This window comes from Ruegeria sp. HKCCD7181, assembly GCF_057221055.1.
The window spans coordinates 1-224,400 of sequence record NZ_JBWVBC010000005.1 but is presented as its reverse complement, the minus strand read 5'-3'; the positions used below and the strand labels follow the sequence as shown (position 1 = coordinate 224,400).

Annotated in this window: 222 protein-coding genes, 2 tRNA genes and 1 pseudogene (1 of these 225 only partly in view); 134 read left to right on the top strand and 91 right to left on the bottom strand. The window is 57.6% G+C overall.

From position 1 onward, the window contains the following. From AC2TCY_RS12260 to AC2TCY_RS12230, 7 genes are all read right to left on the bottom strand, one after another. Positions 1-388, bottom strand: the 5' portion of a protein-coding gene (locus AC2TCY_RS12260; RefSeq protein WP_480847737.1) for a serine hydrolase domain-containing protein. 776 nt of this gene lie to the left of the window's left edge; only the first 388 of its 1,164 coding nucleotides appear in the window; it begins with the start codon at positions 386-388; the stop codon falls past the left edge of the window. 82 nt (positions 389-470) lie between these two features. Next, positions 471-1,154, bottom strand: coding sequence for an aminoacyl-tRNA hydrolase (pth, locus tag AC2TCY_RS12255; RefSeq protein WP_480847736.1), 684 nt, complete (start codon positions 1,152-1,154; stop codon positions 471-473). 99 nt (positions 1,155-1,253) lie between these two features. Then, a complete protein-coding gene (locus AC2TCY_RS12250) occupies positions 1,254-3,173 on the bottom strand; it encodes a DUF3604 domain-containing protein (RefSeq protein WP_480847735.1) in 1,920 nt (639 codons plus the stop codon). Positions 3,174-3,332: 159 nt separating this feature from the next. Further along, positions 3,333-3,989 (bottom strand): 50S ribosomal protein L25/general stress protein Ctc, encoded by a 657-nt coding sequence (locus AC2TCY_RS12245; RefSeq protein WP_480847734.1) that lies wholly within the window; start codon positions 3,987-3,989, stop codon positions 3,333-3,335. 121 nt (positions 3,990-4,110) lie between these two features. Beyond that, positions 4,111-5,277 (bottom strand): alpha-hydroxy acid oxidase, encoded by a 1,167-nt coding sequence (locus AC2TCY_RS12240; protein WP_480847733.1) that lies wholly within the window; start codon positions 5,275-5,277, stop codon positions 4,111-4,113. Between the two features lie 161 nt (positions 5,278-5,438). Beyond that, a complete protein-coding gene (gene trpA / locus AC2TCY_RS12235) occupies positions 5,439-6,230 on the bottom strand; it encodes a tryptophan synthase subunit alpha (RefSeq protein ID WP_480847732.1) in 792 nt (263 codons plus the stop codon). Positions 6,231-6,309: 79 nt separating this feature from the next. Then, on the bottom strand, positions 6,310-6,795 hold the full coding sequence (locus AC2TCY_RS12230; RefSeq protein WP_480847731.1) for an acyloxyacyl hydrolase: 486 nt from the start codon (positions 6,793-6,795) through the stop codon (positions 6,310-6,312). A 195-nt stretch (positions 6,796-6,990) separates the two neighbouring features. Here AC2TCY_RS12230 and ychF point away from each other — a divergent pair, with 195 nt between their 5' ends. Continuing rightward, a complete protein-coding gene (gene ychF / locus AC2TCY_RS12225; protein WP_480847730.1) occupies positions 6,991-8,088 on the top strand; it encodes a redox-regulated ATPase YchF in 1,098 nt (365 codons plus the stop codon). A 54-nt stretch (positions 8,089-8,142) separates the two neighbouring features. Here the strand turns inward: ychF and AC2TCY_RS12220 are convergent, their stop codons facing one another. Beyond that, a complete protein-coding gene (locus AC2TCY_RS12220; protein WP_480847729.1) occupies positions 8,143-8,574 on the bottom strand; it encodes an ester cyclase in 432 nt (143 codons plus the stop codon). Positions 8,575-8,817: 243 nt separating this feature from the next. Between AC2TCY_RS12220 and AC2TCY_RS12215 the strand changes: the two genes are divergently transcribed. From AC2TCY_RS12215 to AC2TCY_RS12195, 5 genes are all read left to right on the top strand, one after another. Further along, positions 8,818-9,699 carry a LysR family transcriptional regulator gene (locus AC2TCY_RS12215; RefSeq protein WP_480847728.1) on the top strand — a complete coding sequence of 294 codons (882 nt, stop codon included), beginning with the start codon at positions 8,818-8,820 and terminating at the stop codon, positions 9,697-9,699. Positions 9,700-9,784: 85 nt separating this feature from the next. Then, the gene (locus AC2TCY_RS12210) at positions 9,785-11,488 is read left to right on the top strand and encodes an NAD(P)H-dependent oxidoreductase subunit E (protein ID WP_480847727.1); all 1,704 of its coding nucleotides are present in this window, start codon (positions 9,785-9,787) and stop codon (positions 11,486-11,488) included. 13 nt (positions 11,489-11,501) lie between these two features. Then, a complete protein-coding gene (fdhF, locus tag AC2TCY_RS12205; RefSeq protein WP_480847726.1) occupies positions 11,502-14,285 on the top strand; it encodes a formate dehydrogenase subunit alpha in 2,784 nt (927 codons plus the stop codon). A gap of 116 nt (positions 14,286-14,401) precedes the next feature. Then, positions 14,402-15,217, top strand: a complete 816-nt coding sequence (locus AC2TCY_RS12200; protein WP_480847725.1) for a cyclase family protein — start codon at positions 14,402-14,404, stop codon at positions 15,215-15,217. Next, positions 15,201-15,722, top strand: a complete 522-nt coding sequence (locus AC2TCY_RS12195) for a thioesterase family protein (protein ID WP_480847724.1) — start codon at positions 15,201-15,203, stop codon at positions 15,720-15,722. Before AC2TCY_RS12200 ends, AC2TCY_RS12195 begins: the two co-directional genes overlap by 17 nt. Before the next feature lie 23 nt (positions 15,723-15,745). Here the strand turns inward: AC2TCY_RS12195 and AC2TCY_RS12190 are convergent, their stop codons facing one another. The 3 genes from AC2TCY_RS12190 to AC2TCY_RS12180 all read right to left on the bottom strand — a co-directional run bounded on the left by AC2TCY_RS12190 (position 15,746) and on the right by AC2TCY_RS12180 (position 23,022). After that, on the bottom strand, positions 15,746-19,834 hold the full coding sequence (locus AC2TCY_RS12190; RefSeq protein WP_480847723.1) for a translocation/assembly module TamB domain-containing protein: 4,089 nt from the start codon (positions 19,832-19,834) through the stop codon (positions 15,746-15,748). Further along, positions 19,834-21,639: an autotransporter assembly complex protein TamA gene (locus AC2TCY_RS12185; RefSeq protein ID WP_480847872.1), complete on the bottom strand. Its 1,806-nt coding sequence runs from the start codon at positions 21,637-21,639 to the stop codon at positions 19,834-19,836. Before AC2TCY_RS12185 ends, AC2TCY_RS12190 begins: the two co-directional genes overlap by 1 nt. A gap of 159 nt (positions 21,640-21,798) precedes the next feature. Further along, entirely contained in the window at positions 21,799-23,022 is a 1,224-nt protein-coding gene (locus tag AC2TCY_RS12180) for a urate hydroxylase PuuD (RefSeq protein WP_480847722.1), read from the bottom strand. Positions 23,023-23,117: 95 nt separating this feature from the next. On the opposite strand from AC2TCY_RS12180, the gene AC2TCY_RS12175 reads away from it, so the two are divergent. After that, positions 23,118-24,041 carry a LysR family transcriptional regulator gene (locus tag AC2TCY_RS12175; protein WP_480847721.1) on the top strand — a complete coding sequence of 308 codons (924 nt, stop codon included), beginning with the start codon at positions 23,118-23,120 and terminating at the stop codon, positions 24,039-24,041. On the opposite strand, the gene uraH is transcribed toward AC2TCY_RS12175, so the two are convergent. Then, positions 24,038-24,394: a hydroxyisourate hydrolase gene (gene uraH / locus AC2TCY_RS12170; protein ID WP_480847720.1), complete on the bottom strand. Its 357-nt coding sequence runs from the start codon at positions 24,392-24,394 to the stop codon at positions 24,038-24,040. The genes AC2TCY_RS12175 and uraH overlap by 4 nt on opposite strands. A gap of 164 nt (positions 24,395-24,558) precedes the next feature. On the opposite strand from uraH, the gene puuE reads away from it, so the two are divergent. Together puuE and AC2TCY_RS12160 are read left to right on the top strand one after the other, a co-directional pair. Further along, positions 24,559-25,977, top strand: a complete 1,419-nt coding sequence (puuE, locus tag AC2TCY_RS12165; protein ID WP_480847719.1) for an allantoinase PuuE — start codon at positions 24,559-24,561, stop codon at positions 25,975-25,977. Continuing rightward, positions 25,974-26,462, top strand: coding sequence for an ureidoglycolate lyase (locus AC2TCY_RS12160; protein WP_480847718.1), 489 nt, complete (start codon positions 25,974-25,976; stop codon positions 26,460-26,462). Before puuE ends, AC2TCY_RS12160 begins: the two co-directional genes overlap by 4 nt. Before the next feature lie 21 nt (positions 26,463-26,483). Here AC2TCY_RS12160 and AC2TCY_RS12155 read toward each other — a convergent pair whose 3' ends face one another. The 3 genes from AC2TCY_RS12155 to AC2TCY_RS12145 all read right to left on the bottom strand — a co-directional run bounded on the left by AC2TCY_RS12155 (position 26,484) and on the right by AC2TCY_RS12145 (position 28,762). Further along, positions 26,484-27,470, bottom strand: coding sequence for a type I glyceraldehyde-3-phosphate dehydrogenase (locus tag AC2TCY_RS12155; protein WP_480847717.1), 987 nt, complete (start codon positions 27,468-27,470; stop codon positions 26,484-26,486). Between the two features lie 51 nt (positions 27,471-27,521). Further along, positions 27,522-27,848, bottom strand: coding sequence for a hypothetical protein (locus AC2TCY_RS12150; protein WP_480847716.1), 327 nt, complete (start codon positions 27,846-27,848; stop codon positions 27,522-27,524). 80 nt (positions 27,849-27,928) lie between these two features. Further along, a complete protein-coding gene (locus AC2TCY_RS12145; RefSeq protein WP_480847715.1) occupies positions 27,929-28,762 on the bottom strand; it encodes a bifunctional allantoicase/(S)-ureidoglycine aminohydrolase in 834 nt (277 codons plus the stop codon). Between the two features lie 165 nt (positions 28,763-28,927). Between AC2TCY_RS12145 and AC2TCY_RS12140 the strand changes: the two genes are divergently transcribed. Next, positions 28,928-29,284, top strand: a complete 357-nt coding sequence (locus AC2TCY_RS12140; protein ID WP_480847714.1) for a hypothetical protein — start codon at positions 28,928-28,930, stop codon at positions 29,282-29,284. Positions 29,285-29,301: 17 nt separating this feature from the next. Here the strand turns inward: AC2TCY_RS12140 and AC2TCY_RS12135 are convergent, their stop codons facing one another. Continuing rightward, positions 29,302-30,237: a 2-hydroxyacid dehydrogenase gene (locus AC2TCY_RS12135; RefSeq protein ID WP_480847713.1), complete on the bottom strand. Its 936-nt coding sequence runs from the start codon at positions 30,235-30,237 to the stop codon at positions 29,302-29,304. A 128-nt stretch (positions 30,238-30,365) separates the two neighbouring features. Between AC2TCY_RS12135 and AC2TCY_RS12130 the strand changes: the two genes are divergently transcribed. The 4 genes from AC2TCY_RS12130 (at position 30,366) to AC2TCY_RS12115 (ending at position 34,055) form a co-directional block, all read left to right on the top strand. Next, complete coding sequence (locus tag AC2TCY_RS12130) at positions 30,366-31,601, top strand: acyl-CoA dehydrogenase family protein (protein ID WP_480847712.1); 1,236 nt, start codon at positions 30,366-30,368, stop codon at positions 31,599-31,601. A gap of 10 nt (positions 31,602-31,611) precedes the next feature. Next, complete coding sequence (locus AC2TCY_RS12125) at positions 31,612-32,412, top strand: thioesterase family protein (protein WP_480847711.1); 801 nt, start codon at positions 31,612-31,614, stop codon at positions 32,410-32,412. Between the two features lie 75 nt (positions 32,413-32,487). Continuing rightward, a complete protein-coding gene (locus tag AC2TCY_RS12120; RefSeq protein WP_480847710.1) occupies positions 32,488-33,135 on the top strand; it encodes a DUF1007 family protein in 648 nt (215 codons plus the stop codon). Next, positions 33,120-34,055: a nickel/cobalt transporter gene (locus AC2TCY_RS12115; protein WP_480847709.1), complete on the top strand. Its 936-nt coding sequence runs from the start codon at positions 33,120-33,122 to the stop codon at positions 34,053-34,055. Before AC2TCY_RS12120 ends, AC2TCY_RS12115 begins: the two co-directional genes overlap by 16 nt. Here the strand turns inward: AC2TCY_RS12115 and truA are convergent. After that, positions 34,052-34,816 (bottom strand): tRNA pseudouridine(38-40) synthase TruA, encoded by a 765-nt coding sequence (gene truA / locus AC2TCY_RS12110; RefSeq protein ID WP_480847708.1) that lies wholly within the window; start codon positions 34,814-34,816, stop codon positions 34,052-34,054. The genes AC2TCY_RS12115 and truA overlap by 4 nt on opposite strands. 107 nt (positions 34,817-34,923) lie before the next feature. Here truA and AC2TCY_RS12105 point away from each other — a divergent pair, with 107 nt between their 5' ends. The 10 genes from AC2TCY_RS12105 to AC2TCY_RS12060 all read left to right on the top strand — a co-directional run bounded on the left by AC2TCY_RS12105 (position 34,924) and on the right by AC2TCY_RS12060 (position 47,481). After that, on the top strand, positions 34,924-36,339 hold the full coding sequence (locus AC2TCY_RS12105; protein WP_480847707.1) for a YcjX family GTP-binding protein: 1,416 nt from the start codon (positions 34,924-34,926) through the stop codon (positions 36,337-36,339). Then, complete coding sequence (locus AC2TCY_RS12100; RefSeq protein ID WP_480847706.1) at positions 36,336-36,791, top strand: N-acetyltransferase family protein; 456 nt, start codon at positions 36,336-36,338, stop codon at positions 36,789-36,791. The genes AC2TCY_RS12105 and AC2TCY_RS12100 overlap by 4 nt, the downstream gene beginning before the upstream one ends. After that, positions 36,784-37,773, top strand: coding sequence for a YcjF family protein (locus AC2TCY_RS12095; RefSeq protein ID WP_480847705.1), 990 nt, complete (start codon positions 36,784-36,786; stop codon positions 37,771-37,773). Before AC2TCY_RS12100 ends, AC2TCY_RS12095 begins: the two co-directional genes overlap by 8 nt. Before the next feature lie 54 nt (positions 37,774-37,827). Continuing rightward, positions 37,828-38,538 carry a VIT1/CCC1 transporter family protein gene (locus tag AC2TCY_RS12090; RefSeq protein WP_480847704.1) on the top strand — a complete coding sequence of 237 codons (711 nt, stop codon included), beginning with the start codon at positions 37,828-37,830 and terminating at the stop codon, positions 38,536-38,538. A gap of 60 nt (positions 38,539-38,598) precedes the next feature. Further along, complete coding sequence (locus AC2TCY_RS12085; RefSeq protein ID WP_480847703.1) at positions 38,599-39,942, top strand: SDR family oxidoreductase; 1,344 nt, start codon at positions 38,599-38,601, stop codon at positions 39,940-39,942. Beyond that, entirely contained in the window at positions 39,943-40,422 is a 480-nt protein-coding gene (locus AC2TCY_RS12080; protein WP_480847702.1) for a DUF2269 family protein, read from the top strand. 110 nt (positions 40,423-40,532) lie between these two features. Further along, a complete protein-coding gene (locus AC2TCY_RS12075; protein ID WP_480847871.1) occupies positions 40,533-43,265 on the top strand; it encodes a DUF2339 domain-containing protein in 2,733 nt (910 codons plus the stop codon). Positions 43,266-43,429: 164 nt separating this feature from the next. Beyond that, the gene (gene ileS / locus AC2TCY_RS12070; RefSeq protein WP_480847701.1) at positions 43,430-46,342 is read left to right on the top strand and encodes an isoleucine--tRNA ligase; all 2,913 of its coding nucleotides are present in this window, start codon (positions 43,430-43,432) and stop codon (positions 46,340-46,342) included. A gap of 136 nt (positions 46,343-46,478) precedes the next feature. After that, entirely contained in the window at positions 46,479-46,937 is a 459-nt protein-coding gene (locus tag AC2TCY_RS12065) for a methylated-DNA--[protein]-cysteine S-methyltransferase (protein WP_480847700.1), read from the top strand. Between the two features lie 76 nt (positions 46,938-47,013). Beyond that, complete coding sequence (locus AC2TCY_RS12060) at positions 47,014-47,481, top strand: hypothetical protein (protein WP_480847699.1); 468 nt, start codon at positions 47,014-47,016, stop codon at positions 47,479-47,481. 15 nt (positions 47,482-47,496) lie between these two features. Here AC2TCY_RS12060 and AC2TCY_RS12055 read toward each other — a convergent pair whose 3' ends face one another. The 4 genes from AC2TCY_RS12055 to fsa all read right to left on the bottom strand — a co-directional run bounded on the left by AC2TCY_RS12055 (position 47,497) and on the right by fsa (position 50,758). Then, complete coding sequence (locus tag AC2TCY_RS12055; protein WP_480847698.1) at positions 47,497-48,192, bottom strand: CDP-alcohol phosphatidyltransferase family protein; 696 nt, start codon at positions 48,190-48,192, stop codon at positions 47,497-47,499. 91 nt (positions 48,193-48,283) lie between these two features. Continuing rightward, a complete protein-coding gene (locus AC2TCY_RS12050) occupies positions 48,284-49,204 on the bottom strand; it encodes a tyrosine recombinase XerC (protein WP_480847697.1) in 921 nt (306 codons plus the stop codon). Continuing rightward, the gene (locus tag AC2TCY_RS12045) at positions 49,201-49,908 is read right to left on the bottom strand and encodes a DUF484 family protein (protein WP_480847696.1); all 708 of its coding nucleotides are present in this window, start codon (positions 49,906-49,908) and stop codon (positions 49,201-49,203) included. The genes AC2TCY_RS12050 and AC2TCY_RS12045 overlap by 4 nt, the downstream gene beginning before the upstream one ends. Before the next feature lie 196 nt (positions 49,909-50,104). Beyond that, positions 50,105-50,758: a fructose-6-phosphate aldolase gene (gene fsa / locus AC2TCY_RS12040; RefSeq protein WP_480847695.1), complete on the bottom strand. Its 654-nt coding sequence runs from the start codon at positions 50,756-50,758 to the stop codon at positions 50,105-50,107. A gap of 88 nt (positions 50,759-50,846) precedes the next feature. On the opposite strand from fsa, the gene AC2TCY_RS12035 reads away from it, so the two are divergent. The 4 genes from AC2TCY_RS12035 (at position 50,847) to AC2TCY_RS12020 (ending at position 55,742) form a co-directional block, all read left to right on the top strand. Continuing rightward, positions 50,847-53,042, top strand: a complete 2,196-nt coding sequence (locus AC2TCY_RS12035; protein WP_480847694.1) for a primosomal protein N' — start codon at positions 50,847-50,849, stop codon at positions 53,040-53,042. Between the two features lie 79 nt (positions 53,043-53,121). Further along, positions 53,122-54,354: an MFS transporter gene (locus tag AC2TCY_RS12030; RefSeq protein ID WP_480847693.1), complete on the top strand. Its 1,233-nt coding sequence runs from the start codon at positions 53,122-53,124 to the stop codon at positions 54,352-54,354. A 66-nt stretch (positions 54,355-54,420) separates the two neighbouring features. Further along, positions 54,421-55,293, top strand: a complete 873-nt coding sequence (locus tag AC2TCY_RS12025; protein WP_480847692.1) for a 50S ribosomal protein L11 methyltransferase — start codon at positions 54,421-54,423, stop codon at positions 55,291-55,293. A 104-nt stretch (positions 55,294-55,397) separates the two neighbouring features. Next, positions 55,398-55,742 carry a hypothetical protein gene (locus AC2TCY_RS12020; RefSeq protein ID WP_480847691.1) on the top strand — a complete coding sequence of 115 codons (345 nt, stop codon included), beginning with the start codon at positions 55,398-55,400 and terminating at the stop codon, positions 55,740-55,742. 120 nt (positions 55,743-55,862) lie between these two features. On the opposite strand, the gene AC2TCY_RS12015 is transcribed toward AC2TCY_RS12020, so the two are convergent. Continuing rightward, positions 55,863-56,078, bottom strand: coding sequence for a DUF1127 domain-containing protein (locus tag AC2TCY_RS12015; RefSeq protein WP_480847690.1), 216 nt, complete (start codon positions 56,076-56,078; stop codon positions 55,863-55,865). A gap of 333 nt (positions 56,079-56,411) precedes the next feature. Here AC2TCY_RS12015 and ruvC point away from each other — a divergent pair, with 333 nt between their 5' ends. The 18 genes from ruvC (at position 56,412) to AC2TCY_RS11925 (ending at position 73,193) form a co-directional block, all read left to right on the top strand. Further along, positions 56,412-56,909, top strand: a complete 498-nt coding sequence (gene ruvC / locus AC2TCY_RS12010; RefSeq protein WP_480847689.1) for a crossover junction endodeoxyribonuclease RuvC — start codon at positions 56,412-56,414, stop codon at positions 56,907-56,909. Next, entirely contained in the window at positions 56,906-57,583 is a 678-nt protein-coding gene (gene ruvA, locus AC2TCY_RS12005; RefSeq protein WP_480847688.1) for a Holliday junction branch migration protein RuvA, read from the top strand. Before ruvC ends, ruvA begins: the two co-directional genes overlap by 4 nt. A gap of 4 nt (positions 57,584-57,587) precedes the next feature. Continuing rightward, a complete protein-coding gene (gene ruvB / locus AC2TCY_RS12000) occupies positions 57,588-58,607 on the top strand; it encodes a Holliday junction branch migration DNA helicase RuvB (protein WP_480847687.1) in 1,020 nt (339 codons plus the stop codon). Positions 58,608-58,670: 63 nt separating this feature from the next. Beyond that, positions 58,671-59,294 (top strand): hypothetical protein, encoded by a 624-nt coding sequence (locus AC2TCY_RS11995; RefSeq protein WP_480847686.1) that lies wholly within the window; start codon positions 58,671-58,673, stop codon positions 59,292-59,294. Continuing rightward, on the top strand, positions 59,291-59,674 hold the full coding sequence (ybgC, locus tag AC2TCY_RS11990; protein ID WP_480847685.1) for a tol-pal system-associated acyl-CoA thioesterase: 384 nt from the start codon (positions 59,291-59,293) through the stop codon (positions 59,672-59,674). Before AC2TCY_RS11995 ends, ybgC begins: the two co-directional genes overlap by 4 nt. Before the next feature lie 106 nt (positions 59,675-59,780). Beyond that, positions 59,781-60,476, top strand: a complete 696-nt coding sequence (tolQ, locus tag AC2TCY_RS11985) for a protein TolQ (RefSeq protein WP_480847684.1) — start codon at positions 59,781-59,783, stop codon at positions 60,474-60,476. 1 nt (position 60,477) lies between these two features. Continuing rightward, positions 60,478-60,954: a protein TolR gene (tolR, locus tag AC2TCY_RS11980; RefSeq protein WP_480847683.1), complete on the top strand. Its 477-nt coding sequence runs from the start codon at positions 60,478-60,480 to the stop codon at positions 60,952-60,954. A 9-nt stretch (positions 60,955-60,963) separates the two neighbouring features. Beyond that, positions 60,964-62,064, top strand: a complete 1,101-nt coding sequence (locus tag AC2TCY_RS11975) for an energy transducer TonB family protein (RefSeq protein ID WP_480847682.1) — start codon at positions 60,964-60,966, stop codon at positions 62,062-62,064. Next, positions 62,061-63,380, top strand: a complete 1,320-nt coding sequence (gene tolB / locus AC2TCY_RS11970; RefSeq protein ID WP_480847681.1) for a Tol-Pal system beta propeller repeat protein TolB — start codon at positions 62,061-62,063, stop codon at positions 63,378-63,380. The genes AC2TCY_RS11975 and tolB overlap by 4 nt, the downstream gene beginning before the upstream one ends. Positions 63,381-63,468: 88 nt before the next feature. After that, complete coding sequence (gene pal, locus AC2TCY_RS11965; RefSeq protein ID WP_480847680.1) at positions 63,469-63,975, top strand: peptidoglycan-associated lipoprotein Pal; 507 nt, start codon at positions 63,469-63,471, stop codon at positions 63,973-63,975. A 4-nt stretch (positions 63,976-63,979) separates the two neighbouring features. Beyond that, positions 63,980-64,804 carry a tol-pal system protein YbgF gene (gene ybgF / locus AC2TCY_RS11960; protein WP_480847679.1) on the top strand — a complete coding sequence of 275 codons (825 nt, stop codon included), beginning with the start codon at positions 63,980-63,982 and terminating at the stop codon, positions 64,802-64,804. Further along, positions 64,801-66,054 (top strand): tRNA lysidine(34) synthetase TilS, encoded by a 1,254-nt coding sequence (gene tilS / locus AC2TCY_RS11955; protein WP_480847678.1) that lies wholly within the window; start codon positions 64,801-64,803, stop codon positions 66,052-66,054. The genes ybgF and tilS overlap by 4 nt, the downstream gene beginning before the upstream one ends. A gap of 75 nt (positions 66,055-66,129) precedes the next feature. Then, a complete protein-coding gene (gene ftsH, locus AC2TCY_RS11950) occupies positions 66,130-68,046 on the top strand; it encodes an ATP-dependent zinc metalloprotease FtsH (protein WP_480847677.1) in 1,917 nt (638 codons plus the stop codon). Positions 68,047-68,503: 457 nt separating this feature from the next. Continuing rightward, on the top strand, positions 68,504-69,079 hold the full coding sequence (locus AC2TCY_RS11945) for an MOSC domain-containing protein (protein WP_480847676.1): 576 nt from the start codon (positions 68,504-68,506) through the stop codon (positions 69,077-69,079). A gap of 165 nt (positions 69,080-69,244) precedes the next feature. Next, the gene (locus AC2TCY_RS11940; RefSeq protein ID WP_480847675.1) at positions 69,245-70,921 is read left to right on the top strand and encodes a formate--tetrahydrofolate ligase; all 1,677 of its coding nucleotides are present in this window, start codon (positions 69,245-69,247) and stop codon (positions 70,919-70,921) included. Positions 70,922-70,978: 57 nt separating this feature from the next. Continuing rightward, positions 70,979-71,284: a chorismate mutase gene (locus AC2TCY_RS11935; RefSeq protein ID WP_480847674.1), complete on the top strand. Its 306-nt coding sequence runs from the start codon at positions 70,979-70,981 to the stop codon at positions 71,282-71,284. 52 nt (positions 71,285-71,336) lie between these two features. Continuing rightward, positions 71,337-72,227, top strand: coding sequence for a bifunctional methylenetetrahydrofolate dehydrogenase/methenyltetrahydrofolate cyclohydrolase FolD (folD, locus tag AC2TCY_RS11930; RefSeq protein ID WP_480847673.1), 891 nt, complete (start codon positions 71,337-71,339; stop codon positions 72,225-72,227). 231 nt (positions 72,228-72,458) lie between these two features. Continuing rightward, positions 72,459-73,193: a LytTR family DNA-binding domain-containing protein gene (locus AC2TCY_RS11925; RefSeq protein WP_480847672.1), complete on the top strand. Its 735-nt coding sequence runs from the start codon at positions 72,459-72,461 to the stop codon at positions 73,191-73,193. A 1-nt stretch (position 73,194) separates the two neighbouring features. Here the strand turns inward: AC2TCY_RS11925 and pdeM are convergent, their stop codons facing one another. From pdeM to AC2TCY_RS11850, 15 genes are all read right to left on the bottom strand, one after another. Beyond that, positions 73,195-73,857, bottom strand: a complete 663-nt coding sequence (gene pdeM / locus AC2TCY_RS11920) for a ligase-associated DNA damage response endonuclease PdeM (protein WP_480847671.1) — start codon at positions 73,855-73,857, stop codon at positions 73,195-73,197. A gap of 41 nt (positions 73,858-73,898) precedes the next feature. Further along, positions 73,899-76,310 carry a ligase-associated DNA damage response DEXH box helicase gene (locus AC2TCY_RS11915; RefSeq protein WP_480847670.1) on the bottom strand — a complete coding sequence of 804 codons (2,412 nt, stop codon included), beginning with the start codon at positions 76,308-76,310 and terminating at the stop codon, positions 73,899-73,901. A 40-nt stretch (positions 76,311-76,350) separates the two neighbouring features. Further along, positions 76,351-77,658 (bottom strand): ATPase, encoded by a 1,308-nt coding sequence (locus AC2TCY_RS11910; protein ID WP_480847669.1) that lies wholly within the window; start codon positions 77,656-77,658, stop codon positions 76,351-76,353. Between the two features lie 115 nt (positions 77,659-77,773). Continuing rightward, entirely contained in the window at positions 77,774-78,319 is a 546-nt protein-coding gene (locus tag AC2TCY_RS11905; RefSeq protein WP_480847668.1) for a prepilin peptidase, read from the bottom strand. Between the two features lie 3 nt (positions 78,320-78,322). Next, on the bottom strand, positions 78,323-79,174 hold the full coding sequence (locus tag AC2TCY_RS11900) for a tetratricopeptide repeat protein (RefSeq protein ID WP_480847667.1): 852 nt from the start codon (positions 79,172-79,174) through the stop codon (positions 78,323-78,325). A 29-nt stretch (positions 79,175-79,203) separates the two neighbouring features. Continuing rightward, a complete protein-coding gene (locus AC2TCY_RS11895) occupies positions 79,204-79,785 on the bottom strand; it encodes a tetratricopeptide repeat protein (RefSeq protein WP_480847666.1) in 582 nt (193 codons plus the stop codon). 7 nt (positions 79,786-79,792) lie between these two features. After that, positions 79,793-80,794 carry a type II secretion system F family protein gene (locus AC2TCY_RS11890; RefSeq protein WP_480847665.1) on the bottom strand — a complete coding sequence of 334 codons (1,002 nt, stop codon included), beginning with the start codon at positions 80,792-80,794 and terminating at the stop codon, positions 79,793-79,795. 10 nt (positions 80,795-80,804) lie between these two features. Further along, the gene (locus tag AC2TCY_RS11885) at positions 80,805-81,773 is read right to left on the bottom strand and encodes a type II secretion system F family protein (protein WP_480847664.1); all 969 of its coding nucleotides are present in this window, start codon (positions 81,771-81,773) and stop codon (positions 80,805-80,807) included. A 12-nt stretch (positions 81,774-81,785) separates the two neighbouring features. Continuing rightward, complete coding sequence (locus tag AC2TCY_RS11880) at positions 81,786-83,231, bottom strand: TadA family conjugal transfer-associated ATPase (RefSeq protein ID WP_480847663.1); 1,446 nt, start codon at positions 83,229-83,231, stop codon at positions 81,786-81,788. Between the two features lie 17 nt (positions 83,232-83,248). Next, positions 83,249-84,481, bottom strand: a complete 1,233-nt coding sequence (locus tag AC2TCY_RS11875) for a CpaE/TadZ family protein (protein WP_480847662.1) — start codon at positions 84,479-84,481, stop codon at positions 83,249-83,251. 206 nt (positions 84,482-84,687) lie between these two features. Continuing rightward, positions 84,688-85,314: an OmpA family protein gene (locus AC2TCY_RS11870; protein WP_480847661.1), complete on the bottom strand. Its 627-nt coding sequence runs from the start codon at positions 85,312-85,314 to the stop codon at positions 84,688-84,690. A 16-nt stretch (positions 85,315-85,330) separates the two neighbouring features. After that, entirely contained in the window at positions 85,331-86,752 is a 1,422-nt protein-coding gene (locus AC2TCY_RS11865) for a type II and III secretion system protein family protein (RefSeq protein ID WP_480847660.1), read from the bottom strand. A gap of 194 nt (positions 86,753-86,946) precedes the next feature. After that, positions 86,947-87,822 carry a Flp pilus assembly protein CpaB gene (cpaB, locus tag AC2TCY_RS11860; RefSeq protein ID WP_480847659.1) on the bottom strand — a complete coding sequence of 292 codons (876 nt, stop codon included), beginning with the start codon at positions 87,820-87,822 and terminating at the stop codon, positions 86,947-86,949. A 173-nt stretch (positions 87,823-87,995) separates the two neighbouring features. After that, entirely contained in the window at positions 87,996-88,190 is a 195-nt protein-coding gene (locus AC2TCY_RS11855; protein WP_480847658.1) for a hypothetical protein, read from the bottom strand. A 106-nt stretch (positions 88,191-88,296) separates the two neighbouring features. Further along, positions 88,297-88,503, bottom strand: coding sequence for a hypothetical protein (locus AC2TCY_RS11850; protein ID WP_480847657.1), 207 nt, complete (start codon positions 88,501-88,503; stop codon positions 88,297-88,299). Positions 88,504-88,854: 351 nt separating this feature from the next. On the opposite strand from AC2TCY_RS11850, the gene AC2TCY_RS11845 reads away from it, so the two are divergent. Next, the gene (locus AC2TCY_RS11845; RefSeq protein WP_480847656.1) at positions 88,855-89,721 is read left to right on the top strand and encodes a lytic transglycosylase domain-containing protein; all 867 of its coding nucleotides are present in this window, start codon (positions 88,855-88,857) and stop codon (positions 89,719-89,721) included. A gap of 45 nt (positions 89,722-89,766) precedes the next feature. On the opposite strand, the gene AC2TCY_RS11840 is transcribed toward AC2TCY_RS11845, so the two are convergent. The 5 genes from AC2TCY_RS11840 to tldD all read right to left on the bottom strand — a co-directional run bounded on the left by AC2TCY_RS11840 (position 89,767) and on the right by tldD (position 96,813). After that, positions 89,767-90,393, bottom strand: a complete 627-nt coding sequence (locus AC2TCY_RS11840) for a 3-oxoacid CoA-transferase subunit B (RefSeq protein WP_480847655.1) — start codon at positions 90,391-90,393, stop codon at positions 89,767-89,769. Next, the gene (locus AC2TCY_RS11835; protein WP_480847654.1) at positions 90,393-91,097 is read right to left on the bottom strand and encodes a CoA transferase subunit A; all 705 of its coding nucleotides are present in this window, start codon (positions 91,095-91,097) and stop codon (positions 90,393-90,395) included. The genes AC2TCY_RS11840 and AC2TCY_RS11835 overlap by 1 nt, the downstream gene beginning before the upstream one ends. A gap of 127 nt (positions 91,098-91,224) precedes the next feature. Then, positions 91,225-93,864, bottom strand: coding sequence for a type I DNA topoisomerase (topA, locus tag AC2TCY_RS11830; protein ID WP_480847653.1), 2,640 nt, complete (start codon positions 93,862-93,864; stop codon positions 91,225-91,227). 152 nt (positions 93,865-94,016) lie between these two features. Beyond that, on the bottom strand, positions 94,017-95,153 hold the full coding sequence (gene dprA, locus AC2TCY_RS11825; RefSeq protein WP_480847652.1) for a DNA-processing protein DprA: 1,137 nt from the start codon (positions 95,151-95,153) through the stop codon (positions 94,017-94,019). A 238-nt stretch (positions 95,154-95,391) separates the two neighbouring features. After that, positions 95,392-96,813: a metalloprotease TldD gene (gene tldD, locus AC2TCY_RS11820; RefSeq protein WP_480847651.1), complete on the bottom strand. Its 1,422-nt coding sequence runs from the start codon at positions 96,811-96,813 to the stop codon at positions 95,392-95,394. Between the two features lie 176 nt (positions 96,814-96,989). Between tldD and coxB the strand changes: the two genes are divergently transcribed. From coxB to AC2TCY_RS11765, 11 genes are all read left to right on the top strand, one after another. After that, complete coding sequence (gene coxB, locus AC2TCY_RS11815; protein WP_480847650.1) at positions 96,990-97,901, top strand: cytochrome c oxidase subunit II; 912 nt, start codon at positions 96,990-96,992, stop codon at positions 97,899-97,901. Between the two features lie 83 nt (positions 97,902-97,984). Continuing rightward, entirely contained in the window at positions 97,985-98,941 is a 957-nt protein-coding gene (gene cyoE, locus AC2TCY_RS11810; RefSeq protein ID WP_480847649.1) for a heme o synthase, read from the top strand. Beyond that, a complete protein-coding gene (locus AC2TCY_RS11805) occupies positions 98,938-99,099 on the top strand; it encodes a hypothetical protein (RefSeq protein ID WP_170744440.1) in 162 nt (53 codons plus the stop codon). Before cyoE ends, AC2TCY_RS11805 begins: the two co-directional genes overlap by 4 nt. Next, on the top strand, positions 99,099-99,674 hold the full coding sequence (locus AC2TCY_RS11800) for a cytochrome c oxidase assembly protein (RefSeq protein WP_480847648.1): 576 nt from the start codon (positions 99,099-99,101) through the stop codon (positions 99,672-99,674). The genes AC2TCY_RS11805 and AC2TCY_RS11800 overlap by 1 nt, the downstream gene beginning before the upstream one ends. A 22-nt stretch (positions 99,675-99,696) precedes the next feature. Beyond that, on the top strand, positions 99,697-100,512 hold the full coding sequence (locus tag AC2TCY_RS11795; RefSeq protein ID WP_480847647.1) for a cytochrome c oxidase subunit 3: 816 nt from the start codon (positions 99,697-99,699) through the stop codon (positions 100,510-100,512). 156 nt (positions 100,513-100,668) lie between these two features. Then, positions 100,669-101,343, top strand: coding sequence for an SURF1 family protein (locus tag AC2TCY_RS11790; protein WP_480847870.1), 675 nt, complete (start codon positions 100,669-100,671; stop codon positions 101,341-101,343). Then, positions 101,343-102,731 (top strand): threonine synthase, encoded by a 1,389-nt coding sequence (gene thrC / locus AC2TCY_RS11785; RefSeq protein ID WP_480847646.1) that lies wholly within the window; start codon positions 101,343-101,345, stop codon positions 102,729-102,731. The genes AC2TCY_RS11790 and thrC overlap by 1 nt, the downstream gene beginning before the upstream one ends. Next, on the top strand, positions 102,728-103,990 hold the full coding sequence (locus AC2TCY_RS11780; RefSeq protein ID WP_480847645.1) for a M16 family metallopeptidase: 1,263 nt from the start codon (positions 102,728-102,730) through the stop codon (positions 103,988-103,990). Before thrC ends, AC2TCY_RS11780 begins: the two co-directional genes overlap by 4 nt. Beyond that, positions 103,990-104,574 (top strand): GNAT family N-acetyltransferase, encoded by a 585-nt coding sequence (locus AC2TCY_RS11775; RefSeq protein WP_480847869.1) that lies wholly within the window; start codon positions 103,990-103,992, stop codon positions 104,572-104,574. The genes AC2TCY_RS11780 and AC2TCY_RS11775 overlap by 1 nt, the downstream gene beginning before the upstream one ends. Before the next feature lie 103 nt (positions 104,575-104,677). Next, positions 104,678-105,496, top strand: a complete 819-nt coding sequence (locus tag AC2TCY_RS11770; RefSeq protein WP_480847868.1) for an MBL fold metallo-hydrolase — start codon at positions 104,678-104,680, stop codon at positions 105,494-105,496. A 38-nt stretch (positions 105,497-105,534) separates the two neighbouring features. After that, entirely contained in the window at positions 105,535-106,947 is a 1,413-nt protein-coding gene (locus AC2TCY_RS11765; protein ID WP_480847644.1) for an FAD-binding oxidoreductase, read from the top strand. 41 nt (positions 106,948-106,988) lie between these two features. Here AC2TCY_RS11765 and AC2TCY_RS11760 read toward each other — a convergent pair whose 3' ends face one another. Both AC2TCY_RS11760 and AC2TCY_RS11755 read right to left on the bottom strand, forming a co-directional pair. After that, positions 106,989-107,471 (bottom strand): fasciclin domain-containing protein, encoded by a 483-nt coding sequence (locus AC2TCY_RS11760; RefSeq protein ID WP_480847643.1) that lies wholly within the window; start codon positions 107,469-107,471, stop codon positions 106,989-106,991. Between the two features lie 169 nt (positions 107,472-107,640). Further along, positions 107,641-108,180 carry an adenine phosphoribosyltransferase gene (locus tag AC2TCY_RS11755; RefSeq protein ID WP_480847642.1) on the bottom strand — a complete coding sequence of 180 codons (540 nt, stop codon included), beginning with the start codon at positions 108,178-108,180 and terminating at the stop codon, positions 107,641-107,643. 326 nt (positions 108,181-108,506) lie between these two features. Between AC2TCY_RS11755 and AC2TCY_RS11750 the strand changes: the two genes are divergently transcribed. Further along, positions 108,507-108,680 carry a hypothetical protein gene (locus tag AC2TCY_RS11750; RefSeq protein ID WP_480783324.1) on the top strand — a complete coding sequence of 58 codons (174 nt, stop codon included), beginning with the start codon at positions 108,507-108,509 and terminating at the stop codon, positions 108,678-108,680. Positions 108,681-108,685: 5 nt separating this feature from the next. On the opposite strand, the gene AC2TCY_RS11745 is transcribed toward AC2TCY_RS11750, so the two are convergent. Then, complete coding sequence (locus AC2TCY_RS11745; RefSeq protein WP_480847641.1) at positions 108,686-109,315, bottom strand: LysE family translocator; 630 nt, start codon at positions 109,313-109,315, stop codon at positions 108,686-108,688. Between the two features lie 50 nt (positions 109,316-109,365). Next, positions 109,366-110,382: a DUF418 domain-containing protein gene (locus AC2TCY_RS11740; RefSeq protein ID WP_480847640.1), complete on the bottom strand. Its 1,017-nt coding sequence runs from the start codon at positions 110,380-110,382 to the stop codon at positions 109,366-109,368. A 250-nt stretch (positions 110,383-110,632) separates the two neighbouring features. Here AC2TCY_RS11740 and AC2TCY_RS11735 point away from each other — a divergent pair, with 250 nt between their 5' ends. Next, positions 110,633-111,490, top strand: coding sequence for an alpha/beta hydrolase (locus AC2TCY_RS11735; RefSeq protein WP_480847639.1), 858 nt, complete (start codon positions 110,633-110,635; stop codon positions 111,488-111,490). Positions 111,491-111,508: 18 nt separating this feature from the next. On the opposite strand, the gene AC2TCY_RS11730 is transcribed toward AC2TCY_RS11735, so the two are convergent. Continuing rightward, complete coding sequence (locus tag AC2TCY_RS11730; protein ID WP_480847638.1) at positions 111,509-112,381, bottom strand: S-methyl-5'-thioadenosine phosphorylase; 873 nt, start codon at positions 112,379-112,381, stop codon at positions 111,509-111,511. A gap of 219 nt (positions 112,382-112,600) precedes the next feature. Here AC2TCY_RS11730 and AC2TCY_RS11725 point away from each other — a divergent pair, with 219 nt between their 5' ends. After that, a complete protein-coding gene (locus AC2TCY_RS11725) occupies positions 112,601-114,235 on the top strand; it encodes a SulP family inorganic anion transporter (protein WP_480847637.1) in 1,635 nt (544 codons plus the stop codon). A gap of 34 nt (positions 114,236-114,269) precedes the next feature. Here the strand turns inward: AC2TCY_RS11725 and AC2TCY_RS11720 are convergent, their stop codons facing one another. Together AC2TCY_RS11720 and AC2TCY_RS11715 are read right to left on the bottom strand one after the other, a co-directional pair. Further along, positions 114,270-114,908, bottom strand: a complete 639-nt coding sequence (locus AC2TCY_RS11720) for a CatB-related O-acetyltransferase (RefSeq protein ID WP_480847636.1) — start codon at positions 114,906-114,908, stop codon at positions 114,270-114,272. Next, positions 114,908-115,513, bottom strand: a complete 606-nt coding sequence (locus AC2TCY_RS11715; protein WP_480847635.1) for a flavin reductase family protein — start codon at positions 115,511-115,513, stop codon at positions 114,908-114,910. The genes AC2TCY_RS11720 and AC2TCY_RS11715 overlap by 1 nt, the downstream gene beginning before the upstream one ends. A 72-nt stretch (positions 115,514-115,585) precedes the next feature. On the opposite strand from AC2TCY_RS11715, the gene AC2TCY_RS11710 reads away from it, so the two are divergent. The 4 genes from AC2TCY_RS11710 (at position 115,586) to AC2TCY_RS11695 (ending at position 118,336) form a co-directional block, all read left to right on the top strand. Next, positions 115,586-116,080, top strand: a complete 495-nt coding sequence (locus AC2TCY_RS11710; protein ID WP_480847634.1) for a GNAT family N-acetyltransferase — start codon at positions 115,586-115,588, stop codon at positions 116,078-116,080. Positions 116,081-116,133: 53 nt separating this feature from the next. Further along, positions 116,134-116,883 (top strand): EcsC family protein, encoded by a 750-nt coding sequence (locus AC2TCY_RS11705; protein ID WP_480847633.1) that lies wholly within the window; start codon positions 116,134-116,136, stop codon positions 116,881-116,883. Between the two features lie 358 nt (positions 116,884-117,241). Then, positions 117,242-117,694, top strand: coding sequence for a DUF1178 family protein (locus AC2TCY_RS11700; RefSeq protein ID WP_480847632.1), 453 nt, complete (start codon positions 117,242-117,244; stop codon positions 117,692-117,694). 3 nt (positions 117,695-117,697) lie between these two features. Further along, a complete protein-coding gene (locus AC2TCY_RS11695; RefSeq protein ID WP_480847631.1) occupies positions 117,698-118,336 on the top strand; it encodes an SDR family NAD(P)-dependent oxidoreductase in 639 nt (212 codons plus the stop codon). Here the strand turns inward: AC2TCY_RS11695 and AC2TCY_RS11690 are convergent. Further along, positions 118,330-118,686: a hypothetical protein gene (locus AC2TCY_RS11690; protein WP_480847630.1), complete on the bottom strand. Its 357-nt coding sequence runs from the start codon at positions 118,684-118,686 to the stop codon at positions 118,330-118,332. The genes AC2TCY_RS11695 and AC2TCY_RS11690 overlap by 7 nt on opposite strands. Before the next feature lie 166 nt (positions 118,687-118,852). Between AC2TCY_RS11690 and AC2TCY_RS11685 the strand changes: the two genes are divergently transcribed. The 6 genes from AC2TCY_RS11685 (at position 118,853) to AC2TCY_RS11660 (ending at position 127,684) form a co-directional block, all read left to right on the top strand. Continuing rightward, a complete protein-coding gene (locus tag AC2TCY_RS11685; protein WP_480847629.1) occupies positions 118,853-120,091 on the top strand; it encodes an aspartate kinase in 1,239 nt (412 codons plus the stop codon). Positions 120,092-120,137: 46 nt separating this feature from the next. Further along, positions 120,138-122,381 carry a phosphoenolpyruvate--protein phosphotransferase gene (ptsP, locus tag AC2TCY_RS11680; protein ID WP_480847628.1) on the top strand — a complete coding sequence of 748 codons (2,244 nt, stop codon included), beginning with the start codon at positions 120,138-120,140 and terminating at the stop codon, positions 122,379-122,381. A gap of 162 nt (positions 122,382-122,543) precedes the next feature. Next, entirely contained in the window at positions 122,544-123,989 is a 1,446-nt protein-coding gene (gene zwf / locus AC2TCY_RS11675) for a glucose-6-phosphate dehydrogenase (RefSeq protein ID WP_480847627.1), read from the top strand. 2 nt (positions 123,990-123,991) lie between these two features. Continuing rightward, positions 123,992-125,797: a phosphogluconate dehydratase gene (gene edd, locus AC2TCY_RS11670; protein WP_480847626.1), complete on the top strand. Its 1,806-nt coding sequence runs from the start codon at positions 123,992-123,994 to the stop codon at positions 125,795-125,797. A 3-nt stretch (positions 125,798-125,800) separates the two neighbouring features. Then, positions 125,801-126,436 (top strand): bifunctional 4-hydroxy-2-oxoglutarate aldolase/2-dehydro-3-deoxy-phosphogluconate aldolase, encoded by a 636-nt coding sequence (locus AC2TCY_RS11665; RefSeq protein WP_480847625.1) that lies wholly within the window; start codon positions 125,801-125,803, stop codon positions 126,434-126,436. A 51-nt stretch (positions 126,437-126,487) separates the two neighbouring features. Further along, the gene (locus AC2TCY_RS11660) at positions 126,488-127,684 is read left to right on the top strand and encodes a pyridoxal-phosphate-dependent aminotransferase family protein (RefSeq protein ID WP_480847624.1); all 1,197 of its coding nucleotides are present in this window, start codon (positions 126,488-126,490) and stop codon (positions 127,682-127,684) included. Here AC2TCY_RS11660 and AC2TCY_RS11655 read toward each other — a convergent pair. After that, entirely contained in the window at positions 127,681-128,793 is a 1,113-nt protein-coding gene (locus AC2TCY_RS11655) for a pyridoxal phosphate-dependent aminotransferase (RefSeq protein WP_480847867.1), read from the bottom strand. The two genes, AC2TCY_RS11660 and AC2TCY_RS11655, sit on opposite strands and share 4 nt — an antisense overlap. A gap of 126 nt (positions 128,794-128,919) precedes the next feature. On the opposite strand from AC2TCY_RS11655, the gene AC2TCY_RS11650 reads away from it, so the two are divergent. Further along, complete coding sequence (locus AC2TCY_RS11650; RefSeq protein WP_480847623.1) at positions 128,920-129,702, top strand: crotonase/enoyl-CoA hydratase family protein; 783 nt, start codon at positions 128,920-128,922, stop codon at positions 129,700-129,702. Between the two features lie 325 nt (positions 129,703-130,027). Further along, positions 130,028-130,591 carry a hypothetical protein gene (locus tag AC2TCY_RS11645; protein WP_480847622.1) on the top strand — a complete coding sequence of 188 codons (564 nt, stop codon included), beginning with the start codon at positions 130,028-130,030 and terminating at the stop codon, positions 130,589-130,591. Positions 130,592-130,741: 150 nt separating this feature from the next. Here the strand turns inward: AC2TCY_RS11645 and AC2TCY_RS11640 are convergent, their stop codons facing one another. The 4 genes from AC2TCY_RS11640 to AC2TCY_RS11625 form a co-directional block, all read right to left on the bottom strand. Continuing rightward, positions 130,742-131,074 carry a DnaJ family domain-containing protein gene (locus tag AC2TCY_RS11640; RefSeq protein WP_480847621.1) on the bottom strand — a complete coding sequence of 111 codons (333 nt, stop codon included), beginning with the start codon at positions 131,072-131,074 and terminating at the stop codon, positions 130,742-130,744. Positions 131,075-131,113: 39 nt separating this feature from the next. Continuing rightward, positions 131,114-132,298, bottom strand: coding sequence for a benzoate/H(+) symporter BenE family transporter (locus AC2TCY_RS11635; protein WP_480847620.1), 1,185 nt, complete (start codon positions 132,296-132,298; stop codon positions 131,114-131,116). A gap of 117 nt (positions 132,299-132,415) precedes the next feature. After that, a complete protein-coding gene (locus AC2TCY_RS11630) occupies positions 132,416-135,577 on the bottom strand; it encodes a valine--tRNA ligase (protein ID WP_480847619.1) in 3,162 nt (1,053 codons plus the stop codon). 105 nt (positions 135,578-135,682) lie between these two features. Continuing rightward, a complete protein-coding gene (locus AC2TCY_RS11625) occupies positions 135,683-136,582 on the bottom strand; it encodes a phytanoyl-CoA dioxygenase family protein (RefSeq protein WP_480847618.1) in 900 nt (299 codons plus the stop codon). A gap of 164 nt (positions 136,583-136,746) precedes the next feature. Here AC2TCY_RS11625 and AC2TCY_RS11620 point away from each other — a divergent pair, with 164 nt between their 5' ends. Together AC2TCY_RS11620 and AC2TCY_RS11615 are read left to right on the top strand one after the other, a co-directional pair. Beyond that, positions 136,747-139,038 (top strand): xanthine dehydrogenase family protein molybdopterin-binding subunit, encoded by a 2,292-nt coding sequence (locus AC2TCY_RS11620; RefSeq protein WP_480847617.1) that lies wholly within the window; start codon positions 136,747-136,749, stop codon positions 139,036-139,038. Then, on the top strand, positions 139,016-140,092 hold the full coding sequence (locus AC2TCY_RS11615; protein ID WP_480847616.1) for a DUF2235 domain-containing protein: 1,077 nt from the start codon (positions 139,016-139,018) through the stop codon (positions 140,090-140,092). Before AC2TCY_RS11620 ends, AC2TCY_RS11615 begins: the two co-directional genes overlap by 23 nt. A gap of 4 nt (positions 140,093-140,096) precedes the next feature. Here AC2TCY_RS11615 and AC2TCY_RS11610 read toward each other — a convergent pair whose 3' ends face one another. Together AC2TCY_RS11610 and AC2TCY_RS11605 are read right to left on the bottom strand one after the other, a co-directional pair. Continuing rightward, positions 140,097-140,741 carry an NUDIX hydrolase gene (locus AC2TCY_RS11610; RefSeq protein WP_480847615.1) on the bottom strand — a complete coding sequence of 215 codons (645 nt, stop codon included), beginning with the start codon at positions 140,739-140,741 and terminating at the stop codon, positions 140,097-140,099. A 5-nt stretch (positions 140,742-140,746) separates the two neighbouring features. Beyond that, the gene (locus tag AC2TCY_RS11605; protein ID WP_480847866.1) at positions 140,747-141,316 is read right to left on the bottom strand and encodes a GcrA family cell cycle regulator; all 570 of its coding nucleotides are present in this window, start codon (positions 141,314-141,316) and stop codon (positions 140,747-140,749) included. A gap of 126 nt (positions 141,317-141,442) precedes the next feature. On the opposite strand from AC2TCY_RS11605, the gene AC2TCY_RS11600 reads away from it, so the two are divergent. After that, positions 141,443-142,246, top strand: a complete 804-nt coding sequence (locus AC2TCY_RS11600) for an ABC transporter permease (protein WP_480847614.1) — start codon at positions 141,443-141,445, stop codon at positions 142,244-142,246. Here AC2TCY_RS11600 and AC2TCY_RS11595 read toward each other — a convergent pair. Together AC2TCY_RS11595 and AC2TCY_RS11590 are read right to left on the bottom strand one after the other, a co-directional pair. Then, positions 142,243-143,478 (bottom strand): MFS transporter, encoded by a 1,236-nt coding sequence (locus AC2TCY_RS11595; RefSeq protein ID WP_480847613.1) that lies wholly within the window; start codon positions 143,476-143,478, stop codon positions 142,243-142,245. The genes AC2TCY_RS11600 and AC2TCY_RS11595 overlap by 4 nt on opposite strands. A gap of 111 nt (positions 143,479-143,589) precedes the next feature. Continuing rightward, positions 143,590-144,474 (bottom strand): DMT family transporter, encoded by an 885-nt coding sequence (locus AC2TCY_RS11590; RefSeq protein WP_480847865.1) that lies wholly within the window; start codon positions 144,472-144,474, stop codon positions 143,590-143,592. A gap of 294 nt (positions 144,475-144,768) precedes the next feature. Between AC2TCY_RS11590 and AC2TCY_RS11585 the strand changes: the two genes are divergently transcribed. Together AC2TCY_RS11585 and argF are read left to right on the top strand one after the other, a co-directional pair. Beyond that, positions 144,769-145,956: an acetylornithine transaminase gene (locus AC2TCY_RS11585; RefSeq protein ID WP_480847612.1), complete on the top strand. Its 1,188-nt coding sequence runs from the start codon at positions 144,769-144,771 to the stop codon at positions 145,954-145,956. Positions 145,957-146,029: 73 nt separating this feature from the next. Next, positions 146,030-146,956 carry an ornithine carbamoyltransferase gene (argF, locus tag AC2TCY_RS11580; RefSeq protein WP_480847611.1) on the top strand — a complete coding sequence of 309 codons (927 nt, stop codon included), beginning with the start codon at positions 146,030-146,032 and terminating at the stop codon, positions 146,954-146,956. Between the two features lie 88 nt (positions 146,957-147,044). On the opposite strand, the gene AC2TCY_RS11575 is transcribed toward argF, so the two are convergent. Together AC2TCY_RS11575 and AC2TCY_RS11570 are read right to left on the bottom strand one after the other, a co-directional pair. Beyond that, the gene (locus AC2TCY_RS11575) at positions 147,045-147,263 is read right to left on the bottom strand and encodes a GDCCVxC domain-containing (seleno)protein (RefSeq protein ID WP_480847610.1); all 219 of its coding nucleotides are present in this window, start codon (positions 147,261-147,263) and stop codon (positions 147,045-147,047) included. Continuing rightward, entirely contained in the window at positions 147,260-147,649 is a 390-nt protein-coding gene (locus AC2TCY_RS11570; protein WP_480847609.1) for a GFA family protein, read from the bottom strand. Before AC2TCY_RS11570 ends, AC2TCY_RS11575 begins: the two co-directional genes overlap by 4 nt. Positions 147,650-147,956: 307 nt before the next feature. Here AC2TCY_RS11570 and AC2TCY_RS11565 point away from each other — a divergent pair, with 307 nt between their 5' ends. Continuing rightward, a complete protein-coding gene (locus tag AC2TCY_RS11565) occupies positions 147,957-148,919 on the top strand; it encodes a pirin family protein (RefSeq protein ID WP_480847608.1) in 963 nt (320 codons plus the stop codon). 87 nt (positions 148,920-149,006) lie between these two features. Beyond that, a complete protein-coding gene (locus AC2TCY_RS11560; RefSeq protein WP_480847607.1) occupies positions 149,007-149,981 on the top strand; it encodes a 2-dehydropantoate 2-reductase in 975 nt (324 codons plus the stop codon). Positions 149,982-149,998: 17 nt separating this feature from the next. On the opposite strand, the gene AC2TCY_RS11555 is transcribed toward AC2TCY_RS11560, so the two are convergent. The 3 genes from AC2TCY_RS11555 to hrpB form a co-directional block, all read right to left on the bottom strand. Beyond that, positions 149,999-151,477: an inorganic phosphate transporter gene (locus AC2TCY_RS11555; RefSeq protein WP_480847606.1), complete on the bottom strand. Its 1,479-nt coding sequence runs from the start codon at positions 151,475-151,477 to the stop codon at positions 149,999-150,001. A 90-nt stretch (positions 151,478-151,567) separates the two neighbouring features. After that, the gene (locus tag AC2TCY_RS11550) at positions 151,568-152,026 is read right to left on the bottom strand and encodes an NUDIX hydrolase (protein ID WP_480847605.1); all 459 of its coding nucleotides are present in this window, start codon (positions 152,024-152,026) and stop codon (positions 151,568-151,570) included. A gap of 173 nt (positions 152,027-152,199) precedes the next feature. Further along, on the bottom strand, positions 152,200-154,653 hold the full coding sequence (hrpB, locus tag AC2TCY_RS11545) for an ATP-dependent helicase HrpB (protein ID WP_480847604.1): 2,454 nt from the start codon (positions 154,651-154,653) through the stop codon (positions 152,200-152,202). A gap of 250 nt (positions 154,654-154,903) precedes the next feature. Here hrpB and meaB point away from each other — a divergent pair, with 250 nt between their 5' ends. The 5 genes from meaB (at position 154,904) to AC2TCY_RS11520 (ending at position 158,896) form a co-directional block, all read left to right on the top strand. After that, complete coding sequence (gene meaB / locus AC2TCY_RS11540) at positions 154,904-155,881, top strand: methylmalonyl Co-A mutase-associated GTPase MeaB (protein ID WP_480847864.1); 978 nt, start codon at positions 154,904-154,906, stop codon at positions 155,879-155,881. Between the two features lie 149 nt (positions 155,882-156,030). Then, entirely contained in the window at positions 156,031-157,173 is a 1,143-nt protein-coding gene (locus tag AC2TCY_RS11535) for a Hint domain-containing protein (protein ID WP_480847603.1), read from the top strand. Positions 157,174-157,343: 170 nt separating this feature from the next. After that, positions 157,344-157,631, top strand: coding sequence for a 50S ribosomal protein L28 (rpmB, locus tag AC2TCY_RS11530; protein WP_480847602.1), 288 nt, complete (start codon positions 157,344-157,346; stop codon positions 157,629-157,631). Between the two features lie 406 nt (positions 157,632-158,037). Beyond that, on the top strand, positions 158,038-158,388 hold the full coding sequence (locus AC2TCY_RS11525) for a hypothetical protein (protein ID WP_480847601.1): 351 nt from the start codon (positions 158,038-158,040) through the stop codon (positions 158,386-158,388). 43 nt (positions 158,389-158,431) lie between these two features. Further along, positions 158,432-158,896 (top strand): copper chaperone PCu(A)C, encoded by a 465-nt coding sequence (locus tag AC2TCY_RS11520; RefSeq protein ID WP_480847600.1) that lies wholly within the window; start codon positions 158,432-158,434, stop codon positions 158,894-158,896. A gap of 72 nt (positions 158,897-158,968) precedes the next feature. Here the strand turns inward: AC2TCY_RS11520 and AC2TCY_RS11515 are convergent, their stop codons facing one another. Continuing rightward, positions 158,969-159,577, bottom strand: coding sequence for an HdeD family acid-resistance protein (locus tag AC2TCY_RS11515; protein ID WP_480847599.1), 609 nt, complete (start codon positions 159,575-159,577; stop codon positions 158,969-158,971). A gap of 69 nt (positions 159,578-159,646) precedes the next feature. Further along, on the bottom strand, positions 159,647-160,342 hold the full coding sequence (locus AC2TCY_RS11510; RefSeq protein WP_480847598.1) for an NAD-dependent deacylase: 696 nt from the start codon (positions 160,340-160,342) through the stop codon (positions 159,647-159,649). Positions 160,343-160,370: 28 nt separating this feature from the next. On the opposite strand from AC2TCY_RS11510, the gene AC2TCY_RS11505 reads away from it, so the two are divergent. Then, complete coding sequence (locus AC2TCY_RS11505; RefSeq protein ID WP_480847597.1) at positions 160,371-160,814, top strand: low molecular weight protein-tyrosine-phosphatase; 444 nt, start codon at positions 160,371-160,373, stop codon at positions 160,812-160,814. Here AC2TCY_RS11505 and AC2TCY_RS11500 read toward each other — a convergent pair. Both AC2TCY_RS11500 and AC2TCY_RS11495 read right to left on the bottom strand, forming a co-directional pair. Next, complete coding sequence (locus AC2TCY_RS11500) at positions 160,811-161,755, bottom strand: LysR family transcriptional regulator (protein ID WP_480847596.1); 945 nt, start codon at positions 161,753-161,755, stop codon at positions 160,811-160,813. The genes AC2TCY_RS11505 and AC2TCY_RS11500 overlap by 4 nt on opposite strands. A gap of 66 nt (positions 161,756-161,821) precedes the next feature. Then, positions 161,822-162,130, bottom strand: coding sequence for a hypothetical protein (locus AC2TCY_RS11495; RefSeq protein WP_480847595.1), 309 nt, complete (start codon positions 162,128-162,130; stop codon positions 161,822-161,824). A gap of 175 nt (positions 162,131-162,305) precedes the next feature. Between AC2TCY_RS11495 and AC2TCY_RS11490 the strand changes: the two genes are divergently transcribed. Further along, positions 162,306-162,929, top strand: a complete 624-nt coding sequence (locus tag AC2TCY_RS11490; protein WP_480847594.1) for an RNA ligase family protein — start codon at positions 162,306-162,308, stop codon at positions 162,927-162,929. Positions 162,930-163,015: 86 nt separating this feature from the next. After that, positions 163,016-164,815, top strand: coding sequence for a translation elongation factor 4 (gene lepA, locus AC2TCY_RS11485; protein ID WP_480847593.1), 1,800 nt, complete (start codon positions 163,016-163,018; stop codon positions 164,813-164,815). A 117-nt stretch (positions 164,816-164,932) separates the two neighbouring features. Here the strand turns inward: lepA and AC2TCY_RS11480 are convergent, their stop codons facing one another. After that, on the bottom strand, positions 164,933-165,859 hold the full coding sequence (locus AC2TCY_RS11480) for an AlbA family DNA-binding domain-containing protein (protein ID WP_480847592.1): 927 nt from the start codon (positions 165,857-165,859) through the stop codon (positions 164,933-164,935). Between the two features lie 353 nt (positions 165,860-166,212). Between AC2TCY_RS11480 and AC2TCY_RS11475 the strand changes: the two genes are divergently transcribed. The 3 genes from AC2TCY_RS11475 (at position 166,213) to AC2TCY_RS11465 (ending at position 167,650) form a co-directional block, all read left to right on the top strand. Next, positions 166,213-166,455, top strand: coding sequence for a hypothetical protein (locus AC2TCY_RS11475; RefSeq protein ID WP_170326817.1), 243 nt, complete (start codon positions 166,213-166,215; stop codon positions 166,453-166,455). 221 nt (positions 166,456-166,676) lie between these two features. After that, on the top strand, positions 166,677-167,159 hold the full coding sequence (locus AC2TCY_RS11470; protein WP_480847591.1) for a hypothetical protein: 483 nt from the start codon (positions 166,677-166,679) through the stop codon (positions 167,157-167,159). 137 nt (positions 167,160-167,296) lie between these two features. Further along, positions 167,297-167,650, top strand: a complete 354-nt coding sequence (locus AC2TCY_RS11465) for a hypothetical protein (protein WP_480847590.1) — start codon at positions 167,297-167,299, stop codon at positions 167,648-167,650. Between the two features lie 51 nt (positions 167,651-167,701). Here the strand turns inward: AC2TCY_RS11465 and AC2TCY_RS11460 are convergent, their stop codons facing one another. Continuing rightward, entirely contained in the window at positions 167,702-168,424 is a 723-nt protein-coding gene (locus tag AC2TCY_RS11460; protein ID WP_480847589.1) for a class I SAM-dependent methyltransferase, read from the bottom strand. A 266-nt stretch (positions 168,425-168,690) separates the two neighbouring features. Between AC2TCY_RS11460 and AC2TCY_RS11455 the strand changes: the two genes are divergently transcribed. Further along, complete coding sequence (locus AC2TCY_RS11455) at positions 168,691-169,140, top strand: hypothetical protein (RefSeq protein ID WP_480847588.1); 450 nt, start codon at positions 168,691-168,693, stop codon at positions 169,138-169,140. Positions 169,141-170,441: 1,301 nt separating this feature from the next. Here AC2TCY_RS11455 and AC2TCY_RS11450 read toward each other — a convergent pair. After that, complete coding sequence (locus tag AC2TCY_RS11450; protein ID WP_480847587.1) at positions 170,442-170,579, bottom strand: entericidin A/B family lipoprotein; 138 nt, start codon at positions 170,577-170,579, stop codon at positions 170,442-170,444. Between the two features lie 227 nt (positions 170,580-170,806). Beyond that, a complete protein-coding gene (locus tag AC2TCY_RS11445) occupies positions 170,807-171,142 on the bottom strand; it encodes an ArsR/SmtB family transcription factor (protein WP_480847586.1) in 336 nt (111 codons plus the stop codon). A gap of 343 nt (positions 171,143-171,485) precedes the next feature. On the opposite strand from AC2TCY_RS11445, the gene AC2TCY_RS11440 reads away from it, so the two are divergent. The 6 genes from AC2TCY_RS11440 (at position 171,486) to AC2TCY_RS11415 (ending at position 175,230) form a co-directional block, all read left to right on the top strand. Next, positions 171,486-172,118, top strand: a complete 633-nt coding sequence (locus AC2TCY_RS11440) for an ATP-dependent Clp protease proteolytic subunit (protein ID WP_480847585.1) — start codon at positions 171,486-171,488, stop codon at positions 172,116-172,118. 133 nt (positions 172,119-172,251) lie between these two features. Next, positions 172,252-173,520 carry an ATP-dependent Clp protease ATP-binding subunit ClpX gene (gene clpX / locus AC2TCY_RS11435; protein ID WP_480847584.1) on the top strand — a complete coding sequence of 423 codons (1,269 nt, stop codon included), beginning with the start codon at positions 172,252-172,254 and terminating at the stop codon, positions 173,518-173,520. 68 nt (positions 173,521-173,588) lie between these two features. After that, positions 173,589-173,948, top strand: coding sequence for a RidA family protein (locus tag AC2TCY_RS11430; protein ID WP_480847583.1), 360 nt, complete (start codon positions 173,589-173,591; stop codon positions 173,946-173,948). Positions 173,949-174,027: 79 nt separating this feature from the next. After that, entirely contained in the window at positions 174,028-174,411 is a 384-nt protein-coding gene (locus AC2TCY_RS11425; RefSeq protein WP_480847582.1) for an NADH:ubiquinone oxidoreductase subunit NDUFA12, read from the top strand. A 10-nt stretch (positions 174,412-174,421) separates the two neighbouring features. Then, positions 174,422-174,874: an outer membrane lipid asymmetry maintenance protein MlaD gene (mlaD, locus tag AC2TCY_RS11420; protein ID WP_480847581.1), complete on the top strand. Its 453-nt coding sequence runs from the start codon at positions 174,422-174,424 to the stop codon at positions 174,872-174,874. Continuing rightward, a complete protein-coding gene (locus AC2TCY_RS11415; protein WP_480847580.1) occupies positions 174,871-175,230 on the top strand; it encodes a DUF2155 domain-containing protein in 360 nt (119 codons plus the stop codon). Before mlaD ends, AC2TCY_RS11415 begins: the two co-directional genes overlap by 4 nt. Here AC2TCY_RS11415 and aat read toward each other — a convergent pair. The 4 genes from aat to AC2TCY_RS11395 all read right to left on the bottom strand — a co-directional run bounded on the left by aat (position 175,194) and on the right by AC2TCY_RS11395 (position 178,421). Further along, positions 175,194-175,826 carry a leucyl/phenylalanyl-tRNA--protein transferase gene (aat, locus tag AC2TCY_RS11410; RefSeq protein WP_480847579.1) on the bottom strand — a complete coding sequence of 211 codons (633 nt, stop codon included), beginning with the start codon at positions 175,824-175,826 and terminating at the stop codon, positions 175,194-175,196. The two genes, AC2TCY_RS11415 and aat, sit on opposite strands and share 37 nt — an antisense overlap. A gap of 48 nt (positions 175,827-175,874) precedes the next feature. Beyond that, the gene (gene accC / locus AC2TCY_RS11405) at positions 175,875-177,224 is read right to left on the bottom strand and encodes an acetyl-CoA carboxylase biotin carboxylase subunit (protein ID WP_480847578.1); all 1,350 of its coding nucleotides are present in this window, start codon (positions 177,222-177,224) and stop codon (positions 175,875-175,877) included. A 9-nt stretch (positions 177,225-177,233) separates the two neighbouring features. Continuing rightward, on the bottom strand, positions 177,234-177,734 hold the full coding sequence (gene accB, locus AC2TCY_RS11400; RefSeq protein WP_480847577.1) for an acetyl-CoA carboxylase biotin carboxyl carrier protein: 501 nt from the start codon (positions 177,732-177,734) through the stop codon (positions 177,234-177,236). A gap of 150 nt (positions 177,735-177,884) precedes the next feature. After that, on the bottom strand, positions 177,885-178,421 hold the full coding sequence (locus AC2TCY_RS11395) for a helix-turn-helix transcriptional regulator (protein ID WP_480847576.1): 537 nt from the start codon (positions 178,419-178,421) through the stop codon (positions 177,885-177,887). A gap of 210 nt (positions 178,422-178,631) precedes the next feature. Here AC2TCY_RS11395 and AC2TCY_RS11390 point away from each other — a divergent pair, with 210 nt between their 5' ends. From AC2TCY_RS11390 to AC2TCY_RS11370, 5 genes are all read left to right on the top strand, one after another. Next, positions 178,632-179,921 (top strand): helix-turn-helix domain-containing protein, encoded by a 1,290-nt coding sequence (locus AC2TCY_RS11390; RefSeq protein ID WP_480847575.1) that lies wholly within the window; start codon positions 178,632-178,634, stop codon positions 179,919-179,921. Positions 179,922-179,999: 78 nt separating this feature from the next. Continuing rightward, positions 180,000-180,380, top strand: coding sequence for a response regulator transcription factor (locus AC2TCY_RS11385; protein ID WP_480847574.1), 381 nt, complete (start codon positions 180,000-180,002; stop codon positions 180,378-180,380). Next, positions 180,377-180,694, top strand: a complete 318-nt coding sequence (locus AC2TCY_RS11380; RefSeq protein ID WP_480847573.1) for a hypothetical protein — start codon at positions 180,377-180,379, stop codon at positions 180,692-180,694. Before AC2TCY_RS11385 ends, AC2TCY_RS11380 begins: the two co-directional genes overlap by 4 nt. After that, positions 180,682-183,363, top strand: coding sequence for an ATP-binding protein (locus AC2TCY_RS11375; protein WP_480847572.1), 2,682 nt, complete (start codon positions 180,682-180,684; stop codon positions 183,361-183,363). Before AC2TCY_RS11380 ends, AC2TCY_RS11375 begins: the two co-directional genes overlap by 13 nt. Positions 183,364-183,440: 77 nt before the next feature. Then, the gene (locus AC2TCY_RS11370) at positions 183,441-184,553 is read left to right on the top strand and encodes a FliM/FliN family flagellar motor C-terminal domain-containing protein (protein WP_480847571.1); all 1,113 of its coding nucleotides are present in this window, start codon (positions 183,441-183,443) and stop codon (positions 184,551-184,553) included. 5 nt (positions 184,554-184,558) lie between these two features. Here the strand turns inward: AC2TCY_RS11370 and AC2TCY_RS11365 are convergent, their stop codons facing one another. Genes AC2TCY_RS11365 through AC2TCY_RS11350 form a run of 4 tightly spaced genes read right to left on the bottom strand, consistent with a single transcriptional unit; the run spans position 184,559 to position 186,745 of the window. Continuing rightward, on the bottom strand, positions 184,559-184,990 hold the full coding sequence (locus tag AC2TCY_RS11365; RefSeq protein ID WP_480847570.1) for a protein tyrosine phosphatase family protein: 432 nt from the start codon (positions 184,988-184,990) through the stop codon (positions 184,559-184,561). A 9-nt stretch (positions 184,991-184,999) separates the two neighbouring features. Then, positions 185,000-185,431, bottom strand: coding sequence for a DUF6691 family protein (locus AC2TCY_RS11360; protein ID WP_480847569.1), 432 nt, complete (start codon positions 185,429-185,431; stop codon positions 185,000-185,002). Then, positions 185,431-185,859, bottom strand: a complete 429-nt coding sequence (locus AC2TCY_RS11355; RefSeq protein ID WP_480847568.1) for a YeeE/YedE family protein — start codon at positions 185,857-185,859, stop codon at positions 185,431-185,433. Before AC2TCY_RS11355 ends, AC2TCY_RS11360 begins: the two co-directional genes overlap by 1 nt. Positions 185,860-185,881: 22 nt before the next feature. Next, complete coding sequence (locus tag AC2TCY_RS11350) at positions 185,882-186,745, bottom strand: MBL fold metallo-hydrolase (protein WP_480847567.1); 864 nt, start codon at positions 186,743-186,745, stop codon at positions 185,882-185,884. A 239-nt stretch (positions 186,746-186,984) separates the two neighbouring features. On the opposite strand from AC2TCY_RS11350, the gene AC2TCY_RS11345 reads away from it, so the two are divergent. Continuing rightward, complete coding sequence (locus AC2TCY_RS11345; RefSeq protein WP_480847566.1) at positions 186,985-187,200, top strand: hypothetical protein; 216 nt, start codon at positions 186,985-186,987, stop codon at positions 187,198-187,200. A 10-nt stretch (positions 187,201-187,210) separates the two neighbouring features. On the opposite strand, the gene AC2TCY_RS11340 is transcribed toward AC2TCY_RS11345, so the two are convergent. After that, complete coding sequence (locus AC2TCY_RS11340) at positions 187,211-187,429, bottom strand: hypothetical protein (RefSeq protein ID WP_480847565.1); 219 nt, start codon at positions 187,427-187,429, stop codon at positions 187,211-187,213. A 165-nt stretch (positions 187,430-187,594) separates the two neighbouring features. Between AC2TCY_RS11340 and AC2TCY_RS11335 the strand changes: the two genes are divergently transcribed. From AC2TCY_RS11335 to AC2TCY_RS11325, 3 genes are all read left to right on the top strand, one after another. Further along, complete coding sequence (locus AC2TCY_RS11335) at positions 187,595-187,864, top strand: DUF2312 domain-containing protein (protein ID WP_480847564.1); 270 nt, start codon at positions 187,595-187,597, stop codon at positions 187,862-187,864. 295 nt (positions 187,865-188,159) lie between these two features. Continuing rightward, on the top strand, positions 188,160-189,533 hold the full coding sequence (locus AC2TCY_RS11330; RefSeq protein WP_480847563.1) for a bifunctional enoyl-CoA hydratase/phosphate acetyltransferase: 1,374 nt from the start codon (positions 188,160-188,162) through the stop codon (positions 189,531-189,533). A 4-nt stretch (positions 189,534-189,537) separates the two neighbouring features. Beyond that, the gene (locus tag AC2TCY_RS11325; RefSeq protein ID WP_480847562.1) at positions 189,538-190,710 is read left to right on the top strand and encodes an acetate/propionate family kinase; all 1,173 of its coding nucleotides are present in this window, start codon (positions 189,538-189,540) and stop codon (positions 190,708-190,710) included. Between the two features lie 224 nt (positions 190,711-190,934). Here AC2TCY_RS11325 and gph read toward each other — a convergent pair whose 3' ends face one another. Further along, the gene (gph, locus tag AC2TCY_RS11320) at positions 190,935-191,612 is read right to left on the bottom strand and encodes a phosphoglycolate phosphatase (protein WP_480847561.1); all 678 of its coding nucleotides are present in this window, start codon (positions 191,610-191,612) and stop codon (positions 190,935-190,937) included. 226 nt (positions 191,613-191,838) lie between these two features. Between gph and hemP the strand changes: the two genes are divergently transcribed. Both hemP and AC2TCY_RS11310 read left to right on the top strand, forming a co-directional pair. Continuing rightward, the gene (hemP, locus tag AC2TCY_RS11315) at positions 191,839-192,006 is read left to right on the top strand and encodes a hemin uptake protein HemP (RefSeq protein WP_298387027.1); all 168 of its coding nucleotides are present in this window, start codon (positions 191,839-191,841) and stop codon (positions 192,004-192,006) included. After that, positions 192,003-192,479, top strand: coding sequence for a hypothetical protein (locus AC2TCY_RS11310; protein ID WP_480847560.1), 477 nt, complete (start codon positions 192,003-192,005; stop codon positions 192,477-192,479). The genes hemP and AC2TCY_RS11310 overlap by 4 nt, the downstream gene beginning before the upstream one ends. Before the next feature lie 72 nt (positions 192,480-192,551). Here AC2TCY_RS11310 and AC2TCY_RS11305 read toward each other — a convergent pair whose 3' ends face one another. From AC2TCY_RS11305 to AC2TCY_RS11285, 5 genes and pseudogenes are all read right to left on the bottom strand, one after another. Then, positions 192,552-195,617 carry an aminotransferase class III-fold pyridoxal phosphate-dependent enzyme gene (locus AC2TCY_RS11305; RefSeq protein WP_480847559.1) on the bottom strand — a complete coding sequence of 1,022 codons (3,066 nt, stop codon included), beginning with the start codon at positions 195,615-195,617 and terminating at the stop codon, positions 192,552-192,554. Between the two features lie 102 nt (positions 195,618-195,719). Continuing rightward, positions 195,720-196,598: pseudogene (locus AC2TCY_RS11300) on the bottom strand (NAD(P)-dependent oxidoreductase); the annotation flags it as partial. Between the two features lie 86 nt (positions 196,599-196,684). After that, the gene (gene cueR, locus AC2TCY_RS11295) at positions 196,685-197,074 is read right to left on the bottom strand and encodes a Cu(I)-responsive transcriptional regulator (RefSeq protein ID WP_480847557.1); all 390 of its coding nucleotides are present in this window, start codon (positions 197,072-197,074) and stop codon (positions 196,685-196,687) included. Further along, positions 197,071-199,548 carry a heavy metal translocating P-type ATPase gene (locus AC2TCY_RS11290; protein WP_480847555.1) on the bottom strand — a complete coding sequence of 826 codons (2,478 nt, stop codon included), beginning with the start codon at positions 199,546-199,548 and terminating at the stop codon, positions 197,071-197,073. The genes cueR and AC2TCY_RS11290 overlap by 4 nt, the downstream gene beginning before the upstream one ends. 89 nt (positions 199,549-199,637) lie before the next feature. After that, positions 199,638-200,270, bottom strand: coding sequence for a pyridoxamine 5'-phosphate oxidase family protein (locus tag AC2TCY_RS11285; protein WP_480847553.1), 633 nt, complete (start codon positions 200,268-200,270; stop codon positions 199,638-199,640). Positions 200,271-200,529: 259 nt separating this feature from the next. Between AC2TCY_RS11285 and AC2TCY_RS11280 the strand changes: the two genes are divergently transcribed. Beyond that, on the top strand, positions 200,530-201,687 hold the full coding sequence (locus AC2TCY_RS11280; protein ID WP_480847551.1) for an acyl-CoA dehydrogenase family protein: 1,158 nt from the start codon (positions 200,530-200,532) through the stop codon (positions 201,685-201,687). Positions 201,688-201,908: 221 nt separating this feature from the next. Then, positions 201,909-202,673: a nuclear transport factor 2 family protein gene (locus AC2TCY_RS11275; RefSeq protein WP_480847550.1), complete on the top strand. Its 765-nt coding sequence runs from the start codon at positions 201,909-201,911 to the stop codon at positions 202,671-202,673. A gap of 120 nt (positions 202,674-202,793) precedes the next feature. Here AC2TCY_RS11275 and AC2TCY_RS11270 read toward each other — a convergent pair whose 3' ends face one another. Further along, complete coding sequence (locus AC2TCY_RS11270; protein ID WP_480847548.1) at positions 202,794-202,925, bottom strand: hypothetical protein; 132 nt, start codon at positions 202,923-202,925, stop codon at positions 202,794-202,796. A gap of 282 nt (positions 202,926-203,207) precedes the next feature. Between AC2TCY_RS11270 and AC2TCY_RS11265 the strand changes: the two genes are divergently transcribed. Beyond that, positions 203,208-204,479 (top strand): NAD(P)/FAD-dependent oxidoreductase, encoded by a 1,272-nt coding sequence (locus AC2TCY_RS11265; RefSeq protein ID WP_480847546.1) that lies wholly within the window; start codon positions 203,208-203,210, stop codon positions 204,477-204,479. Between the two features lie 15 nt (positions 204,480-204,494). On the opposite strand, the gene AC2TCY_RS11260 is transcribed toward AC2TCY_RS11265, so the two are convergent. Continuing rightward, positions 204,495-205,196, bottom strand: coding sequence for an SDR family oxidoreductase (locus AC2TCY_RS11260; protein ID WP_480847545.1), 702 nt, complete (start codon positions 205,194-205,196; stop codon positions 204,495-204,497). A gap of 104 nt (positions 205,197-205,300) precedes the next feature. Here AC2TCY_RS11260 and AC2TCY_RS11255 point away from each other — a divergent pair, with 104 nt between their 5' ends. Next, positions 205,301-206,152, top strand: a complete 852-nt coding sequence (locus AC2TCY_RS11255; protein ID WP_480847543.1) for a LysR substrate-binding domain-containing protein — start codon at positions 205,301-205,303, stop codon at positions 206,150-206,152. Here the strand turns inward: AC2TCY_RS11255 and AC2TCY_RS11250 are convergent. Then, positions 206,143-207,045, bottom strand: coding sequence for a LysR family transcriptional regulator (locus tag AC2TCY_RS11250; RefSeq protein WP_480847541.1), 903 nt, complete (start codon positions 207,043-207,045; stop codon positions 206,143-206,145). The two genes, AC2TCY_RS11255 and AC2TCY_RS11250, sit on opposite strands and share 10 nt — an antisense overlap. Before the next feature lie 75 nt (positions 207,046-207,120). On the opposite strand from AC2TCY_RS11250, the gene AC2TCY_RS11245 reads away from it, so the two are divergent. From AC2TCY_RS11245 to AC2TCY_RS11225, 5 genes are all read left to right on the top strand, one after another. Continuing rightward, positions 207,121-210,333 (top strand): reductive dehalogenase, encoded by a 3,213-nt coding sequence (locus tag AC2TCY_RS11245; protein ID WP_480847539.1) that lies wholly within the window; start codon positions 207,121-207,123, stop codon positions 210,331-210,333. Between the two features lie 129 nt (positions 210,334-210,462). Then, positions 210,463-211,329, top strand: a complete 867-nt coding sequence (locus AC2TCY_RS11240) for an FAD binding domain-containing protein (protein WP_480847537.1) — start codon at positions 210,463-210,465, stop codon at positions 211,327-211,329. Further along, positions 211,326-211,805, top strand: coding sequence for a (2Fe-2S)-binding protein (locus AC2TCY_RS11235; protein WP_480847535.1), 480 nt, complete (start codon positions 211,326-211,328; stop codon positions 211,803-211,805). Before AC2TCY_RS11240 ends, AC2TCY_RS11235 begins: the two co-directional genes overlap by 4 nt. Continuing rightward, complete coding sequence (locus AC2TCY_RS11230; RefSeq protein WP_480847533.1) at positions 211,805-214,060, top strand: xanthine dehydrogenase family protein molybdopterin-binding subunit; 2,256 nt, start codon at positions 211,805-211,807, stop codon at positions 214,058-214,060. The genes AC2TCY_RS11235 and AC2TCY_RS11230 overlap by 1 nt, the downstream gene beginning before the upstream one ends. Further along, positions 214,053-214,298 carry a MoaD/ThiS family protein gene (locus AC2TCY_RS11225; protein WP_480847532.1) on the top strand — a complete coding sequence of 82 codons (246 nt, stop codon included), beginning with the start codon at positions 214,053-214,055 and terminating at the stop codon, positions 214,296-214,298. Before AC2TCY_RS11230 ends, AC2TCY_RS11225 begins: the two co-directional genes overlap by 8 nt. Positions 214,299-214,811: 513 nt before the next feature. On the opposite strand, the gene AC2TCY_RS11220 is transcribed toward AC2TCY_RS11225, so the two are convergent. Then, positions 214,812-214,886, bottom strand: a tRNA-Thr gene (locus AC2TCY_RS11220). 83 nt (positions 214,887-214,969) lie between these two features. Between AC2TCY_RS11220 and AC2TCY_RS11215 the strand changes: the two genes are divergently transcribed. The 16 genes from AC2TCY_RS11215 (at position 214,970) to AC2TCY_RS11140 (ending at position 224,328) form a co-directional block, all read left to right on the top strand. Then, entirely contained in the window at positions 214,970-215,125 is a 156-nt protein-coding gene (locus AC2TCY_RS11215) for a hypothetical protein (protein ID WP_480847530.1), read from the top strand. A gap of 6 nt (positions 215,126-215,131) precedes the next feature. Further along, complete coding sequence (gene murA, locus AC2TCY_RS11210; protein ID WP_480847528.1) at positions 215,132-216,400, top strand: UDP-N-acetylglucosamine 1-carboxyvinyltransferase; 1,269 nt, start codon at positions 215,132-215,134, stop codon at positions 216,398-216,400. Further along, complete coding sequence (locus AC2TCY_RS11205; protein WP_480847526.1) at positions 216,397-216,873, top strand: DUF2948 family protein; 477 nt, start codon at positions 216,397-216,399, stop codon at positions 216,871-216,873. Before murA ends, AC2TCY_RS11205 begins: the two co-directional genes overlap by 4 nt. After that, the gene (locus AC2TCY_RS11200; protein WP_480847525.1) at positions 216,874-217,395 is read left to right on the top strand and encodes a GNAT family N-acetyltransferase; all 522 of its coding nucleotides are present in this window, start codon (positions 216,874-216,876) and stop codon (positions 217,393-217,395) included. 59 nt (positions 217,396-217,454) lie between these two features. Next, a complete protein-coding gene (gene hisD / locus AC2TCY_RS11195) occupies positions 217,455-218,756 on the top strand; it encodes a histidinol dehydrogenase (RefSeq protein ID WP_480847523.1) in 1,302 nt (433 codons plus the stop codon). A gap of 99 nt (positions 218,757-218,855) precedes the next feature. After that, positions 218,856-219,335 (top strand): UPF0262 family protein, encoded by a 480-nt coding sequence (locus AC2TCY_RS11190; RefSeq protein ID WP_480847521.1) that lies wholly within the window; start codon positions 218,856-218,858, stop codon positions 219,333-219,335. A gap of 3 nt (positions 219,336-219,338) precedes the next feature. Then, positions 219,339-219,797 carry an arsenate-mycothiol transferase ArsC gene (locus AC2TCY_RS11185; protein ID WP_480847519.1) on the top strand — a complete coding sequence of 153 codons (459 nt, stop codon included), beginning with the start codon at positions 219,339-219,341 and terminating at the stop codon, positions 219,795-219,797. Next, complete coding sequence (locus AC2TCY_RS11180; RefSeq protein ID WP_480847517.1) at positions 219,794-220,192, top strand: ketosteroid isomerase-related protein; 399 nt, start codon at positions 219,794-219,796, stop codon at positions 220,190-220,192. Before AC2TCY_RS11185 ends, AC2TCY_RS11180 begins: the two co-directional genes overlap by 4 nt. Further along, positions 220,185-220,778 carry a GNAT family N-acetyltransferase gene (locus AC2TCY_RS11175; RefSeq protein ID WP_480847515.1) on the top strand — a complete coding sequence of 198 codons (594 nt, stop codon included), beginning with the start codon at positions 220,185-220,187 and terminating at the stop codon, positions 220,776-220,778. The genes AC2TCY_RS11180 and AC2TCY_RS11175 overlap by 8 nt, the downstream gene beginning before the upstream one ends. An 86-nt stretch (positions 220,779-220,864) precedes the next feature. After that, positions 220,865-221,134, top strand: coding sequence for a DUF4242 domain-containing protein (locus AC2TCY_RS11170; protein WP_480847513.1), 270 nt, complete (start codon positions 220,865-220,867; stop codon positions 221,132-221,134). Between the two features lie 67 nt (positions 221,135-221,201). Beyond that, the gene (locus AC2TCY_RS11165; RefSeq protein WP_480847512.1) at positions 221,202-222,077 is read left to right on the top strand and encodes a carbon-nitrogen hydrolase family protein; all 876 of its coding nucleotides are present in this window, start codon (positions 221,202-221,204) and stop codon (positions 222,075-222,077) included. A 90-nt stretch (positions 222,078-222,167) separates the two neighbouring features. Next, a complete protein-coding gene (gene infA, locus AC2TCY_RS11160) occupies positions 222,168-222,386 on the top strand; it encodes a translation initiation factor IF-1 (protein ID WP_005978431.1) in 219 nt (72 codons plus the stop codon). 11 nt (positions 222,387-222,397) lie between these two features. Then, positions 222,398-222,976, top strand: coding sequence for a Maf family protein (locus AC2TCY_RS11155; RefSeq protein WP_480847510.1), 579 nt, complete (start codon positions 222,398-222,400; stop codon positions 222,974-222,976). Continuing rightward, positions 222,973-223,995: a ribonuclease E/G gene (locus AC2TCY_RS11150; protein ID WP_480847509.1), complete on the top strand. Its 1,023-nt coding sequence runs from the start codon at positions 222,973-222,975 to the stop codon at positions 223,993-223,995. The genes AC2TCY_RS11155 and AC2TCY_RS11150 overlap by 4 nt, the downstream gene beginning before the upstream one ends. Then, positions 223,992-224,174, top strand: a complete 183-nt coding sequence (locus tag AC2TCY_RS11145; protein WP_480847508.1) for a DNA gyrase inhibitor YacG — start codon at positions 223,992-223,994, stop codon at positions 224,172-224,174. The genes AC2TCY_RS11150 and AC2TCY_RS11145 overlap by 4 nt, the downstream gene beginning before the upstream one ends. 79 nt (positions 224,175-224,253) lie before the next feature. Beyond that, positions 224,254-224,328: transfer RNA gene (locus AC2TCY_RS11140), tRNA-Phe, on the top strand. Positions 224,329-224,400: the final 72 nt, after the last annotated feature.

Below are 224,400 nucleotides of genomic sequence, written 5' to 3'. Positions count from 1 at the left end.
CGGACAAGTAGCTTTTGGCAACCGACCATGAAATCCGCCGGTCGTCCGGGCCGGTGCCCAGGTAGTATTCTTCGAACCGAATCTGCCCGTCTTGCAACACCAGCAAAGAGGTCACGGCACGTTCGTCAATCCATGCGTCCGTACCCTCTGGCAGGTCAAATCCGGGGCCATAAGGAAGCTCCCAAGTTGGGCCATTGCCACGAGGCAAGTCGACAGTCAGGAACGCGTCATTCATATGCGAAAAGTTGTGAACTATCTTTTCTGCGGTGAACAAAGAGTTCACGGCCATCAAACGGGTAATCTCTTCGCGCTTCCAGACTCCGACGACCACAGCGGCCAGAGCCAAAGCCAGCACGATGCGCAATAGCCATTTGAACACGATTTTCATCCGTCGCCTCCCTTTAGCCTGCTTCATTGGAGCGCGGCGCGATCTGGTTCGCAATCAAAACGTTACGGCATCCGACTGAGAACTACCTGAATTTGTCCAGCAACTTTTGCATCGCCGAACGTTCGTCGGTTGCGAGTTCCGGTGTCTCTGCGGGTTTGGGTTTCGCGTCGGAGGGCAAAGGAGTCTTCGAAGACCGGGCCGGTGCCGTGCGCAGTGCGACGGCGTTCATGAACTTGCCACTTTCATCTTCAGCCAGATATTTGGCGCCATCCGAGACACCGCGCAGGACGTCCTCCAACCAATCAGCGTCGGCTTTGGCAAAATCGCTCAGCACGTAGGGAGAGACCATCTCTTTGCGGCCCGGATGCCCGATCCCCAAACGCACCCGGTCATAGGCGGCACCGATATGATCGTGGATCGAACGCAAACCGTTATGGCCCGCATGTCCGCCGCCAGCCTTAGCACGCACTTTTCCGGGAGCGAGATCCAATTCGTCGTGGAACACCGTCACGTCCGTTGAATCCAGCTTGTAGAACCGCATAGCTTCGCCGACGGACTGGCCCGAGCGGTTCATGAAGGTCTGGGGTTTCATCAGAAGGATCTTCTGTGAACCCAGGCGGCCTTCGGTAATCTCGGCCTGAAACTTGGATCGCCAAGGGCCAAAGTCATGATCTTCGGCAATCCTATCTACAGCCATGAAGCCAATGTTATGTCGGTTCCGGGCGTATTTCTGCCCCGGATTACCCAATCCGACAAAAAGTTTCATAGCAGCGCTCCGCGTGTCTTTATTCGCCTCGCCCTGTCATGCCCGGAAATGGATGGGAAATCCAGTCGAGCCCTACAACAATTGGTCCGCCGAAAGAAGTCAGTTCTCCGGCGTGTACCAGATAGGTGAGGTGTAGGCCCGCTCGGTCGTCGTCATTGGCACCTCTGCGTCCATTTGAACACCGAATCTCCTGGCCTCATATGCGGTCCAGCGAGGTGTCGGGATTTCGATCACCCGGACATAATAGAATGCCTTTAGCGACGGATCGAAATCAGGATCCTGCCAATAGGTGATCAATTCCGGTGCGCCGATCGTGTTCGTCCAGGTCGCATTCTCAACATCCACTGTGTTGCCGACAGGCGGTACCTTGCCATCCGACCCGGGTGTTCGGTCGCCGCCCCATGCAACGTCGTAAACTTTTTCACCTCGCGTGCCGTCTGCATTCAGCCAACCTTTGATGACCTGCACTCGGTCTAGGTTTCCGCTATATGGATCTTTCAATGCGGCAATCAGGAAGTTTGGGGCGCCGTCACCGGTTCGGGCGGGCAGGTCTGCTCCCATCGGGACGCCTTTGGCATAGCCGATATCGGCTGGCAGTCGTGAAAGAGCATCCTCTTCCGCGAAATCCCACCCTCCGAAAAATCGCACCATCATGCGAGAACCAGTCGTGCCGTAGACCTCACGCCGTTCCAGCGCGTCGAAGATCGCCTGGCGTGTGTTTTCGATCGCCCAAGCAGCGGCATACCCGCCAGAGGCCTGTTTCCAGCCGTAGATGGAAAACTCCGGCTCAGGAGCTTCGATCACTATGTGTTCCCAACGGTGCGGTTCGGGTTCAACACCAGAATGTTTGCCAAAAAAGTTATCCTCTTCCACTGCTGTCATGCCGGTGTGGCCATCGGTTGAACCGATTTGGCCGAACTTGTATGGGTTGATACCCAGTTGCTCTTCAAGCATCAGACCGGTTTTGTAGGCCTCGCGGGAATACTCGTATTGCAGCATGTCTTCAGTCTTGGCTTCGGTCCCATTCAGGTTCGACGCATCCCACGTATCGAAATCGGCAAACTCGTCATCCGGGCTTAGAAACGGGTGCGCTTCGCTGTCGCCTTTGATCTGCGTCGTCTCAATGACTGGCTCGAACCGGGCGCGTAGTCGCGCGTTTTCTTCGGTCAGAGGGGTGCCATCGAAATTTGAGATCGAAAAAAGACGTCCGTTGGAAAGGTTCCCATTATGCGGAATCGCCAATACGTCGCCACCAGTCCGGTCTTCGTATTCGGCCAGATGTGCCCAAAGGTCTTCGGGATTTTTGCTGTCGAATTGAGAAAACGGCAGCACTTGATTGGCCGTATCCGAACCGTCACGAAAGATGACATTGCGATGGATATTGTCGCCGCCTTCGGACGTCCACTCGTATCCGATTAGAGCAGTAAAGACCCCCGGCTCGTTGTATCTATCTGCAAGAGCAGTGTATTCTTGCCAAGCGTCCTTAATGGCCTTGGGGTTATCAATTGGGGGTTCGTCGTCAGACAGCGATGCGACGATTTCCATCGCCGTCGCAAAGACCAGATCGTTGTCGTTACTGGTCAGTGCATCGTACCAAGCCTTACCCTGCGGTGAGGACAGAACGTTCTGATCGCCGCCGAGAAGTTGAGGCATCAACCCGTACATTTCGGCATGGTCTGAGATGACCAGCCAATCCAATGGTCGGGACAGTTTCGCCTGCAGTCCATGGGTCGTTGTGACCTCATGGCCGCGTGCGAACAAGTAAGCGTCTTCCTGGCTCAAACGTGTCATCGTACCAGCATCGACTGAGACTTCGGTATGCAGGTGCGTGTCGCCCCAAAGCGGCTGAGTTGGAAAGTTGCGCCCCGCATAGGGCGAAAAATGATCAGAAGTAAACCGATCGGCCACATCGTCTTTGCTGGGCAGCGTGTCCTGTACCTGCGCGAACGCGGCGCATCCGCAAACAACTCCGCCGATCGTTGAAAACAAAGTTGCTGTGAACTTGAATCGATTTGTCATGATCGCAGGCTCCAAAGAAATGATTGGTGGAAAAGTGGCTAAAAAACAGGGCCACTGCCGGCGAGCCTAACACAGTATGGGATCAAATTCCAAAATTCGAAAATGAAAACGGGGCTCCAATGGAACCCCGTTTCTAAATCCGGATGAATTGAACCGGTTTTATTCTTCTTCTTCCTTGCCGACGACTTCAACCTCGTCAGCGGCCACTTCGGCCTCGTCGCCTTCGTCTTCGTCATCCGTTGCCAATCCGGTCGGAGCCGAGATGTTCGCAATAACGAAATCACGATCGATAGTCGGCTTGGTGCCGGCCGGCAGATCAACAGACGAAATCGTCGCAACGTCGTTGATGTTCATGCCGGTCAGATCAACGGTGATCTTCTCAGGAATGTCACCCGCGGTGCAGACCAGTTCAACTTCCGGACGGACAACGGTCAGAACGCCACCCTTCTTGATGCCGGGTGCTTCTTCCTCGTTGACAAACTCAACCGGGATGAACAGCGCGATCTTGGTGGTCCGGCGCAGGCGCATCAGGTCCAGGTGGGTCGGCAGGTCTTTGACCACATCACGCTGAACGTCGCGGCAGATGACGCGAACGTCTTCCTGGCCTTCAACCTTCAGGTTCCACAGGGTCGACTTGAACCGGCCAGCTTTCAGGCGCTTGAACAGTTCGTTGAACGGGATCTGGATTGCCAGCGGGTCTTTGTCGCCGCCAAATACAACGCCCGGAACCATGCCTTCGCGGCGTGCTTTACGAGCGGCGCCCTTGCCTGTCCCCGTCCGTTCCAGAGCTACGAGATCAGGAATCTCACCAGCCATGATATATCTCCAATGTTAGGGCGGGCATCCTCCAAGGCTGTATACCCGCGTGAAGCCGCGTCCTTAGCTTGTTTCAGCGCAATTGGAAAGGGGTTTTTATACCCTTGAAATGGAACGCGTATCAATCCTGCCAGCGGCCGCCAAAATCCTCGGGCACAAGCAGATTATGCCGCCCCAAGGCGGCAACATTCTTTTCGCCGCACAGCGCCATAGTTGTGTCGAGTTCCTTCTGAATGACCTCAAGTGCAGATGTTACGCCTTTCTGCCCCATAGCACCCAGACCATAGATGTAGGCGCGACCGATAAAGGTGCCCTTGGCGCCCAGAGCCAGGGCCTTGAGAACGTCTTGTCCGGACCGGATACCGCTGTCCAGATGCACTTCGACGTCACTTCCGACAGCGTCCATAATTTCCGGCAACACGCGGATAGAACTGAGCGCGCCATCCAGCTGTCGCCCCCCGTGGTTTGAGACGACGATGGCATCGGCCCCCAGTTTTGCAGCCATTTTGGCGTCGTCGGCATCCAGAATGCCCTTGAGGATCACTTTGCCGCCCCATTGCTCCATCAGTTTTTCGACCTTCTTCCAGTCCAGGCTGGGGTCGAACTGTTCCGCGGTCCAGGTGCCCAGTGAAGAAGTGTCTGTAATGGTATCAACATGGCCAACGATATTGCCGAACTCGCGTCGTTTTGCCCCCAGCATTTCTATGCCCCAGGACCATTTTGTCATCAGGTTTGCAATTGTCTTGGCAGTCAGTTTTGGCGGCGCCGACAAGCCGTTCTTGAGGTCCTTGTGCCGTTGACCCAATATTTGCAGATCCAACGTGATCACCAGCGCGGAACACTTCGCGTCTTTGGCGCGTTGGATCAGACGGCTAACGTAGTCCTCATCCTTCATGGTATACAGCTGGAACCAAAAAGGCTTGGTCGTGGCTTCTGCGACATCCTCGATGGAGTTGATGGACATAGTCGACAGTGTGAACGGCACACCGAATTCTTCGGCCGCTTTGGCGGCTTTGATCTCGCCGTCAGCATGCTGCATCCCGGTCAATCCAACCGGTGCAAGTGCCACTGGCATAGCGACATCCTGTCCGATCATCTGTGACGCAGTTGTACGCCCTGACATATCCACCGCAACCCGCTGGCGCAGGCGGATATCCTCGAAATCGGAGGTGTTTTCCCGGAACGTCTGCTCGGTCCAGCTGCCACTTTCGGCATAGTCGAAGAACATCCGGGGCACTCGGCGTTCGTAAATCCGTTTGAGGTCTTGAATATTGGTGATGACGGGCATGAGTCGCGGCCTTCTCAGGATTGGTTAAGTTTCTTTACCAATTTTTTCGACCAACCGCAACTTAGCGCAGATGCGGTCGGTTGCCGCGTTAATGTGAACACAAAAAAGCGGCTGACCAAGGCCAGCCGCGATGATCCAGTTCCCCCGGACTTCAGCGATGATCAGGCTGCGTGGGCCCCGTCCGCCAGTGTTTTGACAAAATCGAGAACCTCACTCACAGGTTTGCCGGCGCCGATCTGACTAACGATGGCCGAGCCTACCACGGCACCATCCGCGACACTGGCGATGGTCCGGGACTTTTCGGGCGTGTTTATGCCAAATCCGACAATTACGGGTAAATCGGTGGCGGCCTTGATCCGCGAAACTTCGGGGCCGACATCCGTCGCCTGAGCCTCGGCAGCGCCGGTGATACCGGTGATCGAGACATAGTAGACAAAGCCTGATGTGTTCTGCAGCACGCGGGGCAGGCGGTTATCGTCCGTAGTGGGCGTGGCCAGCCGAATGAAGTTCAATCCAGCGGCCTGTGCTGGCAAGCACAGTTCGTCATCTTCTTCGGGGGGAAGGTCAACCACGATCAAACCATCGATCCCGGCCTCCTTGGCATCGACAAGGAATTTATCGACGCCCCGGCTATAAATGGGATTGTAATACCCCATCAGAACAATTGGCGTTGTGTTGTCTGTTTCGCGGAACGCGCGCGCCAGGTCCAGAGTGCGTTGCAGTGTCATGCCCGAGTCCAGTGCCCGTTGTCCCGCGGCCTGAATGGTCGGTCCATCGGCCATGGGATCGGTAAACGGCAAACCCAGCTCGATCACGTCGACACCGGCCTCTGGCAGGCCCTTTACGACTTCAAGCGAAGTTTCGAAATCGGGATCTCCGGCCATGATATAGGCGACAAAGGCCTTTTTGCCCTCATTCTTAAGGGCGGCGAACTTGGCGTCGATACGGGTCATCAGATGTCCTTGCACTCGGGTTTGGACCTGATGTGCAGAAACTTTGCGTGAAAATCAATCCCACAGCATCGGCAAAGGTTTAGAATGCGAAGTGATATCTCAAGAGCAATGAGTTCACGCCCGGATTTTCTTCCTGCGTGCTGGCATTGGATTTATGAGTGACGGCCATGGAGATTTTGTTGCCGTTGTTTAGTGTATAACCTAGGCCTAAAAGGCTGCGGATCTGAAAGCTGCCGCCCAGATCGTTCAGTTCGTCGGCCTCGCTGAAATATCCGGGCATGACGCTGCCCTCGATAAACCAGCGGTTGGAAAACGCGTAGATCCCGATCAGGCCGGCTCCGATGTGGGTGTCGCCTTCCGTGTCCACGGACAGGGCAGCCCCCCATGTTGCGCTGAATCTGGTGGCCTCATGAAACGGCTTATGCTGGTATTCCAGTGAAAAGATCGCCTGATCGTCGGATTGGCTGTCAGAAAAGTCGGCGTAACCCGCACCAAAAACCAGAGATTGAGCATGCGCGGATGTGGAGGCCGCCACAAGTGCAGCCGTAACGATGAGAGATTTCATTTTCTTCACTACTTAATTGCTCTTAACCTTTACGTGGGAAGCTTAGGGTGCAGTTTACAATCCGCGCAAGTTCACGAGATTCCAACATTTTTGTGATGTTGCAAAAATGGACATCCCCGATGTTCCTTCTGTCTTGCTTGCGTATCAACGCGGACCTGCATAGAAGCAGCGCTCGAATGGTATCAGGAGGCCGTCATGGGCTTTAAAATGGGAATCGTGGGTTTGCCGAATGTGGGCAAATCGACCCTCTTCAATGCGCTGACCAAAACCGCGGCTGCGCAGGCGGCGAATTTTCCGTTCTGCACGATCGAACCCAATGTGGGTGATGTCGCGGTTCCTGATGACCGGCTAGACAAACTGGCGGCGATTGCCAGCTCGAAACAGATCATCCCGACACGCATGACCTTTGTAGATATCGCTGGTCTGGTGAAGGGTGCATCCAAGGGTGAAGGGCTGGGCAACCAGTTTCTGGCCAATATCCGTGAGACCGATGCCATCGCCCATGTGCTGCGTTGCTTTGAAGACGGTGATGTGACCCATGTGGACGGTCGCGTCGATCCCGTCGCCGACGCCGATACCATCGAGACCGAGCTGATGCTGGCCGATTTGGAAAGCATCGAAAAGCGCCGTGCCAATCTGGTGCGCAAGCTTAAGGGCAATGATAAAGAGGCGCAGCAGCAGGAACGCCTTTTGGCAACTGCACAAGCTATGCTGGAAAATGGCAAGCCCGCACGTCTGGTTGAGGTGTCGGACGAAGACGCCAAGGCATGGAAGATGTTGCAACTGCTGACCACAAAGCCGGTTCTCTACGTCTGCAACGTGTCCGAGGAAGAAGCCGCCGAAGGCAACGAATATTCCGCCCGCGTGGCCGAAATGGCCGCGGCTCAGGGTAATGCTCATGTGATCATCAGCGCTAAGATCGAAGAAGAGATTAGCCTGCTGGAAGATGACGAGGCGCAGATGTTCCTCGAAGAGATGGGGCTGGAAGAGCCCGGCCTCGACCGTCTGATCCGCGCTGGATACGACCTGCTCAAGCTGGAAACCTACTTCACCGTCGGCCCGAAAGAGGCCCGTGCGTGGACCATTCGCACCGGCACCGCCGCGCCACAGGCCGCAGGTGTGATTCATGGCGATTTCGAAAAGGGATTCATCCGGGCCGAAACCATCGCCTATGCCGATTTCATCGCCGCTAATGGTGAACAGGGGGCGAAAGAGGCAGGCAAGATGCGGGCTGAGGGCAAGGGGTACATCGTCAAGGATGGCGATGTGCTGCACTTTCTGTTCAATACCTGAGAAATGTGGGAGTGCCCGGTTTATTCGGGATCGGGCACAACAAACCCGGTGGCTCTAGTTGCCGATCCCAAGCTGCTGTCGCAGTGTGAAGAAATCCCAGACGACCCAGCTTTCCGCTATCTTACCATTGGCGATCCGGTCAATCTGAACCCCGGTCCAATCAACCGAACGGCCAGAAGCGGGCAGTCCAAGATAAGAACCGTTTTGGGTCCCGAAAAAACGCCAGTGGGTGGACACGCGGTCGCCTTCGGCGGTCTGCCCAAAAATCTCGACCTTCAGGTCGGAAAAAGCCCTATGATTGTCCTCAACGATGCCGACCCAAGTGGTCAGGTTGATGCTCCCTGTGCCGCCGTTCGCCAAAGGTGCTTGATGGTTCTGATAGCCATCGGCGAAAATTGACTCGTTAATGGCGGTACCCGCAGCCCACATTTCAACGGCCTGCCGGGAAAGGTTCTTAGCTACAGAAATTTCATTCTCTTGTGCCACGGCACCTCCTCCTGACGAAAAAGCAAACAACGCCAGCACGCTGATACGTACAACCAAGCCGAAACGTTCACTGACCGTTGACGTCGTCCGCCCATCATGTCGACTCCGGTTCACGATAGCGCGCTCTAAGTAAAAGAAGAAAGTGCAATTCAAGACTCAGCGCGATAACCGGGCCACAACTAGCCTTTCACCGCGACGCAAACGCGCTACTGTGCGTCGGGCCAGACTTTGGGACACCGCCGCATGATCGAAATCCGCGACCTGCAACTACTCAGCGCCTTGGCGCGGCATCGTCATTTTGCCAAGGCCGCCGAGGAATGCGGGATTTCTCAGCCCGCGTTCTCCATGCGCATTCGGAATCTTGAAGACAGGTTGGGGGTCTCCATCGTCCGTCGGGCCAACCGATTTCAGGGGTTGACTGAAGAAGGCGAGATGATGGTCCGCCGTGCCCGTCGTATCCTTGATGATGCCAAGGCGTTGGAGCAGCAGGTCCTCGCGGCGCGAGGCGAGATTACGGGAACATTGATTTTGGGTGTTATCCCAACCGCGATTGCCTTTACCGGGCGGCTGATCAAACACTTGCAGCAAGCCCATCCGCGTATTCTGACACGTATCGAAACGATGTCGGCATCGGCCATTCAGCACCGGCTGGATGAAGGCAGCTTGGATGCGGGTATTACCTACGGAGACAGCATCGGCACGGACTTGCGGCTGGTGCAGCCGCTATATGAAGAGGCATACGTGCTGCTCATCCCGTCTCATATGACAGACAAAACCGGATCGATACCCTGGGCTCGCGTAGCCGAGTATCCTCTCAGCTTGCTTGAGCCACAGATGCAGAACCGGCGCATCTTGGACAGGATATTCGCCGAACAGGGCCTGCACCCGCACGTCGTGGCCGAAACAAGCGGCTTTACCGCCTCGATGGTCATGGCGCGCGAGGGGTTGGCGGCCACAGTCGTTCCCCGCGTTCTGGTACGGGCGCTGGGTGACCTCAAGGGGACGAAGGTGTTGCCTCTGGTTGATCCCGTTGTCAGTAAGCCGATTTGTCTGGCGACTTTGTTGCGTGATCCGGAATTGCCCACTGTCGAAGCGTTGCGGGCTGTTGTGACGTCTTTGCGGTGATAAGTTGTCGTTATCGTGCGATTGGATTTGGCGATTTGACGATATGATACTCTGATGAGACACGGAGCCTCAATCGGAGGGCATCATGGCACCATTAGACACCAAGCCATCAGGCGCACCCAAGGGCGTCTGGAAGTCAGGTAAAGGCAAAGGGCGGCACACGCCCAAAGGCCGTCAGTTCACGGATGAGGCGCAGGCTGAGATTCACCGCCTGCTGGGCGATCGCCCGCGCCGCCGCGACCTGCTGATCGAATTCCTGCATTTGATTCAGGACGAACACGGCCATATCAGCGCCGACCACATCGCCGCGCTGGCGGTCGAGATGCGGATTGGACAGGCCGAGATTTATGAAACAGCGACCTTCTATGCTCATTTCGATGTGGTGAAAGAAGGCGAGACGCCTCCGCCCGCGCTGACCATCCGTGTCTGCGATTCTCTGTCCTGCGAGATGGCCGGTGCCCAGCAGTTGCAGAAAGCGCTAGAAGTTGGTTTGGACCCTGCCGAGGTTCGCGTTGTCCGCGCGCCCTGTATGGGCCGCTGTGACACCGCTCCGGTACTTGAGATTGGCCACAACCATATCGACCACGCGACCCCTGAAAAGGTGCAGGCCGCGATTGCTGCCGATGACACCCATGCACATCTGCCTGATTACGAAGCCTTCGCGGCCTATGAGGCAAACGGTGGCTACGCCAAGCTGAAAGAGCTGCGCGACGGTGGTGATTGGGAGAAGGTGCAAGAAGACGTCCTGTCCTCGGGCCTGCGTGGTCTGGGCGGCGCTGGTTTCCCGTCCGGCAAGAAATGGGGCTTTGTTCGGATGAACGAAGGTCCGCGCTACTTGGCCGTAAACGGGGATGAAGGCGAACCCGGCACGTTCAAGGACCGCTATTATCTGGAGCGCACGCCGCATGTCTTCCTCGAAGGTATGCTGATTGCCGCATGGGCGGTCGAGGCCGAGACCTGCTTCATCTACATGCGTGACGAATACCCGGCGGTTCTGGAAATCCTGGCGACAGAGATTGCTGCGCTGGAAGACGCCGGAATCGTCGAGAAAGGTTATATCGACCTGCGCAGGGGTGCCGGTGCTTACATCTGCGGTGAAGAATCCGCGATGATCGAGTCGATTGAGGGCAAGAAGGGCCTGCCGCGCCACCGTCCTCCGTTCGTGGCGCAGGTTGGGGTCTTTAACCGCCCGACTTTGGTGCACAATGTCGAGACGCTCTATTGGGTCACCAAAGTCTGCCGCGAGGGGCCCGAGTGCCTCAACAGCACCGAAAAGAACGGCCGTAAGGGTCTGCGCAGCTATTCGGTCTCGGGCCGTGTGGCGAAGCCGGGCGTCTATCTGCTGCCCGCTGGCTCGACCATTCTAGACGTGATCGAAGCGGCTGGTGGCATGGCCGAAGGCCAGATCTTCAAGGCCTATCAGCCGGGTGGCCCGTCCTCGGGTCTGCTGCCCGCGTCGATGGATGACATCCCGCTGGACTTCGATACGCTGCAACCGCATGGCACCTTCATCGGCTCTGCTGCTGTGGTGGTTCTGTCCGATCAGGACACAGCCCGCGATGCCGCGCTGAACATGCTCCGCTTCTTCGAAGACGAAAGCTGCGGCCAGTGCACGCCCTGCCGGGCGGGCTGCGAAAAGGCGGTGAAGCTGATGCAAGCCGACAAGTGGGATCAGGACCTGCTGGAAGATCTGTGTCAGGTCATGGGCGACGCGTCGATCTGCGGTCTGGGGCAGGCGGCCCCGAACCCGATCCGTTTGGTCATGAAACATTTCGCTGACGAAATCTGAGGGAGACAGAGCCATGCTTGATGCAAGCCCAACCAAGACCGTCACCTTCAACCTGAACGGCGATGACGTCACCGTGCCCGAAGGCACCACGATCTGGGACGCGGCCAATGGCCAGGGCCTGATCATCCCACACCTGTGCCACAAACCGGCGCCGGGTTACACACCGGACGGCAACTGCCGCGCCTGTATGGTCGAAGTGGAAGGCGAGCGCACATTGGTAGCCTCCTGCGTCCGTCCAGCGGCGGAAGGTATGGTGGTCAAGACCGACACCGACCGGGCCGAGAAATCCCGCGCCATGGTGATGGAGCTGCTGGTCGCGGACCAACCCGAAGTAGCGCACGACAAATCCAGCCACTTCTGGGACATGGCCAAGCTGAACGACGTCAGCGACAGCCGTTTCCCGGCGAAAGAGGCCGAGAAAATCCCGCTGCTGGATGACAGCCACGTTGCGATGCGCGTCAATCTGGACGCCTGCATCAATTGCAACCTCTGCGTCCGCGCCTGCCGTGAAGTGCAGGTGAACGATGTGATTGGCATGGCCGGCCGCGGGCATACTGCGCAAGTGGTGTTTGATCAGAACGATCCGATGGGCGATTCAACCTGTGTGGCCTGTGGTGAATGTGTTCAGGCGTGCCCAACGGGCGCGCTGATGCCTGCCACAGTGCTGGACGACAAGCAACAGGGCGACAGCAAGGACTACGATAGCGAAACCGAAAGCGTCTGCCCGTTCTGCGGTGTAGGCTGTAAAGTTTCGCTCAAGGTCAAGGACGGCAAGGTCAAGTATGTCGAGGGCATCAACGGCCCCGCCAATGAAGGCCGCCTGTGCGTCAAAGGCCGCTTTGGTTTCGACTACATCCACCACCCGCACCGCCTGACCAAGCCGCTGATCCGGCGCGAAGATGCACCTGCCAAGGGGCTGAACGTCGATCCCGGCAACATCAGCACCCATTTCCGCGAAGCGACCTGGGAAGAGGCGATGGATCTGGCCGCCACGAAACTGAAGGCGCTGCGCGAGGATGACCCACGCAATGTTGCAGGCTTTGGCTCGGCCAAATGCACCAACGAAGAAGCCTATCTGTTTCAGAAGTTCATCCGTCAGGGCTTCCGCCACAATAACGTCGATCACTGCACCCGTCTGTGTCACGCCTCGTCCGTTGCGGCGCTGATCGAGAACGTGGGCTCGGGCGCCGTGACCGCGACTTTCAACGAAATCGAAAATGCGGATGTGGCGATCATCATCGGCTCGAACCCGATCGAGAACCACCCCGTTGCAGCGACCTATTTCAAGCAGTTCACCAAGCGTGGTGGCAAACTGATCGTGATGGATCCGCGTGGCGTTGGCATGCGCAAGTTTGCCGATGAAATGCTGCAATTCCGTCCGGGTGCCGACGTTTCGATGCTCAACGCGATCATGAACGTGATCGTCGAGGAAGAGCTGTATGACAGCCAGTATATCCATCGGTGGACCGAGAACTGGGAAGCCGAGAAAGAGCACCTGCGCGCTTTCACACCCGAGAAGATGTCCGAGATTTGCGGCATTGAACCGGATCAGCTACGCCGCGTAGCCCGCACCTTTGCGCAAGCCAAGGCCGGTTTGATCTTCTGGGGCATGGGCGTGTCGCAGCACATCCACGGCACCGACAACTCGCGCTGCCTGATCTCGCTGGCTCTGATGACCGGTAATGTGGGCAAACCGGGCGCAGGTCTGCACCCGTTGCGGGGCCAGAACAACGTTCAGGGCGCGTCTGACGCGGGCCTCATCCCGATGTTCCTGCCGGATTATCAGTCGGTGACCGATGACGGCATCCGTGCGAAGTTCAACGACGTGTGGGATTCCGAGGACTTCTCGAACGAGAAGGGCCTGACGGTTACTGAAATCATTGATCAGGCCTACGCCGGCAATATCAAGGGCATGTACATCCAGGGTGAGAACCCGGCCATGTCTGACCCAGATGTAGGCCATGCGCGCGAAGCGCTGGCCAAGCTGGAACTGATGATCGTGCAGGACATCTTCCTGACCGAGACGGCGAACTATGCCGACATCATCCTGCCGGCCTCGGCGCTGTATGAAAAGAACGGTACGGTGTCGAACACCAACCGTCAGGTACAGCGCGTGCGACCTGCCGTGACCCCTCCGGGCGAGGCGCGTGAGGATTGGAAGATCACGGTCGAACTGGCGCAGCGGATCGGGCTGAACTGGGATTACACAGATGTGTCTCAGATCTTTAACGAAATGAAGCTGACGATGAACTCGCTCAACAACATCACGTGGGAGCGTCTGGAGACCGAGACAATCACCTACCCGTCGCTTAGCGAAACCGACCCCGGTCAGGCGATCGTGTTTGGCGATGGATTCCCGCGTGCTGATGGTAGGGCCAGGTTCACCCCAGCCAGTGTCATCCCGCCGGATGAAGCGCCGGATGACGAATACCCGATGATCGCTACAACGGGGCGTCAGCTGGAGCATTGGCATACCGGGTCAATGACTCGCCGGTCCAACGTTCTGGACGCGGTGGAACCCGAAGCCAACTGCTCGATGAACCCTCGTACGCTTAAGCTGATGGGTATCCAGCCGGGTGAGATGATACGTCTGACCACCCGCCGCGGGACCATCGAGATCATGGTACGGGCCGACCGGGCCATCGCCGAGGATATGGTGTTCATCCCATTTGCCTACGTCGAAGCGGCGGCGAATATCCTAACCAACTCGGCCATCGACCCCTACGGTAAAATCCCCGAGTTCAAATTCTCGGCGATCCGGGTCGAAAAAATCGAGGGCGCCGTCGCGGCGGAATAATTGTACTACCACTCACACAGCAGGATTAGGCGGCCCAGAGGGGTCGCCTTTTTCACTTCTTGACAGCGGGTTGCGTGCGGCCAACCCTAAGGCGGTTGCTAAGCCCGGAGGTGTTCATGGCGCGCCGTCTTGTCGATTTATCCGTTCCGTTGGAAACCGGCATCGTGTCGGATCCGCCGATCATGCTGCCCGAAATCGAATATCTGACCCACGATCAGACCGCCGAGCAGGTTATGGCCTTCTTTCCCGGTTTGAAGAAAGAAGACCTGCCCGGTGGCGAAGGCTGGGCTATCGAACGGCTGCAGATTGCAACGCATAACGGCACCCATCTAGATGCGCCATACCACCATCATTCCACAATGAACAAAGGCGAACGGGCGATTACAATCGACGAGGTACCTCTGGAATGGTGCATGAACCCCGGCGTTAAACTGGATTTCCGTCATTTCGAAGATGGGTATGTTGTCACCGCGGCGGATCTCGAGGCCGAACTCAAACGCATCGGTCATGAGTTGCGGCCGCTCGACATCGTCGTGGTCAATACCGCTGCTGGAACGCGTTACGGTGAGCCCGACTATTTGATGAAGGGATGCGGGATCGGGCGTGAGGCGACGCTGTATCTCACGGAACGCGGAATTCGCGTGACCGGTACGGACGCCTGGAGCTGGGATGCTCCGTTTCCCCTGACGGCACAGGAATACGCCGAGACGCGCGATCCGTCGATCATCTGGGAAGGGCACCGTGCCTCGATGGACATCGGCTACTGCCATATCGAGAAGCTGACAAATCTTGAAATCCTGCCACCCACCGGGTTCGAGATTTCCTGCTTCCCATTCAAGATCAAGGGTGCATCTGCTGGCTTCGTTCGGGCCGTTGCGATTTTCGATGATCAAAACGAACCAATAGGGACAAAGGATGCAGGACAATTCTAAGCCCATTGGAGGTCATGATGGCCCGTACGCCGCACCGGTTGAGGTCAGAGGTTTCACGGTGCAGCCAGAATGGATCGATTATAACGGCCACATGAATGTTGGATTTTATGGTGTCGTTTTCGATATGGCCTTCGAGAAGGTGTTGGCCGATCAACTGGGTCTGGGGGAAGCGCAGGTGCAGGCATTGGGGCAGGGGCCGTATGTCCTACAGTCGCATCTGCATTTTTTAAATGAGATCAGGGCTGACGGAGATTTTCATTTCCACTTCCGCATGTTGGACGCTGATCAAAAGCGCGGCCACTATTTCGCGCAGTTGCTTTCCTCCGCGAGTAATCAAGTATGCGCGACGCAGGAAGTAATCTTCATGAATGTCAGCCATGCCACCGGGCGTTCAACCGCTTATCCCGGATGGGCGGTCGAGCGTTTGGCGCAAATGGTCGAGGATCATAAATACCTGGAAGCTGCACCCCAGATCGGCCAAACAATCGGTATTCGACGAAAGTAAGAACCGTCGCGCTGTTCCGACGCTTAATAGTCTCGCTCGAAAAACAGGCCGATACCGGTTTCCCCGCGGCCATCCACTGTGCCCTTAACGGTGAAATTGTCGGTAACATCCAGATTTAGGTTCACCTCGGTATCACCTTCCGTGTTGACGGTGAAATCCGTGTAGAGGTTATCGCTCAGGTAAGCGCCCGCGCCCAACCGGCCCGCTCCGCCTTCCGAGGTGCCGATGTCGACGTTGTCCAGCCCGGTGGCCTCGCGCACGCCCTTGGTTGAATCGCCGCCTGCGCCGCTTAGCTGCGCCAGCGATGCCGCCATCTGGGCTATGACAAAGGGCGACAGCTCGGAAAAGCGGTTGCCGAACAGGAGTATGGCCAGAGCTTCTTCGGTTGGGCGTTCAGGTTCGGAAAAAACTTCAACTTTGGGCGAATCCAGCGGTCCGGCGATTTCAATCGTTGCTGTTCCATCTGACGTACTGGTTGAGGATTCGAACTCGATATAGGGCGTCAGGTCCCCTTGTAGCGTCACCAGTCCTTTGGTCAGCGCCAAGCGACGACCAAGTATGTCGATGTTACCGCGAATAAGCTCGATCTGGCCGGACGGAACAACCGAAGCCGTTGTTCCGCCTATCTGGATACGGCCGCCCAGTTCCGCATTCACACCGCGCCCTCTCACAAAGACCGCCTTGGGCGCCAGCAGTCCGATGTCCAGCGAGATGCGCGAGTTGTTTTTGCTTTTCTCTTCGGTTTCGACCAGTTGCGCACGCTCGCGGGTTACAAAGCTGGCGTTGCTTTCGTTCACGTGCACAATCGGCGGAATAGGCGCCGCGCCAACAGCCCCCCCCGCTGCGGCGAGATTGATATTAGTCTCTCCGAAATTGATCTGACCGGCCAATGCGCTGTTGCCTGCAAGCGCTCCGCTCAGCGCGATCTGGCCATTCAACGTTGTATCATAAAGCAGGTCATCGGTTAGGACGAGGTCGTTGAGCGCAGTGGTGATCTGGGCATTGAACGGTGGTGTCAGGTCGACCGGTCCACTGACAGTGAAACCACCCCCTGCGCGTAGCCCGCCCTTCAATGAAATCGTAGCCCGGCTTTGTGCGATGTTGACCGATCCTTCGATCCCTTTGATTGTCTGTGTCACGCTAGGTACCGCTACGGTCGTGCCCGAGGTTGAAATGGTACCACTCAGCGCGTCAAGAGACGGGGCGCCCTTCAGGACAAGGTCGAATTTCGCTGTGCCGTCGATATTGTTGGGCGAAATGAAAGCGTTGATGATCCCGATATTCACGCCACCTTGCATGGTCAGGTCCGCTGTGCTGCTGCCTTCGTCGAATGTTCCGGCTACGGTGGTGTTGATCTGGGCCGGACCATCCGCTTTTGCATCAATTGTCCAGACGCCTGCATCTCTGCGGGCGGAACCGTTGGCCGATACTGTGCCGGGGAACTCGGGCACGAACCGCTCAATTCGGTTAAAACGGCCTTCGAAATCCAAATCTGCCGACCCGTTGGATTCGACTGTGCCGGTCAGATTGGCATAAGAACTGTCGGGGCCTTGCAGACGAGCAGAGCCTTCCAATCCCGACCCAGTTGGCGCGACATTCCCATCGAGCTTCATCGCGCCGGAGAGAGTAGGAGAAAGGCGCCCCAAATTGTCCAGTTCAGCTGAAAAATCCAACCCGCCTGCGTCGCGGTCCAGTTGACCTGACGCCGTGGCAGTCAGCGCAGTGCCGTTCAGGCGGAACGTGCGGATGTTCAGACCCTGATCGTCGTTCACCGCATCAACGGCCAGAGTCGTGCGTCCTTGGATTAGCTCGTCCACCAGTTCAATGCCAGTTGCGATGTCGTCGGCAGAGACATTGCCCTTTATATCGAAGAGCTTGCTTCCCTGAGCAGCTTTTCCGGTCACGTTCGCGGTGACGGACCCGGCCAGATCGCGCTGTGCAATTCCCGAAAACAGCGACAGGTCAGGTGCGTTTACTCGGGCCTGACCGTCGACGCTCAGGTCGCCGGTCAGATCGTCGATAGTCGCTGCAACCTGTGCGTTCAGGGCGTTGCCGTTCACCGTGGCGTTGCGGATGGTGATTTGATCACCGGTTCGGGCACCGTCAAGTTCAATTGCGACGCGGCCTGCCAGCAACGGATCGAATTTGGCCAGCCCGGTCTGGATATTGTCCCCGGTGACACTGGCAGTGCCATCGAATTCCAGCGATTGGACCGATCCTTTGCCTTCCAATTGTGCCTGAACTGCCCCGCTTAGGTTCTGTTGGGCCAGACCTGAAAAAATCGACAGGTCACGCGCATCGACACTGGCCTGACCGTCTATGGTCAGGTTGCCGCTAGGGGTCGTAACGTCACCGCTTGCCTGTGCGGTAAGCTCTTCGGACGTGATCGAAAAATCGCGGATTGTGATGCCGTCCGAGTCGCGCTTGCCGTCCAACGAGATTTCGGTTTCACCGTCGATCACCGGGTCGATGTCATTGCGACCCGTCGAGAGGTTGCTACCGTTCACCACCGCTTTCCCGTCGAAACTACCTTCGAGCGGCGAACCGGAGCCTTGAATACTGACCGAAGCCTTGCCACCCAGATCTAGCTTGGCCAATTCCGAAAACCGCGAGAGTTCCGAGGCCTGGAGCGAAGCCGACCCGTCAACCTTCAATCCGGTGGCCAGGCCTTTGATCAGTGCATCAGCAGCAAGCGTGTAATCGCTGCCAACCAGCTCAAAGCCGGAAAGTTGCAGCGATTGGTCAGCCCCGTAGTCGAATTGACCGTCCAGCGTCACACGGTCCCCTATTGCGGCATTCAGTGCCGGGTCGGACATATCTATGCCGTCCAGCGCAGCTTGCAGATCTCCGTCGATGTTCAGGCCACTGCTTTGGTCCAGTGTGCCCTGACCGGTGATCCGCGCGTGGTTCAGGTTCAATTGCTCGGCCACGACGCTGTTGGCCGTCAGGCTCAGGTCCCACAGGTTGCCGTTCTTGGCGTCGAACAACGCAGAGATCTGTGCCGCGCCGATGGAAGTCTCGCCACCACTGACCGGCAGAACGACGCTGTCGCCATCCGGAGGTGTGATACGGCCTTGCAGAGCCATTAGTTGCAGTTTTCCGCCCGGCGCGAGGCTGAGCTGGCTTTCCAACTTCAGCGCTTGAGAGGTGATTTCGATGTCGGAGATGTCCAATCCGCCATCGGAATGCGTCTGTCCGTCAACGAACAGCTTTGTATCCGTACCAAAGAACATATCCATGCTCTCGGCCAAAAACGGTGTCAGATCGCCGCCGAGATCTGCAGTGAACGCGATGCCGTCGCTTGCGCTGGCAGCTGCCGTCGGGGCGGCCCGCAACCGAATCTGACCTGTCACACGCGGCTGATCATCACTGCTCAGCCCGATATCGGCAGTGAAATCCGTGATGGGACCGGATCCTTTTGCCGCCAATCCGATTGGGGGGGCGTCGGGGATGTTCAGGGCCGTCGCAATCAGCCCGCCAGAAGCTTCGGCCACGGTCAGGTCGAGGTCGATCTGGCGACTTTCGTTGTTGAATCCGGCGGTCAAATCAATTGTGTCTCCCGCGCGGTCCAGCCTGTCGATATCCAGTGTTGTTTCCAGCGCTCCGTCGGCAAGGGACAGGTTTCCGTTTACCTGTAACTCGGCAGCGACACCGATAAGAGGTTCGCCCAGCGATAGATCGTCGATACGGAGCTCGCCGATCTCGATCGCGACCGGCAGTTCAGGCAACTGAAAGGGCTGCGTTTCAGCGGAAGGCGGCGGTGTGTCCTTGGTTGTCGTTCCCGGCGTGCGCGCGATGTCGATTTCCTGAGCCGTGAGGGCGTTGACCGAGAACCGTCCGCGGATCAGGGCCAGCCTGTTCCAGTCCAGTTCCGCATTCTTGATGGTCAGCCAAATGCCCTCGTCATCTGCAACGGTGATCTCTTGAATTGTGGCGCGTGAACTCAGTGCGCCCTGCAGGCCAATGACACGGACATTCTGATCGTCACCCGACAGGGTATCCTGCAGGAAACGTTCGATCATGCTGCCACCGTCTTCGTCCTGCGCCACAAGCGGTACAGGTACGGCGATTGCCACCGAAGTGAGCAACAAAGGATATACAGCGCGACGCATCAAAAGGCCTGTCCGATACCGATATAGAACTGTAACCCATCACCGGTACTACCTTGAACCGGGAAAGCTAGATCAAACCGCAAGGGGCCAAAACCACCCAGATCATAGCGGATGCCCACACCGGCCCCCGCGTGATATTCGGCCCCGCTGCCGATAAATGACGATGTGTCTACAGTTCCGTAATCATAAAATCCCACAAGAGAAATCGCATCGGTAACGCGGCCACGGACTTCGCCAGACAAGCCAATAAACGACTTGCCGCCCGCCACACCGGTTCCGACCGGAATGCCGAGGCTTTCAAAGGGTTGACCACGTACTGTACCAGCGCCGCCCGAGAAAAACAGAAAGTCCGGTGTGACGCCATCGGCTGGAGGCCCGATGACCGAGCCAACTTGCGCCCGGCCTGCCAGAACCAGTCGACCACCGGTACCCAGATCGTTGTAAACCCGACCGTCAACAAACAACCGGATGCCGGTGTCAGTCCCGGAAAGCCCGACGAACGGCATCGCTTGGGAATCCAGATAAAACCCTCGTGTGGCGCTTATCTTGCTGTCACGTTCATCCCATTCCGAACGCAACGGGATAATAAAATACCTGAACTTTCGTCCAGAGCCATAGGCGTCATCAGCGTCCGAATACTGAAAACCCGCTGAAGCCTCGGCATAGAGCCGGTCAGAGAATGTGCGCCGGGCACCATAAGCAAGCGACGCCACACTTACATTGTAGTTTTCGGTGTTGCGCCGTTCCAGCAAGGCGTTCCAGAACGTGCTGTCATCCGGGCCCAGCCTGTCGGGTTGATCAAGACGTAACCCGATGCGGCCATCAAGGTCCTCGGACCCGCCAATATTGCGGAGGGCGGCCTCGAATCGCAATCGCTCGGCCCGACGGAAAACATTTCGATGCGTCCATGTGGCGGTCACATCCACCCCATCGCGCGAGGCAATCTCGACGCCGAAAGTCAGGCGACGTGGGGGCAAATCTTCGAAGGTCGCGTCGAAGTCCAGTGTTCCGTCAGGGTTTGGTGTCTCCCGTTCCCGGATCGAGACAGTGCTGAATGTGCCCGTACGTCGCAGCCGCGTGCCTACCTTTTGCAGCTCCTGCGGGGAGTAGACTTCTCCAGACGGGAAGCCTGCGATCTTTTCAATGGACCGGTGGCGCACTTTGCTGTCGCCCTGAATGATCATCTTGCCAAATGTCAGACGTGGGCCCGGAGCCAGATCGATTTCGGCATCAAGCCGAGCTTGCGCATGGCGGGCAATGATCTTTTGGTCTTCGACTTCCGCCTTGGCATGGCCGAAATCTTTCCATCCCTGCACCCCGGCAGAGGTGGCTTGTTGAACCGCGCCTGTTGTTGCCAGTTTGCCGGTGGCGAACTCTTCCGGCAATTCAGTGCCCGGCGCCAGCGGTTGCACGACGGCTGTCCCAAAGCGGTAGGTTGGTCCGGGTGTAATGGAAATTACCGCACTTTTGAACTGAGCCGGAGCGTCGAGCGAACTGATTTTTGCGGCTTCTTGCCCGTCCAGCTTGATGCTGACGACCGGACTGAAATAGCCCTCGTCATACATGATCTGTACGATAGTCCGATAATCGGAAAGCGCTGCGGACAATATTTCGAGTGAGGTATCAAGCCCACGCGAGTCTGCGGTGTAGACCGACGAGGTTTCCTCTAACCGGTCAACCAATTCCGCCGAGGCGCCGGGGGCCGAAAGTGTGATTTCCAGTGCAGTGGCAACATTCGGGACAAATGTGACTGCTGCTCCAAGCAGCCAGTATCCCAGAACACCTCGCGGCCTGTTCCCTGTCATCGCGTAGTCCCAACTGCCCCAAGTCGAAATCTTTTTTGCCGCAATGAACTTGGTAGCGGCGTGTTTCATTCATCTTAGAACATCTGTTGGCATTCAGGGGAAGTACTTATCGGTCAGAGCAAAGTGATTTGTCTGCTATGTGATCCGCTGGGTCCGGTTTTACAGGCCGACACCCTGGACCCAGCGAATGATGGCTTCGCGGTCCTCTGGTTCCATATAGGTCACATTTGCAGGTGGCATGGCGTGCGTGACGCCTGCCTGAAGGTAGATTTGCTTGGCGTTGCGGGCGATATCGCCTTTGGTTTCCAGCAGAACGCCCTTGGGCGCCCAGAGAATTCCTTCCCAAACCGGTTCGCGCGCGTGGCACATGGAGCAGCGGCCCAAGACAATGTCATGTGCTTCTTCAAACCCGTCCGCGGCCGCAAATTTCTGTTCGTAAGGTGTAAGGGGCTGAAGCTCGGCCTCTTCCAAGGGCTTGTACATTGGGGCAGTCGACAACCACATGATAGCAATGAACAGCAGGGCAGTGACCAGCCAGGTCCAGGTCGGGTTGCCTGCACGGGCGTGGCGCGTGTTGAAATAGTGGCGGATGGTCACGCCCATCAGGAATACAAGCGCCGCGATAATCCAGTTGAATTCGGTCGCAAAAGCCAGCGGGTAGTGGTTCGACAGCATCAGGAACACGACCGGTAAGGTCAGATAGTTGTTGTGGGTCGAGCGCAGCTTGGCGATCTTGCCGTATTTTGGATCGGGCGTGCGCCCGGCCTTGAGGTCATCCACAACGATGCGCTGGTTCGGCATGATGATGAAGAACACATTTGCCGTCATTATCGTGGCCGTGAATGCGCCCAGATGCAGCATCATCGCGCGGCCGGTGAATATTTGGTTATAGCCCCAGCCCATGATCACCAGAAGCACGAATAGCAGCACCATCAGCATGGTCGGGCGCTCACCCAAACCGGATTTGCACAGGAAATCGTAAACCAGCCAGCCGATGGTCAACGACGCAGCCGAAATCAGAATGCCCTGCCACAGCGCCAGATCGGCTTTCTGCGCGTCGATCAGATACAGCTCTCCGCCGACCCAATAGACGATCATCAGCAACGCAGCGCCGCTGAGCCAAGTGGCATAACTTTCCCATTTGAACCAGGTCAGATGGTCCGGCATCCGCTCAGGGGCCACCAGGTATTTCTGGATGTGATAGAAGCCTCCGCCGTGTACCTGCCACTCTTCGCCGTCGGCAGGGCCGGGGATGTCGCGGTTCAAACCAAGGTCCAACGCGATGAAATAAAAGGATGATCCAATCCAGGCGATAGCTGTGATCACGTGCAGCCAACGCACGGCAAATGCCATCCAATCCCAGAACACGGCGAAGTCGTACATAGAAAGCTCTCCGATTGCTTGCCGTCACACTAGGCAAACGGGCTTTTCTTCGGTATTCCCGTATATTGTCAAACTGTATCAAAAAAAACGATAAGATGTCCTATCTCGACAATATCCGCACCTTCGTCAGAGTTTACGATCTGGGCAGCATGTCCGCAGCAGGTCGGGATCTGCGCATCTCGCCCGCGGTGACGTCGGCGCGGATTTCTCAGCTCGAGGATCATCTGGGCGTGCGCCTGTTTCAGCGCACGACTCGAAACCTGAGCCCGACGGAACAGGGCCGGGCTTTCTATCCCGGTGCAGTTTCGGTGCTGGATGCGGTGGATGAAGCCGAGGCGAAAGTCATACACTTGACCGAAGCACCGCGTGGGTCGCTATTTGTCGCTGCACCGCTAGGGGTGGGGCGTCGATTGCTTGCCCCGCATGTGCCTGATTTTCTGTCGGAATACCCCGAAATCGATGTACGCTTGCGGTTGACCGATCGGTCTGTCGACCTCACGACCGAGGGGTTGGATCTGGCGTTTTTCATCGGCCAACCTGAAGACAGCACCCTGCGCATCCGTAAAATCGCAGATTGCCAGCGAGTGCTCTGTGCTGCGCCCGATTATGTGAAAAAGCATGGGATGCCGGAAACCGGTGCGGACCTGATCTCGGCTGGGCATGAATGCCTGAATTTGCGTTTTCCGGGTGCAACCGAGTTTCAGTGGCAGTTGGAAACGCCCGAGGGCCCCAAGCGTTTCGCTGTGTCGGGGAGGTTTGAATGTGACGATGGGGATGTGTTGACCGATTGGGCCTTGTCCGGCCAAGGCATAGCGATGAAGCCCATGTTCGAGGTGTCCGAGCATCTGAAAACAGGAAAACTTGTTGCGGTAGCAACGGAAACCCCGCCGGTTTCAGTGCAAATGGCATGCCTCTACACCCACCGCCGCCATCAGGACCCCAAGGTGCGTTTGTTCATGGACTTCATGATTTCGCGCATCAGCAAAGTTGTGAAAAGCGTCGAAGCCAAAGCTGGTTAGCTGCCGCGATACGTTGAATACCCATAGGGGGATAACAGCAGCGGCACATGATAGTGGGCGTCAGGGTCGGACATACCAAACCGGATCGGTACCTCGTCCAGGAAGAGTGGATCGTCCCCGTCCTGACCGGTTGCGCGCAGATAGTCCCCGGCAAAGAAGATCAACTCGTACGTGCCGGTTTTGAAGTCTTCCAGCGGCAAGATCGGGCTGTCAGTGCGACCGTCAGCGTTGGTCTCCATCTCTATCAGCTTCCGGTGAGAATCTCCGGACACCTCATATAGCACGATTTTCAGCCCCTGGGCCGGACAGCCGCGCGCCGTATCCAGAACATGGGTCGTCAGATAGCCTGCCACGGTCATCTCCTTTGATTTGCTTTTTTGGTTTGCCACAGTCTGGAACAAACATCAAAACAGAGGAAATGCCGAAAGAACCGGAAACACCGTTCGGATTGATTTGATAATCAAACGTGTGTTTCTAATGTAAGGCTGTCGAAACCCAAACCGGAATGGAAGACAACATGCAGCCCCCTCGATATCCTCGTGACATGATCGGATACGGCGCTAACCCGCCCGACGCACAATGGCCGGGGGGCGCAAAGCTGGCCGTTCAGATTGTGCTGAACTACGAAGAGGGGGGCGAAAACTGCGTTCTTCATGGTGATGCCGCATCCGAAGCATTCTTGTCTGAAATCGTGGGCGTGGCGCAATGGCCCGGCCAGCGCCATTGGAACATGGAATCGATCTATGAATATGGCTCACGCGCCGGGTTCTGGCGGTTGCACCGGCTGATGAAAGACCTTCCGGTCACCGTTTATGGTGTTGCAACGGCTTTGGCGCGCTCACCGGATCAGGTGGCCGCGATGAAATCCGCCGGGTGGGAGATCGCCAGCCACGGTCTGAAATGGGTCGAATACAAGGACATGCCCGAAGAGGAAGAGCGCGCCCAGATCGACGAAGCGGTTCGCCTACATACCGAGGTTGTGGGCGAACGGCCCCGAGGTTGGTATACGGGGCGCTGTTCGGAAAACACGGTCCAACTGGTGGCTGAGGAAGGGGGGTTCTCCTACGTCGCTGACACTTATGCCGACGATTTACCCTATTGGATGCGGATCGGCGCGCGGGATCAGCTGATTGTTCCATATACATTGGATTGCAATGACATGCGCTTTGCCACGCCTCAGGGGTTCAATTCCGGTGACCAGTTCTTTGCGTATCTGAAAGATAGTTTCGATGCGCTTTATGCGGAAGGCGAGGCTGGAGCCCCCAAAATGCTATCTATCGGTCTGCACTGCCGTTTGATCGGGCGACCGGGCCGCGTGATGGCTCTGAAGCGTTTTCTGGACTATGCGCAAGGGTTCTCCGACGTCTGGTTTGCCACGCGATTGGAAATCGCCCAGCACTGGGCAACGACGCATCCAGCCACGACACGAGTAAGGCCATCGCATATGGATAAGGATGCCTTTGTTTCTACCTATGGCGGGGTTTTCGAACATTCGGCCTGGATTGCCGAGCGTGCATTCAACCTTGAGTTAGGACCGGCGCATGATACTGCCGGCGGGCTTCACAATGCCCTAACCCGAATGTTCCGCACTGCGTCCGAGGACGAGCGGTTGGGCGTACTGACCGCACACCCCGACCTTGCCGGCAAGTTGGCGCAAGCTAAACGGTTGACGCAGGAAAGCACGTCCGAGCAGGCTTCGGCCGGTCTGGATGCTCTGACAGATGACGAAAGAGAGACGTTCACGAAACTGAATACGCAATATGTGGAAAAATTTGGTTTCCCTTTCATTATCGCCGTTCGGGACCATGACAAAGCTTCGATCCTGCAAGCCTTTGAACGACGGATTGATCAGGGTCGCGAGACGGAATTCGCCGAGGCCTGCCTCCAGGTCGAACGTATTGCTGAGTTTCGGTTGAGAGATTTGTTGCCGTCATGACGCGGCGGGTCGTGATTGAGCTGATTTCCGCGGAAGCATTTGCGCCATTTGGGGATCTTGTCGAGGTGTCTGGTGCGCCGGACAAGATTATCAATCAAGGGCAATGCGGGCGGTACCATGACCAGGCTACGCTGGATTTTGGCGATGGTCGCGCCGGGATCAGCCTGTTCGATGCCAACCCTCGCGCGCTACCCTATCACCTCGACATGGTCGAGCGACACCCGGACGGCAGCCAAGCCTTTATCCCGATGACGCATCAGGCGTTTCTTGTCATTGTTGCGCCGGATGACGGAGGGAAGCCGGGTCAACCACGCGCCTTTGTGACCCAACCGGGGCAGGCAGTGAATTATCATCGTGGAACATGGCACGGTGTCCTGACGCCGCTGCACGGACCAGGGTTGTTTGCGGTTGTTGATCGGATCGGTGACGGGGCAAATCTGGAGGAACATTGGTTTGATGTGCCTTACGAGGTCGTTGCGAGCTGAGGCTAGGTTTCTCCCGGTCGGTCAGCTATTGGCCATCAGCCGGGCAACATCCAGCATGCGAGCAGAGAAGCCCCACTCATTGTCGTACCACCCAAAGATTCGAACTTGATTCTCTCCGACCATGCGTGTTTCGGGGCCGGCGATGACAAGGGATTCCGGACGTGTGCGCAGATCAGAGGATACCAGCGGCAGATCGGTCCATCCCAGAACAGGTGATTGGTCGATGGTTTTGCGTAGGGCTGACAGCAAGGCCGCAGGCGCCATACTGCGTTCAAGCGTCACCACGAGATCCACCGCCGAAACGCTGGCTGTAGGGACACGGACAGCCGCACCCGAGATGCGCCCTGCAAGGTGGGGCAGGATCTCGTCAATCAGATGCGTGGCGCTGGAGGTCGTGGGCACCATAGACAGTGCACCGGCCCGCGAACGGGCCAGATCACCGCGTGGTGCGTCGACCATCGGTTGGCTGTTGGTATAGCAATGGATGGTCGTCATGTGGGCGGTGGCGACGCCGCCGATCTGGTCCAGAACCGAGACCAGCGGAGCCAATCCGTTGGTGGTGCAGGATGCGTTTGATACGATCCGTGCATTGCCCAGTTTATCTTCGTTTGCGCCCAGAACGACAGTGACTTCGGCCGCTGGGGACGGGCCTGAAATCAGGATTTTGCCAGCGCCAGCCGTCAGCCCCTGACTGGCCACATCCGATGTTCGCGCGATTCCAGTGCAATCCAACAGGACGTCAACATCTGAAAGATCAACACGCGTCAAATCCTGAATGTGTGTCATTGGAAAGCTGCGCCCGCCGACCTCCAACGCCTCGTTTCCCTGCACTACATCACCGGGGTAGGGGCCAAAGGTGCTGTCGTATTTGAAAAGATAGGCGCAGGTCTCCAGCGGCGCGATATCGTTGATCAGCACCACTTCGATATCCGTGTCCTGCGGCAAGGCCAGAACCTGCCGAAGGATCGTGCGGCCTATACGGCCGAATCCGTTGATCGCGAGTTTCATGTGCAAGCTATGGCAGGCTGCACCGCTGACCTCAATGCCAGTTGACCAGACTTATGAACCGCAGCTGACTTGCGAGAAAAACTGGCCGGAAATGTTCTGGTACATGCTGGAAAAGATCACTTTGCACCCGGTTGCTTTCTGAATCGCAGCGATAGCCTGCACCGTGCGCAAGCGCGGCGGTGGACCAAACGGGTTCAGGTTGTTGTTATCACGCGTCGCCCTGTACACGACTGGTTTGTCCGACACCTGAGTTATCGCCCAAGTGCGGCTGAGGACGTTGACGGTTTTGGTTTCTTCCTTGGCTACAACGGGTGCCGCGACAATGGCTGTCAGACCAATCGCGGTTGCCAGAGCCAGAGGTGCTAAGCGCAGTCGCATCAAAAATCTCCAGTGCTGAAAATCTGATCTGATTTCAACAGATTCAGCCGCTTCTGTGAAGCCCTGATGCGATTTACCCCTTAACGCCCCGAAAGTGACAGCGGCATGTGGCGGTTCACATCCTTGTACAGAAGGTAGCGGAATCGTTCGGGTCCTCCTGCATAGCACGCCTGCGGGCAGAAGGCGCGTAGCCACATGTAATCGCCGGCCTCAACTTCGACCCAGTCCTGATTGAGACGGTAGACAGCCTTCCCTTCGAGTACGTAAAGGCCATGTTCCATCACGTGGGTCTCGGCAAACGGGATCACACCGCCGGGTTCGAACGTGACTATGTTCACGTGCATGTCGTGGCGAAGGTCCTGCGGATCGGCAAATCGGGTGGTGGCCCAGCGTCCTTCTGTACCCGGCATCGGCGTCGGGGCGATATCGCGTTCGTTTGTGATGATGGGGTCAGGTACTGACAGGCCGGGGACAGCTTCGTAGGCCTTTCGGACCCAATGAAAACGGGTGACTGCATCGGCACGGTTACGCAGGGTCCAATCACTGCCCGGCGGGATGTAGGCATACCCGCCCTCTGCCATAATGTGCTCTTCGCCGTTCAATGTCAGCGTGACGACACCTTCGACAACAAAGATAACGCCCTGCGCCTTTGGGTCGGTCTCCGGCGTGTTGCTGCCACCGCCGGGCTGAACTTCCATGATGTACTGGGAAAAAGTCTCGGCAAATCCACTGAGCGGACGGGACAGAACCCAGAGCCGTGTGCCTTCCCAAAAAGGCAGGAGGCTGGTGACGATGTCGCGCATCGTGCCTTTGGGGATGACCGCGTAGGCTTCGGTAAACATGGCGCGGTCGGTCAAAAGCTGGGTTTGATCAGGGTGTCCGCCGCTGGGCGCATAATAAGTGGGGTGTACCATCATAGCCTCGGAATTCTGTTTCGGGCACTATGGAGGGATCGCGGCGCCGGGCCTAGCATCGGCATCACGATAGGTTTGTTCGGGATTATTTGAAGGTGGGCTTGGCCCCCCTCGTCGCGCGGTATATCCTTGGTTGCAAATTGATTTCTGAATAGCGAGGCAAAGATGAAGGCCCGGAACATTATTACAATGGCGACACTGGCGGTGTTTGCAGCCGCGGGTACGGTTCAAGCTAAGTCGCTTTCGCGAATCATCGCGGAAATGGGGTTGAGCCCGGCAGATTTCGAAGTGGTAAACGCGACTTCGAACGCTATGCTTTCGAGCGGCACCCCAAGCGTTGGAAAAGAGAGTAGCTGGGTCAACGAGGATACCGGCTCGAAAGGAACGATCCGAGTGCAGAATGTGCAGAACAATTGCGTCATTCTGCAGCATTTCGTTCAACCTGCCGGGGCTGATGCGTCCCGCGAGATCAGAACGCGGCGCTGTAAGGATGCAAGTGGTAACTGGTTGTTGGCCCCGTAACCGCGCCAGAGTCCGGATCAGTACCCGCGCGCCCTGTCCACTTCGTGCAGCAAAGGGGCACCGGCCATCAGGTTCTGAAAGTTCTGGGCAACGTCTGACAGAGCATCACCGAGATACCAGCCGGACACGTGGGGCGTGATCGTGACGCCCGGATGGAGCCAGAGAGGACTGTTTGAGGGTAAGGGCTCCTGACTGGTTACATCCAGAACTGCATGACCCGGGGTACCAATGTCCAGTGCCGCAACAAGCGCACCTTCGTCAATCAGATCTCCGCGCCCAGCATTCAGCAGCTGGCTGCCAGGTTTCATCCGCGCCAGCATGTCAGAGTCAAACATTCCGATCGTGTCCGGCGTCGAAGGCAGTATTGCACAGACATGATCGCATTCGCCTAACATTTCCGGCAGGGTATCCAAGCCGTGGAGACACGTGACTCCGTCTATCTGTTTTGGCGAACGGCTCCACCCCAGAACCTTGAAACCCACAGCGTGCATCATACGAGCCGTGCGACCACCGATGTGGCCCAAACCCAAGACACCGACAACGGTTTCAGGCGAAAATATAGGCGCTTTGGGTACCCATTCAGCCCGCTTTTGAGCGGCTTCATGAAACGCCATTTGGCGTTGGGTGCGCAGGACATAAGCAAGGAACCACTCGGCGATGCCTTGCGCCGGTGCATCGGGCTTCAGGCGGGTGATGCGCATGTTGTCGGGCAGGGCAGGGTTGCCGAGAATAGTCTCCACGCCGGCACCCAACTTTTGCACAAGTTTCAGATTGGGAAGCTTCGTCAGGTGATCGTCGCGCAGACCAACAACCGCGACCATTGTGATCTCATCGGCATTGCCAATTGTATCGGGCGTTCGCACGTCCAGATCGGGGGCCGTTTTGCGAATTTCACGGGCGATGTCTGCATCGCTCATCCAGTCGGACAATCCGGCATCAATCAACAAAGCCATCTTTTGGCTCCTTCTTTTCAAAATGGGCAGAGTGACGTTCCGTCACCCAACTGGACAGTGTGCGGGCAGCTAAGCCATCCTTTTGCCAAAGGTAAAGCCCACCAAGGGCCTCCGAGGAGGATTTCGCGATGACCATGACATTCGGACTGCGCGAGGAAAACCGCGCTTTGCTGCAACGCGTGGCGGATATGATCCGTGCAGAGATCATGCCTTTGGAGCAGGAATACCAGGCCGAGGTCAACAAGGGTGACCGCTGGCAGTACACTCAGCGGCAGACCGAGATCCTCGAAGGGCTCAAGTCCAAGGCCAAGACCGCCGGGCTTTGGAACTTTTGGCTGACGGACAGCGATAAAGGATACGGCCTGTCCACAGTCGAATACGCCTATTTCGCCGAAGAGATGGGCAAGACACCCTTAGGCGCCGAGGTCTTCAATTGCTCAGCTCCGGATACCGGCAACATGGAGGTGTTCGAACGTTTCGGAACCGAGAAGATGAAAGAGCAATGGCTTTGCCCTTTGCTCGACGGTCAGATCAGGTCGGCCTACCTGATGACTGAACCTGACGTCGCTTCTTCAGATGCGACCAATATAGCGATGAGTTGCGTGAGGGACGGCGGCGAATATGTGCTAAACGGCGAGAAATGGTGGGCGTCCGGGGCCGGTGATCCGCGGTGCAAGGTCTATATCGTGATGGTCAGAACCGCCGGGGACGAACAACCGAAACACAAGCGTCAGTCGATGATCGTGGTACCTGCCGACACGCCGGGGATCGATGTTCTACGCCCTATGGAAGTCTACGGCCACGACGATGCGCCCCATGGGCATATGCATATCCGGTTCTCAGATGTCCGGGTCCCCGCCGAGAATATATTGCTGGGCGAGGGGCGCGGCTTCGAGATCGCGCAGGGCCGTCTGGGGCCAGGGCGCATTCACCACTGCATGCGAGCTATCGGACAGGCAGAGATCGCGCTGGAACAGATGTGCAAGCGGTCGCTGCAGCGTGAGGCATTCGGCAAGAAACTGGCGCATCTGGGCGCCAATTTCGACAACATCGCGGAATGTCGGATGGAAATCGAAATGGCGCGTCTGTTGTGTCTCAAGGCGGCTTGGTACATGGATCAGGGCGATGCGCGCGCTGCGGCCCCCTGGATCAGCCAGATCAAGGTCATCGCACCGCGTGTCGCCCTGAAGGTGATCGACGAGGCCGTTCAGATGTTCGGAGCACAAGGGATAAGTCAGGATATGCCTCTGGCCAACGCCTGGACCCATGTCCGTACGCTGCGGTTGGCCGATGGGCCGGACGCGGTCCATCGCCGGCAGGTGGCCCGGGCCGAATTGAAGAAACACACGCAGGAAAAGGTCTAAAGCGACGACAATGCAGGACGATCCGAACAAGATGCCCTATTTTCAGCTGCGCGATGACGGCGCCTTTGTCGGCAATGATCCGGCGCGGGGCCCATGGTCGGCCAACCATTGCCATGCGGGGCCCGTCAGCGGGCTGATTGTGCGCGCAGCGGAAATCGAAGTGGGGCCGGACAAGATGTTGACCCGCTTGACGGTAGATCTGTTGCGGCCACTGCCGCTGGCTGGATTGCGCGTTGCTGCGGAAACCACGCGGCATACCAAAACGCTGGCTACGACCCGTGTGACCGTGCACGATCTGGATGACACGCTGTGCGCCACTGCGACCACAATGCACGTTGTGCGCAGGGATCTGGGTTCGGTTCCAAATCCGCAGACGTCTCATCCGGACATGAATGCGGTTGTCGAAGGCCCGTTCCCGCTAAACCAATTACGCCATGACTTGCCCGGGTTTGCCCATTTTGCCGACGTACTTTACCCAAAAGGTGGCAACCAGGGCGCGGGTCCAAAGACGATCTGGATGCGTACTCCGCAACTGTTACAGGGCGAAATGCAGTCTCCTATCCAATCGCTCTGCGCGCTGGCGGATTGCGGCAATGGGATTTCCTGGAACGCGCAGCCAACCGAAATGGGATTCATGAACACGGATCTGACAGTGAACATCCACCGCGAACCTGTTTCGGACTGGATGGCCTCTGAGTCGATTTCTCATTGGCAACCGACAGGAGTCGGTATGTCTCAGGCAGTCCTGTATGACACTCAGGGACCAATCGGAACAGCCCTGCAGACTTTGGTACTGTTCCCGCCAGGTTGAAGTAAACCGGCTGGAAACTGCGCTTTTGTTTGGAAACGCGTTGCCGGGATCAGTGGCAGGCCCTATCTTTCCGCCATGCGTTGGATGATACCGTTCCTGACTTGCTGTGTTCCTCTGCCCGTTTTGGCCCATCCGCATGTCTTCATAGACACCGGACTGGAATTTATCGTGGATGAGGCCGGTCACTTGACACATGTCCGTGTGACTTGGGCCTATGATGACTTTTACTCGCTGCTGGTTCTGGAAGACATGAAGCTGGATCAGGATGGTGATGGTCAGCTGACACCGGCAGAGCGGCAACTTCTGGCCGGGTTCGATACCCAGTGGGTTGAAGGGTACAACGGAGATCTGGTTGTGTTTTCAGATGGCCAGCCTGTTGTGTTGTCCGGCCCTATGGAGCCATCAGCCACGACTGAAGATGGCCGCATTGTGTCAAGCCATCTGCGTGCAGTCAGTGACGGCCCAGTCCAGACGTCTGCCCTTTCAGCCAAAGCTTTTGACGAAAGCTTTTACACTGCCTACGAAATCACGCGCCCGGTTACAGTTTCGGGTTCGGTTTCCTGTACGATTGACCGGTTTGAACCGGACATTGATGGACAACTGGCGCAGATGCAGGCGTTCCTGCTTACGCTAGATGCGGATTACGACCTTGAAGAGAACGATATCCCTCTGGTCGGTGAAAGCTTTGCAACAGAGATCCGCGTTTCATGTCCAGATACCTGATTGTTCCGGTCGCCATCGCCTGCGGCCTGCTCCTCTGGTTCTGGGGTAGCGGTGGGTTTGACAGCCTCGCAGCCTGGGCTGCCGGAGAGCAGCGCGATTTTCAGAACGAGATTGCGCGATCCCTCAGAGCCGCCCGCGCCGAACAGCCGGAAGCTGTCGCAACTCTGCTGAGCGTCTGTTTTGCCTACGGATTCTTTCACGCCATCGGCCCCGGCCACGGCAAGGTCCTGATCGGGGGGTATGGGCTGGGCCGTCGCGTCGCCTTCTGGCGCTTGTCCGCGATCAGCGTTTTGTCCAGTCTCGGTCAGGCCGTCACCGCAGTCGTTCTGGTCTACGCCGGCATATTGGTCTTTCAGATGTCCCGACAGAGCCTTGTCGGCGCGACCGAGCAGGTGATGGCCCCGATCAGCTACGCAGCCATTGCGGCGATTGGCCTTTGGCTGGTTTTTCGTGCGGTTCGAGGCTTTGCAAGGCGACACCACATTGAAACTGTCCACGCGCATCAGGATCATCATCACCATGATCACGACCACCATCATCATGACGACGATGTTTGTTCGGATTGCGGTCACCGCCACGGTCCCAGCCCCGAAGAAGTCGCCAATGTTGGCAGCCTGCGCGAAGCCCTTATTCTGATCGCAGGTATCGCCGTGCGGCCTTGCACGGGGGCCTTGTTCGTTCTTATCCTGACCTGGCAAATGGGCATCGCGATGGTGGGTATTGCCGGAGCCTTCGCGATGGCCCTGGGTACGGCAACAGTCACGACTCTGGTCGGCTGGACCTCGTTCGGGTTGCGCGGCGGGTTGCTGGCCTCGGCATCTGCGACGCGATTTGCGTCCGTGCTGGCTCCGACAATTGAATTGGTGGCGGGACTGCTGATCGCCGTGATTGCCGGTGGATTGCTGCTGCGAACGCTCTAGAACACTGGTTCCGGATATCCCACCCGCGCCAGGTACAAGCCTTGCGGCGGACAAACAGGCCCGCAGGCCGCGCGGTCAGTTGCTTCCAGTGCATTTCTGACATCTTCAGGAGTCCATGCACCCGCGCCGACGCGCTCAAGTGTTCCAACGAAGCTGCGCACTTGGTTGTGCAGGAAGGATCGGGCGCGGACGTGGAAGTGCATCTCGGGTCCTGAAAAGCCTTCGACCTGTTCAACCTTCAACTCGTCCAAAGTTTTGACGGGGCTGGCGGCCTGACAAATCGACGAACGGAAAGTTGTGAAATCGTGGCGCCCGATCAACATATTCGCGCCCTGCTGCATTGCCTCAATATCCAGCTGGTGGTTGATTCGCCAAACCTGACCTTTGTCGTGAGTCGCAGGTGCGCGGCGCATCAGGATACGGAACAGGTATTGCCGCTCGACCGCCGAAAAACGCGCGTGCCAGTCGTCGTCAACACGTGCGGCCTTCACGATTGCGACCGGTTGCGGCTTGAGGTGGTAATTCAGTGCCTCGGACAAGCGAAACGGTTCCCAATTCTTGACCAAATCACAATGAGCCACCTGTCCCAACGCATGCACACCAGCGTCGGTACGTCCGGCCGCAGCAATAGTATGTTCACCCGGCTGAATGCGCGACAGGGCTTCTTCAATGGCGCCCTGAACCGATGGCAGGTCCTTTTGCCGCTGCCATCCGGCAAACGGTTCCCCCTGATATTCAACTTTCAACGCAAATCTTGGCATGAGGCGCTGGTATCGCGGTCCGCGCAGTCGGGCAAGAGGCCAAAAGCGCTGGCAACCTCTGCGACCTCTACCTATCTTGGATGAAACAATAATTGCGGGGCGACAGTTTGGTCATCTCATCACTGGCAGACAGTCTTGTGCGCGGTGCGGAATCCATCGGCGACAGCGTGTCCGAGACGTTCTTCGAGCCGGTTATCCGGCTGGGAGTCACAGGGCTGGCACGATCTGGCAAGACCGTGTTCATCACGTCACTGGTTGCCAACCTGTTGGACCGGGGGCGCATGACCGGTCTTGTCGCTCAGCAAGAAGGGCGGATTAGAGCGGCCTATCTGCAACCTCAGCCTGACGACACCGTGCCCCGTTTCGACTACGAGACGCATCTATCGGCCTTGACCGGGCCGTCTCCACACTGGCCGGACAGCACGCGCGCAGTGTCAGAGCTGCGCCTGTCCTTCAAAGTTCAACCCGGCGGTCTGCTGTCTGGTTTGCAAGGGCCGCGGACGATCCATCTGGATATCGTGGATTATCCGGGCGAATGGCTGTTGGACCTTGCTTTGTTAGATAAATCCTATGCTGATTGGTCAAAGGACACCCTGGCGCGGATCGAAAACCGTCAGCAAGCAAAAAAGTTTCTTGCAAACGTACACGCCGCTGATCCCGCGGGGACGCATGATGAACCCACGGCACAAAGACTGGCGCTCGGCTTCACGAACTACCTGAACGCCGCGCGCGAAGCCGGGTTTTACGACTGCACTCCCGGGCGGTTCCTTTTGCCCGGTGATCTGGCGGGGTCACCGGTATTGACCTTCGCCCCGCTTCCAGTTTCTGGACCGTCCCGTCGTCGCACGTTGCAGCGCGAAATGGAACGCCGTTACGAGGCATACAAGGCGCAGGTCGTCAAACCTTTCTTCGGGGATCATTTTGCGCGAATTGACCGGCAGGTCGTGCTGGTCGATGCACTTGGCGGGATCCACAAGGGGCCGCAGGCAGTCGAAGATATGCGCCGGGCTATGGCAGATATTCTGGCCGCGTTCCGCCCTGGACGAAATGCGTGGCTCAGCCAGCTGTTGCTGGGAAAACGGGTCGAACGCATCCTCTTTGCCGCCACCAAGGCTGACCATCTGCACCATCTGCAGCATCCGCGCCTGACCGCCATCATGGAAGCCCTGACCCGCGAAGCCCGCGACCGAGCAAGCTTTGCCCGCGCGGAAACTGCAGCGCTTTCGCTGGCGGCTCTGCGGGCCACGACAGAAGAGATGCGAAACCACAATGGGATTGAATTGCCTTGTGTTCGCGGCACCCTGCTGGACAGCGGCAAACAAGCGGCTTTTTATCCCGGTGAGCTACCCGAAGACCCCTCGCACCTGCTGGGGCCCGCAAGGAACGGGGCGGATGCGTGGCTGGGCGAGGATTTTGGATTCATGGCCTTTGCTCTTGCACCCCTTACGCTACAACCCGGTGACGGCCCGCCGCATATTCGACTGGACCGGGCTGCCCAATTTCTGATTGGAGACCGTCTGTGAACGTAAGTCTTCGTCAAGCTCGCAGCACGGATGCCGGTCGCACGGGTGAAATCCTGCATGCCTTCGCTCGGGAAAACCCGTGGATGCCAGAACTGCACACGTGCGCGGAGACCATTGCCTTTTGCGGTAGGATGATCGACCAGGGTTGGGTCACCGTGGCCGAGACCGACGCCGGTGTGGTCGGATTTCTGGCTCTCAACGGTCAGGAGATTCACTCATTGTATCTGACGGCATCGGCACGTGGGCAAGGGATTGGTCAACAGCTGCTGCAACACGCAAAGTCAGTCCAATCACAGTTGTCGCTCTTTGCGTTTCAGGCCAACGATCCGGCGCGTCGGTTTTATGAAGGCAACGGATTCGTCGAGGTCGCGCGCAGTGACGGATCTGATAACGATGAAAACCTGCCTGATATCAAATATGTCTGGTGCCGCGAGGAGGTTGCCAATGGCTAAAGGTCCCGTCTTGATCGACCTCGAAGATGACGCGCCCATTGTTGATGTGTCGCAGGCACCGCCGGTGCCGGACACAGCGCCGCCTCGGGGGGCAGCAATGCAGGGAGCAGCACGTCTGGCCGCGCGCAAACCGTCCATGCTGTCGCGTTGGTTCTGGGGGCTGGCGCTGGCCGTCATTGGTGCAGTTGTCTCTGTCGCAGCCTGGGATTTTGCGACGTCGCTGTTGAACCGCTCGCCGGTATTGGGTGGAGTTGTTACCGGCTTAATCGCCGCGCTGTTGCTGGTGGCCCTAATAATAGCACTGCGCGAACTGGCCGCTATCGGTCGCTTATCGCGCGTGGATGGGATGCGCCGCGCGGCAGATACAGCCTTGGCCGAGGAAGACCTTGCGCAAGCCCGCGCTGTTACGAACAGGCTGATTTCTTTCTACAAAGGACGCGAAGAAACGCAGTGGGGCCGAGAGCGTCTGAGCGAACGGATGGGGGAACAATTCGATGCCTCGACCCTTTTGACCCTGGCCGAGGACGAAGTGTTGGCCCCTTTGGACGCCGCCGCCAGTCGTGAGGTGGAGGCCGCCGCCAGACAGGTGGCAACCGTGACTGCCCTGGTTCCCCTGGCCCTTGCAGACGTTGTGACGGCTCTGGCAGCCTCGCTTCGAATGATCCGACGAATTGCCGAGATTTACGGGGGGCGCGCGGGGTTTCTGGGCAGCTGGCGGCTGACCCGAGCGGTCTTTGTGCATCTGGTGGCGACCGGGGCGGTCGCCGTCGGCGATGATCTGTTGGAGCCCATTCTGGGCGGATCGGTTCTCAGCAAACTGTCGCGCCGGTTTGGCGAAGGGCTGGTCAATGGTGCACTCAGCGCCCGTGTCGGTGTCGCGGCAATGGAGGTCTGTCGACCGCTGCCCTTTTCCGACCGGCACAAACCTTCGACTCGCGTGATGATCAAACGGGCTTTGGGTGGGCTTTTCTCGAAGACTTGATCTGACGCAAAGTCATGGTCAGGCTGAACCGGCATAACCGGGACGGAGCCAGCCATGACCGATCACGGCCACAGCCAGCAGGAAATTGCCGCGCGGATCAATGCGCCGCCCGGTAGGGGTGTACTTCGCGATGTGGTTTACGGCGGCATCGACGGGTCGGTCACCACCTTCGCTATCGTCGCGGGAGTGGCAGGAGCAGGCCTTTCACCCTTTGTGATCGTGGCGTTGGGCTTGGCCAATGTGCTGGCAGATGGATTTTCGATGGCCGCAGGAAATTACTCGGCAACCAAAGCCGAAGCGGACAATATCCATCGAATACGTGCCATCGAAGAGCGCCATATCCATCTTTACCCAGACGGCGAACGAAATGAGGTTCGCGAGATTCTGCTTCAAAAGGGCTTGTCTGGTCAGGTTTTGGACGATGCGACCGAAGCAATCACGGCCAATCGCGACAACTGGGTCAATCTGATGATCGAGGGCGAATATGGGCTGGGCAGCGTCGACCCGCACCCCATCAAAGCAGCGATGGCAACTTTTTTTGCGTTTCTGGTGGCTGGTATGATTCCCTTGTTGCCGTTCTTAATATCCTTTGACAGGGCATTTGCCGTTTCGGCTTGGATGACGATGGGTGTCTTTTTCGCCATTGGAGCACTAAAGAGCCATTGGTCCCTGGCACCTTGGTGGCGTTCGGGGCTTGAGACCTTTGTGATCGGTGGGGCGGCAGCCCTGATCGCCTATATGGTTGGATCCCTGTTCCACCCCTGAAGAGTGCTGTTGTCGCAGAGGGTGAAACTGCACTGGCCCGTGAAACAGGATCCGCTACTGTTGCGCAAAAAAGAGGATCAGGTTGTCATGCCGGGTCAGAGTTTGCGTGACAAAAGTGTATTGGTATTGGGCGCTTATGGGTTCATCGGTGCCGCGGTCACGCGCGCTTTGAAGGCCGGGGGCGCCCGTGTGACCGGTATGGCCAGAAACCCTGAAATCGGTCGTCGGGTTTTACCCGGGATACCTCTGATTCAGGGCGACCTGCGAGAATTTTTGGTCGCCAGTGATTGGCGCGACGCCTTGACCAATGTTGATGTGGTAGTGAATTGCGCGGGTGCGCTACAAGACGGTTTGCGGGATGATCTTGAGGCCGTGCATCACACAGCCATTGAGGCATTGGGTAAGGCCTGTGCAGAAAGCGACATTGCGGTCGTTCAAATCTCGGCAATTGGCGCCGAACCGGACGCACCGACCGATTTCATGCAAACCAAAGCTGCAGGAGACGCGGCGCTGCGCACCAGCGGTGTTCGATTTTGGTTACTGAAGCCCGGCCTCGTCATTGGGCAAAGCGACTATGGCGGAACGGCTTTGTTGCGAATGTTGGCAGCAGTTCCGCTGGTGCAACCGATTGCTTATCCCGAAACGCCCGTGCACTGCGTCGGAATGGACGATCTGTGTGATGCCATCGTTCTGGCAGTCTGTTCTGATATCCCTCCGGGCAATTATGATCTTATAGAAGAAAAAACTCACACTCTGTCCGAGGTTTTGTCTGAGACGCGTCAGTGGCTGGGGTTTCCTGCCGCGCGTTTGATCCTGAACGTTCCACCCATTTTTACACACGGCATCGCAGCCGGGGCGGATTTATTGGGCCGGATAGGATGGCGCTCGCCGCTGCGCAGCACGGCGATGTCGGTGATGGCGCACGGGGTTACCGGCGATCCCGAACCTTATCGTATGGCCTCGGGGCGTCGAATAGCCTCGTTGCGTCAGATTTATGATGGCTTCATCTGCGGGCGCGAGCATCGCCTTTCCGCGCGGATGAGTGTGCTCATGCCGCTTGCGATTGGCGTGTTGTCCCTGTTCTGGCTGTTGTCAGGTGTGTTTGGCTTAACGAAACTGACGCAGGCAGCCGATGTACTGACCCGCGTAGGATGGTCAATGGCTTGGGCAAAAATCAGTGTGGTTTTCTGGTCCTTTGTGGATATCGCGCTTGGGCTGGGCCTACTGTGGCGTCCCTGGGCAGCGCGAGTGTGTCTGGCACAAGCAGCTGTCGCACTGTTCTATTTGCTTGCGGCAACGATCACAGTTCCATCTTTGTGGGCGGACCCACTGGGGCCGTTGGTCAAGATCCTGCCGGCAGTTCTGCTAGCGCTTTTTGTGCGCTCATTGTTGGAAAGCCGCTAAATGGATTGGGTTTTGCTATTGCGCTGGTTGCATGTGATTGGCGCCTGCGTTCTGCTGGGTACCGGAGCAGGTATCGCGTTCTTCATGCTTATGGCCAATCGCAGCGGGAATCCACGTATCATCGCGCACACAGCGGGTGTCGTAGTGTTGGCCGATCTGCTTTTCACAGCGACTGCCGTAATCCTGCAACCGATAACTGGTGCCCTATTGGCTTGGCGGTTGGGTTGGAGTCTTACCGAAGGTTGGATCATGCTGTCCCTTTCGCTCTATGTCCTGACCGGTTTATTCTGGCTGCCAGTGGTCTGGATACAGACGAAACTACGTGGACTTGCACAGAAGGCCGCAAGCCAAAACGCTCCTTTACCTATTGAATACCAACGGCTGTTTCGCATCTGGTTTGCCTGCGGCGTCCCCGCTTTTCTGGCGGTCTTGACCATTCTCTGGATTATGCTGTCACGACCGGACATTTCATGGGTCTGACATAGGTTGGTAGGCAACAGGCTGATTTTGTAAGAATTTCCGGACTATTGCCCACGTCGGCACCGGGTTAATCTGACACCTGTTTCGTCCGGAGGTGATACTTGGATTTTATGCTTGGCATTGTTGGCCTGATCGTCCTGGCCATCCCGGTTTCGATTATTGCCCTGTTGATCGGGCAATCTCGATTGCGAAAACGGATTGAACAGCTCGAACGGCGGATTGCGCATCAGGCCCAGGCCGGATCAGACGTCCCGGAGGTGAGGCGGCCGCAGATGACTCCTGCGCCGGACACATCCCTGACGAGCACAGATAAACCCCGACCTGCTCCTTGGTCAGCACCGAAATTCGCGAAATCGACGGAACCGGATAGAACACAACAGGATCGAGACCTGTCGCCTGACCCGTCAGATGGTCCCCCAGCGGCGATCGTTTTGCGAGAAGACCGCCTAGCCGCACTGGGCGTGTGGTTGCGCGAAAACTGGTTTTATGCGGTGTCCGCGCTGTCTTTGGCCCTCGCTGGCATATTCTTGGTCCAGTACGGCGTCGAAAATGGACTGCTCCCGCCAACGGCACGCGTTTTGGCGTCGCTGGGGTTTGGCGCAGTTTTGATTATTGCTGGTGAAATTGTGCGCCGCCGTTTCGGCGATGACGAAGCATCGGCCACGGCCTACCTGCCGTCTGTGTTTTCCGGCGCTGGTCTGGTGACCTTGTTCGGCGGTGTGTTGGCCGCTCGCCAATTATACAACCTTATCGGAGCCGAAGCAGCATTGACGGGAATGGTTGTCATCGCGCTGGTCGGTCTGGTTCTGGGCTGGTTCCATGGGCCGCTGCTGGCCGCCGTTGGATTGATTGGTGCCTATGCCGCACCCTTCGTCGTAGGCGGTGCCTCGGATAACCCCAGCTGGCTGTACGCCTATTTCTTCGTTGTCGCCGTTTTTGGCCTGGGAATTGACACGGTTCGTCGCTGGGCGTGGGTGTCGGTACTGACACTGTTCGGGGCCTATACTGCTTCTTTGCTGCTGGTGCTGCCTTCACCTGTGACTGAGCCGGGGTATCTTGTCTGCGTGACGGCCTTAGCACTGATCACAATTTCGATTCCGTCGCGACGGGTGTGGCCTGACCACGCGGGCCCAATGGTCTTCGAGATCGCCCGACGGAAAAAGGGCGCTGCGTGGCCTGAGTTTCCTACCCGTTTGGCCTTTGGCGCAACCGCTGCCAGTTCCGTGATCCTGTCATTGCATTGGGCGGATTCCCAAGCTGAGTTCTGGCTGACGATTTGTCTGTTCACTACGCTCGTGTTGGCCTTGGTCGTGTGGGCAAGGAATGCTCCGGCATTGCAGGATATCAGCTTGTTTCCTGCTGTCGGTCTTGTCTGGTTCGTCCTGGCCCATGGGATGTATGGCGGCACCGTCGAACGGGTCTTTTCGGAAACCTATGCGGTCACCGCCGAGGCGGACTATCCGTTAGTGATAACAGTGCTGGTTGCGCTGGGCGCTCTGGTCAGTGTTCTCGCGGCCTGGAGGTCTTTCGGCGCGATGCAATACGCGGCGATTTGGGCAGGTGCTTCGGCGCTATTTGCACCCTTGATGGCGATCGCTTTGGAGGTCGGTTGGGATCCGGCATCGGTGATCGGGGCTTACCCCTGGGCATTGCACGCGATTGCGTTGGGCGCTCTGATGGTCGTGCTGGCAGAGCGTTTCGCGCGCGTCGATAGAGAGAACCGGATGCGCGCATCGCTTGCGACATTATCGGCGCTTTCTTGTCTGACTTTTGCGTGTGTCATCGTAATGAGCTCAGCAGCGCTGACAATTGCGCTGGTGGTTATGATTGTCGTGGCCGCTGCACTGGACCGGAAGTTCACATTGCCGCCGATGAGCTGGTTCATCTGGGCAGGTGTCTTCACCGTTACGGTGCGCCTTGTTCTGGATCCAGGGCTCGACTGGGCAAACACGGCTCCGATACACGAAATGACACTGGTTTACGCGGCCTCGGTCGCAGGCTTCCTGATCGCCTGGTGGTTGTTGAAACCTCTGACACGCCCGCTTGCGGCGTTACTGCTTGAGAGCGCGGCCTGGGCGACTGGAGGCATTCTGCTTTCTCTTCTGCTTTTGCGTTGGCTCGAAGGGTTCGGCGATGGTGGAGCGTCGAACAGCCACTGGGGGCTGGGGCTGCTGGCAGTGATCTGGCTACTGTTGGCGTTCGCTCAGGTGCAACGGTTCGAGTTGGGAGGCAAGCTGAACTATGCGCGCTACCTGCTGGCGGCTTTTTTCGCAGCGCATGGCGGGATCCGTCTGATCGAGGCGCTAACCGATCAAAACCCGCTGCTGACCCAATACGCTGACCCGGTTTTGGGCCCGCCCATCGTGAATACACTTGCGGTTGCTTACCTTTTGCCCGCGCTGGCCATCGGTTTTTCTGCCTGGCGAATTACGGCGATGCCTGTCCGGCTCAGGCAGGTCAGCTTCGGTGTCGCTGGGGCTCTTGCGGCCGTCTGGTTTGCGTTGATGATCCGCCACGTCTGGCAGGGTGCCTCAGGCATGTATGAAGGCAACGGCGTCACACAGCCCGAACTATACACCTACACGATGGTTTTGCTGTTGGTCGGAGCTGCACTGTTCTACCAGTCGCTGGCCCGGAATTCGGACTTTATGCGCAAGGCGGGGTTGGTCGTAATCGGCCTGGCCGTGGCAAAGGTGTTCCTGATCGATATCGCAGGGCTGGGCGGCTTGATCCGGGTCTTCTCATTGCTGGCGCTGGGCCTCGCTCTGGCGGGGCTGGCGTGGCTCAATCGCTGGGCTCAGTTGCGCCATTCGCCGCAGGGGGCGGAACCTCTGGACCATTAGGTGTGGGCGTCTTATAAGCGCGGCCATGCATGACCGTCTGGCCATCATTATTCGAATTATATCCCCGGCGCTCTGATATCGCGAGACGCCGGGCAAAGGTGCTTGAGAATTCGCACTGACCGCTTCGATCCATACACGACAAGATCATCCTGAGGACGCCCCCAATGTGCGCCGACACGCCCCAGACACCTGACTACAAAGATACGCTGAACCTGCCCAAAACCGAATTCCCAATGCGCGCTGGCTTGCCCAAGCGCGAGCCCGCATGGTTGGAGCGTTGGGAGACCATCGGCGTCTATGACCGCCTGCGCGAAAAAGAGGGCCGCGCGCCCTTTACCCTGCACGATGGCCCGCCCTACGCCAACGGTCACCTGCATATCGGCCACGCGCTGAACAAGACCATCAAGGACATGATCGTACGCTCCCATCAGATGATGGGCTTTGATGCGCGCTATGTGCCCGGTTGGGACTGCCACGGCCTGCCGATCGAATGGAAGATCGAGGAGCAGTACCGCAAGAAGGGTAAGAACAAGGACGAGGTGAACGTCGTCGATTTCCGTCAGGAATGCCGCAAATTCGCCGAGGGCTGGATCGACATCCAACGCGAAGAGTTCAAGCGTCTGGGCATCACCGGCAATTGGGTCGACCCCTACATCACGATGGATTATCACGCCGAGGCCGTGATCGCCGACGAGTTCATGAAGTTCCTGATGAACGGCACGCTTTATCAGGGCTCGAAGCCCGTGATGTGGTCGCCCATCGAAAAGACTGCGCTGGCCGAGGCCGAGGTCGAGTATCACGACAAGGAAAGCTTCACCATCTGGGTGAAGTTCAAGGTTGTGAATGCGGGCGATTTGGATGACGCGTTTGTGGTGATCTGGACGACCACCCCTTGGACGATGCCGTCGAACAAGGCGGTCGTTTTTGGCAAGGACATCTCCTACGGCTTGTACGAAGTCACTGGCGCGCCCGACGAATGCTGGGCCAATGTTGGCGACAAGTTCCTGCTGGCCGACAATCTGGCCGCCGACGTGCTGGGCCGCGCCCGTTTGAACGACGACCAGTGGACCCGCGTTCGTGACGTGACCACCGATGAGCTGGCAGGCGTCCAGCTGACCCACCCACTGGCCGGGGCCGAGGGAGGCAATGGCGAATGGGATGACATTCGCGACTTCCGCGCTGCCGAATTCGTGACCGATACTGAAGGCACCGGTTTCGTCCACTGTGCGCCCTCGCACGGTATGGAAGAATTCGAGCTGTATCGCGATCTGGGCATGTTGGAGCAGGTCATCACCTATAACGTGATGGATGATGGCAGCTTCCGCGCCGATCTTCCGTTCTTTGGCGGCAAGTTCATCCTGTCCCGCAAGAGCGGTGAGGGTGACGCCAACAAAGCCGTCATCGACAAGCTGGTCGAAGTTGGCGGGCTGCTCGCGCGTGGCAAGATCAAGCACAGCTATCCGCATTCGTGGCGCTCGAAGGCGCCGATCATCTATCGCAACACGCCGCAGTGGTTTGCCTCTGTCGACCGAAAGCTGAACGACGGCATGGGCGAGATGGGGGATACGATCCGCGAACGCGCTCTGCGGTCTATCGACGAGCTTGTAAAGTGGACCCCGCAGACCGGTCGCAACCGCCTGTATTCGATGATCGAAGCGCGTCCGGACTGGGTTCTGTCCCGCCAGCGCGCCTGGGGCGTGCCGCTGACCTGCTTCACCAAGAAAGGGGCTTTGCCCACCGACGCGGATTACCTGCTGCGCAACGAAGACCTGAACGCTCGCATCAAGGCGGCGTTCGAGAAAGACGGCGCCGATATCTGGTACACCGACGGCTTCAAAGAGAAGATCCTCGACGGCCTCGCCAACCCGGACGACTACGATCAGGTGTTCGACGTGCTGGATGTGTGGTTCGACTCGGGTTCGACCCACGCCTTTGTTCTGCGTGATCGTGAGGATGGCACCGAGGATGGTATCGCAGACGTCTACATGGAAGGCACCGACCAGCACCGCGGTTGGTTCCACTCGTCCATGCTGCAGGCCTGCGGCACCAAGGGTCGCGCACCGTACCGCAACGTTGTGACCCACGGCTTCACACTGGATGCCAAGGGCAACAAGATGTCCAAGTCGCTGGGCAATACCATCGTGCCGGAAGAGGTCGTCAAGCAATACGGCGCCGATATTCTACGCCTGTGGGTGGCACAGACCGATTACACCGCAGACCAGCGGATCGGGCCGGAGATTCTGAAAGGCACCGCCGACAGCTATCGCCGCCTGCGCAACACCATGCGGTTCATGCTGGGCTCGCTGGCCGACTTTACCGAGGCCGACCGTGTCGCCCCGGAGGATATGCCGCGGCTGGAACGCTGGGTGCTGAGCCGTCTGGCCGATCTGGATGAGCAGGTGCGCAAGGGCTATGCCTCGTTCGATTTTCAGGGTGTGTTCAGTGCTGTGTTCACTTTTGCCACCGTGGATTTGTCGTCGTTCTACTTCGACGTCCGCAAGGATGCGCTCTATTGCGATGGTGACAGTGAGCGTCGCCGAGCGGCTCGTACCGTGCTGGACATCCTGTTCCACCGCTTGACCACCTGGCTGGCCCCGATCCTGGTCTTTACCATGGAAGAGGTCTGGCTGGAGCGATTCCCGGGCGACGACAGCTCGGTCCATCTGGTTGATTTCCCGGAAACACCTGCCGAGTGGCGGGATGCGGAACTGGAAACCAACATGGCCAAAATTCGCCGCGTCCGCCGCGCCGTGACCGCCGCGTTGGAAGTTCAGCGTCAGGACAAGGTGATCGGTTCCAGCCTCGAAGCCGCGCCGATCGTGCATGTCGAAGATGCCGATACGCGTGCATTGCTAAGCACATTTGACGTTGACGACATGTGCATCACCTCGGGCCTGACCGTCACCGGCGATCCGGCCCCGGCCGAAGCATTCCGTGTACCCGAGATCGAGGGCGTGGGTGTGGTGTTCGAAAAGGCAGACGGCGCCAAGTGCCAGCGTTGCTGGAAGATCCTGCCGGATGTTGGCCGCCACGCACATGCCGGTGTTTGCGGTCGCTGCGACGAGGCGTTGGGCTGACACTGTTCGGGTTGTGCGGGGAAGAACCTTTTATGAGGTTCTAGCCCCGCGCTGTTCCGTGTTCTAGAGCAAAAGACAAAACGGATAATCATAAAACGGGTTGCGGGATCAGTGCCTCCTCTGTCAGCATTCGCCAATGGGATTGATTGCGATAGAAACCCGTTTCGGACTTTTGGGCATTGTCGAAGAGGATGAGGCCATCATTGGCTTGACTTGGGACGGTGCCGAAGGTGACCCGGACTCCCCGTTGCAGCGCGAGGCAGCGGCGCAGCTTCGTGCCTATGATGAAGGACGGTTGCAGAGATTTGATCTGCCATACCGTATCAAGGGGTCCGAGTTCCAACGCCGTGTGTGCGATGCGATGAACGCAATACCGTTTGGAGATACACGGACTTACGGCGAGATCGCGAAAGAGCTCGGCTATTCGGCGCAGGCGGTCGGGCGTGGCTGCGGCGGAAATCCTATTCCAATCATTATTCCCTGCCACAGGGTTCTCGGTGCAGATGACCGTATGGTCGGTTTCTCAGGGCAGGGCGGTGTAGAGACAAAGGTCGCTCTGTTGCGGCACGAGGGCGCGGCGAGCCTGTTGATCTGAACAGAGGATTTCTATTGCAATCCGCGCGTCCGATCTCCAACCTATATCCGATACTGAATTTGAAGGACTGTTTTGAATGACTGGCCCAACAGACGCTGCTGTGCGCAAGAAAAACATCATTGAACGCCTGATGTCGCTGGAAGAACAGGAACTGGCGACTGCACAGGCCCATTATGATGCGTTTTTGAAGGATTCTCAGTTGGACGACCGCGAGGGTCATGACAAGGATGACATTGCGGCCTCGCGCGAGAATGCTGATCTTGCAGCGGCGTTTGACGCGCCTGTTCACGCGCACCATGCCAAGATTGATGTGATTGAGAATACCGACTTCAGCGTGACCGATACGGTCAGACCTGGCGCCGTGATCAAATTCAACAACCGACGGTTTATCGTCTGCGTGTCAACAACCCGGTTCGATGCGGACGGCAAGACGTATATGGGAATCTCGACTCAAAGCCCCATCTATCTCGCTATGGCAGGCCTTCAAGAAGGTGACGTATTCACCCACAACGGGACCGAATTTGAAGTGCAGGAAGTTCTGTAAACCAGACCGCCGGTATCAGGCTTTGCGCGGAGGGATGATCTGCTGCGCAATTCCAGCAGAGACTAGATAGAGGCTGGTGACGACCAGCCCCCAGTGGGCCCAGCTTTCCGGGTGAAAGTCGACCCAAGCCGCCCAGCCAGCAAAAAAGGTCCAGGCGAAGGCCATTGGCAGGGTCAGCGCGCGCCAACGTTCGGTGCGGACAGGATGGACGAATTTCAGCGGCAGAAACATCGCCAGCGACAAAAGCGTGACCAGAGACAGAATAACCCAGAAATTGGGTTCAAGTGCGAAGATCACGACGACGAACATGTTCCAGCAGCCGGGAAATCCGGAGAAGGAATTATCCTTTGTTTTCATTCGTGTATCTGCAAAGTACATGGCGCTTGCAAATGTTATCACGATGATCGCAAACCAGCCGGTCCAACCATCCATCAGCCCGGACTTGAACAGCGCAAATGCCGGAATGAAGACATAAGTCAGATAGTCGATAATCAGATCCAACAGTACGCCGTCGAATTCGGGCGCGTTCTTTTTGACGTGATACTGGCGGGCCAGAGGACCGTCGATACCGTCCACGACAAAAGAAACCACCAGCCACAAATACATGAGGCTCCATTTTTCCTCGACGGCGGCCAGCATGGCCAGCATTGCGAAAACGGCGCCTGTGGCAGTGAACAGGTGGACGGCAAGCGCTTTGAATCTGAGTGTCATGCAGGTGTCATGTACGATGCGTGAAGCAGATGCAAAGCAAAAAGCCGGTTGACAGCTAAGTGTCCCGAAACTGTTTGCATTTTACCTAGTCTCACGCTTTGGGATGGGCGCGGTTATAGACTTCCATCAACCGCGCGGTATCCACGGCGGTGTAAGTCTGAGTGGTGGAAAGAGAAGCGTGACCCAGCAGTTCCTGTATCGCGCGCAGATCGCCTCCTGCGGACAGCAGATGAGTAGCAAAACTGTGGCGCATGGCGTGCGGCGTGGCGGTAGCTGGCAAACCCAGCTGCATCCGTGCTTTGGCCATTACGCCCTGAATGGCTCTTGGGTTCAGAGCGCCACCACGTACACCGCGAAACAGGGGCGCATCTGGGGCTTGAGGGTGAGGGCAAAGGCGCAAATAGCGATTCACTGCAGCCTGTGCGGCTGGCAAAACAGGCACGATCCGTTCTTTGTCGCCCTTTCCCAGAATTCTCAACGTTTCTGGCAGGGGTGCATCGGCGCCTTTCAGGGACAGGGCTTCGGAAATCCGCAGGCCACAGCCATATAGTATCGTAACGACTGCAACGTCCCGCGCGGCAACCCAATCCGAGGTGGATTGCGCCTCGACTGTTTCGATCATGGCTCGGGCGGCATCTTCGGCGAGGGGGCGGGGTAGCTTCTTGGTGAACTTCGGCGCGCGGGTGGACAGAACGGCCGTAGGCTCGAATCCCTCGCGCTCTGCCAGCCAGCGGTAGAAGCTTTTGACGGCCGAGAGCTTTCGCGCCAATGACCGCGCGCCCACGTCAGAGGCGCGCTGATCTGCCATCCAGGCACGCATGTCGGTTACCGTGACACGTTCCAGCGCGGCCAGGCCCTGTCGTTCGCTGTAGTACAAAGTCATAAACGACAGGAATTCGGTGACATCGCTGCAATAGGCATTTTGAGTGTTCTTTGACCGCCCAGCCAGAGCCCCCAAACTGTCCAGCCAGCGCTGAAGCGCGTCGCGGCAGGCTGGGGAGATCAGGCTCACGACAGCCAGTGGCGCATCGAACGTTCAAAGACGCCAGCAAAGAAGGCCAGAAGGTCGGTTCCAAGTTGCGGAGTAAAATGACGAGGATCCCTGGCACCCATTACGATCATTCCAGGCAGCCGACCCGGTCCCAGATTCAATTTAAGACAGGCTTCGGATCGCAGATTATTGATCTGATTGCCGTAGATCTGGCGGTTAGGCTGGTGAACTTCGCGTAGGGTGATTTCGCGGGCCGGGGTGTTCCGGTCGTGCGTCAGGTAACGGTCGATAAAACCCGGCTCGACGATCTTCAGGACACCGTCGAGCTTGTCGACCGCCGGATCGTCACGCACTGCAGTAGTTTCCAGAATCAAGGTAACTTTGTCCACTCGCAGGATTTCGGTCACCTCGTTGCCGAGCGTGCGCAGAAAATCCTCGAACTCGACTGGTTCGAGAAGGCGCAAGATTGCGCGGTGGACCTGATTAGTACCGGCCAAATTCTCATAGGCAGCAGCAATCACTGATCGGTGGGTGTCTTCCAGGCGACCAAGCCTGTCTTCGAGCCGCTTCATGGCAATGCCGCGCAGGTCGATTATGTTTTCGCCCCTGGCCTGTTCATTTGCGGCCACAAGCGCCTGCATCAGGTCCCTGTCGTCCAGAATGGTATCCGGTTCGGCCAGAATGGCGGCGCGGAGATTGTCCTTGAGTGTCGAGTTACTGCTCATGTCCCGTCCGGTTATTTTTTGTTTTGGCGGTTTATAGCATGTTGTGCCGGAATTTCCTTCGGAAAAATGCACGCAAAAGTGGATTTCGTTGCGTGTTGTGGCAGCATAGACTCCCACCTGAATAACCATAATTGGATTAGGGTTTTCAGGTGGGCCGGGCGCGGAGCCTGTTGGCGCCGCGCGGTGGTGAATCAGTTCAGAGGATTTTCTGACCGGTCTTGGCCCAGTCGGACAAGAAGGTTTCCAGGCCCTTGTCGGTGAGCGGGTGGTCGGCCAGCTTCTTGATCACGGCAGGTGGGGCGGTGATAACGTCGGCGCCGATGCGGGCGCTGTCGGTTACGTGGTTCACGGTGCGGATCGACGCGGCCAGGATTTCGGTTTCGAATCCATAGTTGTCGTAGACCTGACGAATGTCGGCGATCAGGTCCATGCCGTCCATGTTGATGTCGTCCAGACGACCAATGAAGGGCGAGATGAAGCTCGCGCCCGCCTTGGCTGCAAGAATGGCCTGGTTGGTCGAGAAGCAGAGGGTGACGTTGACCATTTGACCTTCGTCGGTCAGCGTTTTACAGGTTTTCAAACCAGCCCAGGTGAGCGGCACCTTGACCGCGATGTTCGGCGCGATCTTGGCCAGCTTGCGGCCTTCGGCGATCATGTCGTCCGCCTCGGTCGCGACAACTTCGGCAGAAACCGGTCCGTCGACAAGATCACAGATTTCCTTGGTCACTTCCAGAATGTCACGACCCGATTTCAGGATCAGCGACGGGTTGGTGGTCACGCCGTCCACCATGCCCAGATCGTTCAGTTCGGCGATGGCGTCGATCTCGGCTGTGTCTACGAAGAATTTCATGAGGGCAGTCCTTTGATGGGTTGGCCTTGGTCGCGGATGGCTTTACCTCAAAGAGACCCATGCTGGAACCCCCTGCGAAGGATATACCGTGAGCGCTAACGGATTTTTCGACCAAGGAGAGCTGGTTTCGGTGCTGACAACGCAGCCGCTGGACCGAACGCTGGATTACAAAGCACCCGAGGGTGGGTGCTTTCTTGGTGCGTTTGTCGAGGTTCCATTGGGGCCACGCAAGGTTCTGGGTGTGGTTTGGGGGCCGGGGAAGGGTGGCTTTGATCTGAGCAAGGCGCGGTCGATAATCCGCGTTCTTGAGGTCGCGCCGATGCGCGAAGAGATGCAGTTGTTTCTGGGTAAGGTAGCAGATTACACGCTGACGCCGATGCCTGCGATGCTGCGTCTGGCGACGCGTGCGCCGGGACTGAGCGATCCGCCGTCGATGCGCAAGATCTATCGGCTGGGTAATGGCGAACCCGACCGGATGACCGACGCCCGAACGCGTGTGCTAGAGGTTTTGCGCGATTACGGTGGGTTGGCGTTTACACTGAAGGAACTTGCTGAACAGGCCGGGGTTACCTCCTCGGTCGTCAAGGGGTTGGTCAAGCAAGGCGCAGTGCGGGAGGAAGACAGTCCAAGGGACTTGCCCTATCCGCATCTGGACCCGGACTTGCCGGGCAAAGCCTTGACCGACGATCAAGCAGCTGCTGTTGCGAAACTGCAGGAAGGCCAGCGCTCTGGGGATTATGGCACCACGCTGCTGAAGGGTGTGACGGGCTCGGGCAAGACCGAGGTGTATCTGGAGGCCGTGGCCGAAGCATTGCGCATGGGGCGTCAGGCGCTGGTTCTATTGCCCGAGATCGCACTCACGGCTGAGTTTCTGACGCGGGTCGAGGCGCGGTTCGGTGCACGCCCGGCCGAGTGGCACTCGGGCGCGACCATGACCGAACGCCGCCGAGTCTGGCGCATGGTCGGGCAGGGCGATGCGCAGATGGTGATAGGTGCGCGGTCAGCATTGTTCCTGCCGTTTCGCAACCTGGGATTGGTCGTGGTCGATGAGGAGCACGACACATCATACAAGCAAGAGGACGGCGTGCATTACAGCGCACGGGATATGGCTGTGCTGCGGTCGGCGATTTGCAGGGCACGGGTGATTCTGGCCAGTGCCACACCATCACTGGAAAGCTGGGCCAATGCCGAGGCGGGCAAATACGAACGGCTTGACCTGACCTCGCGGTTCGGAGCAGCTGTGTTGCCCGAAATGAAGCCGATCGACATGCGCGCAGAACAGATGCAACCGGGGACATGGATTTCTCCTTCTCTGCGGCAGGCGGTTCGCCAAAGGATCGAGAAGGGCGAGCAATCGCTGCTTTTCATCAATCGTCGCGGTTATGCACCTGTTACCCTGTGTCGTGCGTGCGGGGAACAGATTGCCTGTGATCATTGCGATGCACGCATGGTTGAACACCGGTTTCTCAAACGACTGATGTGCCATCAATGCGGCGAAACCAAGCCGATGCCCGATGCGTGCCCATCTTGCCAAGTGGAAGGTAAGCTGGCGCCAGTCGGGCCGGGAATTGAGCGGTTGGCCGAAGAGGCTGAGGCGACATTCCCCGAGGCCAAGATTGCAATGCTCAGTTCTGATCTCTTCGGGTCTGCACGCGCGTTGAAAGCCAAGATCGAGGAGATCGCCGAAGGCGATGCGGATTTAGTCATCGGAACCCAGTTGGTCGCTAAGGGGCACAATTTTCCCAATCTGACGCTGGTGGGCGTGATTGACGCAGACCTCAGCTTGCACGGGGCCGACCTCCGCGCAGCGGAGCGGACATTTCAATTGATGCGACAGGTGGCCGGACGCGCGGGTCGTGCGGATAAGCCGGGGCAGGCGCTTTTGCAGACTTTCCAGCCGGAACATCCTGTCATCCGCGCGATCTTGTCGGGCGACGAAGAAGGGTTCTGGAAAGCCGAAGCCGCTGGCAGACAAGCTGCAGGTGTTCCTCCTTTTGGTCGCATGGCCGGGATCGTCCTATCGGGTCCGGAAGTTGGACCTGTTTTTGATATCGGTAATTCGATGGCCCGAAACGACACTTCGCTTCGCGAGGTTGGCGCACAGGTTTTTGGCCCGGCTCCGGCTCCAATCGCGAGAATACGCGGGCGACACCGGGTCCGGCTGCTGGTCAAAGCCCCAAAGGGCGCGCCCATTCAGGATGCTATTGCCCGTTGGATCGCACCTTTACGCCTCAAAGGCGATATCCGTCTGACGGTAGATATTGATCCGCAGAGCTTTTACTAAACTCTGCATCAATGCAGAGACCTTGTGCGTTGCAGGCTTTCCTCTCGCCAAAATAACGAAATGGGCGTAGAGGACTCTCATGTTGAAACCCATGCCGCTCTCAGAAGCGCAGAGCCTTCCGGTCTGGCGCCGTCCTATCACGCTCTTGTTCGTGATGGCGTTGACCATGCCTATTGCGTTCAACGCCTGGAGTGCGCTGCTAAACAATTTTGTCATTGAAGTTGCGAGCTTCGATGGCGCCGACATCGGCTTGTTGCACACTGTACGCGAAATTCCCGGGTTTTTGGCGATTGGCGTGATCGCAGTGATCCTGTTCATCCGAGAACAGGTGCTGGCGATGATCTCACTTATGATGCTGGGCGTGGCTACAGCCGTGACCGCGTGGTTCCCCAGTTTGGGCGGTTTGCTTTTTGTAACGTTGTTCAGTTCGATAGGCTTTCACTATTACGAAACAGTGAACCAATCGCTGCAACTGCAATGGTTGCCTAAGGACCGGGCGCCGCAAGTTTTGGGTTGGCTGGTAGCCATGGGATCTGCAGCCACCGCAGTGGTCTATGGGTTGATCGTGCTGACCTGGGATCGATTTGATCTGTCCTATAATACTGTATTCATGGCTGCTGGCGGTGTGACCGCCCTTTTGGCGTTGTTCTGTTTGTTCGCATATCCGCAATTCGATGCCCCAACACCACAGACCAAGAAACTTATTCTGCGCCGCCGCTACTGGCTGTACTACGCGCTGCAATTCATGGCCGGAGCACGGCGACAGATCTTTGTTGTCTTTGCGGGCTTCATGATGGTCGAGAAATTTGGATTCGAGGTGCACGAACTCACAAGCCTCTATCTGATCAATCTGATGATCAATATGCTGGCGGCCCCTCTGCTGGGTAAAGCGGTTGCACGGTTTGGCGAGAGACGCACGCTGATCTTCGAGTATACCGGTTTGGCCATTGTTTTTGCGGCCTATGGCGGCATCTACTGGTTCGGTTGGGGCGTGCTTTTAGCGGCGATCCTTTATGTAATCGACCATGTGCTGTTTGCGCTGGCGCTGGCCCTTAAGACATACTTTCAGAAAATTGCCGATCCGGCAGATATAGCGCCGACTGCTGCCGTCGCCTTTACCATCAATCATATTGCGGCGGTGTTCCTGCCCGCATTGCTGGGATTGCTGTGGGTTCTGTCGCCTGGTGCCGTTTTCGGATTGGCGGCTTTGATGGCGCTGGTGTCACTAACGCTCTCCTTTCTGATTCCGCGCCACCCTGAGCCCGGCAATGAAACGATCCTGTCGAAATACGCGCCTGCTCCTGCTGAATAAGTGCTGAAGCTTGACCTTGGCGGCCCGTCGCCCTAGGCGCTGAAGCATCTTAGACAGGAGGCCTCCATGCCCACATTTACCGCGCTGACCACCTTGACCGGCAAAACCGCTGCTGAGGGGTTGGGTGAAGCGATGGAGCGGCTTGACCCCGAACCCACCGGAGTGGGCGTGTTCGATATCGAAGATGGGTCGGGCCTTTGGGAAGTTGGTGGCTACTTCACTGAAGCCCCGGATGAAACCGCGTTGGCGGTGCTGGCAGCAGCGTTCGAGGCCAAACCGTTTGTAGTATCCGAATTGCCCGAAACCGACTGGGTGGCTCATGTCCGCCGCGAGTTGGCTCCGGTCGAAGCAGGCCGGTTCTTTGTTTATGGCGGTCATGATGCCGACAAGCTGCCCGAAGGGCGTATCCCGTTGCTGATCGAAGCCGCGATGGCCTTTGGCACAGGGCACCATGGGACAACGCTTGGGTGCCTCAAGGCGTTGGACTGGCTGCTGGACCAAGGGTTTTCGGCAAGCAAAGTGGCCGATATCGGCTGTGGTACTGCCGTTCTGGCCATGGCCGCTGCACGGGTGTGGGAAGGGGATATCCTGGCTAGTGACATAGATCAGGTTGCCGTCGACGTGGCCGAAGCCAACTTGAAGGCAAACGGTATGGCGGACGCGGTTCGCTGCGTCGAAGCTGCCGGTTTCGATCATCCTGACCTGCAATCTCATGCGCCTTATGACTTAATTTTTGCCAATATCCTGAAGGGCCCACTTGTCGCACTCTCTCCTGAAATATCGGAAAATTTGCGCGCAGGAGGACAGGCGATTCTGTCTGGAATCCTGAACGAACAGGCGGATGACGTGCTGTCAGTTTATTCTCAAAATGGGTTCAATCTGGCCCGAAGGGGCGAAATTGGTGAGTGGACGACGCTAATCTTAACGAAACAGGGCTAAAATTGGGCCATTTACGGGAGTTTTCTGGAGATTCGCCACGCTTTTGTCGCATTCTGTACCTAGCGTTATTGGATGCAATCGGGGGGCGGTTTTCGGAGGCTGCCATGACTGGAAAACAACTTGAATTCGATCAGCGCGTGACGCGACTGACCAAGAAACACAAGAAACTCAATCGCGGGTATCGCGCGTCCATGCGATCGGACGGATTGGTTGTGATGAAGCCGCAGCGTGTGCGGTCAGCAATTCCGGTGCGGGTTCTGTTTCTCGCATTGATTGGTTTTTTCGCGTTTAAGGCGTTTTTACTGTTCCATCTCGGGGCATCAACGTATCAGAACCGCGTGGATAGCCTGGATGCGGGGACCTCTGTAGAAAAAGCCGGTGCCTGGATCATGCAGATTGATCCGGTATCCGAGTTCCTGTCGGTACAGATAGTCAATATTTGGTACTGATCTCCCCGACGCTCCTCCTAAGGGAATAAAAAAAACACCGCAGGCCAAGTGGCATGCGGTGTTCTTTCTTGCCCCACCGGGAGGAAGGAGAGGGGCGTGTGAGTGGTAGCTTAATTAGTCTTACCGGCGGCCTTCAGCGACAACGTCGATGTCACCACGGCACAGGCCGATATCTTCCAGCTCGCGATCTGTCAGAACGTTCAGCGCGTTGCGGGTAACGCGGGCGTCGTTCCATTCCACAACGGCGTTTACTGCCGATACGAAAAATGCGCCGATACGGCCAACGAGGCCGATTGAGCCAGTGGTTGCGATGCGGGTAGTGTCCAGTGCAGCCATATCCTGTTTCCTTCTGGTTTGTGTTAAACTCTGATCTTGAGATCTGAGCGGCATCTAGTGATGTCGTATTGCCCGCGCAATAGCAGTTTTTGCATGTGTCCTATGCAGTTTTTGCAACGCTCCCAGTTGATGAAAAACCCTTAAATTATTGATGAAAATACGTTCATGAAACAGGTCGCTTCCGGACCATTCGGTGTCGAAAACAATCCACTTTGTCGCGAGCAAGACAGTCGTGTCGTTTTTAGGCGTAAAGTCAATTCGCTTGGAAAATGTTCATGTTTCGTGCTAATCGATAAAAAAGATCAATAAAACCCGAGCAGGCCGAGGCAAAACATGCGAATTCTGGGCATTGATCCGGGGCTTAGGACCCTGGGATGGGGCGTCATCGAATCAAATGGCAGCCGTCTGAGCCACGTTTCGAATGGATTGTGCAAATCGGACGGGGACGATTTAGGTGAGCGGCTTTTATCGCTGCACAATCAGATCGTCGAAGTTATAGCTGAGTATTTGCCTGAGCAGGCCGCGATCGAACAGACATTCGTCAACAAAGATGGGGCGGGGACGCTCAAACTGGGTCAGGCGCGCGGTGTTGCGCTGCTGACATTGGCGCAGGCCGGGTTGCCCGTGGGGGAGTACGCGCCGAACCGGGTTAAGAAAACCGTGGTCGGTGTTGGACATGCCGAGAAAGAGCAAGTCCTTCACATGGTCAAGCTGCAATTGCCGGGATGTCAACCCAAAGGCGCGGATGCAGCGGACGCTCTGGCGATTGCGATCTGCCACGCCTATTACGGCAAGACGCAACGGGCGCGAGTGAAAGAGGTGCGGGCATGATCGGAAAACTAACAGGACGGCTGGACTATCGCGCAGCGGATCATGTGCTAATCGACGTTCGGGGTGTCGGTTATATCGTTTACTGTTCGAACCGGACCATGGCCGCACTGCCCGGCGCGGGTGAGGCGGTATCGGTTTACACAGACTTGGTCGTGCGCGAAGACCTGATGCAGCTCTATGGGTTCCTGTCACTGGTCGAGAAGGAATGGCACCGGTTGTTGTGTTCGGTGCAAGGTGTCGGCGCCAAGGTTTCGCTGGCCATTCTTTCCGCACTTGGACCGGAGGGCGTTAGCCGGGCGATCGCGCTGGGCGATTGGGGGGCGGTCAAGGCCGCCAAAGGGGTCGGTCCGAAGACCGCACAGCGGATTGTACTGGACCTTAAGGACAAGGCGCCGGGCGTGATGGCCATGGGGGGCACAGTGAGCGATGCTATGGATGGCCCTGGACTGGATGTCGTCGAACCGGCAGAACCGGCACCGGCACCCAGAGGTCAGGCCAAACCGGCTTCGGGTGCAGCGGCAGCTTCGGCGGGGGCGTTGTCGGCCTTGTCGAACTTGGGGTACGGCCCCTCTGATGCGGCGTCAGCCGTGGCGGAGGCGGCGGCAAACTTGCCGGATGCGGGGGAAGCTGACCTAATTCGCGCTGCGTTGAAACTACTGGCCCCGAAAGGCTGAATGAATGGTTGATGCCGATCCTGCCCTGCGCCCTGAGCCTTTACCTGAAGACAATGACCGCGCGCTGCGCCCTCAGGGGCTGGATGAATTCATCGGTCAGGCCGAGGCGCGTGCCAATCTTCGCATCTTCATCCAGTCTGCTCGGCAGCGGGGCGAGGCGATGGATCACACGCTGTTTCATGGTCCCCCGGGTTTGGGCAAAACCACATTGGCGCAGATTATGGCGCGCGAACTTGGGGTGAATTTCCGCATGACCTCTGGGCCTGTTCTGGCCAAGGCGGGGGATCTGGCGGCAATCCTGACCAATCTGGAAACGCGTGATGTTCTGTTCATCGACGAGATTCACCGCCTGAACCCAGCGGTCGAAGAGGTGCTGTACCCGGCGATGGAGGATTTCGAGCTCGATTTGGTGATCGGTGAGGGCCCTGCGGCGCGAACAGTACGGATCGAGTTGCAGCCTTTTACTCTCGTTGGGGCAACAACGCGGATGGGATTGCTGACCACGCCCTTGCGCGACCGGTTTGGCATTCCGACGCGCTTGCAGTTTTACACGGTCGACGAGTTGCACGAGATCGTCACCCGCAATGCGCGCAAACTGGGCGCACCTGCCGATGATGATGGTGCGCGCGAAATCGCGCGGCGGTCGCGCGGAACGCCCCGGATCGCCGGGCGCCTGCTGCGCCGTGTTGTCGATTTTGCCATCGTCGAAGGAGATGGGCGCATCACGCGAGATCTTGCAGATGGCGCTCTGACCCGGTTGGGGGTGGACCATCTTGGGCTGGACGGTGCGGATCGGCGGTATCTGAAGCTGATCGCCGAGAACTATGCCGGTGGCCCGGTGGGGATCGAGACCCTGTCGGCAGCGTTATCGGAAAGTCGCGACTCTCTTGAGGAAGTGATTGAGCCCTTCTTGTTGCAGCAGGGTTTGATCCAGAGGACCCCACGCGGACGCATGCTGGCACAAAAGGCGTGGACGCATCTGGGCATGGCGGCCCCCAAAAGGCAAACCGATCTGTTTGGTTGAAGCCGCCGCCCGGATTTTTTATGCCTTCGGTGAGAGTATTGTCGAAAAGATGAAGGGGTTGGCGTGACACCGGACGAGATCGAAGCGATGTTCACGCGCGAACGCGGTGAATTTTTGTTTGCGCGCTGGGGGCGGCCAATAGTGCCGATCGTGTTTGGGATTGAGGATGAGACGCTGGCAACCGTCAAGGGTGCGTTCGAGGCAGTAGTCACTCTGGCAGGCCACAAGATGGCCGAAACCGATCCGGAACTGGGCGCCAATTGTATGGTCTTCTTTTTCAGGGACTGGAATGAGCTGCTCAGTGTACCTGATTTGGATCGCCTGATCCCAGACCTTGGGCCTTTGGTGGACCGTTTGCTTTCAGCAGATGCCAACCAATACCGCATCTTCCGTTTCGAGGAAGACGGTGCCATCCGCGCAGCCTTTGTTTTCCTTAGGATGGACAAGGAACTGTCCAAGATTCCAGCCGAGACACTGGCTCTTAGCCAAGTGGTTCAGACTATCCTTTTATGGTCGGAAACCGCATTTCGTAACAAATCTCCGCTTGCTATTGCAGGTGACGCGACGATCCTGCGGCCGGATATTGCCGCGCTGGTCCGCGCAGCCTACGATCCGGTTCTGCCGGGCGCGGCACAGGACCCATCCCATGCGTTGCGCCTGTTTGCCAGATTGGAGCAGCCTCTGTGACACATGTCTTCCCTGTCAGGGTTTACTATGAAGATACCGACATGGGCGGCGTGGTCTATCACGCGAATTACCTCAAGTTCATCGAACGCGCGCGATCGGAATGGGTTCGCGAGCTGGGGAACGATCAGAACGCGATGCGGGATGCCGGTATCGTCTGGGTCGTGCGCCGGATCGAGGCGGACTATCTGGCCTCTGCCAGGTTCGATGACGAGTTGACGATAGAAACGAATGTGGTCGCGGTCTCGGGTGTTCGATTGACCATGTCGCAATTGGTAAAACGGGGCGAGACCGAGGTGTTTCGCGCTGTTGTCACCGCCGTGTGTATGAACAGTCAGGGTAAACCAGTCCGTCTTCCGGCAGAGATTCGCGCATTGCTGTAACAAATTGCCCTGCCGGGGTGGTTCTGTTGGCTTTTCATGACCATCTGCGCTAGCGTTTGGCAAAACAAGGCCAAATGGCTGTCAGGCAAAAACAAAGAGCAGGTTCATGGAAGCTGAAACGCTGGCGCTGGCGCAGGAGATCGATTTCTCCATGTGGGGGCTGTTTGCCCGTGCGACATTTATCGTCAAGATCGTAATGCTGATCCTCGTGATCGCGTCCTTCTGGTCCTGGGCAATCATCGTCCAGAAACTGATCAACTATCGTGCCGCGCGGCGCGAGGCGCTGGTTTTTGATGAATCTTTCTGGTCCGGCAACCCGCTGGATGAGCTATTTGAACAAATTGGGACACAGCCGGACGGCAGTTCTGAAAAGATCTTTGCCTCGGGTATGATCGAATGGCGCAGGTCGCATCGAACCGATGGCGGATTGATCGCCGGTGCCACGGCGCGGATAGATCGCTCGATGGACGTCGCAATCGCCAAAGAGGCTGAAACTCTCCAAAAAGGATTGCCCATTCTGGCCACGGTCGGCTCAACCGCGCCGTTTATCGGCCTTTTCGGAACCGTCTGGGGCATAATGAATGCCTTTATTGAAATTGCGGAACAGCAGAACACCAACCTCGCTGTTGTTGCGCCCGGTATTGCCGAGGCGCTGCTTGCCACGGGTCTGGGATTGCTGGCCGCGATCCCGGCGGTGATCTTCTACAACAAGCTCAGTGCGGATAGTGATCGTATCGTGAACGGATACGAGGCGTTTGCGGACGAATTCGCCACCATCCTGTCGCGGCAGTTGGACAGCTGATATGGGCGCAGCGGTTCAGCAATCCTCGGGCGATAACGGGCGCAGACGTGGACGTCGGCGCGGTCGCGCGCAGCCGATGGCCGAGATTAACGTTACACCTTTTGTCGACGTGATGCTGGTTCTCCTGATCATCTTTATGGTGGCCGCCCCCTTGCTGACGGTCGGCGTGCCAGTAGACCTGCCCAAAACCGCCGCCAGTGCCTTGCCCGGCGACAGCGAAGAACCGTTGACCGTGACCCTTACCGCCGATGGGCGGGTACAGATCCAAACGACGGACGTGTTGCGCGAAGAATTGATTGGCAAATTGCGTGCGATAGCAGCGGAACGCAGCAGCGACCGCGTTTTCCTGCGGGCCGACGGCGCAATCCCATACGCTCAGGTAATGCAGGTGATGGGCGCGCTGAATGCGGGTGGGTTTTTCAATGTAGGTCTTGTCACTGACACCGGCGGGCCGACGCTGGACGATGGTGGAGAGTGAGGCCGCACGGTGGAGACCGGCACCAAAATTTCGGCGATTGCGCATGTCAGTCTGATCAGCTGGGCGTTATTTGGCGGGACGTTCCGGTCCGAGCCTCTGCCGATGGCCGTGCAGGATGTTTCCGTGATTTCAGCTGAGCAATTTGCAGCTCTGAGCGCGCAGCGAGAAGCGCCACAGGTTCCGACACCCCCCGCCGACCTTCAGCAACCCGAAGAGCCCGAGGATGAAATCAACGCACCACAACCGACTGATGAGGTGCAGCCGAGCCCGGAAACTGTCACTCCCGACGAGCCTGATGCCGAGACCGAGCCGGAAGCAGTCGAAATAGCTCCTGAACCAGAGCTGGTCGAAGAACCACCGACTTTGGAACAACCCGATCCAGAGGTCGCGGTGTTGCCAGTGCCGCCCGGCCCCGAGGCACAACCACGACCAGTGGACAGGGTTGCCCCGGAACCTGTCGCGCCGCCTCCACTCGACGTGAAGCCGGATGACGTTGAAACTCCACCAGTGTCGTTGGATGAGGGGGCCGAGACCCAACAGGAACAACAGGATCAGACGGCTCCGGAAGAGGCCACCGACCAGATTGTGACCGAGGCAGAAGAGACAAACGAAACGTCGCCCCTTACATCACCACGCCCGCGCACACGCCCCAGTCGTCCGCAGCCACCGGCCCAGCCCGAGGTTGCAGAAACAGCAGAGCCCGCGGAAGAACCAGATCAAAACAACCAGCAGGCCATTGATGATGCGCTGGCTGAGGCACTGGGCCAGGGCAGCGAGCCCTCCGGCCCGCCTCTGACCAGCGGCGAGAAAGACGCGATGCGGTTGGCCGTGTCTCGCTGCTGGAATGTCGGGTCGCTGTCGACCGACGCTTTGCAGACCGTTGTTGTCGTTGGTTTTTCGCTGTCTCGAGACGGCAAAGTGATTGGTGGCAGCCTCAGGTTGCTGGACAGTTCCGGCGGGTCGGCCGGCGCCGAAAAACAGGCTTTCGACGCGGCTCGGCGGGCGATTTTGCGCTGTGGTGCCAAAGGATACACTCTGCCTGCTGACAAATACGCGCAATGGCAGGATATTGAGATTACATTCAATCCCGAGAGGATGCGGATCAAATGATGAAACTTCTGACCAGCCTCTTTGTTGGCCTTTCTCTTCTGGCGGCACCAGTTTACGCCCAAAGCGGACCGCTGCGTCTGGAAATCGACGAAGGGATCATCGAGCCGATGCCCTTCGCAGTACCGAACTTCGTGCCAGACAGCGCGGCCGCGGCGCAATATGCGCAGGATATCTCGCGCGTGGTTGTAGCGGACCTGACGGGAACCGGGTTGTTTCGCGAAATCTCTTCGGATGCGTTCATCAGCCGGGTCAGCAGTTTCGACGCGCCGGTCCAATTCGCCGACTGGAAGGCGATCAATGCACAGGCCCTGGTTACTGGGGCGGTCAACGTCTCGGGCAAGCGGCTGACGGTGCGCTTCCGCGTATGGGACGTATTCTCGGGACAAGAGCTGGGCACAGGCTTGCAATTTGCCGGCACCACAGATGGTTGGCGGCGGATGGCGCATAAGGTGGCCGATCAGGTCTATAGCCGGATAACCGGCGAGGGGGGGTATTTCGACAGCCGCGTCGCATTCATCTCGGAAAGCGGGCCAAAAGATCAGCGGCGCAAGCGGCTGGCGATCATGGATTATGACGGTGCGAATGTTCAGTACCTGACGGACAGCGCGGCGATCGTGCTTGCTCCGCGTTTCTCGCCGACGGGAGACCGGTTGCTGTATACAAGTTATGAAACCGGCCAACCACGTATTTACGTTATGGATGTGGCCCGCGTGCGACCGCAGGAACTGAAAACGCAAGAAGGCACGATGAGTTTCTCTCCGCGGTTTTCACCTGATGGAAGTTCGATCGTTTACTCGCTGACACAGGGCGGCAATACGGATTTGTGGAAGATGGATCTGGCTTCCGGGCAAAGCGTGCGGCTGACCAATACACCGGCAATCGAAACCGCGCCCAGCTATTCCCCGGACGGCAGCCAGATTGTGTTTGAAAGCGACCGCTCGGGCACGCCGCAGCTTTATGTCATGCCAGCCAACGGAGGCGAGGCGACACGTATCAGTTTCGGTCAGGGCCGCTACGGCACTCCGGTCTGGTCGCCGCGCGGCGATCTGATCGCGTTCACGAAGCAAAACAAGGGCCGGTTCCATATCGGTGTCATGCGCACTGATGGCAGCGAAGAGCGTCTGCTGACCGCTTCGTTCCTGGATGAAGGTCCCACCTGGTCGCCAAATGGCCGGGTTATCATGTTCACGCGCGAAACGCAGGGTGCAAGCGGGCGGTCTTCGCTCTACTCGGTCGATATCTCGGGACGCAATCTGCGACCGGTCCGCACGCCGGACGGTGGCAGCGACCCGTCCTGGGGACCACTGCAAAATTGAATTAAAGCAACGGGTCGGCAAAGTTCACAAGAAACCCACACTGTGTTAGAGAGACGACAATAAACAAAACGGAACACGAGGCATTGAAATGAACCTTCTGAGCAAAGTCGCGGCGGTGGGCGCGTTGGCCCTGATCGCCGCCTGTACGAACAACGACCCTTCGGCTTTAGGCGGAGGCGGTCCGGGCGGCAGCGGTGCTCTGGTTCCGGGATCACCAAGCGACCCGCGTTCGCCAGCTTACTTCCAGCAGACTGTCGGGGATCGCGTGCTGTTTGCCGTGGATCAGTCGACATTGTCGCCGGCAGGGCAGACGACCCTGCAGGGCCAGGCGGATTGGCTGTTGGCCAACCCAGATTACGTGGCCACAATTGAGGGACACGCAGATGAGCAGGGAACGCGAGAATACAACCTTGCGCTGGGTGCGCGACGGGCAAACGCGGCTCGTGAATTCCTGATCTCGCGCGGTGTTGCTGGTAACCGTCTGCAAACCGTCAGCTTTGGCAAGGAACGCCCAATCGAGATTTGCAGTACCGAGGAATGCTATACTAAGAACCGCCGCGCTGTGACAGTGCTGACGGGTTCAACCACGGGGTAAGACGATGCGAATTGCAGGTTTGGTTCTAGCGGCGGTTGTATCTGCCGCTGGTGTGGCTCAGGCGCAGGATCAGCAGACACTGGCCGATATCCGGCAGGAACTGACGGTGCTGCACGTGGAAATCCAGCGGCTAAAGCGCGAGTTCTCGACAACCGGCTCGCCGTCGCCGAACCTGTCGGGTAGTTCGATACTGGAGCGGGTGGACGCGATCGAGGCCGAGCTACAGCGTTTGACGCGCCAGACTGAACAATTGAGCCAACGCGTGCAGAACATTGTCACCGATGGCACAAATCGGATTGGCGACATGGAGTTCCGACTTTGCGAACTTGAAGCGGGATGCGAAATCTCTGGTGAGCCCACCAGTACGCTGGGCGGTGAAGATACTGCGAACGGCACTGCGGTTATTACTCCTGCAACTCCAGAGACTTCTGAACAGGTCGAACTCGCAGTCGGCGAACAGGCGGACTTTGACGCGGCAGCTCAGGCTCTGGCCGATGGCGATTTCCCGACAGCGGCAAACCTGTTTTCACAGTTTGACCAATCTTATCCCGGCAGCCCACTTGCTCCGCGCGCCAATTTGCGACGTGGGCAGGCCCTTGAGGGTATGGGAGATACACGCGAAGCGGCGCGGGCGTTCCTGGCCAGTTTCACCGGTGACTCCGAAGGTCCTTTGGCGCCCGAGGCGTTGTTTGAACTTGGCGCAGCACTGGGGCGACTGGGACAGACCGATCAGGCCTGCATCACGCTGGGCGAAGTGGAGGTTAGATTCCCAACTTCGGCCCCGGCGAGCTCTGCTGCGCAGGAAATGGCATCATTGGGCTGTTCTTGACCTCCGACGCCGACACTCTTGTTGATGAAGTTCGGGCAGGATTGCCCGATCTGCTGCCGCGGCGGTTGGGTGTCGCGATCTCCGGAGGAAGCGACTCGACAGCGCTGTTGCGCCTGCTGGCCGAGATTGCGCGAAACGAGCGGGTGGAGCTGTTTGCTGCGACGGTGGATCATGGCCTGCGACCTGAATCTGGGGCCGAGGCTTTGGCGGTTTCGGAATTGGCACAGCGATGGAGCATCCCGCACCAAACGCTCAATTGGGGTGGCTGGGACGGGACCGGAAATCTGCAAGATGCAGCCCGGCGAGCCAGATATCGGTTGCTGACCCAGTGGGCCGATGAATTAGGACTTGAAGCGATTGCTCTGGGCCACACCGCTGACGATCAGGCGGAAACCGTTCTGATGCGTCTGGCGCGTGCATCCGGTGTGTCGGGGCTGTCTGCAATGGCATCCGTGCGTCGGGAAAGCGGTATTCAATTGCTGCGACCCTTGCTGTCGACAACCCGGGAGCGGCTGCGGGATTTCTTACGGGCTGCAGATATCACCTGGATCGACGATCCATCGAATCAGGACCAGCGTTTCGACCGGATTAAGGCCCGTACAGCCCTATCCGGGCTGGACGAGATTGGGATAACCGCAAAAACTCTGTCACGCGTGGCTGAAAACTTGGCACAAGCGCGTGAAGCCTTGGCACAATATGCGCAAGACTCCGCCCGCCAGATTGTACAGGTCGATGGCGGGGACCTGTGTATTGATCGTGATGGGTTTGCCAAACTACCAGAAGAAATCCGTCGCCGTATTCTGATCGCTGCGATTGGGTGGATCGCGGGCGGTGAGTACGCGCCGCGCCAAAGCGCGGTTCAAAATGCACTTCTGGCGCTTTCGCTGGGTCAAACCTTCACGATTGGTGGCTGCATTCTGATTCCCGAAGGTAAAAAATCGTGGATTTGCAGAGAGCTAAACGCTTTAACCGACCAAACGGTACGCCCCGGTCAGTTGTGGGATAAGCGCTGGATCGTGACCGGCCCGGCGACCAAAGAAACTAGGATTCGGGCGTTGGGCGAAGACGGTATCGTGCAGCTTGAGGGCTGGCGTGAGGCAGGCAAACCCCGCGCTGCTCTTTTGTCCACACCTGCAGTTTGGGTCAATGAAACTCTGTTGGCTGCGCCGCTGGCCGGTTTTCCCAATAAATGGCACGTAGATGCCCCGCCCGAACGGCCCGAGTTTTACACTTCGATTTTATCGCATTGAACCTGCTACAATCATCTCTATTTTAAGAAGCAACCGACAGATCCCCATCTGTCGAAACCTTTTGGGAGATTTTCCTTGGGCAACGCTCGTAACATCGCCTTCTGGGTTGTTCTGTTCCTGTTGATTCTTGCACTGTTCAATTTGTTCAGCGGATCGGGTGGAACGCTTCAGAGCAACGAAAGAACCTATACCGAATTCGTCAGCGCCGTGGATGCCGGAGACGTCACCAATGTGACGCTTGATGGCGAACAGATTCGGTATCGCACCAGCGACAATCGCGACTATGTCACGATCAAGCCCAGCGATGCTGAAGTAACAAAGCTGCTGATCGACAAGAACATTCCTGTACGTGCCGAAAAGCAGCAGCAGTCCGGGTTCCAGACGTTCATCCTCAGCATTCTTCCCTTCCTGCTTTTGATCGGTGTCTGGATCTATTTCATGAATCGGATGCAGGGCGGTGGCAAAGGCGGCGCGATGGGCTTTGGTAAGTCCAAGGCTAAGATGCTGACCGAAAAGCATGGCCGCGTGACCTTTGACGACGTGGCCGGCATTGACGAAGCCAAGGAAGAACTGGAAGAGATCGTGGAATTTCTGCGCAATCCGCAGAAATTCTCGCGTCTGGGCGGCAAGATTCCCAAAGGTGCGCTGCTTGTTGGCCCTCCGGGTACCGGTAAAACGCTGCTGGCCCGTGCGATTGCAGGTGAGGCAGGTGTGCCGTTCTTCACCATTTCTGGTTCGGATTTCGTGGAAATGTTCGTCGGTGTAGGTGCGTCCCGCGTCCGTGACATGTTCGAACAGGCCAAGAAGAACGCGCCGTGTATCGTGTTTATCGACGAGATCGACGCCGTGGGTCGCCATCGTGGCGCAGGCTATGGCGGGGGTAATGATGAGCGCGAACAGACCCTCAACCAGCTTCTGGTCGAGATGGACGGGTTTGAGGCCAACGAAGGTGTGATCATCCTGGCGGCCACCAACCGTAAGGACGTTTTGGACCCCGCTCTGCTGCGTCCGGGCCGGTTTGACCGAAACGTCACTGTTGGCAATCCCGACATCAAAGGCCGTGAGAAGATTTTGGGCGTACATGCGCGCAAGACGCCTCTGGGCCCCGATGTCGATCTGCGCATCATCGCGCGTGGTACGCCTGGTTTCTCGGGTGCCGATCTGGCGAACCTCGTGAACGAGGCCGCGCTGATGGCCGCCCGCGTGGGCCGTCGCTTTGTCACCATGGAAGATTTCGAGAATGCCAAGGACAAGGTGATGATGGGGGCCGAGCGCCGCTCGATGGTGCTGACCCAGGACCAGAAAGAAAAGACCGCTTATCACGAGGCAGGCCACGCTGTTGTCGGCCTGAGCCTACCGCTGTGTGATCCGGTCTACAAAGCGACGATCATCCCGCGCGGTGGTGCGCTGGGCATGGTCGTATCGTTGCCCGAGATGGATCGCCTGAACTATCACCGTGATGAGTGTGAGCAGAAGCTGGCTATGACAATGGCCGGTAAAGCGGCCGAGGTGATAAAATACGGTGAAGACCACGTGTCGAACGGCCCCGCCGGCGACATCATGCAGGCCAGCCAGCTTTCGCGCGCGATGGTGATGCGTTGGGGTATGTCGGACAAAGTCGGCAATATTGATTATGCCGAAGCGCATGATGGATATTCTGGCAATACCGCTGGTTTCTCGGTTTCGGCGCACACAAAAGAACTGATCGAGGAAGAGGTCAAGCGACTGATTCAACAGGGTTATGAGCGAGCGTACCAGATCCTGACTGAACAGAACGAAAGTTGGGAGCGTCTGGCGCAAGGCCTGCTGGAATATGAGACGCTGACCGGTGACGAGATAAAACGCGTCATGAATGGTGAGTCGCCCAACGAGGGCGATGATGAGGGCGACAGCCCGGATGAAGGCAACGCGCCAAGCGTCACGGCAATCCCCAAGACCAAAGCCAAAAAGACCCCTCCAGAGGGTGGCATGGAGCCCGAACCGACAGGTTGAGCTCTGGATCGTCACGATAGACTGAAATACAAAGGTCGGGGTACAACTCCGGCCTTTGTCGTATCTGGTTTTCCGGTGGTTGCTTACGTCTGCAATTTCTATGCGGCAGCTGCATTCCAAAAAAGCACTGAAAAGCAGGTATGTGCTCATCATAATATGTTCACCGCACCCGAGCTGAGTTTCGGCAAGATCTCGTTAGTCTAGGTGTTCTGACGGGCGTCAGAACACCGGTGACACCCTTTGTGGGCTGAAGTTTGGTTCTGTTTGGAATTTGGCTTGATCGTTGATGAAGAAATGATGGAGCTTGGCTTTGTCATAACTGCGATTCTGGCGATTTGATTTATAGAAAATCTTGAGATGACTCAGCCGCGCACTGGTTACCGCCAGACATCCTGCTCCGGATAAGTGTGTGCTGCGAAAGCCATTCGTGACTGTCAAAACTGGAAGTGATCAAGAAATGCCGGTGCTCAAAAAAACAGAATTTTCTGGTGAAATCGTCTGGCTAGGTCATGTCCCGACCGGTGGGTCTTTACGTGCCTGCGCGGTCGAAAAACTCGACCTGACTTTCTCAGGCGATGGCGGTGCCCGGCATGAAGGCGTAAACCGCAGGTCCTGTGTCAGAGTGAAGGACCTTTATCCCCAGGGAACTGAAATCCGGAATGTCCGCCAGCTATCCGTGCTATCGGCCGAAGAAATCGAAGCCATTGCCAACGACATGGAACTGAGCCGGTTGGAACCGTCTTATTTGGGGGCCAGCATCGTATTGCGCGGTATTCCAGATTTGACGCATATCCCACCTTCTTCGCGATTGCAGGTAGCTGATGGCCTGACAATCACCGTGGATATGGAGAACCGCCCCTGCGTATTGCCGGGAAAAGAGATCGAAGCGGATTGGCCCGGCCATGGTGCCGCTTTCAAGCCTGCGGCGAGGGACCGGCGCGGTGTTACGGCATGGATAGAAAGGCCAGGCGTGGTTAAGTTGGGTGACCGGATGACGCTGTTCGTTCCGGATCAACGGGCATGGGCGCCTTAACGGCTGGGTGTTTCCGATTCGAAACCGTTGAATTGCCCTCACGCCGTTTCACGGCACGATTATGTCGGAATCCATATCCATCAAAATTGTACACAACGGTATGGGTTATCCAGCGCCGACGTTCTGCGTTGGTTTCGCACGGCATTCAATTAGGGACCCTGCCCAATGAGCTACAAATCCGACATCGAAATCGCCCGTGAGGCGAACAAGAAACCGATCCAGGAAATCGGTGCAAAAATCGGCATCGAATCTGCGGATCTGCTGCCCTACGGCCATGACAAGGCCAAAGTCAGCCAGGACTTCATCAATTCGGTTCAGGGCCGTGAAGACGGCAAATTGATCCTGGTGACCGCGATCAACCCGACACCTGCGGGTGAAGGCAAGACCACCACCACCGTGGGTCTGGGCGACGGTCTGAACCGCATCGGCAAGAACGCGATGATCTGTATTCGCGAAGCCTCGCTTGGCCCGAACTTCGGCATGAAGGGCGGCGCTGCAGGCGGCGGCTTTGCTCAGGTTGTTCCGATGGAAGAGATGAATCTGCACTTCACAGGTGACTTCCACGCCATCACTTCGGCCCACTCGTTGCTGTCGGCCATGATCGACAACCACATCTATTGGGGTAATGAGCAGAAGATCGACATGCGCCGCGTCGTATGGCGCCGTGTGGTTGACATGAACGACCGTGCCTTGCGTCAGATCACCTGCTCGCTTGGCGGTGTGTCGAACGGTTTCCCGCGCGAAGCTGGCTATGACATCACCGTGGCGTCGGAAGTTATGGCGATCCTCTGCCTGGCCAACGACCTGCAGGATCTGGAAAAGCGTCTGGGTGACATCATTGTCGCTTACCGCCGCGACCGTACGCCGGTCTATTGCCGCGACATCAAGGCAGAAGGCGCAATGACCGTTCTGCTGAAAGACGCGATGCAGCCGAACCTGGTGCAGACGCTGGAAAACAACCCGGCCTTCGTCCACGGCGGCCCGTTCGCCAACATCGCGCATGGCTGTAACTCGGTCATCGCGACCAAGACCGCTTTGAAAGTTGCCGACTACGTCGTGACCGAAGCAGGCTTTGGTGCCGATCTGGGTGCCGAGAAGTTCATGAACATCAAGTGCCGCAAGGCAGGCATCGCTCCGTCGGCAGTCGTTCTGGTTGCCACCGTACGCGCGATGAAGATGAACGGTGGCGTTGCCAAGGCCGATCTGGGTGCGGAAAACGTCGATGCCGTCAAGTCAGGCTGTGCCAACCTTGGCCGTCACATCGAAAACGTGAAATCGTTCGGTGTTCCGGTCGTGGTTGCCATCAACCATTTCGTCACCGACACCGACGCCGAAGTGCAGGCCGTGAAAGACTATTGCGGTGAGCATGGCGTTGAAGCGATCCTGTCGCGTCACTGGGAACTGGGCTCGGAAGGCTCGGCACCACTGGCCGAGAAAGTTGTCGAGATCGTCGATGGCGGTTCTGCGAACTTCTCGCCGATCTACCCGGACGACATGTCGCTGTTCGAGAAAATCGAAACCGTCGCCAAGCGCATCTACCGCGCTGACGAAGTTCTGGCCGACAACAAGATCCGCAACCAGCTGCGTGATTGGGAAGCGGCCGGATACGGCAACCTGCCGGTTTGCATGGCGAAAACACAGTACTCGTTCTCGACCGACCCGACACTGCGCGGCGCACCCACCGGCCACTCGGTTCCGGTGCGCGAGGTTCGCCTGTCCGCCGGTGCCGGTTTCATCGTGGTTGTTTGCGGTGAAATCATGACCATGCCCGGCCTGCCGCGCAAACCCGCCGCAGAATCGATCTGCCTCAATGACGCAGGTGAGATCGAGGGCTTGTTCTAAGCTGCTGAATAGGACATCTCGTGGTCCGGGGAATCCCCGGGCCACGAGGAGATCAAAATGCCCACTCTGACACCTCCGCAAGACTGTCAATCCATGCAGGACCTGCGGGCTCAGATCGACAAGCTTGATCGCCAATTGATCGAAATGTTGGTGATGCGCGCAGCGTACATTGACCGCGCATCCGAGCTGAAACCCGGCGAGGGCCTTCCTGCCCGAATTCCGGATCGCGTCGAAGAAGTGGTGCAGCGCGTGCGCGAAAGTTCCGGTGACTTGGGGATGGACCCAGAATTGGCCGAACAACTTTGGCGCATATTGATTGACTGGTCGATCGCTCGCGAGGAACGCGTGCTCGGCCCTGACTGAATGACCGGGCGCATCTGCGCCCGATCCGCTTTTTGATAGAAGGGATCAAAGGATGGTAGCTCAGGTTATCGACGGTAAGGCCTTTGCCGGTACAGTACGCGCGCAAGTGGCCGATCAGGTTGCGAAGTTGAAAGAAGAAAACGGCATCACGCCCGGTTTGGCCGTGGTTTTGGTGGGCGAAGACCCGGCCAGCCAGGTCTATGTTCGATCGAAGGGCAAGATGACCGTCGAGGTCGGCATGAACTCGTACGAGCACAAGCTGGATGCGGACACTTCCGAAGAGGACCTGCTGGCGCTGGTCGACAAGCTTAACAATGATCCGGCCGTGCATGGTATTCTGGTGCAGCTGCCACTTCCCAAGCATCTGAACGAAGACCTGGTTATCAATTCCATCGACCCGGCCAAGGATGTTGACGGTTTTCATATCTCGAATGTGGGCCTGCTGGGCACTGGTCAGAAATCCATGGTGCCTTGTACGCCACTGGGTTGCCTGATGATGCTGCGCGACCATCACGGATCGTTGTCGGGTATGGATGCGGTTGTGATCGGTCGTTCCAACATTGTAGGCAAGCCGATGGCTCAACTGCTGCTGGGCGATAGCTGCACTGTGACCATCGCGCATTCGCGCACCAAGGATCTTCCTGATGTCGTCCGCCGCGCCGATATCGTTGTAGCCGCAGTAGGCCGCCCCGAAATGGTGCCCGGTGACTGGATCAAAGAGGGTGCCACGGTAATCGACGTTGGCATCAACCGGATCGAGCGCGACGGCAAAAACAAGCTTGTGGGTGACGTCGACTATGCCAGTGCTGCCGAGCGCGCTGGTGCAATCACGCCCGTTCCCGGTGGAGTAGGTCCGATGACGATTGCTTGCCTACTGGCCAATACTCTGACAGCCTGTTGCAGGGCAAATAGCCTGCCGGAACCAGAAGGCCTGACGGCCTGACGCAGACTTGTGCGCCGGTAATCCGGCGAACCGAGGAAATCACAGGGTCGAAAAGCGACTGCGCTTTTCGACCCTTTTTTGTACTTACATAGATTTTTTCATTCACACGTTAATGGTTTGACTGGCGGTCAACCGGTGATAAACCTTCTATTCCAGCCGGTTAAGCCGAGATTCTGTAGGCCAGCCGAGGGTCGAAGGCTGGGCCTCGGGTGGTGGGTGTTACCAAGTACGATGTTTAGACTACGTCCCGTCATTGACCATTTCAGCTTTCAGCGTGTGTTGGCCGTTCTTGTGCTCACACCATTGCTGGCATACTCCTTTGCGCCGTTTCGGGAAATGAACCTGCCATTTTCAGTCCGCCTTATCTTCTGGGCTGGAGTGATCGCCCTTGCTTTGGCCGTGACATGGGTTGCGGGGAAACTGGTGCGCGAGCGGATTTGTCATTCCGCAGTTTTTCTTCGCGATGTCGCCTTTGCACTGTTGATCCTGGCACAGTTTGCGCCGGCCTTGTGGCTGTTGACTTGGATGGTGTTCACATGCAGCGGCCAGGAAGCGCCAGGCCCCCTGATGGTGATGCCTTATGGCGTGATGTTGGCCACGGGCCTGATGTTGGTGCGGCAGCGCGATCAGGAGGATTCTGATCATCCCCAACAACTACCCAGACTGTACCATCGCCTGCCGTCCGGATTTGAAGGGTACATATACCGGTTGACCGTGCGCGATCATCAGGTGGATGTCGTAACGTCCGAGGGGACAGTCACCATTCGGTCGCGCTTTACCGACGCTATTGCAGAGATGGAGCCGGTGCGCGGTCACTGCACTCACCGGTCCCATTGGGTTACAGAGGCTGCTATCGTTGGGTCAGAGAAACAAGGTAGCAAAACGTTCCTGAGACTCTGCAATGGTGACCTGGTTCCGGTCAGCCGGAAATACCGTCCCCAACTGGAAGAGGTCGGCTTGGTCTGACCTAGCGAGGCATGGGGATATTCTGCGGCTGGGGCCCGGTGAGGATAGCCTGAGCATCCTCAGCCATTAATTGTGCCAACACCACATCTGTGCTGCGCAAACCGCCTGTGTATGTGCCATAAGCCGGGAGGATCATGCGCGTGCCGTCCACCAGAAATGCTGGGCGGGTGATCGAGCGACCTTTTATTCTTATTCGGGCTTTGGGGTGATAGTGGCCCGAAACCTCGCCCTTTGCATCTGCCTGTGCGATGTGGCGGTAAACCAGCGGGCCACATGACCAATCCGCTAAATGCTCTCCGCCCAATTCCACAGGGCCGGGGTCATGGTTGCCTTCGATCCAGATCCATCGTCGACCAGCTTGCAATGACGAAATTTGCAATCTGTCCACCGTGTCCATCGATCGGGGTGTTTCTAGATCGTCAAAGCTGTCGCCCAGGCAGATTACGGTTGTTGCATTCGTCTGCGTCAGATCTGCCGCTAGTCGGTTCAGCGTCTCGCGACTGTCATATGGGGGCAGAGCAGGGCCTCCGCGGCGGGCCACGCGTTCCGATTTTCCCAGATGCAGGTCCGAGATGCACAGGAGGCTCTGATCAGGCCACCACAGCGCACCTGTCCCCAGGGCTAAAAGGCGTTGCCCGAAAAACGAAAACTCAAGAGCGTTCATGGTCCGTTCTTTGCTTTTTCCTGTCGGATTTGCAAGAGGCATCAGTCAACGGCAAGGCCGGCTGTTTGCATCAGGCGAGCGCTTTCCTCTGCCAGCAGACGTTCTTCGGCCGCGCCTTTAACAGGGACTTTCCCCATTTCCAGAAACAGTGGTGCCGCAAGCGGTGACACACGGTCTAACCGCACCAAGTCGATCCGGCCGCCGATCCGAGCGATCATAGTCTCGATCCGCCCGAAGTCGACCAGCCCGCGCATGGCTTCCTCGCGTGTGATTTTCATAAGCAGATGATCAGGGTCGTATTTTTGCAAAGTGTCATACAGGATATCGGAGGAAAATGTCGCCTGCCGCCCTGATTTACGCTGGCCGCCGGTGTTACGCTCGATCAGTCCTGAAATTGTCGCCGAGGCGCGAAATGTTCGTTTCATCACTGCATTCCCGGCTAGCCATGTGTCTAGACCGTCGCGCAGCGCGTCTTGCCGGAACAATGGGCGCGGATCGATCACCGCATCCAGGCCCCAGATCAGTGTGGCGTAATCCGTGGCCACAAAGCCCAGCGGCGCGAGGCCGGTTTCCTCCATCCTTTTGGTAAGCAACAGGCCCAACGTCTGTTGAGCGTTCCGTCCGGCAAATCCGTAGACGCATAAATGTTCACGCCCGTCATTGGGAAAGCTCTCGATCAGAAGCCGGTCGCGTTGGGGCAGGCGGGACATGTCTCGTTGCAGCGCCAGCCATTCTGCAGTGTGCGCTGGCAATTGTGGCCAATCAGGTTGGGTAAACATGCGCAGAATACGGTCGCTCAACTGAGTTGACGTCGCGAATTTGGTGCCCGAGAACGTGGCAATTTTTGGCTTCTTGTCGGCACGACGGCTGACCTCGACCACCATTTCTCGAAGGCCTTCATACCGGACGATCTGACCGCCAATCAAGAAGGTATCACCTGGTGTTAACGAGGCGGCAAAGCTTTCCTCGACCTCGCCCAGAGGCTTGCCGCCCCGATTGCGTTTTAGCCGCACCTTAAGCGTGTCTGTGTCCTGAATTGTGCCAAGATTCATACGAATACGTTGCGCCGCGCGGGGATCTCGCAATTGCCACAGCCCGTCAGGACGGTGCAATAGCCGTTGCCAGCGATCATAGGCCCGAAGGGCGTAGCCGCCAGTGGCGCAGAAATCCAGGCAGGCATCAAATTCGGCCCGGCTGAGCTGCGCATAGGGGCCGGCTGAAGTCATCTCGGTAAACAACGCGTCGGCCTGAAAGGGGCCTGCGGCTGCAGCAATCAGGATATGCTGGCATAGAACGTCTCGGGGGCCCGGGCCGCGCGGATCACCGTCCAGCTCATACGCCTTAGCCGCCTCAAGGGCTGCGACGCATTCCACAACTTCAAACCGGTTCGCAGGCACCAGCAGCGCTTTGGACGGCGCATTGTAACGGTGGTTGGCACGTCCGATCCGCTGCACCAGCCGTTTCACATTCTTGGGTGCTCCGATCTGGATCACCAGATCGACGTCCCCCCAATCGATGCCCAGATCCAGACTGCCAGTGCAGACAATTGCGCGCAGATCTCCGCGGACCATGGCGGCCTCGACCCGTTCACGTTGTTGTCGGTCCAGGCTGCCGTGATGAATGCCGATTGGCAGCCCGTCGTCATTGGCCAGCCACAGGTTGTGAAAGAAGATCTCGGCCTGCGCGCGGGTGTTGTGGAAGATCAACGTTGTCTTATGTTGCCTGATCTGCTCCAGCACTGCCGGAATAGCATAGGCCGCGCCCCCCCCCGACCATGGCGGCATTTCCGACGTTTCCAGCATTGAGATATCGGGGTCCGGTCCGGGATCTGCTTGAATGATCTCACAGGGGTCAGGGTGTCGGGCCAGAAACCGAGCAATTGCATCAGGGTCTTCTACCGTCGCGGATAGCCCGACGCGGCGCAAATCAGGGCAGAGGTGTTGCAAGCGCGCCAGCGCCAGCATCAGCTGATCGCCCCGCTTGCTTTCGGCGAGGGCGTGGATTTCGTCCACGATTACCCGCTGTACTCCTTTAAACATGCGCGGTGCATCCTCATAGGAGGTCAGCAGAGCCAGGCTTTCCGGTGTTGTAAGCAAGATGTGTGGTGGATCTGCGCGCTGACGCTTCTTTTGCGTGGCCGAGGTGTCGCCCGTTCTGTCTTCGATGCGGATGGGCAGGCCGATCTCTTCAACCGGTGTGCGCAGATTGCGTCGGATATCCGCCGCCAGAGCCTTGAGAGGCGAGACATAAATCGTGTGCAGCCCCGCATGCGCACCGTCCGCCAGTTCCGAGAGCGTAGGCAGGAAACCGGCCATCGTTTTGCCACCACCTGTCGGAGCGATCAGCAAGGTCGCAGGGGCCAGCGTCCTGTCGAACATGTCTTGTTGATGCGGGTGGATGGACCAGCCTCGGGTAGAGAACCAATCGTGAATCCGGGCGGGAATCTGCGTCATAAGCGCAGATTACCCGGCCCTGCTCTGGAATGGCACAGGGTTAATTGACGATTTTCTCGTCCTTGACGAACATGTTGGCCCACGCACGGTCGATGAGGTCAGGGCTCATCTGATAGGGGATGCCTTCAAATTCGCAGATCGAGATTATCTGGTCGATCAGAAAGATCGGTTGATAGTTCGCATAGATGTTGTTGATGGTCGGGTATTTGACTTTCAACAGATGCACCAGTGCGGCTTCATCAAGCGGTATGCCGCGTTTACGGGCGACCATGGCAAAGATCTTCAGGTAGTTTTCCTGATTTGGACCATCAATCTTGATCTTGAAGAAAATCCGGCGCAACGCGGCCTGGTCGAAGATCTCATTCGGGTGGAAGTTGGTCGAGAAGATGACCAAAGTGTCGAACGGGACTTCGAATTTCTCACCGGATTGCAGGCCCAGAATGTCCTTACTTTCTTCCAGCGGGACGATCCAGCGGTTGATCAGCGCCTGCGGCGGTTCCGCCTGACGGCCAAGGTCGTCCACGATGAAGATCCCACCGGTCGATTTCAGCTGTAGCGGCGCCTGATAAGTTCGTGCGGTCGGGTTATAAACCAAGTCCAGCATGCTCAGCGACAATTCACCGCCGGTCACCACGGTCGGGCGTTCGCACTGGACATATCGCGTGTCGAACCGCTTGCGGCGGCGCAGGCTGTTGGGGTCATCCTCTTCCTGATCGATCGCGGTATGGACGATCGGGTCATAAACGGTGATCACCTGACCTGCATATTCGATTGCGCGCGGAACATAGACGTTGTCCCCCAATGCGTCCCGAATGCCGTTGGAGATCGAGGATTTACCGTTACCCGGGGGGCCATACATCAAGATTGAACGACCTGCGCTGACCGCAGGGCCCAAGTGATCCAGCAGGCTGTCGGGCAGCACCAGATGACCCATCGCTCCGGTTAATTGGTCACGGGTGACTTGAATGTTGCGGATCGACTGGCGTTTCACCTGCTCGCGATAAACGTCCAGCGGTACAGGCATGGCGCCGAAGTATTCGGACTGGCTGAGCGCATCCAGTGCGCGCGCCTTGCCGGCATCGGTCAATTGGTAGCCCATCTCGTTGCCGCTATTGGCGTTCAGTGTGCCGGTTGCCTCAAGCAATTTCTGCTCGCGGGCGATGTCGATCAGTTCCTGAGTTACAGATCCCGGCAGGCAGATGGCCTGAGCCACTTCGGAAACAGTGCCCGCGTTCTTACGAAAGATGGTTTTCAACAGGATATCCCGCATCATCACCAACGGGAGTTGCATTTCGCCCAACCCCTTGGGAGCGGGAGGGGCCATAACTGAGGTGGTCTGCATATTCATGAGCGTCGCTCGCCTGTCCTGTCGTCATGCAAATAGCCCAAACAGGGCTGTTTGAAAAAATTTGACGTGGCTTTGTGGCATGACCAAGGCACAGGCAAGGCGGGCTTATGATTGTTTACGATCCGTCAATAAAGCCCAAAATCAGGTAGATGGACAGCGTGCCAGCCAGCGCGAGACCCATCGGGAACTTCTTGCCACTGTCCCAGCTTTCCCAATGTGGTGCGACTTGACGCAGCGCGGTGTATTTTGCCAGTCTGTGCGCCGCAACAGCACCAATTGTCGTTGCCATCAGGATGATCAAGAGAATCATCAAATCCCCGAGCCAGATGAAAGGCGCTGCAGCGGCGCAGAATTTCGCGTCCCCCGCTCCCATGACGCCAGCGGCGTTCAGAACGATACCGATCAATAAAACAACAACGATATGAAGCAGTTGCCAGGCATAAACGGGTAGGGTCAAAGTCATCGGCCCGATATTGCCTGCGACCCATTCCCCGGACCATGGAGGCAATACAAATAGACCGACGACTATGAAAACCAACGTCAGAGCCATAACCGCATGGTTCTTGATCCGCATTTCACGCATATCCGTGAAGGCCACGTAAAAGCAGATCGGCAGCACGAAAGGCAAAAACCATGCTGCTGCCAGCGCTGGTATGGCCATAGATCAGGCTTCCTCGAGTGCGCGGAGCGAGCGTACGGCTTCGTCGTAGTGCTGTGGGTGCGTCGCGATAGCTTCGCGGAACAAGTTCTTGGCTGTGTTCACATCGCCCTGTTTGACCGCAGAAATGGCCATAGTGTTCAGCAGAGTTGCACGTTCGATCTGGCTCATCGGGATCACTGGCAGGCTGTAATTGCGCTGCGCGCTACGGGCAAGAACAAGGTTGTTCTTGGCGGTAAACAGAGAGTTGTCTTGGCGAACGGCTTCGGTAAACAGGCGTTCGGCCTCGTCGTACTGGCCGCGGGTCAGTTTGGAGTACCCCCAATTGTTCATGACACCCGCCGGACGGGTCGTCAGGCCCACTGCAGTTTCATAAAACTGGTCTGCGCGTTTCCAATCCTTGCTGGAATCCGCGACAACGGCTTCAAGTCGATACCTTTTGAACGTCTCATAAGTGGGTGGAATCCTGTCCAGTGCCGCTTTGGCGCCGCTCCAATCGCCGCTGCGGACCAATGCATCGGCGTATTCAACCTTATCAGAGTTTGTCGCGCCCTTCATTTCCGTAACCCGTTTCCAAGCGACAGCGGCCTCGGTGCTGCGTTTTGCTCGGGTTAAAGAAAAAGCCAGCCCCCGCTGCAAGTCTATCCTGTCAGGCTTTTTGGCGGCTGCACCCTGGAAATAGGTGACGGCTTCGTTCGGGTTGGCTGCGCTCAGCATCACGTCATTCAGGTTAGTTTCGTCGATGACGTTCACTTCCTGAAAGGTGCGCTCGACCTTTTCTTCTTCGGTCTCTTTTGCACAGGCGGTCAAAATAACCGCGCACGCAACGATGGTCGGAATCAAGAAGGGTTGGCGCATTTTTGCGTCCTTTACTGCTCTTGCCTCTGTTACTGGATTTTACGCAGCAGGAATTCTCCGTTCCCTTGTTGCTCCAGCTCAAATTCTTGTTCTTGTGGTGTATTATTAACAGGGTTTTCCATTTTTGCGAGCGCTAAGCGCAAATTGTCGCGGATTGCGTCACTTTCGCCATTGTCCAGCGCATAGGCTTGCCGAAATACCTGCGCTGCTTCCGGGTATTCACCGACTTCCATCAGATAGACACCCAGATTGTTCCAGGCTACTGGCCAATCCGGATCACCTTCGACCGCCCGGCGCAGCAGGGGGCCTGCTTGCCCCACGCGTCGCAATCCCAAGTTTGCAGTTCCGATCGATGTCAGAACCAACGGTGTCATCCCCTCGGCAAGGGCTGCGCGCGTAAAGGACTCTAACGCCAGCTCATACTCACCGACGACCATCAATCGGTTGCCTACAGTGATTTCATCTACGGGCGGTCCGTCGGGATCAACGCCTGGCGCAAAAGGGTCATCACCCAGGCCGCTCTCGGTACAAGAGGCCACCATGGCGAAAACCATGGTGGCCTGAACTGTATTGCGAAGCCGTCCTAGGGCAACTTCAGCTGCCGGTTTCATCAGGGCGTTAACCTCCGGTGCTTATTGCGCCGGCACCGTTGCCGAAATCCATGATACCTTTCGCCGAAGGACCAACAAGGATGACCAGCAACGGGGGCACGGTCAGCATCATTGTGGCAAGTGTCATTTTGGTTGGCAACTTGTTCGCGGCTTCTTCGGCGCGCATCACCCGTTTGTCACGCATTTCGTCTGCGTAGACCCGCAACGCCTCGGCGATCGAGGTACCAAATGTGGCTGACTGGATCATCACGGTGACAAATGCACTAATGTCCTGAACGCCGCAACGCGTCGCGAAATCGCGTAGAACCGTGTCTTTTTCCTTACCGGCCTTCATTTCGTAGGCGACGACTTCGAACTCCAACGCGATATCAGGATATGAGGCTTTCATTTCCGCTGCGACGCGAACGATAGCCTGATCCAGCGACTGACCTGCCTCGACGCAGACCAGCATCAGATCCAAAGTGTCCGGAAATCCGGCCGTTATGGCCTCTTCACGCTCGGCTACACGGCGGGTGATCCAGTACTTGGGAATGAAGTATCCAACGCCGCCAGGCACCAGGACCCGTATCAAAAGCTGCTGAGTGTCGAATTCCTGGTCGCCGGCAAAGACCGTCACCAACAAAACCCCAACCAGAAGCCCGGCCAAACCCAAGGCAAACTGAGCAAAGTGGAAAAACCGAACCGCGTCTTTGGATTGATACCCCGCCTGACGCAGCTTGAGCTGCATGGCCGAGTAATCTTCCTGATCCTTTGGCTCAAGAAAACTGGCGAATTTCTCGAGCTGCTCGTTCTGACCTGAATGTCTGAGGCGCTCTTTTTTGTCTTTCTTGCTTTTCTTGGACGGCGTGTTCGACCGCTGCAGTTTCTTTAACGGGTCTTCGGGTTGATTCAGCATCAACGGAACTGTGACAAGGATCATGAACAACCCCAGCACTCCAACCACAATAAGCGGGCCGAATTCACCAAGGTGCTGCGTCAGAAAGTCGTTCGCTTGGGTAAGGATTTCCATTGCAGTAGCCTCAGACCTTAATGTTGGTGAGAATTCGCATGACGATCAGGTTCAGCGTCAGCATGATGCCGACAAAAAAGCACGCCGGTATGAAATACTCGTGATCGAGAACCGAGTCGTAATAATTCGGATCTTTGACCAGAATGAAAACAAGACAAGCCAGAGGGAAACCGGACAGAAATTTCCCTGACCATTGTGCCTCTGCGGTAATTGCTTTGACGCGGCGGAACAAACGGAAACGGGCACGGATAACTTTGGCCAGACCTGCCAGGATTTCGGCAAGGTTACCGCCTGATTGCTGTTGGATAGACACAGCGACTGCCAAAAAGCGCAAATCCTGCATGTCCAGACGTTCGGCCATTTCCTTGAGGGCTTCGCCGACCTCGCGGCCATACGCAACCTCATCAGAAATAACGCCGAATTCGGTTGCCAGAGGGTCTTCGACTTCGGAAGCAACGATCTGAACGGAAGAGGCGAACGGGTTGCCGACTCGTAGCGACCGAACCATCAGCTCCACGGCATCTGGTAGCTGCTCTTCAATCAGGCTCATCCGCTTTTTGGCCTTGTGGTTTACCCAGGCGTAAACGGCGCCAACCCCGATCGCGACGGATAGTGCCGCGCGCAGGGCCACATCGGTTGCGGTGCCGATACTCAGAGCCATGAAAGCCATGGCTGAAACCAGTGCCATAATCATGATCAACTGCCGCGGGCTAAACGCAATCGCGGCCTTTTGTGCCTTGTCAGCCAGAAGCGAATAAAGCGGGATGCTCTGGCTTTTCATATGCTGGCGCATTTCCTTGCGCAGCTGCTCCAGAACTTGCTCGCGACCAACGCCTTTGTCGATCATGTCCAGCCGGCGGTTGACCCGGCTGTTCAGACTAATGGATTTCCCGAAGGCGACCAGATAGATGCCCTCGACGAGGGCAAGAACACCGACAAATATGGCGACATAAATAAGCGCCTCTGTAGGGAGTTGCATATCCCTTGTCTCCTACATCGTGGTTGGGTCGTAGATGGACGCCGGCAAGTCAAAACCCCAAAGACGGAAGCGCTCCGAGAAGTGGCTGCGCACACCTGTCCCGGTGAAGTGACCGATTATCTTGTTGTCCGGTGTTAGTCCAACTCGTTGAAACTTAAAGATTTCCTGCATTGAGATGACGTCACCTTCCATGCCGGTTATCTCGGTGATCGAGGTCATGCGACGCGAACCATCCTGCAAGCGGCTGGCTTGAACGATCAGGTTCACAGCGCTGGCGATCTGGCTGCGTACCGCCTTGATCGGCATCTCGATCCCGGCCATGGCGATCATGTTCTCCAAACGTGAAATACCATCACGGGCCGAGTTGGCGTGGATCGTGGTCATCGAACCGTCGTGGCCGGTGTTCATGGCCTGCAGCATGTCGATTACCTCGGCGCCACGCGTCTCACCCACGATGATGCGGTCCGGGCGCATACGCAGGGCGTTTTTCAGACAATCGCGAGGGCTGACCTCGCCTTTGCCTTCCACGTTGGGCGGGCGGCTTTCCATCCGACCCACATGCGTTTGTTGCAGCTGAAGTTCCGCTGTATCCTCAATGGTCAGGATGCGCTCAGCGTCGTCGATAAAACTGGACAGGGCATTAAGAGTAGTCGTTTTACCCGAACCCGTACCGCCGGATACGATGATATTCAGCCGGGTGGACACTGCAGCCTGCAAATAGGCGGCCATTTCTTCGGTGAAAGCGCCAAAATTGACCAGATCGTCAATGCCGAGCTTGTCTTTCTTGAATTTACGAATGGACACCAGTGACCCGTCCACCGCAATCGGCGGTACCATCGCGTTAAATCGCGAACCGTCAGCCAGACGGGCGTCAACATAGGGGTTTGATTCATCGACTCGACGGCCCACGGCGGACACGATCTTGTCGATGATCCGCATCAGGTGCTTTTCGTCTTTGAATGTGATGTCGCTGATTTCCAGCCTACCGTCGCGTTCCACAAAGATCTGTTGCGGGCCGTTTACCAGAATATCGTTGACGGAATCGTCCTGTAGCAGGGTCTCGAGCGGACCCAACCCAGTGACTTCGTCATACAGCTCTTTGTTCAACTGGGTACGGTCTTCACGATTGAGGACAATACTACGCGCTTCCAGAACTTCGCTGGCAATAGCACTGATCTCGGCGCGCAATTCGGCCTCGGCGGCGTTTTCCAGGGCTGCGAGGTTAAGATTCTCAAGCAACTCGCGGTGTAGCTCCAGTTTAATCTCGCCTAAACGTTCTTTCCGTTTACGCTCCTTGTCGCTTCCAACAACTTCGGCCACCTTTTTCTTGACCGGTTTTCGGACCATTGCCGTGGTTGGCGAACCTTGTGCCTCAGTTGCGGTCGTCGCCGCGGTCTGGGCTTGTGGTTGTGCTTCTACCGGCTGCGCGGCTGGTTGCTTTTTATATCGTGAAAACACGGCGGGTCCCCTTCGTGTTATGCGGCCTCGGCGCTGCTGCTGCCAAGGCTATGAAGCGATTGCGCTAGTTTTGCGATTTCCCTGCGCAGCGGATTTTTCGCGGCAGAGTTTGCCAGCGGCAGTCCGTGATCGCCACTTTGCATAACCTGCTTGCCACCGTCGGGCAGGAGCAAGTCTATCGAAATGCCCAGGCTTTCGCCCATGCGTTTGACACGGCCCTTACCACTAAGGTCAGTGAATTTAGGTGCCCGGTTCATTGCAAATCGAAGCTTGTTGAACGGAAGCTCTTCGGCCTGCAACGCGCGTTTGAGACGCAACGCATTCTGAGCTGACCGCATGTCCAGTTCGAGCAATGCAAAATAAACATGCGCTGCCTGCAGAACTGTTTCGGACCAATGCACCAGTGTTTTCGGCATGTCGATGATTACGTAATCAAAGTGCTTGCGGGCTGTATCGATCACACGCTGAATATCTTCCGGTGTAATAATGTCCAAAGGCACCATGTCGGATGGTGCAGTTAGTACCTGCAATTTTTCTTCGAATGTCTGAAGTGAATATCCAAAGGATTCCTCATCCATCGACGCAGTATCCGACAACATCTCGAAAACCGCCTCTTGGCGTGGCAGATCCAGGTAGGTCGAAACGGTGCCATATTGCAGATCCAGATCGATCAGACAGACACTAGGGGCTTCTTTGGCTGATACTGTCGCCAGTTCCCAGGCAAGGTTTACAGCCAAAGTGGTCGCGCCAACGCCTCCGGCCAGGCCCTGCACGACAAACAACGCGCCTTCCTTGGCATTGTTATCAGAAAGGGAGACTGCGGCCTGAGGGGCTACAACCGGCTCAGGCTTGTTCATTCGGTCAATGGCTTCCTGCAGCTCACCTTCGGGAAGAGGGTAGGGCACGAACTCGTCGGCGCCCTTGCGCAATAACTGGTGGAGAGAAGCAGGGGTCACGTCTTCCGCGATCAGAACGACCTTGATACCTTTTTCCTTGGCCTGTGTGATAATTTCACCCATCAAGGTCAGGTTGTCTTCATCTTCGCCGTCCAGGGCCAGCGCAATAAATTGCAGCGATTCGGCCTCGGGTTGGCTGAAAAAGGCGAGCGCCTCAGCAAATCCCAGGTCGCCCCACCTCTCACCCAGCGCAGCTTCCATATCTTCGATTAGTAGGTCGAAATTCTGGACGTCCCGGCTGACCGTGCAGGCCAGAATGCTTGTGTTTTCGTCTTGCGGCGTAGCGCTCGTCATAAACTCAATCCTTGTCGAGTGGGCCGAGCAAACCGTGCGAACTTGGAAAGGATTGTTCTGGTCTGCTGTCGCCCTGGTGCGGTCAATCCTGGCCGCAGGTCACCCTATTGTTTTCAATGTGGTTTGAAATTTGGGCGAGATTTAGGCGCAAAAGAACCAATTGTTGGGAATTGGGCGACGATGCCGCCCAATCACGTTTCATTGTCTTAGTTATCGTCGCCGCCGAGATCGGTCTCATAAGAAAGATTGCTTCTCGGCGTGGCGCTGGCAATGTACTCGCGATACACGAATTCCGCGTATTTTCCGTCCAGAACCTGTGGATGCCGGTCTACAAAACCGGAAACTTCAGTAACAGTACGGCGATTGCGGCGGTCTCTGTTCGGCGTGTCGATCAGAGGTCTGCTTTTGCCGAATGAAACTGCTGCTTCCAAACGGTTGCGTGATATTCCCTGCCTCGTCAGGAACGCTACGGCCGCATTCGCGCGGCGCTGACCTAAGGCTCTGTTATAGCTTGTAGAACCAACGGCATCCGTATGGCCGAACACACGGAACCGTGCCTCGGGAAATTGTTTGATCCAATCGGCCTGCTGCAAAAGAATACGTTGGGCCGAAGCATCGAGCTGTGCGCTGTCGAAGGCAAAGTTGATCTGGGTCGGAACCTCGGCAGCAAAGCGCTGTCCAAGGATCTGAGCATAGGTCAATTCGCCGTTCGCAACCTGAATGTTGTTCAGCGTGGCGTTTCCGAATGCGCCTTGGTCGATCTCATAGCCGGCTTCGCGGGTGCATGCGGCGATCGAGGTACTCAGGCCCAGGATGATGATCCATTTCTGCATTGGTCTATCCTCCCAATTAATCCAGGACATAGCCGTAGGAACTGCCAAAGTTCTGATTGGCCACTTCTGAAGCTGCACCATTGCCCGCGCGTTCTGTCCGCGCCGTACGTCCATTTATGAACAGATCGAACTCACTGGGCGGCTTCACGCGATCTGTCGGAAGTGCAAGTGCTTCGCCTCGTGTCGGTGTCACCAGATGACCCGTGACGATGATCACAAGCTCACTTTGCTCGCGCTGGTATTCGGCACTGCGGAACAAAGCACCCAAGATAGGAACGTCTCCCAGCCATGGCACCTGATTGTTCAGGTCGGTGAAGTCATCCTGCAGAAGGCCGGCAATGGCAAAGCTCTCACCGTCGCGCAATTCAACCGTTGTGCTGGTTTGCCGAACAATAAAGCCCGGAACAATGTCACCATTGATCGAGAAGCTTGCACTGGGGTCAATGCTGGACACGCCTGCGACCATTTCAAGGTTTATCAGATCCCCGTCGACAACGCGTGGAACAAAGTCAAGTTGCACGCCGAAGGCCCGGTATTCAATCGCAACCACACCGTCACCCTGCGGGACTGGAATCGGAACCTCACCACCGGCAAGGAAGGTAGCTTCCTGCCCTGAAAGAGCGGACAGGTTTGGCTCTGCCAAGCTGCGCACCAACCCTTTGGTTTCCAAGGCTTCCAGCAACAACCGGACCTGGGTTGATCCCACGCCAAAGCCGAACAGGATCGCACCGTTATTTGTCTGGGTGAACGGGATGTTATTGGTACCTGTGAGGGTGCCAAGCGCGTTATCCAGAGCAAACTGGTTGTTCAACGTGTTAAAGCCGCCAGTGACGTCACTGCCTTGGAAGCCGAGCGATGCAGTCAGGCTTTTGGCGACCGACCGGTTCATCTCAGCAAAGCGTACTTTCAACATCACCTGCTGAACGCCACCGACATTCATCAGGTTGGAAACACGCTCTGGCGCATAGCGTTCAGCGAGTTCAAGGGCACGGGCCAGTTTCGCGCTGCTGGAAACGGTGCCAGACAACACAATCCCGTCATTTGCGGTACGAACCTCGATCTGCTCGCTTGGCAGAATCTGGCGCAGCCGTTCTTTGAATTCGGAAACGTCCGGGGACACGCGAACCTGTACGTTCGTAATCAGGTTGCCTGCGCCATCGAACAGGGTCAGTGTGGTCAGACCCGGCGCCTTACCCAATACGTAAATTGTGCGCTCCGACAGCGAAGAGATGTCGGCAATGCCCGCATTCGCGATACTGAGTTCAGCGAACGGCTGTTCACTTTCCACTACGATTGCACGGTTAATAGGGACGTCCAGTATTTCGACGGTCCCTTTCTTTACCACGCGAAGATTTTCAGCCCAAGCGGCGTCGCCGGTCGGACCCATAACAAGCGCCAACCCCATCAGGGTTGCGCTAATCCAGGAACGTATTGTCATGTGACCTGCCTCTCCGATCACCACTATGTTTTTTGGGTCTTGCGCCCTATGTTCTGAAACCCTGCTCGAAAACGGGATTTTTTGCAATAATCAATGGTTTCCGGAATTTTCCTTATGTGGATATTGCGCAACAATCCAACAACAAAGGCCGCGCAGTCTGCGCGGCCTTTGTCAACTAACAGTCTGATTAAACGTCAGTTTGTGCAGGGTATTTGGGTTTCCACTATCTCGCCTCCGCGACGGGTTCGAATGGTGCAAACCTCTTTTTCGACCTTTATCGGCGCCGGAGCCGCGTCTTTGATTCCCAGTAGCTTACGCTGATCCACCTCGACCGCACTAGCAACCGTTTCATCCTGAACGCCGACCAGAGCCAGAGACAATCGCCCGGTATTCTGCGCCTGTGCCAGTGCCGCGATCTCTTCCGGAGTCGCGGCAACGGTAACTGTGCGTGCAATTGTCGTTCCGGTAACGTCAGAACCCGCAGTTTGATCCACGGCGATCAATTCGATGTTGGTTTGGATCAGTCGTGTGATCTCTCCGCCATCCCCGTCGACAAGGCCCCGCAATGACCCAGTCCAATAGACGTCAACCCTGTCGCCTGGACGCAGGAACCCTGAAACGCCAGAGGACACGTCAACGCTGATTGCAAATGCACGCATGCCTTTTTTGATGCGCGAGGTCAGGCCGGCGGCTTCTCCGGGTCTTGTAACCTTCATTTCCATAACGGCTTCGTCTTTTTCCATGGCACGCAGGACGAAGCGGTCTTGGTTGTTAGCCTCCGGGAAGAGCACGGCCATATCTACAAACGACCCTTCAGGGATCGCATCTTCCGGCCATTGAACGACGCGTATGTCTTCTGGAGTCAGTTTTTCTCCGTATCGCAGAGAGCGGGTGGAGACGATGACACCTACAGTCGGCACCATTTTGACATTGGCTAAAGCTTCTTCACGCAACTGCCTTTCCAGTGCCAATTGAGCCTGATTCTTCGAAATGTAGTCGCGGGCCAAATAAACTGCCCCACCAGCCAGGGCGACCCCGATAATCAGAACAAGTCCAAAAACAGCTCGCATTTGTCCCTCGTTTCATTCTTGTTTGCAGTAATCATGTTGCCACGCAACATGTCTGTTCAGATTACACATTAGGCACCAATTGTGTTCAAAAATGGGACAATCCCAGATATTGCTCGTTATTTCGCGGAAAAAATTGAGGTTATGGACTAGTGTGTCGGATGCGACGCAATAACCTAGTCGAAGGAAATCGGGTCGACCTGGACGTTTGCGATCGCTGTTCCGCTTTTTTTGTCCAAACCTTGAATGGGATCGTTCAGGTAGAAATACATCAGCCAGCCCAATGCGACTACGGCTGCGGTCAAAAGAACCCAGTCGACGGTGATAGCTCCGTCTTCGTTTTTTTGAATGTTCCGTAGTTCGGCCAGCATGAGACCACCGATTTGGTTATGGTTAAAAAAGATAGGGGTCACGTCTTTTGAAAAGACATGACCCCCACACTCGACATTACGTCGATTTAATCAAACTAGCCCACTATTAAGGAGTGGTGCCGTTGAATGTCGGCGTGCTCACAGACGCGTTGGTCAGTGCGGTATCTACAGCACCGGCCAGATCGCTGGCACCATCGTGGACCTGATTGTAAGCAACTGCGGCCAGTGCAACAACGGCTGCGGTCAGAACAACCCAGTCAACAGTTACGGCGCCGTCTTCGTCTTTGCGGAAGTTCTTGATGAACTTGATCATATTACGTCCCTCCTAAAGGATCAAAAGTAATTCAACCTCGGCGTCTTCCAGAGCATTCTCTCTCAGTCCGCTCCCGATCGTCTCGGTATGGCACTATGATTGCCTGTCGTGCGTGGCAGGAATTGGGCCAAACGGCATTTTTTTCGCAGTATGCTTAACTTTTTGTTGGCACTTTTTGCAAACAATTGATTTTAAACGAAAAATATATTGAACTTTTTGATCTGCAGTTATTCAAGCGATGCAAAATTGCGCCAAATGAGGCGAAATTGCCCCATTTCGCTTTGTTTTTCTGGTGTTGATGGCCGATTCAGAGTTCAAAATGATCCAAAAGAAGAACTGAGGCAGGCACAGATGACTTTCCGAGACGCTCTGATGAGCGCCGGTCTTGCAGCGTTTCTACTAACGGGCGCTAGTACAGCGTCCGCTGCCGAGCAAGAGCCGCGCGGAGTTTACAAACGTATCAAGGCGCCCAAACCGGGTAGCCGCCCGCGTGTGACTGTGCAAATCACAGCTGAAGAACATGCCAGTAAGCCTTCGGCACCAAGCACAGGTGTAGAACTGGTAGTGCCCGAGATTATCGCGCGCACCAAGGTGCCACCCGCAAACCTGCCGGAAGCCGGTGCAGACCCCAAGCCGGTAGGATCCTACAAGGCGTTCTGGAATCGAATTTCGCCGGAACTTGCCCGAGCAAGCTCGGGGCGTCTGAGTCAAGCTATCCAAGCCCTGTCGTCGACCGGAGTCACCGCGCCGCGTTTGCAGACGTTGCAGGATATTGCCCAGCAGCGCGGCGTCGACATCTTGCGCTCGACAGTCGGGACCAAAGTCTCGCCCGCGCTGGTGCTGGCGGTCATTTCGGTGGAATCGGCCGGTCGCGAAAAAGCCGTCAGCTCGGCAGGCGCACAAGGGCTTATGCAATTGATGCCTGCGACGGCTGCCAGGTTCGGTGTGAAAGACAGCCTTGTTCCAGCCCAGAACATTGCCGGAGGGGTCAAGTATCTCGACTGGCTTATGGAAGAGTTCGGTAACGACCCGATCTTGGTACTGGCCGGATACAACGCGGGCGAGGGGGCCGTACGCAAGCACAGCGGTGTGCCGCCCTATGCGGAAACACGAGACTATGTGCCAAAGGTGCTGGCCGCCTTTCAAGTCGCCAGGGCGCTGTGCGCCACGCCTCCCGAATTGATTTCGGATGGTTGCGTTTTCCAAACCCTGAACTGAAAATGGCCCGCGCGTTGGCGGGCCAATTCCTCCAACTGGGGAGTGTCAGTTGACGATGGTCGCTTGTGTTGCAGCGCGCATTTCTTCATCGCTGACGCCGTCCGCCAGTTCTACAATCTTCAGGCCACCACCGACCACATCCAGAACACCCAAATTGGTGATGATACGGTCAACAACGCCTTTGCCAGTCAGCGGCAAGGTGCATTCCTTAAGTACCTTCGAATCGCCATGCTTGTTGGTGTGGTCCATAACGACGACGACGCGGCCGACGCCAGCCACCAGATCCATTGCTCCGCCCATACCTTTGACCAGCTTGCCCGGGATCATCCAGTTCGCCAGATCGCCTTTCTCGTCGACTTCCATCGCACCCAGAATGGCAGCTGCGATCTTGCCGCCGCGGATCATGGCAAAGGACGTGGCGCTGTCAAAATAGGCTGTCCGAGACAATTCGGTAATTGTCTGCTTGCCAGCGTTGATCAGGTCCGGGTCTTCCTCGCCCTCGAACGGGAAAGGGCCCATGCCCAGCATGCCGTTTTCCGATTGCAGGGTGATATCCTTGTCGCCCACATAGTTCGCCACCAGCGTCGGAATCCCGATGCCGAGGTTCACATACATGCCGTCTTCCAGTTCCTCTGCCGCGCGTGCGGCCATTTGATTGCGGTCCCAGGGCATTATGCTTCCTCCTTCTTGCGGGTGGTGCGTTGTTCGATGCGCTTTTCGTGGCTGCCCTGTATGATGCGATTCACGTAGATGCCAGGCAGGTGGATGCCGTCCGGGTCCAGCGATCCGCGCGGGACGATCTCTTCGACTTCTGCCACGCAGATCTTGCCGCAGGTTGCAGCTGGAACGTTGAAATTGCGTGCGGTCTTGCGGAACACGAGGTTACCGGTGTCGTCCGCCTTCCAGGCTTTGACGATAGCGAGATCGGCAAAAATGCCTTCTTCAAGGATAAAAGTCTCGCCGTTGAAGTCCTTGTGCTCTTTACCATCGGCGATCACCGTGCCAACGCCGGTCTTGGTATAGAAGCCGGGTATGCCCGCGCCACCGGCGCGCATCCGTTCAGCCAGTGTACCTTGGGGATTGAACTCCAGTTCAAGCTCGCCGCTCAGATACTGGCGCATGAATTCTGCGTTTTCACCGACATACGAACTGATCATCTTTTTAACCTGCTTGGTCTGCAGCAGGATACCGATCCCGAAATCATCTACCCCGGCGTTGTTTGAGGCAAAGGTCAAATCCTTCGTACCGGCATCTTTGATCGCCTCGAGCAGCAATTCGGGAATGCCGCACAGGCCGAATCCGCCTGCGGCGATGAACATGCCGTCATGCAGCAGCCCATCAAGCGCCTCGGCGGCATTGGCATAGACTTTTTTCATGGAAAACTCCCCCAATGACATGGTGATGGCGCCGGTTGTGCCGCCACGTAACGGGGAAGTCAATGAAACCAAGGGGTCAGTGGTATTTCTACTTATCAGGTCCGGTCAGGGCCGGACCCTGACCGATTCAGCCGGCAGCCTTCTTTGTTGTTTTCTTGGCGGCGGTTTTCTTTTTTGGGGCAGCCTTCTTTTTTGTGCCCTTCTTGGCCGCCTTTTCATTGGCCAGTTCTACAGCCATTTCCAGCGTCACGTCTTCGGGCTTCATGTCCTTGGGCAAGGTTGCATTGACCTTCTCCCATTTCACATATGGCCCGTAACGCCCGTCCAATACCTGGATCGCGCCACCGTCTGGGTGTTCCCCCAGTTCCTTCAGCGGCTTGGCAGCTGAACTGCCACGTCGCCCGGGGTTCGCGCGTTTTTCTGCAAGCAGTTCAACCGCCCGGTTCATCCCGATCTCGAACACGTCGTTCGGGTCTTTGAGGTTGGCATAGACCGGTTTAGCCTCATCCGGTAGTTGGTGCATTAGATACGGACCAAAGCGCCCGAAATTCGAGGTGATCGTACCGCCATCAGGGTGCTCTCCGATCTGACGTGGCAGGCTGAGCAATGTCAGCGCCTTTTCCAGATCCATGTCATCCTTGCTCCACCCTCGTGGTAGCGAAGCACGCGGAGGCTTCTTGTTCTCAGGGGTTGGCTCACCTCGCTGAACATAGGGGCCAAAGCGCCCGGATTTCAGCCAAATATCATCGCCTGCATCTTCGCCCAGCAGACGCTCGTCACCTTCTGCACCTTCGCCGGCGATAGGCCGGGTATAATTGCATTCGGGATAATTGCCGCAGCCAACAAAACCGCCCGTTCGGGAGGTTTTCAGGTGCAACTGCCCGACACCGCATTTCGGGCAGATTCGCGGGTCCGAGCCGTCTTCTCGTGGAGGATAAAGTTGCGGTGCCAGCGCTTCGTCCAGCTTGTCCAAAACTTCGGAAATCCGCAGTTCGGACGTTTCCCCAATCGCGGCAGAGAAATCACGCCAGAATTTTCCCAACAGGTCCTTGTAGTCACGATCACCGGCGCTGACATCGTCCAGCTGTTCTTCCAAATTTGCGGTGAACTCATAGCCCACATACTGGCGGAAGAAGTTCAGCAAGAATATCGTGACGATCCGTCCCTTTTCTTCAGGTATCAGCCGGTTCTTATCTTTGCGCACGTACTCGCGGTCCTGGATCGTGGTCACGACCGAGGCGTAGGTCGATGGTCGACCGATTCCCAGTTCCTCCATCCGCTTGACCAGAGTGGCCTCTGTATAGCGGGGCGGCGGTTGCGTATGGTGCTGCAGGGCTAGAACGGATTCATTTTCGGACAGAACTGCCTCTTTCGCGACTTTGTCACGACTGTCGCTGGTCGCCTTGGCGAACTGATCGCGTAGCGAGGATTTGGCAAAGGGTGCCGGGTCACCCTGCAGGATCTGCGGCAGGCGCTTTTCGTCGTCATCAGCTACATCATCGCGACCTTCCTCGTAGACACGCATGAAACCGTCGAACAGAACTACCTGACCCGTGGCACGCAGACCGACCTGACCGTCATCGCTGCCAATCTCAACTGTCGTACGCTCCAACCGCGCGGCGGCCATCTGGCACGCGACTGTGCGTTTCCAGATCAGATCATACAGTTTGCGCTGATCTTCATCTGTCACTTTCAATGCCTTGGCGTCGCGCGCCATATCCGTGGGGCGGATACATTCGTGCGCTTCCTGTGCGTTCTTGGCCTTGTTCTTGTAGATGCGGGGGCTGTCGGGGACGTATTCCGCACCATAGCGATCCGCAATCGTGTCACGCGTTGCCGCCACGGCCTCTGGCGCCATATCGATGCCGTCGGTCCGCATGTATGTAATGTATCCGGCCTCATAGAGCCGCTGTGCCACCTGCATCGAATGACGCGCACCCATGCCGAACTTGCGGCTGGCCTCTTGCTGCAGCGTCGAGGTCATGAACGGCGCACTTGGATTGCGCGCCGCGGGCTTGGCTTCGACCGAGGTGACACTCAGCGCGCGGCTTGTGATCGCCTGCACCGCCAGTTCAGCCTGGGTTGCATTAGACAAGTCGTGCTTGTCCAGCTTCTTGCCGGCCAGCGTGACCAGACGCGCCTCATAGGTCTGACCGCGCGGAGTTTCAAACAGGGCGCGTACCGACCAGTATTCCACCGGGTTGAACGCTTCGATTTCCATCTCGCGTTCTACGATCAGGCGCAGGCAAACCGATTGAACTCGCCCCGCCGATTTTGCGCCAGGTAGTTTGCGCCACAGTACGGGCGACAGATTGAAGCCTACTAGATAATCCAGCGCACGGCGGGCCAGATAAGCCTCGACCAGGGGCATGTCGACCTGACGGGGATTCTGCATCGCCTCGGTCACGGCATCCTTTGTGATAGCGTTGAAGGTAACGCGACTGACGGGCGTGTCCTTCTTGATCGAGCGGCGCTTGGTCAGCGCCTCTTGCAGATGCCAGCTGATGGCTTCTCCCTCGCGATCAGGGTCGGTGGCGAGGATAAGGGCGTTATCTTCTTTCAGGGCGTCGGCGATCGCCTTGACGTGTTTGCGGCTGTCGTTTCCCACCTCCCATTTCATCGAGAATTCATGCTCGGGATCGACCGAACCGTCCTTGGGCGGCAGGTCGCGAACATGGCCGTACGAGGCCAGAACCGTGTAGTCGGGGCCGAGATACTTATTGATCGTTTTTGCCTTGGCCGGGGATTCTACAACAACTACGGGCATTTAGGGGAAAACCTCGCTCGACGAATATGGCGCCTTGTATGGCCGTGCAAAATGTGTGGGACAAGGCGAAATTGTCAATGCGTTCCTTTCAATCGTCGAAAGGTGTGGTGATTTCAGTTAGATAACGCCAGTTTTCTAGGGCTGCACATACGTCAACCGGCCAGTGACAGAAGGCCCCCGGGTTGTCTCAGGATTCGCCCGTCCAACTCCAAATCTACCAGCGCCGGGCCGATTTCACCTGCCGAAGCCGAGACATCGCGGAGCAACTGATCCTCGGCGATTGGTGATGGACCGAGCCGAGCCAGTATCTGTGCATGAAGCGTTTGAGTGTCCGTGTGGACCCGTTCAGTGTCGTTAGAAATTGCATTGGGTGCGAGAGGGGCAATCAGTTCATCTTGCGTCGGCAACGCGTCAATCACGTCAGCGGCGGACCGGACCAGGGTTGCTCCATCACGGATTAACAGGTTGCAGCCTGCAGCCCGCGCGTCGAACGGATGACCGGGTACGGCCAGAACTTCACGCCCCTGATCCAGCGCGTCACGCGCCGTGATCAGACTGCCAGATTTCGCGGCAGCCTCGACCACGATGACCGCTTGTGCCAGCCCGGAGATGATCCGGTTGCGGCGCGGAAAATGACGCGCTTGCGGGGTGACACCCATGGGCTGTTCCGACAAGCGCACTCCTGTTTCGGTTATCTTGTGCGCCAAATCAGTGTTTTCCGCCGGATAGATCACGTCCGCGCCACCGGCCATTACGGCAATGGTTCCGGCTTCCAAAGCAGCAAGATGAGCCGAGGTGTCGATGCCACGGGCCAGCCCGGACACTACAATATATCCCTTTTCTCCAAGCTCCTTCGCTAGACCTCGCGCCATTCGTGCTCCCAGAGACGAGCAGTTTCGGGCCCCAACCATGGCGATCGTCGGGCGTTTCAATACAGAGATATCACCAATCGCCCACAGCATCGGCGGGGCGTCGGCCACGTCATACAAGGCAGCCGGAAAATCAGCGGCCCCAAGGCACAAAAGCCGGGCTTTTGCGGCTTTTGCGGCCTTGAGTTCCGCCTCGATAACGCCGGGAGGGCAAGTTTCATACCCTTCGATTCCGGCGGCGCGTGCCATTTCCGGCAGCGCGGCTAGCGCATTCTGCGCCGAGCCATGGTCTCGCAGCAGGCGACGGAACGTCGCCGGGCCAACCTTGCGCGAACGCAACAGACGGAGCCAGGAGAACCGGTCCTCTTCCGTGGTGGGTGGGAGTGGGGGGTGATTGGAAGAAAGCTGCTCTTCGGTCATCCATTGCTCCGCCTGATTGCAGAACAGGTTTACGGGATGCAGGGTTAACAGCCTGTGAATCCCTGAAAATTCTATGCAAAACTTTCGGGATTTTTGATGCGTAATCTGCTAAGACATTGAGTTAATAAAATTAATTCAACCGCTTTTCTAGGGTTGGCGAATGCCGATTGAAACCTTTGGTACGAATTTGCGGCGCAGTGTTAACCCTGCGCCGCGTGAGTAGCGTTTGACAAACGACTCAGGCAGCTGATCCGCCGACAGTTAGTCCATCCATCAGAACCGTCGGTTGACCAACGCCCACGGGCACCCACTGGCCATCCTTGCCGCATGTTCCCATGCCTGGATCCAGCGCCATGTCGTTGCCCAACCCTCGGATGCGTTTCAAGGCCGACGGCCCGTCGCCAATCAGTGTGGCGCCTTTGACCGCAGCTCCGATCTTGCCGTTTTCGACCCGGTAGGCCTCGGTGCATGAAAAGACGAACTTGCCGTTGGTGATGTCCACCTGGCCTCCGCCAAAACCGACGGCCCAGATGCCATCCTTGATATCGGCAACCAGCGCTGCCGGATCGGCAGTGCCGCCCAGCATAATCGTGTTGGTCATTCGCGGCATGGGTTTATGCGCATAGCTTTGCCGCCGTCCGTTGCCCGTCGATGAAACGCCCATGAGACGCGCGTTCTGGCGGTCTTGCATATAGCCGGTCAAGACGCCGTCTTCGATCAGAACCGTACGTGAACTGGGCGTACCTTCATCGTCTACAGTGATCGACCCGCGCCGGTCGGCGATCGTACCATCGTCGACAACGGTCACGCCCTTCGATGCTATCTGCTGCCCCATAAGTCCGGCGAATGCAGAGCTACCTTTTCGGTTGAAATCACCCTCCAGCCCGTGACCGATGGCCTCGTGCAGCAGAATACCCGGCCAACCTGGCCCAAGCGCGACCTCCATCACGCCGGCAGGAGCGGGGATGGCTTCCAAGTTGACCTCTGCGATCCGTAAAGCCTCACGCACTTTGCCCTGCCAGTCGACCGGATCGATTAAACCGTCCAGACCGACCCGTCCGCCGCCACCGGCCGAGCCGCTTTCACGACGCCCGTTCTGCTCGACGATGACCGAGACATTCAGCCGCGTCATCGGACGCACATCGCGGACCACGACCCCGTCGGGGCGCAGGATTTCCACCTCTTGCACGGATGCGGCGATGGTGGCGCTGACCTGAACGACCCGAGGGTCGAGATCGCGGGCAAAGCTGTCGATGGCGCGCAAAGTCTCTATCTTGACCGGGAAATCTGCGGATTCGATTGGGTCCTCATCTGTGTAGAGACGTGTGTTGGTTGCGCGCGGTGCCTCGGCCAGTGTTCCTCCGCCATCCCCAACGGCCAGGCGTGCGGTTTCTGCGGCCCGCTTCAATGAGGGAATCGATACATCGGTAGAATGTGAATACCCAGCGACCTCGCCTTGTATGGCACGCAGTCCGAACCCCTCGGAAGCATCATAGGACGCCGTGCGCAGCCGCCCATCGTCAAAGACAAGAGACTCGGATTTCCGGCGCTCCACGAACAGCTCGCCATCCTCGGCGCCGGCGGTCGCGCCCTGTAGAATTGACAGGGCTTCGTCCTGTGGAAGGGCGCTCTCAAAGGGGCGAAACGGGTCGTTCGGCATCGGTTGGGACCTTTCGGGTTTGATCCAGATCAAAAATAGCGTCTGTTTGACGCAAGCATTTTGCTTTATCTACCCGCATGAATATGGTTTTTAACACGATCAAAGACAACGGGTGAGGTGTGACCGATTCACGCCTTTTCGCCAGGGACGTAAAGATCAAACGATCAGGACAGAACATGAAGAATGCTTTGATGCTTTCGGGGTTTGCAACAGCCCTCTCCAGCCTTCCCGCCATGGCTCAGGAGCTTGAGATTATTGGCAAGCCGGTCGATGGCGCCATGGGTTTTCAGCCCGCGGCCACCAGCCTTGCCGATGGGATTCAACGGCTGGATGGAATGATTCTGGTGATCATCACCGCGATCTGCCTGCTGGTTGCTGGCCTGTTGGTGTATTGCATCGTCCGCTACAATCAACGCGTTAATCCGACACCGGCACGATTCTCGCACTACACGCCTGTTGAGATCGCGTGGACTTTGGGTCCGATCCTAATTCTTGTCTTTATCGGTGCCTTCTCACTGCCGGTTCTGTTCAAGCAGCAGGAAATTCCCGAAGGCGACGTGGTCATTAAGGTTGTGGGCAACCAGTGGTACTGGACATACGAATATGTTGACCATGATTTCGCGTTTGACAGCTACCTGCTGGGACATCCCGCGACGCTGGACGAAGGCGCTCGCCCTGCCGACGCAGATGTAACACCGTTTGTTCTGGACGACGCGATGCGTGCCAAACTGGCGGATGCTGGCTATAGCCAGGATGAGTGGCTGCTGGCCACCGACACCGCCGTGGTTGTGCCGGTTGGCAAAATCGTCGTCATGCAAGTCACTGCGTCCGACGTGATCCATTCCTGGGCAATTCCGTCATTTGGCGTCAAGCAGGATGGTGTTCCGGGTCGTCTGGCCGAGCTGTGGTTCCAAGCTGACAAGGAAGGCATCTACTTTGGTCAGTGCTCGGAACTGTGCGGCAAGGACCACGCCTATATGCCGATCACGGTCAAAGTGGTCAGCGAAGAGGCCTATGAGCAGTGGTTGCAAGGTGCACAGGAAGAGTACGCAGGTCAGCCGGCAACCTATCAGGTTGCCTCGAACTGATGCCCTGCGCAGGCAATGGACTGCGCTCTGAATGATGTAAGCTGCGCGTCCTTCGCGCGGCTTTCACCCTCAAAGGACCGGAAATGAGCGACGCAAGCATCAATGCCAGCACGGTGACCGCCAAGGCACACACAGACGAGGCCAGTTTTGGCGATTATTTCGCCCTGCTGAAGCCGCGCGTGATGTCGCTGGTCGTGTTTACGGCTTTGGTAGGTCTTCTGGCGGCTCCGGTTCCTGTGCATCCCGTCGTCGGATTCTGTGCGATCCTGTTTATCGCCATCGGTGGTGGCGCGTCCGGCGCGCTGAACATGTGGTGGGACGCGGATATCGACAAGGTGATGAAACGCACCAAGGGGCGTCCAATCCCGTCCGGAAAAGTCGAAGAAGGCGAGGCTCTGGCGATTGGGCTTGCTCTGTCTGGCCTGTCGGTGATCATGCTGGGGCTGGCAACGAATTGGTTTGCAGGCGCGTTTCTGGGGTTCACCATTTTCTTCTACGTTGTCGTATATACGATGTGGCTGAAACGTTCGACGCCTCAGAATATTGTCATTGGCGGCGCGGCGGGGGCCTTCCCGCCGGTAATTGGGTGGGTCGCGGCGACAGGCTCGATGTCCATTGAGCCGTGGCTGATGTTTGCTCTGACATTCATGTGGACCCCTCCACATTTCTGGGCGCTGGCGCTGTTCATGCGTTCTGATTATGACGATGCCGGTGTGCCAATGCTGACGGTTACCCATGGCCGCCGTGCGACACGCACACATATTCTGGTCTACACCGCGTTGTTGGCGGTGCTGGCTATCGGTACTTCGTTCTCCGATATCGGCGGCCCGGTCTACTTGGCGGCCGCTTTGGTAATGAACGCCCTGTTCCTGCGGGGGGCATGGCAGATTTCGCGCCGGTCGGAAGAAGACGCTGAGATGGACAACTTCAAGGCTGAACGCTCCTTCTTCAAGCTGTCGCTGCTCTATCTTTTCCTGCATTTCGGCGCGATTCTCGCCGAAGCGCTGTTGAAACCTTACGGGCTGGGAGGCTGGTCATGAGCCTGCGTAAAAGTCATGAGCTGCATCAGCGCAGATTCAGCCGCAATCTTGGTGTTGGTCTGACTCTCGCAGCGTTCATCGTAATCATCTTCGGCCTGACGATTGTTAAGGTCTCGGGCACGGATTTTGGCATGGCGACGCAAGAGGTGCAGAACTGATGGCGCTGTCCGGTCCTCAGAAAACCGTTGTGCAGACAGTGGGGGTGGTTGTCCTGATGGGCAGCCTCGCCTGGGCGGCGGTGCCGTTCTACGACTGGTTCTGCCGTGTCACCGGTTTTGGCGGGACAACCGGCTTGGCCGAGACTGCACCCGAGGATATTCTGGACCGCACCGTGACGGTTCGTTTTGATGCCTCGAAAGCCAAGGACATGGCGTGGGAATTCAAGCCTGTCGAGCGTGAGATGGAAGTGCGTATCGGCGAAACCGGGTTGGCCTTTTACGAGGCGTATAACCCGACCGACCGACCGATTGCCGGCCAGGCGTCTTACAACGTCGCGCCGTATTCCGCCGGCGGCTATTTCCAGAAAATCGCCTGTTTCTGTTTTGAAGAGCAGGTGTTGGAGCCTGGCGAACGGGTTCAGATGCCAGTGACTTTTTTCGTTGACCCGGAAATGGTCGAAGATCTTGAAGCTAAGTATGTTCATACGATCACTCTGTCGTATACATTCTACGAAATTGACCTGCCCGAGGGCTACGCCGCCCTTGAAGCGCAGGCAAAAACAAAAACGAACTAACGCCTGTAGGTGAGGGACGCTGATGGCACATGCTAAAAACCACGACTACCATATTCTAAACCCCTCGATCTGGCCGCTGATTGGCGCCGCCGGTGGGTTTACGATGCTGTTCGGAGCTGTTCTGTGGATGCACGGGATCACCCCGTGGATGTTCTGGGCCGGATTGGTAGCCGTTCTGTACACCATGTTCGCCTGGTGGTCCGATGTCGTGGCCGAGAGCCGCGCCGGGGATCACACACCGGTTGTTCGCATCGGCCTGCGCTTAGGTTTCATCCTGTTCGTGATGTCCGAGGTGATGTTCTTCTTCGCCTGGTTCTGGTCGTTTTTCAAACACCGCATGTACCCGATGTACGATTATGCAGGCACCGAATACATCCAGCCGGACATTCACGCGGTTGATCCGTTCCACCTGCCGCTGATCAACACTCTGGTCCTGCTGCTGTCGGGCTGCGCGATCACCTGGGCGCACCACGCCTTGGTGCATGGCAATGACCGCAAGGCACTTGTGCAAGGTCTGGCGATCGGTATCGCGCTGGGGATCGCGTTTACCTTCCTGCAGGGCTTCGAATACTATGAGCTGCTGGCCCACGATGGCTGGAAGTTCGGTGGCGACCAGTTCTACTCGAACTTCTTTATGGCCACCGGGTTCCACGGTGCCCACGTGATTATCGGGACGATCTTCCTGTCGGTCTGCCTGATCCGCGCACTGCGCGGCGACTTCACCCCCGAAAAGCATATCGGTTTCGAGGCCGCCGCTTGGTACTGGCACTTCGTGGACGTTGTCTGGCTGTTCCTGTTCTTTGCAGTTTACATCTGGGGTCAAGCTCCGCTGATGTAACGACGATCAGATGATCCAATTGCAAAAGCCGCCCCATAGGGCGGCTTTTTCTCTATCTGGGGCGCAAGATTGCGCCCCGTACAATTGGGTGGTTGCAATTCGGTCTGCGCCCCCCTTAACAAGACGCCGGTTCCTGCAATGAGATATGGTTCTGTCATGCGCCGCATTCTGTTCCTGCTGATATTCGGTCTCGCCGGTCTGGGCGTGCTGCTGTCGCTGGGGGTGTGGCAAGTTCAGCGGCTGTCGTGGAAGCAAGGGGTGTTGGCTGAGATCGAAAGCCGGATATCCGCCGATCCCGTAGCCTTGCCGCAGCAAGTCTCCCAAGACGCTGACAAATACTTGCCCGTAACGATCTCGGGCGAGATGGAGCCGGGGGAAATCCACGTTCTGGTTTCGGTCAAGCAGGTTGGGGCAGGGTATCGCATCATCCAGTCCTTCAGCACTGATGATCGGACCATTCTGGTAGACAGGGGATTTGTTCCGACAACCGCTAAACAGGCCAAGCGCCTTAACGGTCCGATGGAGATCACCGGCAACCTTCATTGGCCTGACGAGATCGACGGCTATACGCCCGAGCCTGATATCGATGACAACATCTGGTTCGCCCGGGACGTGCCCAATCTGGCTGCGGCATTAGGGGCCGAACCAGTGCTGCTGATCGCACGTTCGGAAACCGACCCGGGGGTGAAACCTCTGCCGGTGGACGCCGCAGGCATTCCCAATGATCATCTGCAATATGCAATCACCTGGTTTGGCCTGGCCCTGGTCTGGGCTGCAATGACCGGATACTTCCTGTGGCGCCGCCGCGCCCCAACTGAGAGTGACGCGTAATGAAATACATCTCGACCCGTGGCCAAGCGCCCGAACTGACATTTGAAGAGGCGATGCTGACGGGACTGGCCCGTGACGGTGGCCTGTACCTGCCTGCTGAGATTCCGGTGATGAGCCAGGACGAGATCGCCGCTTTGGCTGGGTTGCCCTATGAAGAGATCGCCTTTCGGGTGATGTGGCCGTATGTCAACGGTTCATTCGCCGAGGGCGAGTTCAAGGAGATCATCGCCCGTGCCTATGAAGGCTTTGGCCACGACGCCCGCGCGCCGCTAAAGCAGTTGAACGAGAACCATTTTCTGTTGGAACTGTTCCACGGTCCGACGCTGGCCTTCAAGGACTTTGCTATGCAGCTGATCGGTCAGCTGTTCCAGGTGGCACTGAAGCGGCGCGGGGATCGCGTGACCATCGTTGGTGCGACCAGCGGCGATACCGGATCGGCAGCGATCGAGGCGTTCCGTGGGTTGGACGCGGTGGACGTGTTCATCCTGTATCCGCATGGCCGCGTGTCCGAAGTGCAGCGTCGTCAGATGACCACCCCTGCGGACGGCAACGTGCATGCTTTGGCCGTGGATGGCGATTTTGATGATTGTCAGGCCGCGTTGAAGGATATGTTCAACGATTTCGATTTCCGCGACAGTGTGAAGCTGGCGGGCGTAAACTCGATCAATTTCGCGCGTGTACTGGCGCAGATCGTCTACTACTTCTCCGCCGCAGTCAGCCTTGGCGCACCGCACCGCAAAGTCAGCTTTACTGTTCCGACCGGCAACTTCGGAGATATCTTCGCAGGTTACCTCGCCAAGCGCATGGGCCTGCCCATCGACCGACTAGTGGTTGCGACCAACCAGAACGACATCCTGCACCGCTGCCTGTCGGGCGAGGGGTATTTCAAGGGCGACACCATCCCCTCGATCAGCCCGTCGATGGATATCCAGGTCAGCTCGAACTTTGAACGTGCGCTGTACTACGCCTATGGTGAGGATGGCGGCGCCGTCGCGCAATTGATGGATGAACTCAAGAATGGCGGCTTCAACGTCAGCCAGGGTGCGATGGAAGCGCTGCGCGAGAGCTTTGACTCGGGGCGTGTGTCCGAGGACGAAACTTTGGAGACTATCAAGCACACATTGGATCACAGCGCCGAGCTGGTCTGCCCGCACACGGCCGTCGGTATCATGGTTGCCGAAGAACATCGCGCAGCGGACGTGCCGATGATCACTCTGGCCACAGCGCACCCGGCAAAGTTCCCGGCCGCGGTAGAGAAGGCCAGCGACGTACATCCGCCTCTTCCCTCTCGCATGTCTGATCTGTATGAACGTCCGGAACGGGTGACCCGCATCGCCAACGATCTGGGCACTCTCGAGGATCATATCAAAAGGCATATTGCTGAGTGACTGTCAGACAAGACCAACTGAAGAACGGATTTCGTATCGTCAGTGAACATATGCCGGGGCTGCAATCTGCGGCCATCGGCATCTGGGTGACCGCCGGAGGGCGGCATGAACGGATCGAGCAGAATGGTATCGCCCATTTCCTTGAGCATATGGCCTTCAAGGGAACTCAACGGCGGTCAGCGTTGCAGATCGCCGAGGCGATCGAGGATGTCGGCGGGTACATCAACGCCTATACGTCGCGCGAAGTGACGGCTTATTACGCTCGCGTTCTGAAAGATGACGTGGCACTGGCGATGGATGTCATCGGAGATATCGTTCTGAACCCTGTTTTCGACCCGCGTGAGATCGAGGTCGAGCGTGGCGTGATTCTGCAGGAGATCGGTCAGGCTTACGATACACCTGACGATGTGATCTTTGATTGGCTGCAGGAGCAGAGTTATCACGATCAGCCTTTGGGCCGCACCATTCTGGGCCCGACCGAGCGGGTTAGTGCGTTTTCTCGCGAGGACCTGTCGGGCTTTGTAGCCGAGCATTATGGACCCGATCAGATGATCCTGTCCGCAGCAGGCGCGGTGGATCACGACGCACTGATGAAAATGGCCGAAGAGATGTTTGGCCACTTGCAACCGCGCAAAGGACTGATCCCCGAGACCGCCCGCTTTACTGGCGGTGAGGCCCGTCAGGAGAAAGAGCTGGAGCAAGCCCATTTCGCGCTGGCGCTGGAAAGCCCCGGCTATCGCGATGATGCGATTTATACAGCGCAGATATACTCTACCGCTCTGGGCGGGGGGATGTCTTCACGCCTGTTTCAGGAGGTGCGTGAGACTCGCGGCTTGTGCTATACGATCTTTGCGCAGACCGGCGCTTATGCCGATACCGGGACGACGACGATCTATGCCGGGACATCAGCGGATCAGGTCGCGGAGCTCGCCACCATTACAGTCGATGAGATGAAGCGCGCCGCCGAGGACATGAGCAACGAAGAAGTTGCCCGCGCCCGGGCACAGATGAAGGCCGGGATGCTGATGGGGCTGGAAAGCCCGTCGAACCGGGCTGAACGTCTGGCGCGGCTGGTGCAAATCTGGGGCCGGGTGCCGTCGCTTGAGGATACCGTTGCCAAGATCGACGCGGTCAGCATGAAAGATGTGCGCTTGTTTGCCGAACAGATGGCCGTTCAGGCTCCGGCAGCGTTGGCTCTTTACGGGCCGGTTTCAGGCGCGCCGACATTGGCTGAATTGCAGGAGAGGCGCGCGGCGTGATGCTGTTGGGCCGACGCAAGCTAAAACTCGAGACCGAGCGGCTGAGCCTGCGTCCGCCCGTCCATTCCGATTTCAATGATTGGACCGCATTGCGCCGGGCGTCAAAAGAATACCTGACCCCGTGGGAGCCGATCTGGGCATCGGATCATCTGACGCGCAAGTCGTTTACCAACAGGGTGTACTGGGCCCAACGCTCGGTTGCCAGCGGGACTGCCATTCCCCTGTTTCTGTTTCGACGCAGCGATAACGTTCTGTTGGGGGCAATTACGTTGGACAATATCCGGCGAGGGCCGGCGCAGGCCGGGACTCTTGGCTATTGGACAGGGCAAACCTTTTCACGGCAGGGATATATGCGCGAAGCCATCGGCGCCTTGGTGCATCACGCGTTTACCCGGCTGGACCTGAGCCGGATCGAAGCTGCTTGCCTGCCAGAAAATACCGCTTCGCGCGGGCTGCTGGAGAGCTCCGGGTTTAAATACGAGGGCGTGGCTCAGTCATATCTGCAGATTAACGGTAGGTGGCGCACGCATGTGCTGTATGCCAGCCTGCGATCTGATCGGCGCGGGAAGACAGACGCGGGTTAGGTGGCCCTGCAGAGTAACTGGGATTCTGCCTCAAACCTCGTGGTGTTTTGGGTCATTTGAACAAGGGGCATGACTTGTGAGCGCAGTGCGCTACACTCAGGAGATGCGCTGGGTTGTTGTGGCATTGATGGTGATCTCTGGGGCGGCTGCGGCGCAGGAACGGCGGCCGAGCCATTGTATAGCAATCGCAGACGCCGCGCCCGGGATCGAATACCTGCGCAAAGCTGCCTGGAGTGATCCGGTTCCCGAGTTTTCGGTTCGGATCAGCTATATCGCCCATGCCTCGTTTCTGATCCAAACACGCGGCGGGTTGAACGCGGTAACGGATTTTACGGGCTTCATTGGTGCGGCAGATATGATCCCCGACATTGTTACCATGAACCATGCCCACAGTACCCATTGGACCGCGCATCCCGATCCGGCTATCCCGTATGTCCTACCCGGCTGGGGCGAGTTTGGTGAGGGTATCGACCATCACCTCGACTTGGGAGAGTTGCTGGTACGCAATGTGTCGACGGATATCCGCTCAGGGTTTGGCGGTGTCGAAGAGCGCGGAAATTCCATCTTTGTGTTCGAGATTGAAGGGCTGTGTGTTGGCCATCTGGGACATCTCCATCATGTCCCCTCAGACGCGCAATTCGCCGCGTTGGGACGGTTGGATGTCGTGATGGCAGCCGTCGACGGCGGCACCACCATGCCGTTGCCGGAAATGATCGAGGTTCTGAAACGGCTGAAAAGCTCGATCATCATTCCGATGCATTGGTTCTCAGGGTTTTCTCTGGAGCGGTTCCTGACTGATATCCGGGGTGAGTTCCCGGTTGAACGAGATGGGATATCCGAAATTGTCGTCTCTCTTCGTACCTTGCCGGACCGGCCGACGGTTGTGGTTTTGGAGCCCCGGTACCTGATCGAATTGGAATAAGGCTTGTCGCGAGGCACAGGCTTGGGCAAGGAATGGGTATGACATTGAATCCCGCCGATGAAAGCCTTGCCGAAAAAATCCGGGCGCACCTGCCCGAAGATGTCCTGCGCCCCGTCGCTGCGCGCTATCTTGAGGAGCCACGAGGTCGTTTTGCGGGGCGAGCAGGGCTATTGGCGCTGCCCAAAACGGTCGAACAGGTCAGTGCGGTAGTCCGGCTTGCCTCGGACGCCTGCGTACCGATTGTCCCCTATGGCGGTGGCACTGGATTGGTCGGTGGGCAGGTGTTTCCCAACGAACCTGAACCGCTTGTGGTTTCACTCGAGCGGATGACCGCGATCAGGGCTGTCTACCCGACCGAGAACATACTGATCGCCGAGGCCGGCGCCATTTTGGCGGACATTCAGACTGCTGCGGATAACGCGGATCGATTGTTCCCGCTTTCTCTGGCGGCGCAGGGGTCCTGCAGGATCGGCGGGAACCTTGCCACCAACGCTGGCGGCCTCAACGTACTGCGCTATGGCAATGCGCGCGATCTGTGTTTGGGACTTGAGGCAGTCATGCCCAACGGCGATGTCTGGCATGGCCTTAGCCGACTTCGCAAAGACAATACGGGTTATGACCTGCACAACTTATTGATCGGCTCCGAAGGCTCGTTGGGGATCATTACCGCGGCGTCTCTGAAGCTGTATCCAAAACCTGCGGGTGTAGGAACAGCGGTCTTCGAAGTAGCGTCGCCAGACGCCGCTATCGACCTGCTGGCGGTGTTGAGGGATCAAGTCGGTGAAGGGATCAGCGCTTTTGAGTTGCTTCACCGTCAAGGGCTTGAGTTTCTGGCGGAGGTGCTGCCGAATACCCGACAACCTTTTGATACGCCACCTGAATGGTGCGTCCTGGTTGAACTGGGTCTGGCGGCAGGTCTGGATCCAGTTGCAGCGCTGGAAGGCTTGTTCGAGGCGGGGTTGGCGCGGGGGCTGGTGACTGACGGAGTCATCGCCCAGAACTTGTCCCAACGGAACGACTTGTGGTCTGTGCGCGAGCAGATACCTGAGGCCAACCGGATCATTGGCTCTGTGTCCAGCCACGATATCTCGGTTCCGATTTCGACCATTCCCGAGTTCATCCGGCGCGGTGCCGAAGCTGTTGCGGGACTTGGGGATTTTCGCGTCAATTGTTTCGGACACCTGGGCGACGGCAATCTGCACTACAACGTGTTTCCGCCCAAAGGGTGCGACAGGGAAGAGTTCGAAAGTCAAAGATTGATCGTTAAGCACGCGGTGCATGATCTGGTGCACGAATTTGGAGGCTCCGTTAGTGCCGAGCACGGAGTGGGCCGCCTGAAAACCGGAGATGTAGAGCGTTATGGCGACCCGACAAAACTGGCTGCCATGCGTGCCATCAAGGATGCGCTGGACCCCAAAGGGATCATGAACCCCGGTGCTGTTCTTCGGTAAGGAATGCGGCCCAGATGCTCCGGGCCGCACCACAGCGGCGGTTAAGACGCAGGCAGAATAACTTTGTCGATCACATGAATCACACCGTTGTCGGCTTCGATATCGGCCTGAACGACGTTGGCGCCGTTAACCATAACGCCGTTATCCAAATCGATTGTGATCTCTCCCCCCTGAACAGTAGCTGCGGACATATCATCGGACAGGTCGGTCGACATCACCTTTCCCGGTACCACATGATAGGTCAGAATGGCCACGAGCTGATCCTTGTTTTCCGGCTTGAGCAGGGTTTCTACCGTACCTTCAGGCAAAGCGGCAAAGGCTTCGTCCGTGGGCGCAAACACGGTAAATGGCCCTTCGCCCTTCAGGGTGTCAACCAATTCGGCAGCTTGAACAGCTGCGACGAGGGTGGTGAAGCTGCCAGCACCCATTGCGGTGTCGACGATGTCTTTCTTGTGACCGTCGGCAAAGGCGGTTGTCGTCAGAAGAACGGTTGCGACGCTAGCGAAAGCGGTTTTGCGGAACATCGGATATCTTCCCTTGTTGAAAATGCCTCAGGTGGCATCGTCACAAATACGGCGCGGGACCGGGATAAGATCACCAGCTGCAACAGATCAGGGGAGTTGAAATGAAAAACGCCCGCGCTAAGCCCGGGCAAATAACATTTACCAATCACGTTCTTGTGATGTGAAGGCTTTACAAACCTTCAAATTCACACAGGACGTGAACGTCCATTCCCAGATCCTCAAGCACCTTTCGGCCGCCCAGTTCGGGCAGATCGATGATGAACGAGCACGAGACGATCTCACCTCCCAGACGTTCGATCAGCTTGATGCCGGCCTCTGCCGTGCCGCCAGTAGCCAGCAGGTCATCGACGACCAGAATTTTTTCGCCGGGCTGGATGGCATCATCGTGGACTTCGACGATAGCCTCGCCATATTCCAGTTTGTAATCCTGACTGATGGTTGTGCCGGGCAACTTGCCCTTTTTGCGGATCGGTACGAAACCCACGCTTAGCTGGTGCGCAATAGCACCGCCCAGGATAAAGCCGCGCGCCTCAAGCCCCACAACCTTGTCGATCCGTTCGCCTGCATAGGGATGCAGCATCTGGTCGATAGCAATGCGAAACCCGCGCGGATCCGCAAACAGGGTGGTGACATCACGGAACATGATCCCCTCATGTGGGAAATCAACGATCGTCCGGATGTAATCCTTGACGGTTTTGTTTCTGGACATGGGCACTCTTCTTCGCGTCAAAAAAAACACGCCAGTGTTTGGCCCATCAGGTCCTGTCATGCAAGGAAAGTCTTTCGCCTGCGGTTATTTGCGGCGGCGTGCCATGGTGTTCGGCAGGCTATAGTAGCGGTACAGCGTAGCCGGTAGCCAGGAGAGGTGCGGTTTGCGCCAGTTTCGCTGGTCTCGCAAAAGAAATGCCTGAGCCACATTAAGATTCATTGCCATAATCCCATTTTTGTTGTTTGGTGCCCGATAACTACAATCTATATGCTATGTATATACATTGCATCTCGAAAAGAATCAAGATTTTAATAGGATCAGATCGCGTGGCAAAAAAAGATGGTAAGGTTTCCACCAAGAAAAACAGTCAGTTGGTCCTGCGTCTGGACAAGGATGAACGGGATGCATTTGTCGAGCTGTGCAAAGAGCTCGACACTTCAGCCGCGCGAGAAATTCGGCGGTTTATCCGCGGCTTCATGAAAGAGAATGCGGAAAACTAGGTGTTTCAGGCCGGGCGACGCAAGATGGCGGTTGCCACGCCCATTCCAATCAGTGTCAGCCCGCCAACGCGCGTCAGCGCAGTAATGACACCTGAGCGGCCGATCGTCCTGCGCAGGCGATCCGCCAGCAGCGCATAGGCCAGGGCATTCACCCATGCCAGACCGACAAAGGTCGCAATCAGGATTGCGAATTGTGGGCCCAGTGGGTCGGTCGGGTGCAGGAATTGGGGCACGAAGGCGATGAAAAAGGCGATGGATTTTGGGTTCAGCGCCGTGACTGCTGCCGCGTGGCCGAAAACGCTGCGCGAAGTGACGTCCTTTCCTGTGTCCACCGGGTTCAACCCGCCCGAAGGCGCGCTGCGCAACAATTTGAACCCCAGCCAAACCAGATAGGCGGCCCCCACCCATTTCAGTACGGAAAACAAGGTGGCCGACGCCAGAACCAGCGCACCCAACCCCAGCAGCGAAGCCGTCATTGCAATCAGATCGCCAGCCGCCACACCAGTGGCCGAGGCGACGGATACACTGCGCCCTTTGGACAGCGCATAGCTTAGCACCAGCAACACCGTCGGGCCGGGGATCAGCAAAAGCGCGGTTGAAGCAGCCACAAAGGCCAGCCAAAGGTCAAGTTCCATGGGACGTCCCTTTCGTTACCGCGCCAGCAAGCCTCGGCAACACTGTAACGTCAAGCCCTTCGTGGGTCAGTCACGCGCCGCATCAGCGCCTCAAGAGGACCACGCTTGAACCAGCGGGACCAGAGACGCGCAAAGATGGATGAAGCTGCGCAGAACAAAAAGGCATAACCGGCGATTTCCGGTGCGCTCAGCGAACCATTCAGCAGACCTGCCTCTTCCAGCAGCCCCATTCCGATCAGGATATGGGCCATGTACAAGGTCAGGCTTTGTTTTCCCGGGGCCGTCAGGGCGCGGGTAAGGTGCAAGCGTTCGATCAGAGGCCAAAATTTCAGAAGAAGCCCGATCACAAGGCACGCGGTACCGGTGCCTGCAAGAACGTAGAATGGACCGGGCGGAATGGACTCGGTTCCCAAATAGGCTGCAAGTTCTGCGTCCGAGACCAGCATCTGCGGTAACAATGCCAGAACAGCTGCACCTGAACCCCATATGATCAGGCGGTGCTGAATGCACAAGTCACGCAGGTCTGACCGGCCAATCGCCATGCCGATCAGCAGAAATGCGGCCCAGGGCAGCACAGGATGCCAGCCATTGAACAGCGCGTTGCGCAGAAATCCGGGCAGGGTCCAGAGGTCGGAATAGGTCAGATTGGTCCAGTCCCATCCCCGATCGTAATCAAAGATCAGAACGGCCAGAACAGACGAACCCACAATCCCAAGCGCACCCAGCCACACAGACCGTTGGGATGTGGTCAGGAAGGCCGCGCCGACTACGAAATACAGCGCGTAAAAGTGCAGGATATCCGCCTCAAAAACGGTCATATTGACCAAACCCAGCACGAATAAAAACGCAGCCCGGCGCAACAGCAGCACGGCGGGTATTCGGGCCAATCCCAAACCAACCCCGGCCAACACCACAAATAAAGCCGCAGCACGCCCCTCCAGCGCATCGATCAGGATCGAGGCCCAGTCATTGCCCGGTGCGACCTGAGCTGCGACGCGGAAGTTGACCAGCACCATGCCGCAGAAGGCCAGAAACCGCGCACCGTCCAGTGCATCGAGACGTTTCATGCTGCGTCCTTGTTGTGTGCCGCCGATTCCCAAGCCGCTCGGGCTCGATTGCTGGAGACCTGTCCTCTCATTGTATATCTGACCCAACATGGCTTAGCTCATACGCGATTCAAGTTGTGAAGCATGATTTGGTTTCATTGTTGGTAACGGGGTAACAGGTTAAAGATTGCATTAACCTTTGCAGGCGTTTCTTGAATTCTCCCGATGAGTTCCCAGACTTCTGGAGCAGTCCACACTGACGGAGGAACTGATGACACAGACGCGGGATATGGAGCCCAAAGCCTTTTTCCGCTTTCGGCCGATCAGGGTTCGGAAGGCTCTGATTGGTGTTGTCGTGCTCGGCTGCGTTCTCTACGCTTTGGCGGTCGCTTACATGTACGTTAACCAACAGGCATTGCTGTACAAACCTGATGGCGAATTGCCTGAGCCCGGCGCGATCGGCCTGGCGGATGTTGATGTTGTATCGCTTCCTATGTCAGACGGTGTTCAGTTGACAGGCTGGGTCGCGCCAGCGGCCACAGATGGGGCTCCCACAGTTTTGTTCTTTCACGGACAAAGTGGAAATCTGTCTGACCGGGCCGACAGATTTCGTGAAATTCTCAATAGCGGCTATGGCCTTCTGGCCCCAAGCTATCGAGGGTTTCCGGGCAGCGGCGGCGAACCCTCGGAAGAAGCTTTGATTTCAGATGGGCTCGCGCTGTTCGATTATCTTCAGGAGCAAGGTGAAGAGGTCGTGCTCCACGGTCAGAGCCTTGGAACCGCAATAGCAGCCGCAGTGGCCGAGCAACGACCAAACGCTGAATTGCTGGTTCTTGAGGCTCCGTTCACTGCGACCGTCGATGTTGCGGCGGAAAGATACCCGTGGTTGCCTGTACACACCCTGATGAAAGACCAATTCGCCACTCGCGACATCATTGGAGCAATCGAAGTGCCCACAATGATTTTCCATGGTACAGATGATGAAACCGTCCCTGTGCATCACGGTCAGGCGTTGGCGGACCTGACGGATGAGTCCGCGCTGCTTTTTGTAGTTCCAGGCGGAACGCACAATGATTTGTGGTCACGCGGATTGTGGCAGGATGTACGCCAGCAATTGTCGCAGAAATAAGGTAACCCGGCGCAGACGTCAGAGGATTCTTCCGGCAACGGCATCCAGTTTGGCCAGCAACACCGGGTCACGTTTCTCGGGCGCGGTCAGGATGGCGTATTCCAATGCCCGGTCGCATCCATGCGGGCAGGGCTTGCGCTCGGCACCCAACAGGGCTGGCAATCTTTTGACCAAAGCGCGCCCTTTGTCGGCATTCCCAGTCAGAGTCGCTATGATTGCCGCCACGTCGACCTCTCCGTGGTCCGGGTGCCAGCTGTCGTAATCTGTGACCATTGCAACCGAAGCATAGCAAAGCTCGGCTTCGCGGGCGAGTTTAGCTTCGGGCATGTTGGTCATGCCGATCACATCGCAGCCCCACTGCTCGCGATACATTTTTGACTCGGCCAGCGACGAGAATTGCGGCCCCTCCATTGCCAGATAGGTACCGCCGCGATGGATAGTGATGCCCGCGGCTTTGCCCGCGGTTTCACAGGCATCAGACAGACGCGGGCACGTTGGATGGGCGACGCTGACATGCGCCACGCATCCGCTGCCGAAGAAGCTTTTCTCACGCGCGAACGTTCGATCGATGAATTGATCAACAATGACGAAATCACCCGGCGCCATATGTTCACGAAACGACCCGCAGGCGGAAACCGAGATTATGTCCGTCATACCGAGCCGCTTCAAAGCGTCAATATTAGCGCGATAGGGCACTTCTGTCGGGGAATGCACGTGGCCACGACCGTGACGCGGTAGGAACGCCATTTCTATCCCGTCCAGCGATCCGGTCAGAATTTGATCCGACGGCTCCCCCCAAGGCGTTTCAACCGTAACCCATGCGGCACCTTCCAGACCTTCGATGTCGTAGATGCCTGATCCTCCGATAACGGCGATTTTTGTTTGGGTCACGTGTCGTCTCCGCTTGATGTCTATGTTCGAATTATCTGCGCATCATGGGCTCATTTGGCAAGTGTGTTCAGCGGTTTGCGTGGAATGAATCCGAAGTCAGGCAAAATGAGTTATGCGCCCGGTGCATACCAGCATCCCACCTGATGCGGTATCCCACATTGTGTGGGGTATGTAAAAAGGCGCTTTCGCGCCAACAGACCCAATCCACAGGACACACCCATGCCTCGAGCCATGCTGGCAAGTTTTGCCAAACGCCTTGCCATTCCCGATTTGCGCTGGTCGCCGGACGAAGGGCTGACCGTGTCCCGCCTGCGGATCGAGCTGTTGTCGGGCCTGACCGTGGCGCTCGCCCTGGTGCCCGAAGCAGTGGCTTTTGCCTTTGTCGCTGGTGTTCACCCGCTGGTGGGCCTGTATGCCGCGTTTCTGGTTGGTCTGATCACAGCGTTAATCGGTGGACGCCCCGGCATGATTTCTGGCGCTACAGGTGCCTTGGCGGTGGTCATGGTGGCGCTGGTGGCACAGCATGGTGTTGAATACCTGTTCGCGACGGTTGTGCTGATGGGTATTTTGCAGGTCATTGCCGGCGCAATGCACTGGGGGCGGTTTATCCGTCTGGTGCCGCACCCGGTGATGTTGGGTTTCGTAAACGGCCTGGCGATTGTGATCTTTCTGGCCCAGATGGGCCAATTCAAAGTCCCCGGTACCATGGAAAACACCGGCCACGGTATGAGCGGGGGAGAATGGCTGTCCGGCATGCAGCTCTACACGATGCTGGGGCTTGTTGCGTTGACCATGGCGGTGATCTGGGTCATGCCGCGTATCACACGTGTCATTCCTGCTCCGTTGGCCGGGATCGTCGTGGTTGCGGCCATCGTGATCGGCATGGGACTGGATGTGCCGCGAGTGGGTGACTTGGCCTCGATCGAAGGCGGTCTGCCTTCGTTCCACATTCCGATGGTGCCGTTGAACTGGGAAACCTTTGAAATCATCTTGCCTTACGCGGTCATTCTGGCCGCCATCGGCCTAATTGAATCTCTGCTGACACTGAACCTTGTGGGCGAGATCACTGGCAAGCGTGGTGGTGCCTCGCAAGAGTGTATCGCGCAGGGTGCAGCCAACGTTGTGACCGGTTTCTTCGGTGGTATGGGTGGTTGCGCGATGATCGGTCAGTCGATGATTAACGTGAAGTCCGGCGGTCGGACCCGCATCGCCGGTATCGCCGCAGCTCTGTTCCTGTTGGTGTTCATCTTGTTTGCGTCACCCTTGATCGAGCGGATTCCGCTGGCCGCTCTGGTTGGGGTAATGTTCATGGTGGTGATCGGTACCTTCGCCTGGAACTCGTTCAAGATCCTGCTCAAGGTTCCGTTGATGGATGCCTTCGTCATCGTGCTGGTGACTGTTGTCACGGTGATGGAAGACCTTGCCGTTGCGGTCGTCGTCGGTGTGATCGTCTCGGCGTTGGCCTATGCCTGGAACAACGCCAAGCGGATCCACGCCGTCACACGCGAGTCTTCCACCGAAGAGGGTGCAAAGGTTTATGAGATCCAAGGGCCACTTTTCTTTGGATCCTCCGATGGGTTTGTCGAGCTGTTCGACGTAGCGAACGATCCGGAAACCGTGATTGTTGACTTTGCAGACAGCCGCGTGGTGGACCAGTCCGCATTGCAGGCGATCGAGAACATTGCCGGCAAATACGAGGCCGCGGGCAAGCGTGTAATGCTGCGCCACCTGAGCCGCGATTGCCACAAGCTGCTGACCAAAGCCGGCCATCTGATGGTCGATAGCGATGATGACCCGGATTACGAACTGGTGGTGGATTATTCGGTCCGCACCGGTATTCTCGGCGGGCACTGAATGTTAAAGGGCGGCCGATCTGGCCGCCCTTTAACTATGGAGCGAGGCGCTCCAGCAGTTCGATGTCCCCCGATTGCAGGGCGCTTTCAGCCTGGGTAACAACTTCAGCTGGCCAATCCCACCAGCACAATGCTTGAAGCCTGCCGATCACATCGGCATCGAACCGAAAACGCCGGACCTCTGCGGGGTTTCCGGTCACGATTGCATATGGCGGAATCTCACCCCGAACGACCGAACCTGCCCCAACGATGGCGCCATTTCCGATCTTTGCACCCGGTAAAATCAGAGACCCGTAACCGATCCAAACATCATGCCCGATGATGGTGTCACGCGTATCAGGCTGAAAGCCAGTCATGCGTTCCGGGTCGAAAACAGAAAACGGGAAACAGGTCAGCCCATCCATTGCATGGTTTGCAGACGACGTGATGAACCGCACCCCATGCGCGATTTGACAGAATTTCCCCAGTACCAGCTTTTCCCGGGAGAACGGAAACAAGTAGGGAGCCAGATGCGACGCCCAATCCTCTGGCGCAGCAAAATCCGAGGCATAGCTGAAAGCTCCAGCCAAAAACCGAGGATGATCAACCGCTTCAGACAGGAAAACGGTGCCCTTGTGATCGGAGCCATCTGGCAAAGTGATAGGGTATCTGCGTGTAGGGTCGGGTAGAGGCATCAGTCATCCGGTCTTGAAAGGCTGAACAGTTCTGTGACCACCGAGTAATCTCGGTACCCAAGTCGTGCCAGCGGTTTGAAGGATGTGACGTCGAACTTTCCATCCCGTATATGAGCGTCATGCAGGTGGATACCCGTCACTTCACCGAAAACAACCCGGTTGGCCTCGCCGGGTAACGTGACGATCTGCGTCAGCTTGCATTCCAGTGCAGCCGGGGCACCCTCGATCCGTGCGCAGGGGATGGTTTCACACTCAATTGGCGTCAGTCCGGCATGATCGAATTCGTCGATGTTTTTGGGTAGCCCCGCTGAACTGGCATTCATCGCGTCGCGTTGGGCATGTGCCACGACGTTGACGCAGAACACGCCTGTCGCCTCGATATTGGCGACGCTGTCCTTGCCGCCATCCTGATCGTGCTTGGTGCCTGTTGTGGCAAACATGACCTGTGGCGGGGTGTAGGCAACGCCATTGAAGAACGAATAGGGCGCCAGATTGTTGATCCCTTTCGCGTCGCGGGTCGATATCCAGCCAATAGGGCGGGGGGTTATGATGGCGTTAAACGGGTTATGTGGCAGGCCATGGCCGTCTTCGGGGCGATAGAACATCAGATCTCCAAGCGTTTGCCCAAGGCGTAACGAAGTGCTAGGGCGAATTCCAGCAAGGAAAAGAGGGCTGGGGTGCAGCAGTTCAATATCAGGCCGGAAGAGCCAGAGGATTGGTGGGAGGTCGAAGCCCTTTATGACCTGTGCTTTGCGCCCGGGCGCGAGGCCTTGTCGTCTTACCGTCTGCGCGATGATGTTCCACCGGTTTCTGGTCTGTCACAGGTGGCACGCGACGGTGAAGGCATTCTGGCTGGTGCCATCCGGTTCTGGCCTGTTCATATCGGCAAGTACGATGCGCTGTTGCTGGGGCCGGTTGCCGTTCACCCGACCCATCAGGGCGAAGGGCTGGGGGGGTATCTGATCCACCAGGGGGTCGAAGCCGGGCGCGCGCAGGGTTGGGACCGTGTCATGCTGGTCGGCGACGCGCCCTATTACGCCCGGTTCGGATTTGATCGTTTGCAGGGGATCGAAATGCCGCCTCCGACAAACCCGGACCGTGTTCTTGGATTGTCGCTGAAGCCCGGAGTTTGGGCGGGAATTCAGGGTTCTGTCACCCGGTGGACCCGCTGAACCATTGAAAACCTGCTGCAAAATGCCGATCTTTCCAAGACAGGAGGGTGCAGATGCAGAACGTTGTTCTTGTCGAAGAAATCGATGCCGAGGCCGAACTCGACCGTTTGGCAGCGCATTACAGCGCCGCTGGAGGGGCTGGAATCAAGCTGCTGAACAAGCTTGGAGGGTCGGCAGAGTCCCTGTTGGAACAACTTCCCGAACCCGTGCGGCAAGGATTGACTGGCGCGACTGAACAAGCCCTTTGGGTGGCTATGCATGCTGCGCAGGGCTCTCGGCACGCAGTACCTGATCAGCCACCGTGGGTGAACACTGTTGTGACTACCGCGATGGGGGCCGCTGGTGGACTTGGAGGCGTATCAACTGCGTTGATGGAGTTGCCTGCGACCACGACGATGTTGTTGCGATCCATTCAGGGCGCGGCTGCGCGCGAAGGGTTTGACCCTGCCGAGGAAGGGGTGAAATTCGACTGCGTCCGAGTATTGTCCGCTGCGGGTCCGCTTTCATTCGATGATGGCGCCGATACGGGATTTTTCTCGGTGCGCCTGACCTTGACTGGCCCGACAATGCAACGGCTGATCGCCGCTGTAGCGCCACGCTTGTCGGTTGTTCTGGGGCAAAAACTTGCGGCTCAGTCAGTGCCGATTCTGGGTGCGTTGGCAGGCGGAGGTACGAACTATGTCTACACGCGCTATTACCAGCAGATCGCTCATGTTCATTTCGGCCTGAGGCGATTGGCGGTGGACGCCGACATTCCGCACGAAGAATTGGTCCAACGCCTGTCGACCCGCATGTTGCGCTGACAAAGGGCAGATTTAAGGCTTTCTGAGTGCTTCAGCCTGCACCCCAAAATGGTCATAAGCCACTGCAGGGCATATGAAAACGGGATATGGGGGCGGCATTTCGGATTGCGCCGTGCAACTGGTTTCTAATGCGTTTGCTTCAAGGAAAGTGGGGCACATTTCTTTGAGACCGCAGGCTACGGTATTGTTTTTTTACGCTAATTGGGTGCGAATTGAGCCTGCCACATGCCGGGCGTATCTTCTGAACCAAGTGCGTGATATAAAAACGCTTATCCTTCCTGTTGCGATCCGATTTCGGAAGGGCTTGATATTACCATTCCGGTTGGTATCTATTCGCCGACCGACAATTGGACCGAACATGATTCAATATGCGTTGAAATGCAAAGATGGCCACAGCTTTGACAGCTGGTTTCAATCAGCCGCAGCCTTTGACAAACTTGCTGCGGCTGGTTTGGTGACATGCGCCGTTTGCGGATGCGGGGACGTCGAAAAAGCAATTATGACACCGCGGGTGCGCCCCGCTCGTGCAGCAGAGCCCCCTATCGCGAAAATGCCCGACGCCGAACGTATCGACGTGACGACACCCGCGCCCGAAATAGAACGGGTTCTTGCAGATTTGCGCCGCAAGGTCGAAGAGAATTCGGATTATGTAGGTCAGGAGTTTGCTGCCGAGGCCCGGAAGATGCACCTGGGTGACGCGCCCGAACGATCGATTTATGGCGAGGCCAAACCCGAGGAGGCGCGGGCATTGATCGAAGACGGGGTTCCCGTTGCGCCGCTTCCTTTCATCCCCAGCCGCAAAACGAACTGAATTATGCACATCGTTATCACCGGCGTTAATCGCGGTATCGGAAAAACTCTGGCCAACCACTATCGTGCGCAGGGGGACGAAGTTACGGGAACCGCGCGCAGCGACGGTGCGGAGGTGGTTCTCGATGTCACTGATCCGGCACAGCATGCAGCCATGTCCGAAACGCTGACAGACCGACCTGTCGATCTTCTGGTCTGCAACGCCGGAGTGTATCTGGACAAAGGGCAGAGTATCGATGGTTACCCGGTCGAGATGTGGGCGCAGAGCTTTGCTACAAATGTGACCGGCGTATTCCTGACAATTCAGGCCCTCCTGCCCAATCTGCGCGCCGCGCGGGGTAAGATCGCGATTATTTCATCACAGATGGCGTCGCACACGCGCGCACCAGGGGGCAGCTACATCTACCGTGCATCCAAGGCCGCAGTTCTGAACCTGGGTCGAAATCTTGCCACTGACCTGCGGCAAGATGGCATTTCCCTGGGCATTTACCACCCCGGCTGGGTGCAAACTGACATGGGCGGTGCGGTGGCCGAAATCACGGTGGACCAAGCCGTAGCTGGGCTGGCTGCGCGATTTGATACCTTGTCGCTGGATAATTCCGGCTGTTTCGAAACCTGGGACGGTCGCCCCCACGACTACTGAGATTTCAGGGCCGCTATTGGAATTTCGTAGACTTCGCCCGGTTCAATAAAGATCACCATCAGGTCTCTGGGTGTCTCATATGTGATTTTCGCGGTCGAACTGCTGGAATCCGGTACGCCATCGGTGAAATAGATCCTCCGCACTTCACCCGTATTCAGCTGAACGGCCAGTGTTGCCGTGCCGTCCTCTTTGTGGCGCAGTTCGGCAGGGCAACTGGACAAAGGCTCTCCGGCGATTGCGGCGCAGGGCACCGTTCCAAGTGAATTCTGGCCGTCCGTGCCCGACAAGGTTGCCACCTGCGCCAAGGCTGGAGACGAAATCAGGGTGAGGGCGAAAGCAAAGCGATACATGGAAATCCTCGTGGATTAAACGGTTAGCGCCACGCTGACATCGCTGCCCGGCAATGTAAAGCGGCCCCGTGCCGCAGTCAGAGTGTCTATGCGCACTTGCCCTTACGCCCCCCCTCGCATAAGAGGCACGAGATTGGAATTCCAAGGCGCGGAGACACTAGCCCCCATGCCCGTACTCGTGATGAAATTCGGCGGCACTTCGGTCGCCAATCTTGACCGCATCCGCCGCGTTGCCAAGCGCATCGGCGTTGAGGTGGCAAAAGGCTATGACGTGATTGTCATCGTGTCCGCCATGTCGGGTAAGACGAACGAGTTGGTGGGATGGGTCGACGAGATTTCGCCGCTGTATGACGCCCGCGAATATGATGCGGTTGTGTCCTCGGGCGAGAACGTGACTGCCGGCTTGATGTCGCTGACTTTGCAGGAAATGGACATTCCGGCCCGCAGTTGGCAGGGATGGCAGGTGCCGCTGATTACTAATGGCGCCCACTCGGCGGCCCGGATCGAAGAGATTCCAACTGACAACATCAACCAGAAATTCGGCGAAGGTATGCGGGTTGCCGTCGTGGCTGGTTTCCAAGGCATCAGTCCTGAGGGCCGTATCACTACGTTGGGCCGGGGCGGGTCGGACACTACCGCCGTGGCCTTCGCCGCCGCGTTCGATGCCGAACGTTGCGACATCTATACGGATGTGGACGGGGTCTATACCACCGACCCGCGCATCTGTGAAAAGGCGCGCAAACTGGATAAGATCGCGTTCGAGGAGATGCTCGAACTGGCCTCGCTGGGGGCTAAAGTGCTGCAAACCCGCTCGGTCGAGCTGGCGATGCGATACAAGGTGAAATTGCGCGTTCTTTCGAGCTTTGAAGAACAATCCGACGAGGCCGGAACGCTGGTCGTCGACGAGGAGGATATCATGGAATCCAATGTAGTGGCCGGTGTGGCCTATTCGCGGGACGAGGCAAAGATGACCGTTGTTTCGGTTGCTGACCGCCCCGGTATCGCCTCGATCATCTTTACCGCGCTCAGCGAAGAGGGGGTGAATGTCGACATGATCGTCCAGAACATTTCGGATGAGGGTCGCACTGACATGACCTTTTCCTGCCCGACCAATCAGGTGGCGCGCGCCGAACAGGCATTGCTGGCGATCAAGGAAAAGGGCGAGCTAAACTACGCGGAACTGGTCGCGGATGAGGATGTCTGCAAGGTGTCCGTCGTCGGTATCGGTATGCGTTCGCAGTCAGGTGTTGCGGCCAAAATGTTCAAGATCCTCTCGGATGAGGGGATCAACATTAAAGTCATTACAACCTCCGAGATCAAAATTTCCGTCCTTGTTGATCGGAAATACATGGAACTTGCGGTTCAGGCACTGCATGATGCCTTTGAACTGGACAAGGCGGCCTGAGCATTTCAGCCAAAGGTCTCGCCTGACACCATAAAGCGATTGGCCCATGGCGGACGGCACCGAAACAGAATCCCGCAAGCTGCTGGGACGGCTGCGTGAAGAGATGGCGAGCGAAGCCGCCGGTCAGGAACGTCTTGACCGGATCACGCATCTGATTGCGGACAGTATTCGGGCCGAGGTCTGCTCGATCTACCTGTTTCGCGATGAAGACACGCTGGAACTTTGCGCGACGGAAGGGTTGTCGCCTGAGGCCGTACACAAGACCCGGATGCGCATGGGTGAGGGCTTGGTGGGTCGCGTCGCCAATAGCGGCAAAGTGGTCAACGCTGCTGATGCGCCTTCGGCCAAAGGTTTCCGCTACATGCCCGAAACGGGCGAAGAACGGTTTTCGTCTTTCCTTGGCGTTCCTGTGCAGCGTCTGGGCGAAAAACTGGGTGTATTGGTCGTGCAGTCGCGTGAAGCCCGCGAGTTTTCAGCGGATGAGGTCTATGCGCTGGAAGTGGTTGCCATGGTTCTGGCTGAAATGGCCGAACTGGGCGCCTTTATTGGCGAGGGCGCGGCCCTGTCACCGCTCCACCAGCAATCAGTTCTGTTGCGTGGAGGTCCGGCTCAGGAAGGATCGGCCGAGGGCCACGTCTGGCTGCACGAACCTCGTGTTGTCGTCACCAACCCCATCGCCGACGATCCGCACCGAGAGCTTGAGCGTCTGTCAGAGGCAGTGGACGAATTGCGTGTCGGCGTCGACAAGATGCTGGAAATCTCGCAGGACGGTGACAAGGAACAGTTACAGGTTCTCGAAGCCTACCGAATGTTTGCCAACTCCAAGGGCTGGATGCGGCGTATGGAAGAAGACATCTCCCGCGGTCTCAGCGCCGAGGCTGCTGTGGAGATGGAGCAATCTCAGGCCCGCGCCCGCATGAGCCAGGTTTCAGATCCCTACCTGCGCGAGCGGTTGGCGGATCTGGACGATCTCAGCAACCGGTTGCTGCGCATTCTGACGGGGCAGGGCAACGCAAACGGGGCGGATTTGCCCCCCGATCCGATTTTGATAGCGCGTAATATCGGCCCCGGCGACCTGCTGGAATACGGTCGGTCGCTAAAAGGCATTGTGCTCGAGGAAGGCTCGGTCGGCAGCCATGCCACCATTGTTGCCCGCGCACTGGCAATTCCACTGGTGGTCCATGTTGGGCGGATCACGACCGAAGCACTGAACGGCGACCATGTTTTGGTTGACGGTGATAATGGCGTTGTCCATCTGCGGCCCGAGGACACGGTTGTCAGTGCTTTCCGCGATAAGATCGCGATGCAGGCCAAGGCGCAGGAACGCTATGCCTCGATTCGTGAAACCCCGACCGTTACGCGGGACGGATCGCGGATCAATCTGGTGATGAACGCCGGGCTGATGGCCGATCTGCCATCGCTGGGCAATTCGGGCGCTGAAGGTGTGGGTCTGTTCCGGACCGAGTTGCAATTCCTGATCCGCAACCAGATGCCCAAACGCTCGGAGCTGGTCCAGCAATATCAACGGGTTTTGGATGCGGCCGGGGACAAGCGTGTGGTGTTCAGAACGCTGGATATCGGCTCGGACAAGGTTCTGCCTTATATGAAACATGTCGCAGAACCGAACCCAGCATTGGGCTGGCGTGCAATTCGTGTCGGTCTGGACAAGCGTGGTGTGATGCGGATGCAATTGCAGGCGCTGCTGCGTGCCGCCAATGGTCGTCCGTTGACGATCATGTTCCCCTTTGTCGCGCAGGCCGAAGAATACCGCGAAGCCAAGTGGGAGGTGAACAAGACCATCGAGCGGGAAAAGCGTCTTGGCCATGTTCTGCCGGAATCGCTCGAGGTGGGTGCAATGCTGGAAACGCCATCGCTGGCCTTTGCGCCGCAAAAGTTCTTTGATGAGGTGGATTTCATCTCGATCGGCGGTAACGATCTGAAACAGTTCTTCTTCGCCGCCGACCGCGAAAACGAGCTGGTGCGCCGCCGCTACGATACGCTGAATGTCAGTTTCCTGAGCTTCATCGAACGGATTGTCGAGCGCTGCAACATATCGGATACGCCGCTCAGCTTCTGTGGTGAAGACGCCGGTCGCCCGATCGAAGCGCTCTGTCTGGCGGCTATGGGCATACGGTCTCTGTCGATGCGGCCCGCCTCAATTGGGCCGGTCAAAAGCTTGCTTCTGCGGTCCGATTTGCAGGCTGTGCGCAAAATCATCGCCGATGCCCGACACCGCGGTGAGCAATCAGTGCGCCCGGCAGTGATGGATTGGTTGCGTAACCAGGCATGAGGCCACGGGGACCCGTATTTTTTTGCTTGCAAGTCAGAGCTTGATTTTCCTGATCAGTTTCCCTATCCACGGGGCAATGTTAGCGATAACATGGCCTGAGTTGCCGATGAGGCGGGATAGTCGTGTTAAATTGGATCAGGTGGCCACTGAAGGAGCCCGGCAATGGTTTCACGCGTAATTCCGGTTGATCCGTTCGACCTTGTACTGTTCGGTGCGACCGGCGATTTGGCGCAGCGCAAGATATTGCCAGGCCTCTATCACCGGTTTGAAGTGGGTCAGATGCCGTCAGAGGCCCGGATCGTCGCAACCGCTCGTTCGGAGCTGGACGATGATGGCTTTCGCGAGCAAATCAGATCGTCGATGCGGGATTTTGCTCCCGGATTCGACAAGGATGTTCTGGATCGTTTCTTAAACCGCGTAGAGTATGTTCCGGTCGATGCATTGGGGGATTCCGGCTGGCCCGAGCTTGCCAAGACCTTGCGCCCGGATGTCGTGCGGGCTTTTTACCTTTCGGTAGGTCCCACCCTTTTTTCTGGCATTGCGCAACGCCTCAATGAACATGAACTCGCCACGCCGGACAGCCGGATTGTGGTTGAAAAGCCTTTTGGCCACGATCTGGAGTCAGCCAAAGCGCTGAATATAGGGCTGCGGGCCTGTTTTGAAGAGCATCAGATTTACCGGATCGATCATTATCTGGGTAAGGAAACTGTGCAGAACCTGATGGCCCTACGTTTTGCCAACTCCCTGTTCGAACCGTTGTGGAATTCTACCCATATTGATCACGTCCAGATCACCGTAGCGGAAACTGTGGGGGTCGAGGGTCGCGGGGCATATTACGACCAGTCGGGTGCGATGCGGGACATGATCCAGAACCATCTGGTGCAACTGCTGTGTCTTACTGCGATGGAACCGCCCTCAAAGTTCTCACCTAACGCGGTGCGCGACGAAAAGGTCAAAGTGATCGAAGCACTGGAGCCTGTTGCCCAGAGCGACATCGCGCGCGGGCAATACAGGGCGGAAAAGGGCGGCGACGGCTATTTCGATCATGTTGGCAATCCGGACAGCCGCACCGAGAGCTTCATCGCCCTTAAGGTTCACTTGGGCAACTGGCGTTGGGCAGGGGTTCCGTTCTACCTTCGTACTGGTAAACGCCTGCGGGCTCGAGAATCCGAGATTGCGGTGTATTTCCGCGATCCGCCGCATACGATCTTTCCCAATGTTGGCCCACTGCGCGGCAACGTTCTGGTCATCCGGCTGCAACCGGACGAAGGCATCACTCTGCGCACTACTATCAAAGATCCCGGCCCGGGCGGTTTCCGCTTGTCCGATGTGTCGCTGGACATGAGTTTCGCCGAGGCGCTGGGCGCGGACGTGCGCGCGCAAGATGCTTATGAACGGTTGGTCATGGATGTCATTCGCGGCGATCAGACCCTGTTCATGCGCGGGGATGAAGCCGAGGCCGCCTGGGCTTGGGTCGATCCCATCATTAAGGGCTGGGAAGAACGCGGAGACCGTCCGGCGCACTACGATCAGGGTAGTTCCGGGCCGGAAGACGCATTGATGCTGATGCATCGCGATGGACGCCGCTGGCGCCAGATTGGGGGTTAGTCATGGTTCACAAGGTCATCAGCGATGTCACTCAGCGAATTATTGACCGCAGCGCACCTCAGCGTTCGCTGCATCTGGAGCGGATGGAGCTCGCCAGATCCAAAGGTCCCGCGCGCGGCCATCTGTCGTGCAGCGGCCAAGCTCACGCTTATGCGGGTGCTGGCGAAGATCAGCAGGCCATGGTCACCGGCACGGCTGGCAATCTGGGCATCGTTACCGCGTACAACGACATGCTGTCGGCGCACCAGCCCTTCGAACGCTATCCTGGTCTGATCCGCGACGCGATCCGAACCGCAGGGGGCACTGCACAGGTTGCGGGCGGCGTGCCCGCCATGTGCGACGGCGTCACGCAGGGTGAGGCTGGGATGGAGCTGTCGCTTTTTTCGCGCGATGTGATCGCTTTAGCTGCAGGAGTGGCACTCAGCCACAACACGTATGACGCTGCCGTGTTCCTTGGGGTTTGCGACAAAATCGTGCCAGGTCTCGTAATCGCGGCTCAAAGTTTTGGTCACCTGCCAGCCGTCTTCCTGCCAGCCGGTCCGATGACCAGCGGGCTTCCGAACGACGAAAAAGCCAAGATCCGTCAGAAATTTGCCGCCGGTGAAGTGGGCCGCGAGGAACTGATGGCCGCCGAAATGGCCGCCTATCACGGCCCCGGGACCTGTACCTTCTATGGCACGGCCAACACCAACCAGATGCTGATGGAGTTTATGGGTCTGCACCTGCCGGGATCCAGCTTCATCAATCCCAACACACCCCTGCGTGATGCGCTGACGGAAGAAGGCGCCCGACGCGCTTTGTCCCTTAGTGCGCTGGGCAACAATTACACGCCGGTCTATCAGGTTCTGGATGAACGTGCCTTTGTAAACGGCATTGTCGGGTTAATGGCAACGGGTGGTTCAACCAACCTGCTGATCCACCTGATCGCGATGGCGCGCGCCGGAGGGATCGTGCTGGATTGGCAGGACTTTTCTGACGTTTCCTCCGTGGTGCCTTTGGTTGCCCGGGTTTACCCCAATGGTCTGGCCGACGTGAACCATTTCCACGCCGCAGGCGGTCTAGGTTACTGTATCGGTACGCTGCTGGAAGACGGTCTGTTGCACCCCGACACGTTAACTGTGGCGGGACAGGGCCTGCAGAATTACACGAAAGAACCCAAGCTGATCGATGGCGAGCTTGTCTGGCAAGACGGCGCAGGCCACAGCCTGAACGAAAAAATTGTCCGCTCGGCCAAAGACCCGTTTCAGCCGACCGGTGGCTTGTCTCGCCTGACCGGCAATCTGGGGACGGGTGTCATGAAGGTATCAGCTGTTGCCCCGGAGCATCAGGTCGTTGAAGCACCGGTTCGCGTATTCCAGGATCAGGACGAAGTGAAAGCGGCATTCAAGGCCGGGGAATTCACCGACGACGTTATCGTCGTTGTGCGCTTCCAAGGACCAAAAGCAAACGGTATGCCGGAATTGCACTCGCTGACCCCGATCCTGTCGATCCTTCAGGGCAGGGGGCAAAAAGTAGCCCTGGTCACGGATGGCCGCATGTCTGGTGCATCCGGTAAGGTTCCTGCCGCGATCCATATCTGCCCCGAGGCGCTGGACGGTGGCCCTATCGCGTATCTTCGGGACGGCGACGTCCTGCGCGTCGATGCGGTTAAGGGTGAGCTGGAAATCCTGACACAGGGCGTTCTGAGCCGAGCGCCCGCTACAGCCGACCTTTCGGCCCACCAACATGGCGTCGGACGGGACCTCTTTGGCACCTTTCGCAACACTGTCGGCTCAGCCGACACCGGTGCCAGCATTTTCGGAGTTTAAACCATGTCCGCCAAAACCCAGCGCACTCGTGAAATCTGTGCCCTTGCGCCCATCGTCCCGGTTCTAGTCGTGGACGACGCGACACATGCACGGCCGTTGGCCGAAGCATTGGTTGCCGGTGGTCTTCCCGCGTTGGAGGTCACCTTGCGGACCCCGGCGGCTCTGGATGCGATCCGCGCGATGGCCGAAGTGCCCGGTGGTGTCGTAGGTGCAGGCACGCTTGTCACGCCTGAAGATGTCCGTGCCGCAAAAGAGGCTGGCGCTCAGTTCGGTGTCTCTCCTGGCGCGACGGACACCTTGATCGCTGCCTGCGAGGCCGAGGGCTTGCCCCTGTTGCCTGGCGCTGCCACGGCCAGTGAGGCGATGCGCCTGCTGGAACAAGGCTATGACATGTTGAAGTTCTTCCCGGCCGAGGCCTCGGGCGGTGCACCCGCGTTGAAAGCGATCGGTGCGCCTTTGCCACAGATCACATTCTGTCCTACGGGCGGGGTATCTCCGTCCAACGCACGCGATTACCTGTCACTGTCCAACGTCGTCTGTGCGGGTGGCAGCTGGGTTGCGCCCAAGCAGATGGTGCAGGATGGCAACTGGCCCGGGATCGAAAAACTTGCCCGCGAGGCTGCTCAGCTGATGGATTGACGCCGCCCGGTCACGCGCTAGGGTGGGCGACAATTCAAACAGGTTGACCCCATGACAAACCGCATTTCTCTCGCGCAGGGGCGCGAGTATCTGGCAATTCCGGGCCCGTCCGTCATGCCCGATGTAGTGCTGCAAGCGATGCACCGACCGTCGCCCAACATCTATGATGGCGAGCTGATCGACATGATGCCCGCGTTGACGGCCGATCTGCGCCGCGTGGCAAGGACCGAACACAACGTTGCGATTTACATCGCCAACGGCCACGGAGCGTGGGAGGCCGCGCTCTCCAACGTCATCGCCCCGGGTGAGACCGTTCTGGCTCCGGCTTCCGGTCGTTTTACCCACGGCTGGGCCGAGATGGCCGAAGGGATCGGAGCCAAAGCGGAGCTGATCGATTTCGGGACGTCCTCGGCGTGGGATTTCGACCGGATCGCCGAGGTGTTGCAGGCGGACAACGCCCATCAGATCAAGGCTGTTCTAGCCGTCCACGTAGATACCTCCAGCTCGATCCGAAACGACATCCCGGCGCTGCGGGCTTTGCTGGACGAACTGAACCACCCGGCGTTGCTGATGGCCGATTGTATTGCCTCGCTGGGCTGCGACCGGTTTGAAATGGACGCCTGGGGCGTCGATGTCACCGTTTCCGCCTGCCAGAAAGGGTTGATGACCCCGGCAGGAACAGGGTTTGTTTTCTTTAATGAAAAAGCGCAGGCCAAGCGGGCTGCGATGCCGAGAGTCTCGCGGTACTGGGATTGGCAAACCAGGACAAATCCCGATCTGTTCTACCAGTATTTTGGCGGTACCGCGCCCACACACCACCTTTACGGGCTGCGCGCGGCGCTGGACCTGATCCACGCCGAAGGCATCGACCATGTCTGGGCCCGCCACGCGCGTCTGGCCAAGGCGGTCTGGGCCGCCTGCGAGGTCTGGGCCGAAGGTGGCGCGTTACACCTGAACGTTGCCGATCGCGCCTACCGCAGTCACGCAGTTACCGCCCTGAGGCTGACGGATGGTCGCGGTACGCTTCTGCGTGAATATACCGAGGCCAATCTGGGGCTGACTTTGGGTATCGGTCTGGGCATGGAGGACTGGGATTCCTGCTTCCGCCTCGGCCATATGGGGCATGTGAACGGGCAGATGGTGATGGCTATGCTGGGTGGGACCGAGACTGCCATGGCGGTGCTGAATGTCCCACGTGGGCCAGGCGCTCTTGAGGCGGCTGCCGCTGTATTGGCCGAACAGGACTAGATCTGCTGTCGTGCCGTCGCCAGCGCTGTCGGAAGGGCGGCGGCAAACGCGTCCAGATCGGCCTCAGTTCCGCAACTTATCCGGATACAGCGATTTTGTGGCGCGGCGAACGGCATTCGGACGAACACGCCCTGTTCCACTAGCGCCTCCAGCACCGTCTTGGCGAAATCCCCATCCCGCCCACAATCTATGGCCACGAAGTTGGTGGCCGAAGGCAAGGGATCCAATCCATTTTCCTGCGCGATCCGGCAGATCCGTTCCCGTGCATGAACAATTCGGGTCTGAACCTGAGCCAGCCATTCCTCATCCTGCAACGCAGCCAATGCCCCGACCTGCGCCGCCCGGTTCATGCCAAAGTGATTACGAACCTTGTTGAAAGCCGAAATCAGCCCCGGCGCACCGATTGCATAACCCACCCGAGCACCGGCCATGCCGTAAACTTTGGAAAATGTCCGCATTCGGATCACACGCGGGTCATCGGCTTCGATCTGGGCCGCGGTTCCGTCGGGGGCACATTCCACATAGGCTTCGTCCAGTACCAACAGGCATCCGTCTGGCAGGGCTTCCATAGCAGCCACGATATCCGCACCGGGATGCCAACTGCCCATCGGGTTGTCGGGATTGGCGAGGTAAACCAGCTTGGCACCGACCTCGGCCGCTTTGGCAAACAGTACGTCGGGGTCTTCATGATCGCCGGAATACGGGACCTTATGCAGCGTGCCGCCAAATCCCGCCACGTGATAGTTGAAAGTCGGATAAGCGCCCTCTGAGGTCACGACCGCATCACCCGGTCCAACCATCAGCCGAACCAGATAGCCCAGTAAACCGTCGATCCCTTCTCCAACCACAACATTCTCGGATGCAACACCATGGTATTTCGCCAGTGCCTGGCGCAGATCGTGGTTCTCTGGGTCACCATACATCCAAATGTCGCCAGTAGCTTGGCGCATCGCTTCAATCGCACAGGGCGACGGGCCAAACACGCTTTCGTTCGCACCCAGCCGTGCCTTGAATGGCGCACCGCGTTGGCGCTCTTGCGTTTCCGGGCCGACAAACGGAACCGTGGCAGGCAGGGAATGGGCAAGCGGGGTGTAGCGCGGATCGGTCATATGCGCAGATAAGCGCAGTGGGCAGGGTTGGGCAAGCGCCCCGTTAGTCGATCTGCCCTGACGTCGCAGTGGAACTGCCACCACCTTTCAGGGCATGGTTGCAGAAACAGGATCTTGGAGGCCCGCATGGCGCGCGTATCTGTCGATTACAAGGACCACATAGCCCACGTAACATTGACCCGGGGCGACAAGATGAACGCGCTGGATGACGCCATGATCAAGGCGCTGCTGTCCGCCGGGCAAGAAGTCGAGGCCTCGGATGCCCGGGCCGTAGTACTGTCGGGCGAGGGTAAAAGCTTCTGCGCTGGGCTGGATATGGCGAGTTTTGCCAAGATGGCCCATATAGACCCGACCGAATGGCTGATGACGCGTAGCCACGAAGATGCCAATGAGATGCAGGAACTCGCCCTGATCTGGCGGCGAATTCCGGTTCCGGTGATCTGCGCCATTCAGGGCGTGGCCTATGGCGGCGGTCTGCAAATCGCGCTGGGGGCTGATATCCGTATTGCACATCCCGAAAGCAAACTCGCAGTGATGGAGATGAAATGGGGCATCATCCCGGACATGGGCGGCATGGTCCTGCTGCCAAAACTGGTGCGGTCCGATATCCTGCGCCTACTAACCTATACTGCGAGACCTATCGGAGCGGCTCAGGCGGCGGAATGGGGGTTGGTCACGAAGCTTTCGGACGATCCGCTCACCGAGGCATGGGCTTTGGCTGAAGATATTGCTGGCAAAAGCCCCTCGGCCATTCGCGCAGCGAAGCGCGTGATCGAAGTCGCTGAGGTGAAATCCCGCGCCGACGTGCTTTTGGAGGAATCTGCCGAACAAGTCGAACTGATCGGTAAGCCGGATCAGTTGGAAGTCATTGCTGCCCAATTGCAGGGTCGAAGGCCCGAATTCAAATAACAGCGTCCCCTTTTGACGTGTTACTGTTTGATGTTGCACATCTTTCCCCGCTCACTGTAGTTGACAGGCTGCGACAGGCGCGGTGAAATTGCTGTCATTACCGTAGCAAGTAAATGTGTGCGAAATAACGCACAAAACGAATAGTTTGGCGGCATTTGGCGCAGGCTTTTTCCTTTCCATTGCAACTCCGGGCATCGCTGGCGACCGGGCAAGCCATCGGAAACATCAACCCAGCTGTTCTGAAACAGGAACGCGACAAGCTGGACGCCATAGTTCAGGTGGTGCTGTCGGAACAGCAGAGGAAATGCTATGGATCAACGGAGTCATGGCGGGCGTCGAGGATATTAGTCGCACCCGCGACTTGTTTGATCAGGAGCTGGAAAAATTTGGACGGCCGCCGGAAATAACGGCGCTTTCCGTCGGATTGCCGGAGCTTGTCGAGGAATACCTAAAATTCCTCGCCGACGAGGACCTGATTGAAGATTTGGAAACGGTCAGGAATTCAGCGTATGAACGGATTTACGAATTCGGTGGGCCCTCATTTGATGACCTGCAAAAGCTGAAATCCAATTTCGAGAATTTGGTTGAGCTGGATGAATATTCCAAAGTGGATTTGCTTGACGGTCGCACACTGACCGGCGACCCGGCCTTCTTGACTGTGTATGAGAATACAAAGGTCGAGCGTGGCGAAAGAGCGACCATGGCAATGGTGACCTACCAGTTCGTAGCCGGCGAACCTTCAGAAGCGGTGGGATATTTTCAGGAACTCAGGCCGCAGACCTCAGGACAGGCATTGCGTGGGTTTGCCGATCTCACTCTTCCTCGCAAGGGCACGCGACGTGCAATCGGCAATGAAAACCCTAACCAAAAGCTCTCTGCTGGCCAATAAATCCGTAATTCAAAGCACCCATAGCTCTGACCAGGCAGAGGCCATCGAACTCGCGATTTATGGGGAAAAATCTGGCGTCTTGTTAATGGTTTCGGGGGTTTTGCAATGAACCTCTGGAAGTTGACCAGTCTGAATTTGTGCTGAGCACGGCTACCGCATAAAGGCCCGCCTTGCGTCGCGTGCCATATTGTACCGCATCTCAAGATCGGCCAGCCGTGCCATCGTGGCCTTGCGTTCCTCGGGATCACTGAGGTTCGCATAGTGTTTTCGGGCGGCATCCAGCTCCTTCTTGATCTGGAACTCCTCGGGCAGAACTCCGGCCTGGGCCATGATCCTGTGACCTGCCGCCAGCGCGGGATCGGTCTGAGCCTCGGATGAACGGTCGGGCAGGGGTTGTCCTTCGCCCTCCAGCCCCTCCAGTTGGCCTTCAGCCTGCGCCTTTTTGATCTGGCGTTCGATCAGTTTTCCCAGTGATCCAAGCATGATTGCATTATACTTCAACGTTGTGGCTGGTGATAGTGCTCAACGAACTCGCATGGTGACAAGATAGGCAATTCCGCCCGCCGCCAACCCCCAGACTGCAGCGCCAAGCCCAAAGACTGTAATACCAGAAGCAGTGATCGCAAAGGTCAGGATGGCGGCCTCGCGTTCAGCAGGAACCTCCAGTGCCGCAAAGGTGGCGTTTGCCATCACGCCAATCAGCGCGATGCCAGTGAGAGTTCCCATCAGCAATGGGTCGGCATGCGTGGCAAAGCCGGTTATTGCAACGGCAAAAACACCGAACAGGCAATAGAACACTCCTGCCATAATCGCCGACCAATAGCGCTGGGTCGGATCCGGGTGGCTGTCCTCGTTCGAACACATTGCAGCCGTGATAGCGGCCAGACAGGTTGCAGGAGCGCCGAACGGGGCGGACAGGATACTGGCCCCACCGACCGACGAGAACAGCTTGCCGGGGTTGGGTGTGTAGCCAAAGCTGCGCATCACCGCGATGCCGGGGATGTTCTGGGTCGCCATGGTGACAATAAACAACGGTATGCCCAATCCGATAGCCGAGGCCAGTGAGAAACTGGGCATCGTCCAGACCGGGGCGGCCAAGTACTGTGCCGGACGTACCGAAGCGTCGCCCGCACTGAAGATGACGGCCAGTGCGGCAGCAACCACCGCAGCCGGAACTGCTAACAAGCGGTTGAACCGTCCTGCGATGAACCAGGTCAATATCACGGGAAGGGCCTGCCACGGTAACTCGGCGGCTGCTTTAAACGGCACGATGCACAGCGGCAGCAAGACACCGCCCAGCATCGCCTGCGCCAGTGTCGTCGGAATTGCGGCTGCCAGCCGTCCGAGAGGGCGCCACAGCCCGGCGATGACGGTTAGCGCCCCCGCGCACAGGAACGCGCCGATTGCGCCTGAGAACCCCTCGGCCGGTGTCGCCGAAACTGCCAGCAGTGCAGCACCCGGCGTGGACCATGCGACGCTGATAGGTTGACGGTGCCAAAGGCTGAGAACGATTGCGGCCAGCCCCATGGCAATTGCCGCCATCATCAGGCCCGAGGCCGATTCAGCTGGGGACGCGCCCATGGCGGCCAGCCCTTGCAGGACAATCGGAAAGGAACTGAAGAACCCGACAACTGCTACGACCAGCCCGGTTGAGACAGTATGCATCGGTGGAAATGTCTGCGCCATCAGGTCCTCGGGTGTTGCCACGCGCACTTGCTAACAACCGCAAGCGGCTGTGAACAGGGGCAAATGACTGGCCCAAAACAAAACCCCGCCGACGTAGAAGTGGCGGGGTTCGGAATTTCTGTTGTTACGTGAAATAGATCAGGCGATTTCTTCCAGACGCGCAAGAGCCTCGTTTAGTTTTGCTTCTTCTTCCTCGCGGGCGGCAAGGTTGGCTTTGGCCTCTGCCACAACTTCTTCCGGGGCCGAGGCCACGAATTTCGGGTTGTTCAAGCGCCCGCGCAGGCCGCCCAGCTCCTTGGCCAGCTTACCCTTGGCCTTTTCCAACCGTTCCTTTTCGGCGCCGATGTCGATGATATCCGCTAGCGGTAATCCGAAGGAGGCTCCGGGCGCGGCGATCGAGATGGTACCTTTGGGCAGATCATCCGCCTTGGTCAGGCTGTCGATCCGTGCCAGCCGTTTGATCAACGCTTCGTTGCGATCCCATGCGGCTTGTCCGTGTGCGTCGATTTCAGTCACCAGCATTGGCACATAGAGGCCCGCCGGAACCCGCATCTGCGCGCGCGCCGAGCGGGTGTTTTCGATCACCGAGATCACCCAGTTCATCTCACGATCTGCTTCCGCGTCGATCAGATCTGCGGCGGCATAGGCTGGCCAATCTGCGTGGACGACCATCTTGGCGCGGTTGCCGGTCAGGCCCCACAGCTCTTCGGTGATGAAAGGCATGATCGGGTGCAGCAAGACCATGCACTGATCCAGTACCCAGCGCATGGTGGCGCGGGTTTCGGCCTGTGCTTCGGCGTCGTCGCCCTGCAACAGCGGCTTGGACAGTTCCACGTACCAGTCGCAGACTTTGCCCCAAACAAAGGCATAAAGACCGTTGGCGGCGTCGTTGAAGCGATAGCTTTCCAGCGCCGCGTCAACTTCTTCCCGCACGCGGGCGGTTTCGCCGATGATCCAGCGGTTCACGGCGGCCTTGGGGTTCAGGTCGGCCACGTCCAGTTGCGGAACGGCGTCGGTGAAGACTTCGTTCATCTCGGCAAACCGGACGGCGTTCCACAGTTTGGTGCCGAAATTGCGATAGCCGGTGATGCGTTCTTTGGACAGTTTCAGCACGCCACCAATCGCCGCCATTGATGCGTTGGTAAAGCGCAGCGCGTCGGCTCCGAATTCGTCCACGATCTCCAACGGGTCGATGACGTTGCCGGTGGTCTTGGACATCTTCTTGCCCTTCTCGTCGCGGACGAGCGTGTGCAGGTAGACAGTGTGGAACGGAATCTCGTTCACCACGGCCAGTTGCATCATCATCATCCGGGCGACCCAGAAAAACAGGATATCCGCCCCGGTGATCAGAACGTCGGTCGGGAAGTAGCGCTTCAGCTCCTCGGTCTGCTCAGGCCAGCCCAGTGTACCGATGGGCCAGAGGCCGGAAGAGAACCACGTGTCAAGAACGTCGGGATCGCGCCAGACCGGATAGACCAGCTTGGTCGGATCCTGTTCGACTGCATATTGAGCGAGGCTTTCCGCAAACTGATGGATTGCTTCCTGCTTGTCTGCGACTTCGATAACCGTCGCGTGGCTCAGCGGGCTGGGTATGTTGGCGTTGTCGTCCAGGAATTTCTCGACAACGGCGTCGAAGTTCGAGGCACATTCCATGACATTGCCACGGTGCAGCATGCCGCCTTCGTTCAGAAGGCGGCCAAGTTCGACCAAATCAAGGTCGCCATCGTTCTCGTCATCCTTGAAATCTTCTGCAGACAGATCAAGGCCATACCAGACCGGGATCTGATGCCCCCACCACAGTTGGCGCGAAATGCACCAGGGTTCGATGTTTTCCAACCAGTGGTAATAGGTTTTCTCGCCAGATTCTGGGATGATCTTGACCGTGCCATCTTTGACCGCGTCCAGCGCCGGGCCAACAACCTTTTCGGCATCGACGAACCACTGATCGGTCAGCATCGGTTCGATCACAACTTTTGAGCGATCGCCAAAGGGCTGCATGATCAGCTTGGATTCGACCAGCGGCACCGCATTGTTCGCGCCCTCATGATCAGGTTTCAGAGCGGTCGAACCCAGTCGCACGTCATCCGCACGGGTCATGACAGCCAGACCTTCGCTGGTAATCTCTTCTACAACCTTAGTTCGCGCCTCGAACCGGTCCAAACCCCGCAGGTGATCTGGTACAAGGTTGATTGCGTCGATCTCGCCTTCGGTAAAGGACTGACCGCGTGCATACTGCCCTGCCTTGTAGGCCTCGTTGGCGTAAGGTGCCCCATCTGCGCGCATGTGGCCGCTTGTGTCCATCAGGCGATAGCAGGGGATGTTGCCACGTTTGGCGACGCCATAGTCATTGAAATCGTGCGCCCCGGTGATTTTCACCGCGCCCGAGCCGAAATCGGGATCGGGGTATTCGTCGGTGATGATAGGGATCTGGCGCCGATGTTCCTTGGGACCGACCGGTATTTCACACAGCTTGCCGACGATAGGTGCATAACGCTCGTCCGAGGGATGAACGGCAACCGCGCCGTCACCCAGCATAGTCTCGGGTCGAGTGGTCGCGATCGAGATGTAGTCGCGCTCTTCCTCAAGCACGATATTCCCATCTTCGTCCTTCTCGACGTAAGTATAGGTCTCGCCACCGGCCAGCGGGTATTTGAAGTGCCACATGTGGCCCGCGACTTCGATATTTTCGACCTCAAGGTCCGAGATCGCGGTCTCAAAATGCGGGTCCCAGTTGACCAGACGTTTGCCGCGATAGATTAGGCCCTTGTTGTACATCTCAACAAAGACCTTGATCACCGCATCATGGAAGTTCGCTGAATTTTCGTGCCCTGTGCGCGGGTCACGTGGCGCGCCTGCCATGGTGAATGCATTGCGCGACCAGTCGCAGGACGAGCCCAGACGTTTCAGCTGTTCGATGATCGTGCCGCCGTATTCGCCTTTCCATTCCCAAACTTTGTCGAGGAATGCTTCGCGGCCCAGCTCACGCCGTCCAGGCTGCTGGGTTGCGGCGAGCATCTTTTCCACCTGCATCTGCGTGGCGATGCCCGCGTGGTCCTGACCGGGTTGCCACAGCGTGTCGAAGCCGCGCATCCGGTGCCAGCGAGTCAGAATGTCCTGCAGGGTGTTGTTGAAGGCATGACCCACATGCAAGGCACCCGTCACGTTGGGTGGCGGGATCATGATGGTAAAGCTTTCGTCGCGCGATTTGTTCGCGCCTGCCTTAAAGGCTCCGGCCTCTTCCCAGGCCTGATAGATGCGGGCCTCGGCCTCGGCCGCGTTGAATGTCTTTTCCATCGCCATGGGGTGCGTCCTGCGTCAACGATTTCGGGTCAGCGCCTGCAATAGCGAATGCGCGCAGGAAGGGGAAGGGTCTGCGCCCGACCACAGCGACTTATCCCGACAGATTCAGCGATTGCCTGACGAAATGACCTCATACAGGCGGGTTTTGTCCTGTGCGCCCTCGGCTAGCGCTTTGGCTTGATCCTGCCGAATGCGCTCGTGCAGATTCAGCGCCTCAGACGAGAACAATTCGTCGGGCACGGGGATATGTATGAAATTCCCGCTCCGGTCTTCTCCACGTGCTGCAACGGCATAGTCGCGGTCCGCAATCATCTGCTGAGCATTCGGGTTCAGGTAACGGACCGCCAGGCCGATCCGTCGATCATCTGACAAATTAGGCCCGGACCCGTGTATCGTCAGCCCGTGATGCAGCGACATCTGTCCAGGTTGCAATTCGATGTGAGTTTTCTCATCTTCGGCCACTTCGACCGCCACTTCCTGCCCTCGCGATAACAGGTTGTTGTCGGAAAATGTATCAATATGCGGCAGGATCGGGTTCTTGTGGCTGCCTTTCACGAAATCCATGCAGCCACTTTCCGTTGTGGCTGGGGACAGCGCAATCCACGCGGTCACTTGATCCGGCGTCTCACCCATACCCCAATAGGTCAGATCCTGGTGCATGCCCACCACATGCGTCGAGTGCGGTTCCTTGATAAACAACTCAGCTGACCAAAGCAGCAGGTCCGGCCCCAGCACCCCCTCGACCACATCCAGAATCCGTGAATCCAGAGCGATACGGGCCACCAGCGGCATAACCACATGTGCGTTCACACGTTTGTACATATTGAGCGGCAGGGGCAGATCTTCCTCGCCCCATGTTTGTTCGATGTCTTCGAACTCAGCGCGCAGAGTGGCCGCTTCGGACTTATCGAACACGTTTACCGGGAAGACAAAGCCGTTTTCCCAGTAGGCGTCGATCTGATCGCGCGTCAACCGGCCATTCGTCAGGGCAATTGGGCGTGTCATGAAACCTCCGTCAGGCTGAACCACACGATCAGTCTACGGAACGTTTTTCTGATACAGCTATGCTGTTTGCGACACGCACGTGGCCTTTTTCATTTGTGCAAGGCGCTGGACATCAATTTGCTGGAGGCTAGTTTCGCGTCGGTGGGCAGTCAGAGGATCAGGCAATGAAAAAATTTGGCAAAAGCCAGTCGGTCCCACGGACCGAAGACCAGCGTTTTCTGACGGGGCAGGGCCAATACATGGATGATGCTGTGCCCATAGGTGCTTTGCATGCAGTGTTCTTTCGTAGTCCGGTTGCGCACGCAGAAATCACTTCGCTGGATCTGGATGCCGCGCGCGAAGCTGAAGGTGTGCGTCTGGTCATGGCGATTGATGATCTGGCAGCAGCAGGCATTGACACGGTGATGAATGCCACCGTGGTGCCCAATCGGGACGGATCCAAAGGCGCTGCGCCAGAGCGGCACATGCTGGCCAAAAGGCGCGTCCGTTTTGTAGGTGAGCCGGTGGCCGTGGTCATTGCCGACACACGGGCTCAGGCCCATGATGCGGCAGAGCTGATCTGGATGGACGCCAGCGACCTGCCCGCCAAGATCAACGTGGCACCGGGCGGAGAGCCCCTGCATGAACAAGCCCCAAACAACCGAGCGTTTGACTGGGGGCTGGGCGACGAGGCCGCGACCGAGGCAGCCTTTCACGCCGCTGCCCATACCGTCTCGCTAAATGTTCTGGATAACCGAGTGATCATCAACTCGATCGAACCGCGCGGTTGCCAAGCCGATTGGTCAGACGGGCGACTGCGTTTCGCATATGGTGGTCAGGGCGTTTGGGCGATGAAAGCGCAATTGGCGCAGAAACTGAAACTGGACCCGAAGGCTCTGCGCGTTACCACCCCGGATGTCGGTGGCGGGTTTGGCATGAAGGTGATGCCGTACCCCGAGTATTTCTGTGTCGCAGTCGCTGCGATGAAGCTGGGCCAGCCGGTTCACTGGATGTCCGACCGGACCGAGGCGATGCTGTCCGATCACCATGGTCGCGACCTGACTTCATTGGCAGAGCTGGCCTTCGATGAAAACCACAAGATCACTGCATACCGCGTCCACAGCAAAGTCAACTTAGGGGCCTACAACAGCCATTTCGGGCAGGCAATCCAGACCGACCTTTTCAGCAAGGTCCTGATGGGCGCCTATGACGTGCAGACCACCTATCTGCGCGTTGAAGGCTTCTACACCAACACAACGCAGGTCGATGCCTACCGCGGCGCGGGCAGGCCCGAGGCGATCTATGTCCTTGAACGGGTCATGGACCGCGCTGCACGTGAACTTGGCGTTGACGCTTGGGAATTGCGCCGCAAGAACTTTATCCGCCCTGAGAAGTTCCCGTACAAAACTGCCACTGGGGAGACTTATGACGTAGGCGACTTTGATATGGTGTTGAGCCGCGCGGGCGATCAGACCAAGGGCTTTGCTGCCCGCAAAGCCGCAGATGCGGAACAAGGTCTGATTCGGGGGCGGGGGCTTTGTTACTATATCGAAAGCATTCTGGGTGACCCTTCAGAAAATGCAAAGATCGAATTTTGCGACGACGGTAGGGTGAACATCTATGTCGGCACTCAATCGAACGGGCAGGGCCACGAAACTGTCTATACCCATTTTTTGTCCGACCAGACAGGTATCCCGGTCGACCGGATTACAGTGGTTCAGGGCGATACTGACAGGTTGGCCCATGGCGGAGGGACCGGCGGGTCGCGTTCGGTCACGGTGCAGAGCACCGCAACTCTGGCCATGATTGACAAGATGATCGCCGCATTCACGCCTTATCTGGCTGATAAAATGGGTGTGGAGGAGGCAGATGTGCGTTTCGATCATGAAACCTTCCGTGCACCGGGTTCGAACCTGACGCCCACCTTGACTGAAGCAGCGGATATGGCCCGCACCGATGGTCGTACCGATCTGTTACAGCACGAGGCCCGCGCGAATCTGGATGCGCGCAGCTATCCAAATGGCGCCCACGTTGCCGAAGTCGTGATCGATTCTTACACTGGCGAGGTGAAGGTGGATCGTTACACCGTGGTGGATGATTTCGGCAATCTTATCAATCCGATGTTGGCTGAAGGACAGGTGCATGGCGGTGTCGTACAGGGTATCGGGCAAGCGCTGAATGAGCACGTCGTGCATGATGCCGACGGGCAACTGCTCACGGCTTCGTTCATGGATTACGCCTTGCCCCGCGCGGCTGACATACCCATGATTAAGTTTACCTCGGCGCCCGTTCCGTCAACCTCTAATCCGATGGGTATGAAAGGATGTGGCGAGGCTGGCACCGTGGGCGCGCTGGCCGCTGTAGCAAACGCGGTTCAGGATGCGCTCTGGGATCACGGGGTGCGGCAGGCAGATATGCCTTTCACGCCTCACAAAACATGGGAATTGCTGACGTATGGTTCTGTCGCAGCTGAGTAAAAAGGTTCTGGGATGGCTCGGACGGCCTCTGCGTTCCGAGCATTCTGCCGAGGCGCTGCACCGCGACCCGATCAGCCACGTCATCATACTCGACGGCACCATGTCCACTCTGGAACCGGGGTATGAGACCCATGCAGGCCAAGCCTATCGCCTGTGTCGGGAGATGGGCAGCCAAGTTTCGGTCTTCTACGAGTCCGGCGTTCAATGGGAAAGTTGGAAATCCTCGCTGGACGTTATGATGGGGCGGGGTATCAACCGCCAAATCCGCCGCGCCTATGGCTATCTCGCCTCGCGTTACAAACCGGGGGACCGTATCTATTTCATCGGATACTCGCGTGGCGCCTACGGGGTACGAAGCCTGGCAGGGGTTATCGACATGATCGGGTTGCTCAAAGCTGAACATGCCACCGAGCGGAACATCAAACAGGCCTATCGCCACTACGAATGCAACTCCAGCGGAACAGCAGCGCGCGATTTCCGCCGGAAATTCTGCCACGAAGACGTCGCCATCGAGATGATCGGCGTTTGGGATACGGTCAAAGCGTTGGGCTTGCGCCTGCCACTGCTCTGGCGTTGGGCTGAGGAGCGTCATTCCTTTCACAGCCATCAACTCGGCCCGGCAACTCGCCATGGCTATCACGCGATGGGTCTGGACGAGACACGCGAAGTGTTCGAGCCGGTCCTGTGGAAGTGTACCCCCGATTTCAAGGGCCATGTCGAACAGGTCTGGTTTCGCGGAACACATGGCGATGTCGGCGGACAACTCAACGGGTTCGAAGAAGCGCGCCCTCTCAGTAACATTTCCCTGATATGGATGCTGGACAAGGCCGAGTTGCATGGTCTCCCTTTGCCAGACGGCTGGAGAGATCGGTATCCCACCGATACGTCCGCCCCGTCCGTCGGAACATGGCGCGGCTGGGGCAAGATTTTCCTGCTGCGCAAGCATCGCAGGGTGGGCAAGGACCGGTCAGAGAAGCTGCATGTCTCGGTTTCTCCGGATGAATTGCCCCGCTGGGTGCCAATGCCGGATTTGCCTTCACATCCGGCGCAGTAGGCACCTAGTCGAACTCGGCGGCACGGTTGGCTGAATTTGATGCATTGAATGCGGTCATGATATCAGCTTGGATATTCCGCCCCAGTGAAAGCGCAGGCAGTTCGTCTGCCGCAAAAAAGGCTGCATCTAAAGTCTCGGCACCCGCAACCGGAGCGTCCATTTCAATTTCGTCGCAAAGGAAGAACAGCTTATAGAAATCCCGGGCATCAGCGGGATAGGGGTGTCGTGCCTTGTGGCGCAGTGCGTATAATTTCCGAGCTTGCACCCTTAGCCCAGCCTCTTCCCAAACTTCGCGTTCAATGTTTTCCGCAGGTGAACTTCCAATATCTGCAAATCCGCCGGGCATAGCCCAGCAACCATCGCTTCGCTCTCGCACCAATAACAGTTTTTGATCACGGATCACTGCACCGCGAATATCAATGCTGGGCGTTGCGTAGCCGGCTGCATGTTTTGAAATCAGTCCGTCGATCCGGGACAGCGGAACATGGCCCAGATCAGCAAGCATAGCGCGGGCGATGTCAGCGAGCTCGTCATATCGCTCGCGGTCAAAAGAATCTTTGGTGAAATGCTGGCCGGTTTCGGCCAGCGCCAACAGGCGTTTTGCGCGTGCCAGCCAGGTATCCTCCATCGCTGTCGGATCCTGGCGCATTGGCCTTACCGCCGCCGATCTCTGCGCGAGCTCATCGGCTGGAAGGCCACGCCCACATGTGCCTCGCAATAGGGCTTACCAGCCTCAGTTGGCAGGCCGCAGAACCAGAAATCCTCGGTCGCGGGGTCGCCAACGGGCCATTTGCAGGTCTTTTCGGTCAGCTCCATCAGCGTCAGCTTCTTGGCCTTTTTCTCGATTTCGTTGACCTTGGCAAGCGCCTCAGGACTGATTTCATTTGCCGATGGCTGCGGTGGAAGAGGTTGCCCCGCCGGGATGATCTGGCGACGTGCCGGAATAGCCGGTTTCGCCTCGGGCGCCGGGGTTGGGCGGGCCGGTTCCGTCTTGGGGGCGGGCTTCGGTTTGGCTTCGGCCTTGGGCGCTGGTGCCGGCTTTTCCTTGGGTTCCGCCTTGGCCGGGGTCGCGCCAGTTGCGCGGTTCGACAGACCCAGGCGATGCACTTTGCCGATCACGGCGTTGCGGGTAACACCGCCCAGTTCCTTGGCGATCTGGCTGGCCGACTGGCCCTCGCCCCACATCTTCTTCAGCAGTTCTACGCGCTCGTCAGTCCAGGACATCATTTGCCTTTCAAAAGCGGAAAGCGGCCCCGGATTCGGGCCGCCTTGGGAATTCGTCTCAGCACCCTATTTTAATCACTGCGGCCCGAGTTACAAGCGGTCTTCGAATCAGGTAAGGGGCAGAACATGCAGATTCACACTGATCACGACCCGCGTCGTTTCGGAGCAGTCAACTGGATGGGGCTCTACACGCTGGCTCAGCGCGAAACTCTACGCTTTCTGGCCGTTTGGACACAGACCCTGGTGGCGCCGCTGGTGACAGCGGGATTGTTCCTGCTAATCTTCAATATCGCCGTCGGCCCAGGGCGGCCAGATGTGATGGGTGTACCATTCCTGACCTTTCTGGCGCCGGGGATCATGATGATGACCGTGATTCAGAACGCCTTTGCGAATACGTCGTCGTCAATGGTGATCGCCAAGATTCAGGGCAACATCGTCGATACGCTGATGCCCCCACTGTCGCCGCTGGAAATCTTGCTTGGCTACCTCGCAGGTGGCATTGTTCGAGGCGTCCTGATCGCCTTTGTTGTGGCCGTGGCCCTGGCGCTTGTTCTGGGGTTGGTACCTCAGAACCCGCTGATCGCACTTCTTTTTGTCATTCTCGGCGGCGCATTCATGGGGGCGCTAGGCCTGTTTGCGGGGATTTTCGCCAACAAGTTCGACCAGATGGCAGCCATCACCAATTTCATCGTGACTCCTTTGGCGTTTCTGTCCGGCACGTTCTATTCGGTCGAGGCCTTGCCGCCCGTCCTGAACCGGCTGAGCCACGCAAACCCGGTCTTCTACCTGATCGACGGTTTGCGCTATGGCATGATCGGAGTGTCCGACAGTTCACCCTATCTGGGTATGGCAGTATGCAGTGGCGCAACCCTTCTGGTTGGGGCTGCGACCTGGCAAATGTTGCGGACAGGGTATCGGCTTAAGGCCTAAGCTGCCTCGGCCAGCGATCCCGGCTGCAATGCGATCCTTGGCCGCCCCAGCCGGGGATGAAGGCGCGCGGCCACCGCCCAAGCCCCGAACAGAGCAAATCCGCCAGCAGCAAACACTCCGGCCACAGGTGTAAACAGCAGAACCAGAGACGCGACACCGGGCGTTAGAATGCCTGAAACGTCACGATAGCTGGAGTAAATTGCCGACATTTCGGTGCGCTCGGACGGTTTTACTGCCATCAGAAACGGCAGTCCCGCACAGATATCCAGCACGATCAGCCAGACCGAGCCCAATACCAGCGCCGCGACCGAGGCGACAGGCCACCCGGCAAGCACACCGGCGACGACAAAACAAACGCCGCAGGCAGCAAACCCCACGCGAACCGCGGTTCGCAAAGACCGCCCTTGTACCCATCGCAAAATCAGTGGGGCAACGAATAGCATCGCGTTTGTTGCCGACAACAGGATACCACCCAATTGCTCACCCAGCCCGTTTTGAATTGCGAAGATAGGCAGATAGACAACGTAAATCCACCAGCCGCAGGACCGGATCATTGCGAACAAGTATCCGGCAACCAATCTGGGTTGTGCAAAGAACCGAGGTAAAAACACCAGTGGGTTGTTGGCAGGTCCGCGTGCCTTTGTGATCAGTTTTCCATTACCCAGGCGCATACGCCAGAACAGGGCCAGCATGGCGACGGCCGCAATCGCGCTGATGACAAAGGGGGCAGGGGCCCAGACCTCCATCAGCAATACGCCCGCCATCGGGCCGCCGGTCCACCCCAAAGCGCTGTAGAACATGCGGCTGGTCTCGCATCGGCCCAGTTCAATTTTATTGATGTAGTCAAGTACATAGGCGTTGAAGCAGATAAAGGTTACGACCGTGGCGACTGTGTTCAGCGCCAAAGCACCCACAACTGCTGCAGGGCTGCCCTCGATCGCCAGCAACGCGCCGCAGATGAACATGATACAGCCAACGCTGTAGGCCCATCTGCGTGGTACAAACCGTATGATAAACGGCACCATCAGTCCGGCGATCAGCGAGATGATCCCGACCAGAAAGTACAAAAAGGAGACCGAGGACGCGTCGCCCAGCGCACGATACATCACCAGCGGAAAGACTGAGATCAGGATTCCGCGTACAATGGCCTCGAACCCGGCAAGGATGCCAAAATCGCGGACTGAAGGGGCAGGGGCGTGGCGAACCCATTCTGGGATGCGTCGTTCATGCATGGGCAAACTCTCAAATCAACTCGGGCCGGTTAGCATCCGGGATCAGAGTGTTCATGAGGGTTTGCGACATGGGCGTCGCCCTCAGGCTAAGCGCAATGAATTTTTGTATGATTAGCTGTGACGCGCGCGGGATTCCCGCCAAACCATGATCAGCGCGCCGGTCAGGATGATGGCCGATCCTGTCAGGCTGGTTGCATCCGGAATAACGTCAAATACAGCAAAGTCGTAGAATGCTGCGAAGATAAGCGTGGCATAGCTGATCGGAGCCACAAATGAGGCGTCCGCTCGCGCCATTCCGTTCACGAAACAGGCCTGCGCGCAAGCCATCAACACGCCGATTCCCGCCAACGCCGCCCATTGAGCAGGGGTGGGCATTTGAAACACGAAACTCACCGCAACTGTCGCGATGGTCAGCCCCATAGCGTTGTTCACAAGCAGGATCTGGATCGGCATCTCGCGGCCCGAGAGTTTCTTGATGAAAATCAGCTCCATCCCGATCACCGCTGCAGCCGTCAGCGCCAGCAATGCGGCGGGCTGAAAGCTATCGGGTGTCGGTCGCAGAAGAATTAACGCGCCCGTCAACGCCACAGCGGCGGCAAGCCAGCGCCATGGTCCCACGCCCTCCTTCAGTAGAGGAATGGCGAGGACCATCGCGAAGACCGGGTTCAGAAAGGAAATCGCTGTGGCGTCGGCTATCGGAATATAGGCGACCGAGGCGAACATCAGTGTAATCCCCAGCCAGCCAAAACTGGTTCGCCCGATGTGCAGGCCCCAATACGGGCGGTTCAGGCGCGGACGCAGAATGCCGACCGCGCTGATGATCACCAGAAATGCGAACAGAAATCGCCCATGGCTGATCTGCATCGGATGCAGCGCGGGGCCTAGCGTATCCGTCCCCAGCGCCTTGGCGAGCAACGTGGTTGCCGCTATGAAGGCGCTGGCCGCAAAGATCAACGCGGCCGCGAGGGGCGGGTTATGTCTTTGGGCGACAAACATGGCCAAGCGGTGCGCCAGCGCGGGCCGAATGGCAAGTGGCAAAGCTTTGTTTCAGGGCGAAATTTTCGAAACGTCGATTTTCAGGGTTTTCAGATCCTGCACGCCCCGCTATACGGCGTCTCATGATCAAACATGCACATATCCTGCGCCTCCGACGCCGACGCATCTTTGCGTAACCGGCCCGTTTGATCCATTTGCGCTGTCCAAATCGGCGCAGTCCCAACCAAATCTGTTGACGAACCCGGCCTTCGTGTATCACTCACGGGGCTTAACCTACCTGAAAAGGATGATCCGATGATCCCGTCCGTTCTGCCGACCTATAACCGCGCGCCCCTTTCTTTCGTGAAGGGCGAAGGCGCCTGGCTGACCGAGGCAGACGGCCGACGTTTTTTAGATCTTGGCGCCGGGATCGCGGTGAACGCATTGGGCCACGCGCATCCAGCGCTGGTGAATGCGCTAACGGAACAGGCACATGCGCTGTGGCATGTCTCGAACCTCTATAATATCCCGCAGCAGCAGGCGCTGGCTGACAAGCTGGTCGAACACACCTTTGCCGACACGGTGTTCTTTACCAATTCCGGCACGGAATCCTGCGAACTGGCCGTGAAAATGGCGCGGAAATATTTCTACGACAAAGGGCAACCCGAGCGAGTCGAGATCATCACCTTCGACGGCTCTTTTCATGGCCGTTCCTCGGCAGGAATAGCAGCCGCGGGGTCTGAAAAGATGACCAAGGGTTTTGGTCCGCTGTTGCCCGGTTTCGTCCACGTCACCTTTGGCGATCTCGATGGCGTCACAAACGCCATCACCGAAAAGACCGCCGCAATCTTGATCGAACCGATTCAAGGCGAAGGTGGGATCCGCCCTGTGCCGGACGCGGAACTCAAAGCCCTGCGCCAGATCTGCGACGACAACGGCTTGTTGTTGATCCTCGACGAGGTTCAATGCGGCGTCGGTCGGACCGGCAAGTTGTTCGCCCATGAATGGGCGGGCATCACCCCGGATATCATGATGGTCGCCAAAGGTATCGGCGGCGGCTTCCCACTGGGTGCGGTGCTGGCCGCTGAAGATGCGGCCAGTGGCATGACCGCAGGAACGCACGGTACGACTTACGGCGGCAACCCGCTGGGCTGCGCAGTTGGCTGCGCGGTGATCGATCAGGTCGCTACCCCTGCGTTTCTCGAAGGGGTCAATCGGAAGGCCGGAATGCTACGCCAAAAACTCGAAGGCCTAATTGCGGAACATCCCGAAGTCTTTGAAGAGGTGCGCGGCGCCGGCCTGATGCTGGGCCTGAAATGCAAGGTGCCCAATACCGACATGGTGAACGCAGGCTATGACAACGAGGTCATTACCGTTCCTGCTGCTGATAACGTTATCCGCCTGCTGCCTCCGCTCACGTTGACCGAGGATGACATAGCACAAGCCATGATTCGTCTCGACAAAGCCGCCGCGCAGGTCGAGGCCAAACTGACCACAGCCTGATCTTCAGCTTCATCGCAATTCTCCGAAGGGTCGTGGCGGTGCCCCGACATTCGACAGTTAAAAGTGAAATGATATGAACCACTTCCTTGATATCCACAAAACCGACGCAGCGGATCTGCGGTCTATGATTGATCAGGCCAGTGCAATGAAGCAGGCCCGTCTGGGTCGCCCAAAGGCAGCCCCCGATGATGAACAGCCGCTGGCGGGCCGCATGGTTGCGCTGATCTTTGAAAAACCTTCGACCCGGACGCGCGTGTCCTTTGACGTGGGCGTGCGCCAGATGGGCGGCGAAACCATGGTATTGTCGGGCAAAGACATGCAGCTGGGGCATGGCGAAACCATCGCCGACACAGCCCGCGTGCTTTCGCGCTATGTCGACATGATCATGATCCGGACCTTCGATGAAACTATTCTGACAGAGATGGCGGAATACTCGGACGTGCCCGTAATCAACGGCCTGACCGACCGCACTCACCCCTGCCAGATCATGGCCGACATCCAGACCTTTGAGGAACATCGCGGCCCCATCACAGGCAAAAAAGTGGTTTGGACTGGTGACGGCAACAACGTGTGTGCTTCGTTCCTGCACGCTGCGGGCCAGTTCGGCTTTGATTTGACTTTCACCGGACCGGCTCAATTCGACCCCGAGGAAGAATTCATGGGCCTCGCGCGTCAGAAAGGATCAAAAGTCGTGGTCGAACGGGACCCGTTCAAAGCCGTAGAAGGCGCCGATCTCGTTGTCGCCGATACCTGGGTTTCAATGCATGATTCCCAATCAGCCAAGGAACGTCGCCATAACATGCTGCGCCCTTATCAGGTCAATGCCGAGCTTATGTCTCACGCCAAGCCCGATGCACTGTTCATGCACTGCTTGCCTGCACACCGCGAAGAAGAGGCGACCTCAGAAGTCATGGACGGCCCCAACTCGGTCATTTTCGACGAGGCCGAAAACCGCCTGCACGCGCAAAAGGCCGTGATGCGCTGGTGTCTCGAGGTATAAGAGGCGACTTTACGAAATCCACCTACCATGGGGCTGCGCGTCAACAAGCCGTGTTGCCCCACGATATCTTTGAAACGTTTGCTCTGACTCACCCGCAACAGCTGTCGCCAGCTTGGATGGGCGGGCAGGGAACTGTTCCGTACGAGCAATAGACGCAGCAATCCCCTTCTTTCGGCTTCAGAACCGAATTGCAGCCTTTGCATTCATAAAACCACTGGCAAGCGTCCGTCGGCATCGTTTCGATTGCTACGTGCCCGCATTCCGGGCAGGTGAGTGAGCTTGCAAGCTCAACGGGTGGTTCTGTCATTCATGCGCCTCCTCATCATTGTGATTGAACTCAAAAGTCTTCGTCTCGGGAAATGGCGGTAACCAGTCTTCTCGCCGAGCTGTCCAGAGTTCGTAGGTGGGCTTTAGTTGGCAGGGTTGATCCAGAGTGCCCAGATGCACTTCGATCTCGTCGTCCGACCGGGCAAAAACCGACGAGCCGCATTTGGGGCAAAAGTACCGTCCTGCGTAACTGTGAGTTTCCCCATCGATTGTCACCGCGTGATCAGAGAAGACCGCAGCCGCATAAAACACAGCGCCATGATGTTTGCGGCAATTCAGGCAATGACAGATGCCTACCCGAAGCGGCGGCCCCTTGGCCTCGATCCGTATGCAGCCGCAATAGCACCCTCCCGTGAGTTTCTCCAAGCCGCACCCCTTTCGAATAATCCTTCCACCAGATTACCGCGATTGCTGTCCAGGCGTCCATGAAATCACATTGTGATGCGGTTGGCGGTTTTGACGCGCCACCTGTCATCCCCCTGAGGTGGACGTCTGTCCTTCGTTTTCGTGGGACTTCTTCGGGCGTTCAAAGCAATAAAAGCGGGCCTTTCAATTTGCCTAAAGCTGCTGCTTAGCCATCATTGCGCACCATGTTTGTGCGTTGGTGAACTTTGTCCCGCCTGCAGGCAGAGTTATATGCATTCCTGAACGATACACCCAAGGGAGAACAGGCATGAGTTGGAACCCTACCCACAGCGCTGACGGCAAATCGGATAACTCCTCGCTTCAAACACTGATCGTTCCACGCGCCCGCGACCTGGGCGGGTTCGAGGTGCGTCGCGCCTTGCCTTCGGTCAAGCGCCAACTCGTTGGGCCGTTCATTTTCTTCGACCAGATGGGTCCCGCCGAATTCATCACAGAAGGTGGCATTGATGTCCGCCCGCATCCTCATATCGGGCTCGGTACGGTTACCTATCTGTATCAAGGAGAATTCGAACACCGCGACAGTCTTGGCACTCATCAGATGATCTATCCGGGCGAAGTCAACTGGATGGTTGCAGGGCGTGGTGTCACCCATTCCGAACGCACCAGCGCCGAAACCCGCGGCAAAAGGCATAACCTGTTCGGCATCCAGACCTGGATCGCCCTGCCTGAAGCACATGAGGACATGGCCCCTGATTTCGAACACCACAAACAGGGCGCCTTGCCGGAAATTGGAGACAATGGTGTCAGCGCCCGCCTGATCCTCGGATCTGCTTACGGCGAAACCAGCCCCGTGACGATGCTGTCGGATACCTTCTATCTTGACGTGCGATTGAAACCGGGCGCGTCCTTTCCGTTGCCCGACGACCACGAGGACCGGGGCGTCTATGTCACTCAAGGTTCGGTGGAGATTGCGGGAGACAGATTCGACGAAAGCCGCATGATGGTCTTCCGCCCCGGAGACCACCTCTCGGTCAAGGCTGGGCCGCTTGGAGCACGGCTGATGCTGTTGGGTGGGGCGACCCTGAATGAAGATCGGTACATTTGGTGGAACTTCGTCTCATCCTCGAAAGAGAAGATTGAGGACGCCACTCGTGAATGGAAGGCCGCCGATTGGGCAAACGGTGCATTTCACCTGCCACCGGGCGACGATCAGGAGTTCATTCCGATTTCCGAAGAACTGGAACGCACCCGTCCAAGACTGGCGCGGTAAATACCGTATTGCGCAACGTCAGTTAACGCGCATGCTTGCCTGCCCGAGTATTCCCGGTGATCCTTCACCAATGGAAAGTGGGTCGTCATGAAAATCGTGATCGCAGGCGCTGGTACTATCGGTTGTTTTTGTGGCGGCTTGCTGGCGACAGAGGGCCATGACGTGACCCTGCTCGGTCGCGCACGCGTGCTCGACCCGATACGCGTGCACGGATTAACGGTGACTGACTTTTCCGGATTTCAACGGATCGTACCAGCCAATCAACTGAAGCTGGCTGAACAGCCCGACTGTCTGGAACAGACCGAACTGGTCATTGTGACAGTCAAAACCGGTGCGACGAACGAAATCGCAGGACTGATTACCCAATTTGCACCCTCCGGCGCCCCAGTTCTGTCATGGCAAAACGGAATGGAGAATGCGCGCATCCTGCGCGACGCCCTGCCCGGCCGTGACGTACGGGCGGGAATGGTGCCGTTCAATGTCGTGCCAACCAAGGATGCAACATACCACCGTGCTACGTCCGGCGACATCGTTATCGAGAGCGGAGAAGGGGCATTGGCCGCGCGTCTTTCCAATGCCGTTTTGCACATCTCGGAAAGCGACGACATCGAGGCGGTGCAATGGGGTAAGCTTGTCGTCAATCTCAATAACGCGCTCAACGCCCTTTCCGGGATGACCCTGCAAGAGCAATTACTGGACCGGGACTGGCGCCGACTGATGGCGGATCAGATGACCGAAGCGCTTTCAGTTCTCAAAGCCGCCGGGCATCCGGTGACCTCGACGACGCCTTTGCCCGCGTGGATGACACCGCATATCCTGCGCCTACCGACGCCGCTGTTTTCTCGCATCGCGTCGCAAATGCTGACCATCGATCCCAGCGCCCGGACGTCGATGGCTTACGACCTGATGGCGCGTCGACCGACTGAAATCGACAGCCTGCAAGGAGAAATTATTCGCCAGGGCGCGGTGATAGAAATGCCAACGCCGATCAGCGACCGCGTGGCCGAACTGATCCGGCGATCCCCGACCACATCCTTATCGGTTGGGCAAATCAGGCGCTGATAGTCGCATCACCCGAGTTAGTTAAACGCGGTTAGTATCCAGAAGATCGCCCCGGACAAAACGGCTGCTGCAGGCACCGTCACAACCCAGGCTGCAACGATGGTCATGAAATGGGAGCGGCGCACAAGCTTGCGTCGCTGCCGCTCTTCACGCGCCAACCGCATATCTGCAGGTCGCTGACGATTGGAGTTTTTCCGACGACGGTCAGAGTGCCATTCCCGGTAGAAGCCAACACCGAAGACACCTCCGACGGCAATATGCGTCGAGCTGACCGGCAGCCCCAACCAGCTGGCAACAATCACGGTAATTGCGGCGGATAAAGCCACACAAAAGGCACGCATCGGGTTCAGTTTGGTGATCTGGCTGCCCACCATCCGGATCAGCTTGGGTCCGAATAAAAACAACCCGAAAGAGATGCCAAAGGCACCTATGACCATCACCCAGCTGGGGATAGTGACCTTCGCGGCAAAATCTCCGAACTCTGCCGCGTGTACAATTGCGGCTAGCGGTCCAACTGCATTCGCCACGTCATTTGCGCCATGGGCAAAGCTGAGAAACGCAGCCGAGATTACCAGCGGCAGACCGAACAGCGTCTTCAAAGAGCGGGTGCGGTTCTCCATGCCTTCAGATTTGCGACGCACCCACGGTACGGTCACGGCCCAGACCAGCGCACCCGAGCCCAGCCCGATCAGCAGCGCCATCTCAAGCTCGATCTTCGCGATACGTTTGAGGCCCTTGACCGCCAGATAAGTGGCAAACGCGCCAGCCATGAAGGCCACCAGAATGGGCACCCAGCGTCGCGCTGCGGCGATCTTATCGTCCTGATACTGAATTTTTGACTTTATCAACGCCAGAAATCCGGCGGCGATGACGCCGCCCAATACCGGAGAAATCACCCAGCTAGCCGCAATTTTACCCATTGTGGCCCAATCAACCGCGCCGAGGCCAGCTGCGGCAATACCGGCTCCCATTACGCCGCCGACGACCGAATGGGTCGTGGAAACAGGTGCGCCGATCCACGTTGCCAGGTTGACCCACATAGCCGAGGATATCAGCGCAGCCATCATCGCCCAGATGAATACATTGCTGTTTTGCACGGAAGCCGGATCGATGATCCCCTTGGAAATGGTCGAGACCACATCGCCGCCCGCCAGTAGTGCGCCCGCACTTTCGGCGACGGCAGCAATGGCAATCGCGCCGGTCATGGTCAGCGCATTTGCGCCAACCGCAGGTCCCATGTTGTTGGCTACGTCATTGGCCCCGATATTTATGGCCATATAGGCGCCAAATGCCGCCGCTGCGACGACGATAAGCCCGCCATCCGCACGATCGAACAAAACGGCCGCCAACAACCCGGCCAGGACGATAAACGCCAACGCAATTCCTGGCGCTACCAACGGGCGCGAGACATACGCGTTTGCGCGTTCAACATTTGTGATGCGGTGCAGGTCGCTGTCCAGTGCCTGCCAGCGTGACTTTGACGGGGTATCGGTCATTTTCTTCAGAGCGCTGTTGCTTTGGGCTCGCGCGCTATAGCCTAATGGCCGTCTGAGCAAGGTGGTTTTCACAAAAGTGAAGTGAAACCGTTACATTTGCATAAGCAAATCCCGTAATTCCGGCTCGCGTACTCGTCCGGCAGCTGTTTCCGGCGAAACCCAGCACCGTTTACGTTGATGGGCCTCGGGAAAATCCTCTGCCAGTTCGGCAACGTTAATGTGATAAACGCAGGTCAACACCTGTTGGGCCGAGCCATCCTTGAGGGTCTTGTAATAGCTGAACTGACCGACAGGTTCTTCTCCGATCGACTCGGCATGTACACCCGCTTCTTCCCAAGCTTCCTGTCGTGCCGTACCCGCTCCGTCCAACCCATTGATCGGCCAGCCTTTCGGGATTATCCAGCGTCCGGTGTCCCGGCTGGTGATCAGCAGAACTTCGGGCCGCCCGCCCATGTTTCTTGTGCACAGCGCTGCACATTGCACCCGATGTGGGCGCAAGAATAGTGGCCTTGCCACTTCTTCCCATATGTTACGCAGCCATTTTGACATGTTCAGCCTGTTTGGCCTCCTTTGGAGTGCCGGATTACTGCCATTTAATCATACACCAAGAATATCTCAATACGATCGGTCGGATTTGTAGGAAATTGCCCGAAAACCGCTGATATTGTCCGGATATGTACCCTAAAATACATGGAAATCGTCCGCATTGGCCGATTTCGGGATCAACACCCCCGGCGTTTCGCTCGCAAGGTGGGATCGGCCTGTGTAGGGTCTTCGGGCCAAGGGTGTTTGGGATATTGCGCTCGCATATCCTTGCGCACATCCGCGTAGGATCCCGCCCAAAATCCCGGCAGGTCCCGGGTAATCTGTATCGGACGCTGCGCCGGGGACAGAAGGGTGATCTTCAACGGCTCGCCCCCCACGACAGGATGCCGGGTGACGCCGAATACCTCCTGCAAGCGTAGCGAGATTTCGGGCACAGCACCGCTGTAATCAATTGGCACCTTACGCCCCAGCGGCGTCTCGAATGCGCCCGGTGCGCGGCGGTCCAGTTCCTGCGACTGTGCCCAATCCAGCCGCGCGCGCAGGGCGGGCAACAGATCAAACCGCTTCCAGTCATCTGCGTTGCGCACCCCGGAAATCATGGGTAGCAGCCAATCCTCCAGTTCAGCCATCAAGCCCGCAGCCGAGAAATCGGGTAGGTCCACGCCTTCAGCGCGCACCAATTCAACCCGCGCCGCCAGTCGGGCTGCAGCTCCGTCCAACCGAAGGCCCAGGTCGCGCACGCCGTCCAGCATGGCTTGCGCGATGGCATCGTCGGGAACGCCTTTCCAAATGCGATCACTCAGGGTGATCGCGCCAAACCGCTCCTGTTGCCGGGCCACAACCCGACGCTCGCGCTTTGACCAATGGCAACTGTCGACCCATTCGATCTGATCCGCAAACAGGTCTCGGATTTCGCGTTCCGAGATTTGCGCGGCCATCCGAATCCGCGCCTCTCGCGGGTTTCCGTCAGTGTCGATGGCAACCAGATAAGGGGCTGCAGCCAGCGTGTCGCCGTTGTCCAGTACGACTCCCTTGCCGCCGGACAGGATATAGCGGGGCAGGTCGCCCTTGCGGCGTTGCCCAATCCGGTCCGGGTATGCAAATGCCGCCATGGCCGCCGGGCTCAGGTTGCCGTGCTCGTCCGTGTCCTGCACACGCAACCTTCTGGCTTCGGTCTTGATCCGGTCGACGGCGCCGGGGTTGACCTGCCAACGCCGATTGCGCTGGAAAGCGCGCAGGTCGCGCAGCACTTCCATTCGCAGAGCCAGATCCGCAGGTGCGCTCCTTAGTGGATCACGCTCCGCCATCAATGCGGCCAGAGGCGCAGCACGTGCCCCCGCCCGGACCAACATGTGCCCAAGCCGCGGATGCAGCGGCAGTGCGGCCAACGCGCGCCCGTGATCGGTGATCCGCCCCTTGGTGTCCAGCGCGCCCAGCATGCTCAGCAGGGTGCGAGCCTCTGCCATAGCCCTCTCGGGCGGAGCGGTCAGGAAAGCGAGGTCGTCGGGCTCGGCGCCCCAGAGCGCCAGTTCCAATGCCAGTCCCGTCAGATCCGCCGCCTCGATTTCGGCGGGTGGGTAGGCCGCCAGCGCACCGTCTTCACCTTTTGACCAAAGCCGATAGCAAGCCCCTTCGGCCACCCGTCCAGCTCGGCCCGCGCGTTGCGTCGCTTCGGCGCGTGTCACCCGTTCCGTCACCAGCCGGGACATCCCCGAACCTGGATCGAACCGCGCCCTACGTGCCTGACCCATGTCCACGACAACGCGTATGTCCGGGATGGTCAACGAGGTTTCGGCAATCGACGTGGCCAGCACCACTTTGCGGCCATCTTTGATCGGAGCAATCGCAGCCCGTTGTGTGGCAAAAGGCAGGGCTCCGAACAGCGGGCGGATTGTGCAGCTTTTTGGCAGCTGCCCGGCCAGAGCACCTTCGGCACGGCGGATTTCGCCTTCGCCGGGCAAGAAAACCAGCATCCCACCGCCGGTGCTTCGAGTGTCACGCTCGGCCTGAACAACCAGATCGACCAGCGCGTCTAGGCGCCGGGCCTGTACGCCCATGGGGCGGTCTAGCCAGCGAGTCTCGACAGGATAGTTACGCCCTTCCGAGGTCAACAGTGGCGCATCCATCAATTGCCCGACCGGTCCGGCGTCAAGTGTCGCCGACATCGCCAGCAGGATCAGATCGTCCCGAAGGGCACCCGCCACTTCAAGGCACAAAGCCAGACCCAGATCTGCATTCAGGGACCGTTCGTGGAACTCGTCGAAAATCACCGCACCCACACCGGGCAGATCGGGATCGGATTGCAGCATTCTGGTCAGGATGCCCTCGGTCACGACTTCAATTCGAGTGGATTTAGATACTTTTGCCTCACCGCGAACGCGGTACCCGACAGTCTGGCCGACGGATTCCCGCAGTGTTTCAGCCATCCGTTCGGCGGCGGCACGGGCAGCTAGACGCCGGGGTTCAAGCATCACAATCCGGCCCTGACACAGACCGGCTTTCAACATTTCCAATGGAACCCGTGTAGTCTTGCCCGCGCCTGGTGGAGCTTGCAATACAGCCCGGCTGTGGATGCGAAGGGCGTCCAGCAATTCGGGAATGGCGTCGTCAATGGGCAGGCGTGTCGTCATGCGCGCTTTATCCGCCATCCCATCCATGCCGTCCAGTTCTGCTGTGGCCTTACGATCAGAGCAGTCCCGGAATTGGCTTGAGCGCCGGTCCGGTCCAGAGCCAAACCTGTTGTTTGGTGTGGCAAGTGCTCATCGTGCACTTCAACTTACTCGCGATGGTGACACAGGATGTCGCTTTGCGACGGTGCGGGGCTGGACAAATCACCCGGCGGGGCTGCAAGTAGACATGCCGTTAGAAATTGGGGTTGAAATGAACGTGGACAGCCTTGGCGACAGGATCATAAATGGGGACCGGCGGGCACTTGCACGTGCCATCACGCTAGTCGAAAGCGGACGCGCTGATCATCGCGCGCAGGCCACTGAATTGCTGGGTCAACTGGCAGGGGCTGGGCGTCAATCGCTGCGCATCGGTCTTTCCGGTACGCCGGGCGTCGGCAAGTCGACCTTTATCGAAAGCTTCGGCATGATGCTGACAGGGCAGGGATTGCGCGTTGCGGTCCTGGCCGTAGACCCCAGTTCGGCCCGGTCAGGCGGCTCGATTTTGGGCGACAAAACCCGGATGGAGCGACTGAGCCGCGAGAAGAACGCCTTCATACGCCCATCCCCGAGCCAAAGCCATTTGGGCGGCGTGGCGCGGCGCACGCGCGAAGCGATCGCACTGTGCGAGGCCGCCGGATTTGATGTTGTGCTGATTGAAACCGTTGGCGTCGGCCAGTCCGAGACCGTGGTGGCCGAAATGTCCGATCTGTTCCTGCTGTTATTGGCTCCTGCCGGCGGGGACGAATTGCAGGGCGTCAAGCGCGGCATCATGGAAATGGCCGACATGATATTGATCAACAAGGCCGATGGTGACTTGAAATCAACAGCGACTCGCACTTGCGCCGACTACGCCGGGGCATTGCGCCTTCTGCGAAAACGACCTCAGGATCCCGAGGGCTTTCCCAGGGCGATGACCGTCTCAGCTGTTGAAGAGCACGGCTTGGAACAAGCCTGGGACGAAATGCAAGGTCTCACTGCTTGGCGTCGCGAAAACGGTCACTGGGAGCGAAACCGCGCGGTGCAGGCGCAATACTGGTTCGAACAGGAAGTCCGCGCGGCGCTTCTGGCCCGCTTGTCTACCGCGCAGGCGCGGGCCGAAATGGACCGGCTAGGCGGCGAGGTCAGGGCTGGACAGCTCAGCCCTTCGGCTGCAGCAGACCTGATGTTGACCGGACTGATTGAGGATTAGGGACTGCGCATACAGAACTTGTTCTAACTACGGCCCGTCGCACGGCGGGCGTTGCAATCAGGGGTTGAACCTCGTTGCTGACCTGAACAGGGATTGATGATATATCTGTTCGTAAACGCATCTGACCCCAGCTTCAGGAGCCGTCGCCAATGCCGAATATCACCGGGACCAATGGCAATGACGATATCGATGTCACAGATGACAACGGCACCCTGAACGGCGCGCCGCAGGGAACGCCGATTGATAATGTCCGGGGCAGGGGCGGCGACGACCAGATCGATGTCACGGACAGCACGATCACAAACAATGTCCTTGGAAATGGCGGCGATGACACGATCACGGTTACCGACAGCACGGTAGGTGGTCGGGTCGCAGGCGGCGCCGGTTCGGATACGATTACCGTCAGCGGCTCGACCGTTGATGAAATCCGGCTTGGTGCTGATGATGACACGCTGAATTTCAGTAGTACCGATGTGGCCGGGTCGATCAATGGCGGCAACGGGACCGATACGCTCAACCTGCCGACCGGGACGGTGGTAGTCGATGACACGCACGGCACTTTCACGGTTCAGGACGGGGTTGGCTATTCCCTCTCGAGCGGTTCGTTCACGTTACCTTCCGGTAAAACTGCCACCTATGATTCGTTTGACGCCGGCACAGGATTTCCCTGTTTCACCTATGGCACCGAGATACTGACGCAAAACGGGCCGGTTTTGATACAGAACCTCAGCATAGGTGATTTGATCCCGACACTGGGGGAAGGGGTGCACCCCATCCGCTGGATCGGGCGTCGTCGTCTGAATGCGCGGTCGCTGGACGACAACCCAAAACTCTTGCCGGTGCGAATCCTTGCCGGGGCGTTAGGCGAAGGTCTGCCGCGTCGCGATCTGCTGGTGTCGCGGCAACACCGGATGCTGGTGCAGTCGAGAATCGCTCAGCGCATGTTCGGTACGACCGAGGTGTTGATCCCGGCGATCAAACTGACTGCCCTGCCCGGAATTTTCGTTGATGAGAGTGTTGAGAGTGTCGAATATTTCCATTTGCTGTTCGATCAGCATCAGGTGATCTTTGCCGAGAATGCGCCAACCGAAAGCCTGTACACGGGTCCCGAGGCCATGAAATCGCTCAACCCGGCAGCGCGATGTGAAATTCTAGAGATTTTCCCTGAACTTGCACGTCTGGATTACACAGCCGACCCAGCGCGACTCATCCCGCGTGGTCAGCAGCAGAAACAACTGGTTGCGCGGCATCTGAAGAACAACAAGCCGCTGTTGCAGACCCCGATAACGTGAGGAGCGTAAGATTGCGGCTTTGGTGCAAAGAATTCGCAGCATCCGACTTGACCCTTCTGGCGATTCCCACTACACGCATCCAACCAGTTTTCGGGCGCGACCTCGGTTTGCGCCCCTTGTGATTTGGCTGCGGATACAACGCCCGGCCTCCAGAAACAAAGGAAGAAACCATGTCGCGCCGTTGCGAACTGACCGGAAAAGGCCCGATGACTGGCAACAATGTCAGCCACGCCAAAAACAGAACTCGTCGTCGTTTTCTGCCAAACCTGAACGATGTCACCCTGCAGTCGGAAACCCTGGGTCGTGGCGTCAAGCTGCGCATCTCGGCGGCTGCCCTGCGCTCGGTCGACCACCGTGGTGGTCTGGACGCGTTCCTGGCAAAAGCCAAAGACGAAGAGCTGTCTGATAACGCTCTGAAAGTGAAGAAAGAAATCGCCAAGGCGCAAGCCACGGCCTAAGCCTTTCTCCATTTCCAAGATTTTGGCCCTGCACCCCTGTTGGTGCAGGGTTTTTGTTTTGCGCTAAGGGTACTGTCGAACAGTGTTTACGAATTAATATTAATTCGGACTTTTAGGTGACATTGTTCACATATCGCTCGCTGAATGTGAGTTAAGTTTGCTCATATTCAATTAGCGGAGACATCTCAATGCCTATCAAAGTCTTTGATTTTTTGGCTCTGCTACCTGCACTTCTGAGCAAAACCTTCAGTACGTGCGCTCGGATGCAGCGGCGGGTCAATCGGCAACATAACAGCCTGAATGTCGAAAACGTCAAACGCCACAGGCTGGACCCCTGACGCAACGCCGCAGGCGCGCGATCAGTTCTTGAAGCCTGGGTTTTCCCCGACCTATACCGCAAGTCGACATGACAACCGTGTATCGCACATTTCTGCCTATGGTCCTGTCTCTGCTGGTCATACTGACCGGTCAGGGCGTTGCGGCTTCGCGTGGGGTTGATCGTGTTGTCGGCCAGATGGTGCTGTGCACCGGAACCGGTCCTGTCGTCGTCTATATGGATGAAGATGGCGAGCCGACTGGTGCTCCGCACTATTGTCCGGATTACGCGCTATCGTTGCTTGGTGCGATTCTTGCATTGCAGCCTGATCTGCCAGCTGCACCCGACCGACCCAGACATGAGTTATCACAACGTTCCGATGGCCTGATTGCCGCCCCGGTACCGCAAACACCGGCAAGGGCGCCTCCTCGCGCTGTCTGATTCCTTCCACTGAATTCAGACACTTTTTGCAAGGAGAGGCATAATGTCCTTCAAATCCAAACTTCTGGCCACGCTGGCCGCCGCATCGCTTGCCACCTCTGCCCTGGCTGGGGGCGAAATCAAGGTCGATGACGCCTATGCCCGGTCATCCGGTAAGAACGCTAAGGCTGGCGCCGCATTCATGATGATCGTCAACCAAGGCGATGCTGAAGACCGCTTGATCGGAGTGACATCGGATGCCGCCGCCCGGGTTGAATTACATACCCACAAGATTGATGAAAACGGCGTTGCCAAGATGGTTCATGTCGAGGAAGGCTTTGCCATTCCGGCAGGTGAAAGCCACATGCTGAAACGTGGCGGTGATCATGTGATGTTCATGGGCCTCACGCAGCCGTTTGAACAAGGTGCGATGGTGCTGGTCACGCTGATCTTTGAGCAGGCAGGTGAAGTGCAGGTCGAAATCCCGGTTGATCTGGAGCGCCAGGACAGCGGCGCGCATTCCAACTAAGGTCAGGCCTTTCTTCGGGCCGAAATCGGCCGTCATCCATACATCAGACCGGGCATTGCCCGGTCTGTTGCGTTATTGGTTGATAGAGCGCATTGCCAACCGGTCACCGGCACGTTTGAAACGAGCAGCCAGGAAGAACATGACCACCGCGATGGCCAAGGCCGAAAAAGCGATTGCCCACCCCAAAGCCACTAGGCCACTGCCGGGCCAAAACAACAGCACCACCCCGATTATCAGCGCTACAAGGCCCGAGTTTCGCACTGTCGACCGTTCCGGGTCCTTTTCATGCATCTGTGACATGGCCAGCAAAGAACCGATTCCCATGATCAGCGCCCACGCTCCTAGTAGGAAGAAGGTCAGCCGGGCTGCACCCTCTGGCCAGATCAACAGCACCAGCCCAATCAAAATTGCCCCGATCCCCACACCACCGACGACTCCGCGGCGCCCAAATCCCAGCAGGGTCAGGCCTCCATCCAGAACCAGCAGCAGCCCTACTAATCGCAGCAACAATGATATGCTGCCGGTAGGCCAGAACAGCGCTGCAACGCCAACGAACCCTGCCAACAGGCCCCGCAACAGGAAGGTCCACCACAGATTGGCCAGATTATCGCTGAGCGCATCGCGCGACCGGATGCTGCCATCATCAAGTATTTCACCACTTTTTGTCTCAGGCTCTGTCATGGGGCTCTCTCGTTTTGGGCTGACTGCAGCATAGACGACCAATTCCCGCTCTGTCTGCTGATTCTGCTGTCAGCGTCGGCCGAGAAGCCCGTTCACCCAGCGGGGTACGGTTTCTGAGGCCGGTCCAAATACCGTTTCGTCAAAGCTGGACACTCCGACCGAGGGTTCCAGATTCAGCTCGATGGTCCGCGCACCGGCGGCGATGGCTTCGTGGACGAAGGCGGCAGCTGGGTAGACCTGGCCCGAAGTCCCAATAGCGGCAAAAATCCGGGCCTCGTTCAGGTGGTCATATATTTCGTCCATGCGGTATGGCATTTCGCCGAACCACACGACGTCTGGCCGGGCAGAGGATGAGTGACAGGCCGGACACCGCTCGCCCACAGCCATTTCCGGTGGCGCAGTCCAGCGATGCTCACATGCCGCGCATAGCGCCCCGGCTAGAATACCGTGCATGTGGATAACACTCTTGGCACCACCGGCCTCGTGCAGGCCATCGACGTTTTGCGTCACGATCACGACTTCGCCGGGCCAATCACGCTGAAGCGTGGCCAACGCTTCATGCGCCAAGTTGGGCTGTGCCTTTGCTGCCTGAACACGGCGTGCGTTGTAGAACCCGTGGACCAGCGCGGGATCGCGGGCAAACCCCTCGGGCGTGGCGACATCCTCGACCCTGTGTTTGGCCCATAATCCGTCTTCGTCGCGGAAAGTGCCCAATCCGCTTTCCGCGGAAATCCCGGCTCCGGTAAGAATGACGATCTTTTCCATGCCCCCTCCGCAGGTTAAACCATGCCCCATGACACACCGTATCCTTTTCGTCTGCCTGGGCAATATCTGCCGTTCACCTGCTGCCGAAGGCGTCTTTCGCGCCCGTGCACCGCATCATGAAACCGACAGCGCAGGAACGTCGGGTTGGCATATTGGCGATCCACCCTATGGCCCCATGATAAAAGCCGCGAGGGCACGGGGCATTGACCTCAGCGATCTCAGGGCGCGGCAGTTCACGGCAGAAGATTTCGACCGGTTCGATTTGATCATCGGGATGGACTCCAACAACTTCGCCGATATCGAAGAGTTGCGTCCTGCTGGCAATGACACGCCGGTGCGTCTGCTCACCGATTTTGCGTCACATTCCGGGGCGGACCATGTCCCCGATCCGTATTACACTCGCGACTTCGAGGGTGTGCTGGATCTGATCGAAACGGCGGTTGAGGGGTTGGCAACACACCTAAATCCCTAGCTGGCCATAACTTTCAACCTGTCGCTGAGCCACGGCAGTTGCGTCACCGCGGGGTCAATGATCTGGCTTTGCATCAGCCGCCGGATCATGCCCGCAACTTCCTGCGGAACCTGATCGGACCAATCCGAACGCGTAAACAGTGATATCGTGCGCGAGAACTCTCCGAACGGGGCAGGGTGCACCTCAAGCCCGTCATGAAACCTTGCTGCGCGCATATAGCCCAGCGGCGTGGTAATCGCCCAGCCCAGGCCGCGCGCGACCATTGCCATCAGTGCCAGATGCGAGCCAATCTCGAACCGTTCCTCAAATTCCAATTGCTTCCGCGCAAGGTGTCCTTCGATCTGGCGGCTGATTAGTTGCTCGCGTGCGTAGCGTAGGAACGGCAGATCCTGCATAGCGTTTCCCGCTCCTTTTGGAGCCACCAGAATAAAGGGGTCCTGAACCAGGGGGTACTCGACCACACCTTCCAGTACCTCGCCGCTATGAGCCGAGACTGCCATGTGCAGGCGCTGTTCCTCCAAGGCCTGAAACAAATCGAGACTGGACAGGGTGATCAGCTTGAATTTCGACCGCGTCAAACTGTCGGCCAGCAATGTCGCCAACCGCGGCGTCAGATCATTGTCAAAATCGTCGATCAGGCCGATGGACAGAGTAGTCAGGTGCCCAAGATCCATCACGGCCAGTTCGCCTTGGGCCATCTGTAACTCGGCCAGAACCGTTTCCGCGCGCGCCAGAAAGCTACGCCCGGCCTGCGTCAGCCGCATCGGCCGCCGCCCGTGATCCACCAGTTCGGTGCCCAAGGCTTTTTCCAGATTGCGCAATTGCTGGCTGACCGAGGGCTGGCTGAGTCCCGTGATCTCGGCGGCTTGCGCCACCGATCCCGTCCGCGCCAGCGCCTCGAACACTTCAAGGCCCCGCAGGGTCAGCCCTTTCATCACCATCAGATACACCTTTCGCTGCCCCATTTCTGGGGGGCAGACGAGATCAGGTCAAGGATTGAAGGTGTCTTAGCTGCAAACAGCCTGTGCCATTTGGCCGAAGGCCTGATAGCGATCCCACAGCGCATCGTCGCGCGCGCTCTGCGACATCTTCAGCTCCTGCGCCTGATGCGGATCTTTGAACCACTGAGCTACCTTCTTCTGGTCGCTTCGCGTAAGTGCTTGATTGGCGACCCTCTGAATGCAGCTGCACCGATCCCGCGTCGCCGCCGACCGATCCGACGCCAGACACGCCCGTTTGATTTGCGCCGCGTCCACTGCCGGCGCCACTGCCGTCAGCGATGCCGCACAAAATGCGATTAGGAGGAACTGTTTCATGCTCATGCCTCGTTTTTGCCTGCCCGGAGAGATCTGACGCCTCTCTCGGTTTGCGCAGGACTATGAAACAAACGGGGGAAGGGATCAATCATACGTTGCGAAAAAGTGATTGCGCACATAGTTGATGTCGCGTTTTCTGGCCTGACTTCGCTTAGAATTCTATCGTGAGACCAAAATGCTAAAGAAATACGGGCGTACATTCCACCTGCCGCAATCTCCCGGTACTACAAGCGACGACAAGATCATGACGAGTGTTGATGAGTTGGCATCAGCGGACGAGGTCGTCTTTACCGAAAAGATGGACGGTGAGAATACGACCATCCACAGTCAAGGCTGTCACCCTCGCAGTATCGACGCAAGATATCACCCTTCACGAGACTGGATGAAGGCTTTCGCAGCTGGTATTGCACCGCAACTCACTGAGGATGAGCGCATTGTTGGCGAATATCTATTCGCACGTCATTCCATCGCGTATTTGGAGTTGCCGACTTATTTTTTGGGATTCGCGTGGATCAAGGCTGGCGTCGTTCAGTCATGGGATGCGACGCTGTCACGCTTTACGAAACTTGGAATCAGCCCTGTTTCCGAACTGTATCGGGGGCGGTTCTCGACTCAGGTCGTCGCTGATGTAATTGCAGCCCTAGATCTAGACACACAAGAGGGGTTTGTCGTTCATACAACAGCAGCATTCGAGGAAGAAAACATGCCCACTCACCTCGCGAAGTACGTACGTGAAGGTCATGTGCAAAGTGAGACGCATTGGATGAATGCTGAACTGGTTAGAAATGGGCTGGTCTGATCGGACCGAAGCCTAGCAACTAAAGGGTTTCGTAGGGTCTCGTCCCACCTTGACCACAGCCCATTTCCGACGCATATCCCCAACCCATGACAGACCTCGCTCATATCCGCAATTTCTCCATCGTCGCGCATATCGACCATGGCAAATCCACCCTTGCTGACCGGCTCATTCAAGAGACCGGAACGGTCAAGGATCGTGACATGAAGGAACAGCTGCTCGACAGCATGGATATCGAGCGCGAGCGCGGCATCACCATCAAGGCCAACACGGTCCGCATCGACTATACCGCCGACAACGGCGAGCAATATGTGCTGAACCTGATCGACACCCCCGGGCATGTGGACTTTGCCTATGAGGTAAGCCGCTCCATGCGCGCGGTCGAAGGCTCGCTGCTGGTCGTCGACAGCACCCAAGGCGTCGAGGCGCAGACGCTGGCCAATGTCTATCAGGCCATCGACGCAGATCATGAGATCGTGCCGGTGCTGAACAAGATCGACCTGCCCGCGTCCGATTGTGACCGCGTGGCGGAACAGATCGAGGACGTGATCGGCATCGACGCGACCGATGCCATTCAGGTCAGCGCCAAGACAGGGCAGGGAATCCACGAAACGCTTGAGGCTATTGTTCAGCAACTGCCCGCACCGCAGGGCAATCTGGACGCGCCGCTCAAGGCGATGCTGGTGGATTCATGGTACGACGCCTATCTCGGCGTCATCGTTCTGGTCCGCATCATGGACGGCACGCTGAAAAAGGGTATGCGGGTCAAGTTCATGTCGAACAACACCCTGCACCATGTCGACCGCGTCGGCGTTTTCCGCCCGGAGATGGAGATGGTCGACTCTCTCGGCCCCGGTGAGATCGGCTTCCTGACCGCATCCATCAAACAGGTCCGCGACACCCGCGTCGGTGACACCATCACCAACGACCGCAACGGCACCGAAGAAGCATTGACAGGCTTCAAACCCGCGCAGCCGGTGGTGTTCTGTGGCCTCTTCCCCGTCGACAGTTCCGAATTCGAAGACTTGCGCGACGCAATCGACAAGCTGGCCCTGAACGACGCCAGCTTCAGCTTTGAAATGGAAACCTCTGCCGCGCTGGGCTTTGGCTTCCGTTGCGGCTTCCTCGGGCTATTGCACCTAGAGGTCATCCGCGACCGCATCGAACGCGAATACGATATCGAGCTCATCACGACGGCCCCCTCGGTGATCTATCACGTCTACATGAAAGACGGTGAGATGATCGAGCTGCACAACCCCGCCGACATGCCCGATCCGTCAAAGGTCGACCATATCGAGGAACCGCGCATCAAGGCGACCATTCTGGTGCCCGACGAATACCTCGGCGACGTGCTGAAACTCTGTCAGGACCGTCGCGGCATCCAGCTGGACCTGACCTACGCGGGCAGCCGCGCCATGGTCGTCTATGACCTGCCGCTGAACGAAGTCGTCTTTGACTTCTACGACCGCCTGAAATCGGTGACCAAGGGCTATGCCTCGTTCGACTACCAGATGACCGGCTATACCGAAGACGCGCTGGTCAAGATGTCGGTGCTGGTGAATGACGAGCCGGTCGACGCGCTGTCGACCATGGTTCACCGCGACCGGGCCGAGATGCGGGGCCGGGCGATGTGCGAAAAGCTCAAGGACCTGATCCCGCGCCACATGTTCAAAATCCCGATCCAGGCGGCCATCGGCGGCAAGGTCATCGCGCGCGAGACCCTCTCGGCCCTGCGCAAGGACGTGACCGCGAAATGCTACGGAGGCGACGCCACGCGGAAACGCAAACTGCTGGACAAGCAGAAGGCGGGTAAGAAAAAGATGCGCCAGTTCGGGAAGGTCGATATCCCGCAGGAGGCGTTTATATCTGCGCTGAAGATGGACAGTTGAGGCTGTCTATTTGAAGTGACGGTGGGCGAAAGCGGTTGGCGTAGCCAACTGCGTGCCTAAGCGGTGATCAATTACTGCTCAAAACGTTGTCTGAACGAAGCGCCGCTGCTTTTTGAACTATCCAGGATAATGGCCATCTTTCCATATTTCGCGACAATCTTGGAAAAAAGCATCGTTCTCAAAGTACTTTTCCAGAATAAATTCAACAAATGCTGGGCTATATTGTGGGCTTGATTGCTCGTGTGGTTTGGAGACCATTTCAGGTCTTGTAATTTCATCAATATCTTCAGCAAATTTGATTGCCTGTATGTCATGAGCATTGATCGGCTTATCAAGTTGCAGTTTTTCGTTGATAACTCTTATCACTTCGCCTTGTTTGTGTGGAAAACCATCGCTCAGGCGAGGCAGATGGACAACCGGAGCATCCGGGTCATTGGTGATGCGGACTTCTGCGCTAGATGAGGCCGAGTGTGTAAGAACAACGTTTGCACCTATTGGCGCTTCAACGACTTTTCGGATGTTGCCGAGCCACTCTTCCCGAATTTTTTCTAGTTCTCGCTTTAGAAAGTCCTCCAAGTCGCTTCTTGTGCAAGGTTCGCTCTTCGGTCCGTGTCTAAAGTAAATAGTGCCTCTGCTAAACGCAGTCTTTTGAGTGCCGACGTCGATTTGATAAGTGCCGACTTTCGTAAAGACGAGGGGGACGGCAACCGGTTCCACCAAAATCGCAGGAAAACTCTTCTCAGCTCTAACTACACGAACAACTTTGGCTCCTGAATAGTCAGATCCAGTGTATTTCCTGATTTGATCAGCTAGAGCGGCACCGTCCAATTCAAAAAGAGCGTCGCAGTCAAATTCTGAAGGTGTGCCATCGTCTTCAATGCCGAAAACGAGAATCCCACCGCGAGTATTGGCAAAAGCGACTATATCTTTGATTGTCTCAGCCCAAAATGCGGCCTTCTTTTGAGGTGAATACTCGCGTTTAAAGTCAATTAAATCACTTTCGTCATTTGTGGCTTCTGCCAGCTCTATCAAAAACTCGGACATGTTTGCCTTCCGGGGGAATTTTGTCCCAATTTGAGACGTGAGTGCGGATTTTTCAAGCACTTAGGAGGCTATGACTGCAGGTCTTTCCTAAAACTGCGAGGTCCACGCGATAGTTTCGACCCACCCGCCCGGAGGCACCGCCGGGCCGCGCCGACCCGCCCCCGTCAAACGGAAGGTTTGCTTCCGGCAAAACTGGCGGCGCGTTGGCTCTCGGGGCTCCACCCGTTCGAAGTCAAAACTGTCCCACCATCAGCCATCCCTCGCCGATCGGCTGCATCGGATGCTGCCGTTCTCTGGGCCTGACCCGTTTTATGGTATTCTCATCGCACCCCAAAACACGGGAGGATGAATCAATGAAACATCTGTCTCTGGCTGCTGCCTTCTGCCTGTTCGCCGCGCCCGCCTTTGCCGGGCAATGCCCCACCGACATTGCCGCCATCGATGCCGCTCTGGCTGCGGGTCCTGACCTGTCTGAAGAACAGATCACTCAGGTCGAAACATGGCGCGACGAAGGTGCCGCGCTGCATGATGCAGGTGATCATGACGCGTCGGTTGCAACTCTGGCCCAGGCGAAGGAACTGCTTGGCCTGAACTGACCTCATTTCGCCGACCCGGTTTGGTAAATGGGCGGCGTGTTTGCGCCTCCCATCGGATCGGCGCTGCCCTCAACTCAATTGACCAACCGTTCTGCATAAAGCGCCCATTTTAGACCCACACATCGCAATGTGTTATTGTGTCCGCGAGGAGCCGCGTTCAAGCGGGCTTGATGCTTGTCCAGACGCTTGCAACGCCAGACCCTCAGATATGAGAGGTTATTATGCACAAGTTTTTTCTGACGACCGCAGTCACGTTCCTGAGCATCGGCCTGGCCGCCTCGGCGCAGGCAGAAACCTATGATGGGGGTGCCAAGGGCATGGGCGTGAATGCGAACCAGGTCTATGGCATCTCGGGCGGCCACGCAGTGATCAAGGCTCAGACCGATTACGACAGTTTCGAGGTCGCCTCGGGCCACCCGCTGGAAGGGGCTGCGGGCTCGTGTTTCGGGGCGGTGTTGGTCAATGGGGCCAAGGTTTCGGGCACCGGCAATTGCGTGTTCGATGCGGCGTCGGGAGAAAAGGCGGTGATGAGCTGGGCCGCCACGGGCATAGGTGCAGATGGCGCGTTGACGGGTGACTGGACCGTCTCGGGCGGCACCGGAAACTGGGCCAGCGCCACGGGCGGAGGGACCTTTTCGTCGCTTACCGATCCGGACACCAAGAAATTCGTAAACACGATTACCGGCAGTATCACGATCGACTGATTGTGGCCTAATCTGGCAGAAAAGCGCGTGGTCTCGAGACCGTTCGCGCGCCCTTTGCCATGCGGCCAAGTTTGGAGTTCCTGCGAAAGATGATACAGTCCCTTCATTCCAAACAGTAAATTAGTGGGGGAAGTGTTATGGACTCGCAGCTACGTTCCGAACTCTCGATGGGTCGTCTGGATCATTACTATCACATCATGCGGACAACGATCTTTGCCTATGTCGCCATTGCCGCGATCATTGGTTTCGGCCCCGAGGGGGTTTCGCTGGTCCTGATCGTTTTGGTGATTGCAACCGCCGCCTATGGCATTCTCGCCGGAAAGACTGCCCTTGAAGACGTCGAAAACCTGCGGGATGACATGGATGACGACTTTGCGCAGACGAACTTTGCCAAAGGGATAGCGGCCCGAAACATGAAGGGGTTGATCCTGACCTCGAACGTATTCCTCGGCCTCATCGGACTGGTTGAACTGATCGCGATCGTGTTTTGAACCCGGGGCTGGGCCGGTGCCTTTTCGATCAGGCCTGTGTTGAGGGGTAAGTCAGACGACCTTGAGCACGCGATGTCCACGTACCATCTCGACGCCGATGTCGTTGTCTCCGATGTGTTGGGCCATGCCCAGCTTGATTATTTGACGCATGCCCAGACGGACGGGCTTGGTGTGGGTGTCGTCCAGAATGACCTTTGCACTGTTGGTCAGGCAGGGATGGATGGCCAGAAACTCGCGCAGATGTGTGTCCTTGGCGCCGTCCAGATGCAGTAGATCGATCTGCTGCTCGGGATGATCCTGCGCATAACGGGGCAGCTCTATCAGGGAATTGCCGGTGATGAACTCGGCCCGTCCGGGAAACGCCACCTTAAGCCAATCGAAGGCCGCAGGGACATAGATGTCCACCCGCGCCCATGACGGGTCAACCTGATGGCAGATATCAACGCCTGTGACCCGCAAGTTCGGATTCGCGGACAGCGCCAGAAACAGCGAATGGCCGCCGTTCACGCCAACCTCGAACATGTGGCTGGACCGTCGGGCCAACGCGAACAGATTGCGGCGCTTGCCCTCGAAGGCGGGCAACAGCTCGTCCTGCTCGAAACTGGGTGACTTATGTGCGTAAAACAGGTTGCCGTTGAGAGTGGGTTCTGCCTGAGCCGTCCGGAGCGATGTCGCGAGATGCTTGTCCAGCAACCCCAGCGCTGCCTGCCACACAGGGTCGGCAATCATCTCGTCATACGTTTGGAAATTCGGGAACTGCAAATGGTCCAGCACTGTTGCCTCTTTGTCCGTTGCACGAAGCCTTCGGGCAGAGCCTTCGGCGCGTCATGATCTTTTTTGCGGTCCTACCATTCCCATAGGGGAGTGCCTAGTCAATGAACAAGGGACCGACTGGATTGCGTCAATACTGAACCAATTGTTAACCGAAAATGAACTTTACCTTAGGTAACTTGTAACGCATTCGGGCTCTCCCAATCTGTATGCCACACCGAAGATGTTCGCTTTTGAACTCTAAAGGGTCGCATTCAGGAGGAGAGCCCATGACCAGATATTTAACTGCCGGAGCAGCCGCTCTGGCCACGAGCCTCACGCTTGGAACAGCTGCACTGGCCGACAACACGCCAGACCTGCGTGGCACATGGCTAGGGTCGTATACGACCGTTTCGCCCAGCCATACGCACCGCGGCGAAGCCCCCCGGTTCAATCAGGCCGAATGGATGCTGGATGTCCAGATGCAAGAGGACAACGTCTTTTGGGGTCCAAGCAAGTGGCGTCGGGACGGAGATACCGAGTGGAATGAATACGAAGCCACTGGAACGATCAGTCTTGATGGCTCGGGTTCCATCGGGATTGTTGAAACCGCACCGCTGGTGATTGGCGCGAATGCGTTGATTGATGCCCGGTACGAAGACGGCAGGATCTATGCCGATTTCCGTAGCCTGCGTAATGGAACGACCTACAGCACAGTTCTGGAACGTCAGGTGAACTGAAGCTGTTCCGGCCCGGGCGGTTGTAGGGGGTAAGTACCGCTGTGGCGGAGTGTAGTAGGTTGCCCCGGCCGGGTCGGAACGCTTCTCAGAAACGGAACCATCGTCTCCACGGGGAGGAGACGGGCCGGGTGGCCACCGAGCCGCCCGCGATAGGGTTCAGGGTACCACGTGTCAGGATGCGGCGTTCCTCGGCACGAGTCATCTGGATCTTGCGGACCTTCAGCGCGACTTCGCGTGCGGTGAAAAAGGTACTGCCCGGCCCAGGTTCCATTATCGGATCAATACATTCACTGGGCTACACCTCGCGACAACGGCCTTTCCCGACATCCTGCGGATCTCAGCTTTGCTGCGCCTCGGAGACCTTCACTGGCTTGGCCAGCGGTTTGTGATTTCGTGTCAGTGCAGTCTTTGATCTCGGGTTTTTTGCCGAAGCGGAGTGTAGCCCGGATTTGGTGCAGCTCAGCTGCGCATTGGCGATTCTCCATTCGCACGAATCGAAAAATTGGAGGCTCGAAAGTTGAAAAAGCTGAGCAGTTTTCGCCGAAACAACCGTGCGCAGACCTTCGCACATGCAGAAACGGCCGAGTTTAGTGGTGGTGACCAAAGCCTGAACTTTTCCGGCTTCAACCCTGTGGGGTTTCGCGGATTCTAGAGTTATCCACATCGCTTTCCCGCCGGATATCAACAGTTTATCCCCGTCTAATTTTCATGCTGCAGTGCTATTTTCTTGTCGGATCATGAGGTGAGTGCAACAGTCTGATCACCGCAACGGTTTTTCGGAACCTGAGTGGGACACAAAGGCCAAGGGGGTCGCAGTGGAGAAGGCAGATTTTAGGATTTGTCTGGTTTGCAGCAACTTACCGGTGGTTAATCAGCTGATTTGGGCTTCATGTCCGTATCAAGTGATCAGCCTCTCAGAAGGTCGATGTGTACTGCAGCGCGACATAGTACGCGAAGCAGCGGCTTTGGTCCTCTAGGGGGCTAGGCTACTGGATCGGAGCGCCCCTCGGGCGCGTCGACCCGGCAAGGCGTCAGGAGTGTCCGAAAGGATGCATGCAAAGACCGCGTCTGCGCACCTGACGCCTTTTCCTTTTTTGAACCTCAGGTTCATGCAGGCTACCACTCATCGTCCCTCAAATGGGAACGGGGTTCTTTCGCATGTGCAAAAGAACCCCGTAGAAGTGTCAGATGATGCAATGCCGCGTCTATGCACCTGTACGATTGATGCTACCCTGTTTGGGTGTCAGTCGCAACTATATATTGCGGGTTGCTACGCAGTACCCTCAATATTTCGGCGTAGACTAAATGTTCTCTTGAACGTCTGTGGCTGCGCCCTGAATGGCGTCACCGGCTTTTTCAATATCTTTGCCAGCCCCTTTGGCCGTTTCGCAGGCTGCCAGAGAGAACAGGGCCAGTCCAATCAGAAATGCGCGGATCATGTGTAACTCCATAAGTGATCGTTTTGGTTTGACTAGCAGTTTTCCAAGTTCAGAGCCACAGGTTTTGAAACAACTATTGCTCCCATGACAACAGACGGAACTTGGTGCTGGGTCAAGCTATCAATCCCAAGGCACGCAAGCCCTCAAACCCGCTATCTTCGGTCAGTGTCGGTGCCGGATTACCGCGTCTTGACCAGCGCGATGCGTAAGGGTTCGTTGGCGTTAGGTTATTTTTCTTCGCAGAACAATTCGTAAACCACTTCGAGTATCCGGAGTGGGCGATCATCGGCCAGACGATAGTAAATGGCCTTTCCGTCGCGCCTGGGAACGACAAGCCCCTCAAGGCGGAGTCTCGACAATTGCTGGGATACAGCGGCCTGACGGGCAGAAAGCAGCTCTTCCAGCTGGGTTACTGATTTTTCTCCGGACACCAAATGGCACAGGATCATCAACCGGCCTTCATGGCTGATAGCCTTAAGGAAATTGGATGCTTTTGTGGCGTTTTCTACCATCTGATCCAAGTTTTGAGTGGTCGTGTCCTGTGAGAATTGGGGAAGAGCCATTTTTCTGTTTCCTTGCAAGTCCTGCGGGTGGTTGGTGCTAATCTGTCCACCCAATAGGCGAGCTATCTTGGTACATGGTTTGATCATGTATTTCCATATGCATGAATCAAAATAACGTGATGGATAGGACAAAATTTCGTGGGTTCGCGGTGACAAAGCTTTGGGGCACGCGCTCCATGATGGTGCTTTCTTCCGTCCTGGTGTGAAGCGACCGGCGTTTGGTTCACCGCAGAATTCATTGATCGTTCCGGCACCCCTTGCAGCCCCTCGGTGGCGGCACTAAGACTCGGGTAACATCTCTTCGGGTAGGGTCCCGATCCATAGCAAAGCAGGCAGGTCCAGAATGTTCGATCCAGTTGACACTTACATGAACACGCTCGTCCCTATGGTCGTCGAACAGACCAGTCGGGGTGAGCGCGCATACGATATCTTCTCGCGCCTTCTGAAAGAGCGGATCATTTTCATCAACGGCCCGATCCATGATGGGATGAGCCATCTGGTCGTAGCTCAGCTGCTGCATCTTGAGGCGGAAAATCCGAACAAAGAGATCTCGATCTACATCAACTCGCCTGGCGGCGTCGTGACCAGCGGTTTGTCGATTTACGATACAATGCAGTATATCAAGCCGAAATGTTCCACATTGGTAATCGGTCAGGCGGCCTCGATGGGTTCGGTTTTGCTGGCCGGCGGGGAGAATGGCATGCGCTTTTCCTTGCCCAACAGCCGGATCATGGTGCACCAACCCAGCGGCGGCTATCAGGGCCAAGCCAGCGACATCATGATTCACGCAGCTGAGACGCAAAAGCTGAAGGATCGCCTTTATGATATTTACGTGCGTCATACCGGCCAGACCAAAAAGTCGGTTGAAAAGGCATTGGATCGTGACAACTTCATGAGCCCGGAAGAAGCAAAAGAATGGGGTCACATCGACGAAATCGTCGAGAACCGCGCCAAAATGGATGGCGACGAGGCCTGAGTTCAAAACCTCGCGCACGGGGCGTGAGGAACGATTTTGAGATTGTAGCTGCAACAGTGCTGTCCTAAGCTGCAGGCAAAGGCGGCAAACGCGGTCCGGGCGGGCCGCACGTATGGAGCCCGAAAGGTAGAACATGGCGACGAATTCAGGCGGTGACGGAAAAAACACGCTCTACTGCAGCTTCTGCGGCAAAAGCCAGCATGAGGTTCGCAAACTGATTGCAGGCCCGACCGTGTTTATCTGTGATGAATGCGTTGAACTTTGCATGGACATCATCCGCGAGGAAACCAAGGCCAGCGGCCTGAAATCCTCGGATGGCGTGCCGACCCCGAAAGACATCTGTGAGGTGCTGGACGATTACGTCATCGGTCAGGCCACGGCAAAACGGGTATTGTCGGTTGCGGTTCACAACCACTACAAGCGTCTGAACCACGCTCAGAAGGCGGGCGGCGATATCGAGCTGGCCAAATCCAACATCCTTCTGATCGGCCCCACCGGTTGCGGTAAGACGCTTCTGGCGCAGACGCTGGCACGGATTCTGGATGTACCGTTCACCATGGCGGATGCAACCACGCTGACCGAAGCCGGTTACGTAGGTGAGGATGTCGAGAACATCATTCTCAAGCTGCTGCAATCCAGCGAGTACAATGTCGAACGCGCGCAGCGTGGCATCGTCTATATCGACGAGGTCGACAAGATCACCCGCAAGTCTGAGAACCCTTCGATCACTCGCGATGTGTCAGGCGAGGGCGTTCAACAGGCGCTGCTGAAACTGATGGAAGGCACTGTTGCCAGCGTTCCGCCTCAGGGTGGGCGCAAGCATCCGCAGCAGGAATTCCTGCAGGTGGATACCACCAATATTCTCTTCATCTGTGGCGGTGCGTTTGCAGGTCTCGACAAGATCATCGCGCAGCGTGGTAAGGGCTCGGCCATGGGCTTTGGCGCAGACGTGCGGGATAATGACGAGCGCGGTGTGGGTGAGATCTTCAAGGATCTCGAGCCGGAAGACCTGCTGAAATTCGGTCTGATTCCGGAATTCGTCGGTCGTTTGCCGGTTCTGGCGACGCTTGAGGATCTGGACGAAGACGCACTGGTCACCATTCTGACAAGTCCCAAGAATGCTCTGGTCAAGCAATATCAGCGTCTGTTCGAGTTGGAAGATGCCGAGCTGGCCTTTACGGAGGACGCTCTGACGGCAATCGCCAAGAAGGCTATCGAGCGCAAAACCGGTGCGCGCGGATTGCGTTCGATCCTCGAAGATATCCTGCTGGATACGATGTTCGAACTACCTGGTCTGAAAAACGTGACCGAGGTTGTGGTCAATGAAGAAGCCGTGACATCAGACACGCAACCGCTGATCATCTATGCAGATGCTGGTCCGGAGTCGGCTTCGGCCGGTTAAGCTCAGTCAGTTTTGAAACCTACGCGGCGCGGCCTTGACCGCGCCGTTTTCTGTATGAGGGTAATGTGGTGATCAAACGCGTATTTTCCGGCGGAGAATTCGAAGCCAAAGTGGGCTATTGCCGCGCCGTCGTGGCGGGTGGCTGGGTTCATGTTGCCGGCACGGTCGGGCAGGGTGATGACGTAGTTCAGCAATGCAAGTCGATCCTGACAACGATTGATAAAGCACTTGCCGAGGCCGGGGCGTCCTTTGCAGATGTCGTGAGAGTGACATACATGCTGCCGGATCGTTCGGAGTTCGAGCCCTGCTGGCCGATCCTGGCGGATGCATTCGGAGCAAACCCGCCGGTAGCTACGATGATCGAGTGCGGATTGATTGACCCCAAATATCGGATCGAGATTGAAGTGACCGCAATCCTGCCTGAATGACGCAGGGTGGCCTCGTGGCACTGGACCTTGGCTTGGCTTTGGTCCATATCTGCGGGGACAGAAATGCCGGAGGCAGCCAATGGGAATCCTGAATACTCTTTTGCGGGCCGTGACATGGTGGAACGGAGCCACCCTGAACACGCAATTTTATACCGCGCGCAAGGGCGTTAAGGTTGGCGAAGACAACGAAGGCAATGTGTTTTATCGCAATGCGGATGACAGCAAACGCTGGGTCATGTTCAATGGTGAGGCCGAGGCCAGCCGGATTGATCCCGATTGGCACGGCTGGTTGCACCGCACCTGGGACGAACCGCCGACGGACAAGCCTTTGCCGCATAAATCGTGGGAAAAGCCGCATCAGGAAAACCTGACGGGCACCGCGCTGGCCTATGCACCGGCTGGTTCGCTGCGTCGCCCTGATCCGATCAAGCGCACGGATTACGAGGCCTGGAGCCCGGAATAGGCAGACACGCATGTCGAACCATACTATGACCGAAGTCCTTGTCGGTGGGGCCGTACTTGCCGGTGCGATCGCCTTTGGTGTCTATGCCAGCCAATCCACCGGGTTGTCGCAGACAAGTAACGGCTACGAGCTTGGCGCGTCCTTTCGTTCGCTCGAAGGTGTGGGCGTCGGCACCGACGTCCGGTTGGCAGGTGTCAAGATCGGGACAGTGACGGATGTCACGCTGAATGCTGACACTTATCGGGCGGACACCAGTTTTTCCGTGGCTGATGACATTCTGATCCCTGATGACAGTGCCATTGTGATTTCTTCCGAAGGATTGCTGGGTGGGAACTTTGTCGAGGTCATGCCGGGTGGATCCCCTTTTTACTTCGAGCCGGGTGATCAGATTGAGGACACACAAGGTGCAGTCAGTCTGATTTCCCTGCTGGTGAAATTCGTGGCCGGGGATGGCAGCGAATGAAGTATGGGCTGCTGACGGCTTTGTTCCTGACTGCGTCCGGTGCCGCCGCGCAACAAAAGGTTGAATCCGGTCCAGGGGCGATGCTGCGTGGCCTGGATAAAGTCAGCGGCCAGACGGTCGATGTCGAAGTGCAAAACGGCCAGACCGCGACGGTCTTCGGGCTGGATGTCGCGCTGGGAGACTGCCGCTATCCGGTTGACAACCCGACCGGCGACGCATTTGCTTATCTGACGATCTGGGAACAGGATAAAGCGCAGCAGTTGTTTGATGGGTGGATGATCGCTACATCTCCGGCGCTGAACGCACTGGATCATGCCCGTTATGACGTCTGGGTAATCCGCTGTATGACGCCCTGAGGGGTCTGGTTCAAAACTGCCGTGAAATCGGCACTTGAATCCAGTGCTTGCTTCAACTCGGAATGATAGTCGGCGCGCGAAATCTCGATGGCGCCCAACGAAGCCAGGTGTGCAGTCAGAAACTGTGTGTCGAACAGGATAAAGCCTGTCTGTCGCAACCGGTCCACCAGATAAGCAAGCGCGATTTTCGAGGCATCGGTTCGCCGCGAAAACATGCTTTCACCGAAGAATGCTGCACCCAGAACAACGCCATAAACGCCACCGATCAAAGTGTTGTCTTCCCACACTTCAAGCGAATGAGCGTAACCGCTGCGATGCAGATGCTGGTACAAACGGCGCAGCTCGGGGTTGATCCATGTGTCTACGCGATCCGCGCAGCCGTCGACGACGCCAACAAAGTCCCGGTCTATCGTGATAGTGTACCCACAGGCGCGGATACGGCGTGCCAGACTGCGCGAGATGTGGAACCCGTCCAACGGAAACACCCCCCGGATTTTGGGGTCAACCCAGAACAGATCAGGGTCATTGCGGTGCTCTGCCATCGGAAAGATGCCGATGGAATAACCGTGTAACAGAAGTTCAGGGGACAGGCTCATGCCGGGTTCACCAGGACCGGAGGGCGGGTGCCCTCCGGTCGCTGGTTCCTATTGGGCCATGTTCTCCGCAAGCCAGTGCTCCAGCCAGTGGATGTTGTAATTGCCGCTGTGCAGGTCGGGTTCTTGCAGCAGGGCGTGGAATAGGGGCACGGTTGTGTCGATGCCATCCACGATCAGTTCGCCCAAGGCGCGGTTCAGGCGCGCCAGTGCCTCGTCCCGGTCGCGGCCCTGAACAATCAGTTTTGCGATCAGCGAGTCGTAGTAGGGTGGGATCGAGTATCCATCATACAACGCCGAATCCATCCGCACTCCCAGACCCCCGGGCGCGTGGTAAGCTGTGATCTTGCCCGGGCAGGGCGAGAAGTTGGGCAGCTTTTCCGCATTGATCCGAACCTCGATGGCGTGGCCATTGATCACAAGGTCGTCCTGCCCGAACGACATCGGCTCGCCCGCGGCAACAAGGATTTGTTCGCGCACAAGGTCGACGCCGAAGATGCCTTCGGTCACCGGGTGTTCCACCTGCAAGCGAGTGTTCATTTCGATGAAATAGAATTCGCCGTTTTCATAGAGAAACTCGATGGTGCCGGCACCAATATAGTTGATCTTGGCGACCGCATCCGCACAGACCTTGCCGATCTTGGCGCGTTCTTCTGGTGAGATGCAGGGGCCGGGGGCCTCTTCGAACACTTTCTGGTGGCGGCGCTGCAAGGAACAATCACGTTCACCCAAGTGCACTGCGTGGCCCTTGCCATCACCAAACACCTGAATCTCGATATGGCGCGGTGTGGTCAAGTATTTCTCGATATAGACCTCGTCATTGCCAAAGGCAGCCTTGCCCTCGGCCCGTGCGGTCATGAAGGCACTTTCCATCTCATCGGCGCTCAACGCGACTTTCATGCCGCGCCCACCGCCGCCAGCGGTTGCTTTGATGATGACAGGATAGCCGAATTCCTCACCGATACGCTTGGCCGCAGCCACGTCAGGAACGCCACCATCTGAACCCGGAACGCAGGGCACACCCAGCGCTTTCATCGTTTCCTTGGCGGTGATCTTGTCGCCCATGATACGGATGTGTTCCGCTGTGGGGCCTATGAAGGTCAGGCCGTGATCTTCGACGATCTGTACGAATTCCGCATTCTCGGACAGGAAGCCATAGCCCGGATGGATCGCCTGCGCACCGGTGATTTCACAGGCCGAGATGATCGCGGGCACTGACAGATAACTTTGCGGGCTGGGTGGAGGGCCAATGCACACCGATTCGTCCGCCATGCGCACATGCATCGCGTCGCTATCGGCGGTGGAATGCACAGCAACCGTGGCTATCCCCATCTCGCGCGCAGCGCGGATCACGCGCAGCGCGATCTCGCCTCGGTTGGCAATCAGGATCTTGTCGAACATGGGCCCGCCTTACTCAACAATGACCAGAGGAGTGCCGAATTCCACAGCGTCGCCGTCTGTTACCAGAATCCGTTTGATAGTTCCCGACTTCGGTGCGTGGATATGGTTCATGGTTTTCATCGCTTCGACGATCAGCAGGGTGTCGCCTTCGGACACTGATGCACCGACACTGATGAACGAAGGCGCGCCCGGTTCGGGTTGCATATAAACGGTCCCAACCATGGGCGAGGTCACCGCGCCGGGGTGGCTAGCCGGATCCTCTTGTGCTGCAGGGGCTTCTGAAACAGCGGCCGCAGCCGGAGCGGCGATAGGTGCGGCCGGAGCTGCTGCAGGAACGGCCACTTGAACCGGGGCGGCAACGGCTTGAGTTGCACGGCTGACACGCACGTTCAGACTGTCTTCCTCGCCATATTCACGCTTGACCTGCACCTCGGTCAGATCATTCTCGCGCAGCAATTCGGCCAATGCCTTGATGAACGCCACATCCGCTTCGTGTCTGGTATCTGTCATGAGTGTCCTCGAAGGTTCCCCTATGGCCCGTCTGTTCCCTGCGGGCTCGGTCTGATTACGCAGGGTTATAAGCCATGCTGTCGGCCATGAAAAGCGCAGTCTGAGCATGAAAAGCGAGGGGTTCGCAGCAATTTTCGGCCACAAATTCTGTCAAAGCGGGGTTCCGGACAATTTGGCCACCAATTCAGGCAATTTCCGCGCCCCGTATTTCTCCAGAAGCCGGGCCCGATAGGCTTCGATCGTGCGGTAACTCAGGCCCAGTTCAACCCCAATTTCCTTGGCAGACAGTCCGCGGCAGGACAGGATTGCAACCTCGCGTTCGCGGGCAGTCAACTCGACCAGTGGCCGTTCCTCAGAGATGTCCGAAAAGCTCCAGATGCCATGACGAAACGGATCGTCAGGCGTCAGGGACCGTCCGCGCGCTCGACACCAGAAAAGATCGCCGTCGCGGCGTCGCATGACCCGTTCGTCCGTGTAGTACCCGGTATCGCGCATCACCTGTAGACTGCGCGCGCCTATGCGTTCCCAGTCGGCCACCGACGGGTAAAGGTGCAGCAGGGGCATATTGCGGTATTCGGTCTCATCACCGCCAAACGTCCGAGCGAATTGCAGGTTGCACCGGCGAATGATCCGGTTTTCCAGTTCCACAAGGCCGATGGGTGCATATTCGAAGGCAGGATCGCTCATATACGTATGGTGACGGGTATTTGTGTGAAAGAGAAGGGGGGCTGACTAGAAACCGCGGATTTCCGGAACGCTGTAATGCTCAACAGTTGTTAAGTTTGTAAACGGTCTTTGAAAATTCAGTTGCAATACGCAATAAACACAAGGTTAATCTGAAAATCAGAGCTGCTTCTTTGACTAACGAGACGCGGCGGCACATAGGACCTTGGCATAATGCGCGACACTCTGACCGGCAGTCGGATACGTGAAAGGCGGCAGATATCAGGATTGCGACAGGCCGAACTTGCACGGCAGGTCGGAATATCGGCCTCGTACTTGAACCTGATCGAACACAACCGACGTCGTATCGGAGGAAAACTGCTGGTCGACATAGCAGGCGCCTTGTCGGTCGAACCTTCGGTGTTGACGCAAGGGATCGAAGAAACTCTGATCGCCGCCTTGCGCGAAGCGGCTGCGGATTCAGTAGGTCAACAGGCCGAGGTGGACGGGCTTGAGGAATTTGCCGGACGTTTCCCCGGCTGGTCCGGAGTGCTGGCGCAGATGCATCGCCGGGTGGTCTCGCTGGAACGCACGGTGGAAACCTTGTCGGACCGTCTGACGCACGACCCCCATCTGGCCGCATCAATGCACGAGGTTTTGTCGACCGCTGCTGCGATCCGATCGACTGCGGCCATTCTGGCTGAACCGGGCGAGATTGATGCCGAGTGGCGCAATCGGTTTCATAAAAACTTGAATCAGGATGCAGAACGGCTGGCGGAAAGTTCCAAAGCGCTCGTGACGTTTCTGGATGACAGCGATGGGCAGAGGGACCGGCGCGGTGCGCCTCTGGATGCGGTTGAGGCCTATTTCGCGGATCACGGATTTCACTTCCCAAGCATCGAAACCGGGGGGGATGCTCCCTCGCTTAAGGCACTGGAATCGGCGGCGGCTAAGGAACTCGCCGAGAACTTTTTCCAAGTCTATGCTTCCGATGCGCAAGCTTTGCCGTTGGATGCGTTTTTGACCGAGCTTGACAGATTGGGTCCTGATCCGATGGCGTTGTCCGTCGCGTTCTCTGTCGATTTGGCTGCGGTTCTGCGACGGCTGGCCTTTTTACCCGATGGCGTATTGGCGCGACCGGCCGGACTGGTGATCAGCGATGCCTCGGGCAGTATCCTGTTATACAAACCCACTCCGGGTTTCGCTATGCCGCGTCATGGCGAAGCCTGTCCGCTTTGGCCGGTGTTCACGGCGTTGAATCGCCCTCTGGTACCGATCCGCAAGCGCATCGTTCAGTTGGGTCGGACGGCCGCCGAATTCGACTGCTTCGCAATAGCATGGCCGCAGCCGGCAGAGGAATTTGGGATCGAACCGGTTTATCGTTCAGTCATGCTTGTTTTGCCGGTCGAAAACACGGTGCAACCAACCGAAACAGCTGCGCAGGCCGGGGCCAGTTGCCGGATTTGTCCAAAACGCGACTGTGCGTCGCGTCGCGAACCGTCGATTCTGAGCGAAGGTTTTTGACAGTTTCCCGACACAACGCTTAATCTGTCAGAGACAGGTGGCCGGGCGCGCGACCGGTCATGGGGAGGGACTTAAAATATGAGCCGTAAGGTTCTGTTAATAGAGGATGAGCCCAACATTGCAGAGGCGATCCGCTTTCTGCTGACTCGCGAAGGTTGGCAGGTAGAAACCCACGCAGAAGGTGCGGACGCGATACACGTCATTTCGGTGGCCAAGCCGGATCTGGTCATTCTGGATGTCATGTTGCCAGGCAAGAGTGGCATGGATATTCTGCGTGACTTGCGTGAAAACGCTGAATTGCAGAAGCTTCCTGTGTTGATGCTGACGGCACGCGGTCAATCCCGCGACCGGGAAATGGCCGAGCAAGCCGGAGTTAGCCGGTTCATGACCAAACCTTTCTCAAACGCCGAGGTTCTGACGGCGGTCCGCGACCTGCACGCGCAGGCGTCGCGGTCATGAGCGTGTCAGACGGCGAGCAACGGCCATCACCGGCTCGCCCATCGGTCTTCCTTGAACGGCAAAGCTATCGAAGGCGCCGGCTGGCGGATGCGGCGCGTCTGTTGCCGTTCCTTGGGGGCGCGATGCTTGCGCTACCGCTTTTGTGGCCGGACGAAAACAGGGAAGCGGGGGGCGTGCCTCTTTCGTCGGCTATGCTCTATATCTTTGCCTGTTGGGGCGTTCTGATTCTGATAAGCGTGATTTTTGGTTTTGCCGCCAGACGTCTGGCCGCGCGGGAGGGCGCTGCGCAGGAGGCAGATAAATGGCAACGCTGAATGTCCTGATTCTGGTCTGCCTTGGATATGTGGTCCTACTGTTCGGGGTCGCCTTTGCCGCAGATCGCATGGCGGCTGTCGGGCGGGGCAAGTGGCTTCGGTCCCCTTTGATCTACACTTTGTCGTTGTCGATCTATTGCACCGCATGGACATTCTATGGCGCGGTTGGCAACGCCGCGCGGTCGGGATTGGAATTCGTGACCATCTATCTCGGGCCTACACTGGTCATGGTCAGCTGGTGGTGGGGCCTGCGCAAGCTGGTCCGGGTGGGGCGTAGTCAGCGCGTGACATCGATCGCTGACCTGGTCTCGTCGCGCTATGGAAAGTCAAATACGCTTGCTGTTTGTGTGACCGTTTTGGCCGTACTTGGCGGAACGCCCTATATCGCGTTGCAATTGCAATCGATCACGCTGTCCTTTTCGATTTTTGCAGAGGCAGACCCGACGGGCCTGTACCGCGAAGGCTCCAGTGTTTTCTGGGTGGCCGCAGGGCTGGCAGTATTTGCCATTCTGTTCGGCACGCGCAATCTGGATGTGAACGAACGTCACCACGGCGTTGTCACCGCCATCGCGCTCGAGGCGGTGGTCAAGCTGCTTGCTTTGCTGGCCGTCGGTATTTTCGTGGTCTGGGGTGTTGCGGGTGGTTTGGGTCCAATGATGGACCGGATCGACGCGTCCGAAATCGGACAGTGGAATGTGGACGCCGGTCGCTGGACAACCTTCATCTTTCTGTCGGCTGCCGCTTTTGTCTGCCTGCCGCGGATGTTTCAGGTCATGGTGGTCGAGAATGACGACGAAAGCCACCTACGTACCGCCGCTTGGGCCTTCCCCCTGTATCTGTTGTTGATGAGCATGTTTGTGGTCCCCATTGCAGTCGTCGGCCTGGACCTTTTACCCGAAGGTTCGAACCCTGATCTGTTCGTGTTGACCGTGCCTTTATCGCTGGGCAATGAAGCGTTGGCGATGCTGTCATTTATCGGCGGGTTTTCTTCGGCCACATCCATGGTCATCGTGACGGCGATGGCGTTGTCGACGATGGTGTCGAACCATGTGGTCATGCCGATCTGGCTGAATACGCAGGAAGGGTCGGGCTCGGTCTCGGGCGATGTGCGCACCATCGTCCTGATGGCGCGCCGGGTGTCGATAGCGGTGGTTATGGCGCTGGGTTTTTTCTACTACCGCCTGTCGGGCGGAGGGGCCGCGCTGGCGTCCATCGGTTTGGTAGCCTTTGCCGGGATTTCTCAAATTCTGCCGGCGCTGGTGGGTGGACTGTTCTGGCGCGGGGCCACACGAGCCGGAGCGTTGGCCGGGCTCAGCGTCGGGTTTTTTCTGTGGATTTATACGCTGCTATTGCCAGGAATGGGCGGTGGGATCATTCCAATTTCGGTCATTGAAAACGGCCCTTTCGGGTGGGGCTGGCTGCGGCCACAGGCCTTATTCGGGATCGAGGGGATCGACCCGATGGTGCACACGGTTATGTGGTCTCTGTCGCTGAATACCATCGCGTTCTGTGTCACCTCTCTGCTGAGTTTCCCCAGCCCACTTGAGCGTCTGCAGGGGGCGCAATTCGTTGATATATTTGATCATTCCATTGCGCCACGGGGGTGGACCGGATCCGTGGCGCAAAGCGAAGATCTGATGATCATGACCCAAAGGATATTGGGTACTGTCCCCGCACAGGAGTTCTTTCAAGCCGAAGCAGCCAAACAGAACGGTCGGGCTGGTCAACTACCTGAACCGACGCCCGGCTTTCTGGAGCGACTCGAACGCGAGCTCAGCGGCTCGGTCGGTGCGGCCACGGCCCACGCGATGATCGGTCAGATTGTCGGCGGCTCCTCCGTCTCGGTCGAAGACCTGCTGGCTGTGGCTGACGAATCCGCGCAGTTGCTGGAATATTCCAGCGAACTTGAGGAGAAATCCGCCGAGCTGAGCCGCACTGCGCGTCAATTGCGTGAGGCGAACGCGAAGCTGACACAGGTTTCCATGCAAAAGGATGCGTTCCTGAGTCAGGTCAGTCACGAATTGCGAACGCCTATGACCTCGATCCGAGCGTTTTCCGAGATCATGCGAGACACAGACGGGCTGAGCGCAAGCGAACAGACCCGGTACGCGGCAATCATCCATGACGAAGCGCTGCGTCTGACGCGGTTGCTGGATGACCTGTTGGACTTGAGCGTCCTGGAAAGCGGGCAGGTCAGCTTGAACATGGGCGACGGCACCCTGCGCGCGGTACTGGATCGGGCCGTTTCCAGTGCACTGGCAGGAGGCGACCGGGCGCTGAGCGTGCGGCGCGTCCGCTCGGCCGAGCGCATCGCACTGTATACCGACCTGGATCGTCTGGGGCAGGTTTTCATCAACTTGATTTCCAACGCGCAGAAGTATTGTGACGCGACAGAGCCCGCACTGACCATTTCAGCTCATGACGTGGGTGGTCAGGTAGTGATCGATTTCATCGACAATGGTGTCGGCATCCCGTTTGACGCGCAATCGATGGTGTTCGAAAAATTTGCCCGCGTCGGATCGGATAAGGCCGGAGGGGCGGGGCTGGGGTTGGCGATCTGCCGCGAGATCATGCAGCGGTTGGGCGGCGAGATCACCTATTTGCCCGGACAGGGCGGTGCGGCATTCCGGGTCAGCTTGCCCTTAGCCTATCAGCAGGCGGCGCAGTAAGGGCATAAAGGTATTCGTAACCTTCGACGGGTTACACCGGTTACTGAATCACGAAAAGACGTGAGCGGTTCGGTGCCATGACACAACATGCCAATACAGCTTTGGTGCGCAAGCTTTCAGCGGGGCGAGATAGCGTCGGGGCCGATCCCCGCTCTATTCTGCGTGCGCTGCGTCTGGCTCTTGCGCGATCAGCAGGTGAGCAATTGAACCTGCCCTTATCTGTGATTGGCATCAAACAGCGGTTGCGTGCTCAGGAAGACCTGCCAGATGTGATTACGGACGGTTGGATGATGCTGCAGTTCGCCTCTACCGAAGGGGCGGCCGCCGCCTGCGTCGACCCGAGCTTTGTCTCTGCCATCGTACAGACGCAAACGATCGGAGAGGTGATGGGTGATCAACCGCATCCCCGGGCCTTCACGGATACTGACGCGGCCATGGCTGTGCCGCTGATCGAAAATCTGTTTGCCCAGGCGCAAACTCTGGTCGACGCACCGCGGGATATCGTCAGCCTTTCCGGTTACGAATTCGTCTCAAGGGCCGAGGATGCGAGAACGCTGATCCTGGGGATGGTGAATGACAGCTATCGGGTTTTTGACCTGACCGTTGATCTGGCTGGCGGGTTGCGGCAGGCTCAGCTTGCCATCTTTCTACCGGAATTGCCTGCCGCTGAAGGGGAACAGAACGCTGAGGTTTTGGGTGACGGTTTAAGCCTGAGGCAGGCTTCAGGCGTGATGCGGGCCGAGCTGAATGCGATAATTTGCCGGATGTCACTACCGCTTTCTACATTCTCAGGGCTTAAGGCAGGGGATTTATTGCCTCTTACTGGCGCAAGACTGGATCGAATCGACGTTCAAACCATCGACCGTGCAAGGGCATCGGTTGGACGGTTGGGGCAATGTGGCGGCATGCGTGCCGTACGGATCAACGAACAAGCGCCACTGAGAGCTTTACCCGATGAGGTCGACAAACCATTTCTGGAAAGCCGCTCGGAGCAGCCTCAACCGGATTTTCCCGAAGGTGTTTCACAACCCAAGTCCAGCACCGGAAACTCAGACATGCATTTACCAGCAGACATGACCGTCGCCCGAGAAAATGGCATGACCAGTACCAGCCCGGATCACATGGTGGCGGAAATTTCCCAGCTTGCCGGCTTATCGGGGCAGGCGGACAACGATGATCTGACGCGCTGATCGGATCAGTCGCGTCCGTTACGTATTTGATCCAGTGCCGGGCGCAGATTGTCCAGCGCGTATCCAGCCTTGCCTGTAGCTTCCAGAATCTCATCGGTGCTCAGTTGGTCACATTGACCCAACGCCCATACGACAGAACACCGCGTGCCCGAGGCGCAATAGGCCAGAACCGGACCAGAGCAGTTTTCGGCCAGATTTTTTTGAAGCGCGACGTTTTCTGGTGTCATGGTTTGGTGCGTCAGTTCCAACACCTCATATTCCATCCCGGCGGCACGCACGGCCTCGCCGATGGCGTCCGACTGCAAGTCCGGTGGAACCTCGGTATTTGGGCGGTTGCAGATCACCTTGACAAAACCTGCCTCGGCAATGGCTGGCACATCCTCGACCGAGATTTGCGGTGAGACGGCGTAGCGGGGGGTAATCGGGCGAATCTCCATGACGAATGCTTAGGCCGCGTTGGCGAGCCTGTCCAGTTGGGCGCCCAGTTTCGGGGCCGCGAACATTCCTGCGATCATCGCCACCAGAAAGACAGCCCCGCCAACGCCGCCATAGCTGAGCGACGCCATAGCTGGACCAGGGCACAGACCAGCCAGCCCCCATCCCACCCCGAACAGGACCGAACCAACAATCAGGCGGCGGTCCAGCTCGGGTTTAGGTGGGGCAGGGAACTGTCCACCTGCCATTGGTATGCGGCCTTTGGTTAGCCGCCAGGCGACCAACATGGGCAGGATCGCTCCGCCCATCACAAAGGCAAGCGTCGGGTCCCAATTTCCGAACACATCGAGCCAGCCTTGCACCTTGGTGGTATCTGTCATGCCCGAGATCAACAGGCCCGTCCCGAACAAGGAACCGGCAATGACAGCAAGAACGATACGCATCAGATCACCCCCAGGACGTGCCGAAACAGGGTCAGGGTCAACCCGCCCGCAAGGATGTAAAATACCGTGGCCACGATCCCACGCAGCGAAAACCGTGAAATCCCGCAGACGCCGTGACCGGATGTGCAGCCATTAGCGATCCGGGTTCCAACGCCAACCAGCAGGCCCGCGATAACCACAATCGCCAGGTCGCCGGTCAGATGAGTTTGGGCCTGAGGCGCAATCAAGGGGCGCAGCAACAGCGGCATTCCAATCAGACCAGCGACAAAGGCCAGACGCTCGGCCCTGACCTGAACGTCGCTGCGTTGGATCAATCCGCCCAGAATTCCACTGGCGCCCATGATGCGCCCATTGCCCAGAAGAAACACTGCTGCGCCAAGCCCGATCAGCAGACCACCGGCGAGGCCCCATATCCATTCAACGTTCATCCGAATATCTCTTGTTTGCAGATCACAGCTTGTTGACCGGCAGTTTCAGGAACACATCACCCTTTTCATCGGCAGGCGGCATCTGACCTGCGCGCATATTCACCTGCAATGAGGGCAGTATCAGCCGGGGCATAGAGAGGGTCGCATCTCGCGCGTCACGCATCTCGACAAACTCTTCGACGCTTCGGCCCTGGCCGATATGTACATTCAGTGCTTTTTGTTCGCCCACAGTGGTTTCCCAAGCGTATTCATCCCGCCCGGGGGCCTTGTAGTCATGGCCGACAAATACCCGTGTTTCATCGGGAAGTGAGAGGATTTTCTGAATCGACAAATACAAGTCCTCTGACGAACCGCCGGGAAAATCACAACGCGCAGTGCCAAAATCCGGCATGAACAGCGTATCCCCGACAAAGGCAGCATCACCGATGACGTAGGTCATGCAGGCGGGCGTGTGGCCCGGTGTATGCAGGACATCTCCACGCATCTGACCGATGTGGAAGCTATCGCCCTCGGAAAACAGCGCATCGAACTGGCTGCCATCGCGCTGAAACTCGGTCCCTTCGTTGAAGATCTTGCCGAAGGTGTCCTGAATCACCACGATGTTTTTGCCAATGCCAATCCGGCCGCCCAACTTCTGCTGTAAGTATGGGGCGGCGGACAGATGATCGGCATGAACATGGCTTTCCAGGATCCATTCGACCTTCAGGCCCTCATCGTTCACATACTCGATGATCTGATCTGCCGAACCGGTGTTTGTTCGACCTGACGCATGATCGAAATCCAGTACGCTGTCGATGATGGCGCAGGCCGAGCCTTCGGGCTCTTTCACCACGTAAGAAACTGTGAAGGTGTCAGGGTCGAATAAGGCTTTCACGATGGGCGTCATTGGGTCCTCCGGCGGGTCAATTCACATATTGATAGCGGAATATGAAGGATGTTCCAAATCACGAGTTGATGTCAATCAAGGCGATTGCCAACTTTTTCGTATAAGAATTAATCGACCCGTGGCGTATCGCCGATTTTTCAGAGAACAGGCGAAAATTTGCGCGATGTTCATCGAGTCTCATGCTGGTCTTAATGTTGTTACCTATATCAGGCAGACTGGCACCATGCGGGAGGATGCAAATGACTGCTCAGGATCTTTTTACCGAAGCGGAACAGCTTGAACGAAAGCTGCAGGATGCGTGTCTGGACACTCGGTTGGCTCTGCAACCAAGCGTCAGCAAAGTTCTCGACAGGATGCGCGCAACGGGTGTTCATATTCCATCGCGCCTGCGGCGTCTGGATGCTGCGCTCTGCGAGGACGCAATTGAGGCGCGATTTGACAATATGCCGGTTTGAACCGGTTTGGTCATCCAAAGGAAATGCCGAGGATGACCATCATCAGGCCAATCACCGACAGAAAAAGTGCGGCCATGTTCCATGGCAGCACACCTTGGACGGCTGCGCGTAATTCGTCGTCCGACAGGCCAGATTTACGTGCCTTCATAACACGTAGAATGCACCAGACCAAGCCAACCAAACCGGCCAAGGACAGGGCGGCCCCGCCCCAGACGATGATGTCGAACATGATTTCCAACGCTTGCCAAAATTCTTTCAACCGCGCTTAACGGATCGGCGTTGCCGGTACAAGTCCGGTGACCCGATTGCATGCTTGCGCCCCGCGCGGCGTCGATGTATCCGGCACATTGCCCGATGACATCGCATCACCAATCAGCCCGTGGGAGAGACGCAGATGGAAGACATCACCGAAGATCAGGCCGCTGCCAATTACCGAGTTACCGCAGGTGAACTGCGCCAATTCGTTGAGCGTATCGAGCGGTTGGAATTGGAGAAAAAAGATATCGCCGACCAGATCAAAGAGGTCTACGCCGAGAGTAAGGCGCGCGGTTACGACGTGAAGGCCATGCGCAGCATCATTTCCCTCAGAAAGCGCGATAAGGATGACATTGCCGAACAAGAGGCCGTCATAGAAATGTATAAGGAAGCGCTGGGTATGTCCTGACGCGTTCTGAATTCCGGCGCTATGCCGGATTCGAGACCAAGACATGATGAAGGCCACGCGCTGCAGTGATGTGTGGCCGACGGGGCGGCGGCCCCGGTTTGACAGGTGAATAGCGCCTCCGATTTCACTGCCAGGCGCGTTAACCGAAGCAGACTTGTGGTGATTTGCTAATCGTCCGTGATATTGTTGGACTTCCCGACGAAACTTCCTAAAGTCCCGAACCGAAGCTCCGGCCTGAACGGTTCGAGCACGATCCGCAGGTATCAACCGATGCAGGAAGTCGCCGAGAAAACCTATGCACTACAACAACAGACCATACGACCAACTGAAAGTCGGCGACCAGGCCGAGCTGACGCGGATCTGCACCGAAGACGACTTTATCGTCTTTGCCTCGAACTCGGGCAGCGACAATTCCATGCAGCCATCGACCGGCGAGGCAGACTCGGCATGTGAGGCCATCGCGCCCGCCTTGTTTGCGGGGGGGCTGATTTCAGCGGTGCTAGGGAATATCCTGCCGGGGGCGGGGACGTCGTACAAGTCGCAGAACTTCGAATTTGGTACACCTGCCCACGCGGGTGAGGAACTGAAGGTTCAGGTCAAGGTGTTGAAAAAGCAGGAGAACCGCGAGGTTGTTCTGGATGCCTGCGTGCTGCGACCCAGGGACGGTGCAGTGATCGTTTCAGGAACGGCTGTCGTCGTGGCACCGGATAGAGAGATGTCATTTCAGGACCTTGAAACTCCTGGTTTTGTGATTCAGCGGCACCGGCACTTCGACGCGTTGCTTGAGCGGTCGCGCGCCTTGGCGGCAATGCCAACAGCGGTGGTCGCGCCGGAAGATCCCAATTCTCTGGGCGGGGCATTGCTGGCTGCGCAGGAGACGATCATCGAGCCCATCCTTGTCGGTGACCCGGACAAGATAGCGGCAGCGGCGCGTGAAACTGGCATAACTCTGGGCGACACCGAGATTATACCGGTAGAGGGGCATTTCAAGGCAGCCAATGTGGCCGTTGACCTCGTAGCGGATGGCCGGGCGAAGGCCGTGATGAAAGGCTATCTTCATACCGATGAACTGTTGCGAGCTGCTCTGCGGCGCGAACGGGGCCTTCGGGCCGGGCGGCGATTTACACACGTCTTCGTAATGGACGTGCCCGGACAGTCGAACCTGTTTCTGGTGACCGATGCGGCGATCAATATTGCGCCCGATCTTGAGACCAAGGCCGACATCACGCAAAACGCGATTGATCTTGCGATTTCGCTGGGGATCGAGGTGCCAAAGGCCGCTATCCTGTCAGCGGTCGAGACGGTAAATCCGGCCATACCGTCTTCGCTGGATGCAGCCCTTCTGGCCAAAATGGCGGATCGCGGGCAGATCAAAGGTGGTCTGGTCGATGGGCCGCTGGCGATGGACAACGCGGTCAGTCTGGCGGCAGCCCGGACCAAAGGGATCACTTCGGAAGTGGCAGGGCAGGCCGAGATTCTGGTCGTGCCCAATCTGGATGCAGGTAATATGGTGTTCAAACAACTGAGCCATTTCGCCAACGCTAAGGCGGCGGGTGTAGTTCTGGGGGCCAAGGTTCCTATCATCCTCAACAGCAGGTCGGACGATGACAAAGCGCGGCTTGCTTCCTGTGCTGTTGCGGCACTGCACGCGGAACGGTTGGCCGGCTGAGCGCGTGGATCATATCGTAACTCTGAATGCGGGTTCGTCTTCGCTGAAATTCGCGTTATTCGCGGCCGAAGGCGCCGAGCCCACGCTGATCTGCTCTGGCGCTGTCGAGCGGATCGGTCGACGCACCGCCAATGTCAGCGCGCACATGGCAGATGGCCGGGTGATCGCACATGAGGCCTCAAGTGCGTTGCAAGATCACACAGTCGCAATCGATAGTGTTCTGAGCTTGTTGCAGCGGCATTTTCCCGCGGCAAATGTTGTTTCTGTCGGGCATCGGATCGTGCATGGCGGGCCAGATAACGACGGGCCTATCCTGATCACTTCGGACAGTCTGAATATGCTGGATATGCTGGTGCCCTTTGCGCCCCTGCACCAACCTTTCAACCTGCAGGGTGTGCGTGCCGCGATGGAGACGTTTCCGCTTGCCAGGCAGGTTGCCTGTTTTGATACTGCTTTTCATCGTCACCACCCCTGGGTCAATGATACATTCGCCCTACCCATCGAATATTACGAGATGGGTGTACGGCGTTACGGGTTTCACGGGATTAGTTATGACTACATCTCGGGTCATCTGGCCGAGACGGAGCCGCAGACGTTTGCCGGACGGGTCGTTGTTTCGCATCTGGGTAACGGGGCCTCGATGTGCGGAATGAAGAACGGCAGCTCTATCGGGTCCAGCATGGGGTTTTCTGCCATGGACGGGCTGCCGATGGGTACGCGCTGCGGGCAGATCGACCCAGGCGCGCTGTTGTTCCTGATGCAGCAGAAGGGCATGGGTGCCTCGGAAATCTCGGATCTTCTGTATCGTCATTCCGGCTTGCTGGGCCTGTCTGGTGTGTCCAATGACATGCGCACGCTGGAACAATCTGAGTTGCCAGAAGCCCGGAAGGCTATTGAGTATTTCACTTTTCGCGCCCGTCGCGAACTTGGTGCGCTTACTGCCGTTGTCGGGGGCCTGGACGCTTTGGTGTTCACCGGCGGTATAGGTGAGAACTCAGCCCGGGTGCGAAGCCAGATTTGCGCGGATATGGGATGGTTTGGGATCGAATTGAACGAAGAAGCAAACCAAAGTAACGCCCGAGTCATTTCGTCCGAGTCATCTCGGGTCCAAGTGATGGTTATTCCCACGAATGAAGAGCTGGTCATCGCACGCGCCGCGCTGAACGTTGTGTCTTAGGATTTAGCGTCAATTACGTTGGCAAAAAACCGCCTGTGGTTGGCGAAGTAAGGGCTCTACGGGAAACCCCCAATTTCGCACCGCCAGTGCATGCGCTATCCATTGGTTATTACCAGGGCCGCAAGGCCTTACCACTCTCACTTAATTCCCCTATGGGGGGCTGGCTACTAACCCCCTCGGCCAGCCCCTCAATTTCATTTCAGGATGCCAGGTGATCTGGCGGCTCAAGCGGCCGGGTGTGGATTGTCTTGTAGTATCTGCAGGACAAGTTCTGGCAAATCGGCGCTGTGGGTATAGCTGGCCCGATGCGGCAGGTCCGCGACAGGGGATTTCCGATAACCTTCGGTAAATAGCAAAAACGGTACGCCAGCCCGTTGCGCGGTTTCGGCATCAACTTCGCTGTCACCGACAAAAAGTCTGGGCCCGGAGGCGGGCAAAGCGTCAAAGCTGGCGTGCAGATGGGCCGGGTCCGGCTTTCGCGTGCTCATGGTATCACCACCCAGAACGGCGTCGAAATACCCGGACAGGTTCAGCGCGTCCAATACGTGGCGGGCGGGGGCTTCGGGTTTGTTGGTGCAGACGCCCAGGCTGCAGCCCATCTCGCGCAATTGGGCAAGCGCTTCCGGTACCCCGGGATAAACTGTCGTCCGATCACAGGCGGCAGCGTTGTAATGGCCCAGTGTCACCTTTGTCAGTTCGGAATGACGGTGCCGCGGCAGGCCGCAATGATCCATCGTCCGCTCGACCAGTTTCGGTAGACCATTGCCGACGAATTGCCGGATCGTTGGCTGAGACAGCGGTGTAAGATCCACGTCCGCAAGCATCCGGTTCACCGCCTGTGAAAGGTCGGCCAGGCTGTCGATCAATGTGCCGTCCAGGTCGAAGACAATAGTTGCGCTCATTGAAGGGCCCGCCTCTGATTTCTGTCGGTCTCAGGCCTAAACCGCACAGGTGCCAGAGTGCAACCAGCAGGCAGACAAAAAGGTTTGGAGTCTGGCGCTTGACAATCCCGACTAAAATAATCAGATTAAGACTCAGGAACGGAAAGCCAGCCCAAAAGGGTCAGCCAGATCACGAAAACCATTAACAGATATGGCACTTTGCCCGAAACGCTCTGGAGATGTCCCGATGAACGCGCAAAATCCCACACCGACTCAAGGTTATGCTGTCTCGATGCTGCCGGCCCATAAGGCCGAAGAGCTGACCAATGGTGGCAATCTGGCTCATATTGAGCTTGGCGATCAGCTCTACACCTTGCGCATCACCCGCGCGGGCAAATTGATCCTGACGAAATGAGCGCGCCATCTTCGCGCGGCGGGGCGGCTGTCGGTCGACTGGCCGATCTGAGCCCGGTTGAAGCCGGTGCGGTCATGTACCTGCGGCTTTGGAGCGACGGAGCGTCGGGTCGCGAGGATGCAGCAAGCGATTTCGATATCGCGCTGGGCTCGGACCGGGGGCAGGCCGCAATGCTTACGCTGGACCGCCTATGTACGCTTTGTTCGCAATATGGTCGCCGTCCGCTGATCCGACACGGGCGAGAGTGTTCCTGCCTTGGCGCGGACGAGAACTGTTTCGCTCAGATGATCGCCGCCGCCTCGGAAGGCGCGCGCGAGGATGCCATGATGATGGCTTCTCTGATCGTGCGACCTGATTTTGCGCCGGCTCTGGCATCCTTGTCCGAGGAACTTGGACTGGTGCTGCGCCGTATGATATCTGCACCCCCCGTGCCGACGACAGGGCATTCTGCACCCTCTGCGGTGTTGCACTGATCGGTACAACAAATCCCCGGCAATTTCCGCCGGGGTTTTGTTTTTCAAGCACTCACGAGACGTAAGGATGCGTCAGCAGCACCCGCATCCCGCGTGGTGATTATCATGCTCGCAAACCGGCGCAGGCGCGTAGTCTTCGACCTCCGACAGTACGTCGCGCAGCGCCCAAAGGATCATATCCACATCCTCGGCTTCGATGGTCAGAGGCGGGCGGATTTTCAGGATATTATCCTTGGGCCCTTCGCTGCCGATCAGGATGCGATGGTCGCGCATCCGGTTTTTGACATAGCTACAGATCTCGGGGCTTTCAGAGCCGTCCGGATTAACCAGTTCGATGCCCAGAAACAGCCCCATGCCGCGGACGTCGCCGACATGCTGGAAATCGGCTTCGATTTGTTTAAGGCCGGTCATCAACCGCTCGCCCATGGCTTTGGCATTGTCCTGCAAGCCTTCGTTGTCAACGATGTCCAGCACCTCATTGCCGATCCGGCAGGACAGGGTTGAGCCGCCGAAGGTCGAAAAGAATTCAATCCCGTTATTGAAGCTTTCGGCGATGGCCTTCGTAGTCACTAGAACGCCCAGCGGATGGCCGTTGCCGATGGGTTTACCCATCACCACGATGTCGGGCAGGGCGCCTTGGTGTTCGAAACCGAAATAATAATCTCCTAGCCGTCCAAGGCCTGTCTGTACTTCGTCAGCGATACACACGCCTCCGGCGGCGCGAATTTTCTCATAAACCGCAGGCAGGTATCCTTTGGGCGGGATGATCTGCCCGCCGACCGAAGGGAAGGTTTCCGCGATAAAGCCGGCAAGACCTTGGCCCCTGTCTTGCAGCGCAGAAATCGCTGGATCCACCAGATCCGCAAACTTCTGCGCGCGGTTGGGATCATCACGCTTGAACGAGCCGCGATAATCATCTGCAACTTCGACCAGTTCGACCCAATCGGCCCGACCTACACCGCCGGGCTTGTTGAATTTGTAAGCCGAGATCGCCACTGCCGCGTTGGTGTTGCCATGATACCCGTGATCGGGCGTTACAATGCCCTTGGCCCCGGTATGGGCGCGGGCCAGGCGCAGGGCCAACTCGTTCGCTTCAGTGCCGGAGTTGACGAAAAAGCAGACCTCGAGGTGTTCCGGAAGTTTGGATAGCACTTTGTCAGCAAATGCGGTTTGCGCGGGGTGCAGATACCGGGTGTTCGAATTCATCCGCTTCAGCTGATCCGCCGCCACGGCCTGAATGCGGGGATGTGCGTGACCTACATGCGGGACGTTGTTATAGGCGTCCAGATAGGGGCGGCCCCATTCGTCAAACAGGTGGTGTTTCCAACCGCGTACCAGCATGACCGGGTCGTCATAGGTCAGGCTGAGATTGCCTCCGAAATGGTCATGCCGTCCTTGCAGGATGGCCTGTTTGTCGGTCGGGCGATATAGCACCTTGTCGTCTGGCAGGTTGAGCAGTGCCGCAGGGTTAGGGCATACGGCGTTCCACAGTTCCATTTCGTCCGGGTCGGCAACGCCAGGCCAGTCTGCATCCATTCCGGCAGTGGTCATGGCCAGCTGGAAATGCACATGGGGCGCCCAGCCTCCATTCTGGCTGGCGTCCCCCAACTTGGCAAAGGCAGCACCCTGCGCCACTGGATCGCCCGGTTTCAGGCGGTCGCAGATCTCTGGGTCCAGATGGCCGTAGAGCGTATAGAAGGGATCCCCTTCAGGCGTTTCGTGATGCAGGATCACGACGCCGCCATAATCGAGGTGATGATCGCGGTTTTCCACAACTTCCACCCGCCCGCTTATCGGCGCGTGCAGGACTGTGCCCGCTTGGGTGAAGACATCCACCGCCAGATGCACCGTGCGCCGGTCCGAGGCCCTCCACGGCCCCTTGCGAAACCCGGGTTCGGCGTAAATCAGACGGGGCTCGTTGTAGTATCCAAGCCAGAGACCATCTCCGAATTCCTCGCCCACGCGCGCGGCCTCGGTTAGCGGCATGTGAAACGGATTTTGCGGCCAGGTGGAGTTCTCGACGGATAAAGACCCCATAGGTGCGTCGCTCAGGCTCTGCCCGAATAAATGCGAGAAGTAACCGCGATGATCGGACAAATAGGCGTGGATCCGTTCGACCCCATCAACAACGGGCAGCCCGCATGCGGTCCTTAGCCGGGCGGACATAAGGCCGCCGTTGACGCCGGTATTCTCCAGAAAGCGCCATGCAGGGGCCTGACTGATGGTGACATAAGGGTCATCCGGGTTTTCTACCGCCATCAGGGTCGAATTGACGACTGATACTGCCAATCGCATACGCAGTAGAGGCCAGATAAGATCGACTTCCTCAGGGCTTAGACGATTTGCAGCGTGGTAGCCACGAACCAACGATGCCAGAGCGCGCTCGGGTTTCGGGTGATCCAGCACGACATAAGCCCCGGCGATCGCCAGGTCGCAGATACGCGGAGCTGCGCACATATCACCCAGATCGATCAGACCCGAGACGCTGCGGCGTTCACTCAGCTCGCCCTCGACCAGAATGTTGTAGTCGTTGGCGTCGTTGTGAATGGCCTGCACAGGTAAGCGCGAAAGCTCGTCGGAAATCGCGTCGTAATCCCGTACGATCTCCTCCAGTACTGAGCGCCGGCTAGTATCGGAAATGGCGCCTAGTTTGTCCGAAATCCATCCGCCCTGCATCAGATCCCACTTGAAATCTGATCTGTTCAGGCTGTCATGTGTGAACCCGTCCAGAGCCCGGTCCGTCGCCCCCAGCACCCGACCCAGTTTGAGAATAAGGTCTTCGGACTTGGGCGCGACTTTGGCGTAACACCGCCCCGGAAGTCGCTCCAATAACCAGGCAAGGCGCGGTTGCCCGTCCTCGTCTGCAATCTCGGGCAGAACATCGCCAATCACGGTCGGAAACACTTTGGGAAATGGAAGCCCAGGAGCCTTCGCCGCGATGTGTGCCAGCGCTTTGATTTGAAGATCGACCAGATCGGGTGCGCAGCCTGCTCGCATGACTTTCAGGACGTAGTCTTGACCGTTTGTCGCCTGCACCAGGAAGTTGAGGTCATATTCCCCATCCAGCCGCGTCAGCCGCGCGTCCAGTCCCCAAACCCCGCTCAAGGCGTTCGCCCAGAATGTCGTCATCTCATTCATTCAAAACCCTGTCTTGTCTTCACCATTTCCCGCTTTCTTCTTTTCAAGAAACCATCGGGGGTAAATTGTCGATTGCGAAAAGGGAGGCGGTGCCCGCTTACCTTAATCCAGCGCCCGCAGACGCTTGAACAGCGAGGACGTATCCCATCGCCCGCCACCCAGTTTCTGCACATCCTTGTAGAACTGATCGACCAGTGCCGTTACAGGTAATGAGGCGCCGGTTTCGTTAGCCATATCCAGACAGATACCCAAATCCTTGCGCATCCAGTCGACGGCGAATCCATGCTCAAAGTGATCATCCAGCATGGTTTCATGCCGGTTCACCATTTGCCAGCTGCCCGCGGCGCCCTGACTGATAACTTCAACCACCGCGCGACCGTCAAGCCCGGCTTTTTCCGCAAAATGCAAGGCTTCGCTCAAAGCCTGGACCAACCCCGCGATGGCGATCTGGTTGCACATTTTTGTCAACTGCCCGGCACCGTTGTCACCCATACGACGGCAGATTTTTGAATAGACCTGCATCAGGGGTTCAGCCGCGTCATAGGCGGCCTGATCGCCGCCGCACATGATCGAAAGAACACCATTTTCTGCCCCAGCCTGACCTCCCGAAATCGGCGCGTCGACAAACGCAATACCTTTCGCTTTCGCAGCCGCATAAAGCTCGCGTGTGACTTTTTCGGAAACGGTGGTGTGATCGACAAAAACCGTGCCCTCGGACATACCGTGAAAAGCCCCGTCTTCGCCAGTGCAGACCATGCGCAAATCGTCGTCATTGCCGACGCAGGAAATGACGAATTCCGCGCCCTTTGCAGCTTCCTGTGGCGTTGCAGCCATTGCGCCGCCGTGCTCGGCGACCCAAGCCTCGGCTTTGGTGGATGTGCGATTAAAGACTGTAACCTGATGACCTGCGGCCTGAAGGTGCCCCGCCATAGGATAGCCCATGACACCTAGGCCAAGGAACGCGACTTTTGCCATTTGGTGATCCTCTCCCTTGTCCTGCTACTGCTACCAGCGCCGGAATGTTCAGCACTGACAAAGCAAAGCTCGGACCAAAGGGCAACCCCGAGTTACGCCTGCCCGCCGAGATCCTGAAGGATCGGACAATCCGGGCGATCATCACCTGCACAGGCGTCGATCAGGTGGCCGAGCGTGTCGCGCATTGCCTTCAGATCGGCAATCTTGGCATCAATTTGTGTCAGGTGCTCGCGCGCGATCCGCTTCACGTCTGCGCTGGCGCGGCTTTCATCCTCGTACAGCGCCAGCAGGGTACGGCAATCTTCGATAGTGAATCCCAGCGCGCGGGCGCGGCCCAGAAAGTTCAGCTTGTGAATGTCCTGCTCGCGAAATCGGCGATAGCCGTTGTCGTCGCGTAACGGTTTGATCAAGCTGATCTCTTCGTAATAACGGATCGTTTTAGCAGGCAGCCCGGTTCGGTTTGCGACGTCTCCGATATTCATGAATGAGCCTCCTGCGATGAGAGCGAGCCGTGCGTTTCCGGAACACTCGCGCGAACACGGCGCAGGCGCAGCGCGTTGGAAACGACGAAGACGCTGGACAACGCCATCGCGCCCGCGGCCAGCGCCGGCGACAGCAGGTGCCCGCCGAATGGGTATAAAACGCCTGCAGCGACGGGGATCAGCAACGTGTTATAGCCAAAGGCCCAGCCCAGGTTCTGACGGATATTGCGCATGGTTCGGCGGCTGATCTCGACCGCATTTGCCACACCTCGCAAATCGCCCGACATCAGCACCACATCCGCCGTTTCAATCGCCACATCAGTGCCGGTGCCGATAGCAATTCCGATATCAGCCGCTGCCAGAGCCGGCGCGTCATTGATGCCATCGCCAACGAAGGCCACAGTTCCATACTGCTCTCGCAACGCAGTTATTGCAGCCAATTTGCCATCGGGCAGCACTTCGGCTGTGACATGGTCGATGTTCAGCTCATCCGCCAGCGCTTGGGCCGTGCGAGTGTTGTCTCCCGTGACCATCGCCAGCGTCATTCCCATCTCGTGCAGACGTTCCAGGGCGGCACGTGTGCCGGGTTTTATCGGATCAGATACCGCAAGTGCCGCGGCGGGTTGTCCGTCAACCGCGACATATAGCGGCGTAGCCCCTGCGGATGCCAGTTCCGCAGCCTCAGGCGCTAACTTGCTCAGATCGACATCGTTTTGCTCCATAAGACGGTCTGATCCAATCAATACGTAGCGCCCATCTACCATCGCGCTCAATCCAAGGCCGGTCAGGGACTCGAAATCCGAAATACCCGGCAGTTCTGTCGGTCCGGCGCGTGTAATAGCAGAGGCTATCGGATGCTCCGATCGGGCCTCAACTGCCGCCGCCAGCCGCAGAACCCCGGTCCGGTTAAATCCGCTGTCGGTGATCACTTCAACCAATTCGGGCCGCCCAAGGGTCAGTGTTCCGGTCTTGTCCAGCGCAATAACTCGCGCCTGCTGCAATTGCTGTAACGCATCGCCCTTCCGGAACAGAACGCCCAGCTCCGCCGCGCGGCCCGTACCTACCATGATCGAAGTCGGTGTCGCCAGACCCATGGCGCAGGGGCAGGCGATGATCAGCACCGAAACACCCGCCACCAAAGCCAGTGGCAGCGTAGGGGCAGGGCCAAACAGCAACCAGGCCAACACGGTCAGCACGGCAACGCCAATGACGGCCGGTACAAAGCGATGGGTGATCTGGTCGACCAGTCCCTGAATAGGCAGTTTCGCACCCTGAGCCTGCTCAACCATCCGAATAACCTGCGCCAGCACGGTATCTGCGCCCACATGGGTCGCGCGGATTCGCAGCGCTCCGGTACCATTCACGGTGCCGCCGACAACCTCGTCACCGGTCTCTTTGCCTACGGGTACCGGCTCGCCCGTAATCATGCTTTCGTCCACATACGAACTGCCGTCCAGAACCAGCCCATCCACGGGAACACGTTCGCCGGGTCGGATTTGCAAGATGTCATCCACCACAACCTCGGCAATAGGGCGGTCGACGTATACTCCGTCGCGCTCTACGCGCGCGGTGCTGGGTTGCAGCCCGACAAGCTTGCGGATTGCCGCACCAGTCCGACCTTTGGCGCGTGCCTCCAGCAGGCGACCTAACAGGATCAGGACGACGATGACGGCGGCGGCCTCGAAATAGACATTGGCGGTGCCTTGCGGCAGTATCTGCGGTGCGAAAGTTGCGACGACGGAATAGAGATATGCCGCCCCGGTTCCCAGCGCGACCAGTGCGTTCATATCAGGTGCCCGCCGCAGCAGTGATGGAACGCCTTTGGCATAGAACACCCGGCCAGGCCCGATCAGCAATACCGAGGTCAAAACGAACTGAATCAGATGGCTGGTCTGAGCGCCGATGTTCGCCTGCACCCAATGGTGAAATGCCGGGATCATATGTCCGCCCATTTCTAACACGAAAACAGGCAGAGCCAGCGCTCCTGCGAACAGTGTTGCGCGGGTGAGTGCGTTGATCTCTTCAGTTTTCGCGGACCGATCGTGATCGTCTTGCTCGCCTGCCGGGTGAGCCGGATAACCGGCTTCGGTCACTGCTTTTGCCAGCGCAGCCGGGTCGGTTACGCCTTGGACGTAAGTCACCGTCGCGTTTTGTGCGGCAAGGTTCACGTTTGCATTGACCACACCCGGGCTGGCAATCAGCACCTTTTCAATCCGTGCAACGCAAGAAGCGCAGCTCATCCCATCGATGTGCAAAACGTCTTCCTGCGTGGCCGCTGGGTATCCAGCCGCATCCAGCGCTTTAGCGACGTCGGGAAATTGGCTGTCATATACGATCTGTGCGGTCTCGGTGGCAAAATTGACCGAAGCCTTGCTGACGCCGGGGACCGCCTGCAACGCGTTTTCCACACGTCCAACGCACGAGGCGCATCCCATCCCTGTAACCTTGATCTGAGCGTGGTTTCGTTCCGTCATCCGAGTCGTCCTGATACTGGCAGTTACCCTCAGATGGGGGTTCCAGTCACGGGAAGGTCAAGGGGTATTCGGTGATTTTCTGCGATGTTCTAGCCCGAAGCACCCTTCCGGTGATCCAATTCTGTCTTCAAACGCTCGTTTTCCGCTTGAAGCTGCGCCATCTGCTGCCCCAGATCGTTCAGATGAGGGCGCAACTCGGCTTCGGTAAATCTGGGCGTGATATGGCGCGGGCAGTTCCAATCCAGTGCATCGATATGGATAATCGCGGCACGCTCTGCCTCGGTCTCTGTGCCTTTGGGGTACAGATCGGCCGCGGCATCGGCGCCTTCGGTAAAGGAAACCCGACCCAGAATTTTCAGGCGGCGTTGATTGGCGTAATCCATCAGGATCATCGCTATGCGGTCATTACCATCCAGATTTCCGCGCGAAATATACTGTTTTTTGCCAGTAAGATCCGCGTATCCGATTGTGTGGTCGTCGATAACCCTCAGAAAGCCGATAGGGCCACCGCGAAACTGCACGTATGGCCACCCCGTTTCAGATACCGTGGCTTGATAGAACCCATCCCGCGCTTCGATAAAGGCTTTTTCATTCGGGCCGATCTTATTGCCCTGTTGCGGGCCGCCCTGGATGAATTTGGCGTATGTCGCGGCAGACCCCATGCGATCCTGATGCGCGCGTACGGCTGGTGTGAAGGTCAGTTGGGAAAAGGCACGTGGCATGGGTATTCCTTTCGTTGCCCCTGAATTCGGAAGGGATCGGTTCGCTCGACAGTCGATAGATAGGGCGCGATTCCCAGCCTTCTATCCCAGTAGGGTATTTGACCCGGCCTTTGACAAAGGTGTGATAATGCGAGGGGTGCACTGGGCGAATGAAAGACAGAACGTTGCGTACTGGCCTTCGCGGACGCCACGTCACATGGATTGGCTGGAAGCGCGGCAGCGGCTAATTTTGGTGCAATTCCAGTTGAACGAGGTCTCAATGTCTCTTTTTACCAGCACCGCAGCATGGGTCACTGATGAACACCGGATGTTTGCCGAAATGGCGGGCCGGTTCATGGATGATGCCCTTGTACCGAATACCGAGACCTGGGTCGAAAATGGTGTCGTTGATCGCGCGTTCTGGCTGAAGGCTGGCGAAACCGGCTTGATGGCGGGTTCGATTGCCGAGGAATACGGCGGTGTCGGCGGAGGCATGGGGTTTGATGCCGTAACGTTGTACGAGCAAACCGCACGCGGGGACGCCGGATGGGGTTATGGCATTCAGTCCATCGCAACCCATTATATTACCGCATATGGCAGCGAAGAGCAGAAACGGAAATGGCTTCCGAAACTCGCCTCGGGCGAGATGGTCGGTGCGCTGGCCATGACCGAACCGGGCACCGGGTCGGATGTGCAGGCGGTGAAGACAACGGCCGAGAAGGATGGGAACTCATACAAGATCAACGGTTCCAAAATATTCATCACCAATGGCCAGTCCGCTGATTTGGTTATCGTGGCGGCGAAGACGGACAAATCTTTGGGGTCGAAGGGTATTTCGCTGATTGTAGTGGAAACCGAAGGCGCTGAGGGATTTCGCAGGGGGCGAAACCTCAAAAAACTGGGGATGAAGGGCAATGACACGGCCGAGTTGTTCTTTGAAGACGTAAAGGTGCCGATGACCAACCTGCTGGGGGCAGACGAAGGGCAGGGGTTTTACCAGCTGATGAAACAACTGCCGTGGGAGCGGTTGACCATAGGGATAATGGCCTTGGGCGCGATCGATTTTGCCATCGCCGAGACGGTGAAATACGTTCAGGAGCGCAAGGCTTTTGGTCAGCGCGTGATGGATTTCCAGAATACGCGTTTCAAGTTAGCCGAGTGCAAGACCAAGGCCGAAGTCCTGCGTAGCTTCGTAAATGAATGTATCGCCAAGCTTGAGGCGGGAGAGCTGGATGCTGCGACTGCCTCGATGGTGAAATACTGGGGCTCCGAAGTGCAGAATGAGGTCATGCATGAATGCCTTCAGCTGTTCGGCGGCTATGGATACATGATGGAATACCCTATTGCCCGGCTTTACGCGGATGCACGGGTTCAGATGATCTATGGTGGTACAAACGAGGTAATGAAGGAGCTCATAGCCCGTTCGTTGGATGTGTAACCGGAACCCGACGGCTCCCGCCCGTCGTCGATTTTCCTGACGGAACATCTCCTCCCGTTGGGCCGGGCAGGTGCGAGCGCAGCCCGCACCTGCCCGGCCCTCCTGCCGCCCGCAAGACGCAAAGCCGAAGACTGCGCAGCGTCTGCCTGACGGAAGATTGCCGTCCTTCAGGTTGGATGGCATTCTGACCGGGCTTCGAAATCGTACTGAAATGGCCCAACATGACAGAAACTAACAAGGACCGAATCCGAGCCCTGCTCAAAAGCATCGAGACCGGTAACCCCGGCCCTGTCTCTGTGGTGAACGAAGCCAAGTACATTCAGCATAACCCTCAGACCCACGAAGGCAGCGAAGGTCTGGCCGCCTTGTTCAAGCGCTTGTCCGAAACGTCGCCGCGCGTAAATGTTGTGAGGGCATTCGAGGACGGAGCTTACGTATTCGCCCATACGGAATACGATTTTTCACGCCGCAATATCGGGTTCGAGGTGTTCCGCTTCGAAGATGGGAAAGCGGTCGAACACTGGGACAATATCCAGAAACGGCAGGGCCCGAACAGATCCGGGCACAGCATGGTGGACGGAATTACAGAGGTTAGTGACCCGGACCTGACCGAAAAGAATCGTGCTTTCGTGCGCGCCTTTGTCGAAGCTGTTTTGATTGCGGGCGATATTGACCGGATTGAATCCGACATCGACGCCAGCGTTTTTGCCGAGCACAATCCGCGGCTTACCGACGACCTGGCAGAGTTGCGCCAATCCCTGTCGGCGATGCGCAATGGCGTCAAGATTGTCGACTATCAGCGCGTTCACCGTGTGCTAGCCGAAGGAGATTTTGTCCTGACTGTGTGCGAAGGCATGTTCGACGGCAATCACAGCGCCTTTTATGATCTGTTTCGCGTTGCGAGCGGCAAGATCGTTGAGCACTGGGATACGCTCGAGACAATCGCACCGCGCAGCGAATGGAGAAATGAAAACGGCAAGTTCTGAATGCGGTTGCCTGATGCGAATCTTCCGATCCTATTTGTTCCTGCAACCATAAGTGGAACGAACTAAGTGGCTCGGACGCGGCCCGTTCCGCCGGCCTGACAAAGTGATAGGCGCCGAGGCTTACGCGTGGCCGTCCCAAGCCAGCACCAGACGCTTCGTGTACAGATCATCTGCAACCAGATAATCCGGACGAAAAAAGCCCAACCCATAGATTGTCGCCTGGACCATGGTCGAAAAGTGATCAAACGGCATTCCGCTGGAGTGCCCTGGGTATCGAACCATCGCCCCCACGCGTCAGGATGGGTGTCGAGATGCAGCAGTGGCGCGGTCATATGAACAAACCTCATATCTTTGCAGCGAATATCACTGGCGAATCTACCCAGCCAGATCAAAGAGTGTCCGAAAGTCCAATTTCCCCAGCCTTGCAAACGAGGTTCAACAAAGTGAGACAATTGTTTTGGGTATGAGGTCCAAAGGACGCTTGTCACTGGATCCGTCTGCGCCGATGATCCGCCCAGATACACGAGGTTCAAATTGAGCGATCACGACCAATCCCTGTGGCGAAAAACCTGCGCAGAACACGTCGATGCCATGGCGCTCTCCAGTGATCTGGCGGTAGATCTTGCGGTTATTGGCGGCGGCTACACGGGATGTTCTGCTGCGCTGACTGCGGCTCAGGCAGGCGCGTCGGTTTGTTTACTCGAGGCACAAGAGATCGGGCACGGCGGATCGGGGCGCAACGTCGGGCTGGTGAATGCCGGCCTTTGGATGCCGCCGGATCAGATACGGTCTTATCTGGGGCATGAGAGCGGCGACCGTCTGATCGCATTGTTGTCCACAGCGCCCAACGATGTGTTTCACTTGATCGACACTCACGGCATCGAGTGCGAGCCGGTTCACAACGGAACGCTGCACTGCGCACATTCCGCGGCAGGTTTCCGCGACCTGCAATCACGGTGGGCTCAGCAGACCGCCTCGGGCGCGCCCGTTGTGCTTGTCTCAGCAGATGAGGCGCAATCCAATACGGGCAGTGCCAGGTTTCACGGGGCGCTTTTTGATCCGCGCGCTGGAACGATTCAGCCTTTGGCTTACGCAAAGGGTTTGGCAAGGGCCGCGATCTTGGCCGGGGCCAAAGTTTTCCAGAACACCCCAGTGCAGTCATTGCAGCGTCAGGATGGGGATTGGGTGCTGAAGACGCCCCAAGGAGCGGTGCGGGCAAGGGCGGTCCTTCAGGCTACCAATGCGTACCATCAAGACCTCGCGCAATCCGCCCCCGCCTATGTGCCGGTCTACTATTTCCAATACGCAACTGCTCCGCTGTCAAACAATTTGCGCGCAAGTATTCTACCCGGCGGGGAAGGGTGCTGGGATACGGGGCTAATCATGACGTCGTTCCGAATGGATCAGGATGGGCGGTTCATCATCGGGGGCATGGGAGACTTGGGGCAGATTGGTCAGGCTGTGCACTCAGGCTGGGTTCGGCGCAAGATGGCAGAGCTTTACCCTCAATTGACCGACCAGCCTTTGATCGAGGGCTGGCATGGCAGAATCGCGATGACTTCGGATCATCTTCCCAAGATCGCCGAGATTGGTCCCAATGCGCTGTCCGTACACGGGTTTTCGGGCCGGGGGATTGGGCCTGGCACCGTGTTCGGTCGAATGATGGCGGAAAGCCTGCTGAACGGGGACCCGTCGTACCTACCGGTGCCCGCCGTTTCGCAGTATCGAGAATCCTGGACAGGTGTGCGTCGCGCCTTTTTCGAAGCAGGCGCGGCGGCAACGCATTTGATAAAGGCGCGATTCTAGGGGCGGGGCCTGTTGTCAGACCGACCGCGTGATCCCTCCATCCACGCGAATGTTCTGACCCGTGATGTATCCGCCCCCTTCAGAGGCGAGCAGCGCGACGACCGAAGCGATTTCCTCGTAGCTGCGGCCATAGCGGCCCATGGGGATGCGGGAGCGGAATTCTTCCTTTTCCGGCAGGCTGTCAATAAAGCCGGGCAGGACGTTGTTCATACGAATGTTGTCAGCGGCGTAATGGTCCGAAAACAGCTTGGTAAAGGCTGCAAGCCCTGCACGGAAAACCCCCGAAGTCGGGAATACAGGGTCCGGCTCAAACGCGGCAAAGGTTGAGATGTTGATGATCGACCCGCCGCCCTGAGCCTGCATGATCGGAGTCACAATACGTGTTGGGCGCACGGCATTCATGAAATAGACATCCATGCCAGTGTGCCAGTCTTCGTCGGTCAGTTCCAGAACCTGCGCGCGCGGGCCGTGTCCTGCCGAGTTCACCAGAACGTCAATGCGTCCCCAGTGGGCCATGGCCGCGTCGACCAGCTTTTGCAAATCCTCATTTGACTGGTTCGATCCGGTGACGCCGACGCCACCCAACTCTTTTGCCAGTGCCTCGCCTTTGCCGGACGAGGACAGGATGCCAACCTTAAACCCATCTGCCGCAAGACGTCGCGCCGCGTCCGCCCCCATGCCGCTACCGCCAGCCGTGATCAAAGCTACTTTGGTCATCTGTTTTCTCCAATAGTTGTCAGTCCTGAAAATGGCGTGTGTTGGGCAGTTTGACCAATCAGTTGTTCTGGCCGTATGCTGTAGAAAAACTATTGGCTCTGAATATGACAGCTCTTCCTCCGCTCAACGCATTGCGTGCTTTCGAGGCTTCGGCCCGGCATCTTAACTTTCGGCTGGCCGCAGAAGAACTGGGCGTTACGCAAGGAGCTGTGGCGCAGCAAGTGCGCGGGCTTGAGGCCCGCCTTGGCACGCCATTGTTCGAACGCATGCCGCGCGGCCTGAGGCTGACTGAGGCCGGGCGCCGGTTTCACGCGCCGTTGCGCCGGGCATTTCGCCTGATCGAAGAGGCCGTGGATGACCTGTCGGGTCAGCGAAATATCACCATTTCGGTTACCCCAAGCTTTGCTTCGAAATGGTTGGTGCCTCGCCTCAAAGAATTTGTCCGGCTGCACCCTGATATTCTGGTGCAGATCGACGCGCGTGAACGGTTGGCGGATTTTGAAACGGACGGCGTTGATATCGCTGTTCGCCAAAGCCGGGTACCGATAGCGGATGAAATGAACGCGGTCCCGCTGTTTTCCAACGAGTTTCTTGTCGTCGCGAACCCGGATTTGGCGGCGCAGGTTACAAAGCCCGCCGATTTGATCCAGCAAATGCTGCTGAGCGACTCGCACGGGCTATGGCCGCTGTTTCTGGACCGTGCCGGTGTCGAAGGGCGTCCTCGTATGATGAGCTTCAGCCAGACAGCTTTGGCGATTGATGCCGCGATATCGGGCCAGGGGTTTGCATTGGCTAATGCGCCGTTGGTTTCCGCGGAACTTGCTTCGGGAAAGCTGGTGCAGCCTCTGTCTGAAGTGCTGGTCGAGGATTTGGGTTTTTATGTTGTGATCCCCAAACGGCCCCGGCAGCCCGACTTGGTGGCAAAAATGCGCGACTGGCTGCTGTCTCAGGTCTGAAGGGTCGCGGCAATCGCTTCGATCCGATTTCGAAGCCAGCGATGGGCCGGGTCGTTGGCAGATCTTTGGTGCCAAACCATGTAAATCGCTACGGAGGGGCACTGAAACGGGAGGTCTGCGCAATCCAGCGTGGCCAATGGGCCTTCATTCATCAGGGCTGTGTCGGTCGAAATCAGGTCGCTGCCTTTCACGAATGAAGGAATCGCGTTGAAATGCGGCAAGGTCACGGTTGGCGGGCGGATTTGACTTTGATCTACCCCACGCATGACTGCGCGTGCGTTGCGGCCATCCGAAAATCGCACTTCGACATGGTCGGCCTGGCAATAGGCCTGCCAGCTATCCGGTGGGTCGCGATGGGCGGCGTCGTAGAAGACCATCAACGGGCTGGTAAACAGCCGCTTCTGGAATATGTCCGGTCCGTCCGGTGGCAGTGGCGTTACCATCAACTGGCATCGGTCGCTGCGCAACAGATCCGGATCCGGCACACCTGAGGGGATGAATTCCAACCTCAGCCGAACACCTTCGGCCCGTGCGGTCCGCAAAAGGTCGGGAAAGATCAGTTCTCGCGGCATGTCGTTGGTGGCGATCTGGATATCGATTTCTTCCGACAGCGGATCAAATGGACGTTCTTCAGTCAAAGCACGCATTGCGTCCAGAACCGTTTGCACGGGCTCTTTCAGGGATAACGCCCGTTCGGTCGGGGTCAGGCCCTGACCGGACCGGACGAACAGGGGATCACCCAGAACTTGCCGAAGCTTGCTCAAGGTGTGACTGATCGCCGACTGCGTGACACCAAGATGGTCGGCGGCCTTCGAGACCGAGCTTTCCTCGAGTATTGTCAGAAAGACTCGCAGGACTTTGCCGTCCAGTTCAGTGAAATCAGTTTTCTTCATACTATCTATGATTATTCATGAATGGTTTTGTTGTCTACGACAGGTTAGTGGACGGACAAGAACAGGAGGCGCACGATGGGAATCCGCTTTTTCTCGGACAAGAACAGGCCCGTTCACATGGGCCAGTACCCGCTGGAGCGCTTGGCGCGGCAGGGTGAAATGCCGGATTTGTCCGCAGTGGCAGCAATGCCCGAGTTGAGCTTTCATCGAACCGAACAGCCTGAGAGCATCGTCAACGCGATGGGTGAGTTTCAGGCGATGATGGACGCGATCCGCGATGGCTTTGTAAACTCCGCTTCGGCGGTCATTCCGTCCGATCCGCAGGTCCGGTCCAACCATTTGAAAGCGTTCGGGTATTTCAACGACGCCTCAATGATGGGATGCGGGCCACTGCCGTCAGAAGCTCTGCTGTCTGAACCTCGGCGTAACCCAGATATCGAACGGCTGGCTCACGCCCTGAAAACGCGACAGACCAAAACACTGGCATCAGGGATCGACGTCATTATGGCCGACCTGAAGGAAAGCATGGAGGCCACGCCTGGTTCGATTGACAGTCATCGGCATGCCATTGTTTTCTTGTACGAATTCAATCGTGATCCGGATTCTGGTGAGCCTGGAGCGGGGTGGATCGTTGACGCGCAGGACCATCGCGCTTGTCTGTTGGCCACCGAAAATGCGGTCGTCATCGCAAATTATATTCGCCTGCTTGGGTTTGACGCACGGGCCCACACGGCAATGTCGTCCGAGGTTGATCTTGGGAAGCTGGCCGTTGCCTGTGGCCTAGCGACAGTCGAAGGCGGAGATGTCATAGCTCCCTGGCTGGGCAAACGCTTTGGTTTGGCAGCTGTCACAACCGAGATGGACATCGCGCATGATCAGCCCCTGCTACCAATGGCGCAACAGCCATGGTTTCGCACGCAAGGTCCGGCGTGGTGGTTGGGAACGGGTTTTGCAAAGAACGCCCTGAACCGCGACGCCTATGCCAAACGCCAGTATATGGACGGCGCGCATCCGTTCGAGAAACTGAAACGGGTCGACGCCCCCACCACTTACATCGACGAAGAAAACGTTGCCCGCGTGCCCAAGCGGGCAGACATGTTCGCCCGCGCGCAGTTCGGGGATATGGGCAAATCGCTGCAGGACGCAGCCAAGGGCGGATACTATGTCCGTAAATCAGCGCCCAGTTTCGCACAGCGGCGCGCGCTTGGTGCGTTTGTTCTGTTGCAGGATGGCGATAGCGCCGAAGTTACCAAACCCACTGACGCCGAACGCAATGCGGCGAATATCAAGGCGGCGACCTATTTCCTAGGCGTCGATGCCGTGGGTCTCAGCCGTTGCCCGGAATGGAGCTGGTATTCCCACGACGCCACCGGAGAAGAGATCACTCCACCCCACGATCAGGCCATCAGCATGATCATCGATCAGGGCTATGAGACGATGGAGGGCGCCAGCGGTGACGACTGGATCAGCGTCGCTCAATCCATGCGCGCCTATTTGAGGTTTTCGTTGCTGGGCGGCGTAATCGCCCAGCAGATACGCAACCTCGGATACAAGGCCAAGGCGCACACGGTAATGGATGGCGAGGTGCTGCAACCTCCGCTGCTGCTGTTGTCAGGGCTGGGTGAAGTCAGTCGGATTGGTGAGGTTATTCTGAACCCATATCTGGGACCGCGACTGAAATCCGGTGTTGTGACCACCGACATGCCGATGAACCACGATAAGCCCATAGATTTCGGCCTACAGACCTTCTGCGAAAGCTGCAACAAATGCGCGCGGGAATGCCCGTCCGGAGCGATCACGGCAGGGCCGAAACTCATGTTCAACGGCTATGAAATCTGGAAATCCGACAGCCAGAAATGTGCCACATACCGGGTGACAACACCCGGCGGGGCCATGTGCGGCCGGTGTATGAAAACCTGTCCGTGGAACCTCGAAGGGATATTCAAAGAACGCCCGTTCCGCTGGGCTGCGATGAAGTTCCCCCAAACGGCCCCCACCTTGGCCAAACTGGATGATGCGGTGGGCAATGGCGGTCTGAACGACACCAAGAAATGGTGGTGGGATATCGAGTTGCAGGCGGACGGCGCGTACCGCCCTACGAACCATCCGCTGAACCGGCGCGACCTGCAAAAAGATCTCGATCTGAAATACGAAGATCAGACCCTGGCCGTTTACCCGGCTTATCTGGCGCCGCATCCCTGGCCTTACCCCTTTGCAATGGACCGCGAGGCCGGAATTGCCGCCTATGAGGCGATGGTCACGGCAGATGAGTACAAGGCCCGAAAGGCTGCCGGGGATATGTCGGTTGTGCATCGCTATCAGATTGCAGGCGACGCCCCGGTAATGCGTGTCGAGCTGACCAAGGTCGACAAGATGACAGCGGACGTGACCAAGTATGAATTCTCTGCCCTTGATGGCGCGCCTTTACCTGACTGGACCGCCGGGGCGCATCTGGACGTTCTAGTCGCGCCTGAATTCCTGCGGCAGTACTCCATGTCCGGTGATCCTGCGGACCGGGCGACTTATCAGATCGGCGTTTTGCGCGAGGACGAAGGGCGCGGTGGGTCCGCTTTGTTGCACCGCATTTTCAATGAGAGGCGCAAGGTCTTCATTTCGAAACCCATCAACCACTTTGAGCTGGATGAAAAGGCGACCAAAACCTTTCTGATGGGCGGCGGCATCGGCGTCACGCCAATGATTGCATTTGCCCATCGTTTGCATGCTCTGGGCAAGGAGTTCGAGCTGCACTACTCGGCCAGCACGCGGGCAGGGGCTGGGTATCTGAATGATCTGGCGTCGATGCTCTGGGCCGATCGAGTACACTATCATTTCTCGGATGAAGGTACCCGCGCTGATCTGAATGCCGTTTTGTCTGGCTATCAGGATGGCTGGCATGTCTATACCTGCGGTCCGGATCGCTACATGGATGGTGTCATACGGGCCGCTGAACGGCAGGGATTCCCGGACGAGGCCCGGCATCTAGAATACTTCTCGGTTCCCGAGCAGCCGGAATACGAAAACCATCCCTTCACCCTTCGGCTGGCACAGTCGGGGCGTGAGCTGACGGTTCCGGTCGAAAAAGACGCAGCACAGGTTCTGATTGAGGCCGGGATTCACGTGGATGTAAAATGCTCCGACGGGATTTGCGGCGTCTGCAAATGTGGTGTGATTTCAGGCGATATAGAGCACCGCGACTTTGTTCTTTCCAACAAACAACGCGAAGCGACGATCATCCTGTGTCAAAGCCGGGCGGCCCAGCCGGAAGGGGTTGTGGAGATCGACCTTTGACCTGCGTTTGGAAACAACCTTCTGAATCATGAATTTTTGGTCGTTCCGGCCATGGACGCGCTGGGGTTGCTGCACTAACGTCCCCCGCGAATCCCAGTGAATCCTGATCCACAGGTACGAGGTAAATTCATGGACTATCACAGCCCCGCCAGTTTCGCCGAAGCCTCGGTTCTGGCTGCAAACGCGACGGGCGTCACCCGGTTTCTGGCCGGCGGTACCGACGTTCTGGTGCAGCTGCGCTCGGATCTGGTAACGCCCGATACGCTGATCGACATAAAGAAAATCAACGGTGTACGCGACATCACTCGCAATGCTGACGGTAGCTGGACGCTGGGCGTTGCGGCGACAGGAGCGGAAATGAGTGAGCATTCCGAGCTTGGTCGCGACTGGCCCGGCGTGGTCGAAGCGATGGATCTGATCGGTTCGACTCAGGTGCAGGGTCGCGCGACGCCGACCGGTAACCTGTGCAATGGTTCTCCGGCTGCCGATTCCGTACCGGCCATGGTCGCTGCAGGCGTGACGGTGACGGTCACGGGTCCTGAAGGAACTCGCGAAGTCGCTGTGGAGGATATTCCAACCGGCCCTGGTAAGACGTCACTGGTCAAGGGCGAGGTTATTGCTGCGGTGAACATCCCGGCGCGCGGTGAAAACGGCGGTGACGCCTATCAGCGGTTCATTCCCCGCACGGAAATGGACATCGCTGTGGTCGGCGTTGGCGTGAATCTGCGTCTGGACGGAGACACGATTACCGAAGCCCGTGTGTCCCTGGGGGCCGTCGCGCCAACTGTCTTGCTGGTCGAAGATTGTGCGAAAGCCATCATCGGGACCACGTTGGATGATGCCGCGCTGGACGCATTGGCCGCCGCTGCTTCTGCCGCGTGCAACCCGATCGATGACAAGCGCGGCACAATCGCGTTCCGCACCGAAGTTTCGGGCGTTCTGGCCAAGCGGGTTGCCAAAATCGCCTATGCCCGTGCGAAGGGAGAACAAGCATGAGCAAGTTCCACGTATCCACTACCGTAAACGGCGACGCTGTTGAATATCTGTGTGACGCACGAGAAACCCTTCTGGATTGCCTGCGTGACAAGCTGAACCTGACCGGTGCTAAAGAGGGCTGCGGAACCGGCGACTGCGGTGCCTGTTCAGTCAGCGTCGACGGCCGTTTGGTCTGTTCCTGCCTGATGCTGGGTGTTGAAGCCGAAGGTAAACAGATCGAAACCGTCGAAGGTATCGCCGACGGCGATGTTCTGCACCCGTTGCAGAAGAAATTCATCGAGTATGCCGCCCTGCAATGTGGTGTCTGCACGCCCGGCATTCTTGTGGCCGCCAAATCTCTGTTGGAGAAAAACCCTGATCCGACCGAGGAAGAGGCGCGCTATTGGCTGGCGGGCAACCTGTGTCGTTGTACAGGCTATGACAAGATCATTCGCGCCGTGATGGACACGGCCGCCGAATTGCGGGAGGCTTCGTAATGGCACTCGACGATCGTAAATCCGTATTCAGTTTTGTTGGTACGCGTCCCGACCGCCCGGACGGGTTGGACAAAGTCACAGGACGCGCCAAGTTCGGCGCGGACGCCTATGCGCCCGGCATGTTGCATGGTGCGATCCTGCGCTCGCCCCACGCCCACGCGCGGATCGTTAAAATTGACGCCTCCAAGGCCGAGGCGCACAAGGACGTCAAAGCCGTGGTAACCCGCGCTGATTTTGCCGACGTGCCGTTCAAGCCCGGTCTGGAAGGTGAATTCTGGAACGTGCTGGAAAACGTCATGGCCGGCGAAAAGGCGCTCTATGACGGACATGCGATCGCGGCCGTGGCGGCGACCTCGGCACTGGCGGCGCGCGACGCGCTGAAACTGATCGAGGTAGAGTACGAAGTCCTGCCTCATGTCACCGACGTCGACAAGGCGATGGCTCCTGACGCACCGGTTATTCGCGAAGGTGCGGCGGATTATTCCGTTCCCGAAGGCATGCACCCGAACGTCGTGCGCTATCATGAAAGCGGCCACGGCGATGTCGAGGCCGGTTTTGCCGAGGCCGATCTGGTCATCGAAGACAGCTTTGTCACCGAGGCAACCCATCAGGGGTATATTGAACCCCACGCCTGTCTGGCGATGCTGGGCAATGACGGTAAGGGCGAGCTGTGGTGCTGCACACAGGGGCATTGGATCGTACAGAAAACCTGTGCCGCGGTTCTGGGCATTGAAACCTCGAACCTGCGGGTCACCGCGTCTGAGATCGGCGGCGGATTCGGCGGCAAGACCACCGTGTTCATCGAGCCGGTGGCATTGGCGCTGAGCCGCAAGGCCAACCGCCCTGTCAAGCTGGTGATGACGCGGTCCGAGGTGTTCCGGGCCACAGGTCCGACCTCGTCGGCGTCGATGGACATCAAGATCGGGATGAAGAAAGACGGTACCATTTCGGCTGCCCAAGGCATTTTCCGCCTACAGGGCGGAGCATTTCCCGGCGCGCCGGGCGACATGACCGCGATGTGTGCCTTTGCGCCCTACAATCTGACCAATGTGCGGCAGGTGGGCTATGACGTGATGGCCAACCGCCCGAAACAGGCGGCTTACCGTGCGCCGGGTGCGCCGATGGGCGCGTTTGCAGTAGAATCCGTGCTGGACGAACTGTGCAAAAAGCTGGGTCTCGATCCAATCGATGTGCGTCTGAAAAATGCCGCCCACGAAGGCACCCGGGCAAGCTATGGCCCAACCTACGAACGCATCGGGCTGGTGGAAACGCTTGAGGCCGCCAAGGTACATCCGCATTATTCGGCGCCTTTGAAACCGGGGCAGGGGCGCGGGATTTCCTGCGGCTTCTGGTTCAACCACGGCGGCGAAACCAGTGTCTCGCTGGCTTTGTCCGAGGATGGCTCGGCCCAGGTCATGGTGGGTACGCCGGATATCGGCGGCTCGCGCGCTTCGATGGCGCTGATGGCGGCGGAAGTTTTGGGTATTCCCTATGAAAACATCCGTGTGACTGTCGCGGACACTGCTTCGCTGGGCTATAACGACGTGTCCCATGGAAGCCGTGTGACCTATGCCAGCGGTCTGGCTACCATCAAGGCAGCCAAGCACGCGGTTGAAAAACTGTGCGAGCGCGCGGCAGCAAGCTGGGGTATCCCGGTGGAAGCGGTCAAATGGGAAAACGGCTGCGCTGTGCCCTCAGGCCCCAATGCCGGTGACTTCGACCCGCGCCCACTGGCCGACATCACCGCCCATATGGGCGCGACCGGCGGCCCGATTTCGGGCCATTTTGAGGCAACACCCGAAGGGGCGGGCGTGTCTTTTGGTACGCACATCGTCGATGCCGAGGTTGATCCGGAAACCGGCAAAACCAGCGTCACCCGCTACACGGTCATTCAGGATGCCGGCAAGGCGATCCACCCGACCTATGTGGAAGGCCAGTATCAGGGCGGTGCTGCGCAAGGTATCGGCTGGGCGCTGAACGAGGAATATATCTATGGCGATGATGGTCGCCTGCAGAACTCGATCTTCCTCGACTACCGCATCCCGGTGGCCTCGGACTTGCCGATGATCGATACGGTGATCGTCGAGGTTCCAAACCCGGGCCACCCCTTCGGTGTGCGGGGTGTTGGCGAAACCGGCATCGTACCGCCGCTGGCCGCCATCGCAAACGCGGTCTCGCATGCGGCTGGCGTTCGGATGCGGGAACTGCCGATGTCGCCACCTCGCATCCTCGCGGCGCTCAAGGACAATGGTTGAGGTTCACCTTTGGTCCGGCCTCCGGTCTTTGACCGGGGGCCAGCAGGTGGTCGAAGTTGAGGCCGCCACTACCGGTGAGCTGTTGCGAGAACTGGTGCGCACCCATCCGCAATTGCAGGGTCCAATCGATGCCGGCGTGTCGGTTGCAATTGACGGGCGGATCATCGCCACGGGATTGGCTGAGCCGATCCCGGAAGGCGCAGAAGTCTATCTGATGCAAAGGCTGCGAGGTGGCTGATCTGGGATCAGTGCCGCCTGCGTAACCCTTTGTTCTTGACGTGAAAGCCCCTGCGGAACTTGAATGTCCGGGCAGGTTTGTGGACGCGATACTTCGACCCGAGTCGCCCCTAATGCCGATATTTGAGGGAGTGTCGGGGCTTCGTGAGATTATACCCCTTGTACTTGTAATTTCGCCATATCGATCGACCATGGTTGCTCGCCAGTTGCCCACGCGGCACATGCGTCTGAACCGGACTGGGCAGCAGGCGCTGCATGGTTCCAATTTGCCGGCTGATTGTAGTCGGAGTATGCAGGCTCACCCTATGCCCGGCACGGCTCGCAGGAATTCTATCAAATCCGTCCGACGCCCCGGCCGGATAGGATTGCCCGACTGCGCCAATAGAACCGCCGAATATCAGGATCGCCATGGCAGAAAAGAGCGCGGCTTTCGTCTGAGACCAATAAACCCTGATCACTCTCGGGCGAGATCGGCCAATCACCAGCCGTTTGCAATCGATATACCAAAGGGGGATGGTGCTGCTGGAGAGAATTGAACTCTCGACCTCTCCCTTACCAAGGGAGTGCTCTACCTCTGAGCTACAGCAGCGCTGTGGGCGGGTGATTAGACTCAAACGAAACGCGGCGCAAGGGTGTCTGGACGGTTTTTTGCGTCTCCTGTAGAGAAAGATAATGGCAGACAGAAATTCACCAAAAAAACACGGCAAATCCGGAGATGCGCGCGAAGAACGGCTCAAGGCCGCGCTCAAAGCGAATATGGCGCGGCGCAAGGCGCAGGCCAAGGCGCGGACGGCATCTGGAGACAAGACCGTCAAGGACGAGGATTAAGAGCAGATGGATTCGATTCTGGTGACGGGAAATGGGCCGCTGAACGGCCAGATTCCGATTGCGGGGGCCAAGAACGCGTGTCTGACGCTGATGCCCGCTACCTTACTGAGCGATGAACCGCTGACGCTGACTAATGCTCCGCGGCTGAGCGACATCAAGACCATGACCCAATTGCTGCAGTCGCTGGGGGCAGAGGTCTCGCAGTTGCAGGACGGGCAAGTGATAGCGATGTCCAGCCATGACCTGACGAGCCACACGGCAGAGTACGATATCGTGCGCAAGATGCGGGCGTCCAATCTGGTGCTCGGTCCGATGCTGGCGCGGTTGGGACAGGCCGTGGTCTCGCTGCCCGGTGGCTGTGCCATTGGTGCACGGCCGATGGACCTGCACGTCGAAGGCCTTGAAGCGTTGGGCGCCGAGATCGAACTGAAAGACGGCTACCTTCATGCCAAGGCCCCGGGTGGGCTGAAAGGCGCGGTGCACGAGATGCGCTTTGCCTCGGTGGGTGCAACTGAAAACATCGTCATGGCTGCAACATTGGCCAAGGGGACTACGGTTCTGAAAAACGCCGCGCGCGAGCCTGAAATTGTTGATCTGGTTGAGTGCCTGCGCAAGATGGGCGCACAGATTTCGGGCGAGGGCACCTCGATCATCGAAATTCAGGGCGTCGACCGCTTGCACGGTGCGACGCATCAGGTTGTCACTGATCGGATCGAGTTGGGCACCTACATGCTGGCTCCGGCGATCTGTGGTGGTGAGGTCGAGTTGCTGGGCGGTCGCATGCGGCTGGTCGAATCCTTCGCTGAAAAACTCGATGCCGCGGGGGTGAATGTCGAAGAGACCTCCAAGGGACTGAAAGTGGCTCGCAAGAACGGGCGGGTCACGTCAGTGGACGTGGTGACGGAACCCTTCCCGGGATTTCCAACCGACTTGCAAGCGCAGATGATGGCGTTGATGTGCACCGCCGAGGGGACTTCGGTTCTGGAAGAACGTATTTTTGAAAACCGATTTATGCATGCTCCTGAACTGGTCCGCATGGGCGCGAACATCGAAGTTCACGGAGGCACCGCCACTGTCACCGGAGTCGAAAAACTCAAAGGTGCGCCGGTGATGGCGACGGATTTGCGCGCTTCGGTGTCGTTGATTCTGGCCGGACTGGCGGCCGAGGGCGAAACAACCGTCAGCCGGGTCTATCATCTGGATCGCGGTTATGAACATGTAGTGCGCAAGCTGGAAGGCGTGGGCGCAAAGATTGAACGGATCAAGGGCCAATGACAGACGCAAGGTTCAAGGACGGGCGCGAGGCTCCGCTAAACCTCGGTGCAGAAGACGGTGATGATCTTCAGGTCATCGCGACCCTGACGCAGGATGCCATATTCCCGGTGACCGAGATGACCTGGCGCCCATCTGAAAGTCGGTTTGCTTTGTTGCTTAACCGGTTCCGTTGGGAAGACAAAGACGCCGCAACCCGGCGCAACCGGCCATTTGAACGGGTGCAATCCGTACTGGTTTTTGATTCCGTTTTGTCTGTGGCCAGTCAGGGCATCGACCGCAGCGATAAAGATATGGTTCTGTCTCTGTTGTCGGTCGATTTTGAGGCGGGCGAAGATGGCGCCGGTCAGGTTCTGCTGACTCTGGCCGGTGATGGCGCGATCCGCCTGAATGTCGAAGCCATAGATGCCACCCTCAAGGATGTCACCCGCCCATATCGCGCCCCTTCGGGCCATGCGCCGCATCATCCGGACTGAATGAACAACAAGCGCGGCATAGCGCAGGCGTTCTCCCGTCCGCCAGAGGCAACGACCTTTCGTCGCGCAACGGTTTTCGATGTGTTTGCCCTTAGCCGGGTGTTGATCCGCTCGATCACACAACTATGCGAAGCGGACCATGGGAATAATCCGCAAACCGCGGCGCTGTGGACGGCAAACAAGGACGCAGCGACCATCCGGGGTTGGATCGTGTCCGGCTCGCCGATTTGGGTGGCAGAAACCTTGGGGCAGGTTGTCGCCGTTGGCGGCTTGATCGAAACCGGAAAGATAACCCTGTTGTATGTCGATCCTGATCACATTGGATTTGGGGTCGGCTCGCAATTGTTGAGCCGGCTCGAATGCGAGCTGACCGCGGTTGGGTGTACCGAGGCGCAAGTGGATGCTACGCGAACGGCACGTGAATTCTATGCCGCGCGGGGGTGGCAGGCGTCCGGTCCACCCGGCGAATGGAACGGGATTTCGCAATTCCCGATGCGCAAATCGCTGCACCCCCCGGTCTGAGGGTTGAGAGCACCCGATCCCGACGATAAGACCCTCTCACCTGTCCGGAGTTTCTGACCATGCCTGTTTTTCTCGACTCAACGTCTGCAGATTTCGAATTCGCCTTTAAGACGCTGCTATCTGCCAAACGCGAGGACAGTCCGGACGTGGATGCCGTTGTTGCGCAGATCATCGAGGACGTGAGGAGTCGCGGCGATGCGGCTGTTATCGAACTGACCGCGAAATTTGACCGGCTGCATCTGACGCCCAAGACAATGGCCTTCAGCTCCACAGAGATTGCAGAGGCCGTGGCTCAGGTCTCACCACAGGACCGCGCGGCGCTGGAACTGGCGGCTGACCGTATTCGTACTTATCACGAAAAACAGATGCCCTCGGATTGCGAATGGACTGATGAGGCCGGTGCGACCCTCGGATGGCGTTGGTCGGCGGTTTCGGCTGCGGGTCTCTATGTGCCCGGAGGGCTGGCGTCCTACCCGTCCTCGGTTCTGATGAATGCAATCCCGGCCAAGGTCGCTGGCGTTGAAAGGCTGGCCATAGTGGTGCCAACGCCGGATGATCAGGTGAATCCGTTGGTCCTGCTGGCGGCACAGCTGTCCGGAGTGGATGAGATCTACCGGATCGGCGGCGCTCAGGCGGTTGCCGCGCTGGCCTATGGAACGGAAACCATCGCGCCCGTCGACAAGATCACCGGCCCGGGCAACGCTTTCGTCGCGGCGGCCAAGCGGCGGGTGTTCGGCAAGGTCGGTATCGACATGATTGCTGGTCCTTCGGAAATTCTGGTGATCGCCGACAAGCACAACGACCCCGACTGGATCGCACTGGACTTGCTGAGCCAGGCGGAACATGACGAAAGCGCGCAGTCCCTTCTGATCACTGATGACGCTAATTTCGGCCAGGCGGTGGCGCAGGCAGTGGACAAGCGGCTCGAAACCCTGCAGCGCCGGGCGATTGCCGGGGTCAGCTGGCGCGACTTCGGCGCCGTGATCATGGTGCGTGACCTGGACGAGGCTGCGACCCTGTCCAACCGGATCGCCCCCGAGCATCTGGAGCTCTGCGTTGCTGACCCTGTGGCGCTTAGCGCCAAAACCATCCACGCTGGCGCGATATTTCTGGGCCAATACACACCCGAAGCCATCGGCGACTATGTTGGCGGGCCGAACCACGTTTTGCCTACAGCCCGATCAGCCCGGTTCTCCTCGGGCCTCAGTGTGATGGACTTTCTCAAACGCACCACGCTCAGCCAGATGACGCCGCAAGCTTTGCGAGCGATCGGTCCCGCAGCTGAGCAACTGGCGCAATCCGAAGGCCTCGAGGCGCATGGGTTGTCGGTTACGGCGCGTTTGAGGCGGTTGAACGGTTGATTTGACGCGAAGGTGTACGGCATTTGGCGTTTCTGAGCGTTGCTCAACCAAATGCGTTGTTATAGGTCTTCGCTGACGAGAAGGATTGTGACCGCTTAGATGACACGCATTTCGCATATCGAACTGGATGACCGCAACCTGCCGCCTCCGACCCCGGAAATCGAGCAGGAGCGCAAGGTGGCGATTTTCGATCTGCTCGAAGACAACTCGTTTGCCTTGCCGCAGCGCGACGACCGGGTCGTACCTGAGGGTCCGTATCATGTGCAGCTGTCGATCAGGGACAAAAGACTGGTTTTCGGCATTGAAACCGAGGCCAGTGAAAAGGCGGCCGAGTTTCATCTGTCGCTTGGCCCCTTCCGGCAGGTGGTCAAAGATTATTTCCAGATCTGCGAAAGTTATTTCAATGCGGTCAAGACCTTGCCGCCCAGCCAGATAGAGACCATCGATATGGCCCGACGTGGAATCCATAACGAAGGCAGTCGCGTTTTACAGGAACGGCTGGAAGGCAAGGCCGAGATTGACACCGACACCGCCCGCCGTCTGTTCACGCTGATCTGCGTGCTGCATTTTGGGGGGTGACGGGTGAAGCCGCTGCCGCAGTCGGTCCTGTTTTGTTGTGACCACAACTCAGTCCGTTCGCCCATGGCCGAAGGTATCATGAAGAAATTCTACGGCACCGGCACTTATGTTCAGTCTGCTGGTGTGCGCAACGATCTCGAAATTGACGGATTCTGCATCGCCGTCTGCCAGGAAATTGACGTGGAACTTTCGCGCCACCGGTCGCGCTCGTTCGATGAGATGGAACAGTGGGGCGATGACCTCAGTTCGTTCGATCTGATCGTGGCGCTATCTCCGGCCAGCCAGCGAAAGGCGTTGGAGCTGACCCGGTTTTTCCACCTCGATGTCGATTATTGGCCAATAATGGACCCTTCCGGTCTGGGCGAAACGCGGGAAGAAAAGCTACATCACTATCGACAGACCCGCGATCAGATCATCAAGCATCTGAAAGACAGCTGGGGCGAGCCAACGGAGAACCCATGAACCCGACCGTCAAAACCTATTTCGATGCCTTCAATGCCGGCGATGTAGACGGCATGTTGGCATGCCTGTCCGATGATGTGGCGCACCATGTGAACGAAGGCCACGTTCGCGTCGGCAAGGAAAAATTCGCTGCGTTCTGCGCCCATATGAACCGATGCTACAAGGAAAACCTAACCGACATTGTAGTATTCGAGGCCCAGGGCGGTACCCGCGCGGCGGCAGAGTTCATCGTAAATGGCACCTACCTGGAAACCGATGAAGGCCTGCCCGAGGCCCATGGTCAGACCTATCGCCTTCCTGCCGGCTCGTTCTTTGACCTGAGGGATGGCAAGATCACTCGCGTCACCACTTTCTACAACCTCGCAGATTGGACCAAACAGGTCTCGAATGGCTAGGGTAACCGATATCCGCGCCCTGACTGGAGCAGCTTTGGAGGGCGCTCTGGATGATGTGGCGCGCCTGCGGATCGAGGTGTTTCACGCGTGGCCTTATCTGTACGACGGTGACCTCGAATATGAGCGCAAGTACCTGCAATCCTATCGCGACAGTGACCGGGCGGTTGTGGTTGGTGCCTTTGATGGTGACCGGCTGGTCGGTGCTTCAACCGGTGCGCCGCTGACGGATCACGCCGACGATTTTGCGGCCGCGTTCGAAGGCTCTGGCCTGAACCTTGGTGACATCTTCTATTGCGCGGAATCCGTGCTGTTGCCCGGGTATCGCGGGCAGGGTGTGGGTCACAAGTTCTTTGACCTGCGCGAAGCGCACGCCCGCCGTCTTGGGTTTTCGAAATGTGCCTTTTGTGGCGTGCAGCGCCCGGCGGACCACCCAATGAGACCAGAGAACTACAGACCGCTCGACGCCTTCTGGCGCGCGCGGGGATATGAACCGCTACAGGGTGTCGTCGCACAGTTTTCGTGGAAGGACTTGGGCGAAGGCGAGGAAACGCCGAAGCTATTGCAGTTCTGGATCCGGGACATTTAGTACCCTGATTTGCTGATGTCCTCGGATGGCAGGCGATCAAAATCGGAAATTATGATATGGTGGTGCTTTCCGAGGGGGATAGCACGATGAAGAGATATGTTATCGAACGCGACCTGCCCGGTGTGGGTGGGATGTCTGGCGACGAGCTCAGCGGAGCCTCGGCCAAGTCGAATGAAGCGCTTGAGAAAATCCCAGGTGTTCAGTGGCAGCATTCCTATGTGGCCGGCGACAAGACCTTCTGCATTTATCTGGCGGAAAACGAGGATGCGATTCACAAACACGCGGAGCTCAGCGGGTTTCCAGCCAACACAATTACCGAAATCACCACGATCATTGATCCGACCACGGCACGTTAAACGGTGCTGTACATGCCTGTGTGCACATGGCTAAGGTCCCGCAGATTGTGCACATGGGGACCGCAGAATGAAAATCGCAACCGCCGCCTATCCATTGGACTGGCTTGAAAGCTGGGCTCAGTACGAAGACAAGCTGGCCCGGTGGGTTTCTGACGCGGCCGGGCAGGGGGCGGATCTTCTGGTCTTTCCCGAATATGGCGCGATGGAATTGTCGACCCTTGACGGACCCGCGGTGGCTGGTGATCTGGAGCGCTCGATCCGCGCGGTTTCCGACCGGATGGAGGATGTGCAAAATGCGCATGTCCGTCTCGCGCAAGAATATAAAACGCACATTCTGGGCGCTTCCGCACCTGTGGTGGCCGGACCGGGTCGCCCGGTAAACCGCGCGGCTCTTTATGCGCCTGACGGTGCGCATGACCATCAGGACAAGCAGATCATGACCCGTTTCGAACGCGAGTCGTGGGAAATTGCCCCCGGCGGCCCGCTCAAACTATTCGACACGTCGCTTGGAAAGATCGGCGTCCTGATTTGCTATGACAGCGAGTTCCCCTTGTTGGGTCGCGCGCTCAGCGAGGCTGATTTGATCCTTGTCCCTTCCTGTACCGAAGCGCTGTCGGGATATTGGCGGGTTCGGATAGGCGCGATGTCACGCGCACTGGAAAATCAATGCGTTACGGTCATGGCCTCACTGGTTGGCGACAACGAGTGGTCCGAAGCGGTGGATAAGAACACCGGAACCGGCGGTATTTTTGGCCCACCGGATATTGGTTTTCCCCAGACGGGTGTGTTGGCCGAAGGGGCGCTGAACCAGTCCGGCTGGACCTATGCTGAGGTCGATCCTGCCGCCATCGCCAATGTCCGCGCGGACGGTCATGTACTGAACCGTACGCACTGGGCCGAACAGGATGCCAGAGTCAATTCGGTCACAATGTGCTGTCTTTAGGTGATTCTGCCCTTGAAATAGGGCCAAAATGGGCTCATTTAAGCGCACATCCCTGCAGATTCTGCAGTGCAACGTAATGATGGAGACAACATGGCCAAGGAAGATACGCTCGAATTTCCCGGTGTCGTGAAGGAACTCCTGCCTAATGCGACGTTTCGGGTCGAGCTGGAAAACGGCCATGAGATCATCGCACATACGGCAGGCAAGATGCGCAAGAACCGCATCCGTGTTCTGGCTGGCGACAAAGTTCAGGTCGAAATGACCCCCTATGATCTGACCAAGGGTCGGATCAACTACCGCTTCAAGTAACGCGCAACCCAATGGCGTTTATTCTGGGATCAGGCAGCCCGAGGCGGCTGGACCTGTTGGCGCAGCTTGGCGTGCAGCCTGACGCAATTCGCGCACCCGACATTGATGAGACGCCATTGAAAGGGGAGCTGCCGGCTCCCTATTGCAACCGTATCACACGTGCGAAAGTACATGCGGTTCAATCAGATAGCGACGACATCACTTTGTGTGCGGATACAACCGTGGCACTGGGTCGTCGCATTCTGGGCAAACCCGCAGATACAGGTCAGGCGGCGGAATATCTGCACGCTCTGTCGGGGCGCCGTCACCGGGTGATCACTTCGGTCGCGGTTAGGCGTGGCGACAGGGTTCTGCAGCGCGACGTGGTTTCTCAGGTCAAGATCAAACGTTTGTCGGACACCGAGATCAACGCTTACCTCGCCACCGGCGACTGGCAGGGCAAGGCTGGCGCTTATGCCATCCAAGGCCCGGCAGGCGCCTTCATTCCCTGGATTTCTGGGTCTTTCACCGGCATTGTCGGTCTGCCCCTGTCCGAAACTGCCGCCCTGCTGCAAGGGATCGGCTATCCATTGTATCGTGAGGCATCATGAAGGGTCGCACCGTCGTTCTGGACCACATTCAAGACCGTGAGGCTGCGGCTCTGATGGTTGATGGTGTTCTCGAGGACTTTTTGATCGCAACCGACGCTCCGCCACCAGGCACTATCTATCGCGCGCGTGCAGATCGACCCATGAAAGGGCAGGGCGGTATGTTCCTGACCACGCCTGACGGGCCAGCATTTCTGCGGCAGGTCAAAGGTTTGGCTCCGGGCGCGCTGTTGCTGGTGCAGGTGACCGGTTACTCGGAACCCGGTAAGGCGATCCCGGTGACCAATCGCATCCTGTTCAAAAGCCGCTATGCCATCGTGACCCCGGATGCGCCCGGCCGGAATATCTCCCGCAGCATCCGCGACGACGACACACGCGACCGCCTGTTGGAAATCGCACATGAGCAGATGGAAGGAAGTCCTTATGGCCTTATTCTCAGATCCTGCTGCCAAGGCGCCGATAAGGATGAGATCGCCGAAGACATCGCCGCCATGCGTGCTCAGGCCGAACAGGTCATGGATGATCCCGGTACCGAGCCCGAAACGTTAAGCGACGGCGACGGGCCGCATATTCTGGCCTGGCGCGACTGGACTGACCCGGCAGAGTTGGCGACTGCGGCTGGCAGTTTTGAAACCCATGGTATTCTGGATGCACTGGAGACCGTTAGGGGCATTGCCGAACCACTGCCTGGTGGTGGGCACTTGTACATCCAGCCGACCCGTGCGCTTGTTGCCGTCGACGTGAACACCGGCAGTGACGGTTCGCTTGCCGCAGGGACCAAGGCGAACTTCGCGTGCGCCAAGATGCTACCCCGAGCGCTACGCGTGCGCGGACTGGGCGGCCAGATTACACTGGATCTGGCGCCAATGCCCAAGAAAGACCGCCGAGGCTTTGAGTCCGCATTGCGGTCGGCATTCAAATCCGATTCCGAAGAGACAATTTTGGCCGGTTGGACCCCGTTGGGTCATTTTGAGCTGCAGCGCAAACGCGGCCGTATCCCTTTGGCGGAGGTGTTGAAATGAGTTGTCCGATCTGTGGTGAAGAGACACAGCGCGCCTTTCGTCCATTCTGCTCGAAACGGTGCGCGGATATCGATCTGGCCAAGTGGTTTAACGGCTCCTACGCCGTGCCGTCGCAGCGTGAAGACGACGTTGAACCCGAGTTGGAGCAGGAAGATTTCAAACCGTCCCGCCCGCATTGAAAAAATGTCAAAAAGCCTCTGGACACTGCGGTGTGCAAGTCATAGAAGGCCTCCACCCAACGGCAAACGCCGTTCCCGTGCCCGGGTAGCTCAGGGGTAGAGCAGTGGATTGAAAATCCTCGTGTCGGTGGTTCGATTCCGCCCCCGGGCACCATTCCCAGCAGGTAAGCGACTGTTTCCCTTCAGCTTTAACTACTGAGAGCTGGAGGCGTAGACCATGCTGGAG

What these genes read in the sequence shown, in the direction of transcription:
- pth (WP_480847736.1), bottom strand. Translation starts at nt 1,154, where the DNA reads ATGAAACTTTTTGTCGGATTGGGTAATCCGGGGCAGAAATACGCCCGG.
- AC2TCY_RS12250 (WP_480847735.1), bottom strand. Translation starts at nt 3,173, where the DNA reads ATGACAAATCGATTCAAGTTCACAGCAACTTTGTTTTCAACGATCGGC.
- AC2TCY_RS12245 (WP_480847734.1), bottom strand. Translation starts at nt 3,989, where the DNA reads ATGGCTGGTGAGATTCCTGATCTCGTAGCTCTGGAACGGACGGGGACA.
- AC2TCY_RS12240 (WP_480847733.1), bottom strand. Translation starts at nt 5,277, where the DNA reads ATGCCCGTCATCACCAATATTCAAGACCTCAAACGGATTTACGAACGC.
- trpA (WP_480847732.1), bottom strand. Translation starts at nt 6,230, where the DNA reads ATGACCCGTATCGACGCCAAGTTCGCCGCCCTTAAGAATGAGGGCAAA.
- AC2TCY_RS12230 (WP_480847731.1), bottom strand. Translation starts at nt 6,795, where the DNA reads ATGAAATCTCTCATCGTTACGGCTGCACTTGTGGCGGCCTCCACATCC.
- ychF (WP_480847730.1), top strand. Translation starts at nt 6,991, where the DNA reads ATGGGCTTTAAAATGGGAATCGTGGGTTTGCCGAATGTGGGCAAATCG.
- AC2TCY_RS12215 (WP_480847728.1), top strand. Translation starts at nt 8,818, where the DNA reads ATGATCGAAATCCGCGACCTGCAACTACTCAGCGCCTTGGCGCGGCAT.
- AC2TCY_RS12210 (WP_480847727.1), top strand. Translation starts at nt 9,785, where the DNA reads ATGGCACCATTAGACACCAAGCCATCAGGCGCACCCAAGGGCGTCTGG.
- fdhF (WP_480847726.1), top strand. Translation starts at nt 11,502, where the DNA reads ATGCTTGATGCAAGCCCAACCAAGACCGTCACCTTCAACCTGAACGGC.
- AC2TCY_RS12200 (WP_480847725.1), top strand. Translation starts at nt 14,402, where the DNA reads ATGGCGCGCCGTCTTGTCGATTTATCCGTTCCGTTGGAAACCGGCATC.
- AC2TCY_RS12195 (WP_480847724.1), top strand. Translation starts at nt 15,201, where the DNA reads ATGCAGGACAATTCTAAGCCCATTGGAGGTCATGATGGCCCGTACGCC.
- AC2TCY_RS12190 (WP_480847723.1), bottom strand. Translation starts at nt 19,834, where the DNA reads ATGCGTCGCGCTGTATATCCTTTGTTGCTCACTTCGGTGGCAATCGCC.
- AC2TCY_RS12185 (WP_480847872.1), bottom strand. Translation starts at nt 21,639, where the DNA reads ATGACAGGGAACAGGCCGCGAGGTGTTCTGGGATACTGGCTGCTTGGA.
- AC2TCY_RS12180 (WP_480847722.1), bottom strand. Translation starts at nt 23,022, where the DNA reads ATGTACGACTTCGCCGTGTTCTGGGATTGGATGGCATTTGCCGTGCGT.
- AC2TCY_RS12175 (WP_480847721.1), top strand. Translation starts at nt 23,118, where the DNA reads ATGTCCTATCTCGACAATATCCGCACCTTCGTCAGAGTTTACGATCTG.
- puuE (WP_480847719.1), top strand. Translation starts at nt 24,559, where the DNA reads ATGCAGCCCCCTCGATATCCTCGTGACATGATCGGATACGGCGCTAAC.
- AC2TCY_RS12160 (WP_480847718.1), top strand. Translation starts at nt 25,974, where the DNA reads ATGACGCGGCGGGTCGTGATTGAGCTGATTTCCGCGGAAGCATTTGCG.
- AC2TCY_RS12155 (WP_480847717.1), bottom strand. Translation starts at nt 27,470, where the DNA reads ATGAAACTCGCGATCAACGGATTCGGCCGTATAGGCCGCACGATCCTT.
- AC2TCY_RS12150 (WP_480847716.1), bottom strand. Translation starts at nt 27,848, where the DNA reads ATGCGACTGCGCTTAGCACCTCTGGCTCTGGCAACCGCGATTGGTCTG.
- AC2TCY_RS12145 (WP_480847715.1), bottom strand. Translation starts at nt 28,762, where the DNA reads ATGGTACACCCCACTTATTATGCGCCCAGCGGCGGACACCCTGATCAA.
- AC2TCY_RS12140 (WP_480847714.1), top strand. Translation starts at nt 28,928, where the DNA reads ATGAAGGCCCGGAACATTATTACAATGGCGACACTGGCGGTGTTTGCA.
- AC2TCY_RS12135 (WP_480847713.1), bottom strand. Translation starts at nt 30,237, where the DNA reads ATGGCTTTGTTGATTGATGCCGGATTGTCCGACTGGATGAGCGATGCA.
- AC2TCY_RS12130 (WP_480847712.1), top strand. Translation starts at nt 30,366, where the DNA reads ATGACCATGACATTCGGACTGCGCGAGGAAAACCGCGCTTTGCTGCAA.
- AC2TCY_RS12125 (WP_480847711.1), top strand. Translation starts at nt 31,612, where the DNA reads ATGCAGGACGATCCGAACAAGATGCCCTATTTTCAGCTGCGCGATGAC.
- AC2TCY_RS12120 (WP_480847710.1), top strand. Translation starts at nt 32,488, where the DNA reads ATGCGTTGGATGATACCGTTCCTGACTTGCTGTGTTCCTCTGCCCGTT.
- AC2TCY_RS12115 (WP_480847709.1), top strand. Translation starts at nt 33,120, where the DNA reads ATGTCCAGATACCTGATTGTTCCGGTCGCCATCGCCTGCGGCCTGCTC.
- truA (WP_480847708.1), bottom strand. Translation starts at nt 34,816, where the DNA reads ATGCCAAGATTTGCGTTGAAAGTTGAATATCAGGGGGAACCGTTTGCC.
- AC2TCY_RS12095 (WP_480847705.1), top strand. Translation starts at nt 36,784, where the DNA reads ATGGCTAAAGGTCCCGTCTTGATCGACCTCGAAGATGACGCGCCCATT.
- AC2TCY_RS12090 (WP_480847704.1), top strand. Translation starts at nt 37,828, where the DNA reads ATGACCGATCACGGCCACAGCCAGCAGGAAATTGCCGCGCGGATCAAT.
- AC2TCY_RS12080 (WP_480847702.1), top strand. Translation starts at nt 39,943, where the DNA reads ATGGATTGGGTTTTGCTATTGCGCTGGTTGCATGTGATTGGCGCCTGC.
- AC2TCY_RS12075 (WP_480847871.1), top strand. Translation starts at nt 40,533, where the DNA reads ATGCTTGGCATTGTTGGCCTGATCGTCCTGGCCATCCCGGTTTCGATT.
- ileS (WP_480847701.1), top strand. Translation starts at nt 43,430, where the DNA reads ATGTGCGCCGACACGCCCCAGACACCTGACTACAAAGATACGCTGAAC.
- AC2TCY_RS12065 (WP_480847700.1), top strand. Translation starts at nt 46,479, where the DNA reads ATGGGATTGATTGCGATAGAAACCCGTTTCGGACTTTTGGGCATTGTC.
- AC2TCY_RS12060 (WP_480847699.1), top strand. Translation starts at nt 47,014, where the DNA reads ATGACTGGCCCAACAGACGCTGCTGTGCGCAAGAAAAACATCATTGAA.
- AC2TCY_RS12055 (WP_480847698.1), bottom strand. Translation starts at nt 48,192, where the DNA reads ATGACACTCAGATTCAAAGCGCTTGCCGTCCACCTGTTCACTGCCACA.
- AC2TCY_RS12045 (WP_480847696.1), bottom strand. Translation starts at nt 49,908, where the DNA reads ATGAGCAGTAACTCGACACTCAAGGACAATCTCCGCGCCGCCATTCTG.
- fsa (WP_480847695.1), bottom strand. Translation starts at nt 50,758, where the DNA reads ATGAAATTCTTCGTAGACACAGCCGAGATCGACGCCATCGCCGAACTG.
- AC2TCY_RS12030 (WP_480847693.1), top strand. Translation starts at nt 53,122, where the DNA reads ATGTTGAAACCCATGCCGCTCTCAGAAGCGCAGAGCCTTCCGGTCTGG.
- AC2TCY_RS12025 (WP_480847692.1), top strand. Translation starts at nt 54,421, where the DNA reads ATGCCCACATTTACCGCGCTGACCACCTTGACCGGCAAAACCGCTGCT.
- AC2TCY_RS12020 (WP_480847691.1), top strand. Translation starts at nt 55,398, where the DNA reads ATGACTGGAAAACAACTTGAATTCGATCAGCGCGTGACGCGACTGACC.
- AC2TCY_RS12015 (WP_480847690.1), bottom strand. Translation starts at nt 56,078, where the DNA reads ATGGCTGCACTGGACACTACCCGCATCGCAACCACTGGCTCAATCGGC.
- ruvC (WP_480847689.1), top strand. Translation starts at nt 56,412, where the DNA reads ATGCGAATTCTGGGCATTGATCCGGGGCTTAGGACCCTGGGATGGGGC.
- ruvA (WP_480847688.1), top strand. Translation starts at nt 56,906, where the DNA reads ATGATCGGAAAACTAACAGGACGGCTGGACTATCGCGCAGCGGATCAT.
- ruvB (WP_480847687.1), top strand. Translation starts at nt 57,588, where the DNA reads ATGGTTGATGCCGATCCTGCCCTGCGCCCTGAGCCTTTACCTGAAGAC.
- tolQ (WP_480847684.1), top strand. Translation starts at nt 59,781, where the DNA reads ATGGAAGCTGAAACGCTGGCGCTGGCGCAGGAGATCGATTTCTCCATG.
- tolR (WP_480847683.1), top strand. Translation starts at nt 60,478, where the DNA reads ATGGGCGCAGCGGTTCAGCAATCCTCGGGCGATAACGGGCGCAGACGT.
- tolB (WP_480847681.1), top strand. Translation starts at nt 62,061, where the DNA reads ATGATGAAACTTCTGACCAGCCTCTTTGTTGGCCTTTCTCTTCTGGCG.
- pal (WP_480847680.1), top strand. Translation starts at nt 63,469, where the DNA reads ATGAACCTTCTGAGCAAAGTCGCGGCGGTGGGCGCGTTGGCCCTGATC.
- ybgF (WP_480847679.1), top strand. Translation starts at nt 63,980, where the DNA reads ATGCGAATTGCAGGTTTGGTTCTAGCGGCGGTTGTATCTGCCGCTGGT.
- AC2TCY_RS11945 (WP_480847676.1), top strand. Translation starts at nt 68,504, where the DNA reads ATGCCGGTGCTCAAAAAAACAGAATTTTCTGGTGAAATCGTCTGGCTA.
- AC2TCY_RS11940 (WP_480847675.1), top strand. Translation starts at nt 69,245, where the DNA reads ATGAGCTACAAATCCGACATCGAAATCGCCCGTGAGGCGAACAAGAAA.
- AC2TCY_RS11935 (WP_480847674.1), top strand. Translation starts at nt 70,979, where the DNA reads ATGCCCACTCTGACACCTCCGCAAGACTGTCAATCCATGCAGGACCTG.
- folD (WP_480847673.1), top strand. Translation starts at nt 71,337, where the DNA reads ATGGTAGCTCAGGTTATCGACGGTAAGGCCTTTGCCGGTACAGTACGC.
- AC2TCY_RS11925 (WP_480847672.1), top strand. Translation starts at nt 72,459, where the DNA reads ATGTTTAGACTACGTCCCGTCATTGACCATTTCAGCTTTCAGCGTGTG.
- pdeM (WP_480847671.1), bottom strand. Translation starts at nt 73,857, where the DNA reads ATGAACGCTCTTGAGTTTTCGTTTTTCGGGCAACGCCTTTTAGCCCTG.
- AC2TCY_RS11915 (WP_480847670.1), bottom strand. Translation starts at nt 76,310, where the DNA reads ATGACGCAGATTCCCGCCCGGATTCACGATTGGTTCTCTACCCGAGGC.
- AC2TCY_RS11910 (WP_480847669.1), bottom strand. Translation starts at nt 77,658, where the DNA reads ATGAATATGCAGACCACCTCAGTTATGGCCCCTCCCGCTCCCAAGGGG.
- AC2TCY_RS11905 (WP_480847668.1), bottom strand. Translation starts at nt 78,319, where the DNA reads ATGGCCATACCAGCGCTGGCAGCAGCATGGTTTTTGCCTTTCGTGCTG.
- AC2TCY_RS11900 (WP_480847667.1), bottom strand. Translation starts at nt 79,174, where the DNA reads ATGCGCCAACCCTTCTTGATTCCGACCATCGTTGCGTGCGCGGTTATT.
- AC2TCY_RS11895 (WP_480847666.1), bottom strand. Translation starts at nt 79,785, where the DNA reads ATGAAACCGGCAGCTGAAGTTGCCCTAGGACGGCTTCGCAATACAGTT.
- AC2TCY_RS11890 (WP_480847665.1), bottom strand. Translation starts at nt 80,794, where the DNA reads ATGGAAATCCTTACCCAAGCGAACGACTTTCTGACGCAGCACCTTGGT.
- AC2TCY_RS11885 (WP_480847664.1), bottom strand. Translation starts at nt 81,773, where the DNA reads ATGCAACTCCCTACAGAGGCGCTTATTTATGTCGCCATATTTGTCGGT.
- AC2TCY_RS11875 (WP_480847662.1), bottom strand. Translation starts at nt 84,481, where the DNA reads ATGACGAGCGCTACGCCGCAAGACGAAAACACAAGCATTCTGGCCTGC.
- AC2TCY_RS11870 (WP_480847661.1), bottom strand. Translation starts at nt 85,314, where the DNA reads ATGCAGAAATGGATCATCATCCTGGGCCTGAGTACCTCGATCGCCGCA.
- AC2TCY_RS11865 (WP_480847660.1), bottom strand. Translation starts at nt 86,752, where the DNA reads ATGACAATACGTTCCTGGATTAGCGCAACCCTGATGGGGTTGGCGCTT.
- cpaB (WP_480847659.1), bottom strand. Translation starts at nt 87,822, where the DNA reads ATGCGAGCTGTTTTTGGACTTGTTCTGATTATCGGGGTCGCCCTGGCT.
- AC2TCY_RS11855 (WP_480847658.1), bottom strand. Translation starts at nt 88,190, where the DNA reads ATGCTGGCCGAACTACGGAACATTCAAAAAAACGAAGACGGAGCTATC.
- AC2TCY_RS11850 (WP_480847657.1), bottom strand. Translation starts at nt 88,503, where the DNA reads ATGATCAAGTTCATCAAGAACTTCCGCAAAGACGAAGACGGCGCCGTA.
- AC2TCY_RS11845 (WP_480847656.1), top strand. Translation starts at nt 88,855, where the DNA reads ATGACTTTCCGAGACGCTCTGATGAGCGCCGGTCTTGCAGCGTTTCTA.
- AC2TCY_RS11840 (WP_480847655.1), bottom strand. Translation starts at nt 90,393, where the DNA reads ATGCCCTGGGACCGCAATCAAATGGCCGCACGCGCGGCAGAGGAACTG.
- AC2TCY_RS11835 (WP_480847654.1), bottom strand. Translation starts at nt 91,097, where the DNA reads ATGAAAAAAGTCTATGCCAATGCCGCCGAGGCGCTTGATGGGCTGCTG.
- topA (WP_480847653.1), bottom strand. Translation starts at nt 93,864, where the DNA reads ATGCCCGTAGTTGTTGTAGAATCCCCGGCCAAGGCAAAAACGATCAAT.
- dprA (WP_480847652.1), bottom strand. Translation starts at nt 95,153, where the DNA reads ATGACCGAAGAGCAGCTTTCTTCCAATCACCCCCCACTCCCACCCACC.
- tldD (WP_480847651.1), bottom strand. Translation starts at nt 96,813, where the DNA reads ATGCCGAACGACCCGTTTCGCCCCTTTGAGAGCGCCCTTCCACAGGAC.
- coxB (WP_480847650.1), top strand. Translation starts at nt 96,990, where the DNA reads ATGAAGAATGCTTTGATGCTTTCGGGGTTTGCAACAGCCCTCTCCAGC.
- cyoE (WP_480847649.1), top strand. Translation starts at nt 97,985, where the DNA reads ATGAGCGACGCAAGCATCAATGCCAGCACGGTGACCGCCAAGGCACAC.
- AC2TCY_RS11805 (WP_170744440.1), top strand. Translation starts at nt 98,938, where the DNA reads ATGAGCCTGCGTAAAAGTCATGAGCTGCATCAGCGCAGATTCAGCCGC.
- AC2TCY_RS11800 (WP_480847648.1), top strand. Translation starts at nt 99,099, where the DNA reads ATGGCGCTGTCCGGTCCTCAGAAAACCGTTGTGCAGACAGTGGGGGTG.
- AC2TCY_RS11795 (WP_480847647.1), top strand. Translation starts at nt 99,697, where the DNA reads ATGGCACATGCTAAAAACCACGACTACCATATTCTAAACCCCTCGATC.
- AC2TCY_RS11790 (WP_480847870.1), top strand. Translation starts at nt 100,669, where the DNA reads ATGCGCCGCATTCTGTTCCTGCTGATATTCGGTCTCGCCGGTCTGGGC.
- thrC (WP_480847646.1), top strand. Translation starts at nt 101,343, where the DNA reads ATGAAATACATCTCGACCCGTGGCCAAGCGCCCGAACTGACATTTGAA.
- AC2TCY_RS11775 (WP_480847869.1), top strand. Translation starts at nt 103,990, where the DNA reads ATGCTGTTGGGCCGACGCAAGCTAAAACTCGAGACCGAGCGGCTGAGC.
- AC2TCY_RS11770 (WP_480847868.1), top strand. Translation starts at nt 104,678, where the DNA reads ATGCGCTGGGTTGTTGTGGCATTGATGGTGATCTCTGGGGCGGCTGCG.
- AC2TCY_RS11765 (WP_480847644.1), top strand. Translation starts at nt 105,535, where the DNA reads ATGACATTGAATCCCGCCGATGAAAGCCTTGCCGAAAAAATCCGGGCG.
- AC2TCY_RS11760 (WP_480847643.1), bottom strand. Translation starts at nt 107,471, where the DNA reads ATGTTCCGCAAAACCGCTTTCGCTAGCGTCGCAACCGTTCTTCTGACG.
- AC2TCY_RS11755 (WP_480847642.1), bottom strand. Translation starts at nt 108,180, where the DNA reads ATGTCCAGAAACAAAACCGTCAAGGATTACATCCGGACGATCGTTGAT.
- AC2TCY_RS11745 (WP_480847641.1), bottom strand. Translation starts at nt 109,315, where the DNA reads ATGGAACTTGACCTTTGGCTGGCCTTTGTGGCTGCTTCAACCGCGCTT.
- AC2TCY_RS11740 (WP_480847640.1), bottom strand. Translation starts at nt 110,382, where the DNA reads ATGAAACGTCTCGATGCACTGGACGGTGCGCGGTTTCTGGCCTTCTGC.
- AC2TCY_RS11735 (WP_480847639.1), top strand. Translation starts at nt 110,633, where the DNA reads ATGACACAGACGCGGGATATGGAGCCCAAAGCCTTTTTCCGCTTTCGG.
- AC2TCY_RS11725 (WP_480847637.1), top strand. Translation starts at nt 112,601, where the DNA reads ATGCCTCGAGCCATGCTGGCAAGTTTTGCCAAACGCCTTGCCATTCCC.
- AC2TCY_RS11720 (WP_480847636.1), bottom strand. Translation starts at nt 114,908, where the DNA reads ATGCCTCTACCCGACCCTACACGCAGATACCCTATCACTTTGCCAGAT.
- AC2TCY_RS11715 (WP_480847635.1), bottom strand. Translation starts at nt 115,513, where the DNA reads ATGTTCTATCGCCCCGAAGACGGCCATGGCCTGCCACATAACCCGTTT.
- AC2TCY_RS11705 (WP_480847633.1), top strand. Translation starts at nt 116,134, where the DNA reads ATGCAGAACGTTGTTCTTGTCGAAGAAATCGATGCCGAGGCCGAACTC.
- AC2TCY_RS11700 (WP_480847632.1), top strand. Translation starts at nt 117,242, where the DNA reads ATGATTCAATATGCGTTGAAATGCAAAGATGGCCACAGCTTTGACAGC.
- AC2TCY_RS11695 (WP_480847631.1), top strand. Translation starts at nt 117,698, where the DNA reads ATGCACATCGTTATCACCGGCGTTAATCGCGGTATCGGAAAAACTCTG.
- AC2TCY_RS11690 (WP_480847630.1), bottom strand. Translation starts at nt 118,686, where the DNA reads ATGTATCGCTTTGCTTTCGCCCTCACCCTGATTTCGTCTCCAGCCTTG.
- AC2TCY_RS11685 (WP_480847629.1), top strand. Translation starts at nt 118,853, where the DNA reads ATGCCCGTACTCGTGATGAAATTCGGCGGCACTTCGGTCGCCAATCTT.
- ptsP (WP_480847628.1), top strand. Translation starts at nt 120,138, where the DNA reads ATGGCGGACGGCACCGAAACAGAATCCCGCAAGCTGCTGGGACGGCTG.
- zwf (WP_480847627.1), top strand. Translation starts at nt 122,544, where the DNA reads ATGGTTTCACGCGTAATTCCGGTTGATCCGTTCGACCTTGTACTGTTC.
- edd (WP_480847626.1), top strand. Translation starts at nt 123,992, where the DNA reads ATGGTTCACAAGGTCATCAGCGATGTCACTCAGCGAATTATTGACCGC.
- AC2TCY_RS11665 (WP_480847625.1), top strand. Translation starts at nt 125,801, where the DNA reads ATGTCCGCCAAAACCCAGCGCACTCGTGAAATCTGTGCCCTTGCGCCC.
- AC2TCY_RS11660 (WP_480847624.1), top strand. Translation starts at nt 126,488, where the DNA reads ATGACAAACCGCATTTCTCTCGCGCAGGGGCGCGAGTATCTGGCAATT.
- AC2TCY_RS11655 (WP_480847867.1), bottom strand. Translation starts at nt 128,793, where the DNA reads ATGACCGATCCGCGCTACACCCCGCTTGCCCATTCCCTGCCTGCCACG.
- AC2TCY_RS11650 (WP_480847623.1), top strand. Translation starts at nt 128,920, where the DNA reads ATGGCGCGCGTATCTGTCGATTACAAGGACCACATAGCCCACGTAACA.
- AC2TCY_RS11645 (WP_480847622.1), top strand. Translation starts at nt 130,028, where the DNA reads ATGGCGGGCGTCGAGGATATTAGTCGCACCCGCGACTTGTTTGATCAG.
- AC2TCY_RS11640 (WP_480847621.1), bottom strand. Translation starts at nt 131,074, where the DNA reads ATGCTTGGATCACTGGGAAAACTGATCGAACGCCAGATCAAAAAGGCG.
- AC2TCY_RS11630 (WP_480847619.1), bottom strand. Translation starts at nt 135,577, where the DNA reads ATGGCGATGGAAAAGACATTCAACGCGGCCGAGGCCGAGGCCCGCATC.
- AC2TCY_RS11625 (WP_480847618.1), bottom strand. Translation starts at nt 136,582, where the DNA reads ATGACACGCCCAATTGCCCTGACGAATGGCCGGTTGACGCGCGATCAG.
- AC2TCY_RS11620 (WP_480847617.1), top strand. Translation starts at nt 136,747, where the DNA reads ATGAAAAAATTTGGCAAAAGCCAGTCGGTCCCACGGACCGAAGACCAG.
- AC2TCY_RS11615 (WP_480847616.1), top strand. Translation starts at nt 139,016, where the DNA reads ATGGTTCTGTCGCAGCTGAGTAAAAAGGTTCTGGGATGGCTCGGACGG.
- AC2TCY_RS11610 (WP_480847615.1), bottom strand. Translation starts at nt 140,741, where the DNA reads ATGCGCCAGGATCCGACAGCGATGGAGGATACCTGGCTGGCACGCGCA.
- AC2TCY_RS11605 (WP_480847866.1), bottom strand. Translation starts at nt 141,316, where the DNA reads ATGTCCTGGACTGACGAGCGCGTAGAACTGCTGAAGAAGATGTGGGGC.
- AC2TCY_RS11600 (WP_480847614.1), top strand. Translation starts at nt 141,443, where the DNA reads ATGCAGATTCACACTGATCACGACCCGCGTCGTTTCGGAGCAGTCAAC.
- AC2TCY_RS11595 (WP_480847613.1), bottom strand. Translation starts at nt 143,478, where the DNA reads ATGCATGAACGACGCATCCCAGAATGGGTTCGCCACGCCCCTGCCCCT.
- AC2TCY_RS11590 (WP_480847865.1), bottom strand. Translation starts at nt 144,474, where the DNA reads ATGTTTGTCGCCCAAAGACATAACCCGCCCCTCGCGGCCGCGTTGATC.
- AC2TCY_RS11585 (WP_480847612.1), top strand. Translation starts at nt 144,769, where the DNA reads ATGATCCCGTCCGTTCTGCCGACCTATAACCGCGCGCCCCTTTCTTTC.
- argF (WP_480847611.1), top strand. Translation starts at nt 146,030, where the DNA reads ATGAACCACTTCCTTGATATCCACAAAACCGACGCAGCGGATCTGCGG.
- AC2TCY_RS11575 (WP_480847610.1), bottom strand. Translation starts at nt 147,263, where the DNA reads ATGACAGAACCACCCGTTGAGCTTGCAAGCTCACTCACCTGCCCGGAA.
- AC2TCY_RS11565 (WP_480847608.1), top strand. Translation starts at nt 147,957, where the DNA reads ATGAGTTGGAACCCTACCCACAGCGCTGACGGCAAATCGGATAACTCC.
- AC2TCY_RS11560 (WP_480847607.1), top strand. Translation starts at nt 149,007, where the DNA reads ATGAAAATCGTGATCGCAGGCGCTGGTACTATCGGTTGTTTTTGTGGC.
- AC2TCY_RS11555 (WP_480847606.1), bottom strand. Translation starts at nt 151,477, where the DNA reads ATGACCGATACCCCGTCAAAGTCACGCTGGCAGGCACTGGACAGCGAC.
- AC2TCY_RS11550 (WP_480847605.1), bottom strand. Translation starts at nt 152,026, where the DNA reads ATGTCAAAATGGCTGCGTAACATATGGGAAGAAGTGGCAAGGCCACTA.
- hrpB (WP_480847604.1), bottom strand. Translation starts at nt 154,653, where the DNA reads ATGACGACACGCCTGCCCATTGACGACGCCATTCCCGAATTGCTGGAC.
- meaB (WP_480847864.1), top strand. Translation starts at nt 154,904, where the DNA reads ATGAACGTGGACAGCCTTGGCGACAGGATCATAAATGGGGACCGGCGG.
- AC2TCY_RS11535 (WP_480847603.1), top strand. Translation starts at nt 156,031, where the DNA reads ATGCCGAATATCACCGGGACCAATGGCAATGACGATATCGATGTCACA.
- rpmB (WP_480847602.1), top strand. Translation starts at nt 157,344, where the DNA reads ATGTCGCGCCGTTGCGAACTGACCGGAAAAGGCCCGATGACTGGCAAC.
- AC2TCY_RS11525 (WP_480847601.1), top strand. Translation starts at nt 158,038, where the DNA reads ATGACAACCGTGTATCGCACATTTCTGCCTATGGTCCTGTCTCTGCTG.
- AC2TCY_RS11520 (WP_480847600.1), top strand. Translation starts at nt 158,432, where the DNA reads ATGTCCTTCAAATCCAAACTTCTGGCCACGCTGGCCGCCGCATCGCTT.
- AC2TCY_RS11515 (WP_480847599.1), bottom strand. Translation starts at nt 159,577, where the DNA reads ATGACAGAGCCTGAGACAAAAAGTGGTGAAATACTTGATGATGGCAGC.
- AC2TCY_RS11510 (WP_480847598.1), bottom strand. Translation starts at nt 160,342, where the DNA reads ATGGAAAAGATCGTCATTCTTACCGGAGCCGGGATTTCCGCGGAAAGC.
- AC2TCY_RS11505 (WP_480847597.1), top strand. Translation starts at nt 160,371, where the DNA reads ATGACACACCGTATCCTTTTCGTCTGCCTGGGCAATATCTGCCGTTCA.
- AC2TCY_RS11500 (WP_480847596.1), bottom strand. Translation starts at nt 161,755, where the DNA reads ATGGTGATGAAAGGGCTGACCCTGCGGGGCCTTGAAGTGTTCGAGGCG.
- AC2TCY_RS11495 (WP_480847595.1), bottom strand. Translation starts at nt 162,130, where the DNA reads ATGAAACAGTTCCTCCTAATCGCATTTTGTGCGGCATCGCTGACGGCA.
- AC2TCY_RS11490 (WP_480847594.1), top strand. Translation starts at nt 162,306, where the DNA reads ATGCTAAAGAAATACGGGCGTACATTCCACCTGCCGCAATCTCCCGGT.
- lepA (WP_480847593.1), top strand. Translation starts at nt 163,016, where the DNA reads ATGACAGACCTCGCTCATATCCGCAATTTCTCCATCGTCGCGCATATC.
- AC2TCY_RS11480 (WP_480847592.1), bottom strand. Translation starts at nt 165,859, where the DNA reads ATGTCCGAGTTTTTGATAGAGCTGGCAGAAGCCACAAATGACGAAAGT.
- AC2TCY_RS11475 (WP_170326817.1), top strand. Translation starts at nt 166,213, where the DNA reads ATGAAACATCTGTCTCTGGCTGCTGCCTTCTGCCTGTTCGCCGCGCCC.
- AC2TCY_RS11470 (WP_480847591.1), top strand. Translation starts at nt 166,677, where the DNA reads ATGCACAAGTTTTTTCTGACGACCGCAGTCACGTTCCTGAGCATCGGC.
- AC2TCY_RS11465 (WP_480847590.1), top strand. Translation starts at nt 167,297, where the DNA reads ATGGACTCGCAGCTACGTTCCGAACTCTCGATGGGTCGTCTGGATCAT.
- AC2TCY_RS11455 (WP_480847588.1), top strand. Translation starts at nt 168,691, where the DNA reads ATGACCAGATATTTAACTGCCGGAGCAGCCGCTCTGGCCACGAGCCTC.
- AC2TCY_RS11450 (WP_480847587.1), bottom strand. Translation starts at nt 170,579, where the DNA reads ATGATCCGCGCATTTCTGATTGGACTGGCCCTGTTCTCTCTGGCAGCC.
- AC2TCY_RS11445 (WP_480847586.1), bottom strand. Translation starts at nt 171,142, where the DNA reads ATGGCTCTTCCCCAATTCTCACAGGACACGACCACTCAAAACTTGGAT.
- AC2TCY_RS11440 (WP_480847585.1), top strand. Translation starts at nt 171,486, where the DNA reads ATGTTCGATCCAGTTGACACTTACATGAACACGCTCGTCCCTATGGTC.
- clpX (WP_480847584.1), top strand. Translation starts at nt 172,252, where the DNA reads ATGGCGACGAATTCAGGCGGTGACGGAAAAAACACGCTCTACTGCAGC.
- AC2TCY_RS11425 (WP_480847582.1), top strand. Translation starts at nt 174,028, where the DNA reads ATGGGAATCCTGAATACTCTTTTGCGGGCCGTGACATGGTGGAACGGA.
- mlaD (WP_480847581.1), top strand. Translation starts at nt 174,422, where the DNA reads ATGTCGAACCATACTATGACCGAAGTCCTTGTCGGTGGGGCCGTACTT.
- AC2TCY_RS11415 (WP_480847580.1), top strand. Translation starts at nt 174,871, where the DNA reads ATGAAGTATGGGCTGCTGACGGCTTTGTTCCTGACTGCGTCCGGTGCC.
- aat (WP_480847579.1), bottom strand. Translation starts at nt 175,826, where the DNA reads ATGAGCCTGTCCCCTGAACTTCTGTTACACGGTTATTCCATCGGCATC.
- accC (WP_480847578.1), bottom strand. Translation starts at nt 177,224, where the DNA reads ATGTTCGACAAGATCCTGATTGCCAACCGAGGCGAGATCGCGCTGCGC.
- accB (WP_480847577.1), bottom strand. Translation starts at nt 177,734, where the DNA reads ATGACAGATACCAGACACGAAGCGGATGTGGCGTTCATCAAGGCATTG.
- AC2TCY_RS11395 (WP_480847576.1), bottom strand. Translation starts at nt 178,421, where the DNA reads ATGAGCGATCCTGCCTTCGAATATGCACCCATCGGCCTTGTGGAACTG.
- AC2TCY_RS11390 (WP_480847575.1), top strand. Translation starts at nt 178,632, where the DNA reads ATGCGCGACACTCTGACCGGCAGTCGGATACGTGAAAGGCGGCAGATA.
- AC2TCY_RS11385 (WP_480847574.1), top strand. Translation starts at nt 180,000, where the DNA reads ATGAGCCGTAAGGTTCTGTTAATAGAGGATGAGCCCAACATTGCAGAG.
- AC2TCY_RS11380 (WP_480847573.1), top strand. Translation starts at nt 180,377, where the DNA reads ATGAGCGTGTCAGACGGCGAGCAACGGCCATCACCGGCTCGCCCATCG.
- AC2TCY_RS11375 (WP_480847572.1), top strand. Translation starts at nt 180,682, where the DNA reads ATGGCAACGCTGAATGTCCTGATTCTGGTCTGCCTTGGATATGTGGTC.
- AC2TCY_RS11370 (WP_480847571.1), top strand. Translation starts at nt 183,441, where the DNA reads ATGACACAACATGCCAATACAGCTTTGGTGCGCAAGCTTTCAGCGGGG.
- AC2TCY_RS11365 (WP_480847570.1), bottom strand. Translation starts at nt 184,990, where the DNA reads ATGGAGATTCGCCCGATTACCCCCCGCTACGCCGTCTCACCGCAAATC.
- AC2TCY_RS11360 (WP_480847569.1), bottom strand. Translation starts at nt 185,431, where the DNA reads ATGCGTATCGTTCTTGCTGTCATTGCCGGTTCCTTGTTCGGGACGGGC.
- AC2TCY_RS11355 (WP_480847568.1), bottom strand. Translation starts at nt 185,859, where the DNA reads ATGAACGTTGAATGGATATGGGGCCTCGCCGGTGGTCTGCTGATCGGG.
- AC2TCY_RS11350 (WP_480847567.1), bottom strand. Translation starts at nt 186,745, where the DNA reads ATGACGCCCATCGTGAAAGCCTTATTCGACCCTGACACCTTCACAGTT.
- AC2TCY_RS11345 (WP_480847566.1), top strand. Translation starts at nt 186,985, where the DNA reads ATGACTGCTCAGGATCTTTTTACCGAAGCGGAACAGCTTGAACGAAAG.
- AC2TCY_RS11340 (WP_480847565.1), bottom strand. Translation starts at nt 187,429, where the DNA reads ATGTTCGACATCATCGTCTGGGGCGGGGCCGCCCTGTCCTTGGCCGGT.
- AC2TCY_RS11335 (WP_480847564.1), top strand. Translation starts at nt 187,595, where the DNA reads ATGGAAGACATCACCGAAGATCAGGCCGCTGCCAATTACCGAGTTACC.
- AC2TCY_RS11330 (WP_480847563.1), top strand. Translation starts at nt 188,160, where the DNA reads ATGCACTACAACAACAGACCATACGACCAACTGAAAGTCGGCGACCAG.
- gph (WP_480847561.1), bottom strand. Translation starts at nt 191,612, where the DNA reads ATGAGCGCAACTATTGTCTTCGACCTGGACGGCACATTGATCGACAGC.
- hemP (WP_298387027.1), top strand. Translation starts at nt 191,839, where the DNA reads ATGAACGCGCAAAATCCCACACCGACTCAAGGTTATGCTGTCTCGATG.
- AC2TCY_RS11310 (WP_480847560.1), top strand. Translation starts at nt 192,003, where the DNA reads ATGAGCGCGCCATCTTCGCGCGGCGGGGCGGCTGTCGGTCGACTGGCC.
- AC2TCY_RS11305 (WP_480847559.1), bottom strand. Translation starts at nt 195,617, where the DNA reads ATGAATGAGATGACGACATTCTGGGCGAACGCCTTGAGCGGGGTTTGG.
- cueR (WP_480847557.1), bottom strand. Translation starts at nt 197,074, where the DNA reads ATGAATATCGGAGACGTCGCAAACCGAACCGGGCTGCCTGCTAAAACG.
- AC2TCY_RS11290 (WP_480847555.1), bottom strand. Translation starts at nt 199,548, where the DNA reads ATGACGGAACGAAACCACGCTCAGATCAAGGTTACAGGGATGGGATGC.
- AC2TCY_RS11285 (WP_480847553.1), bottom strand. Translation starts at nt 200,270, where the DNA reads ATGCCACGTGCCTTTTCCCAACTGACCTTCACACCAGCCGTACGCGCG.
- AC2TCY_RS11280 (WP_480847551.1), top strand. Translation starts at nt 200,530, where the DNA reads ATGTCTCTTTTTACCAGCACCGCAGCATGGGTCACTGATGAACACCGG.
- AC2TCY_RS11275 (WP_480847550.1), top strand. Translation starts at nt 201,909, where the DNA reads ATGACAGAAACTAACAAGGACCGAATCCGAGCCCTGCTCAAAAGCATC.
- AC2TCY_RS11270 (WP_480847548.1), bottom strand. Translation starts at nt 202,925, where the DNA reads ATGCCGTTTGATCACTTTTCGACCATGGTCCAGGCGACAATCTATGGG.
- AC2TCY_RS11260 (WP_480847545.1), bottom strand. Translation starts at nt 205,196, where the DNA reads ATGACCAAAGTAGCTTTGATCACGGCTGGCGGTAGCGGCATGGGGGCG.
- AC2TCY_RS11255 (WP_480847543.1), top strand. Translation starts at nt 205,301, where the DNA reads ATGACAGCTCTTCCTCCGCTCAACGCATTGCGTGCTTTCGAGGCTTCG.
- AC2TCY_RS11250 (WP_480847541.1), bottom strand. Translation starts at nt 207,045, where the DNA reads ATGAAGAAAACTGATTTCACTGAACTGGACGGCAAAGTCCTGCGAGTC.
- AC2TCY_RS11245 (WP_480847539.1), top strand. Translation starts at nt 207,121, where the DNA reads ATGGGAATCCGCTTTTTCTCGGACAAGAACAGGCCCGTTCACATGGGC.
- AC2TCY_RS11240 (WP_480847537.1), top strand. Translation starts at nt 210,463, where the DNA reads ATGGACTATCACAGCCCCGCCAGTTTCGCCGAAGCCTCGGTTCTGGCT.
- AC2TCY_RS11235 (WP_480847535.1), top strand. Translation starts at nt 211,326, where the DNA reads ATGAGCAAGTTCCACGTATCCACTACCGTAAACGGCGACGCTGTTGAA.
- AC2TCY_RS11230 (WP_480847533.1), top strand. Translation starts at nt 211,805, where the DNA reads ATGGCACTCGACGATCGTAAATCCGTATTCAGTTTTGTTGGTACGCGT.
- AC2TCY_RS11225 (WP_480847532.1), top strand. Translation starts at nt 214,053, where the DNA reads ATGGTTGAGGTTCACCTTTGGTCCGGCCTCCGGTCTTTGACCGGGGGC.
- AC2TCY_RS11215 (WP_480847530.1), top strand. Translation starts at nt 214,970, where the DNA reads ATGGCAGACAGAAATTCACCAAAAAAACACGGCAAATCCGGAGATGCG.
- murA (WP_480847528.1), top strand. Translation starts at nt 215,132, where the DNA reads ATGGATTCGATTCTGGTGACGGGAAATGGGCCGCTGAACGGCCAGATT.
- AC2TCY_RS11205 (WP_480847526.1), top strand. Translation starts at nt 216,397, where the DNA reads ATGACAGACGCAAGGTTCAAGGACGGGCGCGAGGCTCCGCTAAACCTC.
- AC2TCY_RS11200 (WP_480847525.1), top strand. Translation starts at nt 216,874, where the DNA reads ATGAACAACAAGCGCGGCATAGCGCAGGCGTTCTCCCGTCCGCCAGAG.
- hisD (WP_480847523.1), top strand. Translation starts at nt 217,455, where the DNA reads ATGCCTGTTTTTCTCGACTCAACGTCTGCAGATTTCGAATTCGCCTTT.
- AC2TCY_RS11190 (WP_480847521.1), top strand. Translation starts at nt 218,856, where the DNA reads ATGACACGCATTTCGCATATCGAACTGGATGACCGCAACCTGCCGCCT.
- AC2TCY_RS11180 (WP_480847517.1), top strand. Translation starts at nt 219,794, where the DNA reads ATGAACCCGACCGTCAAAACCTATTTCGATGCCTTCAATGCCGGCGAT.
- AC2TCY_RS11175 (WP_480847515.1), top strand. Translation starts at nt 220,185, where the DNA reads ATGGCTAGGGTAACCGATATCCGCGCCCTGACTGGAGCAGCTTTGGAG.
- AC2TCY_RS11170 (WP_480847513.1), top strand. Translation starts at nt 220,865, where the DNA reads ATGAAGAGATATGTTATCGAACGCGACCTGCCCGGTGTGGGTGGGATG.
- AC2TCY_RS11165 (WP_480847512.1), top strand. Translation starts at nt 221,202, where the DNA reads ATGAAAATCGCAACCGCCGCCTATCCATTGGACTGGCTTGAAAGCTGG.
- infA (WP_005978431.1), top strand. Translation starts at nt 222,168, where the DNA reads ATGGCCAAGGAAGATACGCTCGAATTTCCCGGTGTCGTGAAGGAACTC.
- AC2TCY_RS11155 (WP_480847510.1), top strand. Translation starts at nt 222,398, where the DNA reads ATGGCGTTTATTCTGGGATCAGGCAGCCCGAGGCGGCTGGACCTGTTG.
- AC2TCY_RS11150 (WP_480847509.1), top strand. Translation starts at nt 222,973, where the DNA reads ATGAAGGGTCGCACCGTCGTTCTGGACCACATTCAAGACCGTGAGGCT.
- AC2TCY_RS11145 (WP_480847508.1), top strand. Translation starts at nt 223,992, where the DNA reads ATGAGTTGTCCGATCTGTGGTGAAGAGACACAGCGCGCCTTTCGTCCA.